Origin of the sequence: Nonomuraea bangladeshensis, from assembly GCF_039529455.1 — a bacterium.
GTDB lineage: Bacteria > Actinomycetota > Actinomycetes > Streptosporangiales > Streptosporangiaceae > Nonomuraea > Nonomuraea bangladeshensis.
This window is the reverse complement of record NZ_BAAAMV010000002.1, coordinates 619,360-843,469: the sequence shown is the minus strand read 5'-3', so window position 1 is coordinate 843,469 and position 224,110 is coordinate 619,360. Positions and strand designations below refer to the sequence as shown.

The following is a 224,110-nucleotide window of genomic DNA, read 5'->3' as shown; positions in this document are numbered from 1 at the left end:
AGGTCGTCGGCTCGTCGTCGTCGCTGGAGCAGTACCTGAAGGCGTCGGGCAAGGACCCCTCGTCGATCAAGTTCGGCGTCTTCGCCTCGTCGGACCCGTACGGCAAGGCCGGCGTCATCTCGGCCAAGGCCATCGCCGCCAACCTCGGCATCGACGTCGTGTACGCGGAAGCGGACCTGCCGAGCGCCACCGAGCCCCCGCTGTCCGACTACACCCCCATCGCCTCGCGCATCATGTCGTCCGGCGCCGACGTCGTGTCGGCCAACGTCACCGCGCCCGCGCTGCTCGGCGTGCTCGGCGCGCTGAAGTCGCTCGGCTGGACCGGCGACATGCTCTACGGCCAGGCGGCGCAGGCGCTGCTCGACAACGCCGGCACCGCGCAGACGGTGGACGGCATGTACGGCACCACGGCCCAGGGCGCCCTGGCGTTCGGCGAGGACAAGTTCGCCCAGGTCAGGGAGGACCTCAAAGCCATCGGGTCGGACGCGCCGCCGGACGGCATCGGCACGGTGACGACCTACTGGGCGGCCGACCTCTTCCTGCAGGCGTTCGCCAAGATCGAGGGCGAGCCCACGGCGGAGAAGCTGGCCACGGTGCTCAACGGCGGCTCGTTCAGCTACGAGGCCATCCCCGGCGTCACCTGCTCGCAGTCCTGGCCGGCCGGCCGGGTGCTCACCCCGGCCTGCGCGGGCGTGGTGAAGTACGACGCCGCCGCCAAGAAACTGACGCCGCTGACGCCGCTGGCGGACGTGGGCGGCTACTTCATCGTCGACGGCCAGTGACGGCCCTGTGATCCCCGCCCCGGCCGGTCCTGCTGGGGCGGGGATCACGCGTCCCGGGCCCGATGGGCGGGGGCCGGCTCCGGTGGATCACGCGTCCCGGGCCCGATGAGCGGAGACCGGCCCCGGTGGATCACACGTCCGAGCGCCGGTGGGCGAGGAGGGGGTCCCCGCCCATCGGGCGGTCAGCGGGTCGCGGGGACGGGGTCCGTGAGGCGGTCGTGGCTCTCCCCCGCGAGGTCGGCGACCCGGATGCCGAGCTCGGGGACGACGGGCTCGGCCTCGGCCGCCCGCAGCGCGCCGGACGGCTCCCACGCCGCCGCCCCGTCCTGGCGGAAGCCGAGGAGCCGGAGCCCGGGCCGCTCGCCGGGGGCGGCGGCGAGCAGCAGGTCCGAGCCGCCGTCCCAGCGGTAGGAGGAGAGCCCAGGCCCCCACGTGGTCTCGGCGCCGCCGAGCAGGTCGCGGAGCACCAGGCGCGCCTTGTCCTCGTCCGAGACCCGTCCGACGACGACCGGCAGCGCGGCCGCCTCGGCCGCGGGCTCCGGCCAGGGTGCCCGCTCCGCGCCCGGCAGGTCCGCGGGCAGCTCCGGTGGCAGCCCTTCCGACTGGGCCACCTGCACGAGGAAGCCGAGCCCGGTGGCCTTGGGGTGCAGGAACGCCTCCTGCCAGATCGGGTTGCCCAGGTTGACGAGGATCGGCTCGAAGCCCAGCGACCCGGCCGCGGAGAGGACGGCCCGGATGTCGCGCACCTTGAAGGTGAGGTGGTGCGGCCGGGCCGCCGCCCGCGCGCCGTCGAGGAAGCGCTGGACGAACGCCCCCGGCTCGCTGCCGGGCTCCAGGAGCTCGACGCCCATGCCGCCGGCGTACCGGAGCTGGGCCGGTCTGAAGGTGGGCTGGGTGTGGCCGCCGGTCCAGCGTCCGCCGAACCGCCCCGCGAGCACCGGCCCGGCCTGGGCCCAGCGCCGTACCGCGAGGGCGACATGGTCAAGGGAGTACGCCGTCATATGACACCTTTCCGTGGAGCGTCAGGACAAGGATCGCAAGGCGGAGCACCGGACCGCCGGTCAGCCCGAGCTGGTGGCGGGCTCCGCCTGGACGCCGCCCGGCAGGGGCGCGGACCCCACGCGCCCGCCTCTCCGGCGGGGCAGCAGGACGCTCAGGAGGACGGCGGCGCTCACCGCGGCGGCTGCCACGGCCAGCGCCTGCTGGAGGCCGGTGCGGGAGGGCAGCACGGCCGCGCCCAGCTGGACGGTCTGCACGGCCAGCACGGCGCTGATCACCGCGCTGGCCAGGGACGTGCCGATGGAGCGCATGAGCGAGTTGATGCCGTTGGCGGCGGCCGTCTCCGACCGCGGGACGGCGTTCATGATCGAGGCGGGCATGGCGGCGTAGCCGAGGCCGGCGCCGGCCGAGACCACGGTCGAGGCGAGCACGACGTGCCACACCTCGTCCATCAGGAACAGCGCGCCGCCGTAGCCGGCGGCGCTGAGCAGGCCGCCGACCACGAGCGTCACCTTGGGCCCGTAAGCGCCCGTGAGGCGGGCCGAGACCGGCGACAGCACGATCATCATCACGCCGCCCACCGCCATCCACAGCCCGGCCTCCAGCATGGACAGCCCCAGGCCGTAGCCCGTGGCGGCCGGCGCCTGGAGGAGCTGGGGGAAGACGAGGCTCGAACCGAACATGCCGAACCCGAACGCGACGGACGCCGCGTTCGTGACGAGCACCTCGCGCCGGACGGTCATGCGCAGGTCGACCAGCGCGTCGCGGGTCCGCAGCTCCACGAGCCCCCAGACCAGGAAGATCACCGCCGCGGCGGCGAACAGGCCCAGCGTCAGCGGGCTCGTCCAGCCCCAGGCGGCGCCCTTGGTGATGGGCAGCAGGAAGCACACCAGCCCGGCCGACAGGCCGGCCGCGCCGGGGAAGTCGAACCTGCCCCCGGTCCGCAGCGGCGAGTCCGGCACGAGGACGCGGGTCAGCACCAGGCCGATCGCGCCCATGGCGGCGGCCACCAGGAAGAGCATGTGCCAGTCGGCGAACTGCGCGACCAGGGCGCCCAGGGGCAGCCCTATCGCGCCTCCGGCGCCCATGGTCGCGCTCATCAGCGCCATGGCCGAGCCGAGCCGTCCGGGCGGCAGCAGGTCGCGCATGAGGCTGATGCCGAGCGGGATGGCGCCGACCGCGCAGCCCTGCAGCGCGCGGCCGGCTACGACGGCGGGCAGCCAGCTCGACGCCGCGCAGATCAGCGACCCGGCGCACATGAGCGCGAGGCTGACGAGCATCATGCGCCGCTTGCCGTACATGTCGCCCAGGCGTCCGCTGACCGGGGTGAACACGGCGGAGGACAGCAGCGTGGCGGTGATGACCCAGGACGCGTCGTCCACGGAGGCGGACACCAGGCGCGGCAGGTTGGGGATGATCGGCACGACCAGGGTGAGCATCATCGCCACGACCATGCCGCTGAAGGCCAGCGCGGCGGTCACGAGATGCGACGCGCGACCGGACACGGGTGCCGCCACCGTACTCCTTCTGCTGGGGACGATGCCCGCACCCTAATGCGGACGCACTTTGTCTGTAAATAGGCGGGGACTCTTGACATCGCCGAGAACGCTGACCTAGCTTCTGTTTTGCAGACATGTTTCGTCCATATTAAAAGCGCAGCTCAAACTCCCTTTTCCAGGGGCGAAGCAGCCCTCTCGGACGCCTGCCGCCCCGCGCCCGCCTTCCCGCCGGCGCACCTTCCCGCACCCTTCCGTTTTCCGCACCCCCCGTTTTCCGCACCCCTCCGCGCCTCCACGCCCCCGCACCTCCACTCGCTCCACGCCGACGTCCCGGGCCGTCGTCGCGGAGCCGATGAACCCTGCCCCGAACCCCCTGGCCGGCCACGTCCTCATCAAGGAGCCCCCCACCATGGTCAGCGAGCGCGTTCCCCCCAGCGAACCAGCGATCTCCGCGACGGCCGCCCCGCCGTCGAAGCCCAGCATGGTCAAAGCCTGGGTGATCACCCTCATGCTGCTCGCCAGCACGCTGATCGCCTACCTGGACAAGGCGATCCTCGGCCTGGTCGCCCAGCCCGTGATGGCCGACCTCGGCCTGACCGCCACCCAGTTCGGCACCATCAGCACCGCCGCCAGCCTGCTCGGTCCCGCCGTGACGCTGCTGTTCGCCACCGTGGCCGACCGGCTGCCGCTCAAGGGCACGCTGTTCACCCTCGTCATGCTCTGGTCGCTGATCCAGCTGCCGATCTTCTTCGCCGCCTCGGCCGGCATGCTCGTCGTGACCCGGCTGCTGCTCGGCGCGGCGGACGCGCCCTCCAACTCGGTGATGCACTCGATGGCCTACTCCTGGTGGCCGAACGAGCGGCGCGGCCTGCCCGCCGCGCTGCTCACCACCGGGGCCTCGTTCGGCAAGCTGATCTTCGCCCCCGTCCTGGTCGTGGTGATCGCCGCGCTCGGCTGGCAGTACGGCTTCCTCAGCGTCGCGATCATGGGCTTCGTCTGGTGCGTCGGCTGGGCGTTCGTCGGCAAGACCGGCCCGTACGCCGAGCCGGTGACGCCTCGCCCGGCGAAGAAGGCGGCTGCCGAGGACTCGCCCGAGGACCCGACGGCGGGCACCAAGGCCCCGCTCCGCTCGATCCTGCTGACCGGCACCTTCCTCGGCTACCTCGCGCTGTTCTCCTCGGTCGGCATGCTCGTGATGATCGTCCTCACCTGGCTGCCGTCGTACTTCGAGGCGGGCCTCGGCTTCTCGGCCGTGACCGCGGGGTCGCTGTTCGGGGTGCCGAGCATCACCTCGGTGATCTTCCTGTTCGCCTACGGCGCGTGGGGCGACCGGGCGCTCAAGCGGGGCGTCCCTGCCCGCCTGGTGCGCACCCTCATCGGCGGCGGGCTGGCGATGGGCGGCGGCCTGTCCCTGATGGCCCTCCCCCTCGTGGACGGCGTGGCGCTGCCCATGGCGCTGCTGATGCTCGGCTACGGCCTGAGCACCAGCATCTACGCGATCGCCAACCCGACGCTCGCCCAGATCACCCCGCCCGCGCAGCGCACCGGCGTCCTGTCGCTCGGCCTGGCGCTGAGCGGATTGATCGGCGTACCCGGCCCGGTGCTCGCGGGCATGGTCCTCGACGCCGCCAAGGCCTCCAGCGACTCCCCTGCCGACGGCTACACCGGGGTGTTCCTGCTGGCCGGCGTCATCGTGCTGATCGGCGGCGCGCTGTTCGCCCTGCTGGCCAACCCCGAGCGCGACGCGCTCAAGGTGGAGGCGGCCCGCGCCGCCCGCGCGGCCCGTACCTCCTGAGCCGGAGGACGACGACCGTGCGCGCCTCCCGCCGGGCCCCGACCGGCGGGAGGCGTCCGCCCGGGCGGCCCCCCATAAAAAGGACGATCATTGTCCGCAACCTTGACGAAGATCGCTGACGCTGATGCCCTCTCCTGGCAAACTGGTCCTCATGACGAGCGCTGCCGCGCCACGGCCGGGACGGCCGCCGGACCCCGACATCGAGCCGCGCGTGCTCGACGCGACGCTGCACATCTACGCCGAGGTGGGCTGGGCCGGTTTCACCATGGACGCCGTGGCGCGCCGGGCCCGCGTGGGCAAGGCCGCGCTCTACCGCCGCTGGCAGAGCAAGGAGAAGCTGATCGTGGCGGCGCTCGCCTCGCTCACCACGCCGGTGATGGCCGAGTCCACCGGCTCGCTGCGCGAGGACCTGCTGGCCATGGCCATCCGGACCCTGCGGGCGCAGCAGAGCCGCGACGGGCTGGTCGGCATCCGGGCGCAGATCGAGGCCAAGTTCTATCCCGAGCTGTTCGGCCAGGCCATGGAGGACCTGGGCAGGCAGTGGCGGACCATCTTCCGCAGCCTCGTCCTGCTCGCCATCGAGCGCGGCGAGATCCCCAAGGGCACCTCACCCGCCCTGGTCCTCGACGCGGTCAACGGCATCCTCGTCAACCACGTCCTGTCCACGCCGCTGGACAAGATGCCCGCCCTGGTGGAGGACGCCCCGCGCTACGCCGAGACCGTCGTGGACTTCGTCCTGTCCTCCATCGGCTACCGCGAGCCCGCCTGACCAGGGGCTACGGCTCGTCGCGCTGCAGGCCCTTGGGGGTGACCCCGGCCCACCAGGAGGCGACGGCCTCACGCGCCCGTACGAGGGCCGGGGCGGCGGCGCGGCTCGCGTCGGACAGCGGCAGCGGCTCCCGCCCGACCCGCCTGGGCGCCGGTCCGGCCTCGCCGCGCCCGTCGTGCCACTGGGCCAGCCGCCCGCCGCGGCCCACGGCGCGCAGCCGGTTCTCGACCTCGGCGCGGGTGGCGGGCGTGGTGACGATGAGCACCTCGTCGCCCTCGCGGAGCGGGGTGTCGGGCTCGGGGACGAGGGTGTCGCCGTCCCGGATGATCAACGTGACGATGGACGGCTTCGGCAGCCGCAGCTCGAAGATCTCCACGCCGTTCATCCGCGAGCCGGACGGGATGGTGAGCGTGAGCAGGTCGGCGGCCAGCACGTTCAGCGGCGCCGCCTCGATCTCCACCTCCCGGGCCTGGTGCGGCTGGGTGATGCGCAGCAGCCGGGCGATCAGCGGCAGGGTCGGCCCCTGGATCAGGGTGAAGATGACGACCAGGACGAAGACGATGTTCAGCAGCTGATGGCTGCCGGGGACCGCGGCGACGATGGGATAGGTGGCCAGCACGATCGGGACCGCGCCGCGCAGCCCCGCCCACGCGATGAAGGCCTGGTGCCGCCACCCCATGCGGAACGGGGTGAGGCAGGCGGCCACCGAGACGGGCCGCGCCACGAGCAGCAGCACCAGGCCGATGATGACCGCGGGCAGCAGCGCGGCGGGCAGCTCGCTCGGCGTGACCAGCAGGCCGAGCATGACGAACAGACCGATCTGCGCCAGCCAGCCGATCCCCTCGGCGAAGGACCGGGTCGCGGCGCGGTGCGGCAGCACGGCGTTGCCCAGCAGGAGCCCGGTCAGGTAGGCGGCCAGGAACCCGGAGGCGTGCACGGCCCCGGCGGCGGCGAAGGCGATGACGCCCAGGCCGACAGTGGCCAGCGGGTACAGGCCGCTGGCGGGCAGCGCCACGAACCGCAGCGCCGCCGTACCCGCCCAGCCGATCGCCAGCCCGATCGCGGCTCCCGCCACCAGCTCGAAGCCGATCTGGCCGGCGATGGACAGCGGGTCAGGCAGGTCGGTGACGCCGGTGGAGAACACGATCACCAGGATGACGGTGGGCGCGTCGTTGAAGCCGGACTCGGCCTCCACCAGCCCCGCGACGCGGCGCGGCAGGGGCAGCGCGCGCAGGACCGAGAAGACGGCCGCGGCGTCGGTCGAGGAGACGATCGCGCCCAGCAGCAGCGAGAGCTGCCAGTCCAGGCCGAGCAGCAGGTGCGCCCCCGACGCGGTGATCGCCACGCTGACCGCGACGCCGAGCACCGACAGCAGCGCCGAGGGCAGCATCAGCCGCCTGATGTCGCTCCAGCGGGTGCTCAGGCCGCCCTCGACCAGGATGATCGCCAGCGCCGTGGTCCCGAGGAGCTGGGCCAGCTGGGCGTCGTCGAAGTCGATGCCGAGCACGTCCTCGCCGAGCAGCACGCCGAGCGCCAGGAACAGCAGCAGGCCGGGCAGGCCGAGCTTGGTGGCCGTGCGGGCGGCGGCGATGCTGGCGAGTAACACCAGGCCGCCGGCCAGCAGGACTGCGTACAACTGGTGCAAACTCATCCTGAATCCTCACATCACATCGACGCTCAACCCGGGCCCGGCATTCGGTTGCTACGGGTCCGATTCCTACCAGTTAGCTCCCTATCGGGGCGATCTCTAACGGTCCGGACCCCCCACATCCGGATCATCCCCGGGCGGGTCCCCCGCGCCGGGGTCGCTCTGGTCGCGCAGCAGGCGCAGGATCAGCCGGCCGCCCGGCCCCTCGCCCACCAGCAGTGTCCCTCCGTGCGCGTGCGCGATGTCGCGGGCGATCGGCAGGCCCAGACCGCTGCCTCCGGTGTCGCGCGAGCGGGTCGCGTCCAGGCGGGTGAACCGCTCGAAGACCTGCTCGCGCTTGTCCGGCGGGATGCCGGGTCCGTCGTCCAGCACCTCGACCTCGGCCAGCTCGCCGGCCGCCCGTACGGTGACGTGCACGCGGGTGTCGCCGTAGCGGTCGGCGTTCGACAGCAGGTTGGTCAGCACCCGGGCCAGCCGCAGCCGGTGCCCCCGGACGATCACGCCTGGCTGGATCGAGGTCGTCACCGGCAGCCGGGTCTCGCCGCGGCGGCTGATCTCCTCACTGACCAGCGCCCCGAGGTCGATGCGCTCGTTGCGCACCGGGGGCGCGGCGTCCAGGCGGGCCAGCATCAGCAGGTCCTGCACGATGGCGGACAGCCGGTACGCGTCCGCCAGCGCCGCCGCCCAGTCCTCGTCCCGCCGCTCGGCCATCCCCGCCTCCAGCCGCAGCGTCATGGCCGTGATCGGGCTGCGCAGCTCGTGCGAGGCGTCGGAGACGAACCTGCGGTGCCGGTCCACCGCGTTCCGCAGCCGCTCCAGCGTGTCGTTGACGGTGACGGCCAGCTCGGCGACCTCGTCGTCGGTGGCGGGCACCTCGATGCGCCGGCTCAGGTCCTCGGCGCTGATCCGCTCCAGGCCGCGGCGGATGCGCTCGACGGGGGCGAGGACGCGGCCGACGCCGTACCAGGTGCCCCAGGCCATCAGGGCCAGCAGCAGCGCCGCGGACCCGTACAGCAGGACGAACAGGAACGGCGAGCGCAGCTCGTACGGCTCCCGGACCGCGGCGTAGGCCATGACCGGGCCGTACGCGCTGACCCCGTCGTACAGCCCCGCGACGACCAGGCAGGTGCCGGGCGGTACGGCGTCCGTGGGCGTGTCCTCGCCGCACACCCGGTCGTTCACGAGCGACTCCCCCGGTCGGGGGCGGGCACGGGTGAGCGGCGGCGCGCCGGCGAGCTCGGCGTCGGACGCCACCACCCGGCCCGCGCTGTCCACGACCTGCAGGAACCTCACGTCGTCCAGCTTCGGGATCGGGCCCGTGAAGCGGGACCGGTCGATGAGCACGGTCAGGCGGCGGGCCGCGGCTGCCGCCCGCTCCTGCAGGTCGTCACGCGCCCGCGCCAGGAAGAGCGACGAGATCACGAAGACGCCCGCGAACAGGATCACCCCGAACAGCGTCACCGTCGCGACCGTCATCCGCGCTCTGATGGACCGGCCCCACATCATGAATCGACTGTTTCACCCGCGATGACAACGATCGGCAAAAGACCTGCCATGACGGCTCGCCGGGCGCGTCAGCCGTTCGCGAAGGTGATGCTCTGGTCGGCCGAGCCGGTGTAGGGGCCGTACAGGATGAACGCCGTCGGCGGGCGTTTGCCGACGAACTCCTTGCCGATGGACAGGGCCTTGCCGGAAGGGACGCTCACCAGGCGGCGCACGCCGTCGCTGAAGGTGGGGCGGTGCCAGCGCTGGGCCGGGACGGAGGCGCAGGGCCGCAGGCGGACGGCGAGCATGCCGCCGCCGTTGAAGGCGGTGGTGTCGTACTGCTCGCCGGCGGCCAGGCAGCGGCCGGTGACCACGTTGACGAGCTGGAACTGCTGGGCGGAGCCCCTGGTGCGCCAGGCCGTGCGGGGGTCGGCGCACGGCAGCGCCGCCACCTCCGCGCCCGCCGCGCCGACGCACCTGCCCGCGTGCACGAGCCGGGCACCCGCCTGCGTGATGGCGGACGGGGCGGGGGTGCCGGTGCTTTTTCGGGCTGCCGGGGTCCGCGTCCGGCCGGTCGTCGGCGAGCCGGTCGCTCCGGGGGTGGCGGTGGCCGTCGGCCCCGCCGTGGACCTGGCCGTGGAGCTGGCCGGCCGCGTCGGCCTCCGCGTCCGCGCCGGTTCCGTGGCCCGGACGGACGGCGGGTCCGCGCTCGGCGACGGGCTCGCCGCGGGCGCGGCGACCGGCGGTGCCGCCAGGTCAGGCGCAGGCCCCAGCGTCACGCCGACCACGGCCGCCACGACGACCACCGCCGCCCCCACCACCGGAACCGCCCACCCCGGCACCCCTGGGAAAAGAGCACCCCCCTTCCCTGCGACGGCGCCTTCTCCGGCGATGGACGCGTTTCCGGTCGTGGCGAAAGGTGTCGCCGTCGTGGCGGTCCACTCGCCCGCCCTCAGCGCGAGAGGGAGCAGCGCGACGGGGACCGCCGCGCGGAGCGTGGCGTTGAGGTCGAGCAGCTCCGCGTGCGCCCTCGCGCAGCTCGCGCAGTCGCTCAGGTGCGTACGCAGCCCGCGCGGCAGCCGGTCGCTGCGCTTGCGTACGACCGCCGCCAGCGGCTCGGCGTACTGCAGGCAGCGCGGCGACGCGCCCGCCACGTGCGCCGCCAGGTACGCCTTGCGCAGCCCCTCCCGAGCCCGGAAGGCGAGCACCCCCACGTTGCCCGGCGTGACGCCGAGGATCTGCGCGACCCGCTCCGGCTCCTCCCCCTCGATGAGCGTGTGCCACAGCACGGTCTGCCAGCGCGGCGGCAGCGACCGGTAGGCCCGCGTCACGAGATCGTCGGGCGGCTCGGGCGGCGCCATGGTCAGCTCGTCCTCGCGGAACTCCTCCGTCAGCACGATCCGCTGCTGGGAGCGGGCCCACTCGATCGCCGTGTTGCGGGCCACCGCGTACAGGTAGGGCCGCCACGCGCCGCTCGGCCCGCCCGAGCCGTGGCGCACGGTGCGCAGGGTCCGCGCGAAGGACTCGCTGGCGAGGTCCTCGGCGGTGTGCGGCTCCTGGCACAGGCGGCGGGCGAAGGCGAGGACGGCGGGATAGTGCCGCTCGTACAGCTCGGAGACGGCACGCTCGTCCCCGGCCCTGACCAGTCGGGTCAGGGCCGAGTCCTCGCCTTTCTGGTCGTCGGTCACTTGAGCAGGAATTTGACCGAGTTCTTGGGGTAAGCGGCCTTGGCGTAGACGGCGGCGGACCTGCCCGCGCCGGCGACGATCCGGGTGGCCCTGGTGGTCGCGCTCTTCAGCGTGACCGAGCCGCGGGTCCGCTCCAGCAGCCAGCGCTGCCCCTTGGCGGCGCCGCTGCACTCGGTCATGACGACCGCGCGCTTGCCGCCGCTGACCCTGCCGAGCGCCAGGCAGCGGTTCTGCCGGCGCAGCTGCACGTGCTTGCCGACGTTGACGACGTCCCACGTGGCGCCGCAGGAGCCGAGGCGCACCCTGGTGCCGGACACGGTCAGGCAGGTGCCGTACGAGCTCCTGAACCGGACCTTGCCCGGCACGGCGACGTCCGGCTCAGAGGTAGGCCCAGCGGTCGGATCGGTGGTCGGCCCAGCGGTCGGAGCTGCGGTCGGCCGGGACGTCGAGCTCGACGTGGGCGTGGGCTTGGGCGTGGCCGTGGGGGCCGGAGTGCCCGGCCGGGCGGGCGCGGGGTCGAGGCCGTCGAGCAGCTCGGCCACGAACTCGCCCTTGCCGTCGGCCACCACCGCGCCGCCGTCCCGATTGTCCTTGACGGAGAGCTTCTTACCGCCCGCCCGGTTGGCGAAGTTGGTCTTGTCCTGGCCGGCCTGCGGCAGCCACTGCTGGGACTTGTCCTTCTTCACGCACGCGGCGGTCACCACCGTGTCGGCCATGGCGAGGCAGCGGCCGGTGGCCGCGTTGCGGATCGTGAGGTAGCCGTCGCCGTCGATGGCGCGCTGCCAGGTCTGCGCGGCGCCGTTCGTACAGGTGCGCTGCACGACCTGGGCCGCGCTCCCGTCGAGGCACCTGCCGCCGTCCACCGCCTTGACGCGGAACTGCCACACCGGGCTCGGCTGGTCCTGGACGAGGTACGGGCTGAACGCCACATTCCTGATCTTCTCCAGGGCCGGCTGCTTGACCGGGGTCGGCTCGAAGTAGCGGAACTCGTCGATCCGGCAGGAGTCGAGGTGGTAGTTGGCCGCGAGGTCGCTCGTGCACTCCTTGCGGGTGCCCATGTCGCGGCAGACCGGGTCGTTGCCGTTCACCCCGCCGCCGTCGCAGTGGGAGAGCCCGAAGCTGTGGATCAGCTCGTGGGTGAGCCCGGCCTCGCTCCAGCACCAGCGCGGCAGGATGACGTTGCCGCCGCTCATCCCGGCGTTCGCGCCGCCGCCCGTGCAGGAGTCGGTGATGTCGTTGTCCCTGACGAAGTACAGCGGCTTGACCCGGTTGGCCTTCCAGAGGGCGCGCACCTGGGCGGGCTGCGCGTCGAGGTTCTCCTCCATCGCCTTGCCCATCTCGGCCCGGTTGCGGCCCTTGGTGAACGGCAGTTTCGCCACCACCGGGCGGCAGCCGGCGTCCTGCACGACCCGCAGCCGCCGGGAGATCCCGAACCGCTCGGCGCTGGAGTCCACCGTCTGGTCGGTCTCCCAGAGGGTGTTGAGCAGCGCGGCGCTGTCGGCCGCCCAGGCGTCCTGCCCCGGCTGGTGGACATAGATCGGCAGCACCCAGCCCTTGTCGGCGGCGTCCGCGCCGTCACAGGCGAACGGCGACTTCGACGCCGGCGCCTCGGCCGTCTCGGCGACGGCGGGCGGGGGAACCACCAGAACCGCCGCCGCCATCGAGGGCAGCAGCAGCGTCATGAAGATCGATCTCATCGTGCTCAAGCAGAGCTCCTTTCCTTTCACCAGGGAGGAGTCCGGCTGCTCGCCTTGATTACGCGACTTCGCGAGATTTTTTCGGAAGTCCGCGCGGGGTCAGAGTTTGTGCGGCTCGACGGCCTGCACCGTGAGGTCGAACGCCTCGGTGGTGCGGCCGAAGGTGCGCTGCGCGATCAGCACGTACACCAGGTCGAGCACCACGAGCTGGGAGTGCTTGGCCGCCAGCGACTCCGGCCTGAACGTCGTCTCGCGGGCCGAGGTGGTCAGCACCAGGTCGGCGGCGTCGGCCAGCGGCGAGCGGGGGAAGCTGGTGAGCGCGACCGCCACCGCGCCGGCCGCCCGCGCCCGGGCCAGCACCTCGACCGTCTGCCGGGTGGTGCCCGAGTGGGAGACGCCGATCGCGACGTCGTCGCCGGTGAGCAGGGCGGCGCTGGTCAGCCCGCTGTGCACCTCGCAGCGGGCCCAGGAGGCGATGCCGATGCGCTCCAGGCGATACTGCATCTCCAGCGCCGACAGCCAGCTGCCGCCCACGCCGAACATGTCGACCCGGCGGGCGCCCGCCACGAGGTCGGCGACCCGCTCGGCGACGCGCAGGTCGATCTGGGCGGCGGTCTCCTGGATGGTGCGCGCGTCGGCGCCGGCGATCACTTCGAGCACCCGCTCGGGCGGGTCCTGCGGGCCGATCTCGCGGCCGAGGTCGATCTCCCAGCGGGCCTGCTCGGCCCGGCCGGTCTCGGCGGCGATCGCGATGCGCAGCGCCCGGTAGTGCTCGTAGCCGATGGTCCGGCAGAACCGGGTGACGGTGGCCGGGGCCACCCGGGCCCGGTCGGCCAGCTCGACCAGGGCGAGCGTGGTCATCTCCGCGGGGTCCGCGAGCACCTGCTCGGCGACCCGTACGAGGGCGTCGGGCAGCGTCGGGAGGAGGGTGTGGATGCGGTTGAGCACCGGGGTCACGTCAGACAGCTGCGCCACGTGCGCCATCCTTCCACGGTGACCGCCTCAGGCGCCGCGCCGGATGCGGCCGGCGTAGCGGGCCTCCAGCGCCTGGTTGTGCGCGTCGCCCTCGGGGATGTTGGCCGACAGGTAGACCGGCGGGGCCTGGCCGGCCGCCAGCAGCCGGGACACCGTCTCGGCCACCATGAGCTGCGCGAGCAGCGCCGAGGTGATCGTCGAGACCGCGCCGAACGAGCCGCCGCCGGGCAGCTCCAGCACCGAGTCGCCGCGCGGCGCGCCGTTGTCGAGCACGACGTCGGCCAGCTCGAACAGCTTGCGTCCCGACGGGTGCCTGGGCGGCACCGCCCGGCTGTGCCGCAGCGAGGTCAGCGCGATCAGGCCGTGGCCGCGCTCCTTGACCAGGCCGGCCAGCTCGACCACGCAGCCGTTCACGCCGGAGCTGGAGATGATCACGAAGACGTCCTGGGGCGCGACCGGGGCCAGCTCGTAGATGCGCCGCGCGATGCGCGGGTCGCGTTCCAGCTCGGGGTCCTGCAGCACGCTCGGCGGCTCACCGCCGAAGATGACCAGGTCGCGCAGGGTCAGGCGGTTCGTCGGGACCAGCCCGCCCGCGCGACCGGCGATCTCCATCGCGATCGCCTCGGAATGCCCGGAGCCGAAGGCGTTGACCACGCCGCCAGCGTTCAGCGCGGCGGCCAGCAGGTCGGCCGCCGCGGCGATCTCCTTCTCCTGCTGGGCGGGCAGTTTCGCGAGCAGCTCCGTGACGACGGCCACGTAGTCGGCGCCTGTCGATGACATGGGCACTTCCCCCGGATCGTAGGTTTTTTTATGATTCGCCAGACAAGGCGAAACTTGTATCACAGCCGTTCCGGCGCCCGCCATCCTGCCCCTCGGAGGAAGTGATCCATGGAACTGTTCCTCGGCATCGACGCCGGCGGCACCTCCACCCGCGCCCTGCTCGCCACGCCCACCGGCGAACGCGCCGGTCAGGGCCTCGCCGGCGGCGGGAACCCGGCCGCGCACGGCGTCGAGGCCGCGCTCGCCGAGATCACCGCCGCCGTACGGCAGGCGCTCGGCGACGTGGACCCGCGCCGGGTCGCGGACGGGGTCATCGGGCTGGCCGGGCTCGGGGCGCTGGAGGACCCGGCCGTCCACGCCGCGTTCGGGCGCGCGTGGGCCGCGTGCGGCTTGCGTTTTCCGGTGCGCGTGGTCGAGGACCCCCTGCTCGCCTTCGTCGCGGGCACCCCGGAGCCGTCCGGGCACGTCCTGCTCTCCGGCACGGGCGCGGGCGCGCTGCGCGTCGAGGACCGGCGGGTGACCCGCGTCGGCGACGCGCTCGGCTGGCTGCTCGGCGACGAGGGCTCCGGGTTCTGGCTCGGCCGGGCGGCGGCGCGGACCGCGGTCCGGCAGCTCACGGCGGGGACCCCGGGCGAGCTGGCCCGGCTGGTCGCCGAGGCGGTCGCCGGGCCGGGCGCGGCCCTGACGCCGCGAACCGCGGAGACCGTCATCATCCGGGCGCAGGCCGCGCCGGTGCCGACGCTCGCCCCGCTCGCCCCGCTCGTCGCGCGGGCCGCCCAGGCGGGCGACCCGGCCGCCGCCGGGATCGTCGAGACCGCCGCCGACCGGCTGCTCGCCACGCTGGCCGGGGTGCGCGGGCCCGGCGAGACGACGCCGATCGTCCTCGCCGGCGGCGTCCTGTCGGCGGACGGCCCGGTCCGGGAGCACGTCCTGCGGCGGTGGGCGGCCCGCTGGGCCGCGCCGATCTCCGTCGCCGGCGACACCGCCGCCGCGGCCGCCTGGCTGCTGGCCGGAGCGGAGGCGCCGCACACCGCCTGGTTCCCACGGCCCTGACCAGGATCGGACTCAGCGTCTCCACCTGGCCGGGTGACGACCGGCTCAGCGCGGCGGGCCGGCCGGCCCCCGGCACCGGCATCCGGCCAGGGTCCGGCCGGAGCGGCCGGCGGGCGGGCGCGCCACCGGCCCGCTGGGACACCAGCCCACCGGCGCGTAGCGGCGGGGAGGGACGCGCCGCAGTGCCGGCCGGGCCGGCGGCGGCTGGGGGGCGTCGCGCCGCCGGGCCTCGCGCTTCCCTCCGGGGCGGGCGTGGCGGCGCACGATGCCGTAGAGGCCGCCGGACAGGCACATGGCCACGACCGCGACGAACCGGAGCACGTCGGGGACGCCGGTCACAATGAGCTCACCGGCGGGCTGGATGAGGAAACCGGTGGCGAGGGTCCAGACGACGAGGCCCATGACGGCGGCGGCTCGCAGGTCGGCCGCGAACGCCGCGTAGCAGCACCCCGCCAGCCCCATGACGGCGAAGCGCACCTCGAGCTGGCCGATGGGCACCAGCAGAGCGGTGATCGCGCAGGCCGCCACCGCCGCGAAGAACCCCACCCCGATGCTGAGCTCGATGGAGGGCACGCGGCGGACCCTGGCGCTGCAAGAGATCACAGCTCCCATTCAACGGCCAGGAACGACGGCCGGGCAACATGATTGACCGCGTGATGGCTTTTCTCGCACCGCCCACCCCACGACTGCAACCTTTCGCCCGCCCGGCCGCGTTGGCAACGGGCGAGAGGAGATCACATTGGATCGTCACGAGGGCTTCCGCGAGTTCGTGCTCGCCCGGCAACAGGCGTTGATGCGGACCGCGTACCTGCTCGTGGGCGACCGTCACCTCGCTGAGGACCTGTTGCAGAGCACGTTGACGAACGTCGCCGGGCACTGGCACAAGCTGGCGGCGGGCGGGAACGCGGAGGCGTACACCCGCAGGGCGCTGGTGAACCAGTACATCTCGTGGCGGCGCAGACCGCGCTTCGAGGTGCCGAGCGCGGAGCCGCCCGAGCAGGGCGTCTCCTACGACGACGCGGCGCTCGACCGCGTCGTGCTGCGCCGGGCGCTGGCCAAGCTGACGCGCAAGCAGCGCGCGGTGATCGTGCTGCGGTTCTGGGAGGACCTGACGGAGGCCCAGACCGCGGAGGCGCTGGGCTGCTCGCTCGGCAACGTCAAGAGCCAGACCCATCACGCGCTGGCGCGGTTACGCGCGCTGGCGCCGGAGCTGAGCGAGGACTTCACGGCCGAGGAGGTGTCCAGATGAGCAGGCTGCGCGCGGCACTCGGCGAGCTGGCCCAGGAGGCGCCGGACGTGGCGCCCACGACGGACCTGGCGGCGCTCGCGGTGGCGAACCACCAACGACACAGGAGAAACATCACCATGGCAACGGCCTTTTTCGCGACAGTGGCGCTGGTGGGGGCGGTGACGGCGGGCGTGACGCTGAACGGGTCCGGCCAGGCCGCCCCCGCCACGTCGTCGGTGCCCGCCGACCTGCCCGCGGGCAAGGTGGGCGCCCTCAGCCACGCTTACCTCACGCAGTGCGAGATCGACGAGTCGCAGGCGCCGCCGTCTTTCGACTGTTCGCAGGTCGAGTGGCGGGTCGTCACCCGCACGGGCAGGACGTACCGGGTGCCGCAGGCGCTCGCCACCAGCGTCACCGATTCGCGGTCGCCGGTCGCGCTCAGCAGGGACGGGCGGATGTTCGCCTACTACAGCAGGAAGGAGGGGACGTACGTGGTCCGCGACCTGGTGGCCGGCACCCAGGTCGTCTCGCGGGCCAAGGTCAAAGAGTCGAAGATCGACCGCGGCGCGATGCTGGTCGTCTCCGAGGACGGGCGCCACCTCGCCTTCGACCCGCGCGAGGGGAGCAAGTATCCGGGGCTGCTGATCGACGTGCGCACCGGCGAAACGACCACGCTGAACGGCAAGTACGAGGCGATCGGCATCAAGGACGGGCTGGTCGAGCTGATCCGCTACCTCAAGACCGACCTGTGGCTGATGCCGGTCACCGGCGGCGGCAAGCCGGTGCGCTTCCCCGGCACGTACATCATGTTCAGCGAGCTCGCCCCGGACGGCCGCACGGTGGCCGCGATCGAGTTCGACGAGATGCGGAAGAGGAAGGTGACGCTGCTCGACACCAAGACCGGCCGGGTGGTGCGGAAGGTGACGGTCAAGGGCGCGCCGGACGTGAAGTCGCCCGGCTCCGTGCGGATCTGGGCGAGCGCGTCCGAGGTGATGGTCGACTACCAGGTGGGCAAGGAACTGCGCAGCTACGCGGTGAACGTCGACACCGGGAAGGCCCGGCTGGTGCAGAAGGTGTCCCTCACCACCGCACAGGAGGTCATACTGCCAGCCGATTGGTGACGGCGATGGCGCGATGAGTGGTCCTTCTGCCGACATAGGATCTTCTCATCTGCCATCAGACCGCATGCCCGAAAGGCCGCCATGATTCACCCCCTCAGCCGGCGGTCCGCCTTGCTGGGCGCCTCGGCCGTGGCCGGTGCCGCCCTGTGGGAAAGGCCGGCTGAGGCGGTGAGCACCGCCGTGAGCACCGCCGCGTTCGACGCCGCTCGGGAGCGCTGGGTGAGCCTGCTGGCCGGCGGCGCCTACGACCCCGGCCACACGGACAAGATCCAGGCCATCGAGGGCTCGGCGAACGCGGTGCTGCGCAAGCTGAAGCCGGACCCGCGCCGCCCGAGCCTGTGGCCCGACCTGCCGCTGGCCAACCCTCGTACGGGCGACTTCAACCGCTCCTACAACCGCATGCGCACGCTCGCCCTCGGCTGGGCCACGCCGGGCACCGCCATGCACGGCAACCCGCAGGTCGCGGAGACCGCGGTCAGGGCGCTCGACTTCCTGTACGAGCACGCCTACCACGAGCACCTCGACCGGCGGGGCAGCAACTGGTACTGGTGGGAGATCGGCGTGCCGCGCGCGCTGACCGACACCTGCGCCCTGCTCTACGACGGCCTGCCGAAGGACCACCTCGGCCGCTGGCTGCGCCCGCTGCGCCGCTGGTGCCCCGACCCGGAGCGGCGGATCAGCCATCCCGGCGTGATCGAGACCGGCGCGAACCGGGCGGGCAAGGCCATGGCCGTGGCGATGCGCGGGCTGCTCACCCACGACGCGCGCCTGGTCAAGCGGGCCAGGGACGCGGTCTCCGACCTGTTACGGCGCACGAAGGGGCCCGGCGACGGCTTCTACCGCGACGGGTCGTTCATCCAGCACGACGTCTACCCCTACACCGGCAGCTACGGCGTCGACTACCTGGAGAGCGTCGCCAAGCTCATCGCCATGCTCGCGCGCTCGCCGTGGGAGATCCCCCGGATCGGCAACGTGTACGAGATCGTGGACCGCTCGTTCGTGCCGTTCGTCTTCGACGGGCTGATGATGGACTGCGTCCGCGGCCGGCAGATCTCGGTGCAGGGCCACCGCGACCACCATTCGGGGCAGAAGACCGTCGAGGCCGTCCTCACCCTGCTGGACAGCGCACCCGAACGGCACGCCCGGCGCTGGCGGCCGCTGGTGAAGGGCTGGCTCACCCGCAACCAGGCGATCCCCTTCGGCACGCACGCGCCGCTGGCGAGCCTCGCGCGGGCCGAGGCGCTGCTGGCCGACGGCTCGGTGCCGGTCGGGCCGCGGACGACGGGGACGTACATCTTCGCCGACATGGACCGGGTCGTGCACCGCCGTCCCGGCTGGGCCTTCGCCATCGCGATGAGCTCGCAGCGCATCGGCGCGGCCGAGGCCATGAACCAGGAGAACCTGCACGGCTGGTACACCGGCGACGGCATGACGTACCTCTACACCGACGACCTCACCCACTGGAACGACGACCTCTGGCCGACGATCGACCCGTACCGGCTGCCGGGCACGACGGTCGACACCCGCAGGCGCGCCGACCTCACGCACGGCACGCGCCGCCTGCCCCCCACCCCGTGGGCGGGCGGGGTGGCGCTGGACGGCGAGTACGGCGTCGCCGCCATGAAGCTGGTCGCGGGCGGCTCGTCGCTGCGCGCCAAGAAGGCGTGGTTCCTCCTCGACGACGCGGTGATCGCGCTCGGCGCCGGCATCACCGCCTCCGACGGCCGCCGGGTCGAGACGATCGTGGAGAACCGCAACACCCACGCCGAGCACCCGCCGCTGACCAGGGGCGAGCGGTGGCTCCACCTGTCCGGCGTGGCCGGGTACGCGCTGCTGGACGGCGCCGAGGTCAAGGTCATCCGCGAGCAGCGCACCGGCCGCTGGCGCGACATCGACAAGGGCGCCACGACCGGCGGCGACACGACCCCCGTCACCAGGCACTACACGACGATCGTGATCGACCACGGCGCCGACCCGCGCAAGGCCCGCTACGCCTACGCGGTGCTGCCCGGAGCCTGCGCCGAGCGGACCGCCGCCTATCGGCGGGGGGTCGAGGTCCTGGCCAACAACTCCACGGCCCAGGCCGTCGCCCGCGGCGACCTGATCGCCGCGGTGTTCTGGCGGGCGGGCAGCGTCGAGACCCCGCACGGGAAGCTCTCCGCCGACGGCCCGTGCACGCTGGTGCTGCGCCGCGACCGCGGTCGGGTGCGGGTCGCCGTCTCCGACCCGTCCAGGACCGCCGACGAAGTGCGGATCAGGCTGCCGTGGGCGGTGCGCTCGGTCGTGAAGCGCGGCCGCAGCGTGCACAGGTCCAAGAAGTCGATCAGGGTGGAGGTCGGCGGCAGCCGCGGCGCCACCCACACCGCCGTCGTACGCGTCTGAGCCGCGCTCGCTCACGCCGGGTAGGCGTGGGTCTCGGTCGCTTTGACCGACGCCCAGATGCGCTGGCCCGGGGTCAGGTCGAGGTCGGCGACGGCGGCCGGGGTGATGTCGGCGAAGGCGGTGACGGGGCCGTCGAGGTGCACCCGTACGTTGTCGCCGTGCCGTTCGATGCCGCCGATCGTGGCCTGCCACAGGTTGCGCGGGCTGCCGTCGGGGCGGCTGCGGTAGAGCGCGACGGCGGCCGGCGGGAAGGCGACGAACGCCGGCCCGTCCAGGTGCTCGGAGGTGTGCAGCGGCAGCTCCCCCACCTTGACCAGGGCCCCTTCGGCCACGCCCCGATAGAGGTTGAGCCCGACCAGGCGGGCCACGTAGTCGGTGCGCGGGCGGCGGGCGACCTCGGCCGGCGGGCCCTGCTGGACGATCGCGCCGTCTTCGATGACGATCAGCCGGTCGGCCAGCACCATCGCGTCGAGAGGGTCGTGGGTGACCAGCACGGTGGCCCCGTCGAAGTCCGCCAGGTGGCGGCGGAGCTGGGAGCGGATCTCCAGCCGGGTGTGGGCGTCCAGCGCGGCGAGCGGCTCGTCCAGCAGCAGCAGCTCCGGGCGTACGGCCAGCGCGCGGGCGAGCGCGACCCGCTGGGCCTGCCCGCCGGACAGCTGCCGGGGCCTGGCGGCGGCCCGGTCGGCCAGCCCGACCCGCTCCAGCAGGGCGGCGGCGGCGCGGCGGGCCTCGGCCTTCGGCACGCCCTGGCAGCGCGGCCCGAAGGCGACGTTGTCCAGGGCCGACAGGTGGGGGAAGAGCAGGTAGTCCTGGAACACCATGCCGATCGGGCGCTGCTCCGCGGGCAGGGTGTGCAGCGGGCGGCCGTCGAGGACGATCTCGCCCTCCGACAGCCCGGTCAGCCCGGCCAGGGCGCGCAGCGCGGTGGTCTTGCCCGCGCCGTTGGGCCCGAGCAGCGCGACCACCTCGCCGGCGGCGACGCGCAGGTCGAGATCGAGGGTGAAGGCGGCCCGGGTGACCACCAGGCGGGCGTCGAGGGTCATGCGGCGCTCACCCACCGGTCGCGCAGGCTGGCCAGGATGATCACCGAGACGGCCAGCAGCACGAGGCTGAGCACGATGGCGGCCTCCGGCTCGGTCTCCAGCGCGAGGTAGACGGCCAGCGGCATGGTGCGGGTGGTGCCGGGGAAGTTGCCGGCGAAGGTGATGGTCGCGCCGAACTCGCCGAGCGCCCGCGCCCAGCACAGCACCGCCCCCGCCACCACGCCCGGCATGACCATCGGCAGCGTCACCCGGCGGAACACGGTCCAGCGGGAGGCACCGAGCGTCGCGGCGGCCTCCTCGAAGCGCTGGTCGGCGCCGCGCAGCGCGCCCTCCACACTGATCACCAGGAACGGCATCGCCACGAACGCCTCGGCCACGATCACCCCGGCGGTGGTGAACGGCAGCGTGACGCCGAAGCTCGACTCCAGCCACTGCCCCACGAGGCCGCGCCGGCCGAGCACCAGCAGCAGCGCGACGCCGCCCACGACCGGCGGCAGTACCAGCGGCACGGTGACCAGCGCCCGCACCAGCCGCCGCCCGGGGAACTCCACCCGGGCCAGCAGCCAGGCGAGCGGCACTCCGAGCAGCAGGCAGAAGGCGGTGGCGACGGTGGCGCACACCAGCGACAGCCGCAGCGCCTCCAGCACGTGCGGCTCGGCCAGCCGCTCCAGCAGCGTCGGCCAGGGGGCCCGGATCAGCAGCCCGGCCAGCGGCAGCACCAGGAAGACCAGACCCGCGACGGCGGGCAGCACCAGCATCCACGGCAGCCGCCCGGCGATCTCACGGCCCGCGGCCCGCCGGCCGCCGGACCTCGGCAGGTCGGCATGCTCCTGTGGGGAGAGGTTCATGGGCGGTCAGGGAGCCTCGAAGCCGGCTTTGGTCAGCACGTCCTTGCCCTGCTGCGACAGCACGAGGTCCATGAACTGCCCGGCCAGGTCACCGGCGGGGGCCTTGGCCAGCGTGGCGATCGGGTAGTCGTTGATCGCCTGGTCCGCCTCGGGGAACTCGATGCCGGTCACCTTGCCCGCCGAGGCGATCACGTCCGTCCTGTAGACCAGCGCCGCGTCCACCTCGCCCAGCTCGACCTTGGTGAGGGTGGCCTTGACGTCCTGTTCCAGGGTGACGGGGGTGACCCTCAGCCCGGCCGCGTCCAGCGCCTTGACCGCCGCCGCGCCGCACGGCACCTGCTCGGCGCAGAGCGCCACCTTCACCTTGGCGTCGGTGAGGTCCTTCAGCTCGTCCACCTTGGCCGGGTTGTCCTTCGGCACGGCGATCTGCAGCTTGTTGCGGACGAACGTGACCGGCGAGGCCGCCAGGGACGCGTCGGTGACGGTCTTCATCGTGGCCGGGCTCGCCGCGGCGAACACGTCGGCGGGCGCCCCCTGGACGATCTGCTGGGCCAGCGTCGCGCTGGAGCCGAAGTTGAACTTCACCGTCGTGCCCGGATGCGCGGCCTCGAAGGTCCTGCCGAGCTCGGTGAACGTCCCGGTCAGCGACGCCGCCGCGAACACCGTCACCTCCTTCGCCCCGCCACCGGAGGCCGGGGCCGAGCTCGAAGCGGAGGTCGCGGCCGGCTCGCCCGAGCCGCAACCGGACAGGCCCGCCAGCGCGAGCGCGACGGGCAGGGCGATCGCCCATCGGGAAAGACGCCTGAACACCAAGGGGAGCTCCTCACACGTGACCGGCCACGCGCTCGTGACCGGGGATCTCCACGACGACGTTGGTGGACTTGATCACGGCGACCGCCACCACCCCCGGCTCCAGACCCAGCTCGTCGGCGGCCTGACGGCTCATCAGCGACACCACGCGGAACGGGCCCGCGGCGATCTCCACCTGCGCCATCACCGCGTCGCGGATCACGTCGGTGACGATCCCGCGAAAACGGTTGCGCGCCGACGAACGGCCGCCGTCCACCTCCTCGACCTGGGCGCGGGCGAAGGCGGCCAGGTCGACGCCGTTCACCTGCCGGTGGCCGTGCTCGTCCCGCTCGGCGGTCAGCCGGCCCGCGTCCACCCACCGGCGTACGGTGTCGGAGCTGACCCCGAGCAGCGCCGCGGCCTCACTGATCCGGAACGTCGTCACAAGCCCTCACCCTACCTTCCGCACATACGAGCCTGAATACCCGCCTGCGACCGCAGCAGCGGCCGGATCATCCCGCCAGCCCTGGCATCCACGAGGCGGGCGAGATCCGCCGCCGCCGCGGCGGCCGCCGATCCATCCTCCACCCGCCGGACGCCGGATCAGGCGAGCAACCGGTCGACCAGCCGGTCGAGGTAGTCGGGGGTGAGCGGGCCCGCGCCGAACAGGACGCGTATGTAGATCGGCGCCAGGAGATGGTCCAGCACCTCCAGCGCGTCGGGCGGGTCCTCGCCGCGGTCGCGGGCGCGGTCGAGCAGGACCTGCATCTGCCTGGCTCGGTCCGCCAGGAGCTCGTCGCGCGCCTGAAGACCCTGCTGCCCCTCCCCCGACAGCGCGACGGCGAGCCGCACCAGCGCCAGCCCGTCGGGCCCGGTGACCTCGCGGACCACTTGGGCGGCGTAGGTGCGCAGGTCGTCGGCCAGGTTGCCGGTGTCGGGCATCGGCGCCTGCGTGTTGAGCCGGGCCAGCAGCACATCGCCGAGCAGGGCTTGGAGGTTGCCCCACCGGCGGTAGAGGCTGGTGTCGGCCACACCCGCGCGGGCCGCGATGTCGCCGATGGTGAAGTTTCCGTAGCCGCGCTCGCTGACCAGCTCGGTCACGGCCTGGTGCACCGCCGCGCGGACCCGCGCGCTGCGCCCGCCGGGCCGTCTGGCCCGCTTCTGCTCGTCCATACCCCACCTTAACGCAGTCGAGAACTGTGTTAAGGTCCCTTCTAAACGCAGTCACTGACTGCTTTTAGAAGGGGATGTGCGTGAAAGCGTTGCTCACGCTGACCTGCGCAGGTCAGTTCATGGTGCTGCTCGACAACACGATCGTCGGCGCCGCCCTGCCCGACATGGAGCAGCGGCTCCACACCGGGCTGACCGGCCTGCAGTGGATCGTCGACGCCTACGTGCTGCTGGTGGCCATGCTGCTGCTGCCGGGCGGCGTCTTCGCCGACCGGTTCGGCCGCAGGCGGGTGTTCCTGGCCGGGCTGGTGGTGTTCACGGCCGCGTCGGTGGTGTGCTCGCTCGCGCCCTCGATCGGCTGGCTCATCGCCGGGCGGGTGCTGCAGGGGGTCGGCGCCGCGGCGCTGAGCCCCGCCTCGCTGGCGCTGCTCGTCGCCGCGTACCCCGCACCGAAGGAGCGCGTCAGGGCGATCGGGTTGTGGGCCGGGTTCAGCGGCATCGGCCTGGCCGCCGGGCCGCTGGCGGGCGGGATCCTGGTGGAGTCCTTCGGCTGGCCCGCCATCTTCCTGGTCAACGTGCCCATCGGGGCGGTCCTGCTGGTGGCCGGGCTGCGCGTGCTGAGCGAGTCCCGCAACCCGGGCGCGCCGCCGATCGACGTCCCCGGCACGGTCCTGTCCGTCGCCGGCGTGGGCGCCGTGACCTACGGCCTGATCGAGGGCGGTTCCCGAGGGTGGACCTCGCCGGTGATCCTGGGCAGCTTCGCCGCCGGGCTGGCGCTCCTGGCCGCGTTCGTCGTGGTCGAGGGCCGGGTGCCGACGCCGATGCTGCCGCTGCGGCTGTTTCGTGAGCGGCTGTTCACGGCGTCCAACACGGCGATGGTCGTGGTCGGGTTCGCGCTGATGGGCTCGTCGTTCTTCTTCTCCCAGTTCTTCGTCCACGTCCAGGGCACGTCGATCCTGGTCGCCGGGCTGCGGACCCTGCCCGCCACGCTGGCCATGGTGATCGTCAGCCCGTTCGCGGGCCGGTTCGCGGCCAGGTACGGCTTCCGCGTCGTCGTCAGCATCGGCCTGGCGCTGGCCGGGCTGGGGCTGCTGGCGCTGGGCCTCGTCCACGCCGACACCGGCTACGGGAACGTGTGGTGGCGGCTGGCGGTCGTCGGCATCGGGTTCGCACTCGCCATGTCGCCGCTGACCGGGGCCGCCGTCCAGGCGGTCAGCCCGCAGGAAGGGGGCCTCGCCTCGGGCGTCAGCAGCACCACCCGGCAGATCGGCGCGGTGCTCGGCGTGGCGGTGCTCGGGGCGATCGTCCACACGCGGGAGTCCGGCGGCGCCTCCTTCGAGTCGGCACTCAACAGCGCCTTCCTCGCGGCGGGCGCCGTGACCCTGGCCTGCGCCGTGTTCACCGGTTTGTGGCTGACCGCGGCACGGACGCCGAGGGGCGGCGTCCGTGCGGTGAGTGAGCCGCCGCTGGCGGCCTCTCCCAGCCGGCTCACCTCCTGAGCCGCACGGCGTTCAGGGGCGGGGCGTGGTGCTCGTGACGCGCTCGGCGAACCAGCGGGTGATCGTCGTGGGGTGGGTGATGGCGGTGCCGACGACGACGGCGTACGCGCCCGCCTCCATCGCCGCCCCGGCCTGCTCCACGGTGTGGATGCGGCCCTCGGCGACCACCGGGACGGGCAGGTCGGCGGCGAGCCTGGCGAGCAGGTCGAGATCGGGGCCGTCGGTCTTGCGGGAGTAGGACGTGTAGCCGGCCAGGGTGGTCCCGACGACGTCCGCGCCGGCCTCGGCGGCGGCGACGCCCTCCTCGTACGTGGACACGTCGGCCATGACGAGCCGACCGGTCCGCTCGTGGACGGCCGTCACGGTGTCGGCGAGACTGCGGCCGTCGGGCCGCTGGCGGCCGGTGCCGTCCACGGCCACGACGTCGGCGCCCGCCTCGGCGACGGCCAGGGCGTGCTCCAGGGTCGGGGTGATGTAGACGTCGCCGTCGCCGTCCTTCCACAGGCCGATGAGCGGCAGGTCCAGGGCGGCCCGGATGCGCCGGAGGTCCTCGACGCCCTGGGCGCGGATCCCGGCGGCGCCGCCCGCCGCGGCGGCCTCGGCGACGCGGCGCATGGTGTCGGGATCGCGCATCGGCTCCCCGGGGTAGGCCTGGCACGAGACCACGAGCCGGCCCCGGATCGCCTCCAGCACGGGATGAGCGGCAGTGGGAGTCATCGGTCCTTCCTGATGGGTCATTCGGCCCCCGACCCGCCGCCGCCCGCAGGCAGGCCCAGACGGGCAACCCCGGGGAGGGGTGCGATGGGGGTCATCGGTCTCTCCTGAGAGGTCATTCTGGCCCTCACCCGCCACCGCCCGTGGTCAGGGCCAGGTGGGCAGCCCCGGGAGGGCGGCGGTAGGGGTCATTCTGGCCCTGGCCCCCCACCGCCCGTGATCAGGGCCAGGCGGGCAGCCCCGGGGAGGGAGGCGGTGGGGGTCATTCTGGCCCTGGCCCGCCACCGCCCGTGATCAGGCTCAGGCGGGCAGCCCGGAGAGGGCGGCGGTAGGGGTCATTCTGGCGCCGGCCCGCGAAAGTCCGTGGTCAGGGCCAGGCGGGCGGCGCCGAGGAGGGCGGCGGTTGCGGAGAGGGCGGCGGGCCGGACCGGGACGTCCCGGAGGGCGGGCAGCGTCTCGGCGGCGACTGCCGCGCGCAACGGCCCCCACCAGGGCTCGCCGCATCCGGCGACGCCCCCGCCGACGATCACGATCTCGGGGTCGAGGACGTTCATCAGCCCGCCGATCGCCTGGCCGAGCGCGGTCGCGCCGGTGGCCAGGACCTCGGCCGCCACCGGATCGCCCGCAGCGGCCAGCCGGGCGACCTCGGCGAGGCCGCCGGGGGTCTCCGTCCCGGCCCGGCGGCGGTACGCGCCGAGCAGCGCAGGCCCGGACGCGACCGCCTCCACGTGCCCCTGGCCGCCGCACGGGCACGGCAGCCCGGCCGCCGCCGCCACGGGGACGTGCCCCGCGTGGCCGGCCACCGCGTGCGCCCCGTGCCGGACCCGCCCGCCGAGGACGAGCGAGGCCCCGACGCCGGTGCCGACGGCGACGAGCAGGACGTCGGCGCGGCCGGCGGCGGCGCCGCGCCACAGCTCGCCGAGGGCGTGCGCGTGCACGTCGTTGTCGACGGCCACCGGCAGGCCGAGCCCGCGCGACAGCTCGCCGCGCAGGTCGGTGCCGGCCCAGCCGGCGAGCGCGCTGGTGGCGGAGACGACCACCCCGCGTACGGGGTCGATGACGCCCGCGCTGCCGACGCCGACGGTGGTCACGCCATCCCGGAGGAGGGAGCGGACGAGGCCGGCGGCCGTGGTGAGGATCGCCTCGCGGCCCTCGGCGCCGGGGGTGGGCCTGGTCGCGGTCTCCAGCAGCTCGCCGGAGGGATCGACCAGGCCGGCGGCGGTCTTCGTCCCGCCGATGTCGAGGCCGACGACGAGACTCACAGCAGCCCGGCCTCCTCCAGCCGGGCGGCCACGGTCCGGGTCTCCTCGGCGGTCAGCTCGCGCATCGGCGCGGCGACGGCGGCCCGGTCGATGACCTTCCGCAGGGCGAGCGCGGTCTTGAACGCGCCGACGCCCCGCGTGCTGCCGCCCGCGCTGTCCGGGAAAGCGGCCTCGACGATGCGGAACAGCCGGGCCAGGCGGTCCTGCTCGGCCCTGGCGTCCGCCCAGCGGGCCTCGGCGCAGGCCCGCAGCAGCCGTACGTAGCCGTGCGGGTCGACGTTGGCGAGGCCGGGCACGGCGCCGTCGGCTCCGGCCAGCATCATCGCGTCGACCACGACCTCGTGCCCGGTCAGCGCCGAGAAGCCCGGCATCCCGGACGTGCCCAGGACGACCTGGCGGAAGCCGACGTCGTCGCCGCTGGAGTCCTTGAGTCCGTCGATGACGCCGTCGGCGGCCAGCGTCAGGGTCTGCTCGACGGTGAGCTTGGTGTGCACCGACACCGGCACGTCGTAGGCGAGGAGCGGCACCTCGACGGCCGCCTTGACGGCGCGGAAGTGCCGGTCGACCTCGACGGGGTGGACGCGGGCGTAGAACGGCGGGGTCACCACGACGGCGTCCGCGCCGAGCTTGGCGGCGATCTCGGCCCGTTCGATCACGCGGGGGGTGGTGGTCTCGATGCAGCCGGCGAGCACGGGCACCCGGCCCGCCGCCGTCCGGATCACGACCTCCAGCGCCCTGTCCCGGCGGGAGTCGGTGAGGAAGGCGCTCTCGCCGGAGCTGCCGAGCGCGAACAGCGCGTCGACACCCGCCTCGATCAGGAACTCGACCAGCCGCTCCAGCGATGCCGCGTCGACCTCGCCCTCCGTCGTCAGTGGCGTGACGATCGGGGGGACGACGCCGCGGAAGCGGGGTGTGCGGGGACTCAAAGGACGCTCCTTACAGGGGTTTCGGGGTGGAGGCAGTGCCAGGAGTGCGCCGGGTCGGCTTCGGCGTGCGTCGCGGAAGGGAACTCGGCGGCGCACGCGTCGCTGGCCTTCCAGCAGCGGGTGCGGAAGGGACATCCGGACGGCGGGTGGGTGGCCGACGGGACCGGGCCGGTGAGGACGATCCGCTCGCCGTCGTCGAGCAGGCTGGGCGTGGCGGAGAACAGGGCCCGGGTGTAGGGGTGGCGGGCGTGCCCGGCCACCTCGGCGGTCGGGCCTTCCTCGACGACCCGGCCGAGGTACATCACCGCGATCCGGTCGGCCAGGTAGCGCACCGTCTGGATGTCGTGGGAGATGAACACCAGCCCCAGCCCGAGCTCGGTCCGCAGGTCGAGCAGCAGGTTGAGCACCTGGGCCCGGACGGAGACGTCGAGCGCGCTGGTGGGCTCGTCGGCGACGATCACGTCGGGTTCGAGGGTCAGGGCGCGCGCGACGGCGACCCGCTGGCGCTGCCCGCCGGACAGCTGGCCGGGGAGCGCCGCGGCGACGTGGCCGGGCAGCCCGACGAGGTCGAGCAGGTCGCGTACCCGCTCCTCGCGCCGGCGGGGCGTCCCCCTGCGGTGCACGTCGAGCGGGTCGCGCAGGATGCGGCGGACGGGCAGGCGAGGGTTCAGCGCGGTGGAGGCGTCCTGGAACACCATGGCGACCGCGGCGCCGGCCTCGCGGCGGCGGCGCCTGGCCGGCAGCGTCCACAGGTCCTCGCCGCGGAAGCGCACCGTTCCGGAGGTGGGGGCCTGGAGGCCGACCACCACCTTGGCCAGGGTGGACTTGCCGCACCCCGACTCGCCGACCACGCCGAGGATCTCGCCGCGGCGTACGGACACGGTGGCGTCGCTGAGCGCGTGCACCTTGTCGCGGTGGATCAGCCCGCCGCTGCGCGCGGTGTGCACGACGTGCACGTGTTCGAGGCTGACGACGGGTTCGGTCACGACTGTCCCCCTCCAGGGTGGAAGCAGGCCCGCGCGTGCTCGCGCGGATCGCCGGCCAGCGGCGGCGTCTCGGCGCGGCAGAGCGCGTCGGCCGCCGGGCACCGGTTGGCGAAGCGGCAGCCGGGCCCGAAGTCCTGCGGGGCGGGCACCATGCCGGCCACCTGGTGCAGCCGCTTCGCCCCCGCTTCCAAGGTGAGCACCGAGCCGAGCAGGCCGCGGGCGTAGTGGTGGCGGGCGTCGGACAGCAGCGAGCCGGTGGCGCCGACCTCGGCGAGCTGGCCCGCGTACATGACGGCGACGCGGTGCACGAGCTGCCCGACCAGGCCGAGGTCGTGGGAGACCAGCACCATGGCGAAGCCGAGCTCCTCGCGCAGCCGGATCAGCAGCTCGACCACCTGGGCCTGCACGGTCACGTCGAGCGCGGTGGTCGGCTCGTCGGCGACCAGCAGGCGCGGGCTGCGGGACAGCGCCATCGCGATGAGCACCCGCTGGCGCTGGCCGCCGGACAGCTCGTGGGGGTAGCTGCTCGGGGTGCGGCGCGGGTCGAGGCCGACGAGTTCGAGCAGCTCCTCCGGCGTACGGGTGCCGCCCCGTCTGGTGAGCTGGCGCAGCTGGGTGCCGACGAGGACGGACGGGTTCAGCGACGACATGGCGTCCTGGTAGACCATGGCGATCTCCGGGCCGGAGATGGCCCGCCGCTCGCGGGGCGGCAGGTCGAGGATGTCGCGGCCCTCGTACAGGATGCGGCCGCTGGTCTCGGCGCCGCGCGGCAGCAACCCCATGATCGCCAGGCTGGTCAGGCTCTTGCCGCAGCCGGACTCCCCCACCAGGCCCAGCGTCTCGCCGACGCGTACGTCGAAGGAGAGCCCCTGGACGACGGGGACGTCGCCGTAGCGCTGCGGGAAGCGGATCGTGAGGTCCTCGACCGACAGCAGGGGCGCGGCCCCGGGCGGCAGCGGCGGGACGCGCGGCGCCCGTTCGCGCACCCGGTCGGCGAGCCGGGCGAGCGCGTCGTCCACCTCGGCGGCCTGCGCGGGGGCGGTCCGCGGTGCGGCCTCCTCCTCGGCGCGGGCGGCCGCCGTGCGGCGGGCCGAGCGTGGCGCGGCCCAGGCGTCGGTCAGCCCCTCGGCCAGCAGGTTGAGCGCGAGGACGGTGACGAGGATCGCCAGGCCGGGGAAGAACGTGGCCCACCAGCCGCCGGACAGCACGATCTGCCGGCCGTAGGCGAGGACGTTGCCCCAGCTCGGGGCCGGGTCCTGGATGCCCGCGCCGATGAAGGACAGGCTGGCCTCGAAGATGATCGCGTCGGCCACGAGGACGGTGGCGAAGACCATGATCGGCGCGGCGCAGTTGACGGCGACGTGCCTGATCAGGATGTGCCTGCGGGGCGCGCCGAGCACCTGCTCCGCGGCGACGTAGTCCTCGCCGTACTGGGCGAGGACGTTGGCGCGTACGACGCGGGTGAGCTGCGGCACGTACAGGAAGGCGATCGTCATGATGAGGACGGGCAGGTGGCGGCCGAACACCGCGACGAGCACCGCGGCGAGCGCGATGCCGGGGAAGGCCATGATCACGTCCAGGACGCGCATGATGCCCTCGTTGACGGCCTTGCGCGAGGTGGCCGCGAGGCTGCCCAGCACCGCGCCGGCCAGCACGGCGAGCGCGGTGGCGCCGAGGCCGATGAGCAGCGAGGAGCGGGCGCCGTGCGCGATCCTGGCGAACACGTCGCGCCCGGCCCGGTCGGTGCCGAGCCAGTGGTCGCCACCCGGCGGGGCGGCGGGCGTGCCGGTCGCGAGCGGGTCGCCGGCGAACAGCGGCGCGAGCACCGCGAACAGCGCGACGGCGACCAGCACGGCCAGGGAGACGGCGGCGACCGGCGAGAGGCGGCGGAAGCCGATCCCGGCCCGGGACAGCCGGGCGGTCAGTCCTGCTCTGAGCATGTCTCACACCACCCTGATCCGCGGGTTGAGGACGAGGTAGAGCAGGTCCACCACCAGGTTGACGACGAGGAACGCCAGCGCGATCGTCAGCACCGCGCCCTGCACCAGCGCCACGTCGCCGTTGGTGACGCCTTCGAGGATGAGCTTGCCCATCCCGGGCAGGTCGAAGATCGTCTCGATGACGACGGCGCCGCTCAGGAGGTAGCCGACCCGCAGGCCGAGCACGGTCAGCGGGGTGATGAGGGCGTTGCGCAGCGCTCCGCGGACGACGACGGCGCGGGGCAGGCCGTTGCCGGTCGCCGTCCGTACGTAGTCCTTGTCGAGTTCCTCCACCATCGAGGTGCGCACCAGGCGCGACAGCGAGGCCGCGACGGGCACGGCGATCGCCACCGCGGGCAGCGTGAGCGACCGCAGCCAGCCCGCCGGGGAGTCGGCCGGGTTGACGTAGCCGCCGGTCGGGAAGACGTCGAGGCCGAGCGCGAACTCCTGGATGAGCAGGATGCCCAGCCAGAACGAGGGCACCGCCACCCCGGCGACGGACAGCACGCGGGTGAGCTGGTCCGGCCACCGGTCCCGGTACAGCGCGCCGACGACGCCGAAGGCCAGGGCGCCGGCGACGGCGAGCACCAGGCCGAGGGCGGTGAGCTGCATGGTGAGGGGGAAGGCCGTGACGACCCGGTCCACCACAGGGGCGGCCGGCGGGGCGGTGTAGCCCAGGTCGCCCTGAACGAGCTGCCCCAGGAAGCGCACGTAGCGCACCGGGAGCGGGTCGTCCAGGCCGTGCTCGGCCCGGTAGGCGGCACGCGCCTCTGGGCTCGCGCCTTCGCCCAGCGCGTTGTAGGCCGGGTCGTTGGGCGAGAACTGGAGGACCACGAAGACCAGCAGGGTGACGCCCAGCAGCATGGGCGGCAGCGTCACCAGCCGTCTCGCGGTCATCCGGAGGAATGCGAACATGGTGCTTTCTTGTCGGAGCGGGGGTCAGACGCGCGCGACGTCGAGGAAGGACAGGCCCGTCGTGGGGATGGGCTTGAAGCCGGACAGTACCTTGTCGTCCCAGGCGGTCGGCAGCTTGCGGTGCAGGATCGGGTAGAGCGGGGCCTCCTCGGCGGCCAGGTCCACCGCCTGGGCCCACAGCTTCTTCTGCTCGGCGGCGTCGTCGGTCTGGACCGCGGCGTCGAGCAGCTCCAGCATCTTCTTCGCCTCGGCGGTGCCGTCCCAGCGGTAGCGCTTGGCAGGCCAGATGCCGTCGTAGAACCAGCGCAGCAGCAGGTCCATGTCGTTGCCGAAGACCGAGGGGTCGCCGGGCGCGACCAGGACCTCGAACTCGCCGGGGTCGATCTTGTTGGTGTACTGGCCGCCGGACTGGCCGATGTCGAGGGTGGTGGAGACGCCGACGGCGTCCCAGGACTCCTTGATGATGGGGACGATGTCCTTCACCCAGCCGGCGTCCGTGGTGACCATGGTGACGTCGAGCTTGTCGACGCCGGCCTCCTTGAGCAGGGCCTTGGCCTTGTCGGGGTCGTAGCCGTAGACGGTGGCGGCGCGGGCGTAGGCGGGGTGCGTCTCCTGGACGTAGCCGGTGGCGGCGGCGCCGTTGCCGAGCATGCCGGTCCGGATGACCTTGTCCTTGTCGATGGCGTAGTGCAGCGCCTGGCGCACCCGCTTGTCGTCGAAGGGCTTGCGGGAGCAGTTGAACATGAGGAAGAGCAGGCCGAAGGACTGGACCGACTCCATCTTGTGCTTCTGGCCCACCTTCTCGGCGTCGAGGTAGGGGACGTCCTCGATGGCGGCGACGCGCCCCGACTCCAGCGCGGTCACCCGCGCCGACGGGTCGGACAGCAGCCGCCAGGTCATGCTCTTGACCTTCGCGGGCCGCGGGCCGTTGTACTTGTCCCACCGCTCGAAGACGATCTTGTCCTCCTTGGTGGCCTCAACCACGCGGTACGGGCCGGAGCCCACCGGCTTGGCGTCGAAGCCGGCCTTGTCCTTCTCCACGAGCGCCTTCGGCACGACCTTGACGACCGCCAGCCGCTCCTTCAGCAGCGGGAAGGCGTGCTTGAGCTTGATCTCCACGGTCTTGTCGTCCACGGCGGTGACCTGCGACACGAACGGGATGAACTGCACCATGAGGGAGGCGTTGGCCGGGTCCAGCACGCGGGCGAAGCTGAAGGCCACGTCGGCGGCCGTGACCGGCGAGCCGTCGTGGAAGGTGGCGCCGTCGCGCAGGCCGATCCTCACGGTGGTGTCGTCCACCTGCTGCGGCTCGCCGGCCGCGAGGGCCGCGTACGACTCGCGGGTGACCGGGTCGAGGTCGAACAGCGCCTCGAAGACGTGCATGTTGGCGGCGACGGGGGTGGCGCCGGAGGAGGTCATCGGGTCGAACCCGGTCGACAGCGCGTACGAGATGCCCGCCTCGATCGTGTCGGCGCCGGCGGCGGGGGCCGCGCTGCCGGTGGAGGCGGGGCCGGAGCAGGCGGCGAGCGAGCCCGTGAAAGCGGTGGCGGCGCTCACGGCCCCCACGAACCGCAGGAAGTCGCGGCGGTTGACGGACGCTTGGGGGTTGGGCATGGCGTCCCCTCTCGGGTGGTGGTGCGGGTTCTGGATGTCACGCCGAGGCGCATGGGCATACGATGTCTGACGTCTAACGTCGGTCTGCGCGAATGTAGACGACTTATGAACGAAAGGGCAAGATGTTGGCCGTGATCGACCCCATCTCGCGACCCGCTCGCAGTGCGCAACTACGCCCGCGCGAGGTGGCGGAGCGCATCAAGCAGTACATCCTGCAGAACCGCCTCGGCCCCGGCGACGCCCTGCCCACCGAGGCGGAGCTGTGCGCGGCGGTCGGCGCGAGCCGGTCCAGCGTGCGCGAGGCGATCCGGATCCTCACCGCGCTCGACATCGTCGAGGTCAGGCACGGTTACGGCACCTACGTCGGCACGCTGTCGCTGGCCGCCCTGGTCGAGAGCCTCACCTTCCGCGGCCTGCTCAGCCGCGACGACGACTTCCGGGTGCTGGCCGAGCTGGTCGAGGTGCGCCAGACGCTGGAGCAGGGGCTGGCCGCCGCCATCACCACCGCGCTCGACCAGGACCTGCACCTGGAGCTGGGGCGGCTCGCCGACCAGATGGACGAGCGGGCGCGGGCCGGCAAGACGTTCATCGAGCAGGACAGGGAGTTCCACCTGCTGCTCATGAAGCCGCTCGGCAACGAGCTGGTCACCCAGCTCACGGCCGCCTTCTGGGACGTGCACGCGATCGTGGCGCCGGCGCTGCACACCACGCCCGCGTCGGTGCGCGAGACGGTGGCGGCGCACCACGCGATCGTCGAGGCGCTGTTCGCCCGCGACCTCGACGGGTTCACCGACGCGGTCGCCGCCCACTACGCGCCCGTCCGGCGGCACCTCAAGGAGAACCGCGGGCTCTGACCCTAGGGCCGGAGGGGGGCGTTGACGGGTCGCCGCCGGCGATCTAGCGTACGGGACGTCTGACGTCTGACGCTCGGTTGCTCTTTCACCCCCTCGACCAAGGAGCGATCATGCTGCGCGGCCTCTTAGCCCTCGTCCTGTTCCTCGCGGCCACGGCCGCCCTCTCCCCCGCGCCCGCCGCCGCGGACGCCTCCGGCATCTCGGCGACCGCCGGGTTCGACTGCACCGACAGCCGCCTCCAGCTCGTCCTGGAGAACCGCACCGGCACGCAGCGGACATTCGCGGTCACCTGGCCGGGCCGCAGCGGCTCGCCGTGGACGCGCACGATCGCCGCGGGCGGCAACGCGCTGCTCTACTGGACGGTGCCCGCGGGGACGCCCTACTCGCTGCGGACCGTGACCGACGGGTTCGACACCACCCGCTCCGGCACCGCCCGCTGCGGCCTGGCCGCCGGCACGCCGCAGCTCAACTCGACCACGCTGCTGCGCACCAGCACCACGATCAGCGGGCTCAACGGCCCGGACGGCACGTACGCCGGCACCGTGAAGTCGGTGCGCATCCCCGGCATGGCGGTCACCGGCGACGGCACGATCCTCGCCGTCGCCGACGCCCGCGTGGACGGCTCGTACGACCTCGGCGGCGGCACCAACAACATCCAGATCGTGCTGATGCGCAGCACCGACGGCGGCCTGACCTGGCAGGCGCCGCGCGTCATCCACCACGCGGCCACCACGTCGGAGGGCGTCGGCGACCCCAGCGTGCTGGTCGACCGGGCGAGCGGGGCCGCCTACGTCTTCTTCACCTACTCGCCGCGGCCCGGCATCAGCTTCTGGTCCGCCGGGTCCGGCTCGAACGCCGCCGGCGACCGCGACAGCCTGCACGTTCAGTACGTCAAGAGCACCGACCACGGCGTGACGTGGAGCGCGCCCGTGGAGCTCAACCCGTCCGTCAAGGACCCGAGCTGGCAGCAGCTCTTCGCCTCCTCCGGGCACGGCGTCCAGACCAGCACCGGCCGGCTGGTGCAGCCCATCGTCTACCGCGACGCCGCGGGCACCAGCCACGCGGCGAACATCTACAGCGACGACCACGGCGTCACCTGGCGGCGCGGCTCCTCCGCGGCCGGCGGCGTGAACGAGAGCAAGGCCGTCGAGCGCTCCACCGGCGCCGTCACCCAGAACATGCGGCACAACTCCGTCCGCTCCCGCTACCTCGCCACCTCCACCGACGGCGGGGTGACGTTCGGCGCGGCCACGGCCAGCGCGGTGCTGAACGACCCGCTGTGCAACGCCGACGAGCTGTCCTACCTCACGCCCGCGCAGCGCGGCTCGAACGGCGCGCCCGTCCGCACCGCGACGACCCTCTACAGCGGCAACGCGCACCCGAGCGCGCGCAGCGACCTGACCGTACGCCTGTCCACCGACGACGGCGCCACCTGGCCGACCAGGGCGCTGATCAGGACCGGCACGGCCGGCTACTCCACCATGGCCGTGCTCGCCAACGGCCAGGTCGGCGTGCTCTACGAGGTCGGCGACACCGGCGGCATCGTCTTCGCCCGCTTCACGCTCGACTGGCTGCGGACCGCCTGACCCGTCTACCGGTGCGGCACCCGGATGGCGAGCAGCGCGATGTCGTCGTCCGGGTGGTCCCCGGCCACCGCGGCCACGGCGTTCAGCAGGTCGGGCAGCGGCCGGTCCCTGCAGGCGCCCAGCACGGCGATGACCTCGGCCGTCGCCTCGTCGATGGTGGTGCCCGGCCGGTCCACGAGCCCGTCGGTGTAGAGCAGCAGGACGGCGCCCGGCTTGAGGAAGCGCTGATGGTCGTGGCGCGGGCCGGGGTCCAGGCCGGGGAACAGCAGGACGCCGTGCTCCTCCAGGCACTCGGCCGGCGCGCCGGGACGCGCCAGCAGCGGCGGCGGATGCCCCGCGTTGGTCCAGGTGAAGCACCAGCTCCCGGACCTGGCGGCCGGGGCCAGGTGACCGAGGAGGAGCGTTCCACTCAGGTGCAGGTCCAGCACCCCGCAGGCCTGCTGGAGCGCAGTGACGGCGGCCGCGGGCCCCAGCCCCGGATGGTCGAGCACGGCCTGGCGCAGCATGGCGCGGGTCTGCCCCATGACGGTGGCGGCCTGCATGTCGTGGCCGGTGATGTCCCCGACCGCGATGGTCAGGGCGGAGGCCGCCGGGGTCTGGCCGGGCAGCGGGAAGGCGTCGTACCAGTCGCCGCCCACGAGGTCGTCGGTCGCCGCGGCCAGGTAGAGCGCGGCGAGGTCCAGGCCGGGGGCGGCCGGCAGGTCGGTCAGCATCGCGCTCTGCAGCTGGCGGGCCACGCTGACCCGCTCGTCCAGCACGCTGGCCCGCTGCACCGCCTGGCTGACGTAGCCGGCGATCGCGGTGAGCACCGCCCGTTCCGAGGGGCCCGCGTGGTGCGGCTCGCCCCAGCCGATCAGCAGCACCCCGTGCACCTCGCCGGCGTGCGCCAGCGGCACGCACACCAGCGCGCGGACGTCCAGCAGGGCGAACGCGCCCGCGACGCCCTCGCCGTACGCGCGGGCCAGCTCGCCGGGGTCGCCGGCGGAGACCAGCCGCCGCTCCCGCGCCGCGTGGGCCAGCGGATGGTTCTCGTCCAGCGCGCAGGAGAGCGCGGGCCCGGCGCCGGGCGGCACCGGCTCCGTCCCCGTGTCCGGCATCGGGCGCAGCCGGCCGTCCTGGAGCAGACTGAGGCTCGTACGCACGGGCTTGAGCGGGTCGCTGACCAGGTTGCGCAGCAGGTGCTGCACGTCGTCCAGGGTGGCCGCGCCCGCCAGCTCCTGCGAGGCGCGCAGCAGCAGCTCGGCGGCGTCCCATCCGGCCTGGGCCCGCACGCCCGCCTGCTCGGCCGCCAGCCTGGCCTGCTCCGCGACGCGGTGGTCCCGCTCGGCGTCCTGCTGCGCCAGCAGCGCGCTCCTGGCGGCGGCCCGCGACCGCAGCTCCGCCGAGCAGGCCGCCGCCAGGTCGGTCAGGTCCGCCAGCTGCGCGTCGGTCCATGCCCGCGCGGCGGGGCCGGCCGCGCACAACACGCCCAGCACCTGGCCGGCGACGGTCAGCGGCATCCCGGCGTAGGCGGCCAGGCCCCATTGCCGCTCGGCGACCGGCGGCTGCCCGGCGAAGCGGGCGTCGGCCCGCACGTCGGTCACGACCAGCGGCTCGCCGGTCGCCGTCACCCGGCCGGACAGCGAACGCGACAGCGGCAGCCGGCGCAGGGCGTCCCGCCGCTCCTTGAGCCCGACCAGGCCGGGCAGCGTCAGCCGGTCCGCCTCCGCCAGCGCCACCATCGCCACGGGCACGCCCATGACGCTGGCCGCGAGGCGGGCGAACCGCTCCATCCCCGCGTCGGGGGCCGGCGCCAGGCCGGCCTGCCGCGCGGCCGGGCGCCGGGCCGGCCCGGCCGGCCTCACCATCCGCGCCCGCCCGGACCCGAGGCCCCAGCACGGGGCCCCCGCCTTTTCATGGCCGGCCGAGTGGCCGAATCGCGCATCTTCCCCCGCTCGGTTCTCATCTCGATCTCCATACCATCGGGACAACGCCGTCCTACCCCGAACCCCGCCGACCCGATCGAAATTCGCCCGAAACCGCAGGTCAGCGGGGTTATGTCGAGGTGCGGCGAAAGGCGGATATTGATCCGCGGCCGTCCCGATCATTAGTCTCGGTGTCTGCGCACGTGCCCGCACTTGGAGGCCCGGTGAGCCCGGACACATCCCCCGACTTCGCGCGCATCGCCGCCGGATACGACCCCGATCCCGCGCTGTCGATGTCCCTGCACGCCGACGCCTACACCGATCCCGCCTGGTTCGCCGTCGACCAGCGGGAGATCTTCGCGCGCACCTGGCAGTGGCTGTGCCACGGGGAGAAGCTGCGCGAGCCGGGCGGTTACGTGACGGCCACGGTGGCCGGCATGCCGATCGTGGCCGTCCGCGACGAGGGCGGCACGCTGCGGGCGTTCTACAACGTGTGCAAGCACCGGGCGCACGAGCTGCTGTCGGGCTCGGGGGTGCGGCGCAGCATCGTGTGCCCGTACCACGCCTGGACCTTCGACCTGACCGGCCGGCTGCGGCGGGCGCGCAACACCGGCGGCATGCCGGGCTTCGACCCCTCAGGGGTGTGCCTTGACCGGGTCCAGGTGGCCGAGTTCGCCGGCATGGTCTACGTCAACCTCGACCCGGCGGCGGCGCCGCTGGCGGAGCAGGCGCCCGGGCTGGAGGCGGACGTCCTGGCCCGCGCCCCCGACGTGGCCGGGCTGACCCTCGCCCGCCGGCTCACCTACGACATCGCCTCCAACTGGAAGAACGTCGTCGACAACTTCCTGGAGTGCTACCACTGCCACGTGGCGCACAAGGACTTCGTGTCCCTGGTGGACATGAGCACCTACAAGGTCACCACGTACGGGATCTACTCCAGCCACATGGCCAGCGCCGGCACGGCCGCGAACTCCGCCTACGACGTGTCGGGCGCGACGGTCACCGAGCACGCGGTCTGGTGGCTGTGGCCCAACACCTGCCTGCTGCGCTACCCCGGGCGCGGGAACTTCATGGTGCTGCAGATCATCCCCGACGGGCCCGAGCGCACCCGCGAGACCTGGGACTTCTACCTGGAGACCGCCGAACCGGACGAGGCGGAGCTGGACAGCATCCGCTACATCGACGAGGTCCTCCAGGTGGAGGACATCGCCCTGGTGGAGAGCGTCCAGCGCGGCATGCGCACCCCCGCCTTCACCCAGGGGAAGATCGTGTACGACCCGGACGGGTCCGGCCTGTCGGAGCACGCCGTGCACCACTTCCACGGCCTGGTGCTCGACGCGTACCGGCGTGCCGGTGCGTGAGCAGGTGGGACGAGTGTGTTAGCCTGGACGGGTTGCAGTTATGGTACCCATAGGACTTATGCGCGCCTGACAGAGTGATCTTCGGGCGCGTTTTTTGTTGGCCGGTTTCCCCGGGGGGTTCATTGCGGCGGCACGAGATTCACGAGGTGTGAATTCTCAGTAAACGGCACTGTCAGAAGGAGATCGACATGGCCACCGGTACCGTCAAGTGGTTCAACTCGGAAAAGGGCTTCGGCTTCATCGCGCAGGACGGCGGCGGCGCCGACGTCTTCGCTCACTACTCCAGCATCGTCTCCAACGGCGGCTACCGTGAGCTGGTCGAGGGCCAGAAGGTTTCCTTCGACGTCGTCCAGGGCCAGAAGGGCCTGCAGGCGGAGAACATCGTCACCGCCTGACCCCGGCGCGTTCCGCCGCCGGCGCCCGCGCCTGACGCGGGCGCCGGCGGCTCGCCACGCCCGGATCGCCAGCCGGATCACCGCCGCGACATGCGGCGCATTTTCCCAGCTGGCTCGCTTTACCCGCAGGATGGGCGCATACTTGTTCAAATGAGACGTACTGCGCCCACAGTCCGGCGGCGGCCGCCCGGCAGCCCCTTCAACACCCCGGAAATCCCGGCTCCGCCGGTCGAGGAATACACGGTCGGCGACCGTGTCAGCCACGACAAGTACGGCCTCGGCCGGGTCCTCGCGGTCGAGCAGGACGTCGCCGTTCTCATTGACTTCGGCACCGCGACCTACCGCGTTCCCGCGCCGAACGCCAAGCTCGTGAAGCTGTGACGATCCTCGGCCGACCGTCCGACCATCCGGAGGACGCACCATCAGCGAGGCACCAGGTCACCCCACACGCCGTCGCATAGTCGAAAGCGCCGTCTTCGGCGCCCGCGACCGGTCCGGCCCCGAGGCCGCCCACTGGACCTGCCCCCACGGGCAGCACGTCGGCCAGGGCTGTGTGACCTGCTACCGCGCCGCGACCGAGGCCGACCCGGCGCTGCCGCTGTGGGACGCCGTGGCGTGGTTCACCTCGCCGAAACCGATCCCGATCAAGGTTCTGCACGACGTGCACCGTCACGGCCGCCACTTCCTGCTCGACCAGCCCTCGACGCCCCTGGTGTTCCTGCTGAGCGGGCAGGCCCGGGCGGCCCAGGCGGTGGAGGCGGTGGCGGGGCTGATCGGGTTCCTCATCGCGAACCGGAGCGTCGTCGACGACTTCACCGTGACGGAAGTGCGCGCCGTGCGGTTCTGACCGTCCCTTGATCAGAGGTGGGCGGCGAGGAAGTCGAGGATCTCCGCCCGCGCCGCCTCAGCCTGGGGCGCGAGGCCCGGCATGCTGAGGAACGCGTGCCCCGCCCCGGCGTACTCGGTGAGCCGCGCGGGCGTCCCGGCCGCCCGCAGCCGTTCGGCGTAGCGGCGGCCGTGGTCGGCCACCGGGTCCTCGGTCGGCACCACCACGAGCGCCGGGGCCAGCCCGCCCAGCTCGTCCGCGTGCAGCGGCGAGAGCGCGCGGGCGTCGGCCCCCGGCGGCACGGCGAGCCGCCGGAAGAGCCGCAACTGGGGCATGGAGAGCGCCGGGCTGCCGGCGTGCCGGGCGGTCGAGGGGTGGTCGAACATCGTCCCCGTCACGTCGGCCGCGGTGTTGACCAGCACCTGCGCCCGCAGGCCGAGGCCGGCCTCCCTGGCCCGGATCGCCGCCAGGGCGCTGATCAGCCCTCCGCAGCTCTCGCCGAAGACGGCGGCCCGCGCCGGGTCCACACCCCACTGCGCGGCGTGCTCCATCACGTGCCGCAGGACGTCCCAGCCGTCGTCCGCCGCCGCCGCCAGCGGGGTCCCCGGGGCGAGGAGGCGGTGCTCGACCGAGACGACGACCGCGGGCAACCGTACGGCGAGGTGGCTGTTCACCCAGTCGCTCTGCACCGCCGTGCCGACGAAGCCGCCGCCGTGCACGTGCAGCACGAGCGGCAGGTCCGCGCCGCCGCCTTCCGGCCGGTGGACGCGTACCGGGAGGTCGCGGCCGGGCAGGGGCACCTGGCACCAGTCGATCGAGGCGCCCGGTTCCGGGTCGCCGGTGATCGCGCGGGCCGCGGGGGACGCCCGTACGCGGTTCTCCGCGTCGCGGTAGGCGATCAGCTCCTCGTCGGTGACGGTGTCCCAGTCCGGCTCCGGCGGACGCTGCGCGGTGACCTCACTCATGACTTTCCTTCCGTCAGTTTCGATACTTGAGGTTTCGATACTCAAGGTAGCGCAAACGGTAACGTATGGAGCATGGCCTCCACCACCCGGCCGCCAGGCCGGCCCCGCGCCGGACTCCACGACGTGGTCTTCGCCGCGACGCTGCGCACGGTCCACGAGCTCGGCTACGCCCGCGCCACCGTCGAGCGCATCGCCGCCGCGGCCGGCGTGGCCAAGACGACGATCTACCGTCGCTGGCCGTCCAAGGGCGAGCTGATCGTGGACTGCCTCCTGGACGCCTTCGGCCCGGTGCCACTGGCGGGCGCCGACCGGGCCGAACTGATGTCCTCGGCCATCGGCTGGATCGCCGCGAAGATCGGCGAACCGGGGGTGGGCGACGCGTTCGCGGGCGTGTTCAGCGACGCCGTCAGCGACCCGGGTCTGCGCGAGGTCCTGGCCACCCGGCTGCAGGACCCCTACCGGCGGGCGCTCCAGGACGCGCTCGGCGAGCCCGAGAGCCGGGTCCTGTTCTTCATCGACGTCGTCGTCGGAGCCCTGCTGCACCGGATGGGCATGACCGGCGAGCCGATGGTGGACGCCGACGTCGCCGCCCTGACCGAGATGGTCCTGGCGCACTTCGCCACCGGCCCGGCCTGACACGGGGTGAAAGTTTCAGGTGTGACGTGCCCGGACGAGGCCGTCCGGGGAGCGGCGCTGGTGCCGGGCCCGCGACCGGACCTATCGTGACGATCCCCGCTCCCCCGGCTCGCGAGAGGGACACCATGGCCTTCCTCCGACGTACCGTCCTGCCCGTGGCCCTCCTGCTGTCGGCCGCCGTGGCCGTCCCGGTGGCCGCGTACGCCGACACCTATCGCACCGCCACGTCCACCGGCTCGGGCGCCACCCGGGCCGCCGGAGCCGCCAACGCCGAGGCCAACGCCCGGGCCGAGCTGAACCGGCAGGCCGCCCAGGCGGGCGAGGTGTGCCCGAGCGTGTCCGTCTCGTCCAGCCTCGTTTACACGGCGCCGGACGGGTCGGCGTACGTCTACCAGGCCACCGCGTCCGGCACCTGCGTCACCCAGCCCCCGCAGCCAAGCTATCCCGTGCCGCGCAGCGCGACCCGCCAGGCGGGCGGATCCACCCCGTCGGCCGCCGTCCAGGCCGGCTCCCAGGCGGCCCGCGCCGCGATCCTCGCGGCGGGCGTGTCCTGCACGGGCTGGGCCACCACGTCGGCCCTGGTGTGGGCGGCGCCCGACAGCAGCTGGTACGTCTACGACGTCACGGTCTCCGCCTCCTGCGCCAACTGACGGGGGCAGGGCTCAGCGGCCGCGGCCGGTGAGCCCCCGCACGCCGAGGAAGACGAGCACCAGGGCCACCACGAGGACGATCGGGCCGATGATCGCCCAGGTCGTGACGCCGCTCATCACGCTGCCGCCGACGATGCCCAGCCCTTGCAGGGTCCACACGAGCCCGGTCAGGGCCAGCAGGACGCCGAGGACGAGAAAGATCCTTGCCTTGACCATGTGAACGCTCCTCACGCGCTTTCGCTCGATCCTGCCGTACGGGCCGCGCCCCGCCCACCCCCGCCCGGATCAGGGCCCTTGTTCGGCTTCCAGTGCGGCCCGCATCGTGCGCAGGCCGTTCGCCAGCTCCTCCAGGGTCCCGGAGGGCAGCAGGCCGGAGGTCCAGCGCGCGATCTCCTCCTCGTACGTCAGCCGCGCCCCGCTCAGGGCCCGCACCCCGGAGGGCGTGAGTTCGAGGAAGGACGAGCGGCCGTCGGCCGGGTTCGCGACGCGGCGGCACAAGCCGGCCGCCACCAGCCGGTCCACCGCCTTGCTCGCCGCGCCGACCGTGATGGCGACCTCGTGCACGAGGTCGAGCACCCGGCAGCCCGGACGGCCGGCGATCACCGTCAGCAGGTCGTACTGGCCCAGCCGGATGCCGTGCTCGTCCCGCAGCCGGGCGTCCACGGCGTTCCAGAGCCGGGTCTCGACGCGGACGAGGTCCACGAACACCTCTCCGGCCATCAAAAACTTCCTCTCCGATCGCGGGAACAAGATTCCGTGGAATCTTGTTGCGAGGTGCATTCCAAGGAATCTATCCGACGTGACCTGGAGGTCGCTCATGAGCCGTCACCAGCGGCAAGCCCTGGACGCCCTGCTCCGCAACGCGCCCAAGAGCCCGGACGCCACGGTCGCGGAGGCGCGGGCCGGGTTCGACCAGCTGTTCCAGGCGCCGGCGCCGGAGGGCGTCGCCGTCCGCGACGTCACCCTCGGGGGGCGTCCCGCGCTGGAGTTCGAGCCCGGGGACGCGGCCGCCGGGACCGTGGTGCTCTACCTGCACGGCGGCGGGTACGTGGTCGGTTCCCCTCGCACGCATCTCGCCCTGGCGGGTGAGCTCGCGCGCCGGGCCCGTACCCGGCTGGTCTCGCCCGACTACCGGCTCGCCCCCGAGCACCCGTTCCCCGCGGCGGTCGAGGACGGGCTGGCGGCCTACCGCGAGCTGCTCGGGCAGGTCGAGAGCCCGGCGCACGTCGCCCTGGCCGGCGACTCCGCGGGCGGCGGGCTCGCGATCGCGACGCTGCTGGCGGCGCGCGAGGAGGGGCTGCCGATGCCCGCGGCGGTCGTGACGTTCTCCCCCTGGACCGATCTGACGCTCAGCGGCGCGAGCATCGAGACCAAGCTCGGGATCGACCCGATCTTCGTCCGGTCGGACCTGGAGGGGTATCGCACGCACTACCTGGGAGAGCAGGACCCGTCCGCGCCGACCGCCAGCCCCGCGCTGGCGGACCTCACCGGCCTGCCGCCCCTGCTCATCCAGGCGGGCTCGAACGAGCTCCTGCTGGATGACGCGGTCCGCCTCGCCGCCCGCGCGGCCGCGGCCGACGTGGACGTGACGCTGCGGGTCTGGGGCGGGCTGCCGCACGTCTTCCAGCACCAGACGGCGCTCGTCGACGAGGCGGGCGAGGCGCTCGACGACGCGGCGCGGTTCCTCTTCCCCGGCGTCTGAGGCGCGTTCAGCTTCGCCCGGCCGGCAGGCCTTTCACTGGGGGATGGTCGGCTCCACCGAGCGCGCCCAGCAGGCGCAGCCCGTCCTCGGTGGGGCTTCCGGGCGCCGCGGACAGCACCAGCAGCTCCAGGCCCGATTCATCGGGCAGTGCGAAGTTCTCCTGGTGCAGTTCGAGAAGTCCGACCAGCGGGTGCAGGTACGCCTTGCGTCCATGGGTGCGGGCGCGTACGTCCGCCCGCGCCCAGAGGCGGCGGAAACGCCCGCTGCCCATGGCCAGCTCGCCGACGAGTGAGGCCAGGCGCGGGTCCCCGGGATACTTCCCGGCCGCCAGGCGCAGGTGCCCGACCACGTCGAGGGTGCATTTCTCCCAGTCGGCGTACAGGCCGCGCTCGGCCTCCTTGAGGAAGATGTGCCGGGCGGTGTTCAGCCCCGGGATCTCCCGGCCGTAGAGGAGCCCGGCGAGGCGGTTCACTGCGACCACGTCCATCCGGTGGTTCATGATCATGGCGGGCGCGTCGGTGACCAGGTCGAGCACCCGCAGCAGTTCCGGCCGCGGGCGCCCGCTGGGCGACTTCGCGTGGTGGCGGCGCTGCCGGGCCAGCCGGTACAGGTGCCCGCGTTCGGTCTCGTCGAGGCCGAGGACGCGGGCGAGCGCGTCGAGGACCTGTTCGGAGGGCTGGGTGGCGCGGCCCTGCTCCAGGCGTACGTAGTAGTCGACGCTGACTCCGGACAGGTGCGCGACCTCTTCGCGGCGCAGCCCTTCGACGCGGCGGCGGCTGTCGATGGGGATGCCGACGGCGGAAGGGTCCACTCGGGAGCGCCGGGTGCGCAGGAAGCCCGCGAGATCGTCCATGCCCCCAGTATGGCTCCGGCGACATACGTGAAGGTGGTCCTGCTGTTACCAGGAAGTCCCGTCCGATGGAAGAGGCGCCCCTGAACGACGAGGTCCCGGCGGCCGAGCATCGATGGCGACACCTCGTTGAAGGAGACAGCCATGAGGACGCTCATCGTCTACGCCCACCCCGAGCCGCGTTCGCTGAACGGCTTTCTGAAGGACCTCGCCGTGTCCACTCTCGAAGCCGCCGGGCACGAGGTGCGGGTGAGCGACCTGTACGCGATGAACTGGAAGGCCGTGGTGGACGCGGCGGACTTCGGCGAGCATGCCACGAGCCCGCTGCGGGTGATACCGAGCTCGGCCGGGGCGTACGACGCCGGCGCGCTCACGCCCGACGTGGCGGCCGAGCAGGAGAAGCTGCTGTGGGCCGACACGGTGATCCTCCAGTTCCCGATGTGGTGGTACACGATGCCGGCGATCCTCAAGGGCTGGGTGGACCGGGTGTTCTCCTTCCACTTCGCCTACGGCGTCGGAGTGCACGACGAGACCCGGTACGGCGAGCGTTTCGGTGAGGGGACGCTGCGGGGGCGGCGAGCGATGCTGTCGGTGACCGTCGGGGGCCCGGAGTCCCACTACACCGATCGCGGGATCAACGGCCCGATCGAGGACCTGCTGTTCCCGATCCACCACGGGATCCTCTACTACCCGGGCATGGAGGTGCTGCCTCCGTTCGTGCTGCACGGCGCCGACAAGATGACCCGCGGTGACTTCGAGGACGCCGCGAAGGCGTGGAAGGAGCGGCTGCTGTCGCTGGAGACGACCGAGCCGATCGCGTTCCGGCGCCAGAACTCCGGTGACTACGAGATCCCGTCACTGCGCTTGAAGGAGGGCCTGGAAGTGCCGGGTCGCCAGGGTTTCGGCCTGCACGTGCGGGACCCGCGGGCGGGCGACGGGACGAGCGGCCACCTTCGCCGGAACGGCCGGTGACGACAACCCCGCCCGCCCCGTGCGAGAGCCGCTCACGCCGCCGGCACCCCCAGCCGGGGCACCGCGGCGACCAGGGCCCGCGTGTACGGGTGGCGCGGCCGGGTGAAGACGTCCTCGACGTCCCCCTCCTCCACCACCCGGCCGTCCTTCATGACGAGCACCCGGTCCGCGACGTGGTGCACCACGCCCAGGTCGTGGGAGATGAACACCATCGCGGTGCCGTACTCGGCCTGGAGGTCGGCGAGCAGGTCGAGGACCTGGGCCTGGACGGAGACGTCCAGCGCGGAGACCGGCTCGTCGCACACCAGCACGTCGGGGCGCGGCCCGAGGGCGCGGGCGATGGCGACGCGCTGGCGCTGGCCGCCGGACAGCTCGCGCGGATGACGGTCGGCCGTCCCCGGCGGCAGGCCGACGCGCTCCAGGAGGTCGAGCACCCGCGCGCGGCGTTCCTTCGCGGGCAGGCGCAGCGGCTCGGCGACGAGCCTGCCGACGGTGTGGCGGGGGTCGAAGGAGTCGAGCGGGTTCTGGGAGATGAGCTGGACGCGGTGCCGGAGGGGGCGGCGGGCGCGTTCCGGCAGGTGGCTCCACTGCCGCTGGTGCAGGGCGACGCGGCCGTGCGCGGGTTCGAGGAGGGCGAGGGCGAGGCGGGCCAGCGTGCTCTTCCCCGAGCCCGACTCGCCGACGACGCCGAGCGTCTCCCCCTCGTGGAGGGTGAAGGAGACCTCGGCCACCGCGGGGCGCCGGTCGTAGGAGTGGCTGAGCGCGGTCGCGGCGAGGACCTGGGCGGACGGGTTCGGGGCCGGGCGGGTGCGCGGCGCGCCGGTGGTGAGCCGGGTGCCGCGGGAGGCGGCGGAGGGCACGGCGGCCAGCAGCGTCCTGGTGTAGTCGTGCGCGGGCGCGGCCAGCACCTGCCGGGCCGGGCCCTCCTCCACGACGAGGCCGTCCTTCATGACGAGGATGCGGTCGGCGACGGCGGCGACCACGGCCAGGTCGTGGCTGATCAGCAGCAGCGCCGTGCCGGCGGCCTTGCGTTCGGCGAGCAGGCGCAGGATCTGGGCCTGCACGGTGACGTCGAGCGCGGTGGTGGGCTCGTCGGCGATGATCAGGGCGGGGTCGGCGGCGATGGCGGAGGCGATGAGCACGCGCTGCCGCAGCCCGCCGGAGAGCTGGTGGGGGCGCTGCCCGGCGCGCAGCGCGGGCTCGGGCACGCCCACGGCGTCGAGCAGCTCCAGCACACGGGCGGCGCGGCGGGCGCGGGGCACGACGTCGTGGACGGCGAGCACCTCGGCGATCTCGGCCGCCGCGGTGCGCAGCGGGTCGAGGGAGGTCAGCGCGTCCTGGAGGACGAGCCCGGCGAACCCGCCGCGCAGCCGCCGCCAGTCGGCCGGGGTGAAGGCGAGCGCGTCGCGCCCGGCGACACGGAACGACGCCGCGCCCACGGCGGAGCCCGGCCCGGCCAGGCCGAGCAGGGCGCGGGCGGTGACGCTCTTGCCGGAGCCGGACTCGCCGACGATCGCCACGCACTCGCCCGGCTCCACGGACAGGGAGACGCCGCGGACGACCTCGGCCGGGCCGAAGCCCACCCGCAGATCCCGTACGTCCACCAGCGGTGACGTCATGGGGTTGTTCTCCCTTCGAAACGGCGCTGCAGGCGGCGCCCTGCGACGGTCAGGCAGACGACGGTGAGCGTGATCGCGAGGCCGGGGAAGACCGCCTCCCACCAGGCGACCCGCAGGTAGTTGCGGGCTTCCGAGAGCATCGCGCCCCACTCGGCGGCGGGCGGCTGCGGCCCCATGCCGAGGAAGCTGAGCCCGGAGCCCGCGATGATCGCCGTGCCGAGCCCGATCGTGGCCAGCACGGGGATGGGGCCGAGCACGTTGGGCAGCACGTGCCCCGCGATGATCGCGACACGGGGGCGGCCGAAGGTGACGGCCTGCTCGACGTAGCCGGAGCGGCGGACGACGAAGGTCTGGGCGCGGATCACGCGGGCGTAGGTGGGGATCTGGGCGACGGCGATGGCCAGGATGACGTTGCCCGTGCCGGGGCCGGTGATCGCCACGACGAGCAGCGCGAGCAGCAGCTCCGGCAGCGTGGACAGCACGTCGAACGCGCGGGTCAGCGTCTCCTCCAGCCATCGCGGCGACAGCCCGGCCGCCAGGCCGAGCAGCACGCCGCCGGTGACGGCGAGCCCGGTGGCGGCCACGCCGATGCTGATGGAGTGGCGGGCGCCGTGGACGACCCTGGCCAGCACGTCACGGCCGAGGTGGTCGGTGCCGAGCCAGTGGGCGCCGCCGGGCGGGGCGAGCGCGGCCAGCGGGTCGGCGGCCAGCGGGTCGGCCGCGGTGAGCAGGCCGGGCGCGGCCACGGCCACGGCGAGCAGGGCCAGGAACGCCACCGGCAGGAGCACCGCGGCGGGCGGGATCCGCAGGGGCGGCGCGGTCCGGGTGAGCGCGCTCATGGCCGGACCTCCAGGTGCGCGGCCCGGGCGAGGGCGCTCATGTCCGGACCTCCCAAGGGCGCGCTCATGCCCGGATCCTCGGGTCGATGGCCCGGTAGGCCAGGTCGAGCAGGGTGCTGATGGTCACGTACACGACGGCCGACAGCAGCACCACGGCCATCACGACGGGCATGTCGCGGCCGGTCACCGCCTGCATGGCCACCTGGCCGAGCCCCGGCCGCCCGAACAGGATCTCGGTGATCACCGCGCCGCCCAGCAGCGTGCCGGTGAACCAGCCGGCCAGCGTCACGGCCGGGATGAGTGCGTGCCGCAGGGCGTGCCGGGCGACCAGGGCGCGCTCGGTGAGGCCGCGTGCCCTGGCCGTGACCGCGAAGGGCTGCTCCAGCGCCTGCTCCAGCCCGCCGCGCAGCACCTGGCCGAGCACGCCGGCGATGGGCAGGCCGAGCGCGAGCGCCGGCAGCACGAGCGCCCGCGGCCCCTGCGCCCCCGAGACCGGGAACCAGCCGAGCGTGAAGGAGAACACCGCCAGCAGCACGATCCCGATGAGGAACGGCGGCACCGACACCGCGACCAGCTCGGCGGCCGAGGCCGCGCCGCGCGCCCACCTGCCCCGGCCCGCCGTGGCGAGCGCGATGACTCCGGCCAGCAGCACCCCGGTGCCCGCCGCGGCGAGGGTGAGCTGCGCGGTGGGCCCCACCTGGCCGGCCAGGATCTCGCCGACGCCGCGCTGCGCCTGGTAGGAGCGGCCGAGGTCGCCGTGGAGCAGCCGCCACAGGTAGGACAGGTACTGGACGATCTCGGGCCGGTCGAGCCCCCACTCGGCGACGATCCTGGCCCTGATCTCGGGCGTGTCGGGGCCGTCGCCGACCAGGATGTCCACGGTGTCGCCCGGCGCGAGCAGCAGGGCGACGTACGAGGCGGTGGCGGCGGCCCAGAGCACCGCGAGCCCCGCGCCGAGCCGTCTGATCATGTGCCGATCCGGACGTCGTACGCGCTCGCGGGCGTGCCGGAGGCGGGCTCGAAGCCGAGCCCCTGCACGTTGCGGCTGGCCGCGATCTGGTCGGCCGGGACGTAGATCGGGAACACCACGGCGTGCTCCTTCACGGCGGCCCGCTGCACCTGGGCGTACAGCTTCTTCCGCTCGGCCGGCTCGGACGTGGCCGAGGCGGCGGCCAGCCACTTGTCCACCCGGGGGTCGGAGAAGTGGGTGCGGTTGATGGCGGCCTTCGCCGGCAGGATGAGGTTGAGCGCGGCCCCGGCGTCGGCGTCGCCGCGGGAGTTGCCGAACAGCTCGTACGCGTCCTCCTCCAGGGCCTTCTGCGCGCTGCCCTGGTCGACGATCCGCACCTGGAAGTCGATGCCCGCGTTCTGCTTGACCTGGGCCTGGATCGCCTGGGCGAGGACGTCCCTGCGGTCGCGTACGTACGGGGCCGAGGCGATCTCGCGCACGGTGAGCCGCTTGCCGTCCTTGACGCGGTAGCCCTCGGCGTCGCGGGCGGTCCAGCCGGCGGCGTCGAGCAGGGCGTTGGCCTTGGCGACGTCACCGCCGAAGGAGTTCTCCAGCGAGGCGTCGTAGAAGGGGCTGCGCCGGCCGACGACGCTCCACGCCCTGGTGGCGGTGCCCCGGTAGACCGAGCGCAGCACGGCGTCCACGTCCACGGCCTCGCGGAACGCCTCGCGCACCCTTTTGTCGTCGAAGGGCGGGTGTGAGGTGTTGAAGTAGTAGGAGTAGGCGGTGCCGGAGTTGAGCGACGTGTGCAGCGCCAGGGAGGGGTCCTTCTCGATCAGGGCGACCTCGGTGGCGGGCACCCCCTCGATGACCTGGACCTGGCCGGAGGTGAGCGCGCCGACCCGCACGGCGGCCTCGGGCAGGAACCGGTAGGTGATCTCGGCCAGGTGGGCGGGGCCCTGGTGGGCGGCTCCGGCGGGCGGCCAGCGGTAGGCGGGGTTGCGGCGGTAGTGGATCTCCTGGCCCTGGACGTACCTGTCGAGGATGAACGGCCCGGTCCCGACCAGGTCGGGGCCGCCGAACTTGAGGTCCTTGGCGCTCTTGAGCGACTTCGGCGAGATCTGCCCCGCGTACGGCGAGGCGAGGAAGTCCAGGAACAGCGCGTCCGGCTCCTTGAGGGTGATCCTCAGCCGGTGCGGCGCGACGACCTCGGCCTCCTTGAAGGACCTGAGCTGGATGGCGGCCACGGCCGCGTTGTAGCCGGGCACGAGGAACTGGTCGAGGTTGGCCTTGACGGAGGCGGCGTCGAACGCCGCGCCGTCGTGGAAGGTGACGTCCTCGCGCAGGTCGAGCGTGTACGTCAGCCCGTCGTCCGACACCGTCCACGACGTGGCCAGCCAGGGGTGGTAGGAGCCGTCCTCGGCCTTGGCGAGCAGCGCGTCGAACTGGTTGAACACCAGCAGCCTCGCCTTGTTCTGCGACCACTGCTGGGGGTTGAGCGTGATGGGCTGCGTCTCGACGGCCCAGGTGAGCGTGGCGGGAGCGGCCTGCTCGGCGGCCGGCGCGCCGCAGCCGGCCAGGACCGCCAGCAGGACGGCGGACGCGGCGGCGGGGGCGAGGCGTCTCACGGGCGGTCCCAGGCGTCGGCGAGCAGCTCGTACGAGCGCACGCGGTCCTCGTGGTCGTGGGTGATGGTGGTGACGAGCAGCTCGTCGGCCCCGGTCACCCGGCGCAGCACGCGCAGCCCGTCGGCCACCTGGGCGGGCGTGCCGACGAACCGGGTGTCGAGCCGGTCCTGGACGAGCGCGCGGTCCTCGTCGGTCCAGACGTGGGCGTCGGCCTCGGCCGCGCTCGGGTACGGGATCGCGCCCGCGCCGGTCCTGATGCTGCGTACCCACAGGTCGTAGCCCTTGGCCAGCTCGCGCGCCCTGGCCTCGTCCTCGGCGACGACCGCGTCCGCGGAGACCATGACGTACGGCTCGGCCAGCGTGGCCGAGGGCTTGAACGCCTCCCGGTAGGCCGTGACGGCCTCCAGGACGCTGGACGGGCTGACGTGGTAGTTGGCCGCGAACGGCAGCCCCCGCTCCCCCGCGACCTGGGCGCTCTGCCCGCCGCTGCTGCCGAGGATCCACACCTCCAGGTCGGCGCCCTCGCCCGGCACGGCCCGCACCTCGTGGGTGCCGGCCAGGAAGGCGAGCACGTCGTCGATCTGGTCGGCGAAGTCCGGCGTCCGCGCGCCCGGCTGCTGCAGCAGGGTGGCGGCGTGGGCGAGGTGGGGGTGCTGCGCCAGGCGGGAGTAGTCGAACGGCGGCGGGATGAGCAGCCCGTCCACGACCTCACCGGCGCGCGACTCCGTCGGCGGACCGGCGGCGAGTTCGGCGCGGCGCTGGCCGGAGCGGCCGATGCCGAGGTCGATCCGGCCGGGGTGCAGCGCGTCGATGAGGCCGAACTGCTCGACCACCGACAGCGGCGTCTGGTGCCCGAGCTGCACGGCCCCAGAACCGACGCGGATCGTGCTGGTGGCCGCGGCCACGAGGGCGATGAGCACGGCCGGGGCGGAGCTGGCCACGCCGGGCGCGAAGTGGTGCTCGGCCAGCCAGTAGCGGCGGTAGCCGAAGCCTTCGGCGCGCCTGGCCAGGTCGATGGTGTCGCGCAGCGCCCGCGCGACGGTGCCGCCCGACACGACGGGGGCGAGGTCGAGAATGGACAGCGTCATGCGGCACCCCCGGAGGAGACGGCGACCGGAGCCGCGGGAACAGCGGCGGGAGCGGCGGCAGGGACGGCGGCCGGGGAGGCCGGACGGGGCGGCGGCCGGAGCGGTGGAGAACGGCCGGCTGGGGATCTCCGCGCGCAGCACGGGCGCGATCTCGGCCTGGAACAGCTCCAGCGCCCGCCGGTGCTGCGCCTGGGTGAGCCCGTCGGCGTCGGCGTGCAGGTGCATCACCTCGTGGCCGAAGCGCTTGTGGTAGCGCAGCACCTTGTCGACGATCTGCTGCGGGCTGCCGACCAGGATGGAGCTGCGTTCGATGGCGTCCTCCAGGGTGGGGAAGACCACCGGCAGGCCCAGCTTCCGCTGGAACTCGACGCGGGCGTCGAAGACCGGCCGGTAGGTGGCGATGGCCTCCTGCGAGGTGGGGGCCGCGTAGTAGCCGGCGCTGCCGGCCCCCACCAACGCGTCGGCGGGGTCGTGGCCGTAGAAGGCCCAGCGTTCGCGGTAGTGGTCGATCAGCTCGGCGTACGGGTCGATGGGGTGGGTGACGTTGGCCGAGAACAGCGGGTCGCCGTACCTGGCGGCCAGGTCGACCGACTCCTTGCTGGTGGCGCTGCCGTGCCAGACCCTGATCGGCCGCTGCAGGGGGCGGGGCCAGGTCTCGGCCTCGGTGAGCGAGGGGCGGAAGCGGCCCTGCCAGGTGACCTTGTCCTCCCGCCACAGACGGCGGAACAGCTCGTAGCCCTCCCGGTTGCGCTCCCACTGGTCCTCGGCGGTGACGTGGAACAGCTCGGCCTGGGCGGCGCCGTTGCCCTTGCCGATGATCAGCTCCAGCCGGCCGCCGGACAGGTGGTCGAGCGTGGCGTAGTCCTCGTAGGCGCGTACCGGGTCGAGCAGGCTCAGCGTGGTGACCGCGGTGAACAGCCGGATCCTGGACGTCAGCGCCGCGATGTGGCTGAGCACGACGGGCGGCGAGGAGGAGATGAACGGCCGCTCGTGCCGCTCCCCCACCCCGAACCCGTCGAAGCCCAGCTCCTCGGCGAGGACCGCGTTGCCGACGACCTCGCGGAAGCGTTCGGTGGGTGAGCGGTCGTCGTTGTGCACGATCAGCGTGATGAGCAGAAATTTCATGACACCTCCGCGTAGCGGTTGGCGGGGCGCGGCAGGCCGAGCAGCCCGCGCAGCGTCGCGGCCTCGTAGGCGTGCCGGAAGGCCCCGCGCCCGCGCAGCTCGGCCGTGAGCCCCCGGGCGATCTGCTCCAGGTCGTACGGCAGCGCCCCCGGCCGCAGCCGGAACCCCTCGACGCCCGCGCGCCGCCACTCCAGCAGCACGTCCGCCAGCTCGGCCGGGGTGCCGGTGAAGATCGCGGCGTCGGAGACGAGCTCGGCCCCGTTCAGCTCGTCGAGGCGCGCCTTGCGCCGGGCCGCGTCCGCCCCCAGGAAGACGACCAGGTCGGCGAAGATCCTGAGGTCCGCCGACAGCCCCCTGACCTCCTCGACGACCTCGCGGGCGTGCTCGGCCGAGTGCGGCGTCACGTAGACCACGTCCGCCGAGGCGGCGGCGAACTCGTAGGGCAGCCGGGAGTGCGCGAGCGCGGTCACCACGGGCTGTCCCTGCGGCGGGCGCGGCGTGATCGACGGGCCCTTGACCGAGAAGAACGGCCCGGTGAAGTCGGCGTAGTGGAGCTTGTCGCGGTCGAGGAAGCGGCCGGTGGCGACGTCGCGGATCTCGGCGTCGTCCTCCCAGCTGTCCCAGAGCCGCCGCGCCACCTCCACGGCGTCGGCGGCCTCGGCGAACAGCTCGCGTACGTGCGGGTGGGCGGACAGGTCCGCGCCGCCCGGCCGGTTCAGCACCTCCTCCAGGGGCGGGAAGGCGCGGCGGCCGAAGTGCCGCGCCTCGAAGGACCGGGCGGAGATCTGCGGCCGCCAGCCGGCCCGTCCCCCGCTGACGTGGTCGAGCGTGGCGATGCCGATGGCGACGTGGAACGGCTCGGTGTGGGTGGTGGTGGCGGTCGGCACCAGCCCGACGCGGCTGGTGAGCGGGGCCAGCCGGGCGGCCAGCAGCACCGCGTCGAACCGGCCGCGCACCTGGTCGGTACGCTCGTCGGCGCCGTCCGTCAGGGTGGACTGGAGGCCGAGGGCGTCCTCGATGGTGACGAAGTCGAGCAGGCCGCGCTCGGCCTCGGCGACCAGGCCCGCCCAGTAGCGGGCGGAGAAGACGTCGGCCGCGGACTCGCGCCAGGCGGCGGGGTGCCAGCCGGCGCCGTCCAGGGCCACGGCGAGGTGCAGTGCGGCGAGGTGCGTGGTCACGTGAGCTCCAGGTGTTCGCGCAGGGTGGAGCCGGTGTAGTGGGTGCGGAACGCGCCGCGTTCGCGCAGGATCGGCACCACCCGGTCCACGAAGTCGTCCAGGCCGCCGGGCGTCAGGTGCGGCACGAGAATGAACCCGTCGGCCGCCTCGGCCTGCACGTGCTCGTCGATCTGCCGGGCCACCGACTCCGGCGTGCCGACGAACGTCTGCCGCCCGGTGACCTCGATGACCAGCTCGCGGATCGACAGGTGCTTCTCCTCGGCGAGCGCCCGCCACTTGGCGGCCACGGCGGCGCGGTCCTTGATCGCCACCCGGCCCTGGGAGACGCCCCCGGACAGGTCGGGCTCGATGTCCGGCAGCGGGCCCTCCGGGTCGTACGCCGACATGTCCCGCCCCCACACCTGCTCCAGGAACGCGATCGCGGTCTGCGGCCCGACCTGGGCGCGGCGGATGGCGGCGGCGTTCGCGGCGGCCTCCTCCTCGGTGTCGCCCAGGGCGAACGTCGCGCCCGGCATGATCTTGAGCTGGTCGGGCCGGCGGCCGTAGCGGGAGAGGCGGCGTTTGACGTCGGCGTAGAAGCGGCGGCCGTCCTCCAGCGAGCCGTGCGGGGTGAAGATCACGTCGGCGTGGCCGGCCGCGAACTCCCTGCCCTCGTCCGAGTCGCCCGCCTGGATGATCACCGGCCGGCCCTGCGGGGAGCGCGGCACGGTGGAGCGGCCCTCGACGTCGAAGTGCTCGCCGTGGAAGCGCACCTCGCCCACGGCGTCCGCGTCGCGCAGGAACCGGCCCGCCGCGCGGTCCGCCGTGACCGCGTCCGGCGCCCAGGAGTCCCACAGCTCGCCCGCGAGCCGGACGAACTCGGCGGCCCGCCGGTAGCGGTCGGCGCGGTCGAGGTAGCCGCCGCGGCGGAAGTTCTCGCCGGTGAAGGCGTCGGAGGTGGTGACCACGTTCCAGGCGGCCCGGCCGTCGCTGAGGTGGTCGAGCGTGGCCAGGCGGCGGGCCAGCTCGTACGGCTCGTTGAAGGTGGTGTTGACGGTGCCGGCGAGGCCGAGCCGCTCGGTCACCGCGGCCAGCGCGCTGAGCACGGTGAGCGACTCCGGCCGCCCGGCCACGTCGAGGTCGTGGATGCGGCCCTTCAGTTCGCGCAGTCGCAGCCCTTCGGCGAGGAAGAAGAAGTCGAACGTGCCGCGCTCGGCGGTCTTCGCCAGGTGGACGAAGGAGGCGAAGTCGATCTGGCTGCCGGAGCGGGGGTCGGCCCAGACGGTGGTGTTGTTGACGCCGGGGAAGTGCGCGGCCAGGTGCACGCGCCTGCGGCTCATCGCCGCCACCCCGGCGGCGTGTCCCAGGACGCGGGCAGGCCCTCGGTCGTCTCGCGGAAGGCGGGCAGCCGGTAGAGGTCGCGGGCGTACGGCCACAGGTGCTCGAAGTCGGGCAGTTCGCGCTCGCTGATCAGGTGGCCGCGGTTGTGCTCGGCGTCGAACCTGGCCAGCGTCACCCACAGCCGCACGTCGGCCTCGGTGATCGTGTCGCCGGTGAGGTAGCGGTGCTCGGCCAGGCGCTCGTCGAGGCGTTCGAGCGCGGCCACGACGCGGTGGCGCTCCCGCTCGCGCTCGTCCTCGGTGGCGGCGCGGGCCACGCGGGTGACGCCGGCGTTGACGTCGTGGTAGATCCAGGCGTTCAGCGTGTTGATCTCGGGGCGGAGGGTCTCCGGGTAGAGGTCGATCTCGGCCGTGGCCCACTGCCCGAACTGGGTGGCCAGGTCGAGGGTGATGTCGGGGAAGTGGTTGCTGACGATGCGGCCGCTCTCCCTGTCCCACAGGACGGGGACGGAGATGTGGCCGCCGTACCCCTTCTCGGTGGCGTCGTACGCCTGCTCCAGCAGGGTGAAGCCGTTGACCGGGTCGGGGCCGCGGCGCGCGCGGAAGGCCCAGCCGCGGCCGTCGCGCTCGTCGTCCACGTACGACAGGGAGACGACGTCCTCCAGGCCCTTGAGCTTGCGGACGATCGCGGCGCGGTGGGCGTACGGGCAGACCCAGGCGGCGTAGAGGTGGTAGCGGCCGGGCTCGGCGCGGAAGCCGCTGGAGCCGTCGGCGGTGACGCGGCCCTGGAAGGGGTAGAGGGGGCGGTTCCAGTCCGGGGACAGGTGCAGGCGGCCGGAGCCGTAGTGGCCGTAGGCGACGTGGTCGACGGGGCTCGCGTACACCGGCTGCCTGGTGCTGATGGTGGTCACGGAGAGGCTCCAGGTCAGGATTCGGGGTGGGCCAGGAACCGGCCGAAGCGGCCCTGGTGGTAGAGCAGCGGGCGGCCGGGGCCCCGCAGGTCGGCCTCGACGACCAGCCCGACGACGAGGATGTGGTCGCCGACCTCGGCGGTCTCGTACGGCAGGCACACCAGGTGCGCCGAGACGTCCTGGAGCAGCGGCGCGCCCAGGGGGCCCGGCCGCCAGCGGGTGGGCTCGGCGAAGCGGTCCACGCCCCTGCTGGCGAAGCGGGAGGCCAGCTCGGCCTGGTCGTGGGCCAGCACGTTGACGGCGAAGTGGTCGGCGGCGCGCAGCGACGGCCACGTGGTGGAGGAACGGTCCACGTAGAAGGAGACGAGGGGCGGTTCGAGGCTGACGGAGGAGAAGGAGGTGGCGGTCAGCCCGGAGGGCCGGCCTTCGTGCTGGGCGGTGATGACGACGACGCCGCTGGCGTGCACGGCGAGCGCGCGGCGGAACAGGTCCGGGGTGACGGCGAGCTCGGACGGGGCCGCGGTCATGCCGCCACCCCCGTCCGTACGCGGGGCTTGGGGAAGCTGACTGGAGAGTTGATCACGAGAGATCCTCACGACGAACGGCATGCTCGCGCCTCTCCCGGGCTCGTCCGGGAGGCGCGGCGTTGACCTGGATCGGCGGCGTGGGCTGCGGCGGCCACGCCGGGAACATGAAGACGGGGCGGGCTCGTACCGGCCCGCCGACGACCGTGATCAGCGACACTGGGCGCTGGCGACGTGGCAGAAGTCCACGTGGGAGCGCCTGGTCAGGAGAAGACCCTGCCTCATACGTCAGACGCTAGGCCGACGTCCCCGATAAGTCAATATTCCCTACTGGTTTTGCCGGGAAATCTGAAAGGCGCAGGGTGCGGCGTGTCGGCGGGCGGTCGGCGGCCGTCGCGCGCTTAGCGTGAGCGCATGCGTGACCGGACGGGCCGGCGGTGGGCGGACTTCAGGGAATCACCGTTCCTCCCCGCGACCGTGCTCGTGCTGATCGTCGCCGCCGCGGCGGGGCTGTTCGCCGGGTCCTACACCTACGCCATGGCCGCCCCGGCCCCGCACCGCGTGCCGGTCGCGGTGGTGGGGATCAGCCACCAGACCGTACGCGGCAAGGCCTTCGCCGCCGGCCTTGAGCAGCGGCTGAACGCCTCGCTCGCGCTGTCCTTCGAGCCCGACTTCGAGCGGGCCCTGCGGGCGGTCGAGGAGCAGCAGGTCTTCGGCGTCGTCGTGGTGCGCGGGGACGACGCCACCTTCTACGTGTCGAGCGCCTCCGGCGCGTCGGTGGCGCAACTGCTCACCGAGGCCGCACCCAAGGTCGCTCGGGAGGTCGGCCTGCGGCTGACCGTGCGGGACCTGAAACCGCTGCAGCGGGGCGACCCGCGCGGGCTGGCGCTGTTCTACATCACGCTCGCGGCCGTGGTCATCGGGTTCGTCGGGGCCGTCCAGCTCAACGCGAACGCGGGCGAGCTCGCCCCGTGGGAGCGCATCGCGTTCACGGGGGCGTACGCGGCGCTGGGGGCCCTCGCCATCGTGGCCGCCGTCGACTGGGTGCTCGGCGCGCTCCGGCTGCCGCTGCCGGAGTCCTGGTTCATCCTGGCGCTGACCATGTTCGCGTCGGGGATGGTGTTCTCGATGTTCCGCACGCTCGTGGGGCGCTGGGCGATGGTGCCCACGTGGGGGCTGATGGTGCTGCTCGGCAACCCCTCGTCGGGCGGGGCGGTGTCCTGGCCGCTGCTGCCGTCGCCGCTGGGCGTGATCGGACGCTGGCTGCCGCCCGGCGCCTCGGTCAACGCCCAGCACACCGCCGTCTACTTCGGCGGGCATCAGCGGCCGGCGCCGTTCCTCGTGCTGGGCGCCTGGGCGCTGGTGTCGTCCGCGGTCTTCCTGATCCGGGAGAACAAGAAGGGACGACAAGGAGGGTCTTGAAGTCGGATTCAATTCCGGATTCGGCGGAAACAGGACGGGATTGCCGCCCGCGCGCCTCGACGCCCGAAACAGCCGGCCTTCCTGGATCCGTACGGGCGGGCGGCCCGCGACATGCCCGTATTCCCTGATACCCCGGACAGGTGTTGCCCGGGCGCCGGGCCCGTGCGGGCGGAGACGCCCGGCCGATCCCGCCTTTCGCCTGGTCACGACCGTTCTCCTGGACCCGGGCGGACCGCGGCTCCGGCCGTACGTGAACGCCGGGGAAAGGCGGATCAACACGGCGGACGGACCGCGACTCGCGCGACACGGAAGATCACGGGACAAGCACGGCCCGCGCTTTGACGCGGTCCCGCGGGGCCGCGCGAGCCCGGCCTGCTATTCGCGACATGGCATTTGTGAGGATGCGTGTGTCTCTGAAGGGGACTACAGTATCCGCAAGCAACATCGGGGTTTGGAGCACCTTATGGCGAAGCGCATCGTGGAATCTTTTCTCGACGACCTCGACGGCAGTGAAGCGGAGGGCACCACGCGGTTCGCTCTCGACGGCACCGCCTACGAGATCGACCTGTCCGGCGAGAACAGGGAGAAATTGGAGAAGGCTCTGGCGCCCTTCATCACCAAGGCGCGCGCCGTCCGCGCGGGCAAGGAACGCGGCCGTCGCGGAGGCGCCGGTTCGGCCCGTGAGATGGGCAGGGAGAAGGCCACGGAGATCCGCAAGTGGGCCAAGGCGCAGGGCCTGCCCGTGAGCGAGCGGGGCCGGATTGCCGCGACGCTCATCAAGCAGTACGAGGCCGCGCATTAAGAAGTGACCGCATTTGCCGGCCACTCCTGTATCAGCTTCCGCGCCCTCGCCGTGACACCCCGGTCCCGGCGAGGGGCATCATCGAGAACCACCGCGCATTTGTTGTGAACAGCCCGGGATTTCGCGCCGAAACGACAGGAGACCGGCATGACGGTGGCCGAAGTGACGGTGGCCGAGGTGATGGCCGAGCTGGCCGCGCTGGAGGACCCGAAGATCCGCGCGGTCAACGCGCGGCACGGCGACGATCACGGCGTCAACCTCGGCGCGTTGCGCGCCCTCGCCAAGCGGCTGAAGACGCAGCAGGAGCTCGCGCGCCGGCTCTGGGAGACCGGCGACACCGCGGCCCGGCTGCTGGCGCTGCTGATCTGCCGCCCCAAGGCGTTCGAGCGCGACGAGCTGGACGCCATGGTGCGCGAGGCGGGCGCGCCCAAGGTGCACGACTGGCTCGTCAACTACGTGGTGAAGAAGAGCCCGCACGCCGAGGAGCTGCGGCAAGCCTGGCTCGCCGACCCGGACCCGGTGGTCGCGAGCGCCGGATGGGCGCTGACCACCGAGCGCGTGGCGAAGAAGCCCGCCGGTCTCGACCTCGCGGGGCTGCTCGACGTCATCGAGGCCGAGATGAAGGCCGCACCCGACCGCCTGCAGTGGGCGATGAACCACTGCCTGGCGCAGATCGGCATCGAGCACCCCGAGCACCGCGCCCGCGCCGTCGGCATCGGCGAGCGCCTGGAGGTGCTGAAGGACTACCCGGTCTCGCCGGGGTGCACGTCCCCGTACGCGCCGGTCTGGATCGAGGAGCTGGTGCGCCGGCGGGGCGGCGCGTAGGCCCGGGGCAGAGGCGCCTGGCCTCGTCACCGATCCCGGTCCACCCGGCCGCGTCCGTGCCGTCCCAGGCGATCCACCGCTCATGACCCCCGCCGCCATCCCCCGAAAGGCACGGGGGATGGCGTTGAGGGCGGTCAGCGGCCGATCGGGTGCCAGACGGTCTTGATCTCCAGGAAGGGGCGGACGCGGGCGAGCCCGGGGTCGGCGTCCGTCCAGTCGTCCTCGGGCCCGGGCCGCAGGACGCGCTTGAGCGTGGTCGCCGCCAGCTCCTCCAGCTCGCCCGCGAGGCCGCCCGCGCCCGCGAGGTCCAGCGCGTTCACGTCGGCGTGCCCGGCGAGCGGCGGGGCCAGCTCGGCGAGGCGGCCGGTCAGGATGTTGGCCACGCCGCCCGGCAGGTCGGAGGTGGCGAGGGCCTCGGCGAGCGTGACCGCGGGCAGCGGGGCGCGCTCGTCGGCGACCAGCACCGCCGTGTTCCCCGACGTGATCACCGGGGCGAGCACGGAGACCAGCCCGAGCAGCGAGGAGCCGGCGGGCGCGAGCACGCCCACGACGCCGGTCGGCTCCGGCTCGGAGAGGTTGAAGAACGGGCCCGCCACCGGGTTCGCGCCGCCCACCACCTGGCTGATCTTGTCGGCCCAGCCGGCGTAGTAGACCCACCGGTCCACGGCGGCCGACACCAGCTCCTGGGCCCGCGCCGCGCTCACGCCGTCGGCCGCGGCGACCTCGGCGGCGAACTGCTCGCGCCGCCCCTCCATCATCTCGGCGACGCGGTAGAGGATCTGGCCCCGGTTGTAGGCGGTGCGGCCCGACCAGCCGGGGAACGCCTTGCGCGCCGCCACCACGGCGTCGCGCACGTCCTTGCGCGAGGCCAGCGCGGCGTTGGCGAGGTGGGATCCGTCCGCCGACGTCACGGGGTAGGACCTCCCTGATTCCGAGCGCGGGAACGCGCCGCCGACATAGAGCTTGTACGTCCTGCGCACCGCGAGGCGCGGCGGGGTCTCAGCCAAGGTAGGCCTCCAATCCGAGCAGCCCGCCCTCGCGGCCGTACCCGGACTCCTTGTAGCCGCCGAAGGGACTGGCGGGATCGAACACGTTGAAGGTGTTGGACCAGACGACGCCGGCGCGCAGCCGGCTCGCGGTCCAGAGCATGAGGGAGCCCTTCTCCGTCCAGACGCCGGCCGACAGCCCGTACGGCGTGTTGTTCGCCTTGGCGACGGCCTCCTCCGGCGTGCGGAAGGTGAGCACCGACAGGACCGGCCCGAAGATCTCCTCGCGGGCGATCCGGTGCGCCTGCGTGACCCCGGTGAACACGGTGGGACGGAACCAGTAGCCGCGCTCGGGCAGCGGGCAGGTCGGCGACCAGCCCGTGGCGCCCTCGGCCTCGCCGGCGGTGGCCAGCTCGCGGATCCTGGCGAGCTGCGCGGCCGAGTTGATCGCCCCGATGTCGGTGTTCTTGTCCAGGGGGTCGCCCAGGCGCAGCAGCTCGATGCGGGCGCGCAGCCGCGGCAGCAGCTCCTCGGCGATCGACTCCTGCACCAGCAGCCGCGAGCCGGCGCAGCAGACGTGGCCCTGGTTGAAGAAGATGCCGGACACGATGCCCTCGACGGCCTGGTCGATGGCCGCGTCGTCGTAGACGATGTTGGCGCCCTTGCCGCCGAGCTCCAGCGTGAGCCGCTTGCGGGTGCCCGCGACGGCGCGGGCGATCTGCCGGCCCACCTCGGTCGAGCCGGTGAAGGCCACCTTGTCGGCCTCGGGGTGGGAGACGACGGCCCGGCCGGTGTCGCCGGCGCCGGTCACGATGTTCACGACGCCGGGCGGCAGGCCGGCCTCCTGGCAGATCTCGGCGAACGCGAGCGCCGTCAGCGGCGTGGTCTCGGCCGGCTTGAGCACGACCGTGTTGCCGGCGGCCAGGGCGGGCGCGACCTTCCACGCGAGCATGAGCAGGGGGAAGTTCCACGGGATGACCTGCGCGGCCACGCCGAGCGGCCTGGTGCCGAGGCCGGTGTGCGCGAGCTTGTCGGCCCAGCCGGCGTAGTAGAAGAAGTGCTGCGCGACGAGCGGCAGGTCGACGTCGCGGGTCTCCTTGATCGGTTTGCCGTTGTCGAGCGACTCCAGCACGGCCAGCTCGCGGGCGCGCTCCTGGATGATGCGCGCGATGCGGAACAGGTACTTGCCGCGCTCGGCGCCCGGCAGCCCCGACCACACCCGGTCGAAGGCGCGGCGGGCGGCGGCGAAGGCGCGGTCCACGTCGGCGTCGCCGGCGGCGGCCACCTCCGACAGCGGCTCCTCGTCGGCCGGGTTGACGGTGACGATGCGCGCGTCGCTCTCGGCCGCGACGAACTCGCCGTCGATGAACAGGTCGTACGACGGCCGGATGGACACGATGGCTCGTGACTCCGGCGCGGGCGCGTACTCGAAGATCTCCACGCCTCTCCCTAGTCGATGGTGTAGTAGTCGGGCCCGGAGTACTGGCCGGTGCCGAGCTTGGTCCGCTGCATGAGCAGGTCGTTCAGCAGCGTCGAGGCGCCCAGCCGGAACCACGCGGGGTCCAGCCAGTCGTCCCCGGCGATCTCCTTGACCAGCACGAGGTAGCGGATGGCGTCCTTGGTGGTGCGGATGCCGCCGGCCGGCTTCACGCCGGCCTGCCGGCCGGTGGCGGCCCGGTAGTCGCGCACGGTTTCCAGCATCACCAGCGTGACCGGCAGGGTGGCGGCGGGGGCGACCTTGCCGGTCGAGGTCTTGATGAAGTCGGCCCCGGCGTGCAGCGCCAGCCACGACGCGCGGCGCACGTTGTCGTAGGTGACCAGCTCGCCGGTCTCCAGGATGACCTTCAGGTGCGCCTCGCCGCACTGCTCCTTGACGGCGACGATCTCGTCGAAGACCTTGGCGTAGTCGCCCGCCAGGAACGCTCCACGGTCGATGACCATGTCGATCTCGCTCGCCCCCGCCGCGACCGCGGAGGCCGTGTCGCTCAGCTTGACCTCCAGCGACGTGCGCCCGGCGGGGAAGCCGGTGGCGACCGAGGCGAGCTCGACGTTGGTGCCGGCCAGCGCCCGCGCCGCCGTCGGGATCATGTCGGGGTAGACGCAGAGCGCGGCGACCGACGGCACGCTCGGGTCGGCCGGGTCGGGGCGCACGGCCTTGGCTGCCAGCGCGCGTACCTTGCCGGGGGTGTCGGACCCTTCGAGCGTGGTGAGGTCGACCATGCGGATGGCGAGGTCGATGGCCTGCCGCTTGGCCGTGGTCTTGATCGACCGGGTGGCCAGGCCGGCGGCCCGCCGCTGGACGCCGACCTCGTCGACGCCCGGCAGTCCGTGCAGATAGGCCCGCAACGAGCCGGGGATGGTGTCAGGCACGAGCGCCACGCCTCTCGATGAGCAGGTTGAGTACGAGGGCGACCAGCAGGATGAGGCCGGTCACCACCATCTGGAAGAAGGAGCCGAGGCCGAGCAGGTTGCACAGGTTGCGCAGCACCGACAGCAGCAGCACCGCGACGAACGTGCCGAACACCCCGCCCCGGCCGCCGAACAGGTTCGTGCCGCCGAGCACGACGGCCGCGATCGCGTCCAGCTCCAGCCCGTTGAACGCGGTGGGCTGGCCCACGGTCAGCCGGGAGGTGAGCAGCACCCCGGCCAGCGCGGCCAGGCCGCCCGACACGGCGAACACGGTCGTGATCACGCCGCGTACGGGCAGGCCGGACAGCCGGGCGGCCTCCTTGTTGCTGCCGACGGCGTAGACGTACTCGCCGAAGGTGGTGCCGCGCAGCACCACGGCGGCGAGCACGGTGATCACCACGAAGATGACGCCGACGATCGGCACGTAGCCGATGAACCCGCCGCCGAGGAGCTGGAACCCCTCCGAGCCGCCCGCCTCGGCGGGCTTGCCGTCGGTCAGCAGGTACGTGAGCCCGCGCACCGCCGTCAGCCCCGCCAGCGTGGTCATGAACGACGGCAGCGTCAGGTACGCCGACAGCCCGCCCATGAACGCGCCGAACGCCGCGCCGGCCGCCACGCTGATGAGGATGGCCGGCAGCACGGGCACGCCCGACCCCATGAGCAGCGCGATCGTCATGCCGCCGAAGGCGGCCACGCTGCCCACGGACAGGTCGATGCCGGCCGTGAGCACGACCATGGTCATGCCGATGGCCACGATCCCGGTGAGCGAGGACTGCTGGAGCAGGTTGGCGATGTTGCGGCCGGTCAGGAACTGCGGCGCGAGCAGCGAGGCGACCACGCACAGGCCGAGGAAGACCAGCAGCAGGTTGGACTTGACGATCAGGTCGGCGCCGCGGCGGGCGCGGGGGCGGCCTTCCTGGGTGGCGGTGTCGGCCACGGTGGAAGCTGTCATGGTGCGGCTCCTGTGATGACGGTGTGCGCGATGACGTTCTCGGGGCTGACCCGGGGGTCGAAGTGCGCGACGTTGCGGCCCTCGTACAGGACCTCGATCCGGTCGGCGTTGGCGGTCAGCTCGTTCAGCTCGCTGCTGGCGAGCAGGACGGCCACGCCCTGGTCGGCCAGGTGGCGCACCTGGCGGTAGAGGTCGGCCTTGGCGCCGACGTCGAGGCCGCGGGTGGGCTCGTCCAGCAGCAGGACCCTGATCCCGCCGCGGGTGATCCACTTGGCCAGCACGACCTTCTGCTGGTTGCCGCCGGAGAGCTGGCCGACGAGCTGGCCGGGGCCGGACGCCTTGACACCGAGGTCGGCGAGCGACGGCGCGGTCAGCCGGCGGCCGGTCCGGCCGGGCAGCAGCCACGGCGGCCTGCCGAGCGCGCCGATGGCGGCGTTGCGGCTCACGGACAGGCCCAGCATGAGGCCCTGTTCCTTGCGGCTCTCCGGCACCAGGGCGAGGCCGGCGCGGACGGCGGCGGCCGGGCTGGTGGCCTTGAGCGGGCGGCCGTCCAGCCGGGCGTCCACCTGGGCCTTGAGGTCGCCGAACAGGGCGCGCAGCAGGGTGGTGCGGCCCGCGCCGCCGAGCCCGGCCAGCCCGACGACCTCGCCGGGCCGTACGTCGAGGTCGCGCACGTCGAGCAGCCCCGGCACGTGCGCCCGTGCGACGCGGAGCAGCGGCTCGCCCTGCGGGGCGGGCCGGTCGGTGGCGCCCACGAGCTCACCGGCCTCGCCGATCATGGCGGCGACGAGCTCGTCCGGGCCGGTCGAGGCCAGGTCGTAGACGCCGACCGCGCGGCCGTCCCGCAGCACCGTGGCCCGGTCGCCGATCTCCATGACCTCGTCCATGCGGTGCGAGATGAAGATCACCGACCGGCCCTCGGCGGTGAGCGACCTGATGACCTCGAACACGGCCAGCAGCTCGCTCTCGCCGAGCGTCGCCGACGGCTCGTCCATGACGATCACGCGGGCGTCGGCCGTCAGCGCCTTGGCGATGGCGGTGAGCTGCTGCGAGGCGATCGGCAGGTCGCCGACGCGGGCGGTCACCGGGAAGGTCGCGCCCACCCGGTCGAGCGCCGCGCGGGCCAGCTTGGCGCGCTGCCCCCGCCGGACGAACGGGCCGAGCGCGGGCGCCCGGCCCAGCAGCAGGTTCTGCGCCACGGTGAGGTCGGGCAGCAGGTCGAGCTCCTGGTAGATCACGGCGATGCCGGCCGCCAGCCCGGCGTGCGGGGTGGCGGGCGCGTACGGCTGCCCGTCCAGCAGGATCGTGCCCTCGTCAGGACGGTACGACCCCGCGAGGATCTTCATGAGCGTGCTCTTGCCCGCGCCGTTCTCGCCGAGCAGGCAGTGCACCTCGCCGGGCCGCACGCTCAGCTCGACGCCGTCGAGGGCGACGGTGCCGGGGAACCGTTTGACGATCCCCGTCATGCGCAGGCGTTCCGTGGTGGCCGTCATGCCGCCTCCAGCAGGTGTCGGGCGTTCTGGTCGTCGGTGATGAGCACGTCGCACAGCCCGCTCGACACCACCGCCCGGCACACCGCCCGCTTGGCCGTGCCGCTGACCAGCGCCACCGAGGTGGTGGCCGAGCGCAGCACGTCCAGGGACAGGCCGAGGGTGCGGCCGTCGAGGTCGGGGTCGACGATCTGCCCGCGCGCGTCGATGAAGCGGCCGAGCACGTCGCCCACCGCGCCGGCCCGCGCGAGCCGGGCCAGGTCGCCCGCGTCGATCTGGCCGGAGTCCACCAGCACCGAGTCGCTGCCCATGCCGCCGGGGCTGTAGAGGAACAGGTCGGCCCGGGTGGCGAGGGCCAGCACGTCGGCGACGGCCCGGTCGCTCTCCAGCACCGCGCGGGTGCTCTGCTGCTGGAGGATCGCCGGCGCGGCCAGCAGCGTGGCGGTGCCGCCGCCGCGGTGGGCGATCGTGCTGGCCATGCTGTGCGCGCTGGTCGGCTGCCGCGAACGGCTGAGCGCGCCGTTGATCTGCACCACGTGGACGCCGTTGGCCCAGCCACGGGTCAGCGCCTCGGCCAGCCGGTCCAGGGTGCGGCCCCACGACACGCCGATCAGGCGGGGCGCGGGCCGCATCTCCATGAGGTGGTCGGCGCCGGCCGCGCCCACCCGGTCGCGGATCTGCTCGGGGTCGCCGTCGACCGAGACCACGACGGCGTCGCGGAGCCCGTACCGCTCCTTGATCGCCTGCTCCAGCGAGCGCACCCGGGAGCGCGGGTGCAGCACCTCGATGCGCACGATGCCGGCCTCGCGCGCCTCGGCCAGCATTCGGCCCACCTTCCAGCGGGTCAGGTGCAGGGCGTGCGCGATCTGCTCCTGGGTCTCGCCGTCCTCGTAGTAGCGCACGGCCACCTGGTAGAGCTGCTCGTCATCGCTCATGGCGGGCTCCGCTCAGCTTGTGGGAGATGCCCGTCGTCGCGGCCGTGGCCTCCAGGTAGTCGGCGTAGCCGGCCCGGTACGCCTGCGCGTGCGCGGCGTCCGGTTCGACGGTGCGGCACTTGGGCGCGTACGCGGCCGCCGCCTCCGCCAGAGAGGCGTGCCGCCCGGTGCCCGCGGCGGCCAGCACCGAGCAGGCCCGCAGCGTCAGGTTGTCCCCGGTGACCAGGTGGACCGGGCGGCCGAGCACGTCGGCGGTGGTCCGCAGCCACAGCTCGTTGTGCTGGATGCCGCCCGAGACGAAGATCTCCTCCACGGGGACGCCGCCGGCGGTGAAGGAGTCGATGACCTGGCGGGTGCCGTACGCGACGCCCTCCACGGCCGCCCGGTAGACCTGCTCGGGGGTGCTGGCCAGGGTGAGGCCCAGCACCGCGCCCCTCAGCCGCGGGTCACGCAGCGGGGTCCTGTTGCCCATGAAGTAGTCGAGCACGATCAGGCCGTGCTCGACCGGCGGCACTTCCGCCGCCGCCTTGATGAGCCCGCCGATCTCGGCGCGGGGGCGGCCGATGAGTTTCTCGCCGGTCCAGGCGAGGACCGAGCCGGCGCTCACCTGCCCGCCCTCGACCAGCCAGCGCCCGGTGCGCAGCGCGTCCGGGTACGGCCCCCACACCGTGGGCGGGAAGACCGGCTCGGTGATCTCGGTGACGAAGGCGTTGGAGGTGCCGCAGACGATCGACACCTGGCCCTCGTGGCCGCCGCCGATCGCCAGCAGCGACAGGTGGGCGTCGATCCCGCCGGACACCACCGTGGCCGGGCCGGTGACGCCCAGCTCCTCGCGGGCGGCCGCGGCGAGCGGCCCGACGGGGTCGCCGACGGGCACGATCTCGTCGGGGAGCTTGGCGGCCAGGTCGGCGACGCCGAGCCGCTCGTACAGGTCGTGCGGGAAGCCGGCGCCGCGCGGGTCGTAGTTGCTCTTGCAGACCGCGTTCATGCGCGAGCCGGCCCAGCGGCCGGTGAGCCGCCACACCATGTAGTCGACGGCCTCGACGATCCGCGCGGCCGCCCGGTAGGTCTCCGGCTCGTGCCTGGCCAGCCACATCGCCTTGGGCACCAGCCACTCGACGGCGTCGCTGCCGCCCGCGTAGCGGAGGACCGGGTGGCCGGTCCGCGCGGTCAGCTCCGACTCCTCGCCGGCCCGGCCGTCCATCCACAGCAGCGCCGGGCGCAGCGGGCGGCCCCGCTCGTCGAGCACGGCCACCGTCGAGGCGGTGGTCGCCACGGCGACGCCCTCGACCTGCGGGCCGCCGGCCTCGGCGAGCGCCTGCCTGGCGGCGGACACGCTCGCCCGCCACCAGTCGTCCGGGTCCTGTTCGGCCCAGCCCGGCCTGGGGAAGCGGGTCGGGTACCGCTCGGCGCCCGACCCCAGCAGCGCCCCGTCTGCGCCGTAGACCGCCGCGCGGGCGCCTTCGGTCCCCAGATCGAGGGCGAGGAAGCCAGCCATGCTCACTCCTCGTTCGGCAGGAAGAGAACCTTGGAGCTGAAAATGGAACGTTCCCCGAGAGCCGCCATGGTCTCCGGCAGGGCGTCCAGCCCCAGCTCGTGCGTGATCATGAACTTCCACGCCAGCTCGCCCGAGGCCAGCGCGCGGGCCGCGACCCGCCACTCCTCGCCGGGGAACGGCGCGGAGAAGGAGTTCCAGGCGCCGTGCAGGGTCACCTCGCGGCGCAGGAACGAGCTGAACGTGGCCTTCGGCAGCACCACGGGATCGTGCGGGATGCCGATGAACACCGCCTCGCCGTGCCGGGCCGTCAGCGCCACCGCCTGGTCCACCGTGGCGGGCACGCCGGCCGACTCGATCACGATGTCGTAGCCGTCGCCGGCCACCTCGTCGGCGGCCTCGGCGGCGGTCGCGGTGCGGGTCGCGCCCGCCTCCACCGCCATGGCGGCCTTCTGCTCGTTCAGCTCGACGACCAGCACGTCGGAGGCGCCGGCGAGCCTCGCCCACTGGACGGCGAACAGCCCGATCGGGCCCGCGCCCACCACCGCCACCCGGCGGCCGCCGCGCATCTTCGTCCGCCAGAGGGCGTGCAGGGCGATCGCCGCCGGGTCCAGCATGGCCGCGGCCCGGGGGTCGAGGTCGGCCGGCAGGACCATGAGGTTCTCGTCGGGGACGGTGACGTACTGGGCGTACGCGCCGTCGCGGCGGCTGCCGAAGTAGCCGTAGTTCTTGCACAGGCTGAAGTGGCCCTGGCTGCACGGCTCACAGACCTTGCAGGGGATCAGCGGGGGGACCGTGACGAGGTCGCCCTCGCGTACCCGGCCCTTGGCGGCCAGACGGTCGCCGAGCCGGACGACGTGCCCCGAGAACTCGTGGCCGCAGATGATCGGGAAGTGGTAGGCCACTCCCGGGTGCAGCATGCGTGCGATGTCCGATCCGCACACCCCGCAGGCCGCCACCCGCACGAGCGCCTCGTCCGGGCCGGGCTCGGGGACGGGCACCTGCTCGACCCTGATGTCGCCCGGGGCGTGGAGCACCGCCGCCTGCATGGTTTCCGCCGTCTGGAACAACCGTCTCGCCTTCCTACTGTCGATTGCCTGGGTCCTGGGCGCCCGGGTCGCGGGCGCCTCGGGCCCCTACTTCGTGGATGCCTGGGCGAACTCGCCCTCGCCGACGAACCCGGCCGCGTTGGCCTTGTCGATCAGCTCGGTGCCCGCGTCGATGGAGGCCTCGACCTGCTCGCCCTTCTGGACCTTGAGCACGGTCTCGATGGCCTTCGAGCCCAGGGAGATGGGGTCGTTGAGCGCGGTGGCGACGTACTGGCCGTCCGGGATCTGCTTGACCGCCTCCATGAGGCCGTCGACGCCGGAGACCAGGACGTCGTCCTTGCCGTTCTCCTTGAGGACCTGCAGCGCGCCGAGCGCCATGTCGTCGTTGTGCGCGTACACGGCGGCGACGTCGGGGTGCACCTGGAGCAGGTCCTGCATCGCGGTGACCGCCTTGGAGCGGACGTAGTCCGAGTACGGCCCCTCGACGATCTTGATCTTGTCGTTGCCCGCGACGGCCTCGTGGAAGCCGGCGCTGCGGTCGCGCGCGACCGCGCCGCCCGCGTCGCCGCGGATCTCGATGACCTTGCCGCCCTTGTCGCCGAGCGCCTCGCTCAGCCGCTTGCCGACGAGCGCGCCCATCGCCTTGTTGTCACGCCCGACGTGGGCGACCGCGCCTTCGGGGACCGGCCGGTCCACGGTCACGACCTGCACGCCGGCCGCCTTGGCCGCGGCGATGCCCGGCTGCACGCCCTGGGGGTCGACCGGGTTGACCAGCAGCACGTCGACCTGGCGGGTGATCAGGTCCTGGATGTCGTTGTTCTGCTTGGTCACGTCGCCGCCCGCGTCGGCGAAGTAGAGCGTGGCGCCCGCCTCCTTGGCGGCGGCCTCCGCGCCCTCGCGCAGTTGCACGTAGAAGGGGGACTGCTGGGTCGCCTGGCTGAAGCCGATGGCGACGGGGCCGGCGGACTTCTGGTCGCCCGCTTCGGCGGACCCGCCGGGGTTCGAGGACACCGAGCAGGCGCTCAGCGCGGTGACCAGGAGGAGAGCGGGGATTGTGAGCAGCCGAAACTTACTCATAGGGGCCTCCGTATGTGACGTAGGTAACGCACCGTAAGTCGTGAATTAACCTCAGTGCAACACTTGAGCCGAAGATTGCTCATATGAGCAGAGTTGGGGTTCTTGCCCTGTTCATCCGTTGACGGTCACAGGCGTTTCCGCAGGTCACAGCCGCATCACCGATCGTACGTGAGGAGCGTGATGAAAGTTTCAGGGCGCATTGACACCTAGGAAAGCGCTTTCCTACGGTGTGGGGGCGATGCGCACGCGCTGGGGGGACCCGGACGCAGGCCCGACGGGCCTGCCGGACCAGCAAGGAGTTCGGCTGTGATGAGCAAGTTCGACAGGAGGGCCGTGGCCGCCCGTGGACCGAGGACGAGACGGGCGGTCGCGGCACGGCTCGCGGCCGCGCTGGCCGCGGTGACCGCCGCGGCCGCCGTCGGCGCGGCCCCGCCGGGCCTCCAGGCGTCGGCGGCGACCGGCACCGTCACCGGCTACGCCGCCGTCAACGGCGGCACCACCGGCGGCGCGGGCGGGCAGACGGTGCGCGCCACCACGGGCACCGCGATCCACCAGGCCCTGTGCAACCGGGCCAGCAGCAGCACCCCGATCACCATCCAGGTCGAGGGGACCATCAACCACGGCAACACCGCCAAGGTGTCGGGCGGAAGCTGCAACACCGCCGCCGGCGTGATCGAGCTCAAGCAGATCAGCAACGTCACGATCGTCGGGGTCGGCGGCGGGGCCGTCTTCGACCAGCTGGGCATCCACATCCGCGAGGCCAGCAACATCATCATCCAGAACGTGACCGTCAGGAACGTCAAGAAGTCCGGCTCCCCCACCTCCAACGGCGGCGACGCCATCGGCATGGAGAGCGACGTCCGCAACGTGTGGGTCGACCACGTCACGCTGGAGGCGTCGGGCGGCGAGTCGGAGGGCTTCGACGGCCTGTTCGACATGAAGGACAACGTCCAGTACGTGACGCTGTCGTACAGCACCCTGCGCAACTCCGGCCGCGGCGGGCTCATCGGCTCCAGCGAGAGCGACCGCTCCAACGGCTACGTCACCTTCCACCACAACCTGTACGAGAACATCGACTCCCGCACCCCGCTGCTGCGCGGCGGCATCGCCCACATCTACAACAACCACTACGTGAGCCTGCACGAGTCCGGCATCAACTCCCGCGCCGGCGGCCGCGCCAAGGTGGAGAACAACTACTTCGAGGACTCCAAGGACGTCCTCGGCACCTTCTACACCAGCGAGGCCGGCTACTGGCAGGTCGCGGGCAACATCTTCGACAACGTGACCTGGTCGAGCCCCGGCAGCGAGAACAACCCGGCCGGGCCGAACGTGCAGTCCAACACCTCCGTCAGCGTCCCCTACTCCTACGGCCTGGACCCGGCGAGCTGCGTGCCGGACGTCGTGCGGCGGACGGCGGGGGCCAACAAGGGCCTGCAGGTGTCGAACGGCAGCTGCACGCCCCAGTCCCCCACGGCCTCACCCACGTCCTCGCCCACGTCGTCCCCGACGTCCAACCCCACGACGACCCCGACCACGTCGCCCGGCGGGACCAACCTCAGCATCGGGGCCGGCTCCGACGGCTCCAGCAAGGCGAGCGGCACGAGCTACGGCAACGTGCGCGACGGCGACCTGAGCACGTACTGGTCGCCGTCCGGCTCGACCGGCGACATCTCGATCAAGTGGGGCTCGGCCACCACGGTCTCCAGGGTCGTCATCCGTGAGGCGGCCGGCTCCTCGGGCGCCATCGGCTCCTGGCAGCTCCTCAACGCCGGCACCGGCGCGGTTCTGAAGTCGGGCAGCGGCGCGGGCACCATCACCTTCACCGCGACCCCGCTCACCAAGATCACCTTCAGGATCACCGGCGCGTCCGGCACCCCGAAGGTCGCCGAGTTCGAGACCTACGCCTCGTGAGGCGACCGGCCGGGGCGCGACACCGTCCCGCCCCGGCCGGCGCTCCTCCGTGAGAGGCTACGGCGCATGAGGCGAAGATCATCCGCCGTCCTGGCCGTCGCCCTGCTCGCGGCGAACGCCGTCGCCGCGACCGGCTGCGCCGCGTGCACCGTCGTCAAGGGCCCGCCCGTGAGCCCGCCGGCGGCCGGCGCGCCCGCCGACGCCGTGGTCCGGGCCTACCTGGCGGGCATCAGGGCACGCGACGCCGAGGTGGTCCGGGCCGTGACCGCGCCGTCCTTCCACCAGCGCTACCACGACTACTGGAGTGACCCGATCAGGAGCTGGATCGACGTGCGGGTGTCCGAGGTCGGCGCGCCGGCTCCCGACACGTACGGGCCCGGCGGCTATCGGCAGGTGCGGCGGGTCTTCGTGACCGTCGACGTCCGCCGCTGCGACGAGGAGCCGCCGAACGACGACCCGCACTACCCGTACACCTTCCTCCTCGGCAGGCAGTCGGACGCCGCCCCGTGGAAGATCATCGACATGGGCGGGCTGGGCTAGCGCGTCACCTCCGCGCGGGCCTCGCTCGGGGTGAGGCCGAAACGGGAGCGGAAGAGCCGGGCGAAGTGCGCCTGGCTGGAGAACCCCCACCGGTGCGCGACGTCGGCGATCGTCGTCTCCCGCGCCCCGGGCCCGGTGAGCTCCTGGTGCGCCCTGGCCAGGCGCCGCTCCGTGATGTGCCGGGCCGGGGTGCGCCCGGTCGGCTCGAAGATGCGCGCCAGGTGCCGTACGGAGATGCCCATGACCCCCGCCACCTGCGCGGCCCCGAGGCAGGGGTCGTGCAAGTGGCGCTCGATGTAGTCCTCGGCGACGATGAGCTGCGAGCGGTAGGAGTCGGGCCGGGGCCGCCCGCCGGTGCGCTCCTCGGCGAGCTGCCTGAGCAGGTCGAGCACGGTCCGCTCGGCGCCCGCGGGGTCGTGGTCGCCGCGCAGCGCGGTCAGCCCGCCGAGCAGGGAGCCGAGCGCGGCCACGAGCGCGCCCTCCCGCGCCGTGCCGCGCCCGAACAGCATCGGCCCCGGCAGCCCGCCGCCCACGCACGTCCGCGCGAACAGCTCGCGCGGCACGTCCACGAGGATCTGCCGCATCGAGGAGGAGAACCCGAACAGGTAGGGCCGGCGCGTGTCGTAGACGACGAGCTCGCCCGCCGTGGCCGAGAGGCAGCCGTTCTCGTGCAGGAACACGGCCTCGCCCTTGAGCAGCAGGGTCGCGAACACCGAGTCCTTGGGCGCCGACCTGACCGTCTGCGGGCTGCGCTCGATCGCGTGGGCGTTGCCGGTGATGTCGGCGAGCCGCAGCCCGCCCAGCTCGATGTTGGTCTGCCTGGCCAGCAGGCCCTGCTCCGAGTACGAGGTGCAGGACAGGCCGACCAGCGCCTTGCGGTTGTAGTCCTCCCAGTAACCGATGCGCTCGGCGGGTTCGAGGTGCTCGGTGGTGGCCTGGGAGATCACGGAGAGGGCGGACATGCGACCTCCTGATGTTCGTGCATGTCAGGGGGGCTTCAGCTTAGGCGAACGTCATCCGGCCAGGTAGCCTCCGTCGACGGGGACGACCGCGCCGGTGACGTACGACGCCGCCGCCGAGCACAGGAACGCGACCACCGTGGCGACCTCGCGCGGCCGGCCGAGCCGCCCGGCCGGGATGCGGGCCAGCACCTGGGCCTTGGCCTCGGGGTCGTCGAGCACGCCCCGCGCGAGCGGCGTGACCACGAAACCGGGCGCGACGGCGTTGACCCTGATGCCGTCGGCGGCGTACTCGGCCGCCAGCGACTTCGTGAGCTGCGAGACGCCGCCCTTGCTGGCGCTGTAGGCGGGCCGGTCCCTGCTGCCGGAGAAGGCGAACATGGACGAGACGTTGACGACGGCGCCGCCGTTCTCGGCCAGGGCCGGGCGGGCGGCCTGGCAGGCGACCATGGTCGCGGTCAGGTTGATCTCGATGACCCGCTGCCAGCGCGCGAGGTCGTACTCCTCGCGGTCGTGGCTGACGCCCGCGCAGTTGACCAGGGCGGCCAGCGGCTCCCCCGCCGACAGCAGATCGGCCAGCCCCGCCCGGTCCAGGACGTCGTGCTCGACGACACGGACGCGGGGGTGGTCCGGCAGGTCGGCGGGGTCGGCGGGCGGCAGGCCGAGCGCGGTCACCTCGGCGCCCAGCTCGGCGAGGAGCACGGCCGTGGCCGCGCCGATGCCGGACGTGCCGCCGGTCACGAACGCCCGCCTGCCCGCGAACTCCCCGCTCATGGCCGCTCCCCCGGTCGTACCAACACCTTGACCTCCTGCTCCGGTCCGCGCAGCAGCGCCTCGAATCCGTCCCTGACCACGTGTTCCAGGGGGATGACGGAGGTGACGACGGCGCTCAGGTCCTCGCCCTCCTCGGCGACCATCCGGATCAGCTCCGGATAGACGTCGCGGTATCCCACGCTGGTCATGATCGTCTGCTCGTCGTTCACCAGGGCGAAGGCGTCCAGCGTGACGGCGCCGGTCAGCCCGAGGAACATCACCCGCCCGCCGCGCCGGGTGGCCGCCAGGGAGGCCCGCAGGGTGTCCGGCGAGCCGACCGCCTCGAACGTCACGTCCGCGCCCTCGTCGCCCTCGTCGCCCACGAGGCCGGCGAGGTCGGGGCCGGTCGCGGAGGCGCCCAGGCGGAGGGCCAGCTCGCGGCGGGCCGCGGACCGGTCGGCGGCGACCACGCGGCCCCCGTGACGGGCCGCGTTCCGGGCCGCGAACCTGGTGACGAGCAGCCCGATCGGGCCGAGCCCGAGCACGGCGACGCTCTCGCCGGGCCGGATCGCGGCCCGGCGCACCGCGTGCAGGGCGACGGCGGCCGGCTCGAACACCGCCGCCTGCTCCAGGGAGACCTCCTCGGGCAGCCGGTGCAGCATGTACGCCGGCACGGTGGCCCGCTCGGCCAGCCCGCCGTGCCCCATGAGCCCGGCGAACCCGAAGTGCCGGCAGATGTTGTACTCCCCCGCCAGGCAGCGCGGGCAGCGTCCGCACCGGTAGTGCGGCTCGACCGCCACCCGGTCGCCGGGGGCGAGGCCGGTGACGCCGTCGCCGGTCTCGCTGACGGTCCCGCAGAACTCGTGGCCGAGGACGAGCGGCGCGGCCACGCCGGACTCCGGGTGCGGGTCGCCGACGGGCACGGCGTGCGGGCCGTCGGCGTACTCGTGCAGGTCGCTGCCGCAGATCCCGCAGTAGGCCACCTCGATCGTCACCTCGCCGGGGCCGGGCGGCCGGACCGGGACGTCCTCGACGCGGACGTCCCCGGCCCCGTGCCAGACGGCCGCCCTCATGCCGCGCTCCCGTCCGGCACGGCGGCGGCGCGGCGGCGCAGCACGGCGGGAGCGGTCTCCTTCAGCGCGAAGCAGAGCGCCACCACGGCCACGGCGCCGCCCGCCGCGATGAACATGGCGGCCTGCAGCCCCCACTGGTCGGAGGCCCAGCCCGCGACCATCGGCCCGAGGAACCCGCCGGCCAGCTCGCCCACGCCCATGATCACGCCCAGCGCCGTGGCCAGCGCCGCGCGGGGCACCGTCTCGGCCGGGATCGTGGCCATGAACAGCGTGAAGCAGCCGAGCCCGGTGTAGGTGACCACCATGATCGCGCCGAGCAGCACAGGGCTCTCGACGTGGACGACGGCGAGCGGGCAGCACACCGCGAGCACCGTGAACCCGATGAGCGCCGGCTTGCGCCCGATCCGGTCGGAGATGGCCGGGGTCGCGAACCCCCACAGCACCCACGCCACTCCCAGGCAGGTCATGACGCCGCTCATGGTGCCGGGGTCGAAGCCCTTGACCTCGGTCAGGTACGTCGGGGTGAAGGTGATGATGGTGACGAACCAGGTGAGGTAGCAGCAGGCGATGAGCATGCAGACGACGATGTTGCGCAGCCTGAGCACCTCGCGCAGCGGCACCTTGACCGCCGCCGCCCGCTGCTCCTGAGGAGCCTCGGCGAGCGTACGCGGCGACTTCTCGCGGACGAACCGCCAGATGAGCGCGGCGACGACCAGCCCGGGGATGATCGTGACGTAGAACGCGACCCGCCAGTTCCAGGTCTCCGCGATCCACACCACGACCAGCGGCGCCACGATGCCGCCGAGCAGCCCCGCCGACGAGCCCTGGAGCAGGCCCATGTTGAAGCCCCGGCGGCTCTCCCTCGACGCCTCGACCATGAGCGACTGCGCCATCGGCAGCACCGCGCCCTCGGCCGTGCCCATGAGCGCCCGCGCCGCGAGCAGCCCGGCGAAGCCGCCCATCAGCCCGGACGAGGCGGAGAACAGCGAGAACAGCACCACGGCCGCGACCAGGATCGGCTTGCGCCGGCCGAGCGCGTCCGACAGGCGGCCGGCGAACATGCCGGCCAGCGCCCAGGTGAGCGCGAGCACGCCGGACAGCGTGCCGAGCTGGGCGTTGGTCAGGCCGAACTCCGCGTCCATGTACGGCGCCAGGAACGACAGCGCCTGACGGTCGAAGAAGACGAACCCGAACGACAGGAAGAGGATGACGAGGAGGCGGTTCTCGTACCGGTCGGCCGCTCGGGAGCCGGCCGCGACGGTGGTGTCGGTCATGACGATCTCACTTAGGGGGTGTGCGCCGGGGGCTCAGCGGAACAGGGAGTTGACGTAGTCGGCGCCGATCCCGACCTTCTCGTAGTGCTCGCGGCACATCTTGATGTAGTCGTGGACGTCGAAGAACCCGTCGGGCTCGCCGTTCTCGTCCAGCCAGATGAGCGGGCCCTTGACGATGAAGAACGTCTTCATCGGCTCGCCGCTGTCGTAGGCGACCAGCGTGTGGCCCTCGCCCGGGGCCTCGTAGACGAAGTCGCCCGCGGTGGCCGTCCAGGGCCGCTCCAGGTAGCCCCACTTGCCGGAGATCGTGTACGCGAACACCTCGTGCGGGTGGTAGTGCCGGTTGACCAGCCCCGCCTCCTTGGCCCGCAGGATGTCGGCCCAGCTGTTGTCCTTGACGTTGATCCACAGCGGCCGGGAGCCGACGGTGTCGGTGAACGGCACGTAGTAGCGGTCGTCGTCGGTGGCGACGTCGGACAGGTAGACCTCGGGGAGGGCGTCGGGCCGGAAGGAGTTCTCGATCGGCCTGAGGTCCTTCCAGAACTCACCGGTGGGCATGTCGGGCATGTGAACGGCCCCTTTCGTGTCGTGTTTCCCGGAAGTGAATCCCGGAGGGGCCGACGCCGTCTTTCCCGAAGCAGACCTCACCACTTGCAGATTTCGGACATTCCTCCCTGCGTGATCACGGGTGGGCCGGGCTGGAGGGCCGGCCGAGGGAGTCGCCGTCGTCGGCGCTCACCGGCGTGACGTGCCACTCGCCGTCACCGAGCAGCCGGAGCTCCTGGGCGTGGTGCCGGTCGACGGTCGAGCGGTGGCTGACGCTGACCACGATCGTGCCGGGCAGCCGGGTCCGCACCAGCCGGTAGAGAAGGAGCTCCAGGCCCTCGTCCAGCGCCGAGGTCGCCTCGTCGAGGAAGACCACCTTCGGCCCGGTCAGCAGGATCCGGGCGAACGCGACCCGCTGCTGCTCCCCCGGTGAGAGGATCTTGGCCCAGTCCTGCACCTCGTCGAGCCGGTCGGCGAGGTGCGGCAGCGCGACGTCGCGCAGGGCGGCGCGCAGGGCCTCGTCGTCGGTGCTGCCCTCCTTGCCCGGATAGGTGACGACGGCGCGCAGGTCGCCGAGCGGCACGTACGGCAGCTGCGACAGGAACATGGTCTCGTTGGCCCCGCCGGGGCGGGTCAGCGTGCCGCTGGTGAACGGCCACAGCTCGGCGAGGCTGCGCAGCAGCGTGGTCTTGCCGGTGCCGGACGCCCCCGTGACGACCAGCGTGTCGCCCTCCTCCAGCCGCAGGTCGAGCGGGTCGATGAGCTGCCGCCCGTCCGGCGTGCGGACCTCGACGGCCGTCAGCTCGACCTCGGCGCCGGCGCTCGGCCGGGTCGTCACCTCCGGCAGCGCCCTGGCCTCCTCGTTGGCGACGACCAGGCCGTGCAGCCGGATGATCGCCGCCCGGTAGCCGGCGAAGGCGTCGTAGGCGTTGCGGAAGAACGACAGGCCGCTCTGGATCTCGTTGAACGCCGACGCCGACTGCGTGAGGTCGCCGAGGCGGATCTCGGCGGCGAACAGCCGCGGCGCCTGGAGCACGTAGGGCAGGGGCACGATGCTCTGGCTGATCGCGAGGTTCCAGCCGTTGAAGCCGATGGTGCGGTTCAGGTAGCGCTTGTAGTTGGCGACGACGGGGGCGAACAGCCGCCGCAGCCCCGTGCGCTCGGCGACCTCGCCGCGGTAGAAGGCGACCGCCTCGGCGGCGTCGCGCAGGCGGACCAGGGCGTAGCGGAAGGCGGCGTTGTACTTCTCGTTCCTGAAGGCCAGCCAGATGATCGGCCGGCCGATCCAGAACGCGACGACGGAGGCGAACAGGACGTAGACCAGCCCGATCCAGAACATCGCCCGCGGGATCTCCAGCCCGAACAGGACGAGCCTGCCCGACAGGTGCCACAGGATCGCGGTGAACGACACGATCGAGATGACCGCCGAGATCGCGCCGAACAGCAGCGTCCCGGCCGTCCCTCCGTTGCTGGGCAGGTTGGGCAGCGGCCCGTAGCCGGCGGTGAGCACGTCGATGTCGGACTGGATGCGCTGGTCGGGGTTGTCGATCGTGTCGTCGATGAACCGCGACCGGTAGTAGGCCTTCCCGTCGAGCCAGTCGCCGGTGAGCCGGTCGGTGAGCCAGGCCCGCCAGGCCAGCACGAACCGCTGGAGCAGGAACAGGTCCAGCAGCAGCCGGGCGATGTGGATGGCCGCGAGGACGCAGAAGACCCAGAGCGACGTCCAGAAGCCCTGCTCGCCGGAGCCGCGCACCGGGGCCTTGCCGGTGGCGATGCCCTGGACCGCGACCTGGAGGCTGGAGAGCATGTCGTTGCCCTGATAGCTGAACAGCACGTCCAGCCGGACGCCGGTGACCACCGACAGCAGCAGGGCGCCGAGCCCGAGCCAGACCTTGACGCTGTCGCGGCCGGTGAAGTACGCGCCGGTGATGCGCCAGAACTGCCGTCCCCACGTGGTGGTGAGGCCGATGAGGACGAGGACGCCGAGCGTGCACACCGCGGCGATCGCCCAGGCCTTGGCGATCCATAGCAGCGAGATCCAGAGCTCGGAGCTCCAGTCGAGCGTCGGGGTGAACAACTCCATTCCGGAAACGTATACGCACGGAGAGTGACGGGCGCGCGGAAAAGCCCAACTCGCGGCAGGAGTCGCCCAGCCGGTCCTCCGCCGTCACATGTTCTCCGCGCCCTTCCTGATGGCCTGGCGGATGCGGACGTAGGTGCCGCAGCGGCAGATGTTGCGGATGCCGTCGAGGTCGGCGTCGGTGATCGTACGGCCCTCCGCGGCCACCCGGTTGACCAGCGCCACGGCGGCCATGATCTGGCCGGGCTGGCAGTAGCCGCACTGCGCGACGTCGTGCTCCAGCCAGGCCCGCTGCATGGGGTGCAGCTCCTGGCCGACCGTGGCGGGCAGGCCTTCGATGGTGGTGACCTCGTCGGTCGGCCGCAGGTCCTTGACGGGGATGGCGCAGGGGTTGACCGCCTTGCCGTTGAGGTGGCTGGTGCAGGCCTTGCAGACGTTGATGCCGCAGCCGTACTTCGGGCCGGTGATGCCGAGGACGTCGCGCAGCACCCACAGCAGGCGTACGTCGTCGGCGACGTCCACGGTGACCTGCTCGCCGTTGACGCGGAAGGTGTGTTCGGGCACTCCTGGGGCTCCTCGGGTTCAGCGGGCGTGGTCGAGGCCGTCGGTCGGGGACGGCGGGACCGGCGGGACGGTGGGCTTGGGGGTGAAGGAGAGCGTGCCGTGGTTGATCGGGAACGTGGTGGGCATCGTGCCGGTCGCGCGGCCGTAGGCGCAGGCGACGGCGGCCATCGACGCGGCCACCCCCAGCTCCCCCGCGCCGCCCGGCTGCTCGGACGTGCTGGGCATGACGATGACCTGGAGGTCGAGCGGGGTGTTCCACTGCCGGGTGTAGAAGTAGTTGTCCCAGCTCGCCTCCAGGAAGTAGCCGTCGCGCAGGTGCAGGCTGGAGGTGAGGGCCAGCGCGATGCCGTCGGAGACGCCGCCCATCATCTGCGCCTCCAGCCCGCGCGGGTTGACGGCGAGCCCGACGTCCACGGCGAAGACGACCTTGGTGACGCGGGGTCCTGTCACGGCGTCGCGGACGGTCCTGTTGACGGTCTCGGGCCGGCAGTCGATCTCCACAAGGCAGGCGCTGACCGATTTGTACTCGGCGTGGAAGGCGATGCCCTGCGCGGTGCCCGGCGCCATCGCGCGGCCCCAGCCGCCCGCCTCGGCCGCCCGCGTCAGCACCGCCCGCGCGCGGTCGTCGCGCAGGAAGGAGTGCCGGAACCGGTACGGGTCCTTGCCCATCCGCGCCGCGAGCTGGTCCACGACGAGCTCGCGGGCGCAGGTGACGTCGGGCGAGTAGACGTTGCGCATGCTGCCGGTGTTGAAGTCCTTGTCGGTCTCGGCGAGCAGGTGGCTGGCGGCGCCGAAGTCGTACGACATGGCCTGGCTGAGGTGGAAGAACGTCTGGGAGAAGCCGACGTCGCCGACGGGGAGCCGGGCGGCCAGGGCGGTGAAGATCTCGCCGAGCCCGTGGCCGAGGTCGGTGGAGACGCTGGTGTGCCGCTGCTTGTAGCTGAGCACCGTCTGGCCGAGGTAGGCGGCCCGGACCCGTGAGGTGGCCATCGGGTGCACGCGGCCCTGGCGGGCGTCGTCGGCGCGGTGCCACATGAGCTTGACCGGCTTGCCGATCTTCTGCGACACCTCGGCGGCCTCCAGCGCGGCGTCGAAGAAGAGCTTGCGGCCGAAGGAGCCGCCGCCCTCGGTGACGTGCACGGTGACCTTGCCGACGGGCAGGCCGAGCTTGGCGGCGATGGCCTGCTGGGCGACGATCGGCGACTTCAGCGCCGACCAGATCTCGGCGCGGCCGGGCCGTACGTCGGCGATCGCGCAGTTGGGCTCCAGCGCGCTGTTGCCGCGGAAGTGGAAGGTGAACGTGGCCTCGACGGTCGGCGTGGGCGGCCTGAGCCCGAGCGGCAGCTCCGCGGCGGCCAGCTCGCGCAGCACGCTCTCGTCGGACTTGCCGGCCGCGGTGCCGGGCTTCCAGGTGACCCGCAGGGCGCGTACGGCGTCGATGCACTGTCCGAACGTCTCGGCGCGCACCGCCACGCCGGTGGCGATGACGACGGCGTCGGTGACGCCCGGCATGGCGCGGACCTCGGCGAGGTTGCTCACGGATGCGACCTTGCCGTTGATGGTCGGCGCGCGGCAGACCATGGTCGGCTTGGCGTCCGGCACGTCGAGATCCATGGTGAACTTCTTGCGCCCGGTCACCGCGGCCAGCGCGTCGACCCGGTTGTGGGGCCGGCCGATGACGGTGAAGCCGGCGCGCGGCGCGAGCTCCACGCTGACCTGCCGGGTGCGGCTGCTCGCGGCCTTGGCGGCGAGCGCGCCGATGTCGAGCCGGTGGCCGGACGGGCCGACGACCGCTCCGCCCTCCAGTCTCAGCTCACCGGCGGGCGTCCCGAGCTCGGCCGCCGCGGCCTCCAGCAGCCGCAGCCTGGCGACGGAGGCGGCGACCCGGATCGGCGTGTACGTCGAGACGGTCGTGTTCGAGCCGCCGGTGAGCTGGTTGAACAGCAGCTCCGGCCGGGCGTCGGCGAGCGTGACGCGGACCCGCTCCAGGGGCACGGCCAGCTCCTCGGCGATCAGCATGGCCGTGGAGGTGGTGATGCCCTGCCCGACCTCGGCGCGCGGCAGCGCGAAGGAGACCATGCCGTCCGCGCCGACCTCGACCGAGATCAGGTTGGAGGTCGGCAGGGCGGCCGCGGTCATGACGTCGTTGAGGTCGATGAGCTCGGTGAGGTCGGGCGAGGGCAGCCCGGCCGCCGCCGCGGTCTCCGGGGAGACAGCCGCGGCGGAGGCTGAGGGGACGATCTCGGCGGCGGCCACCAGGGTCGGCGCCGCCACCACGTAGCCGAGGAACCTGCGGCGCCCGATGGCCTCGGCGGCCGGTCCGGTCATGTTCCGGGGCGGTTGGTCGTCGGGATCTCGATCTTGGTCTCCTTGCCCTTGGTGAGGAAGAACAGGATGTACTGCCGTACGGCCTCGTCGATGACCCAGGCGATCGAGGGCACCAGCGGCAGCGGGATGAGCCCTTCGCGGAACCTGACCAGCTTCGGCCAGGCGGAGCTGATCAGCGGGTCCCACACCGGCTCGCGCCGGATGCCGTCCCAGTCGGCCACCTGGTCGCCGACGAGGTAGCGGGCGAGCGCGTTGCACAGCGGCCGGCTGACGCTGCCGGGGCTCGTCTGCTCGGCGAGCTGGCCCAGCAGGATGTCGGTCAGCTCCACGCCCTCGGGCGTCGGGCCCATGTTGCGGGGCAGGATCTGGTCGGACTGGGCGTTGGCGGCGTCCCAGGTCATCGGGATGTACTCGTCCCTGATGCCGAGCATGTGCGCGGTCACCTGCCACACGTGCAAGTACGCCGCCGACTCTGCGGGCTTGATCGGCACCTGCCATTCGAGCATCTTGCGCATGGCGTAGGTCGGCAGGGTGTGCCAGGTGACGAGCATGTCCTCCTGGCTGATGGGGATGTCGCCGCCCCAGTGCGGCGACTGCTGGAGCAGGTGCCGCACCGCCGCGTGCACCAGCCGGGTCTTGACGGACTGGACGATGCACGTGCCGTCGGGCCGGTAGGCGTTGAGCGCCCCGACGGCGAAGCCCAGGAGGCTCGTCTTGGCGACGCGGTCCTCCATGTCGGCCCCGCCCTTGGAGTAGTAGACGGCGCGGGCCTCCTTGGGGATCGCGGTGCTCAGCATGCCGCCGCCGACGCCGTTGAGCAGGTTGAGGTAGAGGCCGCGCGACTTGTTGAAAGTGGCCGCGGTCTCCAGTTTGGCGCGGTCCGCCCACGGCGGCAGTTGCCTGGCCTTCTCGATGAAGGCGACGAGGTCGGCGGGCAGACCGTCGGGCAGGGGCTGGTCGTTGCGGTTCCAGTCCCAGAGCAGCCGGTTGACCTCGGGGACGGCGCCGCGGTCGAGCAGCGAGGCGACGAGCGGGTCGGCCTCCTCGTCCCAGACCCAGCGCGGGTCGAGGCCCGCTCCGGCGCCCGCGACCGAGCCCGCAGGCGACCAGGTCCACGCGTGCGCCGGGCTCGCGATGCTCAGGGCGCCCATCGCCCCGAGGGCGCCACCCGTGATCAGCATCTTGCGCCTGCTCAGATCCGCCATGGGCGGGAGCTCCTTTCCTCGGTCCTCACCTCAGGAGGGGCGGTTGCTGTCCGGGATCTCGATGCTGATCGGCCGCGCCTCGGACAGGAAGAGCAGGGCCGCCTTGCGGAGGAACTCGTCGAAGAGCCAGTACGCCTCGGGCGCCAGCGGGAACGGCAGCAGGCCCTCGCGGACGGCGATGAAGGGCCCCCAGGCGACCTTGAGCAACGGGTCCCAGATGGGCTCGCGGCCGATCTTCAGCCAGCCCGCGATCTGGTCGCCCAGCATGAAGCGGGTGAACGCGCCGAGAATGGGCTTGCTGAGGATGCCCGCGTCGACGGACGAGCCGAGGTTGAGCAGGATGTCGGCGAGCTTGATGCCCTCGGGCGTCGGCGCCAGGATCGGGGTGAGCACCTGCGCGGCCTGGCTGTTGGCCTCGGCCCAGGAGGCGGGGATGTACTCGTCCTTGATGCCGAGCATGTGCGCGCCCACCTGCCAGGAGTGCAGGAACGCCGCGGACTCGTTGGACGGGATGGGCACCGTCCAGGCGACCAGCTTCTGCATGACGGTCGTGGGCAGGCTGTGCCAGGTGACCATCATGTCGCGCTGGCTGATGGGGATCTCCTCGTCGGCGACCTGCGACCAGTAGGGCGACTGCGGCAGCAGGTGCCGCACCGCCGCGTGCACCAGCCGGGTCTTGACGGCCGTGACGATCATCTCGCCGTCGGGGCGGTAGGCGTTGTTGGAGCCGATGTCGTAGCCGAGCTTGGCGGTCTTGGAGATGCGGTCCTTCATGTCGGCGCCGCCCTGCGAGTAGTAGACCGCGCGCGCCTCCTTGGGGATGACCGTGCTCATCATGCCGCTGGCCAGGCCGTACAGGACGCCCAGGTAGAGCCCGCGTTTCTTGTTGAACTCGACGGCGAGGTCGAGTTTGCCCTGGTCCGCCCACGAGGGCAGCTGCCGGGCGCGCTCCATGAAGTCGCGCAGGTCCGCGGGAAGGCCGGCCGGGAGCGGCTGGCCGTTCTTGGTCCAGGTGCGCAGCAGCGTGTTGACCCGGGTGACGTCGCCGCGGTCGAGCAGCGAGGCGACGAGCGGGTCGGCCTCCTCGTCCCAGACCCAGCGCGGGTCGAGGCCCGCTCCGGTGCCGGCCACCGATCCGGTGGGCGACCAGGTCCACGCGTGTGCCGGGCTCGCGATGCTGAGCGCGCCCACCGCGCCGAGCGCGCCACCCGCTTTCAGAATGTTGCGCCGGCTGAGTCCGTCCATTGCCGCTGTTCCTCCTTCTCCCGAGGCCGGGGGGAGTGCCTTCTGATACGGTGAAACAACGTACGATTCTGCGTATCATCAGAGCACACCGTGACGGACATCACAAGACCGCGACCGCGGCTGTTGGCGCGTGAGGCAGAATCAGGACAGGAGGTGATCGTGGAATCTGTGCTGTCCGGCCTCTCGACGCCGTCCGAGTCGGAGTCGTTGCTGGAGCGCGCCTACCTTGATGCGGTCGAGCAGGTCGGCGACACCGACGAGCTGCGCGGGCGCATCCTCGACGCGGCCTACGAGCAGTTCAGCCGCATGGGCATCCGCCGCTCCACGATGGAGGACGTCGCCCGGCGGGCGAAGGTCTCGCGGATCACCGTCTACCGGCGTTTCGCCACCAAGGACGCGCTGGTCGAGGACGTGGTGCGGCGCGAGTTCCGCCGCTACTTCGACCAGTTCCTCATCGACATCGAGCGCGCCGGCACCCCCGCCGAGCGGGTGGTCCTGGGCTTCGTGAGCTCCATGCGCGCGATCCGCGGCAACCCGCTGATCGGCGGGCTGATCGACGTGGAGCCCGACCTGCTGGTCCCCTCCATGGTCAGCGACGGGGGACGGACGCTCGCCGTCGTCCGGCAGTTCGTCGCCGGCCAGCTCCGCCGCGAGCAGCGCGCCGGGAACGTGCGCGCCGACCTCGACATCGATCTCGTGGCCGAGCTCATGGTCCGGGTGTCGGCCTCCTTCCTGGCGATCCCCAGCGAGATCGTCGACCTCGACGACGACGCGCAGCTCGCCTCCGTGGCCCGACGCTTCCTCGTCCCGATGCTGCAACCGCCACCCGACGGGGAGTGACGCGAGCGGCCCCGCCATGAAAGTTGGGTGCACCTCTTCCTTGGACTCGGCTACTCAGCCGGGATTTGACCCCTGAAGATCGATAACTGAAGAAGGTGCCCCAGGTCAGATCTGAAAATCGCACGGAACGGACGAGGCCATCCGCGCCGCCCGCGCCACCGCCCGCGACCGCACCTGGCACCGGCTTTCACCCGATGACCGCCATCGCCGACCAACCGGCTCGCCCTGGCCCAGTTCCCCGAGCACCCGCGCCAGGATGTGCTCATCGGCACCGACTCCGGTGGCGGCACCCGCGAGTTCCTGAACTGGCTCACCCGCCCCGGATGCTGGCTGAAATGCTCCATCGGCTTCACCATCACCGACGACATCGCCGCTGCACGCCGACCGCCGGCGACGCACCGCCGCCGCGCCCGAGCCGAGGACCGCTTCCGCTCCGCCGAGGACACCGGCAAGACGGTGATCGGTCGGCGCTTTCACAGGGCCTGCATGATCCAGGGCGTGCGGAAACTGCTGGCGCGTAACGGCTGGTCCTGGCAGGTCCCGGGCCGACGGGCCGTGGAGCGGGACGACGGGGTGGTGGCCGGGTGGGCCAAGGAGGTGTGGCCCTGCGCGGAAGACTCGCGGCGGCCCGTGGAGCCTGGCTCGTCTTCGAGGACGGAGCCGGATTCTCCATAACGTCGCCGCACGCGAAGACCTGGTCACAGCGCGGCCGGACCCCGGTGGTGCGGGTCCGCGGCCGCTCCCGCAGACGGATCTCCATCGCCGCGCTGACCTGCTACAAACCCCCCTGGCAATCAGACCCACCTGAGCAACCCGGCCACATCACGAGTTCAACGTCAGTAATGCAGGGCGGCCGCGAGTGCCTCGGCCAGGGTCACGGGCGGGCGGCCGATCAGGCGGCGCAAGTCGCCAGAGTCGGTGTACATCTCGCCGCGGCCCATACCGCGGTCAGCGTCAGCGAGGACCTCCGCCAGCTCGGCGGGTAGGCCCGCGGCGTCCAGCACCTGGGCGAAGTCGGCCACCGGGAGGTCAGCGTAGGTAACCTGCTTTCCGGCCGCAGCGGAGATCGCGGCGGCGAGCTCAGTCAGGGTGAAGGATTCGTCGCCGCCGAGCTCGTACACGGCGCCGGTGTGGCCTTCAGCGGTGAGGACGACCGCTGCAGCCTCGGCGTAGTCGGCGCGGGACGCGGCGCTGATCCGCCCCTCGCCTGCGGCGCCGACGACCGCGCCGTTCCGCAGGATCTGCGGCAGTTGGCTGGTGTAGTTCTCCAAGTACCAGCCGTTGCGCAGCAGCACGCTGGGGATTCCGCGGTCCCGCAGATACGCCTCGGTCTCGCTGTGCGTGGCACCGATGACGGTGGTGGCCGTGTCCGCGTGCGTCGTGCTCGTGTACGCCACCAGCGACACGCCTGCGGATGCCGCGGCGTCGATCACCCGGCGGTGGTTGGCGACCCGCTCGCCCACGGGGACCGAGGCCGAGATCAGCAGCAGCCTGTCCGCCCCCGCGAATGCCTCGGCCAGGCCGTCCGTGTCCGCGAAGTCGGCGCGGCGTACCGTGATGCCTCGGTCGGCCAAATCCTTGATCCCGGCGATGTCCCGGCCGGTCGCGATGATGTCCGCGGCCGGGATCCCGCGCCGCAGCAGTGCCTCGACGGTGAGCCTGCCCAGCTGGCCGGTGGCTCCAGTGACGACGATCGGCATGATGGTCATTCCTTCCTTCCGCGCGTGCCTCGCACGCCTGCCGCGGTCCGCCCGCCGCGGGATAGAAAACAGAATGACCTGAACACTCTCTGTTGGGGAGTAGCCACTTCTTGGTAGGGTACTTACCGCAGCGAAAGCATTGAGGTGAGCCATATGGCTGCTGTCAAGAATGTGACCGGGCCCATGCCGTCATTCGATCCGTACGAGCGCGGCTGCCCGTCGCGGGACCTGCTCGACCACATCGGCAGCAAGTGGGCGGTCCTCGTGCTGGGCGAACTCGGCCGGAACGGGACCTCCCGGTTCGGTCATCTCCGGCAGGCGCTGGCGGGCGTGAGCGAGAAGATGCTCACCCAGACGCTGCGCACCCTCGAACGCGACGGGCTGGTCAGCCGGACCGTCTACCCAGAGGTGCCGCCGCACGTGGAGTATGAGCTGACCGCGCTCGGCCAGACGCTACGGGAACCGCTGAAGGCGCTCACGGAGTGGTCCGTGCTGCACATCGAAGAAGTCATCACCGCCCGCGAAGAGTACGACGACCGCACTGAGCGCACCAGGTAATCAGCGGCGGCCAGCGGTCTGGTCATAGACGGCCGCCTCACCGAGACCGGCCCGACGATCAGACCCACCTAAGCCACCCGGCGACATCACGCGTTCAACCTCAGTAACGGCGGATCTGATGATCAAGGAAGAGACGCTCGATGTCCGAGACCGCCGTGGAATCTGGTGGTCATCTCGCGAGCCACCGGTTCGGCTATTTCCTCCCGCAATGAGCCCACCATCACTACCGCGCCACTGAGGGAGAGCCGCATTCATGAAACTTTCGGCCCGCGCGCGGCGGGCCGTACCCGGCGTGACCTGAGGCGAGGGGCCGTCCGGGCGGGGCGGCCGGGTCCGCTGGATTGACCGCGCCCGGCGAGGCTCCTAGCGTCGGCCCTGCCCCCGGACCTCACACAGATGGGTGGAGTCATGAAAACCGCTCAGTCAATCCGGCGCGGAATGTTAGCGCTAACATCGGTGGTGGCGTTGCTGCTCGGGCTCGCCCCGGCCGGGTACGCCGCCGCCTACCCCGGCCCCGGCGTGGTGACCGGCGACATCGGGGTGCACGATCCCTCGGTGGCCCGCCGGCCCGGCGGCGGCTACCTGCTCGCGCACACCGGCGACAACATCGCGCTGAAGACCTCGACCGACCGCACCGCCTGGCGCAACGCCGGGGTCGTGTTCCCGAACGGAGCGCCCTGGACGACCTCCTACACCGGCGGCAGCCGGAACCTGTGGGCGCCGGACATCTCCTACCGCAACGGTAAGTACTACCTGTACTACTCGGCGTCCACCTTCGGCTCGAACAACTCGGCGATCTTCCTGGCCACCAGCACCACCGGTGCGTCCGGCTCGTGGACGAACAACGGGCTGGTCATCTCCACCAGCTCCTCCAGCACCTACAACGCGATCGACCCCAACCTGCTCGTGGACGACCAGGGGCGCTGGTGGCTGAGCTTCGGCTCGTTCTGGACCGGCATCAAGCTGATCCAGCTCGACCCGGCCACCGGCAAACGGCTCGACAACACCGTACGCGGCATCGCCCAGCGGCCCGGCAGCACCGCGATCGAGGCGCCGTACATCTACAAGCACGGCGGCTACTACTACCTGTGGGTGTCCTTCGACGCCTGCTGCCGCGGCGCGGCCAGCACGTACCGGGTCATGGTGGGCCGCTCGGCCAGCGTCACCGGACCCTATCTCGACCGCAACGGCGTGGCGATGACCTCGGGCGGTGGCACCCAGGTGCTGGCCGGGCACGACTCGGTGCACGGGCCTGGCCACCAGGCGGTCTTCGGTGACGTCGACGGCGACATCCTCGTCTACCACTACTACGCCGACAACGGGACGGCGCTGCTCGGCATCAACAAGATCGGCTACGACGCGGCCGGCTGGCCGTACGTCTACTGATTCTGAGGGCAGGCGGGGCGGTTTGTCCCCGTTAGTATTCATTCGTACGCCGATGCCCACGCCTGCCCCCCGGAGAGCCCTCGTTGATGGACCTTGCCATGCGCCGGCGCAGGCACGCCCTGTTCCTGCTGTTCTTCCTGCCGGGCATCGCGATGGCCTCGTGGGTGACCCGTACCCCCGACATCCGCGACCGGCTGGAGGCGTCCACCGCGCAGATGGGCTGGATCCTGTTCGGCCTGTCGCTGGGCTCCATGATCGGCATCCTGCTCTCCGGGCGCTTCACCTCCCGGTACGGCACGAGGCCCGTCATCGTCACCGGCTCCCTGGCGATCATCGCGAGCCTGGCCGTCATCAGCGCCGGCGTCCTCCTGGCGTCCGTGCCGCTGGTCACGGCCGGCCTGGCCGCGTTCGGCGCGGGCATCGGGGCCGGTGACGTCGCCGCGAACGTGGACGCCACCGACGTCGAACGCGCCACCGGCGTCACGACGATGCCCGCCCTGCACGGCTGCTTCAGCCTCGGCACCGTCGTCGGCGCCTGCGCGGGCATCGCGGCCACCGCCTCCCGCCTCCCCGTCCACTGGCATCTGGCCGCCGTCACCCTGATCTCGCTCGCGATCTTCCTGTACGCCGCCCGCTCCGTCCCCGCGGGCACCGGAGTCGGGACGCCCGGCGAGGCCGGGGAGTCCGGCCCGCGGCCGGCGGTGTGGAAGGACGGCAGGCTGCTGCTGATCGGCGCCATCGTGCTGGCCATGGCGCTCGCCGAGGGCGCGGCCAACGACTGGCTGCCGCTGCTCATGGTGGACGGGCACGGACTCGGCACCGCGGCCGGGTCCCTCGTCTACGCCGGGTTCGCGGCCGCCATGACCGCCGGCCGGTTCGGCGGCGCGTACTTCCTCGGCCGGTTCGGCCGCACGACGGTCATCCGCGCCAGCGCCGTCTCGGGGGCGCTCGGCCTGCTCCTGGTGATCTTCTCCGACAGCGCCCTGCTGGCCGGGGCGGCCGTGCTGCTCTGGGGGCTCGGCGCGGCGCTGGGCTTCCCCGTCGCGCTGTCGGCCGCCGGGGAGAGCGGGCCCGACGAGACCGCCCGCGTCAGCCTGGTGGCCGTCATCGGCTACATCGCCTTCCTCGTCGGCCCGCCCGGCCTCGGCTTCCTCGGCGAGCACTGGGGGCTGCGCACGGCCATGCTCGTGGTGCTCGCCTTCGTCGTCTCCGCCGTCGTCCTCGCTCCCGCCGTGGACACCAGCAGCCGCCGTCCGTCGCCGGGTGACCTGCCTGTTCGGTAACGATCGCCCCGACCCCTGATGCCGGGCGGGACCGCGACCACTACGATGACAGCCATGATCGCGCAGGACGGTGAGAGCGACCGGCCGAGGAGCCTCACCCTGACCTCCAGGGTCGTCGACGACATCACCGTGATCACCGTCGACGGGCTGCTCGACGCCACCACGCGCGAGGAGTTCGCGGAGTTCCTCTCCCAGGCCGGCCCTTCGCTGATCCTCGACCTGGCCGGGGTGACGTTCATGGACTCGCGCGCCCTGGGGCTGATCGTGCACCGCTGGCAGACGGCGCTCTCCTCCGGCGGCGGGTTCGCGCTCATCGGCGTCGACTACGCCCGCGCCCGGGTGATCTGGATCACCGGCCTCGCCGACCGCCTGCCGCTCCACGGCAGCCTGGAGGAGGCCCTGGCCGCCCTCGCCTGATTCACAGCCAGCCGCTCCTGCGCAGCAGCCGGAACACCACGAGCACCGCCACCGCCATCGTGCCCAGGCACAGCGGGTAGCCGTACGCCCAGTGCAGCTCGGGCATGTGGTCGAAGTTCATGCCGTACACACCGGCGATCAGCGTGGGGACGGCGATGAGGGCGGCCCAGGAGGAGATCTTGCGCATGTCGGCGTTCTGCTGCATGGCGACCTTGTTCTGCTCGCTGCCGACCAGCGCCAGGTGGGCGCTGAGCGCGCTGGACAGCAGCTCGTTGTGCTCGTCCACCTTGCCGTCCACCCGCAGCAGGTGGTCGAGGACGTCGCGGAACAGCTCCCGGTTGCTCGCGCACAGCTCCACCCGGCCCTTGACGATCTCCTCCAGGACCGGGATGAGGGGGTCCTGCGCGGTACGGAACTCCAGCACCTCGCGCTTGAGCGAGTAGATGTCCTCGGTCACGTCGGACTGCTCGCCGCTGAACACGCGCCGCTCCAGCGCGATGAGGTCGTGCTCGACCTCGTACGAGACCAGGGAGTAGGTGTCGACGACCGCGTCGCAGATCGCGTACATGACGCCCGCCGGGCCCGCGGCCAGCAGGTCGGGGTCCGACTCCACGCGCCGGCGCACCCCCTTCAGCGGGTTGGCGCCGCCGTGGCGGACGGAGATGACGAAGTCGTGGCCGAGGAACAGGTTGATCTCGCCGACCTCGATGTCGGAGGTCTCCTCGACGTACAGCAGCGTCTTGAGCACCACGAAGAGGGTGTCGTCGTAGCGTTCGAGCTTGGGCCGCTGATGGGCCTTGATGGCGTCCTCCACCGCCAGCGGGTGCAGCCTCACCTCGCTGCTGATCAGGTCGAACTCCTCCTGCGTGGGCTCGTGCAGGCCGATCCACAGGAAGCTGCCGCCCCGGGCGCGGGCGGCGCTCCAGGCGTCGCTGATGTCGCCGGTGATGGTCTCGCGCGTGCCGTCGCGGTAGATCGCCTTGTCCACAATCACAGCGAGCATTCTCGCGCGAACCGCCCCGGGTCAGGGGCAGAGGTCCCGCCGGTAGGGGCGGCCGGGGACGCGGGCCGACCATTCGGCGGGGGTGAGGGCGCGGGCCGCCTGCGCGCAGGCCGTGGAGACGGGGTCGGCGGCGAGGGCGGCGGTGTCCCACCGCCACAGGGCGTAGGAGTCGCCGGTCACGTCGGCGCGGTCGGCGGCGGCGGCCAGCAGGGCGCGCCCGTCCGGGGTGAAGGCCAGCGCGGCCACCGCGCCCCGGTGCCCGGCGAGCGGCGGGCCCAGCGGGCGGCCGGTGGGCGCGTCCCAGAGCCGGACCGTACGGTCAGCGCCGCCGGTGGCGAGGACGGTCCCGTCCGGTGTGAAGGCCACGGCGTCCACCGGTCCCGCGTGACCGGCGAGAAGCAGGCCGCGCCCGGTTCCCACGTCCCAGAGCCGCGCCGTGCGGTCCGCGCCCCCGGAGACCAGCGTGGGCGGGGTGGAGGGCGCGAAGGCCAGGGCGGTGACGACGCCCGTGTGGCCGGTGAGCTCGGCTCTGCGGCGGCCAGTGGCCACGTCCCACACCAGGACGGGGCCGGCCGGCGTGCCCACCGCGAGCAGCGCGCCGTCGGCGCTGAACGCCGCCGCGACCGGCTCGCCCTCCCCCGCCAGCGTCCGCCCCGGCGCGCTTCCGTCCAGGGTCCAGACGCGTGCCTCGCTGCCGGAGACCGCGGTGGCGAGGAGCCGGCCGTCGGGGCTGAAGGCGAGCGGCCGTCCCCTGACGGGCGGCGCGCCGGCGGGCCCGCCGCGGATCGTGACGTCCCTGCCGTGAGCGGGGTCGTCGAGGCCGGAGGCGGCCAGCGTCCGGCCGTCGCGGCTCAGGGCGAGGGCGTCGACGGGGGTGTCCTTACGGATCGCCAACAGCCCGCCGGGCAGGGGCCCGCCCGGCGCGTCCCAGGACCGTACGGACCCGGTGTTCCAGGACCAGAGCCGGCCGGGGCCCGGGCGGGTGGCGTCGTACGGCTGGACCACCAGCCGCGTCCCGTCGGCGCTCAGCACCGCGCGGGCGCCGGGCCCGGACACGGGCCGGTCGGCGGGGACGGGGCCGGGCAGGGTGAGGAGGCGGGCGCGGGCGCGCGGGAGGCGCCACAGCCGTACGGTGGCGTCCGCGCTCGCGCTGGCCAGCGTGGCGCCGTCCGGGCTGAACGCGACGGCCGTCACCGCGCCGGTGTGGCCGGTCAGCGGGTCGCCGAGCGGCGCGCCGGTGGCGGCGTCCCAGAGGCGGACCGTGCGGTCCCCGGAGGCGGTGGCCAGGATCGCGCCGTCCGGGCTGAACGCGACCGCGGTGACGGGCCCCGCGTGCCCGGTCAGGGGCCGGGCGGCGGGGCGGCGGGTGGCGACGTCCCAGAGCTGGGCCTGCTCGCCGCCGGTGCTCGCGGCGAGCAGCCGGCCGTCGGGGCTGAACGCGAGCGCGGCGGCCTCATCCACTGCGTCATCCGTGGCCGGCAGCGGGTCGCCGGTCAGCAGGCCGGACGCGGCGTCGAAGAGGCGGACGGGGCCGCCGAAGTAGGCGACGGCCAGCAGCGTCCCGTCCGGGCTGAACGCGACCGGCCCCGGTGTGCCCTCCAGCGTGCGCAGGGCGGCGACGGGCGCGGCGGCGGCCGGGTCCCAGAGCCTGGACTCCTCGAAGCGCGTCCGGGTGGTGGCGAGGAGCGTGCCGTCCGGACGGTACGCGGCCCAGGAACGCGACGACTTCCTGGTCTCGCCGCCGATGCGGCGGGCGCGGGTGGCGGTGTCGAAGAAGTGCACCCGCCCCCAGGTGTCGGCCACGGCCAGCTCGCGGCCGTCGGGGCGGTAGGCGAGCGCCGTTCCGCTCGCGCCGTCGTCGCCGGGGATCGGCCAGGTCACGGGGGCGAGGCTCCTGGCGTCCCAGACGCGCAGCAGGTCGTCGCGGCCGGAGGCGGCGACGTACGCGCCGTCCGGGCTGAACGTCACGGCGTCCACGTCGGACGGGAAGCCGCGCAGCACCGCCAGCTCGGGCCGGGCCGCGGCGGCGCGGACGGCGGCGCGCGTCCACGGCGACGGCGGCACGATCCTGGCGGCGGCGACGGCGAGCAGCCGGGCGGTCCGAGGGTCGGTCACGGCCAGGCTCGCGCTCTCGGCCATGAGCGCCCGGCTGAGCGCGGCGTCCCGTGCGGCTTCGGCCCGCTCACGCTCGCCCGTGGCGGTCGTGGCCCGTACGAGCAGACCGGCCGTCAGCACCACCAGGACGGCGACCGCCACGCCCAGCACGACGACCTGACGACGGCGGCGGTCCTGTTCCGTGAGCGGGACGCGGGCCATCGCGGACCTCCACCACGCGCCGACGGGAGCCACCCGCCACGGTAGACCAGCCCATCGGAACGCTCCACCCCTCTTTAGCCGGACATGGCACCACATGCACTGTTAGCCGGAATCAAGGCGTTCGCAGGCGATTGCTACGGATCGGCAAGCGGCTTGAAATCGGTCCCGCGCATGCTGTGGTCACCGCCTCCCCAGGAAGGACGCTCCCCATGACCGCCACCCGCGCCCTCGCCGCCCTCGCCGTCACCGCCACCTCCGCCGCCCTCCTGATGACCCCGGCCGCCGCCCAGGCCGCCGCCACACAGCCCACCGCCGCCCAGTCGGCTCCCATCGCCTGGGGCCCGTACTACGCGCCCGGCAAGGCGGCCAAGGCCGCCGGCAAGCTGACCGCCACCGGCGAGGACCACGCCGACCTGCCCACCGCCGACGTCGTCACGATCTCGGGCACGATCCAGGACTCCACGAAGTCCGCCTCCTGCGGCTGGGCCGTCTTCCGCGTCACCTACCGCTCCGGCAGCAACCTGCCGAACAGGAACCACTGGGTGCGCGACTGCTCCTACCGCACGCCGAAGCACTTCTCCGTCAAGCACCACGACGTCTACCAGGTCGAGCTCAAGGTCTGCACCGAGGCCAAGGCCGCCAAGCCGTCGCTGAACTGCCTGTACGCCGGCACCTGGAAGACCCTCTACCTGTCCAAGTGAGGCGTGGGACGGCCACCTCCGGGTAGCCGCAGGAACGTGAATCACGACGGAGAGACACGGCGCTTCGCCTTCGCCTTCGAGGACCGCTACCGGCCGCTGCTGCGCCTGCTGGGCATCAGACCGGACACCTGCGAGCTGACGCTGAGCGCGGACGTGCTGCGGGTCCGGTTCGGGCCGTGGGTGGTGCTGTCGCCGCGCGCGAACGTGGCCGGCGCGGAGCTGTCGGGGCCGTACTCGGCGATCAAGGCGATCGGGCCGCACCTGTCGCTCGCGGACGGCGGCCTCACCTTCGGCAGCAACACCCGGCTGGGGGTGTGCATCCGCTTCCGCCGGTCGGTGTCGGGCAGCGAACCGCTCGGCGTGCTGCGCCACCCCGCGCTGACGGTCACCGTCGAGGAGCCCGCCAAGCTCCTCGACGAACTGCGGGCCACCCAACGGGCCGCCCAATAGACCGCCCGATAGACCGCCGCGTGAGCGCCGGGCTTGACCTGGAGCGCGCTCCAGCGGACAGGGTGGTCCCATGCACAACGCCATGAGGACCCGTACCCTCGGAAACCGGCAGGTCGGAGCCATCGGGCTCGGCGCCATGCCGATGTCGGTGGCCGGTCACATGCCGGACGAGGACCAGTCGATCCGTACCATCCACGCGGCCCTGGACGCCGGTGTCACGCTCATCGACACGGCGGACGCCTATACGCCCTCCCACACCGACGTGGGCCACAACGAGCGGCTGGTCGCCCGCGCCCTGTCCCTGTGGCCGGGCGACGCCGCCGCCGTGCTCGTCGCGACCAAGGGCGGCCACACCCGGACGCCTGGCGGGTGGGACGTGGACGGCAGCCCCTCCTATCTCAAGCGGGCCTGCGACCGCTCGCTGAAGGCCCTCGGCGTGGACGCCATCGGCCTCTACCAGCACCACCGGCCCGACCCGAAGGTGCCGTACGAGGAGACGATCGGCGCCCTGAAGGACCTGCACGACGCCGGCAAGATCCAGTTCGCCGGGATCTCGAACGCCGACCCCGCGCAGATCAGGCTCGCCCACGCCATCCTCGGCGACCTGCTGGTGAGCGTGCAGAACGAGTTCTCGCCGCGCTTCCGCTCCAGCGAGCCCGAGATCGACGTGTGCGCCGAGCTCGGCATCGCCTTCCTGCCCTGGTCGCCGCTGGGCGGGATCGGACGCACCGGGGAGCTGAGCGGCCACCCCGCCTTCCACGCGATCGCCGGCGAGCGCGGCGTCTCGCCGCAGCAGGTCTGCCTCGCCTGGGAGCTGGCCCGCAGTCCGGTCGTCATCCCGATCCCGGGGGCGAGCCGCCCGGAGACCATTCTCGACTCGGTCGCGGCGGTGGAGCTGGAGCTCACGGAGGAGGAGCTGGCCCGGCTCAGCGCTTGATCGACTTCGCGCCGGACCGCCGATAGGGTGAGCGCCCGACCTCCGCTCACCCCCCTCGGAAGTGTCCCGTGCCGTCTCGCCGCTCCGCCCTGCCCGCCCTGATCGTGACGGGCGTCTACGTCGCCGCGGTGGCGGTGGCCGCCGTCGTCGCGACGGCCACCGGCGACCTGGCGCCGCTGTGGCGGCTGACGATCATGCGGGATCCCGACGCCGGCGAGACGGGCTCGGACGTGCCGATCGCCGCCCTGACCGCCGTCCCCTGGGCCTGGGCGCTGTGGCAGGTCCTGCGCGGTCCCCTGGAGACGGCGCCCCGCGACGAGGAGGAGCCGAGGGTCCGGCGGGCGCGGTTCTCCCTGTACGCCGCCGCGGCCACCACGCTGCTGCTCCACCCGATCCCGACGCCGTGGCCGGGGTGGGCGGAGGTGATCAGCGCGCTGTCGATGTGGGCGGTCGTCGTGCTGATCCACCCGGTGCTGGTCCGCCCGGTGCTGCGGCCCCGGCTCAAGGGGGCGGAGCTGATCAGGAGCGCGGGCGCGCTGGGGTTCGGGGGCACGACGGTCGTCGCGCTGCTGGACCTGACCGGCCTGCCCGACATCGGCCTGCTCTACCTGGTGATCGCGGTGGCGACCCTGGTCTGGACGGTGCTGGTGCTGCGGGCGCAGCGTGACGACGACGGCCGCTGGCGTCCCGGCACGGTCGCGTACGGCGTCGCCGCCCTGGTGACGCCGTGGCTCGGGCTGCTGGTGCCGGCCGTCCTCGCGATGTCGGGCACGCCGGTCGAGTCGGGCTGGACCCTCATCGGCGGCGTCGGGGCGCTCGCCGGGGCGCTGCAGGTGGTCTGGCTGGCCCGCTCCGGCCACGACCTGGCGGCGCCCGTCTCCCGGCCGGTCCCCGTCACAGGATGACCCGGCCGACGAGTTCGCCGCCGTCGGCCCGGACCGCCAGGCAGTACGCGGTCCGGTAGCGGGGCCAGTCCGCCTCCTCCGGCACCAGTGCGGCCACGGTGAGCGCCGCCCTGCGCTCGGGCACGTACCGCATCCTGGGCGCGCATCCCTCGCGGGCGAGGAGGTCCACCGCCTCCTCGCCCGGCCACGGCTGGTCGGGCACCACGTACGTGGTGGCGTACTCCGCCGCGTGCGGCTCCGAGCAGGACACGAGCGTCACGACGAAGCTCTCGGGCATCGGCGCGAGGCAGTCGCCGGGCCGCAGTTCGGAGGCGTGCAGCTGCTCCACGCCCGGCTGCGCCGCCCCCGCGGGCGCGGGGACGGCCGAGGGCGGGGGCGCGGGCGCGGCGGCGCAGCCCGCGAGCACACCCGCCAGGAAGGCGGCCACGGTCAGGTGACGGGGGGTCATGACGCCGGATCGTGGCAGGCGCACATCACGAGTTGATCGCCGTCGCGGCTCGGTCGGGCGGCCGTCGGCGCACCGCAGCCCCCGGCGGCTGTGCGCCGGGGTTTCAGAGGGCGGGCGCGCGCTCGGCGAGGATGCCGGCGCGGGCGAGCTGCACCCCGCGGGCCGTACGGGCGGCGTAACCGAGCAGGGGGCCGAAGGCGGCCCGCAGCCGCAGCTCGTCGGTCACCTCGGTGCCGCCGTCGCGGGCGGTCAGGCCGAACCGGTACGTCATCCGGATCCCGCCGGGGCTGTCCACCTCGCCCTCGACGGCGTCCTCGGTGGGCCGCAGCGTGACCTTGATGAGGTTGTCGTAGCGCAGGAAGCCGAGGAAGCGGAAGCGCTCGACGCTGACGTAGTGGATCAGACCGGCCTCGCGCCGCACGTCGCGCACCTCGACCACCAGCGGCGACAGGCCGATGTAGCTGGCCGGTTCGCTCAGGTGCGCCCGTACCGCGTCGGGCGGGGCGGGAACGTGGAACGTGTTGCGCAGCAGGGTTTCGGGCACCGCTCACCTCGGCTCGGGGGAAGAGGTTCCCAGCTTGGCGGGGTCGCCGCTCCCTGTCCAGACGGCCGCGCCGGACCGGTGGACGAATTTCGGCAACCTGCCCATGCGCGGAAAGAACGGCCGTTACCCTGCTGTCGCGGTGCGCAATCCCCCCGTCACCGAAGGTGAGGAGCAGCCTGTGCGACGGTCCGTCAGAGACAGCAGGAGCCTCGCGCGGCCGTACCGCGACCTGGTGTGGCTCGCCTACCTGGTCCTGCCGCCGTCCGCCGGTGAGGAGCGCAGGCTGGTGCTCGCGCACCGGCTCGCCGCCGCCGCACTGGCCCGCCATCGCGGGCGCGACCAGGCGCGGCTGCGCCGGACGGTGCTGCGGCGGGCGCTGCGGGCCCGGATCCTGCCCTGGTCCGGGCGGCTCGCGCGGCTGGAGGTGGTGCCCGCGACCACCCGGGGCGCCGACGCGGCCTTCACCGAGGAGCTGATGGCGCTGCGGCCGGGGGCGCGGGCGGCGTACGCGCTGCTGCGGCTGGAGGGGCGGCCCGCCGGCGAGGTGGCGACGATCCTGGCCGGGGCGCGGGTGGCCGATCCCGGCGGCGCGCTGGCGGAGGTCGCGGCGCTGGAGGGGCGGTTCGGCGACGGCGCGGCGGCGATGTTCCGTCCCTCGTCCGACCCGACGCTCGCCCGCTGCTACGGCCGGCTGCCCGGCGGCCGGCCGCGGGCCCGGCTGGTCGCCGGCGCGGTCACGGCGGCGCTGGCGGCGGCGGTCACGGTGGCGGTGGTGTTCGGCACGCCCGAGGTCGTCGCCGTCGGCGCGGCCGGCGAGCCGCCCGTCCCCGCGGCCGTGTCGGCCGCGCCGGGCGCCTGGCGGCGCGGCACCGAGCTGGACCTGTCCACGTGGGAGCCGCGCGGCGCGCTCACCCGCGACGCCGCGCTCGTCGGCCGCGCCCTGCGCGCCTGGGGGCGGCGCACCGGGCAGCTCCTGTACGCCGGGCGCGTGGACGGCGCGGCCGTGGTGCTGGCGCGCGACGGCGAGCAGGTCGCCCGCTACACCGAGGCGGGCGGGCCGGGCAGGCTGGAGGTGTTCCCCGCGCCGCGCGCCAGGCCCGGCGGCGCTCCCCCGCTCACGCTGCGCGTCACGGCGGCGGGCAGCCGTTACCTGGTGCCGCCGTGGGTGCGCGAGCTGTCGGCCGCGCCGCTGGCCGGCCGGTCCCCGGCGTGGCGTCCGGTCGGGATCGAGGGCGGGGTGACCGCGCCGGTGACTGTGCCCGTGCCGGCGGCGGGCGGGCGGTGCCTGCGGGGGCCGGTGCTGCGGCTGCGGGCGCCGGAGATCGCGCCCGGACTGCCGTACACGATGCTCGATCTCGGCGGGATCTCCCCCGCCGAGGCCCGCTACCGGCCGCCGGAGGGCGGCCCGCTGGACGGGTTCGGCGTCTGGAAGGGGCTCGGCTGCGCGGCCGAGTGGCCGGCCGGCGGCGCCGAGGTGGCGGCGGCGTGGGAGTTCTGGCGCGGCGCGCTGCCCGAGGGGGCGCGCGGGCGCTGGATCTGCCTGCGGCTGGCCGACGCCAGGGGCGGGAGCATGGTGCGGGGCGTGCTGTTCAGCACCGCTCGCGGGCGTACGTCCGCTCTGCGCACCGGGGGCCGGAGCGGCACCTGGGACTGCAGCCGGCTCCGGCGCGACGTGGTGGCCGGCGCGTGGTGGCGGGCGCCCTCCGGCCGGCACTACTACGTCGCGGCAGGGAGCCGCGGGGTCGCGCGGATCACGCTGGACGGGCGGACGACGCCGGGCCCGTACGCGGTGACGCGCACCCGCGTCGCCGCCCTGTCGGCGGCGAGCGAGCCGGGCGAGGAGGTCGCCGTCCTCCGCTGACGGCAACGGCTGTGCTCAGTGCTGACGCGCGGCCGGTGCGCGGCGGGGCGCCGGTGCGTGGAGTGCGGACAGCACGGCCTGGGCCGCGCGCCGCCCCGAGACGAGGGCGCCCTGCTGGGAGCCGGTGTCGCGGTGGTCGCCGCAGACGTACACGCCGTTGGGCAGCCGGACGGGGCTGCGCAGCGGGTGCGGCGGCGGCATCGCGGGCAGCGCCTCCGGCACCTGGTACGTGGCCAGGTGCTCCCAGGACGAGGTGTCGCCGTAGATCTCGGTCAGCCGTTCGCGCACCGGCCGTTCGTCGCCGGTGACGCCGAGGACGGACGTGGAGATCAGCGCCCGCCCGTCGGCCGCGTACGTGGGCGCGGCGTCGGTGAGCACGATCGTGTCGGTGATCGCGCCGGTGGCGTCGATGACCTGGACGGGCTCTTTCAGCGGCGAGCGCGGCGCGACGTGGTAGAAGGTGGTGACCGGGCGCATCCGCGGGGTCTCGATCCCCGGCAGCAGCCGGCTCGCCGCGCCGGGGTCGGCGGCCACCACCACCGCCGCGCCGTCGTACGTGCCGCCGCTCTCGATCACGACCCCGTCGGAGGCGACGCGGGTGACGCGGGCGCCGAGGGTGACGGTCCCCGGCGGCAGCCGGTCGGCGAGCTGGCGCGGGATCTCGCCCATCCCGAACGCGGGCACGCCGGTCCTGCCGCGCGCGAAGGAGCGCCAGAGCAGGTGGAAGACCCGGCTGGAGGTCTCCAGGCCGCGTTCGAGCAGCACGCCGGCGAGGAACGGGCGCAGCAGGCCGTCGATCATCGCGTCGGACATGCCCCAGGCGTACAGCTCCTCCAGGGTGGTCCGGTCGTGGCCGCGGCGCAGCCGGGAGGCGGGGAAGGCCATGTCGCGGGCGGTGATCGCGGCCAGCACGGCCTTGTCGCGCGGGGTGCCGATCCCGGACAGCAGCCCGCTGAACGCGTGCCGGGGATGGCGCCACGGCAGCATCACCCGGGAGCGGACGCCCGCGCCGCAGACGAGCAGTCCCGAGGCGAACGCCCGTATGTCCAGGGCCGAGAGGTCGAGGACGCGGCGCGCCTCGGGGTAGCCGGTGAGCAGCACCTGGAAGCCGCGGTCGAGCCGGAACCCGTCCACGACGTCGGTCCGCACCCGGCCGCCGACGCCGTCGGACGCTTCCAGGACCCGTACCGGGACGCCGGCCTCGTGCAGGTGGACGGCGCAGGCCAGGCCCGCGAGGCCGGCGCCGACGACGATGACGGGCGCTTGTCGTTCGCTCATGGGCTCCGCCTACCCGTGAGCCTCCGGATCAGGCCGCGACGACGGTGGGGCGCCAGCGGAACGCGTCGCCGTGCCGCTCGATCCGGCCGAGGCCGGGGAAGGGCAGGTGGTAGGCGTGCACGAGCAGGTTCTCGGCGGCGGCCAGGGCGAGGAGGCGGCGGCGGCTGCGTACGGATCGGGCGGCGTTCCAGTCCCAGGGGGTGCGCCAGGACGGGTGGCTCAGCTGGAGCGGGTCGTAGAAGGTGTCGCCGAGGCAGAGCAGCCGCTCGCCGCGCGAACGCACCAGGTAGGCGGTGTGCCCGGGCGTGTGCCCGGCGGCCTCGACGGTGTGGAGGCCGGGCAGGATCTCGGCGTCGTACGTGAACGTCCGCAGCCGCTCGCCGAGGACGCGGATGGCCTCGCGCGCCGGCCCCCGCTGCTCGGGGAGCGCGCTCTCGGCGGCCGAGGACCAGAAGGCGAGCTCGGCGGCGTGCACGTGCCCGACGGTGCCGGGGTAGGCGGGCTCGCCGGGCCAGACGGCCCCGCGGACGTGGTCCTCGTGCAGGTGGGTGAGGACGACGGCGGCCGGTTCCGGCAGCCGTGCTGCGCGCAGCCCGTCGGGGAGCCTGCCGACGAGGGGCCGGAAGTAGGGGCCGTAGCCGAAGAAGTCCTTGCCGAGGCCGGTGTCGATCACCGCGAGGCCGTCCGGGGTCTCGACGCAGAGGCAGTTGTAGCCGCAGGTGAGCGTACGCCTGCCGAGGCCCTCCGCGGCGACGGCGGCGGCCAGTTCGGGCTCGGGCACGCCGCTGCCGGGGGTGAAGAACGACGACAGCTCGGGCTCCAGGGGCGGTCCCGGCTGGCCGTCGCTGATCACCGTGCAGGCGAGGTCGCCGACGTGGAAGCGGTGGATGAGCAGGCCGTCGTCGCGCACGTCCGCATTCTGCCCTGTTTCCGTTTCGCAAAAATATATAGACCGGTCTATTATGTCGCCATGACCGAGCAGACCAAGGGCGGCCGGACGAGCGCCCGGCTGGTGGAGTCGATGCTGGAGCTCATCCAGGCACGCGGCTACAGCGGCACCGGCCTCGCCACCGTGACCGAGCACGCCCGCGCCCCCAAGGGGTCGCTGTACTTCCACTTCCCCGAGGGCAAGGAGGCGCTGGGCGAGAAGGCGATCGAGCTGGCCGCCGAGCGGTTCCGTGCCCTGCTGGCCGACGCGCCCGGCGGGCCGCCCGGCGAGGTCGTCGGACAGGTGGTCGAGGTGCTGGCCGGGATGCTCGCCGACAGCGACTTCCAACTCGGCTGCCCGGTGTCGGTGGTCGCCCTGGAGATGGGCGGGCAGAGCGAACGGCTGCGTGAGGCGTGCGCGCGGGCCTTCGACTCCTGGATCGAGCCGGTCGCCGCCCACCTCGCGGCACACGGCCGCTCCCCCGCCGAGGCGAGGACGCTGGCCACCGCCGTGGTGAGCACGGTCGAGGGCGCGATGATCGTCTCCCGGGCCCAGCGGTCGGTGGAGCCGATGCGCTGCGCCGCGCACGCCCTCACCGTGCTGCTGGCGGCCTGAGCATGGGCGAGCGGCATGCCCTGGTGTTCGGGGCGGCGGGGTACGTCGGGCGCTCCCTGGTCCTGGAGCTGGGCCGGGCCGGCGCGCGGGTGAGCGTGGCCACCCGGAGTCGGGAGTCGTACGAGCGGCTGGCCCGGTGGCTGGCCGGGCGCGGGCACGACCCGGCGCCGGCCCGCGTACGCGCGGACTTCGCGGCCCCGTCGCTGCTGGCGGACGGGAGCTGGGACGACGTCACGGAGATCTACAACTGCGCCGGGGCCTACCGGTTCGGGATGACGGCCGAGCAGGCCCGCCAGGCCAACGTGGACAGCGTGCGGGCGATCGTCGCCTTCGCGGCGCGGCTGCCCCGGCTGCGGCGGCTGGTCCACGTGTCCGGCTACCGGGTGGGCGGGCAGGACCCGGGGGCGTGGAGCGAGGAGCGGCGGCGGGCGGCGTACGCGGCGCTCGGCGCGTACGAGGCGTCGAAGGCCGAGGCGGACGCCGTCCTGCAATCAGAGGCGGACGAGCTGGGCGTGCCCTGGTCGATCGTCAATCCGTCCAGCGTGATCGGCGAGGCCGGCCAGTATCTCGGGCTCGCGGCGAGCGTCGCCGACATCTGGCGGGGCCGGCTGGCCGCGCTGCCCGGGAGCGGGCGGACGTTCGTGCCCGTGGTCGAGGCCGGTCACCTCGCGCGGTTCATGGCCCTGCTGCCGGAGGACCCGGGGGCGGCGCGGCGGGCGTACTGGGTGCTGGACGAGCGCACGCCCGCCCTTCCCGACCTGCTCACGCTCGTCGCCCGCCACTACGAGGTGCCCGCGCCCCGGCTGCGGGTGCCGGTGGCGCTGATCAGGCGGCTGCCTTCGCGCCTCACCAGGACCGACCCCGAGACGCTGACGTTCCTGTCGGAGGAGCGCTATCCCACGGCGCCGGCGGACGAGTTCGCCGCCCGGCACGGGCTCGACCGGCCGGACACCGCCGGCGCGATCCGCCGGTGGGCCGACGAGCTGGCGGCGCACCGGTTCGGGGAGGCGCCGGAGGACGGGCGGCGGCGGTTCACGACGGTGGGCGGGGCGCGGACGTTCGAGCTCGGCCCGGCGGGCGCGCCGGCCGTGGTGCTGCCCGGCCTGCCGGTCAACGCCGACACGTGGGCGGGAGTGGCGGCCGCGCTGGGGGACGTACGGGTCGCCGACCTGCCGGGGCTCGGGCTGAGCGGCGGCGGGCCCGGCGACTGGGGGTCGTGGGTGGCGGCGCTGGTGTCCGGGGGCGTGGACCACGTGGTAGCCCACTCGATCGGCGCGGCGGCGGCGCTGGAGGCAGGGGTCTCACCTGGCCGGCTCACGCTGGTCGCGCCGTTCTTCCTCCAGCGGCGTACGGCGTCGTGGGCGCCCGCCACCCGCCTGTACCTGAGACAGGCCGGCCCCGGGACACTGGCCCGGCGCCTCACGGGGGACCCCGCGCACGCGGACGCCCTCCGGACCAGCGCCGCCGACCTACGCCGGCCCGGCGTCGCGTCCCGCGTCGCCCACGCCCTGGCGGCGGCCGGCAACCGCCGATGGCGCGCCGACCTGCGGGAGCGGCTACGCGAGTACGAGGGGCGGCTGCACGTCGTCATCGGCGATCGCGACCCGCTCACCCCGGAGGGACGGCAACTCCTGGACGCCCTCCCCCGAGCCACCGTCACCGTCATCCGAGGCGCGGGCCACCACCCGCAGCTCACCCATCCGAAGGAGCTCGCCCACGCCATCGGCGGGTGACAGCCGGACCGGAGGCGGGCATCCGCCGCGCCAGGCGAACGCGCGTCAGTGGTGAGCGTCCCTCGCTCTGGGCGAACCCGGGTCAGGGGTGGGCGTCCGCCTGTTCCAGGCGGACGAATGTGGCGCCCGCTGAGACGGCGCGTGCGCCGAGGACGTGGCCGTCGCACATCCGCGTCTCCGCGCCGGCGCCGTCGATGACCTTCCAGGTCACCGGCTCCTCGCACGGGTGGCCGAAGCGGTCGTGGGGCCACTCGCGGCGGCAGACCCGGCAGGTGGAGATGCCCGCGCGGGTGGAGAGCGTGTTGCCGTGCTCCGGGCAGACGCCCCACGGCATGCCGCACGGCCGGGCCTGGAGCGCGGCGAGGTCGCCGGCCGCGCGCCCCAGGTCGTCGGCGCCGGCCGACAGCCGCTCGACGGCCTGCCAGGCCGCCCCGAGGTGGTCGCGCTCGGGCGTCCCTGCGGGAGCGCTCAGGCAGAGCTCGCGCACCTCGGCGGCGAGCGCGTCGGCGCGGCTCGCGAGGGCGCGCAGCTGCGCGGGGGTCACGGTCATGCGGGCTCCCCTCCCGACGACGGAACGGCTCTGCGGACGCGGTCCCGACGTCGGGACGGCTCTCCGGACGCAGATCCTACGTCCGCGGGGCCGTCCCCGTGCGCCGTTCACGATCATGCCCTTCCACGCCCCCGCCGGGCGTCCTGACCTGGAAAACGCCTAGGCGCCCCGTTACGGGGAACTTCGTTGGTCTTCCAACGCATGACCGGAGGATTGTATGAGCGAGACGGAGACCCTGGCGCGACGGGCGACCGACAGCCCGGCCGTGGACAGGCTTGCGCGCGTCGGCCTGGTTTGCCGTGCGGTGCTGTACGCGCTGATCGGCGTGCTGGCGATCCAGATCGCCTTCGGCGGCAACGGTGGCCGCGAGGCCGACAAGAACGGCGCGATCAGCGAGGTGGCGTCGCTGCCGTTCGGCTCGGTCATTCTGTGGATCATGGTGGTGGGGTTCGCCGCCCTGATCGTCTGGCAGGTCGGTGAGGCCATCAAGGCCCGCAAAGTGAAGGACCGGGTCGAGGCGATCAGCCGGGTCGCGGTGTACGCGTTCATCTGCGTCGCGCTCCTGACCATGCTCCTGACCGGCGAGACGAACTCCGACGACGAGAAGTCCAGGGACATCACGGGCAAGCTGCTCGACCTTCCCGGCGGCCCGCTCCTGGTCGGCGCGGTCGGGCTCGGCATCATCGCGCTGGGCGTCTACTGGATGCACTACGGCTTCAAGAAGAAGTTCCGCGAGAACCTCAAGCCGATGCCGGCGAAGGCGAGCGCCATGATGGACCGGCTCGGCCTGGCCGGTTACCTGGCCCGCGGGCTGATCGCGGCCGGCGCCGGCGTGTTCGTCATCCAGGCGGCCGTCACCCACGACGCCGACAAGGCGGGCGGCATCGACGCCACGCTCAGGGCGTTCGCCGACACCCCGGTCGGCCCGTGGCTGCTCGTGGTGGTGGCGCTGGGCCTGCTGCTGTTCGGCGTGTACTGCCTGGGCGAGGCCCGCTGGCGCCGTACCTGACCGGAACGCCAGGATCGGGTGTCCCGCGGGCGGAGCTCCCCCGCGGGACACCGTGCTGTACGGGACCGGCCGCGCCGCTAAGTTGATCGTTTTCGCACGTGCGCTTGATCCACTGTTGAGGCCGCAGGCCGTAGGTTCCGAACATGCGTGCAGACATCACCTGGACGGACACGGCCGCCCCCTGGGGCGCCGCCGGGATCTCGGCGGCGGGCATCCCGGTGGCGGCCGTCGTGGCGCTGGCCGTGTGCACGGCGGCGACGTTCGCGATCGGCTGGCGGACCAGAGTGCACGCGGTGCGCCAGGAGCACGCCCGCCGGGCGATCCAGGACCTCATCGCCGCCGTCGGCGACCTGCGCGCCGACCTGCAGACGGCCGGCACGAGCGCCGAACGCGGCCTCGCCGTCGCGCGCTGGCGCTCGCGGTGGATGCTCGGCGCGGCCCTGCTCGACCTCGTGGACCCCGGCTACGCCGAGATGGTGCGGGTCAAGGGCCGCCGCCTGTACGCCGACCTCATGGCCGCGGGGAAGGACGCCCCGCCGCGCGGGCTGCCGCGTACGAACATCGTCAGGGAGCTGGCCGCCCACCGCGCCCGCCGCATCCGCCCGACGGCCCGCCCGCTGGTCCCCCGGTAATCCGGCGCCCCGGAACGCAACCGTTCCCGCCCCCGCGCCCGAAGAAGAGAGCAGCAGGACAGGGTCAGCGGGAGCGGGGCGCCGAGCGCAGCACGGCGAGCTCCTCGTTCATGGCGTCGAGGAAGGCGGCCACGGTGCGGAGCTCGTCGGGACCGAAGCGGGCCAGCGCGTTGCCGGTGCTGCGGCCCAGCGGCCGGAAGAACGCGGCGGCGAACTCCTGCGCGGTGGCGAGGTAGTGCAGGTGGACCACGCGGCGGTCCTGCGCGTCGCGCACCCGGCGGATGTGCCCGGCCCGCTCCAGCCGGTCGAGGCAGGCCGTGACGGCGCCGGAGGTGAGGTTGAGCTCGTCGCGCAGCCGGCTCGGGGTGATCGGCGTCGGCGCGTCGTAGATCATGATGAGCGCCTGGACGTCGGTCGTGTGCAGCCCGTGCTCGTTGGCGAACTCGTGGGCGATGCGGTTGAACTCGGCCGTCATGCGGCGCAGCCGCGCCGCGAACGCCTGGAGCCCGAGATCCCCGCCCCCTGCGGTGTCGCCGTTCATGCGCCCATGCTACATTAACTCAATAATTGAGAGACTCAGTGATTGAGTTATCGGTCGTGACGGAGAGGTGATCACGATGGCGCGGCGGCATGTCCGCTGGCTCGTCCCGGCGCTGCTGGTGCTGGTATGGCTGGCGGTGGGCGGCGGCCTCGGGCCGTTCGCCGGCAAGCTCGGCGAGGTGTCCACGAACGACCAGGCCGCCTTCCTCCCCCAGAGCGCGGAGTCGACGCGGGTGCTGGAGGAGCAGGAGAAGTTCCGGCAGGGCGAGGCGCAGCCGGTCATCGTGGTGTGGACGGCCGACGGGGGCGAGGCCGCCCTCACCGAGGCGCAGCAGGCCGCCGCCACCCGGGCGATCGCCGCGCTGAAGGGCGCGCGGGACGTCGCCGGCACGCCCTCCCCCGCCTTCCCCTCCGACGACGAGCGCGCCCTGCAGGGCGTCGTCCCGCTCAACCCCGAGCTCTCCGGCTCCGAACTCCGTGACGCCCTCGACCGGATCGGCGACGCGGTGGCCGTGGACGGGCTGCGGGCGCAGCTCGCCGGCCCCGCCGCCTCCCGCGCCGACCTGGCCGGCGCCTTCGCCGGCATCGACGGGCTGCTGCTCCTGGTGGCGCTGGTGACCGTGCTGGTCATCCTGCTCGCGGTGTACCGGAGCGTGCTGCTGCCGCTGGTCATCATCGTCGGCGCGGTCTTCGCGCTCGGCCTGGCCTGCGCCGTCGTGTACGTCCTGGCCGACCGCGACATCGTCCGCGTCGACGGCCAGGTCCAGGGCATCCTGTCCATCCTCGTGATCGGCGCGGCCACCGACTACGCGCTGCTGCTGACCGCCCGCTTCCGCGAGGAGCTGGCCGCCGGCCGCGACCGCTACGCCGCCGGCCGGGTGGCGCTGCGCCGCTCGGTCGAGCCGATCCTCGCCAGCGCCGCCACCGTGGCCCTGGGCCTGCTGGCGCTGCTGCTCAGCAACCTGACCAACAACAAGGCACTCGGCCCGGTCGGGGCGATCGGCATCGCCTGCGCCGCGCTGAGCGCCCTGACGTTCCTGCCCGCCGCCCTCGTCCTGCTGGGCCGGGCCGCCCTGTGGCCGGCCAGGCCGCGCTCGGCGGAGGCCGGGGCGAGCGGGATCTGGAGCCGCGTCGCCGGCTGGGTGGACCGCCGCCCGCGCCGGCTCTGGGTCGCCACCGTCCTGCCGCTGGCCGCGCTCGCCCTGCTCGCGCCGCAGCTGGAGGCGCGGGGCGTGCCCCTCGACGAGACCTTCATCGGCGAGACCCCCTCGGTGGCCGCCCAGGCGACGCTCGGTGAGCACTTCCCCGGCGGCTCGGGCCAGCCGGCCGTCATCGTCGCCCCGGCCGAGCGGGTGGAGGACGTGGTGGCCGCGGCCGAGGCCGTCAGAGGCGTCTCGGAGGCGGCGGCGGTCAGCGCGGGCGGCCGGCCGGGCGGCGCCCCCACGGTCGTGGACGGCAAGGTGCTCGTCGAGGCCACGCTGCGCGACGCGCCGGACAGCGACGCCGCCCTCGACACGGTCGCCCGCCTGCGCGCCGCCCTCGACCGCGAGCAGGGCACCATCGTCGGCGGCTACACCGCGCAGCGCCTGGACACGACGGACACGGCGCGGGAGGACACGCTCATCATCGTCCCGGTGGTGCTGGTGATCATCCTGCTCATCCTGGTCCTCCTGCTGCGCTCGCTGGTGATGCCGCTGCTCCTGGTGGCCACGGTGGCGCTGAACTTCCTGGCCACGCTCGGCGTCTCGGCGCTGGTCTTCACGCACCTGTTCGGCTTCACCGGCAGCGACGCCTCCGTCCCGCTGTACGGGTTCGTCTTCCTGGTCGCGCTGGGCGTCGACTACAACATCTTCCTCATGTCCCGCGTACGCGAGGAGACCGGGCGGCACGGGCCGCGGGAGGGCGTGCTGCGCGGCCTGGTCACCACCGGCGGGGTGATCACCTCGGCGGGCGTGGTGCTGGCCGCCACCTTCGCCGCGCTGGTGGTGATCCCGCTGTCGTTCCTGGTGCAGATCGCGTTCATCGTGGCGTTCGGCGTGCTGCTCGACACCCTGGTGGTGCGGTCGCTGCTGGTCCCGGCGCTGGTGCGGGAGCTCGGCGGCCGGGCCTGGTGGCCGAGCCGCCTCGGCCGCCGGGCCGACGCCGGAGCCGGCGACCCGGCGAAGGTGCCCGCCCTGGCGCGCTCGGACGACGAGCGCCGTTCCTGAGACGCCGCCCTTCTCCAGGGGCGGGAGCGTCCCTATGCTCCCGTTCCATGAGCGACTTGTCGCCGTACCTGGCCGCCACGCCGATCCTCGACCACGGCCATCCGCGGGTGCTCGCGCTCGCCGCCGAGGCCCGCGCGGCCGGGGCGGCGGGACGTGACCTGCTGATCGCCGCGCACCGGCTCATCGCCGCACGGGTGCGGCCCGTGTACGCCCTGGACGACGAGCAGCCGGCGTCCCGCACCCTGCTCCGCGCCCGAGGGTCGTGCAGCCAGCGCCTGGCGGTGCTGGAGGCCGTCTCCCGGGCCTGCGGCATCCCCACCCGGGTCAGGGGCCTGCTGGTGGACGGCCGTTTCTGGCACGTACGCACCGACCTCGGCCGGTTCGTCGCGCGGGACGTGCTGTTCCGGGAGCACGGGCAGACGGTGTGCCGGCCGGTCCGGGCCGCCGTGGACCCGGTCATGAGCCGTTACGCCGCTTCCGCCGGGAAAGCGAACTAGATTCGTCTCATGGACGTGCGCCGGGTCGCCGTCGTCGGCTACGACGGCGCCGAGCTGATCGACATCGCCTGCGTCACCACGAGCCTCGGCATGGTCAGCGAGTACGGCCGCGCCCGCGTCCCCTACCGCACCCAGCTGCTGACGCCGGGCGGCCACCCCATCAGCCTGCCCACCGGGCTGAGCCTGCAGGGCGGCCACCCGCTGGAGCGCGCCACCGGCCCGTTCGACACCGTGCTCGTCTCGGGCGGTCTCGGGCACGAGAAGGCCGCGGGCAACCCGCTGATCGTCGCCCACGTACGCCGGCTGGCGCGCGAGAGCCGCCGCATCGCCTCCATCTGCACCGGCGCGGGCATCCTGGCCGCCGCCGGCCTGCTGCACGGGCGGCGCGTCACCACCCACTGGCGCTACGCCGGCGAGCTGGCCGCCCGCCACCCCGAGGTGACCGTGGACGCCGACCCCATCTACATCCGGGACGGCAACCTCATCACCTCGGCCGGCGTTACCAGCGCGCTGGACCTGTCGATCGCGCTGATCGAGGAGGACCACGGCGCCGAGATGGCCCGGCTGATCGCCCGCCACCTGGTGATCTACCTGCAGCGCCCCGGCAACCAGGCGCAGATGAGCATCTTCACGGCCGCGCCGCCGCCCGGCAACGACGTGGTGCGCGGCGTGGTCGAGCACGTCCTCGCCTGCCTGGACGACGACCTGTCCGCCGCCGCGCTGGCCGCCCGCGCGGGGATCAGCGTCCGGCACCTGACCCGGCTGTTCCTCACCCATCTCGGCCGCACGCCCGCGCAGTACGTCAGGCACGCCCGCCTGGAGGCCGCCGCCCACCTGCTGGCCGGCACGTCCCTGCCGATGCCGGCCGTCGCGGCCCGCTGCGGCTTCGGCTCCGCCGAGACCCTCCGCCAGGCGTTCACCACCAGGTACGGCATCGCGCCCTCCCGCTACCGCCAGGTCCACGGCGGCCACTGAGAAGGGCCCGTAGTGGATCACAAGTCAGTCTCAAGTGCTCATCCCTAACGTTCGGGACGACCGGCGCTCATCGTGGGCGCCGGGAACCCGGAGGGCCGCGGTGACGCGGCCAGGAGAGTGAGTCATGTCGAAGATCACGATCGACGATCTGCCGTTCGAGGGGGCCGAGCTCTCGCAGGCCGAGCTGGGCGAGGTGGCCGGCGGCCGGCGCAAGGAGTGGACCGCCAGCGCCTGGACCCTCGACGACGTGCCCTACGAGTGGTGGCTGATCTGAGATCCGGCGAGAGCCGATAGCTGAACCGCGCGGTGGGACGGCGACGTCCCACCGCGCTCTTTCGTGAGGACGTTCTGGACGGGACCGGCAGTGATAATGATCATGAGCGCGCGCGGGGACGGCGCCGCCGAGAAGGTGCTGGGCGCGCTGCTGCGGCGCGGCGCCCGGCTGCTCGGCGACGACGGGCCCGGCGTACCCGTGCTCTGGTGGGACAACGGCGACTTCCCCGGCGCGAGCCGGATCACCGCGGAGCTCGCCGGCGACCGGCGGCGGCTGCTCCTCGACACCGGCGAGCACACCGTGGACCTGTCGGAGGTCACCGCGGTGTGGCGCAGCCGGCCGAGCGGGCCGCGCGCGGCCGCGGAGGTGAGCGAGGACAGCCACCGGGAGCACGCCCGGCTGCAGGCCGAGGTCATGCTCGACGGCGTGTGGAGCCTGCTCGGCGCCCGCTGGCTGCCCGGCACCCGCGCCGACGAGCTGCGCGCGCACAACAAGGTCTTCCACCTGGCGCGCGCCGCCGCGCTCGGCTTCACCGTGCCCGACACGATCTACACCAACGACCCGGCGCGGCTCGCGCCCGCGTACGAGGCCGCGGGCGGACGCCTGGTGGCCAAGCAGATCGCGGCCGAGCGGTTCAGGATCGACGGCGAGCCGCACCGGGCGTACACGACCGTGGTCGGGCGGCGGCACCTGACCTCGCGGCACCGGCTGCGGCACGAGCCCGTCATCCTGCAGCCGTACGTGGACAAGGCCGTCGAGCTGCGCGTCATCGTGGTCGGTGAGCGGGCGCTCGCGGCCGAGATCGACGTCTCCGCCTCCGCCACGGCCCGGGACGACTGGCGGCACTACGACAACGACCGCGTCCGGTACGGGCCGCACGAGCTGCCCGAGGACGTGGCGCGGCGCTGTGCCCGGCTGGTCGCCGACGTCGGCCTCACCTACGCCGCCCTGGACCTCATCGTCACGCCCGGCGGCGAGTACGTGTTCCTGGAGCTGAACTCCAACGGCGCGTGGGGGTTCGTCGAACTGTGGGCCGGGCTGCCGGTCAGCGACACGATCGCGGCCTGGTTGATGGATGGGCTGATGGATGGAGGGAAACCGTGACGGGAAGCGCGTTCGCGCAGGCCCTGGAGTCGGGGGTGGAGCTGCTGCGCTCGCTGCCGCGCCGCCGCTCCGCCGTGCCCGCCGCGCGGGCGGCGGCCCGCGACTGGGCGGCGCGGCATCCGGCGGTCGCGGCGCAGCTCGTCGTGGACGAGCGGCCGGGGACGCCGGTGGTGGACTACGACCTGCTCCTCGACCACCCCGGCGGCGGGACCGTGGCGGTGACCGCGCCCGCCGAGGACGGGGTGCCGTGGCTGGTCGACCACTCGACGCACTGGGCGGCCGGGCAGCTCGTCAGCGTGGACGGGGTGCACGTGTCGGTGTCGCAGGCGCTGACCATGCTGCGGACGCTGTCGAGGGGCGACGCCTCGCCGTACCAGGAGATCGTGGACCAGTGCCTGCTGGCGGCGGCCCTGGACGAGGCCGGCGGCGACGACGTGCCCGTGAGCGCGGCGGACCTGCAGGCGACGGCGGACGCGTTCCGCCGGGGGCGCGGGCTGCACGACCGGGCGGCCACGCTGGCCTGGATGGCGGCGGCGGGCATGTCGGGCGAGCAGTTCGAGTCCTACCTCGCCGTGATCGCCCGGCGGCGGCGCTTCCGCGCGGACAAGGAGGCCGAGCTGGCCCCGCGGCACCTGGCCGCGCACCGGGCGGACTTCGCGCGGGTGCGGGCCGTCTGGGTGACCGGGCCGGCGCAGGTCGTCGCGGCCGACGCCGGCGAACTGGCCGGCGCGGCGGCCTCGCACGAGGAGGCGGTGGTGACGGTGGGCGCCCGCTGGGAGCACGAGCTTCCCGAGGCGCTGCGCGGCGCGGCCCCCGGCGACGTGGTGGGACCGGTGCCCCTGGCTTCCAGGGGGTTCCTGACCGGGGCCGTGCTGTCCAGGACCGCCGCGGGCGACGACCCGGAGACGCTGGCGGCGGCCGGGCGGGCGGCGTTCGGGCGGTGGCTGGCGGAGCGGCGCGCGGCCGCCAAGGTCGAATGGCACTGGTCATGAGCGACCCGTACGACGCCACCCGTCCCCTCCACCACCCCCGCCACGCCGCCCCGCCGCCCCCGGCCCCGCCTCCCCCGGCCCGGCCGCCCTCGGCCTCGCCGCCTTCAGCCCGGCCGCCCTCGGCCCCTGCTCCGGCCTCCGCTCCCCCGCCACTCCCGGCCTCGCCGCCCTCTCCCCCTGCTCCGGCCCCCGCTCCTCAAGGCGCGCGGCCCGGGACGGGCGGGCGGGGCATCTACCGGGAGGAGGCGTTGCGGAGGAGGGCCGCCGGCCGGGGCCCCGCCGAGACGGGGCCCACGGTGGGCGGCCCGTCGTTCCTGGTGCTGTGGCTGATCGTGATGGCGATCCTCGCGGCCGCCGTCGTCCTCACCGTGCTGACCCTGCGCGCCGCGGGAGCCGCCGCGTGATCCGCCGCCTGCCCGTCATCCTGCAGAACACCACCACCGAGTGCGGCGCCGCGTGCCTGGCGATGGTGCTGTGCCACCACGGCCGCCGCGTCACCCTCCACGAGGTCGCCGAACGCCTCCAGGTCGGCAGGGACGGCCTGAGCGCCAAGGCCGTCGTGGACGGCGCCCGCGAGCACGGGCTCAAGGCCCGCGCCTTCTCCCTGGCCCCCGAGGACCTGGCCCGCGTGCCCCTCCCGGCGGTCGCGCACTGGGAGTTCAGCCACTTCGTGGTGGTGGAGCGCTGGGCGCCGGACCGCGTGGACGTCGTGGACCCGGCGACGGGCCGCCGCAGGATGACCGCCGAGGAGTTCGGCGCGGGGTTCACCGGCGTGCTGCTGGTGTTCGAGCCCGGCGAGGGGTTCGAGCGCGGCACGACGTCGATGGCGAGCGCCTGGCGCAGGGAGTTCGTCCGGACGCTGTTCCGGCGGCGCAAGGGCCTGCTGGCGCAGATCGTGGCCGCCTCGCTGCTGCTGCAGGTGCTCGGGCTGGCGCTGCCGCTGTTCTCCCAGCTCCTGCTTGACCTGATCGTCCCGTCGCGGGGCGTGGAGGTGCTGACGCTGCTGGGCGGCGCGGTGCTGCTGGCGGGCGCGGCCCAGCTCGCGATCGGCTACCTGCGCAGCGCGCTGCTCGTGGCCGTGCGGGCGCGGGCCGACCAGGAGCTGACCGAGGGGGTGGTCAAGCATCTGGTGGCGCTGCCGTACCGGTACTTCACCCAGCGCGGCAAGGGCGACCTGGTGACCCGGGCGGCCAGCGTGGCGCAGCTCGGCGACATCCTCACCAGTCAGGTGGTGGCGGCGCTGCTGGACGGGCCGCTCGCGGTCGGCTACCTGGTGGTGGTCTACCTGTGGGACCCGGTCTTCGGCCTGGCGCTGACCGGGGTGGCCGTGGTGCAGACGGTCCTCATGCTGGTCACCGCGGGCCGGGTCGCCACGCTGACCCGGCAGGAGCTGAACGCGCTGTCGGCCTCGCAGGGCAGCCTCATCCAGACGATCAACGGGATCGAGACGCTGAAGGCGTCGGGGGCCGAACGCCGGGCGGTGGAGCAGTGGTCGGCGTACTTCGCAAGGCAGGTCGACGCGGACGTGCGCACCGGGCTGACCCGGGGCCTGCTGGAGTCGTCGCTGGCGGCGATCCGGGTGATGGCGCCGCTCGGGCTGCTGTGGCTGGGCGCCTGGCGGGTGCTCGACGGGCAGCTCACGGTGGGCGCGCTCATCGCGCTCAACGCGATCGCCCTGGCCGCGCTGACCCCGCTCGGCTCCCTCATGACGGGGCTGCAGAGCCTGCAGCAGGCGGGCGCGCACTTCGACCGGCTGTCGGACATCCTGGCCTCGGAGCCGGAGCCGAGCGAGGGCATCGAGGTGCTGCGGCTGCGCGGCGCGATCGAGTTGCGCGGGGTGAGCTTCCGTCACGACCCGCGCAGCCCGTGGACGGTGCGGGACGTCTCGGTCGCCATCCGGCCCGGCCAGAAGGTGGCGCTGGTGGGGGCGTCCGGCTCGGGCAAGACCACGCTCGCCCGGCTGCTGCTGGCGCTGCACCTGCCGGTGGAGGGCGAGATCCGCTACGACGGCGTCCCGGCCGGTGAGCTGAACCTGCGGACGCTGCGCCGCCAGTTCGGCGTGGTCACCCAGGACCCGTCCCTGTTCAACGGCTCGATCAGGGAGAACATCGCGCTGAACGACCCGGCCGCGCCCCTCCAGCGGGTGGTGGCCGCGGCCCGTCTGGCCGAGCTGCACGAGGAGGTGATGGCCATGCCCATGGGGTACGAGACGATGCTCACCGACGGCGGCGGGCTGTCGGGCGGCCAGCGCCAGCGTCTCGCCCTGGCCCGCGCGGTGCTGCCGCGCCCCAAGGTGCTGCTGCTGGACGAGGCCACCAGCAACCTCGACAGCGCCACCGAGGCCGCCATCGAGGCGAATCTGGGCGGCCTCGCGCAGACGAGGATCGTCATCGCCCACCGCCTGAGCACGGTCCGCGACGCGGATCTCATCCTGGTGGTGGACCGGGGGCGGGTCGTGGAGCGCGGCACGCACGAGGAGCTGCTGGCGCTGCGCGGCGGCTACGCCCGCCTGGTCGCGGCCCAGAGCGCGAGCCGATGAGAGCGGTCAGCGGCGGCCGTACTTCTTGTGCACGGCCTGCTTGCTGACCCCGATCGCGTCGGCGATCTGCGACCAGGCGAGCCCGGCGACGCGGGCCCGGCGGACCTGGCCGGCCTCCAGGCGTTCGAGCTCGCGGCGCAGCGCGGTGGTGGCCCGCAGGGCCAGCAGGGGGTCGTCGTCCTGCGTCTGCCGCATCAGGGTCGCCAGGTCGTCGCTCATGCCCCTAAAGGTAGTCCAGGCCGGTCGTCACCGGGACTCGGCGACCAGCCGGACGCCGAGCCCGATGAGCACGACGCCGGAGATCTGCTCCAGGCGGCGGCGCACCGCGGGCCGGCCGAGCCAGTCGGCGGCCCTGGCGACGGCCCAGATGAGCAGGCTGTACCAGAGCAGGTCGATGAGCACCCACACGACGGCGAGGGTGACGAGGGTGGCGGGCCCTTCCTGCCCCTGCGGGACGAACTGCGGCAGGAACGACAGCGCGAACACCGCCGCCTTGGGGTTGGCCAGGCAGGTGCCGAGCCCGGCGAGGTAGGCGGCCCGCCGCCCGGGTGCGGTGGCGACCTCGGGGGCCGGGGCGCCCTTGCGCGCCTGGCGGAGCGCCTGCACGCCCATCACGACCAGGACGGCCGCGCCGGCGACGCGCATGACGTCGTAGGCGAGCTGGGAGGCGACGAGCAGCGCCGACAGCCCGAACGCGGCGGCCAGGCCCCACAGCAGGATGCCGGTCTCGTTGCCGAGGGTGGCCGCGAGGCCGCCGCCGCGGCCGGAGCGGATGGTCTGGCGCAGGATGATGGCGGTGCTGACCCCGGGGACCATGGCGATCAGGACGCACGCGCCGGCGAACGCGAGTAGGTGCATGGCGGGCATCGTGACAGAGCCGGACGGTCCCGCGCCGCCCCTTTTCCGGCCGCGGTCCGGTCAGCCGTAGAGCTTGTGCAGCTCGGCGACGGCCTCGCGCATGAGGGCGCGCAGCTCGGGCGGCTCCAGCACCTCGACGTCGGCGCCCATGCGCAGCAGCAGCCAGCGCGCGTGCGTGATCGACTCGACGGGCAGGGTGAGCGTGAGCCAGCCCTCCGGGTCGGGCTCGCCGGCGGCGGCCAGCGCGGTCTCGACGACGTCGCGGCCCAGCGTGTACGCCAGCAGCTCCCCCCGCCCCGGCGCGAGCTTGACGACGCACTCGGCGGTGTACATCCGCTCGCGGAACTCCTTGGCGTACCCGGCCCAGAACGCGGCCAGCTCGAAGCCCTCGGGCCGCTGGAAACGGCCGGGCAGCGTCTCCAGGGTCAGCACCCGCGCCACCCGGTAGGTGCGCGGCGGGCCGCCGGGCGGCGCGGCCACGAGATACCAGGAGCCGCCCTTGAGCACCAGCCCGTAGGGGTGGACCACCCGGTCGACCTCTTTCTGACCCCACCGCCGGTAGGTGATGTGGATGGGCCGCTGGTCCCACACCGCCTCGGCGACCTCGCCGAGGTGCGGCACGTCGTCGCCGGAGCGGTACCAGCTCGGCACGTCCAGCAGGAACCGCTCGCGCATGCGCGAGGCGTGCGAGCGGGGCTCGGGCGGCAGCGCGGCGAGGAGCTTCAGCTCGGCGGTGGCGGCGACGTCGGCCAGCCCGAGCTCGGCGGCCGGTCCCGGCAGCCCGGCCAGGAACAGCGAGGACGCCTCTTCGGCGGTGAGCCCGTTGAGCCGGGTGCGGTAGCCGTCGAGGAGCTGGTAGCCGCCGGCGGGGCCGCGGTCGGCGTAGACCGGCACGCCGGCCGCCGACAGCGCCTCGACGTCGCGGTAGACGGTGCGGACCGAGACCTCCAGCTCGGCGGCCAGCTCGGGCGCGGTCATCCGGCCCCGCGTCTGCAGGAGCAGGAGCAGCGAGAGCAACCGGCTGGCACGCACCATTCCATTGTATTGCCGCCCCCTTGCCGTGTTCAGGAGGAAAAGGGTCAGCCGGCGAACTGCTGCCAGCCGAGCCTGGCCACCATGGCGACGACCACGCACAGCAGCACGACCCGGACGAAGGCCGCGCCGCGCCTGATCGCCATCCGCGCGCCCAGCTGGGCGCCGGCGACGTTGCACACCGCCATGCCGAGCCCGAGCGCCCACTGCACGTGCCCCTGCAGGCCGAAGACGAGCAGCGCGCCGATGTTCGTCCCCACGTTGATGATCTTCGCGGAGGCCGACGCGGAGACGAAGTCCAGCCCGAGGATGGTGGTGAAGGCGATGATGAGGAACGTTCCCGTGCCCGGCCCCATGATCCCGTCGTAGAAGGCGATGCCCACGCCGGCCACCGCTACGGCGGCCACGACCCGGCGGTCGGTCCGCAGCTGCGGCTGCGGCAGGGCGCCGAGCGAGGGCCGCAGCGTCACGAACGCGGCCACGCCGAGCAGCACCACCATCACGGCCGGGCGCAGCACCTCGGTGGAGATCGCGGCGGCGGCCCAGGCGCCGAGTCCCGCGCTCAGCACCGCCAGCCCGGCTCCGGGCAGCGCCACCTGCCGGTCGACCTTGGTCGAGCGGGCGTAGGCCACGGCCGCCGAGGCGGTGCCGAACACCGACGACAGCTTGTTGGTCGCCATCGCCTCCACGGGCGGCAGCCCCGTGATCATGATGGCGGGCAGCTGCACGAGCCCGCCCCCGCCCACGACGGCGTCGACCCAGCCGGCGGCGGCCGCCGCGGCCAGCAGCACCAGGATCTGCTCCAGCGGCACGCGCCACTCCCCCGATTTCCCCCGAGAAACCCCAAGAGTGTACAAGTGCCCCTTCGGCTGGTGACGGAGGGGCCCGGCCGGGCCCCTCCGGGATCAGCCGGCGGCCAGGGCGTGGAGCAGGCCCGCGGTCAGCGCGGACCGTTCCAGCATTCCGCCGACGCTCACGTGCTCGTGCCGGGCGTGCGCCCCGTCGCCCACCGCGCCGAGGCCGTCCAGCACGGGCACGCCGAGCGCGGCGGCGAAGTTGCCGTCGCTGGCCCCGCCCACCGCGCACTCCAGCAGCTCGATCCCCATCCCGCCGGCCACCTCGCGGGCCAGGCCGAACAGCCGCGCGGTGCCGGGGCCGCGCTCCATCACCGGCCGGTTCCAGCCGCCCCGCAGCTCGAACGAGGCCCGCTCGTCGTGGGGCCGCAGCGCGGCGAGCGCCGCCCCGATCCGGGCGGCCTCGGCCTGGCTGGCCACCCGTACGTCCACCTCCGCGTGGGCCGCCCCGGCGACCACGTTGGAGCCGGTGCCGCCCGAGACGACGCCCACGTTGAGCGTGGTGCCGGCGTCGGGGTCGGCGAGGTCGTGCAGGTGGCGCACGACCCTGGCCAGCTCGTCGATGGCGCTCGCGCCCTTGGCCGGTTCGAGCCCGGCGTGCGCCTCGACGCCCGTGATGGACAGGTGGAAGATGCCGACGCCCTTGCGCGCGGTCTTCAGCGCGCCGTCCGCGCTCGCCTCGAAGACGAGCACCGCGGCGGCGCCCTTGGCGGACTCCTCGATGAGCGGGCGCGACAGCGGGCTGCCGATCTCCTCGTCGCCGTTGAGCAGCAGCCGCACCGGCGGGCGCGGCAGCCCGGCGGCGTCCAGCGCGCGCAGCGCCCACACGAGCTGGACCAGGCCGGCCTTCATGTCGAACGCGCCGGGGCCGGTGGCGAGGTCGCCGTCCACGGTGAACGGCCAGCCCGCCAGCGTCCCCGCGGGCCAGACCGTGTCGTAGTGGGCCAGCAGCAGCACCGGCGCGTCCCCGTGGCCGGGGTAGTCGTTGACGCGGGCGTCGCCGTACACGGCGGGCTCGCCGCGCCCCCCGGCCCCGCCGCTCGCGCCGCCGTCCACCCTGTGGGTGGCCGACGGCGGCCCGAGCCGCTCCTCCAGCCAGCCGTCGAGCCAGCGCAGGCCCGCGTCCAGCAGCGCCTTGTCGTTGCTGGGCGTCTCCAGCGACACGTACGCCGCCAGGTCGGCGAGCAGGTCCTCGCGATGCCCGCCGATCCAGTCGCGCAGCTTCACCGCGACGCCCTCCTTGTCGCTCTCCTCGTTCGCCGCCTCGTTCTGCGTGGTCATCAGGCGCCCTCCAGCGCGGCGAGGTGCTCCTCGCCCATCGGCGCGCGTCCGGCCTCGACGTCGGCCAGGCGGGCGAGCACGCCGCGCAGCAGCGGCGTGTCCACCTGCCCGGCCTCTGCCTCGGCCAGGACGGCACGGTAGTGGTCGTGAACCTCGACGGGACGGTGGCGGACGGCGATGTCGCGCCAGATGCCGCTGCGGTCCTTCGGCTGCGTGCGCAGCCATGCCGTCAGACGGTCCGTCGCCTCTTCACGTACCCGCTCGGGGGCCTCGGGAAGATAGGCGGCGGGCTCGAACGCGTCGAACGGCTCCAGCCGCAGCCTCAGCCGCCCGGCCACGGCGAACACCTCGGCCACCAGCGCGTGCATCAGCGGCCGGTGCCGGTCGATGAGGTCGGCCATGGGGGCGTCGGCGAGGGCGGTCGCGGTCAGCATGGCGCCGAAGCCGAGCTTGGACCACAGGTGGCCGAGGACGTTGCCGGTCGCCTTGGCGCCGAGCGGCGCGAGGTCGGCCACCAGGTGGTCGACGCGGGGGCTCGCCGAGCCGTCCAGCTCGCCGATGACGAACGCCCCCGGCCCGCCGTCGCGGATCACGCCCGGCTCGACCACGTCGGCGAACAGGTTGACGAACGCGCCGATCACCCGCTCCCGCCCGACGTGCCCGGCGATGAGCGGCTCGTTGAGGCCGTTCTGGACCGAGACGACGTAGCCGCCGGGGGCCAGGCGGGGCGCGATCCAGGCGGCGGCGGTCGCCGTGGCCTGGGCCTTGACGCACAGCAGCACCTTCGTCAGCGGCCCTGACGTCTCATCGGGGGTGGCGGCGTCGACCTCGGCCCGCTCGTCGCCGCCGGCCCTGCGCAGCACCAGGCCGCGCTCGCGGACGGCGGCCACGTGCGCGGCGTCGGCGTCCACGAGCCGCACCCGGTGGCCGCCCCTCGCCAGGTGGAAGGCGATGGTGCCGCCGATGGCGCCGCCGCCCACAACGGTGTAGGTCATGGCTGTTGTACCTCGCTCGTTCCCGTCCAGTGCAGGGGCAGGGCGGTCGTGCCCGCCGAGGCCCCTCCGTCGACGCGCAGCACCGCGCCGGTCACCCATTCCGCCTCCGGCCCGGCCAGCCAGCGCACCGCCCGCGCCACGTCGGGCGGCAGGCCGCGCCGGCCGAGGGGGTTGGCCGAGACGGCGGCGGCGTACTCCTCGGTGACCGGGTTGGCGGCGCTGTCCACCGTGACGAAGCCGGGGCTGACGGCGTTGACGCGCACGCCGAGCGGGCCGAGCTCAACGGCGGCTGCCTTGGTCAGCATCTCCAGCGCCGCCTTGGAGGTGCAGTAGTGCGCCGCGCCGGGGCGGGCGCGCAACGCGGCCCCGGAGGCGATGTTGACCACCGACCCGCCGCGGCCGCTCGCCGCGCAGGCCCGGCCGAACGCCGCCGTGATCAGCATGGGGGCGCGCACGTTGACGTGCTGCACGCGGTCCCACTGCGCGGCGGTCATCTCCAGGAACGGCGTCGCCGGGTAGATGCCGGCCGCGTTGACCACGACGTCGACCGGCCCGTACGCCTCCCAGGCCCGCGCGACCAGCGCCTCGGCGGCCTCGGCGTCGGCCAGGTCGGCGGTGAGCACCGCGGCCCCGGTGCGCCGGGCCAGCTCGGCCAGCGGCTCGGGGCGCAGGTCGGCGGCGGTCACGCGGGCCTGCCCGGCGTACAGCTCGCAGATCGCGGCCCCGATGCCGCCGCCCGCCCCGGTCACCAGGATGTGCTCGCTCACGTCAGCTCCTTGCCCTTGGTCTCCGGCATCGTGGCGTAGACGGCGACGCCGACCAGCGCGGCGGCGGCCACGTACAGCCAGACCTGGTCGCGGTGGCCGTTGGAGGCCAGCCAGGTCGTGACGTAGGGGGCGGTGCCGCCGAAGATCGCCACGGACAGCGCGTACGGCAGCCCGATCCCGGTCGTGCGCACCTCGGCCGGGAACTGCTCGGCCATGATCACCGCGCAGTTCGCGGAGTAGCCGACGATGAGCACCATGCCGACGATCTCGATGGCGAGCAGCGAGCCGAACCCGCCGTCGAGGAACTGGAACGCCGGCCAGGCCAGCGCCAGGAACCCGACCGCGAAGGCGAGCATCGTGGGCTTGCGCCCGATCCGGTCCGACAGCAGCCCGCCGAACGGCAGCAGCACCAGGAAGATCACCACCGCGATGGTGTTGGCGAGCAGCGCCCGGCTGAGCGGGATGCCGGTGGCGACGTGGGCGTAGGTCGGCATGTAGCTGACCCAGACGTAGTAGATCAGCGTCCCGGCGATGGTCACCCCGGCCACGCGCAGCGCGGCGCGCGGGTGCTCGCGCAGCATCGTCACCAGCGGGTTGGCGCGGGTACGGCCGGAGGAGGCGGCCTTGGCGAACGCCTCCGTCTCCGGGACCGAGACCCGCAGCCAGAGCCCGACCAGGCCGAGCAGCCCGCCGAGGCCGAAGGCGACCCGCCAGCCCCAGCTGTGCAGCGCCGCCTCGTCGAGGGTGGAGGTGAGCACGAAGCCGAGCGCGGAGGCGATGAGCACGCCGCCGCCGACGGACACCTGCTGCCAGGACCCGGCGAAGGCGCGCCGGCCGCGCGCGGCCGACTCGATCAGGAACGCCGAGGAGGTGCCGAACTCGCCGCCGGCCGAGAAGCCCTGCACCAGCCGGGCCAGGACCAGCACGATCGGGGCGAGGACGCCGATGGTGTCGTAGCCGGGGCAGATCGCGATGACGAACGAGGCGCCCGCCATGAGCGAGATCGTCAGCGTCAGGCCCTTCTTGCGGCCGTGACGGTCGCCGTACGCGCCGAGGATGGCCCCGCCGATCGGCCGCATGAGGAAGCCGACGGCGAAGACGGCCAGCGTGGACAGCAGCGCGGCGGTCGCGTCACCGGTGGGGAAGAACTTCGCGGAGAACACCGACGCGAACGTGGTGTAGATCGCCCAGTCCACCCATTCGACGGTGTTGCCGATGGCGCCGGCCACGATGGCCTTGCGCTGCGCGGGGCTGAGCCGGGTGGCCGGGGCGGCGGTGGCGGTGGTGCTCATCGGGCGTGCTTCCAGACGTGCTCGGCGACCTGGGCGTGGGTGGCGTACCAGACGCCCTGGTGGGCGGCGATGTGGTCGAGCAGCTCGGCCAGCGCCGCCATGCGCGAGCGGTGGCCGATGATGTGGGGGTGCAGGGTGAGCTGGAACAGCCCGCCCTCGGCGTAGGCCGCGTCGAACTCATCGCGCCAGATCCCGGCCACCTGGCGCGGCGGCGTGTACGGCCGCAGCGCCGCGTAGCGGTCCATCATCAGGTAGGGGGCGTCGTCCCTGATCCACTCCACGGGAATCTCGACGACGCCGGTGGGCTCGCCGTCGGCCAGCAGCTCGTACGGCTCGTCGTCGGCCATCAGCGAGGAGTCGTAGCTCAGGCCGAGCTCGCGGGTGATGGCCAGGGTGTGGTCGGAGAAGTCCCAGGACGGGGTGCGGATGCCGGCCGGGCGGGTGCCCGACAGCTTCTCCAGGGTGTCGGCGGCGCGGAACGCCAGCTCGCGCTCGTCGGCGGGGCTGAGCAGCATGTTGCGCTCGTGGATCCAGCCGTGCATGGCGACCTCGTGGCCGGCGGCGACGTAGTCGCGCACCTCGCCGGGGTGCAGCAGCGCCGAGACGGCCGGCATGAAGAACGAGGCCGGGATGCCGTGCCGCTCCAGCAGGCGCAGCACGCGCGGGGCGCCGACGCGGGCGCCGTACTCGCCCTGGGAGAGCTTGCCCGGCCGGGTCTCGCCGTCGCGCAACGGGATGGTCTCGTGGTCGGAGTCGAAGGACAGGGCCACGGCGGCGCGGGCGCCGCCCGGCCACGAGCCGGGGCGCAGGCTGCGTCCGGCGCGCACCCGCGCGACGTGGCCGCGCCAGGTCTGCTCGTCCCACTGCCAGGGCTGCGAGACGTTAGGGGTCGGGGCGTCGGGAGTCGGGGCGTCGGGGGTTGCGGTCATGCGGGGTTCTCCGTTGATCGTGCGGCCGGCGTGGGGGTCCAGGCGCGTTTGAGCGTGGTGAGCTGGAGGGTGACGTCGGCGGCGCGCAGGCCGGGCAGGGAGCCGACGTCGTCGGTGAGGTAGCGGAACAGCGCGCCGTAGTGGCGCAGCGCGACCTGCGCCGCCAGGTTGAAGCGACCGGTGGTGGCCGACAGGTAGCGGGTGCCGGGGTGGGCGGCGAGCTGCCGGCCGGCGCGTTCCAGCAGGCCGGGCTCGACCTCCAGCCAGAGCATGAACTCCAGCGCGTAGCCGAGCACCTCGGGCTCGGTGAGGGTGCGGAAGCGCAGGCAGCCGCGGCGCACCAGGGACTCCACGCGCCGCTTGACGGTGGACTCGCTGCTGCCGGCGATCTTGGCCAGCGTCTTGTACGGCAGGCGGCCGTCCTCGCCGAGCGCCTGGACGATGGCCTGCTCCAGCTCGTCCAGGCGGTCCGGCGGGCCCTCGCCGACGAAGTCCTCGAACGGCGGCTCGGCCGCGTCGCGCAGCTCGGCGGTGGCCGCCTCGTCCAGGACGCCCGGGTTCCAGTCGTGGTTGGAGACGAACGTGCGCATGACGGCGTGCGTCTCGCTCTCGCTGACCCGGTCGCCGCCCCCGGGCACGTCGGCGATCATCACCCTGCCGATGGCGGCGTGCGTGGGCACCACGAACTCGGCCACGCAGTCGGCACTGCCCGACACGACGGCCACGAACCTGGCCTCGGGGCGGGCCGCGATCGCCGCCGCCACGTCGTACGTGGTGCCGGGGCGGCAGCGGAAGCGGCTGAGCACCGGCACGCCGAGGCCGCAGCGCAGCACGTCGACGACGCCGATGACGCGCAGGAGGCCGCGCTCGCCGAGGGCGGCGGCGCGGCGCACGACGGTGGACTCGCTCGCGCCCACGAGCCGCGCGACCAGGCTCCAGGGGGCCCGGCCGTTGAGCTGGAGCGCGGCGGCTATGGCACGGTCCAGCTCATCGACTTCGACGTCATCTTGCATGGGAACCATGCTGACTGACGGAATCCCCCGAACGCAAGTAAAGAAATGACGCTATCCCCCTTGCGGAGGGCTCCGGAAACGACGAAGGCGGCGCGCCATGGGGGCGCGCCGCCTTGGGGGTGACCGGAGATCAGCGGGTGGGGGCGAGGACCCGCTTCCTGGAGGCGTGGATGTCGTCCACCAGCCCGTAGGTCCGCGCCTGCTCGGCCGTGAAGATCCGGTCGCGCTCGATGTCCTTGCGGATCTCCAGCGGCGACCGCCCCGTGTGCCGGGCCAGGATTTCCTCCTGCTGGTCGCGCATCCGCAGGATCTCCCTGGCGTGGATCTCCAGGTCGCTGCCCTGACCGCGCCCGCCCTCGGTGTGCGGCTCGTGCAGCAGCACCCGCGCGTGTGGCAGCGCGGCCCGCCTGCCCGGCGAGCCGGCCGCGAGCAGCACGGCCGCCGCCGAGGCCGCCTCGCCGATGCAGACGGTGTGGATCTCCGGCCGGACGTACTGCATCGTGTCGTAGATCGCGGACATCGCCGTGAACGACCCGCCGGGCGAGTTGATGTAGAGGCTGATGTCCTGGTCGGGGTCGATCGACTCCAGCGTCAGCAGCTGCGCCATCACGTCGTTGGCCACGGTGTCGTCGATCGGCGCCCCGAGGAAGATCACCCGGTCCTCGAACAGCTTGTTGTACGGGTCGAGCTCCTTGACGCCGTAGGAGGTGCGCTCGGTGAACGACGGCAACACGTAACGCCCGCTCATCTTCAGTTCATCCCTTCGGCGACGCGGTCCACGAAACCGTGCTCCAGGGTTTCCTGCGCGGTGAACCACCGGTCGCGGTCGGAATCGGCCTGGATGTCGACCTCCTGGCCGAGAACGACGATGCGCTCCTTGAGAAGCCGCCGGCCGAGCTGGTCCGGCCAGGCCGCATGCTTGGTCTCCGTCACGGGAGTCGCCTTCCTGGTGCGATTGATCGCTGCGGAAAACGCTAGTCCCGGCCTTTCCGAACAACGGCGAGTTTTCGCTTGCGGCGCATTTCTCTAAAAGCGCATTCCCCCCTCGGCGAATTCAGCTCGACATTCTTTCGCCCATGTGCGAAGGGCCCCGGGAAACGCCCGTCAGCGCACGCCGCCGCGCCGCATCAGCTCGGCGGCCGGGAGCAGGGTCGCCTCCGTGGCCGTCAGCCCCGTGGCCTCCAGCGCGCGGTCCACCAGCCGCAGCCCCACCGCGTAGCCGGCCATGTCGGGAACGCCGCGCGGCTCCCCGCCGAAATCGCGCATCGCGCCGTCGCCCAGCACGTACGCCGGCGTGTGCCGCATCCCCTGCAGGTCGAAGTCCTTCATGATCAGCTCGTACGCCCGGTCGAACTCCTCCCCCGTCACCTTCTTCGACCAGGGCCCCATCGCCTCCGGCCCGGACAGCTCCCGTACGAACGCCTCGGCCAGCCCCTCCGCGACCACGTGCTCCCCCACGGTCACCGTCACCGGGTTCCACTCCACGTTCATGAAGCGCACGTTGTGGTGGAACTCGTGCACCGCGCAGTGCGCGATCCGCCCGATCACGTCCTCATCCGGCCAGGCCAGCAGGAACAGCCAGCCGGGCGAGCCGCCCATGCCGTAGTAGCCGCCGGAGCGCCCCATCAGGTTCTCGTTCTCCGGGTCGCCGAGCACGAGCATGACCTGCAGCGACTCGGCCTGCACGGCGCCGCTCAGCCGCTCGGAGGCGCGCTCCAGCTCCCGCCGCACCTGGCCGAGCACGTCGGCCTCGATCATCCGCTCGACGGCGGGCAGGTAGCGCGGGTCGTCGGCGTCGACGCGGAAGCCGCCCGCCTGGTGGTGGATGTCCACGATGTCGCCCGGCATCGGGATCGCCGCGCGCATCGGCGTGAGCATGTCGGCCACCGCGGCCGGCCGCTCGTCCAGGGGCCGCCGCAGCAGGGCGGCCATCGTCGTCAGGGTGTCGTGCACGATGAACTCCATGACGAGGACGCTAGAACCTCACGTCACGTGAGGGTCAACGTCTTTAGACGCCTCAGAGCGGGGACCCATCGCCGTTGTCGTCGCCCGGCGACCTGCCCGGCGTGAGCGGCCCGCTCTGCGACGGCGACGGCGACAGCGACGGCGAGGGCCGCGGCTCGGTGGTCTCCGGCACGGGCGGCGGCGTCGGCACGAACACCGTCGGCGGCAGCTGCCGCGGCTGCGGCTCGCTGTCGCTGCGCCCGAGCACCAGGAGCAGCAGCATCGCCGTCACCAGGGCCAGCAGCAGCGCCAGCGCCAGCGCCGCCATCAGCACCCGCCGCCGCGTCTCGGTCAGCGGGCGGCGCCGCGTCACCGGCCCCGGCAGCGCGGGCGCGCGGTCGGTCAGCCAGTGCGGCACGAAGTCCGGCCCGTGCGCCTGCCCGATGAGCGTCCCGCCCACCATCACCGGCTGCAGGAACCACTCCGCGCCCGGCCGCCCCGGCACGTACGGCACCGCCACCCACGGCGCGCTGCTCAGCTCGCTGTCCAGCACCTCGGGCGCCCCGTCCAGCACGGCCGTCCGCTGCCGCCCCGCCCAGCCGAACCAGGGACGCCGGCCCGCCCGCTCGGCCCCGGCGCCCCTGATCGCGGTGATGAACCGCTCGCGCGCGGCGGCGTCGAACGCGGCGCCTCGTGTCAGCACGGCCAGCGACACCGCGCGCCCGTCGGACGCCTGGCCGAGGTAGACGAAACCGGCCGGCGCCTGGTGCAGGCGCGCCTGCACCACGAACGGCCCCAGCCGGGGCGGATCGCCGTACTGCAGCGGACTTGCCACGTTTGCCATGAAAGCACAGACGTGGCGTCGTGCACGTTTGCGGCGCGTTTGGTGGAATGGCGTCATGAGCGTCGCCGAAGAGTTGCCAGGCGGATCCGACGCGGCCCTGCTGCGTCAGAGCCTCGACGAGGTCCGGCGGGTCATCGTCGGACAGGAGCACATGGTCGAGAGACTCATCGTGGCCCTGCTCGCGCGCGGTCACTGCCTCCTGGAAGGGGTGCCGGGCGTCGCCAAGACCCTCGCCGCCTCCACCCTCGCCACCGTCGTGGGCGGCACGTTCGCCCGGATCCAGTTCACCCCCGACCTCGTGCCGAGCGACATCATCGGCACCCGCGTCTTCCACCCGTCGAACGAGAAGTTCGACGTCGAGCTCGGCCCCGTGTTCGTCAACTTCCTGCTCGCCGACGAGATCAACCGCGCCCCCGCCAAGGTCCAGTCCGCCCTGCTGGAGGTCATGGCCGAGCGGCAGGTCACGCTGGCCGGCGTCACCCACCCGCTGCCCAGGCCGTTCATCGTGCTCGCCACCCAGAACCCGATCGAGTCCGAGGGCGTCTACCCGCTGCCCGAGGTGCAGCGCGACCGGTTCCTCTTCCGGGTCCGCGTCCCCCACCCCACCGCGCACGAGGAGCTGGAGATCCTGCAGCGGATGAGCGTCACCCCGCCCGTCCCCGAGCGGGTGCTCGAACCCGACCGGCTCCTCGCCCTCCAGCAGGCCGCCGAGGAGGTCTCGGTCCACCAGCTCGTCGCCGACTACGTGGTGCGCCTGGTCATGTCCACCCGCTCCCCCGCCGAGTACGGCCTGGCCGACCTCGCCGACACCATCGAGATCGGCGTCAGCCCCCGCGCCACCCTCGGCCTGGTGGCCGCCGGCCGCGCCATGGCCCTGCTGCGCGGGCGCGACTACCTGCTGCCCGACGACGTGCGCGACGTCGCCGTGGACGTCATGGCCCACCGTCTCATGCTCACCTTCGACGCCCTGGCCGACGGCGTGGACCCCGAACAGGTCGTCAAGCAGATCCTGCACGCCGTCCCCCCGCCCCTCGTCGTCTGGAACCAGAACCGTTGAGCGCCTCGACCGCCGAGCAGGCGCTGCGCAGGCTGGAGCTCACCGTCACCCGGCGGCTCGACGGGCTGCTCCACGGCGCCCACCAGGGCCTGCTGCCCGGCGCCGGCAGCGAGGCGGGCGACAGCCGCGTCTACGTCCCCGGCGAGGACGACGTGCGCCGCATGGACTGGAACGTCACCGCCCGCACCACCGTCCCCCACGTGCGCGACCTCATCGCCGACCGCGAGCTGGAGACCTGGGCGCTCGCCGACCTGTCCCCCAGCATGGACTTCGGCACCGCCGGCACCGACAAGCGCGACCTGATGATCTCCGCCGTCGGCGCGATCGGGTTCCTGTCCAGCCGCCTCGGCGACCGGTTCGGCGCGCTCGTCATGCACGACGAGTTCATCCACCGCATGCCCGCCCGCACCGGCCGCCCCGCGCTCTACGGCCTCCTGCACTCCCTCATGGACGCCCCGCGCGGCGCGGCCGTGCCCGACCCGCCCGACCTCGCCGAGGGCATCGAGGTGCTGGCCGCGACGCGCCGCCGGCGCGGCATGCGGCTGATCGTCTCCGACTTCCTCGACGCCCGCCCCGAGCTCGACCCCGACGCCGAACGCCCCTGGGAGCGCCCCGTCAGACGGCTCGCCGCCCGCCACCAGGTCCTCGCCGTCGAGGTCATCGACCCCCGCGAGCTCGAACTGCCCGACGTCGGCCGGGTCGCGTTCACCGACCCCGAGACCGGGAAAGTACGCGAAGTGCACCTGACGCCCAAAGTCCGCCAAGCCTACGCGGAAGCCGCGGAGTTGCAGCGCGAGGGCACCCGCCGGGCACTGCGCCGGGCCGGCATCGCCCACCTCGTGCTGCGCACCGACCGCGACTGGGTCTTCGACGTCGCGCAGTTCGTCCTGCGCCAGCGGCGCATGAGCCACGTGGCTCGCCGGGCCCACGGGAAGGTGACATGACGTTCCTCGCCCCCGCCTGGCTGTGGCTGTTCGTCCTCGTGGCGCTGCTGGTGGCCGGCTACGTCGCGGCCATGTTCGCCCGCCGCCGCTACACCGTGCGCTTCACCAACCTCGCCCTGCTCGACCTCGTCGCCCCCGCCGGCCCCGGCTGGCGCCGCCACGTCGCCCCCGCGCTCTTCCTCGTCATGATGTCCCTGCTGGTCATCGGCGCCGCCAAACCCGCCGACCAGGTCCGCGTCCCCCGCGACCGCGCCACCATCATGATCGCCCTCGACGTGTCGCTGTCCATGGACGCCGACGACGTCCAGCCCACCCGCATCGCCGCCGCCAAGGCCGCCGCCCAGAACTTCGCCCGCGAGCTGCCCGACCGCTTCAACGTCGGCGTCGTCTCCTTCGCCCGCTCGGCCAACGTCGTCATCTCTCCCACCACCGACCACCAGGCCGTCGTCACCGGCATCGGCACCCTCACCACCCGGCCGGGCACCGCCATCGGCGAGGCCGTCTTCAACGCCCTCGACTCGCTGCGCTCCTTCGACCAGCAGGCCGCCACCGACCCGCCGCCCGCCGCCATCGTCCTGCTCTCCGACGGCGACAACACCTCGGGCCGCTCGGTCAACGAGGCCATCGAGGCCGCCCAGCAGGCCCACGTGCCGGTCTCCACCATCGCGTACGGCACCCAGGAGGGCACCGTCGACATCGACGGCCGCCCGGTGAACGTCCCCGTCAACAAGCAGACCCTCCAGTCGCTGTCCGACGGCACCTCCGGCCGCGCCTACACCGCCGAGTCCGGCGCCGAACTGCGCGACGTCTACGAGCAGATCGGCACCTCGCTCGGCTACAAGCTGGTCAACCAGGAGATCACCCAATGGTTCATCGTGGCCGCGATCCTGGCCGGGCTGCTGGTGGCGGGCGCGGCGGTCATGTTCGGTACCCGCATCCCGTAACGTTTCACCACGTGGCCCACTACTTCTCCGAGCGGCCGACCGCCGCCGGCCGGCCGGGCACGGTCGACCTCGTCCTGCCCGACCTGCACCTGCGGCTGGAGACCGACAGCGGCGTCTTCTCCCCGGAGCGGGTCGACGTGGGCACGCGGGTGCTGCTGGAGAGCGTCCCGCCGCCGCCCCAGGAGGGCGACCTGCTCGACCTGGGCTGCGGCTACGGGCCGATCGCGCTGACCCTGGCCTCCCGCGCGCCCCGGGCCACCGTGTGGGCCGTGGACGTCAACCGCCGCAGCGTCGAGCTGACCGGCCGTAACGCCCGGGCCGCGCGCCTTGACAAAGTAAGGTCGGTGCATGTGGACGAGGTGCCGGACGACGTCCGCTTCCGGGCGATCTGGTCCAACCCCGCCATCCGCATCGGCAAGCAGGCCCTGCACGACATGCTCACCAGGTGGCTCACCCGGCTGACGCCCGACGGCGTGGCCTACCTGGTCGTCCAGAAACACCTCGGCTCGGACTCCCTGCAGCGCTGGCTCGGCGAGCAGGGCTGGCACGCCTCCCGCGAGGCCAGCCGGGCCGCCTACCGCATACTGAAGGTGACCCGATGAGAAGGCAGCTGCGCCCCACCGACGTCAAGCGGCTCAACCGCACCTGGCGCAGGAACACCGGCAACCGGCTGGGGCTGATCCTGGAGTCGGTCACCGGCCCGTTCAACGTCGGCTCCATCTTCCGCAGCGCGGCCGCGTTCGGCGTCGACGAGCTCTGGCTGGCCGGCAACGCCACCCCGCCCACCAACCCCAAGGCGGGCAAGACCGCGCTCGGCACCGAGCGCCTGGTCACCTGGCACGAGCCGGTGCCCGCCACCGAGGCCGTCAAGGCCGCCAGGGAGGCCGGCTACACCGTGCTGGCCATCGAGCTGACCGCCGAGGCGGCGCCGCTGCACCGGGCGAACCTCGACCGGGACGTGTGCCTGGTGGTCGGCAGCGAGGACCACGGCTGCTCCCCCGCCCTGCTCGACGCCGTCGACGGCGCCTGCTACATCCCCCAGGTGGGACGGGTGGGCTCGTTCAACGTGGCGGTGGCCGCCGCGATCGCGCTGTCGGAGGCCCGCCGCCAGGAGTGGCAGAATCTCGCCGATTCGTAACCTCAGCGTTCATCCCGAAAGGGCATACTTCTGGACGTGCTGAGCCGTCGATACGCCTTCCTCGACCATCCCGGCCCGCTCGCCTTCGCCCACCGGGGCGGCGCGGCGGAGGGCGCCGAGAACTCCGTGGCCGCCTTCGAGCGGGCGGTCGGGCTCGGTTACACCTACCTCGAGACCGACGCGCACGCGACGGCCGACGGCGTGCTGCTGGCCTTCCACGACCACACGCTGGACCGCGTCACCGACCAGCGGGGGCGCATCTCCGAGCTGCCCTACCGGGCGGTCAGGCGGGCCCGCATCGCGGGCGTCCACGAGATCCCCCTGCTGGAGGACCTGCTCGGTACCTGGCCGGAGGCGCGCTTCAACATCGACGTCAAGGAGGCGGCCGCGATCGCCCCGCTGGCCGAGGCGGTGCGGCGCACCAACGCCTACGACCGCGTCTGCCTGACCTCCTTCTCCGACGAGCGCCTGGTGCTGGCCAAGGCGGCGCTGGGCCGCGACGTGTGCTCCGCGCTCGGGCCGCGCGGCGTGGCCGCCCTGCGCGCCGCCGCCGCGACCTCGGGCTACGGCCGGCTGCTGACCCGCCTGTCGCGCGCGGGCGTCCCCTGCGCCCAGGTGCCCATAGGCTTCCGCGGGCTGCGCGTCACCACGAGCCGCCTGATCCGCACCGCGCACGCCATCGGCATGCAGGTGCACGTGTGGACCGTCAACGACCCCGCCCGCATGGAGCAGCTGCTCGACCTCGGCGTGGACGGCATCATGACCGACAACGTCACCGGACTGCGCGAGGTGCTCACGCGGCGCGGCCAGTGGCATCCGGGCAGCCTCGCGGCCTAGCCGCGCCCGGCAACCCTCCCGACCCCCGGCCAGTGGTCCGGCCCTCTAGGAGCGACACGACATCATGCCCGTACCCGCACCCCCCGCGGAACTGGACGAATCCCCCGCAGCGCGCCGGCGCGAGCAGCGCGGCTGGTACTTCTACGACTGGGCGAACTCCGCCTTCTACACCACGGTCATCTCGGTCTTCCTCGGCCCCTACCTGATCCCGGTGGCGCGGAGCGCGGCCTGCGCCCAGGACTTCCCCGGCGTGCCGGCCGAGCGGTGCTCGGCCGACTTCGACACCCTGATCGCGGCCAACCCCGGCCTCGGCTACGTGGACGTCCTCGGCGCCGACATCCGGCCGGCCGCCTTCTTCGGCCTGATCACGACGGTCGCGGTGTTCCTGCAGATCGTGCTGCTGCCGATCGCGGGCGCCCTCGCCGACCACACCGGCCGCAAGCGGGAGCTGCTCGGCGGGTTCGCCTACGTCGGCGCGCTGGCCGCGATGGGCCTGTTCTTCGTCGACGGCGACCGCTACATGCTGGGCGGCGTGCTGTTCGTGCTGGCCAACCTGGCCTACGGCTGCTCGATCGTGGTCTACGACTCGTTCCTGCCGCAGATCTCCACCCCGGAGGAGCGCGACGGGGTGTCCTCGCGCGGGTGGGCCATCGGCTATCTGGGCGGCGGGCTGCTGCTGGCGCTCAACCTGGTGCTGTACCTGCAGCACGAGAGCCTGGGGCTGACCGAGGGCGAGTCGGTGCGGATCTGCATGGCCTCGGCGGGGCTGTGGTGGGCGACGTTCACCATCGTGCCGCTGCTGCGGCTGCGCAACCGGCCGGTGCCCGCGCACGAGACGACGGCGCTGCGCTCGGTCGGCGGCAGCTTCCGCCAGCTCGGCCGGACCCTGTCCGAGCTGCGCCGCTACCCGCTGACGCTGCTGTTCCTGGTGGCGTACCTGGTCTACAACGACGGCGTGCAGACCGTGATCGGCAACAGCGCGGCCTTCGCCTCCGAGGCGCTGAAGCTGGACAAGACCGTGCAGATCACCGCGATCCTGATGGTGCAGTTCGTGGCGTTCTTCGGGGCGCTGGCGCTGGGAGCGCTGGCACGGCGCATCGGCACCAAGCGGACGGTGCTGGCGAGCCTGGTGCTGTGGACGGCGATCGTGGCGACGGCGGTGTTCGTCCGCGAGGGCGAGGCGCTGCAGTTCTACCTGATGGCGTTCGCGATCGCGATCGTGCTGGGCGGCACGCAGGCGCTGTCGCGCTCGCTGTTCTCGCAGGTCATCCCGAAGGGACGGGAGGCCGAGTACTTCAGCCTGCTGCAGATCAGCGACAAGGGATCGGCGTTCATCGGCTCGCTGACGGTCACCGTCGCGCTTCAGCTCACCAACAGCTACCGCATCGCCATCGTGTCGATGGTGATCTTCTTCGTGGTCGGCTTCGTGCTGCTGGCGCTGACGAACCTGCCCAAGGCGATCCGCGCGGCGGGGAACGAGGTGCCGGCCCGGATCTGACCGGCGAGCGTTTCTGTACGGCGCCCACAATCGAGAGCAGTGCTCTTGACGTATACCGTCGCTCTGAGAGAGCATTGCTCTCGCCAGAGAGCGTTGCATCGATCAAGGAGCGCCGCATGCCCGTCCGTCTCACCTCCGCCGCCTTCGCAGGGACCGGCGTGCTGTTCCTGCTCTACCCGCTGCTGCGCCCCGCCACGGACGACGCCGCCGCGATGGCCTCCGCCGGCTGGGTCGCCGGGCACGCGGCGGCCATGGCCGGCTTCGTCCTGCTCGCGCTCGCGCTGCTCGGCCTGCACCAGGTGCTCGGCGACCGGCTGTCGCTGCGCGCGGCGGTGGTGACGTGGGTCGGCGCGGGCCTGACGCTGCCGTACTACGGGGCCGAGGACTTCGGGCTCAACGTGATCGCCCGGCGCTCCCTGCGCGACGGGACGCCCGCGCTGATGGAGCTGGCCGAGGAGTTCCGCTACGGGCCGGTCGCGGTGACCATGTTCGCCGCGGGGCTCGTGCTGCTCGGCGTGGGCACGGCGCTGGCGGCGGTCGCGGTGTGGCGCTCGGCCGCGCTGCCCCGGTGGAGCGCGGTGCCGCTGGCGCTCGGGTTCGCGCTGTTCATCCCGCAGTTCTTCGGGCCGTACTCGCTGCGGATCGCGCACGGCGTGCTCATCCTGGCCGGCGCCCTGTGGCCGGCGCTCGCGCTGGCCGTCATGAGGCGGCGCGCGGCCGTCCCCGCGGCCGTCTGAAGAACCCGAGCCCTTCAGCGCGATTGGATCTCCCCGAGGGTGGGAATCCCATCACGGTACCAAGCGTTAGACACCGTGGGAGACAGTCCCCCCACGCATGGGGGCCCTGTAGGAGGCATTGAGACATGGGCGAGCGCGCGCTTCGTGGCACCCGGCTCGGGGCAACCAGCTACGAGAACGACCGTAACACGGATCTGGCACCGCGCCAGGAGGTGTCCTACACCTGTCCGAAGGGCCATCGCTTCGATGTTCCGCTTGCCGCCGAGGCCGAGATCCCCTCGACGTGGGAGTGCCGCATGTGCGGCGTGACCGCGGTGCGGGTGGACGGCGAGCAGCCGGAGTCGAAGAAGACCAAGCCCCCGAGGACACACTGGGACATGCTCCTGGAACGGCGGTCCATCGAGGATCTTGAGGAGGTGCTCAACGAGCGGCTGGCGGTCCTGCGGGCCCAGCGCCGCAAGAGCGCCTGACATCCTCTCACGGTGAAACCCCCGGGCCCTTCCGGCCCGGGGGTTTCTTCGTGCGCTCAGGCCCTCGGCGGGCGTCCCAGCGCGCCTCGCGGCTCTCCCTGGTCGCTGTGGCCCTGATCGCCGGCGTCCTCTTTGATCACCTCGCCGGTGACCACCCGGCCGCCGTGCGGCGCCGGCCCGCCCGGCCCCGGCGGGAACATGCCGGCGTACGGGGAGGCCTCGGCCAGGCGCTTGATCCGCCGCTCGAAGAACCACACCCCGAGGCGGCGCATCACCGGCCGCGTCACCGGCAGCACGAAGGCGAGACCGGCGAGGTCGGTGAGGAAGCCCGGCATCAGCAGCAGCGCGCCGCCCGTCAGCACGAGGCCGCTGTCGGCCAGCTCACGCTCCGGCATCCGGCCCGACCGCAGCGACTCCTGCAGCGCCCGCCAGGCCCGCCGCCCCTCGCGGCGGATGATCCAGGAGCCGAGCAGGGCGCCGGCGACGAGCAGGGCCACGGTCGCGGGCCCGCCGATCGCGGACCCGACCTGGAAGAGCAGCCAGATCTCCAGCACGGGGACGATCAGGAAGCTCAGGAGGAGCAGCAGCCGCATCGTTCGTATCTCCGATTCCGCACGCGCACGCCAGGACCGCGTACGTGAGGAACAACGTCCGGCGGGCCCGGGACGTTCCTGGCCGGGGGACGCGTTACTGGCCGCGCCGCCGCAGGCGTCCCGGCAGGCCGGTCACGCCCCACAGGCCGATCCGCCACAGCGCCTCGGACATGATCTTTCCGCTCATCTTGCTCTGCCCCGCCGTGCGCTCCACGAACGTGATCGGCACCTCCACCACCCGCAGCCCGTGGCGGGCGGTGCGCAGGGTGAGGTCGACCTGGAAGCAGTAGCCCTGCGACTCCACGCCCGACAGCCCGACCTTCTCCAGGGTGGCGGCGCGGTAGGCGCGGAAGCCGGCGGTCGCGTCGCGCACCGGCAGGCCCAGCATGACGCGGGTGTAGACGTTGGCGCCCTTGGACAGCAGCTCGCGCCGCTGCGGCCAGTTGACGACCCGGCCGCCGGGGACGTAACGCGACCCGATCGCCAGGTCCGCCCCCTCCCCCAGCGCGGCCAGCAGCCTCGGCAGCTCCTCCGGCTGGTGCGAGCCGTCGGCGTCCATCTCCACCAGCACGTCGTAGCCGCGCTCCAGGCCCCAGCGGAAACCGGCGATGTAGGCCGCGCCGAGCCCCTGCTTGCCCGGCCGGTGCAGGACGTGCACCTGCTCGTCGGCGGCGGCCAGCCCGTCGGCGACCTCGCCGGTGCCGTCGGGGCTGTCGTCGTCGGCCACGAGCACGTGCGCCTCGGGCACGGCCGCCCGGACGCGCTCGACGATGGAGGGCAGGTTGTCGCGCTCGTTGTAGGTCGGGACGACGACGAGCACCCTGCCGAGCGTCTCCATGTCCGGTCGCCCCTCACCCATCGGCTCGCCGCCTGCCCCGCCATGCGGCGACCCCGGCCGCCGCGACTCCCATCGCCATCAACGCCCACTCCGGCCAGGCGCCCACCTTGGTGGCGATCGTCTCGCCGGTGCGTACGGGCACCTTCACCACGTTCATGTCCGCGACCAGCTCGCGGGTCTGCCAGGAGACCTTACCGTCAGGCGTGACGAACGCGGAGATCCCGGTGGTCGCGGCGGTCACGACGGCCCGGTTGTGCTCGACCGCGCGCAGCTGCGACATGGCGAGCTGCTGCGGCGGCAGGTTGGACAGGGCGTAGCTGGCGTTGTTGGTCTGCACGACGATCGGCGTGCCGCCGGCCCGGACCGTGTCGCGCACGGTGGCGTCGTAGGCCACCTCGTAGCAGTTGACCGCGCCGATCGTCACCGGGCCGAGCTTCAGGTCGCCCGGCCGGTCGCCGGGGACCGACTGGCGGCCCACCAGGCTCGCCCGCTCCCACAGGGCCAGCACGAGGTCCTTGAACGGGGTGTACTCGCCGAACGGCACCAGATTCTGCTTGTCGTAGTAGGCGCCGGGGCCGGTGGCCGGGTCCCAGGTGATGCTGCGGGTGGCGCGGCGGTCGTCGCCGATGGCCACCACGGCCCCGACGAGCGTGGGCACGCCGACGTCGCGCACCGAGTCCTGGATGATCTGGCGGGCGGTCTCGTCCCGGTAGGGGTCGATGTCGGTGGAGTTCTCCGGCAGGACGACGATGTCGGGCTTGGGCAGCTTGCCCTCGCGGACGGCCTGGGCCAGGCGCTTGGTCTCGTCGGCGTGGTTGCGCAGCACGACGGCGGGCTCGTCGCCCAGGACGTACATGCCGCGGCCGGGGACGTTGCCCTGCACGATGCCGACGTTGATGGAGCGGCCCTCGTCGCCGGGGCGCGGCACGGCCATCGTCAGCAGGGGCACCGCCAGCGCCAGGAACGCCGGAGCCGCCCGCAGCCACGGGCGGGCCGCCGGAGGCCGGACCAGGACGGCATGGGCCAGCAGGGCCCCGCACAGGGCCACGGCGAACGACACCAGGGGCGCGCCGCCGAGGGCGGCGTACTCGGTGAACAGCGACTCGCCCTGGCTGAAGGCCGCCCGCGCCCACGGGAAACCGCCGATCGGCACCAGGCTGCGCGCCCACTCCATCGCCACCCACAGGCCGGCGAACCACAAGGGCCAGGCGCGCAGCCGGAACACCAGGGCGGCCAGGGCGGACATGACGGCGTAGAAGACGGTCTCGGTGGCGACCAGCATGACCCAGACGTCGTCGCCGATGGTCCGCACCCAGGCGAGGGTCGGGAACAGGAACACCGCGGCGGCGAGCGCGCCCACCCAGGCCGCGCGCCTCGGGCGGGCGCCGTACAGGGAGGCGACGACGAGCGCGAGACCGAGGGACGCGAGCGGCCACCAGCCGAGCGGCGGGAACGCGGCGAACAACCCCAGCCCACCGGCCACGGCCGCGCCCACCCGGGCCGCCAGACGCCCCCGCGGCTCCCGGCTCCGCAGCTTCCGGCCCGGCCCGGCCCGGCGGCCGGAGTCCCCCGGTTCGACGGCGAGCGGACCGGAGCCGCCCTTCCCGGGGTGCCCGGCGAGCGGACCGGAGCCGCCGCTCCCCTCGCCGGCCGGGGTCTCGGACACGGGTTGCTCCTCCTCGCCCTGGGCCGAGGAGCCCTCCGGCTCGGCGGCCGGCGACCAAGGGGAGTCAGGGTCAGGGCCCGGCGACGTGGGGGCGGCGGGGTCGGGGCCCGTCGGGGGCCGCGGGCTCGTGCGTTCCTGAACCACTCCGGGTCTCCTCAGCCACCGTCGAACACCTGCTTGCTCGCGAAAACGCTACCGCCCCGCGGCCGCGCTCATGCCAGCGCGCGCCCACGCGAGGGGATTTGGAGGATGTGCGACGGATGGCGGCAGGGTGATCCCGCGGCCGACGGGACCACCCGGCGCACTCGCAGGTCCGGCGCACGGGAGCGGGAAGAGGGCCCGGAAACCCTTCGGACCGGACCCGTCTCGTCGGCGGCGAGCGCGGAATTCCGTTGTCTACTGGGCTCCCGGACCCGTCCCGGGTCCAACCCCCCGCCCGGTTGGGGTGCCCCGACTCGACGGACCGACGGCCCTGCACCTGGCTGTGTGGACGAAGTCACGCTCCGTCACGGACGCAGGATCCGACGATGTCAGAGACGGCCAACCGGCCAAGTCCCGTGCTGGACTGCGCAGCAAACTACCGACTCCACCTCAGATGTCAACCGTGTCCCGATCAGCGGGAACATCAAGTTTCCGCAGGTGGGACATGCGGGACGGCCGCCGTAAAGCCGATCAAAGCCCATCGGAGGGTGCTCCCAGCCTGGCCGGGAGCCCGCGCAGGGCCGCGGGGAGCGGCCGCTCGTGGACGACGCCGAGCCGCTGCGTCGCCCGTGTGAGAGCAACATACAGGTCGCTGAGTCCCCGTGGCGACTGGGCCGCGATGAGCTCGGGCTCGGCCACCACGACGGAGTCGAACTCCAGGCCCTTGGCGTCCGCCACCCCCATGACCGCGACGGGGGCGTCCAGCGCCTCCGCCCCCCTGGCCCGGCCGGCGCCCGGCGTGACGACGACCGCGCCGGGCACGGCCTCGGCGACCTGCTTCCCGAGCCGGTCGAGCAGCGCGTCCGGCGCCACGACCGCGACCTTGCCGCCCTCCCCGACCTCGGCCTTGACCAGCTCGGGCAGCGCCGCCAGCGGGGCGGCCCACGGCTCGGCGCCGCTCTCGCGCACCGACGTGGGCGCCTCCAGCGACGGGTCGATCGCGGTGAGCACGCCGGCGGCGACGGCCATCAGCTCGACCGGCGTGCGGTAGTTGACGGTGAGCCGCTCCTGCCGCCAGCGCCCGGCCACGTACGGGTCGAGCACCTCGCCCCACGACCGCGCCCCGGCGGCCGAGCCGGTCTGCGCGATGTCGCCGACGATCGTCATCGACCGGCTGGGGCAGCGGCGCATGAGAGCCCGCCAGGCCATCGGCGACAGCTCCTGCGCCTCGTCCACGATCACGTGCCCGTAGGCCCAGGTGCGGTCGGCGGCGGCGCGCTCGGCGGTCGTGAGGTAGGGGCCGTCGCCGCGCTGGCGCTCGGCCAGGCGCTCGGCCTCCATGACGTCGGACAGGCCGGTCAGCTCCAGCACCTCGCGGGCGTAGGCGAGCTCCGCCTCGCGCTCGTGCTCCTCGGCCCGGCGGGCCGCGGCCAGCTCCTCCTCGGCCTGCATCGCGGTGGCGCGCAGCACCTGCTCGTCGATGTCGCCGAGCAGCTCGGCGGCCTCGTCGAGGAGCGGCACGTCCGACTCGGTCCACTCGCCGGCCCCCGGGCCCTCGCGGCGCAGCAGCGCCCGCTCGGCGGGCGTGAGGTGCGCGGCGGCGTAGCCGAGACGCTCGGGCGAGCCGTAGAGGCCGAGCAGCAGCCGCTGCGGCGTCAGGTACGGCCACAGCCGGTTGAGCGCCGACTTGACCGCGGGCTCGGTCCGCAGCTCCTCGCGCAGGTCGGCCAGCTCGTCCTCGTCGATGAGCCCCTTGCCGATCTTGCGGGCCTGCTGGCGGGCGAGCGCGTTCAGCAGCGAGCGGACGAACACCGCCCGCGCCTGGTTGTGCGGCCGGCGCGAGCGGGCGGCCTTGTTCCTGGCGGCGTCCAGCATGGACCGGTCGACGGTGAGCGTGATCCGGCCGAGGGCGATCTCGACCGGCTTGCGCGGCACCTTCTGCCGGTCGCGCACGGCCCTCGCTATGACCTCGACCATGCGCGGGTCGCCCTTGAGCGCGGCCACCTCGGGCCGCTCCCTGGCGGTGGCGGTCACGCCGGGGTAGAGCTCGCCGACGGTGGACAGCAGCACGTCGGTCTCGCCGAGCGAGGGCAGCACCTGCTCGATGTAGCGCAGGAACGTCAGGTTGGGGCCGAGGATGAGCACGCCGCGGCGCTCCAGCCGCTGACGGTGGGTGTAGAGCAGGTAGGCGGCCCGGTGCAGCGCCACGACGGTCTTGCCGGTGCCGGGGCCGCCCTGGACGACGAGGACGCCGTTCAGGTCGCCGCGGATGACCCGGTCCTGCTCGGCCTGGATGGTCGCGACGATGTCGCGCATGCGGCCGGTGCGCCGCTCGTCGAGCGCGGCCAGCAGCGCGGCCTCGCCGTTGAGCGTCGCGCGGTCGTCGTCGCTGAGCGCGCCGAGGTCGAGCAGGTCGTCGTCGACGCCGATCACCGCGCGGCCCCTGGTCTGCAGGTGGCGGCGCCGGGTGACGCCCATGGGGGCGGCCGGGGTGGCGCGGTAGAAGGGCTGCGCGACGGGGGCGCGCCAGTCGATGAGCAGGCGCCGCTGGTCGTCGTCGGTGAGGCCGAGCTTGCCGATGTAGAGCCGGCCCTCCTCCTGGTGGTCCAGCCGGCCGAAGACCAGGCCGCGCTCGACCGCCCACAGCCGGGCCAGCCTGGTGGCGTACATCTCGGCGAAGGTGTCGCGCTCCGACCTGTTCTGCATCGTGCCGACGGCACCCGTGGCCAGCACTTCCTTCAGCTGCCGCTGGGTGCGCTCGCGCAGGGCGTCGAGCCGGTCGTAGAGCGCGGTGACGTACTCCTGCTCCTTGGCGAGCTCCGTTTGACGCGTTGCCGCCTGACCATTAATGTGGTTAATGGGACACTCCGGGCCATTCTGCATGTTGTTACGACAAACGACGACATTAGCATGCCGGTCGCGGCACTCTGCTCGGTTTTCCTTCCCTCTCCTCTCTCCGTTACGGCTTCGTATCGCCTCTTGACCGTTCCCGCCCGGCCTCCTTATGTTCCTCGTGAGTTAGGAAAGTTTCCTAACTCACGAGGAAGGAGACGCCGTGGACGGTCCGGTTCCGGGGACCCCCAGTCTGCTACGCGCCATCAACGACCGCGCGGCCCTGCGGGCACTCCTCGACCGGGGACCGCTCACCCGTCCCGAGATCGGCGCGCTGACCGGCCTGTCCAAGCCCACGGCCTCGCAGCTCCTCGCCCGGCTCCAGGAGGCCGGGCTGGTGGTGCTGGACGGCGTGCGGGAGGGCCTGCCGGGGCGGACGGCCGAGGTCTACCGGATCAACCCGGCGGCGGCGTACGCGGGAGCGCTCGACGTCACCCCCGACCGCATCGAGGCGCGGATCGCCGACATCACCGGGACCGTCGTCGGCGAGCACACGCTGCCCACGACCCGCCGCCGCCCGGCCGGAGAGCTGGTGGAGCGGCTGGGCGCGGCGCTGGCGGGCGCGAACCCGCCGGACAAGCTGCGCCGCGTCGTCATCGGCGTGCAGGCCGCGATCGACCCGGCGACGGGCCGGCTGGGGTACGCCGCGGCCAAGGACGTGCCAGGCTGGCAGATCCCCGACCTGGTGCCCACCCTGTCGGCCGGCCTCGGCGTGCCGGTGGACGTCGAGAACAACGTCAACCTCGTCGCGCTCGCCGAGCAGGCGCACGGCGCGGCCCGCGACAGCCGGGACTTCGTGCTGCTGTGGGCCGACGAGGGCATCGGCTCGGCGATCGTGCTCGGCGGCCGCATGCACCGGGGCGCGACCGGCGGCGCGGGCGAGGTGGGCTACATGCCGACGCCGGGCGCGCCGACCGCGCGCGAGGCCGGCCGCTACGCCAACCACGGCTACCAGGCGCTCACCGGCGGGCCCGCGGTGCTGAAGCTGCTGCGCTCGTACGGCGTGCGCGGCGCCGACTTCCGCCAGGCCGTCGCGAACGCCGTACGTCTCGCGGACGGCGCCGGGCAGCGGGCCGACGACGCGCGGGCCGGGCTGCGCGACATCGCCGCCCGGCTGGCGGTCGGCCTGGCCGCCGTCACCTCGGTCGTCGATCCCGGGCTCATCGTGCTGACCGGCGGCGTCGTGCTGTCGGGCGGCGAGACGCTGCGTGAGCTCGTCGAGCACGAGCTGCACGCCCTGACCATCCCCCGGCCCCGCGTGCGGCTGTCGAGCGTCGAGGGCAACCCGGTGCTCGCCGGCGCGCTCGACCTGGCCCTCGACACCGTGCGTGAGGAGGTGTTCGGCTCCACCGTCCCCTCGTGACCCCCCGTCACCCCCACCGCAGGAGGCACCCCCCGTGCGCTTCGTCCCTCTGGCGGCCGCCGCGGCACTGCTGTGCTCGGCCGCGCTGACCGCCTGCACCGCAGGCAAGGAGGCCGGGCCCTCGCTCGGCGCTCCCCGGCCCTCGGGATCGGCCTCGCAGGCCCTGCCCGCGGCCACCGTCGAGCTCTGGCACGGCTTCTCCACCGACGCCGAGGTGAAGGCGTTCGAGGAGGCCATCGCGAGGTTCAACCAGAAGTATCCGCAGATCACCGTCAAGGCCACCAAGGGCGTCCAGGACGACCAGATCACCCAGGCGATCCGCGGCGGCAACGCCCCCGACGTGGCCGCCTCGTTCACGACGGACAACGTCGCCCAGTGGTGCAGGTCGGGAGCGTTCCAGGACCTGACGCCGGTGATCGCGCAGGACGGGATCGACCTGTCGGTGCTGCCGGCCGTGGCCCGCTCCTACACCGCGTTCGAGGGCCGCCAGTGCACGCTGCCGCTGCTGGCCGACGCCTACGGCCTCTACTACAACAAGGCGCTGATGAAGGGCCACGAGCCGCCGCGGACGCTGAGCGAGCTGGCGGACCTGGCCAAGAAGCTGACCGTCCGCGACGCCGACGGCACGATCAAGGTCGCCGGGTTCATCCCGAGCGTCCAGTACTACGAGAACAGCCCGAGCCACCTCGGCCCGATGGTGGGCGCGAAGTGGTACAACGCCGACGGCACCTCGGCGATCGGCTCCGACCCGGCCTGGCGCGAGCTGCTGACCTGGCAGAAGGAGCTGGTCGACTGGTACGGCCACGACAAGCTGGAGAAGTTCAGGAAGGGCCTGGGCGACGAGTGGAGCGCCGAGCACCCGTTCCACAAGGGCAAGGTCGCGATGGTCCTGGACGGCGAGTGGCGCAACGCGATGATCGCCCTCGACGCGAAGGACCTGGACTACGGCACCGCTCCCCTGCCGGTCGCCGACGACCGGCCCGAGCTCTACGGCAGCGGCTTCACCGCCGGGACCGTGATCGGCGTGCCGAAGGGCGCGAAACATCCGCAGCAGGCGTGGGAGCTGGTGAAGTACCTGACGACCGACACCGGCTCGCTGGTGACGCTGTCGAACGCGCTGCGCAACGTCCCCACGACCAAGGCCGCGATGGACTCGCCCGACCTGGTCAAGGACGCCAACTTCCAGACGTTCCTCGACGTCTTCGCGCATCCCAGGACCTCGACGCTGCCGGCCAGCGTGAACAGCGTCTTCAACCAGGAGGCGTTCGCCGCGTTCGTCGCCAAGTGGGAGCGGGGCTCGGTGAAGGACCTGGAGGCCGGGCTGAAGGACGTGGACCGGCAGATCAACGACAAGCTGAAGCTGTCCGGAGGCTGATCGTGACCTCCATCCCCGCCGCGCCGCCGCGTCCCCGGTGGTGGCCCCGTTGGTGGCGCGGCGAGGGCGCGCGTGCCCTCCTGTGGCTGTCGCCGTGGATCGCCGGGGTGTCGGTCTTCTTCGTCTACCCGCTGCTGTCCACGGTGTACTTCTCCTTCCACCGCTACGACATGTACACCCTCGAGTTCGCCGGGCTCGACAACTACCGTTATCTGCTGCGCGATCCCCGGGTGGGCGTCTCGGCGCGCAACACGCTGTGGCTGGTGGCCGTGATGGTCCCGGCGACGGTGCTGTTCTCGCTGGCGCTCGCCCAGCTCGTGGTCCGGCTCAAGGCCGGGGCGGGGCTGCTGCGCACGGTGTTCTACCTGCCGTCGCTGGTGCCGATGACGGCGGGCACGATCACGTTCGTCTTCCTGCTGAACCCCGGCACCGGCCCGGTCGACCACCTGCTGTCGCTGGTGGGGGTGCGGGGTCCTGACTGGTTCGGCGACCCCGACTGGTCCAAGCCGAGCCTGACGCTGCTGTCGCTGTGGGGCTGCGGCCAGCTCATGGTGATCTTCCTGGCGGCGCTGCTGGACGTGCCCAGGCATCTGTACGAGGCCGCGGCCATCGACGGCGCCGGAGCCTGGCGGCAGTTCCGCAGCGTGACGCTGCCGACGATCGCGCCGGTGCTGATGTTCGCCCTGGTCACGAACGTCATCTACGCCCTGCAGTACTTCTCTCAGGCGATGATCGCCTCCCGGGTCGCCTCGGGCTCGACCGACTCGCCCGGCAGCTCGTTCTCGCCCGGCTATCCGGAGGAGTCGCTGCTCACGCTGCCGCAGTGGCTGTTCCAGGTGGGCTTCCGCGACTATGCGATGGGGTACGCCTGCGTGCTGGCGCTGCTGCTGTTCGCCGTCTCGATGATCTTCACGCTGGTGCTGCTGCGGCAGTTCCGCCGGGCGGAGGAGGCGTCGTGAGCGCCCGGAGGCGGCGGGTGCTGCTGTGGGTCGCCACGCACGCCTTCGCGGTCGCGCTGGCGCTGATGTTCCTCGCGCCGGTGGCGTTCATGGCGCTGACCGCGCTGATGACCGACGAGCAGGCGCTGACCAGCGACCTGTGGCCGCGGAGCTGGAACTGGGCGAACTTCGCCGAGGTCTTCGAGCGGTCGCTGCTGCTGCGGTGGGCGGGCAACACGCTGCTGTACGCGGCGCTCGGCACGCTGTTCACCGTGGTGTCGTCGGTGCCGGTGGCCTACGCGCTGGCCCGGTTCCGCTTCCGGGGGCGGCGGGCGGCGTTCCTCGTGGTGGTCGCGGCGATGATGCTGCCGCCGCAGGTCGTCGCGGTGCCGATCTACCTGGTGTGGGCGCGGCTGGGGCTGACCGACAGCCTGTGGCCGCTGATCCTGCCGATGCTGCTCGGCGACGCGTTCTCCATCTTCCTGCTGCGCCAGTTCCTGGTCACGATCCCGCGCGACTACACCGACGCGGCGAAGGTGGACGGCTGCTCGGACCTGCGCACGCTGGTGCGGGTGGTGCTGCCGATGGCGCGGCCCGCGGTGGCGGCGGTCGCGCTGTTCCAGTTCTTCTACTGCTGGAACGACTACTACGGTCCGCTGCTGTACGCCGGCGTGCAGCAGGATCATCTGACGCTGTCGCTGGGTCTTGCGACCTTCAAGGCGTTCCACAGCGTGCAGTGGAACCTCACCATGGCGGCCACGCTGCTGGTGACCGCGCCGGTGATCGTGCTGTTCTTCCTGGCCCAGCGGGTGTTCATCGAGGGCGTGACCTTGACGGGGGTGAAAGGGTGAAGGTCGCCGTGGTCGGGGGCGGCTCGACGTACACACCGGAGCTGGTGGACGGGTTCGCCCAGCTGCGCGAGGAGCTGCCGGTGTCGGAGCTCGCGCTGATCGATCCGGACCCGCGCCGGCTGGAGCTGGTGGCGGGGATGGCGCGGCGGATGCTCGCGCACGCCGGGCATCCGGCGCGGGTGCTGGCCACGTCCTCGGCCGCCGAGGGCGTGGCGGGGGCCGCGGTGGTGCTGTTCCAGCTCAGGGTGGGCGGGCAGGCGGCCCGCGAGCTGGACGAGACGGTGCCGGGGCGGTGCGGCTGCGTCGGGCAGGAGACGACGGGCGCGGGCGGGCTGGCCAAGGCGCTGCGCACGGTCCCGGTGGTGCTGTCGATCGCCGAGACCGTACGCAAGCACGCCCCGGACGCCTGGATCGTGGACTTCACGAACCCGGTCGGCATCGTCACCCGGGCGCTGCTGGACGCGGGGCACCGGGCGATCGGGCTGTGCAACGTGGCGATCGGGTTCCAGCGCCGTTTCGCCGCGTGGCTGGGTGCCGATCCCGCGCGGGTGTCGCTCGGGCACGTGGGGCTCAACCACCTGTCGTGGGAGCGCGCGGTGTTCCTGGACGGGGAGGACGTGCTGCCCGCGCTGCTGGAGCGGCACGGCGCGGAGCTCGCCGCCATGGTGGGGCTGCGGCCTGGGCTGCTGGCCAGGCTCGGCGCGGTGCCGTCGTACTACCTGCGTTACTTCTACGCCCACGACGAGGTGGTGCGCGAGCAGCGGGCCGGGCCGTCGCGGGCCTCGGAGGTGGCGGCGCTGGAGGAGCGGCTGCTGGAGCTGTACGCCGACCCGGCCGTGGTGACCAAGCCGGAGCTGCTGGCCGGGCGGGGCGGGGCGTTCTACTCGGAGGCGGCGGTGGCGCTCATCGCGTCCCTGCTCGGCGACCGGCGGGACGTGCAGGTGGTGAACGTGCGCAACGGCGGCACGCTGCCGTTCCTGCCGGATGAGGCGGTCGTCGAGGTGCCCGCGCTCGTCGGGGCGTCGGGCGCGCGGCCGCTGCCGGTGCCGCCCGTCGAGCCCCTGTATGCGGGGCTGATCGGGCACGTGTCGGCGTACGAGACGCTGGCCCTGGAGGCGGCCGTGCACGGCGGCGCGGACCGGGTGCGGGACGCGCTGCTCGCCCACCCGCTGGTCGGGCAGGACGAGCTCGCGGAGGAGCTGACGGCGCTGCTGCTGGAGGCGGGCCGCGCGCACCTGCCGTGGGCACGCGGGCCGGTGGGCGCGTGAAGCGGCTCGTCCTGGCCGTGGACGGCGGCAACAGCAAGACGGACGTCGCCGTGGTGTCGGAGGACGGCCGGGTGCTGGCCGAGGCGCGGGCGGGGGCGTTCGCGCCGCAGCGGGACGGCGTCGCCGCCGCCGTGGACGTCGTCACGTCGGCCGTCGCCGCCCTTCCCGGTGGCGGGCGGTTCGACCAGGTGTCGGCGTGCCTGGCCGGGGCGGACCTGCCCGAGGAGGAGGAGGCGCTGGCGCGGGAGTTCGCCGCGCGGGGCCTCGGCGGGGACGTGGTGGTGCGCAACGACACGTTCGCGCTGCTGCGGGCGGGGGCGTCCGCGCCGTGGGGCGTGGCGGTGGTGTGCGGGGCGGGCATCAACGCCGTCGGCGTCTCCCCCGGGGGCGCGGTGGCCAGGTTCCCCGCGCTCGGCCGGATCAGCGGGGACTGGGGCGGCGGGCTCGATCTCGGCGAGGAGGTCCTGTGGCACGCCGTGCGCGCCGAGGACGGCCGCGGCGTCCCGACCCTCCTCGCCGGGCTGGTCACCGCGCACTTCGGGACGGGGACGGTGACGGAGGTGGTCCTCGCGCTGCACACCGGCCGGCTGGACGACGGGCGGCTGCACGAGCTGGCGCCCGGCGTGTTCGCCGCGGCGGCGGCCGGGGACGGGGTGGCCACGGCGCTGGTGCGGCGGCAGGCCGAGGAGGTGGCGCTGATGGCGGAGGTGTGCCTGCGCCGGCTCGGCCTGCTGGGCACGCCGGCCGAGGTGGTGCTGGGCGGCGGCCTGCTGACGGCGCGGGACCCGCTGCTGACGTCCCTGCTGGAGGGCGAGTTCGCGCTGCGGATGCCGCTCGCGGTCCCGGTGGTGGCGAAGGAGCCTCCGGTGCTGGGCGCGGCGCTGCTCGGCCTGGACCGGCTGGGCGCCCCTGAGGCGGCCGGTGCTCGCCTCAGGGGCCACTACCGGCACTCGCCCCTCCCTGATCCCCCCGGCGCCGCCCAGGCGGTGTCCTGAGGACCCGCGGGACTCACGGGGGGTCGCGGAGGAGGCGGGCGCGGCTGTTGGCCAGGTGGACGCGGACGGCCGCCCGCGCGGCCTCGGCGTCCCCCCGCTCGATGGCGGCGTGGATGTCGTCGTGCTCGGCGACGATCCTGGCGAAGGCGGCCGGGCCGGGGTCGAGCCGGTCACGGGGCACGACGATCATGGCGGGCCCGAGCGAGCCGAGCAGGTCGGCGTAGTACCGGTTGCCGGTGGCGAGGGCGATCCGCAGGTGGAACAGGTGGTCGGCGTGGACCGCCGCCCCGGGGTTGCCCGCCGCCGCCGCGAAGGCGTCCAGGGCCTCGCGCAGCCCCGTCAGCGCCGCCCCCGTACGCCGGGCGGCGGCGAGCGCGGCCGACTCCGTCTCGATCCCCATCCGGAAGTCCAGCAGGTCGAGCACCTCCTGCCGGGTCCGTGCCGGGGCCGGGTCGAAGCCGGTCGCGCTCGGCAGGGCCAGCACGAAGCTGCCGCGCCCGTGCTGGGTCTCGACCAGCCCGGCGGCCTTGAGCCTGGCGACGGCCTCGCGGACGACGGTCCTGCTCACCCCGTGGGCACTGATCAGCTCGTTCTCGGTCGGCAGCCGCTCCCCCGGCCGGATCACGCCCTCCCTGATGCGCGCCGTCAGGGTGTCGACGAGCTGCTGGGTACGGCTGGTCACGGCGTCTCGAAGCGTTCGGCGGTCCACGCGGCGGCCCGCTCGCTCAGCGTGACGCCGATGCCGGGCCGCTCGGGGACGAGCATGCGCCCGTCGCGGATCTCCAGCCGCTCCTCGAACAGCGGCTCCAGCCACTCGAAGTGCTCCACCCACGGCTCCAGCGGGTACGCGGCCGCCAGGTGGAGGTGGATCTCCATGGCGAAGTGGGGGGCGAGCTGGAGGCGTTCGTGCCCGGCCAGGGCGGCCAGGCGCAGGAACGGGGTGATGCCGCCGATGCGGGGCGCGTCCGGCTGCAGGATGTCCGCGCCGCGGGCCCGGATCAGCTCGGCGTGCTCGGCGACGCTGGTGAGCATCTCGCCGGTGGCGATCGGGGTGTCGAGCGCGGCGGCCAGGGCGGCGTGCCCGTCGTGGTCGTAGGCGTCCAGGGGCTCCTCGATCCAGACCAGGCCGTACTCTTCCAGCGCCCGGCCCATGCGGGCGGCGGCAGGGCGGTCCCACTGCTGGTTGGCGTCCACCATGAGCGGGACGTGGTCGCCGAGGTGCTCGCGCACCGCCCGTACGCGGGCGAGGTCGGCGCGGGTGTCGGGCTGCCCGACCTTGATCTTGACGCCGCCGATGCCGCGCTCCAGGGCCGCGGTGGCGTTCTCCAGCACCTGCTCAAGAGGGGTGTGCAGGAAGCCGCCCGAGGTGTTGTAGCAGCGCACGGAGTCGCGGTGCGCGCCGAGCAGCTTGGCCAGCGGCAGGGCGGCGCGCCTGGCCTTCATGTCCCACAGGGCGATGTCGAGGGCGGCGATGGCCTGCACCGCCAGGCCGCTTCGGCCCACGGACGCGCCCGCCCAGCACAGCTTGTCCCAGAGGCGGGCGATGTCGTTGGGGTCCTCGCCGACGAGGTCGTTCGCGATCTCCTTGGCGTGGGCGTACTGGCCGGGGCCGCCGGCGCGCTTGGAGTAGGCGAAGCCGATGCCCTCGTACCCCTGCTCGCTGGTGATCTCGGCGAACAGGAACGCGATCTCGGTCATCGGGCGCTGGCGGCCGGTGAGGACCTTGGCGTCGCTCACGGGGGTGTCGAGGGGCAGGTAGACGGACGAGAGCCGGACGCGGGCGACGCGGTCCGCTGAAGTCATCATGACGACATGCTAAGTCGTCATGATGACTTCGGAGACGCCGGGGGCCCTCACGCCTGGCGCCGGGGGTCAGGGGGTGTCGGGCGACGCTTCGGGGGCGACCTCGGGGGTGCGGTGCTCGTACGGGGTGCTCAGCACCACCGTCGTACGCGTCGAGACGTGGGCGGCGGCCCGGATCTGCTGCAGCAGGTCCTCCAGCGCCACCGGCGAGGCCACCCGCACCTTGAGGATGTAGCTCTCGTCGCCCGCGACGCTGTGGCAGGCCTCGATGGCCGTCAGGTGAGCCAGGCGTTCGGGGGCGTCGTCGGGAGCGGCGGGGTCGATCGGCTTGATCGACACGAACGCGGTCAGCGGCAGCCCGATCGCGTCGTGGTCGACGATCGCGGCGTAGCCGCGCACCACGCCGCGCTTCTCCAGGCGGCGCACCCGCTGGTGCACCGCCGAGACCGAGAGCCCGGTCTCCCTGGCCAGGTCGGTGAAGCTCATGCGGCCGTCGCGGGCCAGCAGCGTGACGATCCGGCGGTCGATCTCCTCCATCGGATCAAAGGTAGCCGGTCATGGTCACGACATGGTCCCGACAGGGGACGCTCCCCGGCGCATCGCGTGCTCGACGAGCGTGATGAGGACCTCCCTGCTGGAGTCGCGGCGGCGGGCGTCGAAGCGCACGATGGGCACGTCGGGCTCCAGGCCGATGGCGTCGCGCACCTCGCCGACGGTGAAGTGCTGCGTGCCCTCGAAGCAGTTGAGCGCCACGATGAACGGCTGGTCGCGCTTTTCGAAGTAGTCGACGGACGGGAAGCAGTCGTCGAGCCGCCGGGTGTCGGCGAGCACGACGGCGCCGAGCGCGCCCATGGCGAGCTCGTCCCAGACGAAGAAGAAGCGCTCCTGCCCGGGGGTGCCGAACAGGTAGAGCATGTAGTCGTTGGCGATCGTGATGCGGCCGAAGTCCATGGCGACGGTGGTGGTGAGCTTGCGCTCGACGCCGGACAGGTCGTCGACGTGCGTGCCGACCTGTGTGAGCGTCTCCTCCGTCCGCAGTGGCCGGGTCTCGGACACGGCGCCCACCATGGTGGTCTTGCCCGCGCCGAATCCTCCGGCGATCAAGATCTTGATCGCCGTCGGCAGTCGCCAATGGTCAGAGCGACCGAATTCCATCCAGCACCGCCCGTACATCTCCCGCGCATGCGCGGCCCCGACCTTGAGGTGCCGTGGTCAGTGGTACCTGTCAAGGTGTGTTGAGAAGGCCGATCCACATGCCTGGCATCGAGACACCCTAGCAACGCCACATTTTCCACTCAAGCCGCAAGTTTTTACAAGAAACCAAATGTCACGGTTTGTAGCGCTGAGCCCTCTTATACGCCGCCTTACCACTCGCCCAGTCAAGGAACGTTGTCAGGTGATCCGACAGACCCTTTACGCCGGCCCTCACAGTCCGAAAAGCCGCCGAGCCCGGACCTGCGGAGGAGGGCCGCCATCGCAGGTGGACGTGGGTGCGGCCGCTCTCGCGCGGCCGCCGGCGCGAGGCGTCCGCTGCCGCCGGGGACGAGACCACCGTGCGGTACGCGCTCGACCGGCCTCCGGCGGTCCTTCGCCGCGACAAGGACGTAGGGTCCTGATTGCTCGCAACAGCTTCCTGCTCCGGGAGCCGCACACCGCGGATTCGGTCAGGTCGGCCGCCGCGACCAGGAGGGCGAAATCCGGCCCGATGAGCATCAACCCGTCGCAAGGTGGACGTATTCCGGCAGGACCAGCGCCCGCAGACGGTCATGGACCCCTGCCGCCTACCGCGCGTCCGTGAGTCCGCCCTCCCCCCGACCGGCCTCGATGACCTTGGCGGCGAGGGCCGCAGGGGACCCGATGCCGAGCTTGGTGCAGATCTTGCCGAGGTGGTACTCGAACCCACCGAGCCTGACCCGCTCCGCCCGCCCCCGCACCCCGAGCCCCTCCCCTGCGGCCGTCCGCTCCCGGCGATCGCCCGTACCGGCCTCGCAGAAATGCGGTCATGCCCCCGGGAGCCGGGCCCACACGGCGGTGGCGTCGTCGTGGAGCTTGCCGCGCATCGGCCCGCGGGCGGTCTCCAGTGCCCGCACCGCCTCGACGGCCGCCCGCGGGCCCCGGGTCTCCAGCTCCGCGGCCAGGTCGTCCCAGCTCCAGCCGTACCAGTCGACGAGCCGGGTGACGCCGTCGGTGCACAATCCGGCCGCACGCACCGCGCGCAGGTCGACGCTGCCGTGTACGGCCTCGGCGGCGGCCTCGGGCCGGGCGGCGGCCACCCAGAACCCGCCGGGCGCGTTGCGCAGCCGCCGTACCAGCTCCAGCGAGTACGGCCGCCCGCCCGGCAGCCGCTCCAGCCGGTCGTCGGCCACCACCCGCACCCCGCCGCCCGCCAGGCCGAGCAGCACCGGGGAGTCCCCCAGCACGAGGTAGTCCAGGCGGCCGGCCGCGGCCCGGACCAGGGCGACGGTCGCCGACGGCGAGTCGGGGTCGCCCAGGTCGCAGCCGCTCCCGTGTGCCCCGGCGGTGTCGGCGATGGCGGCCGCCAGCAGTTCGGGCAGCGGCGTCGGCACCGGGGCGGGCGCGTCGGCGGACAGCCGGGCCGCGAGCGCCCCGCCGAGCCGCGCCACCAGCCACGCGACGTCGTGCGCGCACCCGCTGTCGACCCCGGCCGGCGCCGTCGCCCCGTCGATGACGACGACCCACGACGGCCCGGCGACGGCCAGGTCCTCGTTCGGCCGCCCGGCGTCACCGGGAGCGCTGGCGCAGGCTATCTCGGTGAACATCTACGCCGGGAGCGCCGTCTTGAGCCGGTCGGGTCCGCCGGGGCCGTCGAGCCGGGCGGGCGGACGGGCCCGACGGGCCGGGCGGGCCCGCCTGCCGCCGAAGGCCGGCGCGACCGGACCCCGGCCGAGGACCACGGGCCATGCGGGCTCAGGGGGTTGGCCGAGCCGAAACCCCGATCATCCGGATGACCACCGTCGGAGGCGGCGGTCCGGCGACGACGGACGCCGGCGACGGCACCGCCGCCGCTCAGACGATCACCAGCTCGCGCGACGTGTTGTTGAGCCGCTCCCCACCGCTCTCCGTGCACACCACGATGTCCTCGATGCGCGCGCCGTGCCGCCCCGCCAGGTAGATGCCGGGCTCGACGGAGAAGGCGTGCCCGGGCTCCAGCGGTTCGCCGTTGCCCGCCACGATGTACGGCTCCTCGTGCGTCTCGATGCCGATGCCGTGCCCGGTGCGGTGGACGAAGTGCTCGCCGTAGCCGGCGGCGGCGATGAGGTCGCGCGCGGCCGCGTCGACCGACTCGCACGACACGCCGGGCCGTACGGCGTCGCACGCGGCCTCCTGCGCCTGGCGCAGCACCTCGTAGTAGGCGGCGAAGTCGGCCGGCGGCTCGCCGACGCTGTAGGTGCGGGTGGAGTCGGAGCAGTAGCCGTTGTGGAGCTGGCCGCCGATGTCGACCACGACCGGCTCGCCCGGCCGGATGACCCGGTCGGACACGTCGTGGTGGGGGCTCGCGCCGTTGGGCCCGGAGGCGACGATCACGAAGTCGACGGTGGCGTGCCCGGAGGCCAGGATGGCCTCGGCGATGTCGCGGGCCACCTCGCGCTCGGTGCGCCCGGCGCGCAGCAGCTCGGGCACCTGGCGGTGGACGGCGTCGATCGCCTCCCCCGCCTCGCGCAACGCCGCCACCTCGGCCGGGGACTTGCGCATCCGCAGCTCCCGCAGCACGCTGCCGGCCAGCACCTGCTCGGCGCCGGGCAGCACGTCGCGGAAGCGCAACGACGACATGGCCCACATGCGGTCGGCCAGCCCCACCTTCGCCACGTCGCCGAGGCGGGCCGCGGCGAGCGCGTAGGGGTCGTCGGTCTCGTCCCAGGCCACGAACTCCAGCCCGAGCCGCGAGGCGGGCGAGGCCTCGGCGGCGGGCAGCTCCAGGCGGGGCACCATCATGAAGGGCTCGCCGGCCGCCGGCACCACCAGGCACGTCAGCCGCTCGAGCGGCTTGGCGTCGTAGCCGCTGACGTAGCGCAGGTCGGGGCCGGGCGTGAGCAGCAGGGCGTCGAGCCCGCCCTTGGCGGTGGCCTCCTGCACGGCGGCCAGACGGGACACGGGATACAAGTCTGAGGACGTCACCAGGCCAATCTACTCTCGGCCGCCCCTCCTAAAATCCGCGGAAAGCTCTCCCCGGCGCTTCGGATCGCTACAGACCGTTCCTAATCGATCACGTAGTGTGGGAACAATTGTCCAGATCCACTGCGCTTTGGAAGCGAGATTATGGTCGACGTCATGAGCGCGGCCGGGCTGCTAGGGCCGGACACCGACGCGGAGATGCTGGCCGCCAGGCTGGCTCACGCGCAGCGGCTCGGCAACCTGGGCTGGGCCGAGTGGCACTTCCACACCGGCGAGACGACCTGGTCCGACCAGGTGTACACGATCTTCGGCCGCGACCCGGACAAGGGCCCGATCGCGCTGCCCCGGCTGGCCGAGCACGTCGTGCCGTCCGACGTGGCCGCGCTCGACCGGCTGCTGTGGGCCGCGCTGCGCTGCGTGGAGCCGGTCCAGGCCGAGCTGCGCATCCGCCGGGGCGGCAACTGGAGCGACCTGCGCGACATCCGCGTGGTGCTGGAGCCCCTGATGGGCGACGGCGGGGCGGTCGGCCTGCACGGCGTCATCCAGGACATCACCGGCCGCCGGCGGGCCGAGCGCATGATGTCGGAGTCGCGCCGCCAGCTCCTGGAGGCGCGCGAGCGGGCCGCGGAGGAGCGCCACGTGATGCTGGCGCTGCGCGAGGCGATCCTGCCGGATCTGGCCTGTTCGCCGGGCCTGCCGGACATACGGGTGGCGGTTCGGTACGTCCCCGCCGAGAAGACCGCGAGCCTCGGCGGCGACTGGTTCGAGGCGTCCCCGGCCCCCGACGGGCGGCTGCTGCTGGCCGTCGGCGACGTCTCCGGGCACGGCCTGCCCGCCATCGCGCACATGGCCCAGCTCCGGCACGCCCTGGTCGGCCTGGCCATGACCGGCCGGCCCGCGCACCGGCTGCTCGACTGGCTGAACGAGCTGGTGCTGCACCAGATCAGGGACACCACCGCCACGGCGGTCATCGGGCATCTCGACCCGGAGACGCGGGTGTTCGCCTGGAGCCAGGCCGGGCACCTGGCGCCCGTCCTGGTGCGCGACGGGACCGCGACGCCGCTGGACCCGCCGCGGGGGGTGCTGCTGGGGGCGGCGGAGGGACGGCCGTACGAGCTGGCCACGACCCGGCTGAAGCCGGGCGACGTGCTGCTGATGTTCACCGACGGGCTGGTGGAGCGGCGCACCCGCGACCTCGACGTCGGCCTCGACCTCGTCATGGCCGCCGCCCGCGAGGTGCCGGGCCGCCTGGAGCACGACCTGGAGACCGGGCTCGACAAGCTGCTCGCCGACATCGGCGGCCCCAATCCCGAGGACGACGCGTGCCTGCTGGGGGTGGGCATACTGGGGTAGTGCTGATGCTCCTGGACACCCCGTCCCTCTACTTCCGCGCCTTCTTCGGCGTGCCGGAGACGATCAAGGCTCCCGACGGCACGCCGGTCAACGCGGTCCGCGGCCTGATCGACATGATCGCCACGCTCGTACGCGACCACTCCCCCGCCGAGCTCGTGGCGACGATGGACGCGGACTGGCGGCCGGCGTTCCGGGTGGCGGCGATCCCGACGTACAAGGCGCACCGGGTCGCCGAGGGCGACGCCGAGGAGGTGCCGGAGACGCTGGTGCCGCAGATCGCCGTCATCAACGAGGTGCTGGACGCGGTCGGCATCGCCCGCCTGGAGTCGCCCGGCTACGAGGCCGACGACGTCATCGGCACGCTCACCCACCGGGCCGGGCGGGGCGCGGTGGACATCGTGACCGGCGACCGCGACCTGTTCCAGCTCGTGGACGACGCCCGTCCGGTGCGGGTGCTCTACACCGCGCGCGGCATCCGCAACCTGCAGATCGTGGACGAGGCGTTCGTGACCGGGAAGTACGGCGTGCCCGGCCGCTCCTACGCCGACTTCGCCACCCTGCGCGGCGACCCCAGTGACGGCCTGCCCGGCGTTCCGGGTGTCGGCGACAAGACGGCCGCCGCCCTCATCACCCGTTTCGGCTCGCTGCCCGCGCTGCTGGAGGCCCTCGACGCGGGCGGCTCCGAGGGGTTCCCCGCGGGCAGCCGCGCCAAGCTGGCCGCCGCCCGCGACTACCTGCGGGCCGCGCCCGCGGTCGTCAAGGTCGCGCACGACGCGCCGCTCCCCGACGCCGACCTCGCCGTGCCGGCCAAGCCACGCGACCCGGAGGCGCTGGTGGCGCTGGCCGACCGCTGGGGCCTGGACAGCCCGCTCAACCGGCTGCTCACCGTGCTGGACCGCTGAGACCCCCCCACGTACGGCGGGTCAGGCGGCCAGGGCGGCGCGGATCGCCGCCTGCGTGGCCTCGCGCAGGCGGGCGTGCACGCGCACGTTCTCCTCGCGGTCGGTGCGCACCTCGACGATCCGCGGCCCCTCGCCGCGCATGGCCTTGGGCAGGTCGGACAGGTCAGGCACCAGCGTGTACGGCGTCCCGGTGGCCGCCGCGACATAGCCGAGGTCCACGCCGTGCGGCGTGCCGAAGACCCGTTCGAACGGGTCGCGCACCGCGGCCTGCGGCAGCAGCGAGAAGATCCCGCCCCCGTCGTTGTTGACCACCACGAAGCACACGTCGGGCCGCGGCTCGCGGGGCCCGAGGATCAGCCCGTTCTGGTCGTGCAGGAACGTCAGGTCGCCGAGCAGCGCGTACGACGGCCCGTTGTGCGCCAGCGCCGCCCCCATCGCCGTGGAGACCAGCCCGTCGATGCCGGACGCGCCCCGGTTGGCCATGAGCCGGATGCCGCGCCGCGGCCGCATCGCCTGGTCGAGGTCGCGGATCGGCATCGAGGAGCCGCAGAACAGCAGCGCCCCGTTGGGCAGCGCGTCCACGAGGTCCCTGGCCAGGCGCGGCTCGCTGAGGCCCGAGGCGTCGAGCACGTCGTCGACGGCCGTCCTGGCGGCCCGGTCGGCGTGCCGCCAGGCGTGCAGCCAGCTGTCGTCGCCGGCCGCGACCGGGATCTCCACGGCCTGGGCGACCTGGGTGGCCGAGCGGGTCGGGTCGGGCCAGCGGCCGAGATCGGGGGCGACCACGATGTGCTCGCCGGCCCGCCGCAGCCACGACAGCAGCGGCCGGGACAGCCCGGGGCGGCCGAGCGTGACGACCACGTCGGGCCGGTGGTTGTCGGCGAACTCGGGCGTGCTCAGCAGGTGGTGGTAGGTGGAGACGGCGTGGTCGCCGTAGCGGGCGCCGCCGTTGGGCTCCGACAGCACGGGCCAGCCCGCCATGCCGGCCGCGGCGACGTAGCGGCGCACGTTGGCGGCGCCGTCGCCGACGACGAGCACGCCGCGCCGGGTGGGCGGGATGTGCAGGGCGATCGGCGGGGGCGCGACGCGGGCGCGTACCCAGGGGCCGTTCGCGCCGCCGTCCAGCGGCTCGCACCAGGTGGTGTCGCCGTCGGGGATCAGCGGCTCGCGGAAGGCCAGGTTGAGGTGGACGGGGCCGGGGTCGGACGGGCCGGTGGCGCGCTGGTAGGCGCGGCAGGCGAGCGAGCGCCAGTAGGCGACCTGGCCGGGGCGGTCCTCGGGGACGCCGACCTCGGCGAACCAGCGCGTCGCGGAGCCGTACATCTTGAGCTGGTCGATGGTCTGGTTGGCGCCGGTGCCGCGCAGTTCGGGCGGCCGGTCGGCGGTGAGCACGAGCAGCGGCACGCCGGACTCGGCCGCCTCGATCACGGCCGGGTGGAAGTTGGCGGTGGCGGTGCCGGAGGAGCAGATCAGCGCCACCGGCCGCTCGCTCCGCTTGGCCAGCCCCAGCGCCAGGTACGACGCCGAGCGCTCGTCGATGCGCACGTGCAGCCGCACCCGCGACTCGGCGTGCAGCGCCAGCGCCAGCGGGGCCGAGCGCGAGCCGGGGGCGAGCACCACGTCGGTCAGGCCGCAGCGCACCAGCTCGTCGACGAGCACCGTGGCCAGTGCGGTAGCGGGGTTCAACGTGACGCCTCCTGCATCCGGCGAAGCCACTGGGGAGAATCAATCTCAAAAGCCGACAAAAGCTGAAAATTCACCTCGGGACGGCGGACGGTCAGCTCGCCGTCCACGGGCACCAGCGAGTCGTCCACCACGTCGCCGTCGAGCAGCGCCATCGTGCCGAGCCCGCACGCGTACGGCAGCGACGGCAGCGCGGCCGCCAGCGCCAGCCCCGCCGCGAGCCCCACGGACGTCTCCACCGCGCTGGAGACCACGGCGGGCAGCCCGCACGCCTCCACCACGCGCAGCGCCTCGCGCACGCCGCCGAGCGGCTGCACCTTGACCACCGCCACGTCGGCCGCCTCGGCCGCGCGCACCCGCAGCGGGTCCTCGGCGCGGCGGATCGACTCGTCGGCGGCGATCGGCACGTCGCAGGCCCGCCGGACGGCGGCCAGCTCCTCCAGCGTGGCGCACGGCTGCTCGGCGTACTCCAGGTCGTACTTGTCCAGGCGCCTCAGCCGGGAGACGGCCTCGTCGACGCTCCACGCGCCGTTGACGTCCACCCGCAGCCGGCCCGACGGCCCGAGCGCGTCGCGCACGGCCTCCACCCTGGCCACGTCGTCGTCGAAGCTCTGGCCGCGCTCGGCGACCTTGACCTTGGCCGTGCCGCACCCGGAGCGCCGCACGATCGCGTGCGCCTCCTCGGGATCGACGGCCGGGACCGTGGCGTTGACGGGGACGCGCTCGCGCACCGGCGCCGGCCAGCCCTCGAAGGCGGCCTCGCGGGCGCAGGCGAGCCAGCGGGCGCACTCGCGCGGGCCGTACTCGGGGAACGGGGAGAACTCGCCCCACCCGGCCGGGCCGCGCAGCAGCACGCCTTCCCTGACGGTCTGCCCCCGGAACCGCGTCCGCATCGGGATCCTGAAGACCACCGGGGCCTCGGGAGAACGCGCCACGACCCTCCCCCGCTTGCGCCTTTGTCCGACCTGTCGCCATTAACCTTACGAGCATGTGGAGGAACCCGTCGCATCCGGACCGCCCGCTGCATGCCATTGTGCAGCCTCCCGGGCCTGCCCTCTTCTCGGCGATCCGCGCGGCGCTCGACGGCGGCGGCCCCGCCGTCCTGCCGCTGCCGCCCGATGACTCCTCCGCCGCCGCGATCGCCTCGCTGCGCCCCACGCACGCGGACGGCGTACGGCTCGACGGCGGCGAGGGCGTCCCCGAGGACGTCGCCGTCGTGATCGCCACCAGCGGCAGCACCGGCGCGCCCAAGGGCGTCATGCTGTCGGCCACCGCGCTGCGCGCCTCGGCGGCCGCCTCGCTGCGCCGCCTGGAGGCGTCCAAGGGCGAGCGCTGGCTGTGCTGCCTGCCGGTCTCGCACGTCTCCGGGCTGCAGGTGCTGGTCCGCGCGCTGCTGTCGGGCACCGAGCCGATCATCCAGCCGCGCTTCGACCCGCGCGCGGTGCTGGAGTCGGGGGCCCAGCACGTCTCGCTGGTGCCGACGCAGCTGCACCGGCTGGTCGAGCTGGGGGCCGATCTGTCGGTGTTCCGCACGATCCTGCTGGGCGGCGCCGCGCCCCGCCCCGGCCTGCTGGAGCAGGCCCGGGACCTCGGCGCCCGGGTCGTGACCTCGTACGGCAGCAGCGAGACCAGCGGCGGCTGCGTGTACGACGGCCTGCCCCTTTACAACGTAGATCTCAAAATCGGCGCGGACGGGCTGATCAGGATCGCCGGCCCCGTGCTGTTCTCCGGCTACCGCTTCGGCGGCCCCGAGCCCTTCGACGGCGACTGGTTCGTCACCTCCGACCTCGGCGAGCTGTCCGGCGGGCGGCTGCGGGTGCTGGGCCGGGCCGACGACGTGATCAACACCGGCGGCGAGAAGGTGGTGGCCGGCGCGGTGGCGGCCGTCCTGGGCGAGCATCCGGGGATCGCCGACGTGGCCGTGATCGGCGTCCCCGATCCCGAATGGGGCGAACGGGTCACCGCCGTCGTCGTGCCCGCCGATCCCGACACACCCCTCATGCTTGAGCAATTGCGGGCGTACTCCCACGATAGGCTGCCCTCCTACGCCGCCCCCCGCGAGCTGCGCCTCGTCGCCGCCCTGCCCCTGCTGCCGAACGGCAAGACCGACCTGGTCAGCCTGAAGGCAGGAACCTGACGAAGTGCCGCTGCGTCATAGTGGGGAGAAGGAGGGAGCCTTCATGGACCAGACCCGCAAGATGTGGGCATCCGCGGCCGTCGTCGGCGTCATCGTCGCCGGGGGGATCTCCATCGCGGCGGCCGCCTCGGCGGGCAGGCTCGACCAGGCGGCAGAGGAGACGAGAGCGGTGGTGGAGGGGCCGGCCCCCGAGTCCTCCGGCGGCGCCGACGACGGCGTGGTCGTCTCCGAGGAGGTCAACCCCGACCCCGACGAGGTCTTCGAGTACTGGAGCGACGACCGCATGGAGGGCGCCGAGCCCATGCCCATGCCGGTGGTCACCGAGGGTGGCGTCTTCCACATCACGGAGTGACGGTACGGCGTTCCCGGTGTAATCTGCCGCTTTTTCGGTAGTTCGTCCCCTCGGGAACAAATGGCGGAAATTGGCGTTATTGATACTGGTGCGCCGTGCGGACAGCGAAGCCGCCCCGCCACAACCTGCCTGATCGCTTCTTACTCCGTACGGAGGAGGTGTCCTCATGCCCAGAACCGCCGTGGCGACCCCGCACGCGACTCTCGACCAACTGATCGAACGAGGACGTTACCAGGGTCACCTTTCTCTGGCGGAGCTGCGTGACGCGTTCGCCGAAGCCGGCGTCAGCCCTTCCGAGGGCCGCACGATCCTGCGCGAGCTCTCCGAGGCCGGCGTCAGCCTGGCCGCCGAGAACGAGCCGTCGCTCAGCAAGACCGCCCCCAGAAAGACCCGCAAGACCACGACCGTCGAGTCCGCATCCGCCGAGGAAGACGCTCCGAAGAAGTCCTCGCCCTCGCGCACAAAGGCTACCGGCCGCAAGGCGGCCAAGGCAAAAACCACCGCGCAGAACGGCGCCGGCAAGAACGTGACCCCCGTCGACGGCAAGCCGGAGCACGAGGAGGACGTCCCCGACGACCTCGTGCTGGACGAGGCCGAGCTGGAGCACGAGCAGGCCGACCTGGACGACGCCCAGTCGGTCATGGGCGACTCGGTGCACACCTATCTGAAGTCCATCGGCCGCCGCACGCTGCTGACCGCCGCCCAGGAGGTCGAGCTGGCCAGGCGGATCGAGGCCGGCCTGTACGCCGAGTACAAGCTGGAGACCCACCCCGACCTGCCGCCGGACGTCCGTGACGACCTGCACCTGGTGGTCGAGGACGGCCGCCGCGCCAAGGACCACATGCTGGAGGCCAACCTCCGGCTGGTCGTGTCGGTGGCCAAGAAGTACACCGACCGCGGCATGTCGCTGCTGGACGTGGTGCAGGAGGGCAACCTCGGCCTCATCCGGGCCGTGGAGAAGTTCGACTACACCAAGGGCTTCAAGTTCTCGACGTACGCGATGTGGTGGATCCGGCAGGCCATCCAGCGCGGCTTCGCCGACTCGGCCCGTACGATCCGGCTGCCCGTCCACGTGCTGGAGATGCTCTCCAAGCTGTCGCGGGTGGAGCGGGACATGCACCAGCGCCTCGGCCGCGAGCCCACGCCGGAGGAGCTGGCCGTCGAGCTGGACAAGACCCCCGACCAGATCGAGGAGCTGCTGCGCACCAGCCGCCAGCCGATCTCGCTCAACGCGACGATCGGCGAGGACGGCGAGACCACGATCGGCGACCTCATCGAGGACGTCGACTCGCCGGAGGCGTCGGAGATCGTCGACCGCCAGCTGCTGGGCGACCAGCTGCGCGGCGTGCTCGACAACCTCTCGCCGCGCGAGTCGAAGATCATGGCGCTGCGCTTCGGCCTGGTGGACGGCAAGCCCCACACCCTGGACGAGATCGGCAAGCACCTGGGCCTGACCCGGGAGCGGATCCGCCAGCTGGAGAAGGAGTCGCTGTCCAAGCTGCGGCACCCGAGCAACACCCGCCCGCTGCTCGACTGGGCGAGCTGATCCCCGCCTGAGAACGCCGAAAGCCCCGGCGCGCCTCACCAGGAGGCGCGCCGGGGCTTTTCGCGTGTCACGGCGCGAAACTGCCAGGCGCGCGGCGCGGAACCGCTACACGCGGGGCGCGGAACCGCTACACGCGGGGCGCGGAACCGCTACACGGTCGCGCGGCGCGGAGCCGCTAGGCGGTCGCGGGGACCGGGCGCGGGACGCGCGGGATGCCCCACAGGCGGTTCTCCTCGCGCAGGGTGCGCAGCCGGTCGACCTCGGCCGTCCACTCGCGCCCGCGCGGCGTCGCCTTGGCCTTGCGGCGCGCGATGCGGTCGTCGTAGGACTTGACCCCGAAGGTGGCCCGCTGGCCCGCCTCGGCGGCCCGCAACGCCTCGGTCAGCGCCTGGTCGAACGCCCGGCCCGCGGCCAGCAGCTCGACCTCGTCGGCCGCCGCGGCCCGCAGCTCCCGCAGCGTGCTCTCGGCCTGCCTGGCCCGCTCCAGCAGCTCGGGATAGCTCCTGGAGATCTCGCGGTCCGCGTGGTAGCGAACCTCGGCCTCCCGGCTCACCCGCGGACGGAAAAACGCCATGGACCCTGCCCCTTCACCAGCCGGTAAGTCATGCCAGCCCCAAGAGTACGCCTCCCCGCGACACGTGCGGAAATCACCCCGCCGCCGGGCCCTTTACATAGTAAGATGATCTTCATGCCCGCCAAGAGACCACCGATCCCCCTCTCCCGCGAGCGGATCATCGAGGCCGCGCTGCACATCGCCGACAGCCAGGGCCTGCGCCGGCTCACCATGCGCCGCCTCGGCGACGCCCTCCAGGTCGAGGCCATGGCCATCTACCACCACCTGCCCCGGGGCAAGGAGGCGCTGATGGACGCCCTCGCCGAGCACGTGACCACCGTCCACGTCGAGCAGCGCGCCACCTGGCAGGAGACGGCCAAGGCGTGGTGCCGGGCCGAGCGGGAGCTGCTGCGCGAGCACCCCGGCGTGCTGGCGCTGGCGCTCACCAAGCCGCCCAAGGGCACCACGCTCATCGCCCTGCGCGAGCAGACCGAGCAACTGGCCGACGGCGGCCTCGGCGACGCCCCCGACGCGGTGCGGGCGCTGCGCGCGTTCGTGTACGGCAGCGTGGCCGTCGAGGTCCAGCGGTCCGGCTGGGCCGACCCGGAGGTCGACGAATGGATACGGCGGGACGAACGGGCCGATGCGGACTTCGAGCGCGGACTCGACGCTCTTCTCAAGGGTTTGCAAACGTGATGCGCGTGTCGTGCTTGGCCCGTTATCCTGCATAAGGCACCCTGTGTCGAAGGTCACACGTCACGGTGACGGCATCGCACCCTTGCCAAGAGAACAACCCGAGCCGCTCCCGCCCCTCACAACGGGAGCATTCCACGAGATATCGGAGGCACGCCGATGTGCCCGCACGTCCCGGCCTGTCCGGATGCAGAGGCGCCCGACCGCGAGGCGGCACGCACCCTCGCCTGCCATCCCGAGCAGGGGTGGAGCCTGCTCTGCAACGGCGTGGTCCTGTTCGAGGACACCGGGGAGCTCCTGCCGAGCGGCGCCACGATCGAGCCGCACCGCCCGGTGGGGGTCTGAGCCCTCCGGCTACGAGGGCTCCCGCGTCAGCGCGTAGTGGCCCAGCCACTCCGCCACGATCCCGCCGACCCGGGCGGGATCCCGTTTGAGGTCGTGCCCCTCGCCGGGCAGCACCACCAGCCGCGCCGCGTCCGCGGCGTCGGGGACGCCGAACGGATCGCGGTCGCCGTTGACGACCAGCACGTCCACCCCCGCCCCGCGCAGCTCCCCGGCCCTGGACGTGCCGGGCCGGCCCGGCGGGTGCAGGGGGAAGGCCAGCGCCACGACCGCCGCCGCGCCCACCGCCGCCGCCGTACGGCAGGCCACCCGCGCCCCGTTGCTCCGCCCGCCCTGCACGAGGGGCAGGCCGGGCCGGTGCGCCCGCAGCTCCGTCAGCACGGCCTCCCACGCCTCGTCCTGACGGGCCGGCGAGCCGGGCGCCCGCGCCCCCGCCAGCCGGAACGCCTGCGTGACCCTGGCCACCCCGAACCCCGCCGCGAGCGCGGCGTCGCGCACGGCCAGCAGGTCGGGGGCGTCCACTCCCCCGGCCGAGCCGTGGGTGAGGACGAGCAGCAGCCGCGGGTCGGCCGGCTCCTCCAGGTCCACCCGCGCGGGCCCGCGCGGGGTCGTGATCTCCATGGCAGAACCGTACCTTCGGACGAGCCGGCGATGGCTCTCAGGGCTGATGACGGCGTGCCGCCCGTGGACCATGATGTCCTCATGTACCACGAACGTTCCCTCCGTGAGGACCTCCAGGCCACGCTCGACGCCCGCCGCGACCTCGGCCCCGACTACGAGAAGGCGCTCGTGGAGTCCTTCGCGGACCGCCTCGACGCGACGATCGCCGGCCGGGTGCGGGCCGAGCTGGCCGCGCAGGGAGCCGACCCGGCCGCGTACGGCCCCCGCCCCAAGAAGAGCCCGGGCTCGGCGATGACCCCGATCGTGCTGGGCTCGCTCGGCATCGGCGTCCCGCTGACCGCGATCGCGGCCGGCCAGGCGGGCCTGCTGGGGCTCGCCATCGCCTGGATCGCCATCGTCGTCATCAACGTGGCCGCCGCCTCGGCCATCATGCGCCGCAGCTGACCCCCGGTCAGGACCCGCGCTCATAGCGCAGGCGCACCTCGGTGGCCAGCGCCTCGTCGGCGTGCCCCAGCCCGTACGACCACACCTGGTCGGCGTCCTCGGTCCGCCCGCGCAGCGGCAGCGTACGGGCCAGCAGCTCGATGGCCAGGGCGCTGGTCGGGACGTCGGCCCCGCTCTCCACGGCCTCGGCGAACTCGGCGCAGGCCAGCTCCAGGTGCGCGATGCCGAGCCGCACCCGCAGCCCCGGCACCTCGGACTCGGGGGCGATGCCCAGGGCCTCGATGAGCACGTCGGCGGCCGCCCCCGGCTCGCCGTGCTCCAGCAGCAGGTCGGCGAGCTCCCGCGCGGCCAGCGCCGCCACCTGCTCGTCGCCGGCCGCCGCGCCCGACGACGTGGCCTCGCGCAGCTCCTTCTCGGCCTCGCCCAGGGTCTCGGCCAGGCGGGCCAGCGCCAGGTGGGCGTGCGGCAGGTAGGCGGGGGCGCCGACGCCCAGCACGGCCTGCCAGGCGGCTCTGGCCTGCTCGGTGCGCCCCTCGCGTTCGAAGCCCTGCGCCAGGTGGCAGGCGGCCTGGGCGGCGTACTCGGGGTGGTTGGTGGCCAGCGCGGTGCGGGCGGCCGCGCGGGCCGCCTCGACGTCGCCGCGCTCCTCCAGCACCACGGCGAGCCCGACGGCGGCCTGCGCGCGGTCGGGCTCGTCGGGGTCGGCGACGAGCCGGCGCAGGATCGCCGCCGCGCCGTCGAGGTCGCCGCCCTCGGCGAGCCTGCGGGCGGTGTCGAGGGGCGGGGTCTCCAGCTCCGATGACGTCAAGAGAGCTCCTTACGGCGCCGCTTGGCCTGGGTCGCACCGAAGCCTAACCACTTCCGGCGATCATGTCTGCTCACTTGACGATGCCGGACTGGTTCCCCGCCCCGCGATCGGCTCAGTCCTCGTACGCCTCCAGCGGAGGGCACGAGCAGACCAGGTTGCGGTCGCCGTAGGCCTGGTCGATGCGGCGCACCGGCACCCAGTACTTGTTCTCGCGCAGCGACGCCACCGGGTAGGCGGCCTCGCTGCGGCTGTAGGGGTGCGGCCACTCGTCGGCGGTGACCGACTCGGCCGTGTGCGGGGCGTTGCGCAGCGGGTTGTCGGCCGGGTCGTACGCCCCCGACGCCACCTTGGCGATCTCCTCGCGGATGGCGATCATGGCGTCGGCGAACCGGTCGAGCTCGCCGAGGTCCTCGCTCTCGGTGGGCTCGATCATGAGCGTCCCGGCCACCGGGAACGACATGGTCGGCGCGTGGAAGCCGTAGTCGATGAGGCGCTTGGCCACGTCGTCCACGGTGACGCCGGTCTCCTTGGTGATCTGCCGCAGGTCGACGATGCACTCGTGCGCGACCAGCCCGCCGCGCCCGGTGTAGAGCACCGGGTAGTGCGGCGCCAGCCGCCTGGCCAGGTAGTTGGCCGACAGGATGGCCTGCTCGGTGGCGGCGGTGAGGCCGTCGGCGCCCATCATCCTGATGTAGGCCCACGAGATCGGCAGGATGCCCGCCGAGCCGTGCGGGGCGGCCGAGACCGGCCCGACCAGGGAGCCGTCCTTCAGCGGGTGGCCGGGCAGGTAGGCGGCCAGGTGGCCGCGGACCGCGACGGGGCCGACGCCGGGGCCGCCGCCGCCGTGCGGGATGCAGAAGGTCTTGTGCAGGTTGAGGTGGGACACGTCGGCCCCGAACTCGCCCGGCTTGGCCAGCCCGACCAGGGCGTTGAGGTTGGCGCCGTCCACGTAGACCTGGCCGCCGGCCTCGTGCACCTTGGCGCAGACCTCGGTGATGCTCTCCTCGTACACCCCGTGGGTGGACGGGTAGGTGACCATGATCGCGGCGAGCGCGTCGCGGTGCTTGGCGATCTTGGCGTCGAGGTCGGCGAGGTCCACGTTGCCGTCGGCGTCGCAGGCGACGACCACGACCCGCATGCCGGCCATGACGGCGCTGGCGGCGTTGGTGCCGTGCGCCGAGGACGGGATGAGGCAGACGTCGCGGCCTTCCTGGCCCTTGTCCCGGTGGTAGGCGCGGATGGCCAGCAGCCCGGCGAACTCGCCCTGCGAGCCGGCGTTGGGCTGCAGGGACACCGCGTCGTAGCCGGTGACCTCGGCGAGCCAGCGCTCCAGCGTTCCGATCAGCTCCAGGTAGCCCTCGGCCTGCTCGACCGGCGCGTACGGGTGCACGCCCGCGAACTCCGGCCAGGTGATGGGCTCCATCTCGGTGCTGGCGTTGAGCTTCATCGTGCAGGAGCCGAGCGGGATCATCGACCGGTCGAGCGCGATGTCCTTGTCCTGGAGCCGGCGCAGGTAGCGCAGCATCGCGGTCTCGGAGCGGTGGCTGTGGAAGACCGGGTGGGTGAGGTAGCCGGACTCGCGCAGCAGCTCGGCGGGCAGCGCGTCGGCGGTGGCCTCGACGCCGGCGTCCCGCTCGGGCACGCCGAACGCGGCCTGCACGGCGCGCAGCTCGGCCGTGCCGGTCTTCTCGTCGCAGGCGACCGAGACGTGGTCGTCGTCGGCCCGCCACAGGTTGACGCCGCGCTCGGCGGCCGCGGCGACCACCTCGGAGGCCCGGCCGGGCACCCGGACGAGCACGGTGTCGAAGAACGCCTCGTGCACGACCTCCAGCCCGCCCGCGCGCAGGCTCTCGGCGAGCGCGGCGGCGTGCCGGTGGGCGCGCAGCGCGATGCGGCGCAGGCCCTCGGGGCCGTGGTAGACGGCGTACATGCCGGCGATGACGGCCAGCAGCACCTGCGCGGTGCAGATGTTGCTGGTGGCCTTCTCGCGGCGGATGTGCTGCTCGCGGGTCTGCAGGGCGAGCCGGTAGGCGGGGTCGCCGTCGGCGTCCACGGACACGCCGACCAGGCGGCCGGGGAGCTGGCGCTGCAGGCCCTCGCGGACGGACATGTAGGCGGCGTGCGGCCCGCCGAAGCCGAGCGGCACGCCGAAACGCTGGGAGGAGCCGATCGCGATGTCGGCGCCGAGCTCGCCCGGCGCGGCCACGAGGGTGAGCGCGAGCAGGTCGGCGGCGGCCACGACGAGCGCCCCGGCCTCGTGCGCGGCGTCGGCCACGGCGCGGAAGTCGCGCAGCCGCCCGGAGGCGCCCGGGTACTGGACGAGCACGCCGAAGCACTCGGGCAGCTCACCGCCGTCGAGCGGGTGCTCGACGAGCTCGATGCCGAGCGGCTCGGCGCGGGTGGCGAGCACCCGCTTGGTCTGCGGCAGGGCGTCGGCGTCGACCACGAACACGTGGCTCTTGGAGCGGCCGGCGCGCCGGGCGAGGGTCATGGCCTCGGCGGCGGCGGTGGCCTCGTCCAGCAGGGACGCGCCGGCGACGGGCAGGCCGGTCAGGTCGGAGACGACCGTCTGGAAGTTGAGCAGCGCCTCCAGCCGCCCCTGCGAGATCTCCGGCTGGTACGGCGTGTACGCGGTGTACCAGCCCGGGTTCTCCAGCAGGTTGCGGCGGATGACCGCGGGCGTGATCGTGTCGTGGTAACCGAGGCCGATCATGGAGGTGAGCACCCGGTTGCGGCCGGCCAGGGCGCGCAGCTCGGCGATCGCCTCGCTCTCACTGACGGCGGCGGGCAGCGTGAGCCGGTCCTTGGCCCGGATGGCCTCGGGGACCGCCACGGCCACCAGGTCGGCGACGGACTCGAAGCCGACGGCCTCCAGCATGCGCTGCTGGTCGGCCTCGGACGGGCCGATGTGGCGGCCGGCGAACGGCGGCTCGGACAGGGACGTCGGCGCGGACGGCGGCGGGGACGCCGGCAGGGACTCTGACAGGGCGGTCATGGACGGTGCCTCCCGAGGCTTATGGAGACCGGCGCCGGGGCGCGGGCGGATGCCGGATCTCCCCCTCTGTCAGCGCGGGCGTCACCGCGACCTGAGAGCTTCGCCTCGCGAGGAGGCTTGCACCGTCGGTGAGGCGCGCCTGGCGGGCGTGCCTGCTTTCCAGAGTTGCCTCACCCGAGCGGTACCGGTTGCCTGAGAGATTCCGGGGAGGGTTGCTCCTTCGGCGCCCCGGGACCAGGCGGTGCCGGGGACTCTCCCGCACGGGGTCGTCAGCCTTACCCGTCCTAGGGTACTACTCCGGACGTTACGGGCGAATTACTACCCTAGCCGTCGGGCACGGCGGCGCTGGGCGAGCTCGTCAGCGGGGTGGTCGGCCGGGACGTTGTCCTCGACCGCCGCGCGTTCCCCCGGCAGCTCCGCGAGGCTTCCCTCGACCTCACGCCAGACCCGGCCGAGCGCGATGCCGAACACGCCCTGGCCGCCCTGGAGGAGGTCTATCACCTCGTCGGCCGAGGTGCACTCGTAGACGCTGACGCCGTCGCTCATGAGCGTGATCTGCGCGAGGTCGGCGACCCCGCGGTTGCGCAGGTGCTGCACGGCCGTGCGGATCTGCTGCAGCGACACCCCGGTGTCGAGGAGCCGCTTGACGACCTTGAGCACCAGGATGTCGCGGAAGCTGTAGAGCCGCTGGGAGCCCGAGCCGTGCGCGGCGCGGATGGTCGGCTCCACCAGGCCCGTGCGCGCCCAGTAGTCGAGCTGCCTGTAGGTGATGCCGGCCGCCGCGCAGGCGGTGGGCCCGCGGTAACCGATGTCGTCCGGCAGTGCCGCCGGACGCTCGTCGAAGAGCAGCCCCTGCTCCCCGGCACGCTGCCGCGCGTCCTCGCGCCGCACCGGATCTTCCTGGCCGGCCGTCTTTCCCTCGCCGCTGCTGACCGCCACGCGGACCTCCGGCTTTCTCTCATCCCGCGGCCCGATCTGGGGGTTCATATAGGGCGACCGCGGGTTTCACTTGCACCGTAGGACCGTCACCATGCTCAGTCAACGATCCGGCTCGGCGCGTCGTGAAGCGTAAATGCACCGAAATACCTACCCCGCCCTGCCGAAGTCCTCGGGAGTGATCGTGTCAAGGAACTCCCTGAACTTCTCCACCTCGTCCTCCTGGTCGTCCGGGATGACCACGCCGGCCTCCTGGACCACCTCCTCACTGGCGAAGATGCGCGCTCCGGTGCGCAGGGCGAGCGCGATGGAGTCGGACGGGCGCGCGCTCACCTCGACGCCGTTGGAGAACACCAGGTCGGCGAAGAAGATGCCGTCGCGCAGCGCGACGATGTTGACCGCGCGCAGGCCGACGCCCAGCGCGCTCAGCACGTCGCGGAACAGGTCGTGGGTGAGCGGCCGCGGCGGAGGCTCCTCCGCCTGGGCGAGGGCGATGGCCGTCGCCTCGGTCATCCCGATCCAGATAGGAAGGAACCGCTCCCCGTGTGCCTCCTTGAGCAAGACGATCGGTTGATTTGTGGGCATTTCGACTCTTACGCCCACGACCTCCATCTGCAACACGGGCTGCTCCGTATTCCTGACCGGTGACCCGGCACAGCTCTTGGTTCGTCGCTTCTGCTGACTGGCTACTTCATTTCAACGTAACACCCGGAAGGCCCCGATTGCTCCCCGGCCACCATCCGGGGTCTCCTCACCGCCCCAGGACCGAACGTACCCCTGTGCGGACCAACGACGCGTGCAGGTCGAGCAGGAGGTTGGACAGCTCCCGCGCGGTCTCCTCGGCCTCGCCGATGGCGCCCGGGGCGCGGCGTTTCAGCACCGGCGCGACGCTCTGCTCGACCAGGCCGCACTCGCGCTCGGCGGCGGCCTTGACCGCGCGCAGGTGCCGGGCGCCGAGACCGAAGCGGGCCAGCGCGCCGACGGTGCGGGCGATCTTGAGCGCCTCCTCGTCGTAGCGGCGGGCGACCGGGGTCAGCAGGCCGTAGTCCTCGCACTCGGCGAGGGTCTCCTCGTCGATGCCGGCGGCCTCCAGCAGCTCGGCGCGGCCGAGCCTGACCTCCTGCTTGTCGGGCAGGGCCCGGGGGCGGCCGAAGCTCTCGGCCATGCGGTCCTTGATGACCCGCAGCGGCAGGTAGTGGTCGCGCTGCTCGGTGAGGATGAAGCGGAGCTGCTCGACGTGCAGGTGCGTGAACTTGCGAAAGCCGGAGGGGCTGCGCTCGGGCTCGATGAGCCCTTCGCCCTCCAAGAACCTGATCTTGGAGATCGTCACATCGGGGAACTCGCCCTGCAGCAGGGCGAGCACCTCCCCGATGCTCATGTGCGAGCGGGCCGCCTGGGAAGTCATGCGCTGTGGTTGCCCCGCATGAGGAAGACCAGCCGGAATTTGCCGATCTGCACCTCGTCGCCGGAGTGCAGTGGAACCTCCTCGATCCGCTCGCGGTTGACGTAGGTGCCGTTGAGGCTGCCCACGTCGCGGACGGAGAACTGGCCGCCGCGGTGACGGTAGAACTCCACGTGGCGGCGCGAGACGGTGATGTCGTCGAGGAAGATGTCGCTCTCCGGGTGGCGCCCGGTCGTGGTGAGCTCCTTGTCCAACCGGAAGCGGCTGCCCTGGTTGGGGCCCCTGGTCACCGTGAGCAACGCCGTGCCGGGCGGGAGCTGCTCCACCAGCGCCCGCTCCTGCAGGAGCATGTCGCCTGTCTCAGCCTCGTACGCCTCGATTCCCGCCACGGAGATCGTCGAAGTGGTGTCCCCTGCGACCTCGTGTCTGGTCAGCGGTGACCCGCAGCGGGAACAGAAACGGGCATCCTCGGGGTTGGCGTGCCCGCACTGCGTGCAGTAGACGCTCGGCATCGATCGGCTCGGCCTCCTACCGCGAAGACGCGGCGACGGTGCTCAGGACGCGCCTCGCTTCGCTTTCTTCAAGTTTGCGAATGCCGCAACATACGCTGATCAGCGGCAAAGGTCAACTCGGGGCGCTGGACGGTGGTTTGGACGCAGACAAAGTTACCGCCGCTTCCGCCCCGTGGTCCATGCCGCCGCGCGTTTCTACATTACGATCTTGCGGCGGCCGGCGCGCACCCGGCAACCGTGGTTTCCGCCACTTTCGTACCGTTCACGCACCGCTCACTCTCCGTGACACTCATGGCCGCCGGGTCAGCCGGCGGCCTGTTCCACCACCCGCGCCCACCGCTCCAGGAGCGCCTGGGCGCCGTCCATGTCCGCCGCCTCGGCCCACAGGTCGGTGACGGGCTCGGTGGCGGCGGGCAGCACCAGCACCCAGCTCCCGTCGTCGCGGGCCACCCGCACCCCGTCGGTGGTGTCCACGCGGTAGCCCGCGGGCTCGGCCTCGGCGGCCTCGATGACCGAGCGCATGACCGCGCCCTTGGCCGCCCACGGCGTCGGCACCGTCCTGCGCAGCAGCCTGACCTCGGGGATCCTCGCGTCGATCTGGCTGAGCGAGAGCCGGGTACGGGCGACCAGCCCGAGCAGGCGCATGAACGCGGCCAGCCCGTCGATGGCCGGGCTGAACTCCGGCACCACGAACCCGCCCCGCCCGTCCGCCGCGAAGATCATGTCGGGGCCGGCGACGGCCGCGGTGAGGGCGTCCAGCGAGGTGGAGGTCCACTGCACCTGCACGCCGTGGAAGCGGCACACCTGCTCGGCGACCCGGGTGGTGGTGACCGGCAGCGCCACCCGGCCGCCCCTGCGCTCGGCGGCGACCAGGTCGAGCACGACGAGCAGGGCGCGTTCCTCGTCGATGAGCTGGCCCATCTCGTCCACCAGGGCGATGCGCTCGCCGACCGGGTCGAAGCGCACGCCGAAGGCCGCCCGCGAGGAGCTGACCAGCTCCGACAGCCGTTGCAGGTCGCGGCGGCGCTCGGCCAGCGTCTCGGTGGGCGAGACGTCGTCGAGGCGGGCGTTGACGGTGAGCACGTCCACGCCGACCCGGCCGAGCAGGGTGGGCAGCACCAGCGAGGAGGTGCCGCCCGCGCAGTCCACGACGACCTTCATGTCGCGTACGTCGCCGACGCCGACGTGGCGCAGCAGCTCGTGGGTGTAGTCCTCGATCGCCCGGGAAGGATGCGTCAGCTCGGCGATCTCGCCGGGGAAGGCGCGGCGGAACTCCTGGCGGGAGAAGACCCGCTCCAGCTTGCGCTGCGCGCCGGGGGCGAGGTCGGCGCCGCGGGCGTCCATGAGGACGATGTCCACGCTCTGCGGGTCGCCGGGCGTGGTGCGCAGCGCGATGCCGCCGGCGGCGCCCTCCCTGCCGGTGTGGAAGCGGGCCACCGGCAGCGGGGCCGCCTCCAGGTCGAGGACGTTGATCGCCCCTGCGGTGAGCGCGCCGTTGACCGCCCGCTTGAGCGCGCGGGCGGCGAGCGAGCAGTCGCGGGCGGTGACGACGTACTCGCCCTTCTTCAGGGTGGTGGCGTAGGCGCTGGCCAGGCGGACGCACAGCTCGGCGGTGATCTCGACGTTGACCAGGCCGCTCACGCCCCGGGGGCCGAACAGGCTGCGCTGGCCGCGCGACTCCCAGATGACGCTGGTGTTGACGACCGCGCCGGCCTCGATGGTCTTGAACGGGTAGACCCTGACGCCGCTGGAGACGTACGCCTCGGACTCGATGACGCACTCGTCGCCGATGACCGCGTTCTCCTCGATGCGGGCGCCGGTCATGACGTCGGTGCTCTTGCCGACCACGCAGCCGCGTAAGTGGGCGCCGGGGCCCAGGTAGACGTTGTCGTGGACGATCGCGCGGTGCAGGAAGGCGCCCTCGCGGACCACGACGTTGCTGCCGAGCACGGTGTACTCGCGCAGCTCGGCGCCCGCCTCGACCTTGGCGTAGTCGCCGATGAGCAGCGGGCCCTTGAGCACGGCGTCGGGGTCGACCGAGGCCGACTCGGCGACCCAGACGCCGGGCGAGAGCTCGAAGCCGCCGAGGTCCAGCTCGACCCGGCCGGACAGGGCGTCGGCGTGGGCCTTGAGATAGCTGTCGTGGGTGCCGACGTCCTCCCAGTAGCCGTCGGCGACGTAGCCGTAGATGGCGGCGCCCTGCTCCAGCAGGGCGGGGAAGACGTCGCTCGACCAGTCGACGGGCTCGCCGGTGGCGACGGCGTCGAGGATCTCGGGCTCCATGACGTAGATGCCGGTGTTGACGGTGTCGGAGAAGACCTGGCCCCAGGTGGGCTTCTCCAGGAAGCGCTGCACGCGCCCGCCCTCGTCGACGATGATGATCCCGAATTCGAGGGGGTTGGGGACGCGCTTGAGCCCGATGGTGACAAGTGCCGAATTTTCCCGATGAAAACGGATCATTTCGGATAAATCGATGTCCGTGAGGGCGTCGCCGCTGATCACCAGGAACCGGTCGTCGCGCAGGCGGTCGGCGGCGTTCTTGACGCTGCCGGCGGTGCCGAGAGGGACGTCCTCGGTGGCGTACTCCAGGTGCATGCCCAGCTCGTCGCCGTCGCCGAAGTAGTTGCGCACCAGCGCCGCCAGGAACTGCACGGTCACCACGGTCTCGGTGATGCCGTGCCGTTTGAGCAGGCGCAGGACGTGCTCCATGATCGGGCGGTTGACCACCGGCAGGAGGGGTTTGGGCTGGTTGGCGGTCATCGGCCGCAGCCGCGTGCCCTCCCCGCCCGCCATGACGACCGCCTTCACCCGCTCACTCCTTCTTGGCCGAGGTCACGAGCCGGCGCACCTGCACCACGTACAGCAGTCCGGCCCACCAGTACAGGCCCGTTCCCCAGAGGGCGAAGGCCCAGCCGACGATCCGGGCTATATCGGCATACCACCCGGAGTGGGAGGCAAGGAAGAGGAGGGGGAAGGCGTACATGAGGTTGAACATCGCGGCCTTGCCCAGGAAATGCACCTGAAGTGCCCGGTAGCCGTGCCTGCGGAGGACGGGGAAGGAACACGCGACGAAGACTTCGCGCGCCAGGATGACCAGCACCAGCCACCACGGGATCACCTCGCGCAGCAGCAGCGCCAGGATCGTGGCGAAGACGTAGAGCTTGTCGGCGGCCGGGTCGATGAGCCGGCCGAGCTTGCTGGTCTGGTTGAACGCCCGGGCGATCTTTCCGTCGAGCCAGTCGGTGAAGCCCGCGACGGCGAGGATCCCGATGGCCCACCCGTCCGCCTGCGGCACGAGGACCAGCCACAGGAACACGGGCACGCCGAGGAGGCGCAGGAAGCTCAGCAGGTTGGGAACCGTCCAGATCCGGTCCTCGGCGGAAGTTTCGCTCACGCAGCAGACCCTACTGATTGCGCCGAACTCCCGCGCAGCCGGTCGGGCCCGGCCCCGTGGTCCGCCGTCAGGCGCGCTGGAAGGAGTGCGTACGGCCGACCTCGGCGAAGCCGAGCCGGGCGTAGAAGTCCTTCGGCCAGTCGGCCGCGTCGGCGACCAGGAAGATCAGCTCGGCGCCGGCCGCCTCGGCGAGCAGCGCGCTCAGCAGCGCGCGGGCGTGACCCCTGCCGCGATGCTCCTCGGCCGTCCAGACGTCCTCGATCTGGGCGACGCCGCCGTGCAGGTAGAGGTCGGCGCGGGCGGCGAGCTCGCCGCCGGGGGCGCGCACGCCGCGGAAGAGCACCCGGTCGGCGCCCGCCACGCGGTTCTCCACGCGCCTGGCCAGCGCCTCGACCACCTCCTCGCCCGCCTCGGGCAGGCTGCGGCGCCAGTCGCGGCGCAGCACCTCCATCAGCTCGGCCGTCTCCAGGGGCTCGGCCGGGGGCGGGTCCTCGGGGACGGCGCCGCGGAAGGCCATGACGAGGTGGACCTCGTGGGCGTAGCCGGCGCGGGCGAAGGCGGGCGCGAACGTCTCGCCGAGGCGGTCGTCGGCGACCGTCACCAGCCGGTGGGCGTGGCCGGTCAGGACCTCGTCGGCGGCCCGCAGCACCTCGTCCGGCTCGGCGGGCTCCCACACGAGGAGGCGGTTGTCGTCGTAGGAGCCGGGGTAACGCTCGTCGAGCACGGCCACCCCGCCGGGCACGGGCACCTCGCGCGGCGCCCGGCGGCGGGCGAAGCCGCGCAGGAACGCGAGCGCGCGGGCCAGGTCGGCCGCGTCGCTCTCGCGCCGTAAGGCGGCCAGGTGGGCGACGTCGTCCATCACACCCGCCACGCCAGGAACGCGGGCCATGCCCGCCATGTCAGGAAGGCGGGCCATGCCCGCCGTGCCGGGACCGCGGGCCGTGCCCGCCGTGCCGGGAGCGCGGGCCGTGCCCGCCACGTCGGGCGTGAGCGGTCAGCCGGCACTGCGCACGGCCTTGAGGAACGCCTCGATGAGGGCCGGGTCCTTCACCCCGGGCGCGGTCTCGACGCCGCTCGACACGTCGACCCCCCACGGGTCGGCGGCGGCGATCGCCTCGGCCACGTTGTCCGGGGACAGGCCACCGGCCAGCAGCCAGCGCCCCGACGGCCGGCCTCGCACGGCCGCCCAGTCCCACGGCTGCCCGGAGCCGGCGTGCGGGGCGTCGACCAGGAGAAGGTCCTCGTCGTAGGCGCCGCAGCGCAGGTCGGCCTCCGAGTCGACGGCGCGGACCAGGGTGGGGCCGAGGTCGCGCAGCGCGAGGAAGTCGGCGTGCGGGTGACGGCCGTGGAGCTGGATCGCCCGCACGCCGGAGGTCAGCGCCGCCGCCCGGACCGTCTCCGGGTCCTCGCCGCGGAAGACGCCGACGGTCAGGACGTGCCCGGGCACCGCCGCGGCCAGCTCGGCGGCGCGCTCGGGCGTGACCCGGCGCGGGCTGCGGGTCATGACGAACCCGATGGCGTCGGCCCCCGCCTCGACGGCGGCGGCCACGTGGGCGGGCTCGCTCAGGCCGCAGATCTTGACGTACACACCCACGACATTAGCGGCGCCGGGCGGCTGCCGGCGACCACGACCAGAACAGCAGCGCGAGGATCAGCCCGAACAGCATCACCCCGTTGGGCAGGTGCGCCCCCAGGACCGCCCAGGTGAAGTGCTGGGCCATGCCGAGGACGAACAGCGCGAGGCTGGCCAGGGCGGGCCAGCCCGCGCCGCGGCCCGGCCGCCAGACCAGCACGGCCAGCACGATCTGCACCAGGGCGATGAGGTGGACCACCATCCCGGCCATCACGTGCGTCTCGGCCAGGGACTCGGTCTCGACCGCCTGCCCGGCGAACGAGGCCGCGACCAGCAGCGCGGCGGCCTGGGCGATGATCGCCACGCGGAGCGCGTACAGCAGGCCGGCGGAGACCTGGCCGGCGGCCGGCCGGTTCATGACCGTGGTGCTCTCCATGTCAGAGGTCCTTTCGAAGCAAGGTTCGGTGCGGGACCTCATGGTGGCGACGCGCGGCTCGGGGCGTCGTCAGCCTGCGGGATGAGAGCCGGTCCGCCCCGCGGCGGAGCGGGCGGGAGCGCAGGTCAGGAACCCCGGCGGACGGGGCGGAAGGCGGCGTCCACCAGGCCCGCGCGGTGGGCGACCACGGCGGCCTGGATGCGGTTGCGCAGCCCCAGCTTGTCCATCGCGGCGGCGATGTGAGTCTTGACCGTGGTCACGCCGACGTGCAGCTCCTCGGCGATCTCGGCGTTGGACAGGCCGGTGCCGACCAGGGCGAGCACCTCCAGCTCGCGCTCGGTCAGCCCGGCGGGCACCGGGGCGGCGGCCTGCTCCTCGGCGGCGAGGAAGCGTTCGACGACGCGGCGCAGCACGGACGGCGCGAGCAGCTGCTCCCCCGTGGCGGCCCGGCGCACGGCGTCCACCATCCGCTCCGGCTCGTCGTCCTTGACCAGGAACCCGACCGCTCCGGCGCGGAGGGCGGCGTGCACGTTGGCGTCCTCGGCGAACGTGGTCAGCACGACGATCCTGATGCCCGGCCGCGCGGCCAGCACCCGCTTGATCGCCTCCAGCCCGTCCACGCGGGGCATGCGCAGGTCCATGAGGATGACGTCGGGCAGGTGCCGTTCGGCCAGGCGGACCGCCTCGGCGCCGTCCTCGGCCTCCCCGACGACCTCCATGTCGCCCGCGGCCTGCAGCAGCATGCGCACGCCCGCGCGGACCAGCGCCTGGTCGTCGGCCACCAGGACGCGGATCACGTGGCGCTCCTCGCGGGCAGGCTCGCGGCCAGCAGCCAGCCGCCCTCGCCGTCGGGGCCGGCGCTGAGGGTGCCGCCGAGCGCGCGCACCCGTTCGCGCATGCCGGCCAGGCCGCGGCCGGAGGACGGCAGGCGTTCGATGACGGTGGGCGGGGGGCCGTTGCGGATCTCCACCGACAGCCCCTCCCCTTCTGGGGCGACGCTGACGCTGACCCGGGTGCCGGGGCCGGCGTGTTTGAGCACGTTCGTGAGTCCTTCCTGGACGATGCGCGCCGCCGAGGCGCGGGCGGTGAGCGGGGCCTGGTCGGTGGCGGGGTCGAGGTGGAGGTCCACGACGAGGCCGGCGGCGGCCATGCGCTCGGCCGACTCGCGTACGACGTCGGTGGGGTCGGCCAGCAGGTGCGGCTGACGCTCGGGCTCGCGCAGCAGGTCGAGCAGGTCACGCAGGTCCTGCAGCACCTGGTGTCCGGTCTCGCGGATGTCGCTGAGCGCGTCGGCGACCGGGCCGTCGGGGGCGGTGTAGCGGGCGGCGCTGGCCCGCAGCACCATGGCGCCGACGTGGTGGGCGACGATGTCGTGGACGTCGCGGGCGATGCGTTCGCGCTCGGCGAGCTGGTCGGCCCGCACCTGGGCGACGGCCGCGCGGGCCGCCTCCTCGGCGCGCAGCCGCTCGGCGGCCGCGGCGGCCTGCCGCATGCCGAGGTAGCGGCCGATGGCGATGGGCGTGGCGACCAGCATCATGAGCACGCCGACGCGGAACGGCGTGACCTCGGTGCCCTCGCCGACGACGGCGATGGCGGTCAGCATGCAGCCGGCCGCGTAGGCCGCCACCAGCCACGCCGCCGACGCCACCCGCATGGCGAACACGCCGACGGAGATGAGCGTGAGGATCACGCAGGTGTTGACGGCCTCGTTGAGATAGGTGTCGGCGCACACCAGCAGCACGCCCTGGCCGAGCAGGACCAGGCCGGGCAGCCTCCTCGCCACCCCCAGCGACAGGCCGCCCACCACGGCCAGCAGCCCGACCACCCAGACGGGCTGGCTGCCGGAATGCCAGGTCGTCCAGGTGCTCAGCACGGTGATGGCCACGCCCCCGGCGGCCAGCAGCGCGTCCGGGGTGACGTCGCGCTCCTCCAGCGGCCCGGCCGAGCCGCGCAGGTACGCGCCCAGCACGGCGGGCACGACCGGCAGCAGCACCGAGTACATCCAGCTGTTGACCGTGAGCGCGATGCCGGGATCGGCGATGTTGACCGCGGTCGCGGCGACGGCGGCGGCCGCCGCGACCACCGTGCCGCGCCGCCCGGAGCGGAACCCGGCCACGCCGACCGCGACGCAGAGGAGGATCTGCGCGGTGTTGGAGGTGTACGAGCCGAGCTGGTCGGTGATGACGAGCAGCGCGGCGAGGTAGAGGGTGACCGGCACCGGCCGGCTGCGGACGAACCCCATGGGCAGGCCGGCCAGCAGCCCCATCGGCAGGTTCGCCTCGGCCGGCAGGTAGGTCGTGTCGCCCGCGTGAGCGGTGGTGAACAGGTCCAGTGCCACTCCCGAAACCGCCAGGAGGACATCCAGCGGCACACCGCGCCAACGCATGCACTCACGCTATCCGCACACCGTGAACCGCTGATCCTCCGGTCGAAGGATGCCGCCTCCTCCTACTGGCCGCAGGTACGCCCGGTGGGTGGAGCGGTGTAGAGGGATCTTGGCCGTACTTTCGTCGCATGTCCAACGACACCGCACTTTTCCTCGGCCAGTTCCTGCGCTCCCCCGCCGTGATCGGCGCGGTCGCCCCCAGCTCGCGGCGGCTGGCCGCGGCCGTCTGCGCGCCGGTGCCCGAGCGCGGCGAGCCCACGGTCGTCGAGCTCGGGCCGGGCACGGGGCCCTTCACGGAGGAGATCCAGCAGCGGCTGGGCGGGCGCGGTCACCATCTGGCGGTGGAGCTGAACGCGCCGATGGCGAAGCTGCTCGCCGCGCGGTTCCCCCTGGTGGACGTGGCGCACGCGGACGCGGCCCGGCTGGGCGAGCTGCTGCGGGAGCGGGGGCTGAGGCAGGCGGACGTGGTGGTCAGCGGGCTGCCGTGGGCGGCCTTCCCCGAACAGGCCCAGCGGGACCTGCTGGGGGCGGTGACGGCGGCGATAGGGCAGGGCGCCGCGTTCACGACCTTCTCCTACATCCACGCGATCCCGCTCAGCTCGGCGCGGCGGTTCCGCGCGCTGCTGGCGGAGCGGTTCGAGGAGGTCGTGCCGGGCCGGACGGTGTGGCGCAACGCCCCGCCGGCGTTCGTCTTCCACGCCCGGCGGCCCCGGGCGTGACCCGCCCGGGGCGCACCGGGTGGGGGGCGGGCGCACCCGAGGCGGAGGAAGCTCTGGCTCAACCACCTCACGCCACAGGTGCTCACCCGCGCGGTGCGCCCGGGTGCCGATCGACCCCGCCTGCCCTCGCCTCGCCGATCACGCACGGGCCCTGACGTGATCGCCGCGGGCGGGCCCGCCGGCAGGATCCTCGGCGCCGTCCCGCGGGGCGCCATCGCCTCGGCGGCGCCGGCCCCGGGTCGCCCCGGTCTCCGTGTGCGCGCAACCCCCTTCTTCGTCGTCCCGCACGCGGCCGGCGGCCCGCCGCCTTCCCGGCCCGTCCGCCGGGGCGGCGTTCTCGACCTCGCCGGACGGTCCGTCATTGATCTGCGCCTACCCGGAGCGGGCGGAAGCACACGCCCCTCCGTCAGCTCCCCGTGTCAGCCGAACGCCGGCGGGCGCTTCTCGCGCAGCGCGCGGACGCCTTCGGCGACGTCGGGGCCGGTGAAACCGAGGAACTCCATGGCCAGCGAGGCGTCGAAGGACGGTCCGGCCAGGCGCAGCCAGTTGTTGAGCGCGTACTTGGTCAGCCTGATCGCCTCCTGCGCGCCGGAGGCGAGCCGGACGGCGAGCTCCATGGCCCGCTCGTGCACCTGGTCGTCGTCGACGCAGACGCTCACCAGCCCCATGCGCTCGGCCTCCTCGCCGGTGACCGGCTCGCACAGCAGCAGGTGGTATTTCGCCTTGGCCAGGCCGCACAGCAGCGGCCAGACGATGGCGGCGTGGTCGCCGGCGGCGACGCCGAGGCGGGTGTGGCCGTCGATGATGCGGGCGGTGCGCCCGGCGACGGAGATGTCGGCGAGCAGCGCCACCGCCAGCCCCGCGCCGACGGCGGGGCCCTGGATGGCGGAGACGACGGGCTTGCCGCAGTTGAGCACGTTGTAGACGATGTCGCGGGCCTCGCCGAACACGCGCAGCCTGGTCGCGTGGTCGGCCATCATCTCCTCGATCATCGACAGGTCGCCGCCGGAGGAGAACGCCCGGCCCTCTCCCCTGATGAGGACGGCCCGTACGCTGTCGTCGCGGTCGGCGTCGCGCCAGATCTCGGCCAGCTCGCGGTGGGCGGCGGCGTCGACGGCGTTGAGCCGGGCGGGCTCGCTGATCGTGATGCGCAGCACGCCGTCGGCCGGGGTGTCGAGGCGCAGCTTCTCGTAGCGGGCGTAGGCGTCGTCCTTCACCGGTCCTCCTGGGTCAAAGGGCCTGCCTGAGCCGGGCGGCCAGGTAGTCGCGGGCCTCGGCGCCCTGGTCGAACAGGCCGGGCAGGGCGGTGAAGCCGTGCAGGGCGCCGTCCCAGCGGCGGCACTCGGCCGGCACGCCGGCCTCGGCCAGGCGGCGGGCGTACGCCTCGCCCTCGTCGCGCAGCACGTCGTACTCGGCGGTCACGACGGTCGCGGGCGGCAGGCCGGCGACGTCGGGCAGCCGCAGCGGCGACAGCCTCGGGTCGGCGGGGTCGGTGTCGCCGGCGTAGCAGCGCAGGGACCAGGCCAGCTCGGCGGCGGACAGGAGGTAGCCCTTGGCGTGGTCGCGGTGGCTGGGCAGCTCCATGGCGGCGTCGAGGAGCGGGCAGGCCAGCGCCTGGTGGGCCAGGCGCAGGCCGGCGTCGCGGGCCTGCCAGGCGGCCACGGCCGCGAGGTTGCCGCCCGCGCCCTCGCCGGCGACGGCCACGACGCCGTTGCTCTGGTAGAAGGCGGGCCGGGCGAAGATGTCGCGCACGACGGTCCAGGCGTCGTCGGGCGCGGCGGGGAACGGGTGCTCGGGGGCCTGCCGGTAGTCGGCCGACACCACCACCGCGCCGGTGCGGACGGCGAGGAAGCGGCCCATCGCGTCGGAGCGCCTGACGTCGCCGATGACGAAGCCGCTGCCGTGGACGAAGCCGCCGCCGTGGAAGTAGACGACGACCGGCAGCGGGTGGTCGCCGGGGTCGGCGCGGTAGACGCGGATCGGCACGTTCTCGGCCAGCTCGTCGCGGACGAAGGGCAGCGTGGTCAGCGGGCCGCGGTGCAGCGCGTACGGGTCGGGGGCCGCGCGGGCCCGCCGGATGTCCTCCGGCGTGCGCGCGTCGTGGTCGGTGCCCTCGTCAGACCCGGCGGTGGCGAGGAAGCTCCGCGCCTGGGGGTGCAGCGGCATGATCGCAGCCTAGCGGGCCGCCTCCATGAACGCATCGAAGATCCGGGTGTCCCCGTCCCGCTCGGGATGCCACTGCACGCCCACGCCGAAGCGGTGTCCCTGCAGCTCCACGCCCTCGACGATCTGGTCCTCGGCCCAGGCGACGGCCAGCAGGCCGGTGCCGAGGCGGCGTACGGACTGGTGGTGCGGCGCGACCACCTCGACGCGGTCGCCGACGGCCTTGCCGAGCGTGCTGGTCACGCTCACCTGGATCGTGTGGGCGCCCGGCCCGGCGTGCCGGTCGCTGTCGAGGGAGTCGGGCAGCCACGGGATCAGGCTGCCGCCCTGGGCGACGTTGAGCACGTGCATGCCGCGGGCGATGGCCAGGATGGGCACGTCGGCGCGTACGGCGGCGCGGGCCAGCGCGAGCTCGAAGCGGTCGCGGTTGGGCTGCGGCTCGGGGACGCGGGCGTCCTGCTCGCCGTTGTAGGCGTCCGCGCCCACCTCGACGCCGCCGGCGAGGACGAGGCCGCTCAGGCCGCGTACGTAGTCCTCCACCGCGTACGAGCTGACCGGCGGCAGGACCACCGGCGCTCCGCCCGCCCGCAGCACCGCCTTGGCGTAGGAGGGAGGCGACAGGACCGCCTCCCTGACCCAGTCGCCCCAGCGGGCGGCCTCGAAGTAGGCGGTGATGCCGATCAGCGGTCGGGACATGCGCTCTCCCGGGGGGCAGGATGGAGTTTGGTGCCGCCGGCCCGTCAGCGCCGACGGCTTGAGGCCCATCATGGCGTACGCGCTTTCCGGTATGTCACTTCTCCCAAAGATCCCCCCACATCGGACTTCAGGCTGTTCGTCCGCTTCACTGCCGCCTGTCAGGCGACCGCCTCCCGTGCCAGGCTCTCGCACAGCGCCCAGACCGCGTCCTGGTTGCGCCGGTCGAGGGCGCTCGCGGGCCAGTCCACCCGGCGGCTCTTCATGCTGAAGTAGGCCCCGCTGACCCCCTCGACCTCGGGGCTCGACGCCAGGTGGATGCTGGAGCGGGCGGGCTTGGTGAGGTCGCCGAACACGTGCGGCGCGGCCAGCCGCAGCAGCGGGACGACCGGGCGGTAGGCGTAGGGGAACGATCCCATGGTCATCGACCGGTTCATCGGCGTGTGTCCGTGGCCCGGATAGGCGACGTTGACCGTGACGCCGCTGCCGGCCACCTCCTCGGCGAAGCGCAGGCTCATCGCCATGAGCATCGTCTTCGTGTGGTTGTACTGGCTGAACGTCCATCCCATGAAACGGCGCTCCGCCTGCAGGTTGCCCAGGTCGATCGGCCCGCCGGGGATGCCGCCGGTGATGTTGACGACCCGGCCGCGGAGCACGGGCAGCAGCAGGCGGGTGAGCGTGTACGGCGTCAGCACGTGGGCGGCGAAGTTGAGCTCCACGCCGTCCTCCGTGAGGGTGCGCCGCGGCGGGTTGACGCCGACGTTGTTGACCAGCACGTCCAGCCGGTCGCAGCGCCCGGCCACCTCGGCGGCGAGCCTGGCGACCTCGCGCTGCCGCGTCAGGTCCGCGGCGACGGCCTCCACTCGGGCGCCACCGGCACCGAGCTCCTCGGCCGCCTGCCGGGCGCGTACGGGGTCGCGTCCGACCAGGATCACCCGGGCGCCCAGGGCGGCCAGCCCGCGCGCGGTCTCCTTGCCGATCCCACCGGTGCTGCCGGTCACCAGCACGGTCTTTCCTCGCATGAGAACCTCCGGTCCCACAGTTCGTAGAGCAATGCCCTAAATATGACACTCAGTGCCACACCTGGCAACTGGTGTAGGCTCTGGGGTCATGGAGGGTCTGCGGGATCGCACCCGGCGCGCCGTCCGCGCCGAGCTGGCCGGGCGGGCGCTGGAGCTGTTCACGACGCACGGGTTCGACGAGACGACCGTCGACGACATCGCGCGCGCCGCCGGGATGTCCAGGCGCAGCTTCTTCCGCTACTTCCCGAGCAAGGAGGACGTGCTCTTCGGGCAGCTGGAGGCGATGGGCGAGCAGGTCGCCGAGGAGATCGCCGCCCGGCCGCCACAGGAGGGGCCCTGGGAGTGCCTGCACGCGGTGCTGCGCGGCTGGGAGGCGCGGATCAACACGCAGGCCGAGGTGATGCGGCTGGTCGAGCGCACCCCGGCGCTGCGCGCGAGGCTCCTGCAGAAGCGCGACGAGGCCCGCGTCCGGATCGTCGAGGCGCTGATCGGGCGGGGGGTGGGGGCGCTGGAGGCCGATCTCGCGGCGGCCGCCGCCGGGGCCGCGCTCGACACGGTGGCCCGCGAGTGGCTGCGCACCCACGAGGGCGCCGACGAGGGCGCCGGCGAGGGCGCGGGCGAGGGCGCGGGCGGGAACGCCGACCGGGTGGAGCTGACGGACCGCGTCTTCGCCATGCTCCGGCCCGCGTTCCTGAGCTGACCCGCCCCTCCGGACCCTCGCGCCACAAAAGGCGAACACGACTTTTGTTCGGATTAATTGCCCCCGGAATAACGAAAAAAGCGATCGCGGAGAAATTCGCCCCCTATTGCGGCGAAACGGTTGTGACGCGTCAGGCGGGGTGTAAGACTCCTTTGCGAGCGCGTGGTAGCCGGGGCCGGACCGCGCCGCTCGCCACCCGGAGCCGTCAGGGAGGTGGAACGACGAGGACCGGAGCGTTTCTCCGGTCAGCAAAGTGGGGTTGCGTACAAATGTCGTTGAATCCGCGCCTGGTGAAAGAGAGTTTCTCCGTCGTCGAGCCGCACGCAGAACGGGCCACCGCCTATTTCTACGGCCGCTTGTTCGCCGAGAACCCGCAGCTGCGCGCCATGTTCCCGCCCGCCATGGACGTTCAGCGCGACCGCCTGTTCGGCGCGCTGACCCGGATCGTCTGGAGCCTCGACAGCCCCGACGGCCTCGACTCCTACCTCGGCCAGCTTGGCAGGGACCACCGCAAGTACGGTGTCCTCGCCGAGCACTACACCGCCATCGGCAACGCGCTGCTGGCCACGATCCGCCGCTTCGCCGCCGACATCTGGGACCACGAGATCGAGGCGGCGTGGGTGTCGGCGTACACCGCCGCGGCCAACTCCATGATCCGCGCGGCCGACGCCGACGCCGGCGTCTCCCCGCCCTGGTGGCTGGCCGACGTCGTCGGCCACGAGCTGCGCCACCGCGACATCGCGGTCATCACGCTGCGGCCGGCGCAGCGGCTGCCGTACCTGCCGGGCCAGTACGTCAACGTGCAGACCTCCCGCTGGCCGCGCGTGTGGCGGACGTTCTCCATCGCCAACGCGCCGCGTCCGGACAACACCATCCGGCTGCACGTGCGCTCGGTCCCCGGCGGCTGGGTGTCCACGGCGCTGACCCGGCACACCGCGGTGGGCGACACGGTCCTGCTGGGCCCGGCCATGGGCACGATGACGCCCGACGACGAGAGCGGGCGCGACATCCTGTGCGTGGCGGGCGGCACCGGCCTGGCGCCGCTGAAGTCGATCGTCGAGCACGTCATCGCCTCCGGCCGGCGGCCCAACATCCACCTGCTGTACGGCGCCCGCACCGCCGCCGAGCTCTACGACCTGCCCGACCTGCTGAGGATGGCCGCCGCGTTCCCGTGGCTGCGGGTGGTGCCGGTGGTCTCCGGCGACCCGTCCTGGGTGGGGATGAGCGGCGGCCTGCCCGAGGTGACCCAGCGCTTCCACTCCTGGACCGAGCACGAGGTGTACGTGTGCGGCCCGCCCGGCATGGTCAGCGAGACCGTGCGCCGCCTGCAGTCCGACGGCGTCCCCCTGTCCCGCATCCACCGGGACCTCGCCCACGCCCAGAGCTGACCGCCGGGCGGGGGCGCGGGGCCTGGTCGGGCGCGGGGCCTGGTCGGGCGCGGGGCCTGGTCGGGCGCGGGGCCTGGTCGGGCGCGGGGCCTGGTCGGGCGCGGGGCCTGGTCGGGCGCGGGGCCTGGTCGGGCGCGGGGCCGGTCAGGTGCGGGGCCGGTCAGGTGCGGCGAAAGGCGGCGGCGGTCTCCTCGTCGCCCGGCCAGAACGTCTCGATCGCCAGCTCCGACACCGTCACGTCCAGCGGGGTGCCGAACGTCGCGATCGTCGTGAACATCGACAGCACCCGGTCGCCGGCCGCGATGCGCAGCGGCACCAGGATGTCGGCCGGGCCGGGCACGTGGGCCACGTTGAGGTCCACGCCGGGGTAGGTGTAGGAGGCCAGTTCCTCGTACAGCTCCGCCAGCCGCGGGTCGCCCGAGGTCTCGGCCTGCCGCCGGATCGGGGGCAGCAGGTGGGCGCGCACCTCCGCCAGGTTGAGCAGCCGCCCGCCCATGCCCTGCGGGTGCAGCGACAGCCGCATCACGTTGACGGGCTCCTTCAGCAGCTCGGCCGGCACGCCGTCCATGAACATCCCGGCCGCCGCGTTGGCCGCCACCAGGTTCCACGCCGCGTCCACCACGACCGCCGGGTACGGCTCGTGCCCGGCGAGGATCCGGTCCAGCGCCTGGCGCACCACCCCCAGCTCCGGCGCGCGCACCTCCCGCTCGGGGTACATCGGCGCGAACCCGGCCGCGGTCAGCAGCGCGTTGCGCTGCCGCAGCGGCACCTCCAGCTCCTCGGCCAGCCGCCGCACCATCTCACGGCTCGGCCGGGCCCTGCCGGTCTCCAGGAAGCTGATGTGGCGGGCCGACACCTCGGCCTCGATGGCCAGGTCGAGCTGGCTCACCCGCCGCCGCTGCCGCCACGACCGCAACAACTCACCAAAAGTCTCATTTCGTACGGCTACCGCTCCCATGCCGGAAAACCTACCGTTCCGAGGGAAGCGCCACGATTACCCGTCAGGTAATGGGCGGCCCGGCGAGCCGAGGCCGGGGACGTCACGGGGCGAATCCACCAGTGCCCGGAAGTTGTCGGCGGCGCGTGGCACGATGGGCGCCAAGCCCCACCCGACAGCGACACGCTCACCAGAGACACGCCGTTTCACCTCCGCGCCCGCATCCTCCGCTCCCGCTCCGAGACCAGCTTCCACGCTGAAGGAGATCCGATGACTGACGCACTGCTCGCGATCGGCACCCGCAAGGGCCTGTTCCTCGCCCGCTCCCGCGACGGCGGCCCGTTCGAGATCGAGCCGATCCAGTTCTCCACGGTGGCGGTCCCCTCGGTGGCCGTCGACACCCGCGCCCCCGCCCCCCGGCTGCTGGCCGGCATCGAGTACGGCCACTTCGGCCCGTCCGTCATGTACAGCGACGACCTGGGCCGCACCTGGAGCGAGGCCGAGCGGCCGCCGATCGCCTTCCCCGAGAAGACCGAGACCACCCTGACCCGGGTGTGGCAGCTCGTGCCCTCCCCCAGCGAGCCCGGCGTCGTGTGGGCCGGGGTCGAGCCGGGCGCGCTGTTCCGCTCCGAGGACCGCGGCGTGACCTACCAGCTGGTCGAGGGGCTGTGGGAGCACCCGCACCGCCCGCGCTGGGTGCCGGGCGGTGGCGGGCTGTGCCTGCACACGATCGTCTGCCATCCCGCCGATCCACGGGTGATGGGCGTGGCGATCTCCACGGGCGGCTTCTACCGCACCTCCGACGGCGGGCTGTCCTGGGAGGCGGCCAACCAGGGCATCAGGGCGCCGTTCCTGCCGGAGGGGCAGCAATACCCCGAGTTCGGGCACTGCGTGCACAAGGTCGCGCCCGACCCGGTCGACCCCGAACGGCTCTACCTCCAGCACCACTTCGGCGTCTACCGCAGCGACGACTTCGGCGGCGCCTGGCACGACATCGGCTCCTCGCTGCCGTCCGACTTCGGCTTCCCCGTCGTCGCCCATCCCACCCGGCCGGACACCCTCTACGTGCTGCCGCTGCACGCCGACATGGACCGCACGCCGGTCGGCCACCGCTACCGCGTCCACCGCAGCGACGACGCCGGCGGCACCTGGCGGGCGCTGGAGCGCGGCCTGCCGGAGGGGCCGGTGCACGCCGCCGTGCTGCGCGACGCGATGACCATGTCGGAGGCGGGCCTGTTCTTCGGCACCCGCGACGGCGAGGTCCACTGCTCGCGCGACGACGGCGAGAGCTGGACCCTGGTGGCCCGGCACCTGCCCGACGTCCTCACCGTGCGTGCGGCGGTGCTCTGACCCATGGCCGGATCGGTGACGATGGTGGTCTTCGTGCTGCCCAGCACGTTGCGGCGGTGGGTGAGCGGCCGGGCCGAGGTCAAGGTCTTCGCCGTGGGCGCCGACCGCGACTCCCCGCCCACCCTGGGCTCGGCGCTGGAGTCGCTGCGCCGCGCCCATCCGCTGCTGGAGGAGCGGCTGCGCGACGAGTACGGGCGCATCCGCCGCCACATCAGCATGTTCGTCTGCGGCGAGAACGCCCGGGGGCTCGGCGGCCTCGACTGTGCCCTCCCGCCGGGCGCGGAGGTCTACGTGCTGCCCGCCCTGACCTGACCTGAGCTGACCTGGCCGGCCCCGCCGGGGCGGGGGCGGGGTCAGACCTTGCGCCAGCCGGGGATCCAGGCGCCGTCCTCGACGACGTAGTCGCCGAAGAGGGCGGGGGCCTCCTCGCGCATCAGCTCGCCGATGCGCTGGAACAGCAGGCGGATCTCCTCCTCCGCCCCGACGGCGGTGCGGGCCTCGATGGTGTGCCGCAGCGTGCGGACGTTGGCCGTCCACACCAGCCCGGTGGCCAGGCCCTCGGGGGCGAACCTGCGCATGAACGAGGTGCGGTGCTTCTTCTCCGAGAACGGCACGCCCTCCTCGTCGAGCCCGAAGTGGCCGGCCATCCAGAGCTGGAACTGCTCAAGCTGCTCCAGCACCGCCGTGGCCCGCTTCATCAGCTCGGCGTCGGCCTGCGCCCACTCGGGGAACCAGAACGGCAGCTCGTCGAGGCGGACGAAACGCAGCGACTCCTGCGAGATGGCCACCCCGGGACGGTGCCGGACCAGCTCGTGGGTGAGCACCCGGCTCACGTTGTGCAGCACGAAGCTGAAGCTGACGTGCTCCAGGACCGAGCCGTGCGCGCTGGCCAGGATGTTGCGCAGGTATTCGTCCTGGTTTTCGCGGATGCGTACGACGTTGGGGTTGAGGCCCGGCTCGAAGGAGCGGTAGCAGAGCCGGCCGGCGAACTCGGCGAGGTTCTGCGCGTCGAGGTCGCCGCGGTCGAGCCGCTCCAGCCAGCTCTCGCCGCCGACCTCGGAGAGGTAGCGGGCCAGCTCGTCGTAGTCGAGCGCCGGACGGGCGACGACGAAGACCTCGGGTTCGACACTGCGCATGTTTTCTTGAGCCCCCCGCTCGTTCGGATATTCGGTGACCGCAGTCATGCATCCAACCAGGTGAGAGGCCGTTTGGGAAACGGGCCGGTCAGAGGCGGTAGACGCGGCGGGCGTTGCCCGAGCCGATCATGTGGGCGATGCGGGCGGCGTCGGCGGCGCTCCACTCGCCGTCGCGGACGCGCCCGGCCAGGGCCGTGCCGAGGGCGCGCCGGTAGTAGAGCGCGCCGAGCAGGCAGCTCTCGGCCAGGCCACGGGAGCCGGAGCTGAACAGCAGCTTGTGGAACGGGGCCAGCTCCAGCAGGTCCTCCATGACCCGGGCCGCGGCGCCCGCGGTGTGCGGCAGGGCGAGGCCGACGTCCACGTAGACGTGCGGGTGGAGGCCGGCGAGGTAGGCGGCCTGGCGGTGGAACGGGTAGCAGCCCAGCAGGATCACCGGGACGCTCAGGGGCTGCAGGGCGGCGATGAAGGCGCTCAGCCGGACCGGGTCGGCGCGGTGCGGGCCGGGCGGCTCAGGGGCCGCGACGAGGCCGCTGAGCAGCAGCTCGGACGCGCTCAGCCCGCGCCCGCCATGACCGGTACGGCCGGGGTCGGCGGGGTCGGGCTGGGGCGGGACGGGGGCGGCGGAGGTGGGGAAGCCGGTGTGGAGCTGGAGGGGCAGGCCGCGTTCCCTGGCCACGTCCACGGCGCTCCACAGCAGGTGCCGCAGCAGCACCGGGTCGGTCAGCGGCTCCCTGGGCGCGGCGAGCCGCCGGTTGGCGGCGGCGATCACCGAGCCGCGGCTCGGCCGGGCCGGGTCGAAGTCGAGCCCGCACCGGGTGGCGACGACGGTCTTGAGCCCGACGGCGCGGGCGGCGCGGGCGGACAGCTCCTCGCCCAGGGTGTCGAGGTAGTCGACGGCGAGCGCGGCGCTCTCGGCGACGTCCTGCTCGATCTGCTCGACGCGGACCAGCTCGTCGGCGGCGGCGCCGCCGTGACGGCCCATCTCGGCGGCCGACAGCAGGTCGAGGTCCTCGGTCCCGGTGTCGACCAGGAACGCGACCACCCCGGCCGCGGCCAGCAGCCGCCGGTTGACCTCGACGGCCCCGAGGTCGGCCCGGCGGGAGAGGTAGACGGCGGGCGGGGCGTGCGGCTCCAGGTCGAGCACGGGCGCGCACCAGCGCCGCACCGCCATCCCGTACGGCGTGTCGAAGTGCGTGGTGCCGGGCGGCGCCGGGGCCCCGCCCTCACTGATCAGCAGCTCGAACCTGGCCCGGTTCAGGTCGTCGCGGTGCACCCCGTGGCAGTGGTGGTCCACCAGCGGGGCCAGCAGCGCGTCACGCACCGTGACGGGCAGTTCTACGGGGAGCATGCGGAGACTCTAAGGGAGCTCCGCACGCCCCCGCGCCGATTTCCACACAGCCGTTTTCACACAGCCGTTTTCACACAGCCGGCGTCACCGGCGGGACAGGCGCAGCACGTTCGCGATGACCTTGGCGCCCGCGCCGCCCTCCTGGGTGAGGATCGACTCGGGGTGGAACTGCACGGCGAAGCGGCGCCGCTCGGGGTCCTCGATGGCCATGACGTTGCCGTCGGGCGTGAGCGCGGTGGCCTCGAACCCGACTACTCCGGGCTGCTTGGCGTGCAGCGAGTGGTAGCGGGCGGCGGTGAACCGCTCGGGCAGGCCGTCGAGCAGGGCGCTGTCGCCGAGCCGGCCGACCTCGCCGCGCTTGCCGTGCTCGGGGTAGCCGAGCAGCTCCAGCGTGCCGCCGGCGTGCTCGACCATGGCCTGCAGGCCGAGGCAGACGCCGAAGACCGGCAGGTCGCGGGCGTAGACCTGGTCGAGCAGGGCGGACATCCCGAAGTCGGACGGCCAGCCGGGGCCGGGCGAGAGCACGACAAGGTCCGGCGCGATGTCGTCGATCATGTGGGGCGGGAAGCCGTGGCGCAGGGTCACGACGTCGGCGCCCTCCTGGCGGAAGTAGTCGGCCAGGGTGTTGACGAAGGAGTCCTCGTGGTCCACGAGCAGCACCTTCATGCCGAGCCCCGGCTGCGGGCGGGCCTCGGCGACCGGGACGGCGCCGGGCTCGTTGACCGCGGCGAGGGCGCCGAGCAGGGCGCTGGCCTTGAGCTCGGTCTCGCGCTCCTCGGCCTCGGGGTCGGAGTCGAACAGCAGCGTGGCCCCGGCGCGGACGGTGGCCACGCCGTTCTTGATCTGGGCGGTGCGCAGGGTGAGGCCGGTGTTCATGGAGCCGTCGAAGCCGATGAAGCCGATGGCGCCGCCGTACCAGCGGCGGGTGGTGGCCTCGTGGTCCTCGATGAACTGCATGGCCCAGGTCTTGGGCGCCCCGGTGACGGTGACGGCCCACATGTGGGTGAGGAAGGCGTCGAGGGCGTCGAACTCGGGGCGCAGGCGGCCCTCGATGTGGTCGACGGTGTGGATGAGGCGCGAGTAGAGCTCGATCTGGCGGCGGCCGATGACCTTGACGGTGCCGGGGACGCAGATGCGCGACTTGTCGTTGCGGTCCACGTCGGTGCACATGGTCAGCTCCGACTCCTCCTTGACGCTGGACAGGAGGGTGCGGATGGCCTCGGCGTCCTCAACCGGGTTGCTGCCGCGGGCGATCGTGCCGGAGATCGGGCAGGTCTCGACGCGGTCGCCGCTGACCCTGACGTACATCTCGGGCGAGGCTCCGACCAGGTGCTCGCCCTCGCCGAGGCTGATGAGGAACTCGTACGGGGCGGGGTTGCTGCGGCGCAGGCCGCGGTAGAAGGCGGCCGGGTCGGTGCAGGCGGCGTGGAAGACCTGGCCGGGCACCACCTCGAACAGGTCGCCACGCTTGAACTTCTCCTTGGCGGCGGCGACGACCTTGGCGTAGTCGCCCCTGACCGGGTTGGGGGGCAGCTCGCCGGGCTCGCGGAGCGGCGTGGCGGAGCCGGCGCGCTCCAGCCCGCGGGTGGTGGCGCCGTCGACGGTGAACTCGTAGCGGTATTCGACGCAGGTCTCGCGCTGGCGGTCGACCACGACGAGCCGGTCCGGCAGGTGGAGCACCAGGTCGCGCTGGTCGTCGGGGCGGACGAGCTCCTGCCGGATGGGCTCGAACTGGAAGGCCAGGTCGTAGCCGAAGGCGCCGTACAGGCCGAGGTGCGGGTCGTCGCCGCGGAAGGCGGCGATGACCTCGCGGATGGCGGTGAAGACGGTGGGCCGGCGGCTGCGCTGCTCCTCGGGGAGCAGGTCCTCCGACTCGGGGACGTGCACCTCGACCCGGTCGGCGGTCGGCTCGCTGACCGGCTTGCCCGCGGCCAGCAGGCAGGAGGCGACGGCGGGCAGGACGACGCGGCCGCGCTCGTTGAGCGCGGTGGCCGCGATAGTGCGGCCGCGGGCGACCAGTTCGAGGCACGGGTCGACGTAGCCGAAGGCCCATCGGCTGTAGCGGCCCGGGTAGTCCATGCCCGAGGAGAAGGCGCCGCCGCGGCGCTCCCCGAGGGCGGTCACGATCTCTTCGAGCGCCGCCTCGTCGACCTCGCGAGCCTCGCGCTCGACGCCGATCCCCCCGGCGGTGGTATATCCGCTCGTCTCCACTTGCTGCCCCTTACCACGTGAAATGATCGAGCCCCGGGGGCGGACACGAGAAAGGCCGCCTTCCGGGGCGGCCGTCCATGAGGAATGCGAAACTCGCGCCGCCTAGGAGCGGCGCCACCACTGGAGCTGAGCGCTGTTTCGCATGCCGACAGGTTAACCCGCGGACCAAGATCGCGCAACGCGGCCACGCCGCGGCCGTGACAAAAGGCGCGCGGAGGATCTAGCTTGGGCGTTCATGGAGCGGCCCTTGGCGTGGCGGTCGATCTCGGTGGTCGCGGTCCTGCTGTTCGGGGCGCTGCTGGCGCTGAGCCCCTCCTACGGCTACCACCGCGACGAGCTGTACTTCCGGGTGCTGTCCGAGCACCCCGGCTGGGGGTACGTCGACCAGCCGCCGCTGACGCCGCTGCTGGCCGGGGCGGGCATCCGGCTCTTCGGCGACACGATCACCGGCATCCGGGTGTTCCCCGCGCTGGCCATGGCGGTCCTGGTGTGGCTGGTGGCGCTGATCGCGCGGGAGCTGGACGGCTCACGGGCGGCCCAGACGCTGGCGGCGGCGGGCACGGCGACGGGGGCGTACACCCTCATCGCGGGGCACTCGCTGCTGACGCTCAGCTTCGATCTGCCGCTGTGGGCGGCGGCCATCCTGTTCCTGCTCAAGGCGCTGCTGCGGGAGCGGGAGCCGCGCTGGTGGCTCGCCGCGGGGGCGGTGATCGGGCTCGCCACCTACAACAAGCACCTCATCGCGCTGCTGGTGCTGGGCCTGGCGGCCGGGCTGCTCGCCGCGGGGCCGCGCCGGGTGCTCGCGAACCCCTGGCTGTGGGCGGGCGGCCTGCTGGCGCTCGCGCTGGCCGTGCCGAACCTGCTCTACCAGGTGGCCAACGACTGGCCGCAGCTCAAGATGGCGGCGGCGCTCAGCGCGGACAAGGGCGCGGAGCTGCGGATGATGTACGTGCCGATGCAGCTCACGCTGTTCGGGCCGGCGGTGTCGGTGATCGCCGCGTTCGGGTTCGTCCGGCTGTGGCGGGACCGGCGGGTGCGGGCGCTGGCGGTGGCCTACCCGGTGGCCGCGGCGCTGACGCTGATCGCCGGCGGGCGCTTCGACTACACCGCCGGGCTGATCCTGCTGCTGTTCGCGGCCGGCTGCGTGTCGGCCGCCGCGGCGGCCCGCCGGGTCCGGCTGGCGGCGGGTGCGGGCCTCGCGCTCAGCGGGCTGGGCTCGGCGCTCCTGGCGCTGCCGCTGGTGCCGGTGGCGGAGCTGGCGGGGACGCCGGTGCCGGCGATCAACGAGGTGGCGCGCGAGTCGGTCGGCTGGCCCGAGTTCGTGGCGGCCGTCCAGAGCGTGCGCGCCGCGATCCCGCCGGCCGAGCAGGCGACGGCGATGGTGTTCACCGGCAGCTACGGCGAGCACGGCGCGCTGGCGCGGGCCGGGGTGCCGCGCGTGTACTCGGGGCACAACCACCTCTGGCTGTTCGGCCCGCCGCCGGACACCGCCACCACGGCGGTGCTGGTCAACGTGGGGCCGCGGATCCGCGAGCAGTTCGGGACGTGCGAGCGGCGGGCCACGGTGGACAACGGGGCCGGTCTGGACAACGAGGAGCAGGGCCTCGCGGTGTGGCTCTGCCGGGACCTGCGCACCCCCTGGTCGGTCACCTGGCCGCGCTGGCGGCATTTCAGCTGACCCGCGCCGGCGCGGGCCCGCTTTTGTGCATGACCGAATCTCCTATCTCTCTGTCATGTCACGGTTTACGACAAGTCTTGCTTTCCCGACATGCGCGCTTCACTCTTTCCGACAGAGGCGGAAAGATCACTCGAAGGAGAGCGTGTGCTCATCACCCCCCGAAGGCGGGCGGCCCTGGCCGGGCTCGTCGCCGCCGCCCTGTTATCCCCGCAGGCGTTGTTCCCGCAGGCCGCGGCCGCGGCCGAGCCCGGCAAGATCGACGCCGTCGTCCAGGCGGAGCTGGAGCAGGACGGCAAGGCCACCTTCTGGGTCCGGATGAAGGGGGCCGCCGACCTGAGCGGCGCCCGCCGGGCCGCCACCAAGCAGGCCAAGACCGAGCTGGTGGTCGAGTCCAAGACCGAGCGCGCCGAGTCGGCCCAGCGGAGCCTGCGCAAGCTGCTGGACGCCCGCTCGGCCGACTACACCTCGTTCTGGATCGTCAACGCCGTGCGGGTCACCGCCGACGAGAAGCTGGCCGCGGAGATCGCCAAGCTGCCCGAGGTCGAGACCATCGCCCCGGTCCGCACGCTCAGCCTGCCCAAGCCGGACAAGGCCACGGCCGAGGCTCGGGTGAACGCGGTCGAGTGGAACATCGACAGGATCGGCGCCCCGCGCGTGTGGAGCGAGACGGGCAACCGGGGCGAGGGCATCGTGGTCGCCACGATCGACTCCGGCGCCCAGTTCGACCACCCCGAGCTGGCCGCGAGCTACCGGGGCAAGAACCCCGACGGCACGGTGACGCACGACTACAACTGGTTCGACCCGGCCCGGGTCTGCCCGACGTCGGCGCCGTGCGACAACAACGGCCACGGCACGCACGTCATGGGCACCATGGTCGGCGCGAACGGCATCGGCGTCGCCCCCGGCGCCCGCTGGATCGCCGCCAAGGGCTGCGAGCTCAACACCTGCACCGACGCCTCCCTGCTGGCCGCCGGGCAGTGGATCCTCGCGCCCACGGACGCCTCGGGCCGGAACCCGCGCCCGGACCTCGCGCCGGACATCGTCAACAACTCCTGGGGCGGCGACGGCTACGACCCCTGGTACAAGGAGACGGTCGAGGCGTGGGTGGCGGCCGGCATCTTCCCGGCCTTCGCCAACGGCAACGAGGGCCCGGCCTGCGACACCTCAGGCTCCCCCGGCCAGTACGTCATCAGCTACAGCGCGGGCGGCTTCGACGTCAACAACGCCGTGTACGCCCGCTCCAGCAAGGGCGAGGGCGAGGGCGGCGAGATCAAGCCGAACATCTCCGCCCCTGCCGTCAACGTGCGCTCCTCCACCCCCGGCGGCACCTACGACAGCTACACCGGCACCTCGATGGCCTCGCCGCACGTGGCGGCCACGGTGGCGCTGATCTGGTCGGCCTCGCCCGCGCTGCAGGGCGACGTGGCCAACACCCGGCCGCTGCTGGACTCGACCGCCGTGGACGTCAACGACACGAGCTGCGGCGGCACCGCGGCCGACAACAACGTCTGGGGCGAGGGCCGGCTCGACGCGTACGCGGCCGTCAACGCAGCGCCGAGGGGCGAGACCGGCGACCTGAGCGGCACGGTCACCTCCGGCGGCGCGCCGCTCGCCGGGGCGGCGGTCACCGTGGCCGGGGCGGTGACCCGTACGGTCACCACCGGCGCGGACGGCCGGTACACGATCCCGCGCCTGCTGGAGGGCGACTACGAGCTGACCGCGGCCAAGTTCGGCTACGACACGGCGACCGCCCGGGTGACGATCGCCGCCGGGCAGAGCGCCACGGCGGACGTGCCGATGACGCAGAAGCCGGGCGGCACGGTGTCCGGCACGGTCAGCACGGCGGGCACGCCCGAGGCGGGCGCGACCGTGGCCGCGCGCGGCACTCCGGTGAGCGCCGTCACCGATGCGGCCGGCCGCTACAGCCTCACGCTGCCCGAGGGCTCCTACGAGCTGGACGTCACACCGGCCTCCCGCTGCTCGACCGCGGCGAGCGCCGAGGTCACCGTTGCCGGGAACGTCACCAAGGACATCGAGCTGCCGCTGCGTGGCGACGGGTTCGGCTACACCTGCCGCGGCGGGGCGCAGCCGTACGTGGCGGGGACCGAGAAGCTGGCGCTGACCGGCGACGACGAGGCCACGCAGGTGACGCTGCCGTTCCCGGTGCCGTTCTACGGGGCGGGCCAGAGCCGGGCGTGGATCGCCACGAACGGGTTCCTCACCTTCGCCGACAGCCGGGCGACCACCGCGAGCAACGGCAACCTGCCCACCACCTCGACGCCGAACAACGCGGTCTACCCGTACTGGGACGATCTGATCGTGGACGCTCAGGCCGGGGTGTACACGGCGGTGACCGGCACGGCACCGCACCGGGCGTTCGTGGTGGAGTGGCGCGACGTCGCCTTCTACAACGTCAGCGGGCAGCGGATCTCGTTCGCGGCGCTGCTGGGCGAGGACGGCTCGATCTCCTTCCGCTACAAGGACCTCGCCAGCGAGCGCGCCCGGGGCACCAGCGCCACGGTCGGCATCGAGAACGCGACCGGCACGGACGCGATGCGCTACTCCTACGAGGAGGCCGCGCTGTCCTCCGGGCAGGGCGTGACGTTCACCGCGAGCCGGCACGGCCTGGTGACCGGCGCGGTCACCGACGCCAACGACGGTGAGCCGATCGCCGGGGCGACGGTCAAGGTGGGCGACGTGGCGACGTTCACGACCGGCGCGGACGGCTCGTTCTCCGGCCAGGTGCTGGCCGGCGACTACGACGTCACGGTGTCCAGGGAGCACTACGGCACCTTCACCAAGCAGGTCTCGATCGCGCCCGGCTCGGTGACCAGGATCGACACGAAGCTGGTGACCGGGCGGGTGAGCGCGTCGGCGGCCGAGCTGACCGTGGTCATGCCGGCCGGATCCACCCGTACGCGGACGCTGACGCTCACCAACCTCGGCGCGGCGACGCCGTACACGGTGACGGGCGAGACGTGGGCGGCGGTGACGCCCGCGGCCGGTGAGCTGGCCACCGGGCAGCAGGTGACGCTCAAGGTGACGGTCTCCAGCGACGGGGTCGCGGCGGGCGCGGTGCGCGCCGGGAAGATCCTGGTGAAGTCGGCGAGCGGGCGGCAGCCCACGATCGAGATCGCGGTCAAGGTCGTGGTGCCGAGGCTCCAGGTGGCGGTCGACGTCGGCGGATCGAAGGCGGCGACCGACGCCGCCGGGGACGCCTGGACGCCGGACCGCAAGTACGCCCAGGGCTCGCACGGCTACGTCGCCACCTCCAGCAGGACGCTGAGCACGACCAGGACCGTCGCGGGGACGACGGACCAGGCGCTGTTCCGGTCCGCCCGCGAGGGCATGCTGGAGTACCGCTTCGACGGGGTGCCGGCCGGGACGTACACGGTGGAGCTGGACTTCGCCGAGATCAAGAGCACGCAGATCGGCAAGCGCGTGTTCGACGTGCTGGTCGAGGGGCAGCTCGCGATCCCGGCGCTGGACCTGGCGCTGGAGGCGGGCGCCTACACGGCCGTGGCCAGGCAGTACACGGTCCGCGTGACCGACGGGCAGCTCAACGTGCGCTTCGCCACGCGCGTGGGGTCGCCGGTGGTGAACGCGATCCGGATCTCCGAGCGGCCCGACCGCACGGCCCCCTGACGGGGCTCCCGGGCCGGTCCCTCTCCGGGGGCCGGCCCGGGCTACCGTGCCAGGACCGGCGTATGTTACTGAGTAGTACATGAGACGCGTCCGGCTCCAGCGCGACCTCCCGGTCCCGATGCCCGACGGCGTGCGGCTGCTGGCCGACCACTACGCCCCGGCCGGGGCCGGGCGGGCGCCCGTCGTCCTCGTCCGCTCGCCGTACGGGCGGCGCGGCCTGTTCGGGTTCATGTACGGCCGCGGGTTCGCCCGCCAGGGCTTCCATGTCGTCATCCAGAGCTGCCGGGGCGGCTTCGGCTCGGGCGGCACCCTGGACCCCCTCGGGGACGAGCACGAGGACGGCCTGGCCACCATCGCCTGGCTGCGCGAGCAGCCCTGGTACGGCGGCTCGTTCGCGATGTTCGGCCCCTCCTACCTCGGCTACACGCAGTGGGCCGTCGCCCCCTACGCCGGGCCGGAGCTGAAGGCGCTGGCGACGCAGATCACCGCCTCCCAGTTCCGCGACGCCGCCTACGTGGGCGGGGCGTTCGCGCTGGAGTCGGCGCTGAGCTGGACCACGCTCACCGACGGCATGTCGCGCCGCCTCGGCGGGGCCGCGGTGCTGACCGCGCCGCGCTCGACCCGCCGCGCGGTGCTGTCGGGGCGGCCGGTGGCCGAGCTGGACCTGCTGTCGGCGGGCCATCCGCTGCCGTTCTTCCAGGACCTGCTGACCCATCATGCCGACCCGGCCGTCCCCTACTGGGACAAGCGCGACTTCTCCCCCAAGGTAGGCGAGGTGGACGCGGCCGTCACCATGTTGGGCGGCTGGTACGACGTCTTCCTGCCCTGGCAGCTCCAGGACTACGCGGCGCTGCGCCGGGCGGGCCGCCGGCCCTACCTGACGATCGGCCCCTGGTGGCACATCGACGCCCGGCACGCCCGCCCCACCCTGACCGAGGCGTCGGCGTGGTTCCGCGCGCACCTGCTGGGCGATCCCTCGCTGCTGCGGCCCCAGCCGGTGCGCCTCTACGTGACGGGCGCGGAGGAGTGGCGCGACTACCCCGACTGGCCGGTGCCGGGCGTGCGCGAGCGGCGCTGGCACCTGCAGCACGGCTTCGGCCTCGGCGAGGACGGCCCGCAGGAGTCCTGCCCCGACCGTTTCCGCTACGACCCGGCCCGTCCGACGCCGGTCATCGGCGGTCCCGTGCTGCTCGGCGACTCCCGTCCGCGCGACCAGCGCAGGCTGGAGCAGCGCCGCGACGTGCTGGTCTACAGCTCGCCCGCGCTGCGCGCGGACATGGAGACGATCGGCCCGGTACGCGCGGAGTTGTTCGTCCGCTCCAGCACCCCGTACGTTGACGTCGTGGTACGGGTGTGCGACGTGGCGCCGGACGGGCGCTCGCTGAACGTGTGCGAGGGTGTGCGCCGGCTCGGGCCGGGGCCGGACGGCGTCCGCCGGGCCGAGGTCGACCTGTGGCCGATCGCGCACCGGTTCCGGCGCGGGCACCGGGTCCGCGTGCACGTGGCGGCCGGGGCCTACCCGACGATCGCCCGCAACCCTGGCACCGGCCACCCGCTGGCCGCGGGCGGGCCGATGGTGCCCGCCGACGTCGAGGTCTTCCACTCCCCCGAGCTGCCCTCCGCCGTGGTGCTGCCGCTGTGCGCGCCGCGCGGCTGATGTCGCTGGTCCTGCTGCTGCAGGGCCGGGGCGGGATGACGGCGGCGGAGCTGGCGAAGGAGCTGGAGGTCTCGGAGCGGACCGTGCACCGCGACGTGCTCGCGCTCGCCGGGGCGGGCGTGCCGGTCTACGCCGACCGGGGACGGGGCGGCGGCTACCGGCTGCTGGACGGCTACCGCACCCGGCTGACCGGGCTCGACCGGGCCGAGGCCGAGGCGCTGTTCCTGTCGGGGGTGCCGGCCGCGCTGCGCGAGATGGGGCTGCAGGACGTCGCGGCCACCGCCCGGCTGAAGGCCGCCGCGGCGCTCTCCCCCGGGCTGCGCGACGCCCCCGCGACCGCCGCGCAGCGCTTCCACCTGGACGCGCCCGGCTGGTTCGCCGGGGACGAGCCGCCGCCGCCCGCCCTCGCCACGCTGGCGCGGGCGGTGTGGAACGACCGGCGGGTGCGGGCCCGCTACAAGGACCGCGTCCGCGTGCTGGAGCCGTACGGGCTCGTGCTGAAGGCCGGGACCTGGTATCTCGCGGCGCGGCTCGGCAGCCGCTTCCTCATCTTCCGCGTGCACCGGTTCGGCGAGGTGGCCGTACTGCCCGAGTCCTTCGACCGCGAGCCCGGCTTCGACCTGGCCGCGTTCTGGGCGGAGCAGTCCGCCGAGTTCAGCCGCTCGCTACTGCGCGAGGAGATCACGCTGCGGCTCAGCGAGCGGGGCCGGCGGATGCTCCGGCACGTCGCCGATCCGGCCGCGCTGGCCGGCGCGCTCGCCTCGCTCGCTCCCGACGGCACCGTGCGGCTGGCGGTGGAGTCGATCGAGGTGGCCTTCTCGCAGGTGCTGCGGTTCGGGCCGGAGGCGGAGGTGCTGGAGCCGCCGGAGCTGCGGGCGATGGTCGCCGACGCCGCCGCCCGCACCGCCGCGCTCTATCAGCGGTAGCCCGCCGGGTCCGCCTCCTTCCCCTGCTCCAGGACCTCGGTGATGTAGCGCCACACCTGCGGGCGGCTGCCGTCCACGTCGGTGAAGCCGTACGCCTCGGCCAGCTCGCCGCTGGTCACCGAGCGGCCCGACCAGCGGCCCCGGTCCGGGTCGGCGGCGAGCGCGGCGACGGCACGGCCCGCGTAGGCGGGCGTCTCCGACACCATCCAGGCCGGGTCGGCCTTGGCCTCCCGCCAGTTCTCCTCCGTGACGCCGAAATTGTCGAGCATGGCCTCCGAGCGCAGGAAGCCCGGCGTGATCGCCACGCCAGCGCCGCCGTGCGGGCGCAGCTCGTGCGACCAGGCGTACGCCAGCCGGTTCACCGCCACCTTGGCCAGGTCGTAGTAGACGTTGCCCCGGTAGCGGGTCTGGTTGAACTCCCAGGTGCCGTCGGTGACCTCGACGACCAGCCCGCCCTCGTGCCTGACGAGCAGCGGCAGCAGGAACCTGGCGGTGACGAGGTGGGTCTCGACGGCCAGCCGCAGCAGCCGCAGCCCGTCGTCCAGGTCGTGCTCCCACACGGGGGTGTCCCACTTCCACAGGCGGTCGCCGCCCCAGATGTCGTTGACCAGCACGTCGAGCCGCCCCTGCTCGCGCCCGACGCGCTCGGCCAGCGCGGCCACCCGCCCGGGGTCCAGGTGGTCGGCGGGCACCGCGATGCCGGTGCCGCCGGCCGCCGTGACCAGCTCGGCGGTCTCCTCGACGGTCTCCGGCCGGTCCATCTCCGAGCGTGCCGCGCGGGTGCTGCGACCCGTGCAGTAGACGGTCGCGCCGATCTCCCCGAGCGCGACCGCGATTCCTCGTCCCGTTCCGCGGGTGGCTCCCGCTACCACAGCGATCATGACGCCGATCGTGCCGCCGAAAGAGGACATCTCATGTCATGTTTTACGGCAGGACCCTGTGATAAGCACGGAATTACTATGAACACCGAATTCGAGCTTCGCGGGGTCAACCACATCGCGCTGGTCTGCTCGGACATGAAGCAGACCGTCGACTTCTACTCCGGCGTGCTGGGCATGCCGCTGATCAAGACCATCGAGCTGCCGATGGGCTGGGGCCAGCACTTCTTCTTCGACTGCGGCGGCGGCAACGCCCTCGCCTTCTTCTGGTTCCCCGACGCTCCCGACGGCGTGCCGGGGGTCTCGGCGCCGCGCAACCTGCCCGACCGGGGCGAGCTGGTCTCGGCCGTGGGCTCCATGAACCACATCGCCTTCGACGTGCCGCCGGAGAAGATCGAGGAGTACCGCGACCGGCTCGTCGCCAAGGGCATCGACGTGGGCGTGCTGCTCAACCACGACGACAGCGAGTTCGGCGTGGCCCCGGAGATGCACGACGGCGTGTTCGTACGCTCGATCTACTTCAAGGACCCCGACGGCGTCCTCGTCGAGTTCGCCGCCTGGACGCGGCGGGTCGGACAGCCGGGCGACGTGCGTCACGAGCCGAGGACGGCCGCCGACAGGACGGGCGCTGACAGGACGGGCGCCGACAGGACCGTGCCCGGCGGGGCCGGCTGATGCCGCGCCTGCGCCGCGTGCCGCGCGCGGAGATGACCGACCCGCTCGTGACGTACTTCCACGACCGGCTGTTCTCCCCCGACAGGGAGGGCACGGCGACGGGCTCGCCGGGCGACTGGTGGGAGGTCTTCGCGCTGGACCCGAAGATCTTCCGGCACTGCGTGAAGGGCTTCCAGGTCTACCGCGAGGCCACGCTGGACCCGGTGCTGCGCGAGCTGGGCCAGACCCGGGCCGGCTGGGCGCGGCAGAGCCAGTTCGTCTACTCCCAGCACTGCAAGCAGCTCCGGGCGCTCGGCGTGCCCGAGGAGAAGGTGCGCGCGATCCCCGCCTGGCAGGTGAGCGGCTGCTTCGGGGAGCTGGAGCGGGCCGTGCTGGCCTACGCCGACGCGCTGGTGCTGGACGGCGGCCGGGTGCCGGACGAGGTGTTCGCCGTGCTCCAGCGGCACCTGCCGGACGAGCAGATCCTGGAGCTGACGTACATCACCTGCATGTACGAGATGCACGCCACGATGGCGCGGGCGCTGCGGCTGGAGTTCGACGACCGGCCGGACCCGGTGACGGAGGTGCCGGCGCCCGAAGGCTACGGCTCGCGCGACATCGCCGACAACCTGACCGGCGACTTGACCGTTCGGCGCGAGTAACCGACCGCTCACCGACCACCAGGCGGCGAACTACCCACGAGTAACCAGGATGCGAAGCCGGGACCTGCGACGACGTGCGCGGGTGTCCCGCATGGTGAGACGATGGCTCGCCATTTAGGCCGAACCGTAATATTAACGGCACTGGGTTTAATACCACCGCAAAGTTAGTGTCCCTCCGTTGACGCCACGTGTCAGGACCGGTCACCCCCCGGTCCCTGGCCTTCGCCATCGGAGGGTCGATGACTACCGGTGAACCCGGACAGCAACGCACCGACCGCAGCCCCTGGAACTGGCTGCTGGTCCTGCCGATCGTGCTGCCGCTGCTCACGTTCCTGTTCAACGCCGACGAGCCCCGCCTGCTCGGCTTCCCGCTGTTCTACTGGCTGCAGATCGCCTTCATCGCCGTCGGCGTCACCTGCACGACGATCGTCTACAGGATGACCAAGTGAGCGGGCACACGACCGAGCTGGTCGTCTTCGTCGTCCTGTTCCTGCTCGTGACCGTCATGGGCTTCGTCGCGGCCCGCTGGCGGCGGCCGGAGAGCATCGACAGCCTGCACGAGTGGGGCCTCGGCGGGCGCAGCTTCGGCTCCTGGATCACCTGGTTCCTGGTCGGCGGCGACCTCTACACGGCCTATACCTTCGTGGCGGTGCCCGCGCTGGTGTTCGGGGCGGGCGCGCTGGGCTTCTACGCGCTGCCGTACACCGTGGTGGTCTACCCGCTGGTGTTCCTGGTGCTGACCCGGATGTGGTCGGTCTCGCACGTGCACGGCTTCGTCACGCCGGCCGACTTCGTCCGGGCCAGGTTCGGCTCGCCGACGCTGGCCCTCGCGGTCGCGATCACCGGGCTGGTCGCGACGATGCCGTACATCGCGCTGCAGCTCGTCGGCATCGAGGCCGTGCTGAAGTCGATGGGCATCACCGGCCACCTGCCGATCGTCATCGCCTTCGCGATCCTCGCGGCCTACACCTACCAGTCGGGGCTGCGCGCGCCCGCGCTGATCGCGTTCGTCAAGGACGCGCTCATCTACATCGTGATCCTGGTCGCGGTCCTCTACATCCCGACGCAGCTGGGCGGCTGGGGCTCGATCTTCGACGCGGCCGCGCAGAAGTTCGCCGCCACCCCCGCGCCCGGCGACGGCATCACGCTGAACGCCACCAACCAGCTCCAGTACGTGACGCTGGCCTTCGGCTCGGCGCTGGCGCTGTTCCTCTACCCGCACAGCCTGACCGGCGTGCTGGCGTCGAAGAACCGCAACGTCATCAAGCGGAACATGTCCGCCCTTCCCGCCTACAGCCTCGTGCTCGGCCTGATCGCGCTGCTCGGCTACATGGCCATCGCGGCCGGCACCAAGCCGGTCGTGGGCGCGAACGGCCGGCCGGACGCCAACACGATCGTGCCGCGGCTGTTCGACCAGGTCTTCCCCGACTGGTTCACCGGCGTGGCGTACGCGGCCATCGGCATCGGCGCGCTCGTGCCCGCCGCCATCATGTCGATCGCGGCGGCCAACCTGTTCACCCGCAACATCTACCGGGAGTACCTCAACAAGGACGCCACCGACGCGCAGGAGGCCAAGGTCTCCAAGATCGTCTCGCTGGTGGTCAAGGTGGGCGCGGTGCTGTGCATCCTGCTGCTCGACCCGCAGTTCTCGATCGACCTGCAGCTCATCGGCGGCGTCATCATCCTGCAGACGCTGCCGTCGGTGGCGCTCGGCCTCTACACCCGCTGGTTCCACCGGGGCGGCCTGCTCGCGGGCTGGGCGCTCGGCCTGGCGGCCGGCATGTGGATGCTCTACCTCATCCCCAACCCGGCCAACGGCAAGGCGCACTTCGGCGGGTCGGCGTTCGGGCTGGCCAACCTGGGCTTCGACACCACGATGACGGTGTACGCCGGGTTCCTGGCGCTGATCGTCAACCTGGCGGTGGCGGTGCTCGGCACGCTGGCCTTCCGGGCGTTCAAGGTGGCCGACGGGCCGGACGCCACCCGGCGCGAGCACTACTTCGTGGACGAGGGCGACCCGCGGGTCAAGGACCTCGACCTCAGCGGCTCGCACTGACGTCAACCATGGAGGTGGGCGGGGTTGGCGACCTCCAGCTTCGCCCGCACCGCCTGCTCCAGCGCGGTCACCAGCGCGTGGTCGTCGGGCAGGCGGCCGTCGCGGACGGCGGCGGCCAGCTCGGCGTCGTCGGCCACGCCGAGCGCGGCCAGGCGGGCGGCGTGCTCCTCCGCCTGGGCCGGGCCCAGCTCGATCTCCCGCTCCACCATGCCGAGCACGTTGATCGCGACCCGGGTGTGGAAGCGGGTGCGTCCCTCCACGGCCGGCAGCACGTCGCTTTCCAGGAAGTCGCGCACCGCGGCCACGAGCTGCGCCGCCGTGGGGACGTCGTGGGGACCCGTGGACGATCCGGTTCGCGTCATGGCTTCCTTCTAGCACACGCCTGCTCCCTTTATCCGGGTCCGATGAGGGATACGGCTAATCTGCGCTCATGAGCACTCAGTCGCCGCCCGCGGCCCTCCCGGCACTCGCGCCCCGGCTCATCGGGGCCGAGATCTTCGTCGTGATGTCGGTCTCGCTCGGCGCGAGCGGGCTGATCGCGCTCATCCGGCTGATCGGGGCGCTCACCGCGCCGAAGGAGCTGAAGAGCCAGCAGGCCGTGCTCGTCGGCTCGATGGCCCCCGGGCGGCCGTGGCTGGACCTGTCGCTGCAGCTCGCCCAGATCGCCATCGCGGTGGCGCCGGTCGGGCTGGTGGCGTACCTGCTGGTGCGCTCCGGCGAGTCGCTGCGCACGATCGGCGCGGACCTGCGCGAGCCGCGCCGCGACCTGCTGCGCGGCGCGCTGCTCGCGGCCCTGATCGGCGGCAGCGGGCTGGCGTTCTACCTGGTGGTGCAGGCCGTCGGGGTCAACCTCACCGTCGTGCCCGGCGCGCTGCCCGAGGTGTGGTGGCAGGTGCCGGTGCTGCTGCTGGCCGCCGCGCAGAACGGCGTTCTGGAGGAGGTGCTGGTCGCCGGCTACCTGCTGCACCGGCTGGGGCAGGCCGGCTGGTCGCCGTGGCGGGCGGTCGTGGTGTCGTCGCTGCTGCGGGGGTCGTACCACCTGTATCAGGGGTTCGGCGGGTTCGTCGGGAACGTGGTGATGGGCATCGTGTTCGGCCGGGCCTACCAGCGGTGGGGGCGGACGATGCCGCTGATCGTGGCGCACACGCTCATCGACGCGGTGGCCTTCGTCGGGTACGCCTTCCTGCGCGGCAAGGTGAGCTGGCTGCCCTAGACCGTTGCCCGTACCGTTGACTGGGCAACGATATTCGGCTGAGATCCAGGCATGAGCTTCGCCGTGCCCGCGAGCGTCCGGCCCGTCCGCGACGCCGTCCATGCGTTCATGACCGAGCGGGTCGAGCCCGCAGAGCCGGTGCTGCACGAGGGCGGGCCCGCCGCCGAGGAGGCCCTGGCCGGCCTGCGGGCCGAGGCCAAGAAGGAGGGCCTGTGGGCCCTCGGCCACCCGCGTGAGCTGGGCGGCGGCGGGCTGCCGTTCCTCGACTACGTCTACGTCAACGAGGTCCAGGGGCGCAGCGAGTTCGGGCAGCTCGCGCTCGGCACGTACACCCTCCAGGACTCGCTCATGCTGCACGAGCACGCCTCGCCCGAGCAGCGCGAGCGCTACCTGGAGCCGCTGGTGCGCGGCGACATCTCGCCCAGCTTCGCCATGACCGAGCCGGGCGTCTCCAGCTCCGACCCCACCCAGATCCGCACGAGCGCCGTGCTCGACGGGGACGAGTGGGTGATCAACGGGCACAAGTGGTTCACCACGGGGGCCTCGCGGGCGGCGTACACGACCGTGATGTGCCGCACCGAGCCCGACGCGCCGGCGCACCTGGCCTTCTCCATGATCCTGGTGCCGACCGACACGCCCGGGTACACGATCGTGCGCGACACGCCCGTGCTCGGGCTGGACGGCGCGCACTGCGAGGTGCGCTACGACAACGTCCGGGTGCCCGCCTCCAACCTGCTGGGCGAGCGGGGCCGCGGATTCGTCATCGCGCAGAAGCGCCTCGGTCCCGGGCGCATCTTCCACTGCATGCGCTGGCTCGGGCAGGCGCAGCGGGCCTTCGACCTGATGTGCCGGCGGCTGCACGAGCGCACCGCGTTCGGCGAGCCGCTGGCCAAGAAGCAGCTCATGCGCCAGCACGTGTTCGACTCCTACGCCGAGATCCAGTCGGCCCGGCTGCTCACGCTCCACGCCGCCGAGGCGATCGACGCCGGCTCCGACGCCCGCGTGGAAATCGGCGCGATCAAGGTCGTCGGCGCGCGGATGCTGCACAACGTCATCGACCGGGCCATCCAGGTGCACGGGGCGGCGGGGCTGACGGGCGACACGCCGCTCGACCGGATGTACCGGCACGCGCGGGCCGGGCGCATCTACGACGGGCCCGACGAGGTGCACATCGACTCGGTCGGGCGGCGCATCCTCGGCTCGTACGCGGCCAGCGGCAACTGGGAGTTCGGTCTCCGATGAGCGGCGACACCGTCGCCGCCGTGGTGGCGGAGGTGTTCGGCCCCCAGGCCGCGCTCCCCCACCGGGTACGGCTCCCCGGCGGCGCGTCACGGGAGACGTGGGCCCTGGACGTCGTCGCGCCCGGCGGCGAGCGGCACGAGCTGGTGCTGCGGCTCGACTCGCCCGGCGGGGCCGGGGAGGCGGGGACCACGCTGGAGGCGGAGGCGCGGCTCATGCGGGCGGCGGCCGCCTCCGGCGTGCCGGTGCCGCGGATCGTCGCCGCAGGGTCGGCGGGCGGGGCGCCGTACGTGCTGATGGAACGGGTGGACGGGGAGACGATCCCGCGCCGGATCCTGCGCGACGACGCCTACGCCGCCGCCCGGCCGCTGCTGGCCGCCCAGTGCGGGCGGGCGCTGGCCGCCGTGCACCGGATGCCGCTGTCCAGCCTGCCGCCCGACCCCGATCCTGCTGCCGATCCGCTGGCCCGCTGGCGGGACGTGCTGGACCTGCTGGGTGAGCCGCACCCGGTGTTCGAGCTGGCGTTGCGGCGGCTGGCCGCGTCCCGGCCGCCCGCCGGGCCGCCCGCGGTGGTGCACGGCGACTTCCGCAACGGCAACCTCATCGTCGGGCCGGAGGGCGTGCGGGCCGTGCTGGACTGGGAGCTGGCCCACGCCGGCGACCCCCTGGAGGACCTGGGGTGGCTGTGCGTGAAGGCGTGGCGGTTCGGCTCGCCGCTGCCGGTCGGCGGGTTCGGCGGCTACGACGAGCTGATCGCCGCGTACGAGGAGGCGGGCGGCGCGAAGGTGGACCGCGACGCGCTGCGTTGGTGGGAGACGTTCGGCGTGCTCAAGTGGGGCGTCATCTGCGTCATGCAGACCATGCGGCACCTGCGCGGGGGCGCCAGGTCGGTGGAGCTGGCGGCGATCGGGCGGCGGGTGTGCGAGACCGAGTGGGACCTGTTGCGGATGCTGCGGGACCACGGCTGAGGCAGCGCAGGGGGCGCGGCTGGGGGCTCGGCGAGCGCTGTCCGGGGCCCGGCGAGCCTGGCCCGGAAAATGCGTTGCCGCGGTGTGGTCGGGGGCCGCACCCTTGAGCGGTGGCCATCCTGCGGGCGTCCCATCTGGTCAAGCGGTTCGGGCCGGTCACGGCCGTCCGCGACGTGAGCCTCACCGTCGGCGAGGGCGAGATCGTGGGGCTGCTCGGCCCCAACGGCGCCGGCAAGTCGACGACCCTCCACATGCTGCTGGGCCTCATCACCCCCGACGCGGGCAGCGTCGAGCTGTTCGGCATGGAGCTGGCCCGCCACCGCACCGAGGCGCTCAGCCGGCTCAACTTCGCCGCCAGCTACGTGGACCTGCCCGGGGCGCTGCGGGTGGGCGAGGTGCTGGACGCCTTCGCCCGCCTCTACGCCCTGCGCCGCCCGCGCGAGCGGGTCGCCGAGCTGGTCGAGATGTTCGAGCTGGGCCCGTTCGTCAAGCGGAAGGTCATGGCGCTGTCGTCCGGGCAGCGCACCCGCGTACAGCTCGCCAAGGCGCTGCTGAACGCGCCCCGGCTGCTGGTGCTGGACGAGCCGACGGCCAACCTCGACCCCGACGCCGGTGACCGCGTACGCGGCCTGCTGACCCGGGTGGCCGCCGAGAACGGCAGCGCCATGCTCATCACCTCGCACAACATGCGCGAGGTGGAGCGCATGTGCGACCGGGTGCACTTCCTGTCCGGCGGGGTGATCGTGGCCGCGGGCAGCGCGGCCGAGCTGGCCGGCCACTACGGGGCCGAGGACCTGGAAGAGGTGTTCCTGAAGGTGGCCAGAGGATGAGCATGTCACAGGCTTCCACGCTCACGCTGCCGCCGCTCGGCCTCACCGCCCGGCGCACCAGGGTCATGGGCGTGGTCCGGCGCGACTTCGCGGCGCTGCGGCGCAGCCCGGTCCGGGTCTTCGAGATCTTCTTCTGGCCCAGCGTGGAGCTGGTGCTGTGGGGGTTCATGACGCTGTTCCTGCGGGCGCAGCGGGTGCCGTTCGCGGTGTCGTTCCTGCTGGGGGCGGTGCTGCTGTGGCAGGTGCTGCAGAAGGCGAGCAACGAGATCTCGATCGCCTTCCTGGAGGACATCTGGTCGCGCAATCTGCTGAACGTGCAGGTCAGTCCGCTGTCCAGCGCCGAGTACCTGACCGGGCTCGTGCTGTTCTCGCTGGGCAAGGTGATCTTCGCGCTGGCCGTGATGGCGGCGCTCGCCCTCGGCCTCTACGGCTTCGGCGTGACCGCCATCGGCGTGGGGCTGGTGCCGTTCATGGGGGTGCTGCTCGTGCTCGGCTGGTCGCTCGGGCTGGTCGGCATCGCGGCGGTGCTCCGCTTCGGCGAGAACGCGCAGGTCATCGCCTGGTCCATCGTGTTCATGGTGCAGCCGCTCGCCGGGATCTTCTACCCGGTGTCCGTGCTGCCCGCGCCGCTCCAGGCGGTGTCGGAGTTCCTGCCCGCCTCGCACGTGTTCGAGGGCATGCGCACGGTCATGGCCGGCGGCCCGGTGCCGTGGGACCGGCTGGCCTGGGCGGCCGGGCTCGACGTGGTCTATCTGGCGGCGACGGTGGGGTTGTTCGCGTGGGCGCTCACGTACGCCCGGCGGCACGGGAAGCTGTCACGCTTCGGCGAATGAGCGCGGGTCGGTGACGGCGGCCGTGATGACGTCCACCAGGCTCTCCACCACCTGGTCGCGGTCGAGGCCGGGCTGGTCCAGCCACCAGTCGCCGGTGGTCTGCACCATGCCGACGAAGGCGTGGCCGAGCACCTGCGCCCGCACCGGGTCGGGCACCACCCCCTCGGCGGCGAGCACGCCGCCCAGCTCCTCGCCGAGGCTGCGGACGAGGGAGGTGACGCGGGAGCGGGTGCGGACGTCCTCGGCCCCGGCGCGCTGGAACAGGAAGCGGTAGAGGTTGAGGTTGGCGGAGACGAGGTCGAGGTAGGCGGTGATGGTGGCCCTGGCGCGGGCCCGCAGGTCGGCGCCGGCCTCGGCGAAGCGCGGCCGGAGCTGCGCGATCACGGTGCGCACGTGCCGGTCGGCGAGCGCCTCGTACAGGCCGCTGCGGTCGCCGAAGTGGCGGTAGAGGATGGGCTTGGTGACGCCCGCGGCGGCGGCGATGGCGGCCATCGACACGTCGGGGCCCTCGGCGGCGATGGCGCGGTCGGCGGCGTCGAGCAGCGCCCTGCGCCGGTCGGGGTCGCGTCCGCTCACGGGCCCAGGATAGATCGCCGGCCGCGCGGGAGCAGCGCCGAGAGGACGAGGACGACGCCGATGAGCGCGTAGAGGCCGGTGATGCCGGCGAGGGTGCCGGGCGGCTCGGCCGCCTCCGCCCAGGGGGCGGCGCCGGGGCGGGCCCAGGGCAGGCCGCCGGCGTACGGCAGGGTGGCCGCGGCGGCGATGGCGCCGGTGGCGTCGAGCGCGAACAGCGTGCCGGCCGCCGCCAGCGGCAGTCCGCAGGCGAGGGCCGCCGGCGGCCAGGCGGCGAGCATCGCGACGATCGCCGCCACCGCGAGGAGGCAGCCGAGGCCGGCGGGCGACGGCCCGGCCGCCACCGTGCTCGCGCGCAGCTCCCGCGCGCCCGCCTCGGTGAGGTAGTAGACGGGGGCGAGGGCCGCCAGCCCGGCGACGGCGCCCAGCAGATGACGCAACCCACGACTCACAGGGTCCAGTGTCCCCTGCTGACCCGTCCTTTACTCGGCGTTGATCGAAAGACGGGAGCCGGTCCCCTTTACGAAGTAGATTTCGGAAACGCCGCCAATTTACTGGAAAATGCTGGGACTGTTGGTACGCTCGCGCTCATGAGTGACCGGCTGGACGAGCTCGAACGGCGGATCGACGAGCTGCGGGCCGGCGTGCGCAGGGCCATGCGCGCACGGGACGGCGGCGCCGCCCGCGGCCTGCGGGCCGAGCTGCGCGCCGCCGAGCGGGCCTGGGACGCCCTGGTGGGCGGCGAGCAGCCCGAGGAGCCCGCGGCGCGGGCGGTCCCGCTGGTCACCGTGCGCGAGCAGGTCCACCAGGGGCTGCGGCTGCTGGGCGCGACCGCGCAGCCGCGGCTGGTGGTGGCGGTCAGCGAGGCGTTCCTCGGCGGCACGATCCGCAGCGCCCAGCTCACCAGCCTGCGCAGGGACGAGGAGCGGTCGTTCCGGTCGGCGCCGTTCGGGCGGCCGTACTATCTGTGCGCCGCGCTGACCGACCGCCTCTCCCCCGCCCGCGGCCTGCTCACGCTGAGCACCTGGCCGCTGGAGCGGCGCGTGGTCGGGCCGCTCAGCCCCCGCGTCGACTTCCTGACCTGCGCGATCGCCGTGGCGGGGCGCGAGCAGGCCGATCCGCGGGCGGCCCGGTTACTCCTGCGCATGGCCAGGAACATCCCTGGCGCCACCGACGGCTCGCTCGGCCCGCCCGACCCGGACCGGGTGATCGCGGCGGCCCGCGCCGAGCTGGCCGTGCACGCCCCGCGCGACACGCGCGACCGCGCGGAGCTGGCGCGACGCGCCGCGCGGCAGCTTGATGACGTCGCCCGACTGTTCGGCGCCGCTACGCTGAGCACGATCAAGAAGGAGTACGCCACGTGAGCGGCTTGAAGCGCGAGGGCGACCCCGCGCACCGGCTCGACGCGCTGCGCGGCACCACGCCGCCACGCCCCCATGACGCCCGCGCCATCGCGGCGCTCGCCGCCAACCCCGGCTGCGCCCGCCGCGCCCTCATGGACGGCGCCGGGCTCGACAAGGACGCCGCCGCCCGCCATCTCGGCTTCCCCGCGCCGTTCGGGCAGTCGCCGTTCGCGATCACCCGCGGCAACGCCTTCGAGGCGCTGGTCAAGGCCGACGGCTGCGCGGAGCTGCTGCGGATGCTGCGCGAGCTGCTGCGCCTGCCGGTCGCCGAGGTCGCCTACCACGACGTCGAGAACGTCGGCGAGAAAGCCGACGCCAGGACCGGCGCCCACCTGCGCCACGCCCACACCCGATCCTTGATCGACCGGGCGGCGCGCGGCGAGGACGACGCCGGCACGCTCTACGACCATCCGCTGCTCGCCCTCACCATCGCCGGGCACACCGCCTACCTGGAGCCCGACGTGGTGGCCTTCCAGCTCGGCGGCCGCTTCCACATCGTGGAGATCAAGTCGTTCGCGGTGATCGACGGGCAGGCCGAGCCGTCGGCGGCGGCCGCGGCGGCCCGGCAGGCCGCGGTGTACGTCCTGGCGCTGCGCACCCTGCTGGAGGAGCTGGGCCACGACCCGCTGCGGGTCTCCCACGACGTGGTGCTGGTCTGCCCCGAGAACTTCGCCAACCGCCCGGTCGCCACCCTGGTGGACGTACGCCGCCAGCTCGCCGTGCTGCGCCGCCAGCTCGCCCGCATGACGACCCTCGACCGGCTGATGGCCGGCCTGCCCGAGGACCTCACCTTCGACCTGCGCCCCGGCGAGGACGGCCGCCCCACCCGGCCGGTCGCCGAGCTGGCCGACGCGGTGCGCAGGACCACCGCCCGCTACGCGCCGGAGTGCCTGTCCACCTGCGACCTGTGCTTCTTCTGCCGGGACGAGGCCCGCCAGGAGGGCGCCTCCGACCTGCTCGGCCGTCAGGTGCGCGACGAGCTCGGCGGGGTGGCGTCCGTGGCCGAGGCACTGGGCCTGGCCGACGGCACCCGCGACCCGGCCGAGGGCCAGGAGGAGATCGCCCGGCTGCTGCGCAACGCCGAACGCCTGCGCAGGGAGTGCCTCGGGAGTGTGTGACAAGTGAGCCTGCTGACCTCGCTGGCCCGGCTGCGGGCCCTGGACGAGGGCATCGCCCAGCCGGTCGCGACCGTGCGGCACTGCCATCTGTCGGCGCGGCCGATGGTGTTCGTGCCGCTGCGGCTGTCCGGCGAGGCCGCCGCGCCGCTCGCCGCGATGCTCGGCGACGACCGCGACCGGCCGCGCCTGCTCGTGGTGCCCCAGCCGCGCAACCGCGACCTGCGCTTCGCGTGGGCGGCCGAGCTGGCCGGGGTGCTGCTGCCGTACGTGGAGAGCTTCACGGCCGACACCGAGACGGTCGAGCGGCGGGGCGGCGACCCGTACGAGCGGGCGCTGGACGCGCCGCAGCTCGTCGTGCCCAACACCGGCGGCGTGGCCTTCACCCGGCTGCTCGGCCGCTCCACCCGTTTCCGCCGCGCCGACGGCCCCTACCCGGTGCCGGAGTCGGTGCCGCTGCTCGGGCGGTGGCTGACGTACTTCGCCGAACGGGCCGCGTACCCGGGGTCGTCGCTCATGCTGGCCGCGACGGAGGAGCTGGGCCGGCACTGGGCGAGCGGGCAGAGCGGGCTGGAGGACGGCAACCTCGCCTCCCTGGTCGCCTGGATCACCGAGGGGCCGCGCGAGGAGGCCGAGGACCCGCTGGTGTGGCCGCCCGCCGGTCCGGCGACGGACCCGGGGTTCGACGCGGAGGTGCTGGCCCCCGCCATCGAGAGCGGGTCGGCCGAGCGGGTCACGGAGGCGCTGCGCACCCAGCTCGCGCCGACCTGGCGGCTGATGTGGCGGGCGCTCGACCTGCTGGCCGGGCTGGAGCCAGGGGCGAGCGTGGCGCAGCGGTGGGAGCAGGACCGGGCCTCGTTCAGCGCCATGGCCGAGAGCGTCGCGGAGGGCGGCCCGCCGCAGCCGCGCAGGGACGGCGCGGTGGCCGCCGCGGCCCGGCTCGCGCGCATGGAGCGCGCCCAGGCCGCCTACGAGGTGCAGCGCGCCTACGACGACCCGCTGGTGATGGCCGAGTACCGGCTGACCGGCGAGGCGTTCGCCGGCGAGGTGGTGGAGACCGTCCCCGACAACGCCGAGGGCGAGGGCCGCTCGCGCAAGCTGCGCCCGCTGGTCGTGGTCAAGACCGACGACCCGGTGCTGCTGCCGGTCGGCACGGCGCTCGGCACCCCGGAGCGCCGCGCCCAGGGCGCGGAGCTGGTCGAGGCGCACGAGGGCCTGGTCACCATCAAGATCACCAAGGGCATGGGGCGGGGGAAGACGGCCGCTCCGGGTTCGGTGCCCGACGTCGGCGAGCGGGTCTGCTACACCTCGCTGACCGGCGACTTCCAGGGCTCGCCCGGCCTGCCCGACGCCGAGGCCACGCCGTGGACGCACGGCGGGCCGCCCCAGCAGTACGTGCCCGACGACGAGGACGCCCAGGAGGAGTGGTCGTGACCGCCAGCCCGCCGGAGCGCAGCCCGGAGCAGGTCATCGCGGACGTGCTGGCCGACCTGCCCCGGCATCGGGGCGTGGTCGTGGACTCCCCGCCAGGCGCGGGCAAGTCCACGCTGGTGGTGCGCGCGGCGGCGCACCTCGCGGCCACCGGCGAGCCGCTGATGATCGTCGCCCAGACCAACGAGCAGGTCGACGACCTGGTGGTGCGCATCTGCGACAAGCACCCGCACCTGACGGTCGGGCGGCTGTCGGCCGGCGCGTACGCGCCCCCGCAGCGCCTGCTGGAGCTGGCCGGGGTCCGGGTCGGCACGCGGGTGCAGGATCTCGGCGATCCGGACATCGTCATCGCCACGGCCGACAAGTGGGCGTGGATCGGCGACAGGAAGTGGCCGTGGGCGATCGTGGACGAGGCCTACCAGATGCGCTCGGACAAGTTGCTGCGCATCGCGGGGCTGTTCGAGCGGGCATTGTTCGTGGGCGATCCCGGGCAGCTCGACCCGTTCTCGATCGTCGACGGTGACCGCTGGTCGGGGCTGTCATGGGACCCGCTGCAGAGCGCGGTGTCGGTGCTGCTGCGGCACAACCCGGACCTGCCGGTGCACCGGCTGCCGGTGTCGTGGCGGCTGCCGGCGACGGCCGCGCCGGTGGTGTCGCGGGCGTTCTACCCGTTCACCGGGTTCCGGTCCGGCACCGGGCCGGGCGAGCGGCGCATGGAGCTGGTCACCGGCGGCCTCGGCACCCCGCACGACCGGGCGCTGGAGGAGGCGGCCCGCTCCGGATGGGCGCTGCTTGAGCTGCCGGAACGGCACACCGTGCGCACCGACGGCGAGGCGGTGCGGGCGGTGGCGCTGCTGGCGGCGCGGCTGCTGCAGCGCGGCGCGGTGGCGGGCTCGGAGCAGGGCGAGCGGCCGGTCACCGCCGACCGGATCGCGGTCGGGGCCGCGCACCGCGACCAGGTGGCGGCGATCCGCGCGGCCGGCCTGCCGCCGGAGATCACCGTGGACACCGCCAACCGGCTCCAGGGCCGCGAGTACGACGTGACGATCGTGCTGCACCCGCTGTCGGGGCGGCGCGACGCGACGGCCTTCCACCTGGAGTCGGGGCGGCTGTGCGTGCTCGCCTCCCGGCACCGGCACGCCTGCGTGGTGGTCGCCAGGGCGGGGATCGCCGAGCTGCTGGACGCCCACCCGTCGGCCGAGCCGGTGCAGCTCGGCGTGCCGGTGAAGTTCCCCGACGGGTGGGAGGCCAACCAGGCGGTGCTGGAGCATCTGTCCCGGCACCGGGTCCGGGCGGGCCGGGGCCAGATGGACAGCTAGAGCCTGCGGCGCCAGACGTCGATGCCCATCACCGGGCGCATGCCGGCCGACTCGTACAGGCCGAGCGCCGGGGTGGTGTTGTTGCTGTCCACGTGCAGGATCGTGCCCTTCCTTCCGCGGGCGGCGTCCGCGGCGAAGGCGTGCCGGAGCATGAAGCGGCCGAGACCCTGACCGCGGAACTCGGGCAGCACGGCGAGTGTGGCGACGTAGCCGCAGCCCTGGTCGGGCAGGAACTGGTCGGTGCCGATCACCACCGCGGCCGGGCGGCCGTCGATCCTGGCCAGGGCGAGCTGGCTCCAGTCGGTGGAGCTGTGGGCCTGGCGGCGTTCGTACCACTGCTCGTAGGTGACGGGGACGAACCCGAAGTGATCGGCGAAGCCCTCCTGGTGGACGCGGTGCGCCTCGCGCCGCACCTCCTCGCTCTCCCCGGAGTGCAGCGTCAGCCCGGCGGGCGGGGCGGGCGGCTCGACGGGGCCGTCGAAGTCGATCCGCATCCGGTGGAAGCCGGTGCCCGGCTCGAAGCCGTGCTCCTTGGCGATGACCTGCTTGCCCTGGTCGGCGCGGTAGATGCCGAGGTGGAGGGTGGCGCCGTCGTGGCCGCGCGCGGCGGTCAGCTCGCGGGCGCGGCCGAGGACCTTCTCCCAGAGCGGCTCGGTCAGCTCCTCGGCTCCGGGACGGACGATGACGTCCAGGTCGACCAGGTCGCTGTCGCCGTTGGCGCAGGCCCAGGCGTAGGCGAGCAGCCGGCCGCCCGGCTCCTCGGCGACCCAGCCGTCGCGGTCGAGGTCGAATTCGGGCTCGGCGAGCTCGTCCTCGACGTCCTGGAGGGTCATGTCGGGGCCGCCGAGCACGGCGGTCTCGTACGCCGCGACGAGGTCGTACAGGGCGGCCGCGTCGTCCGGGCGCGGTCGTCGGAAAGTGTGCATGGGGACAATTGTCGTCAAAACCCCCAGCTGGCACCTCTCCTTTTTTCGCCGAATAAACTGGACATCTCCTTACCGGCCGTCAAGTCAGAAAATGGTGCACAGTGCGGGCAGACACACGGACCCGTATTCAGGAGGTCGCGCTGCGGCTCTTCACCGAGCAGGGGTACGAGGCGACCTCGCTGCGGGAGATCGCCGAGGAGCTGGGCGTCACCAAGGCCGCGCTCTACTACCACTTCAAGACCAAGGACGACATCGTGGCGAGCCTGGTCGACCTGCGCGTGGCCGAGATCGAGGAGCTGGTGGAGTGGGCGCGGGCGCGCCCGAAGACGTCCGCGACGCGCCGCGAGCTGCTGGAGCGCTACGCCGCGAACCTGACCCGGCCCAGCCACCTGGAGGTCACCCGGTTCCTGGAGCGCAACCAGACGGCGCTGCGCGAGCATCCGAAGCTCATCAAGATGCGCGAGGCGATGCTGGCGCTCACGGCCGAGCTGAGCGAGCCGGGCGCGACGCCGGTGGAGCGGATCAGCCGGTCGCTGGCGCTGTTCGCGCTACACGCCGGCAAGTGGATGACGGCGCAGGACGGCCTGACCGAGGACGAGATCGCCGAGGCGTCCATGGAGGTGGCGCGGCGGCTCGCGGACATGTGATCCCGGGGAGGCCCGGTTCCGCCGCCGACGATTGGGCTCCGCGATCTCGGGCAGAAGGTCGCCACGCGTTCCGCAAGGAAGGAGAAGTCGTGGAGGCCTCGATAGCGCTCCGGCTGCCCAGGGATGCCGCGAGCGTCCCGCTGATCAGGCAGATGCTGGACGGCACTCTGCGCTCGCTCGGCGTGGAGAGCGGGATCCGCGACGACATCGAGCTCATGCTCACCGAGGCCTGCTCCAACGTGATCCGGCACGCCGAGCCGAGCGACGAGTACACCGTCAGCGCCACCGTCCACGACGACCGGTGCTTCATCCGGGTCGTCGACACCGGGCACGGCTTCGACCCCGACAAGCTGCAGGAGCCGAAGCCGGGGGCCGAGCACGGACGCGGGCTGATGATCATGCGGGCGCTCGCCGACGACATCCGCTTCACCAACAAGCGGGAGAACGGCGCGATGGTGTGCCTGGAGAAGCGCCTCCGGTACCAACCCGGGGCCGCCGGGCCCCACCTGATGTCCGCGGACCACCGCTCCTCCCCCGCCTCGCGCTGACGCCCTTCCCTGGCTTCAGCGCCTTCGGCGTGCCCGTTCATTCTCATTATCGATAGTGATAACGTGTGGGGTGTGAGGACATCCCCAGAGCGCTGGGCGCAGCTGGCGCTGCACCCCGTGCGCATCCGCATCCTGCGCGCCGCGGCCGGCGCCCGCCGCACGTCGTCCGACCTGGCGGGCCTGCTGCCCGACGTGCCACAGGCGACGCTGTACCGGCACATCGCCACGCTGGCGCAGGCCGGCCTGCTGCAGGTGGTGGAGGAGCGCAAGGTCGGCGGCGCGACGGAGCGGGTGTACGCGGTGCCGGAAGGCGGCGTCACCCCCTCCCCCGAGGCGCTGGCCTCGGCCTCCCCCGAGGAGCACGCGCGGTACTTCACCGCGTTCGTGGCCAGCCTGCTGTCGGAGTTCTCGCGCTACCTCGCCAGGGAGCACATCGACCTCGTGGCCGACGGCGTCGGCTACCAGCAGCTGGTGCTGCACCTGGACGACGAGGAGTTCGTACGTTTCGCGCAGGGTTTCGCCGGCCTCGTCCAGCCCCTGCTCGCCAACCAGCCGGCGCCCGGGCGCACACCCCGGCTGCTGGCCACGATGTTGCTCCCCCTGACGGAAGAAGGTTGACATGGCGACGGTCATCGACGGCGGCTCGATCATCGTGGAGTTCGGCCCCTGGGAGCGGTTCTTCGCCGGCCGCCCCCGGCACGTCATCCCCCTGGCGGCCGTGCGGGAGGCGGTCGCCACCGGGCAGCCGCTGCGCGTCCCGCGTGGCGCGCGCAGCGGGCTGGCCGTGTCGGGCCACACCAAGATCGGCGTCTGGGGCCTGTACGGCGGCCCCCGCCAGCTGGTGGCGGTCAACCGTCACCTGCCCGGGCTGCGGCTGCTGCTGGACCGCGCGGGTTCGGGCGGCGAGTTCGACGAGGTCGTGGTCTCGGTCCCCGGCGCCGACCGGCTCGCCGAGACCATCCGGGCGACGGCCGCATGAGCGGCGTCGAGGTCCGGAGCCTGACCAAGAGGTACGGCACGCTCACCGCCGTCGACGACCTCAGCTTCACCGTCAGGCCGGGAGCGGTCACCGCCTTCCTCGGCCCCAACGGCGCCGGCAAGACCACGACCATGCGCATGATGGTCGGCCACGTCGCGCCCACCTCCGGCGGCGTGACGATCGGCGGGCGGCGCTACCGCGACCTGCCGCGCCCGACGAGCGTCGTGGGGGCGGCCTTCGACGCCGCCGCCTTCCATCCGCGCCACTCGGCCAGGGACCATCTCAGGATCTACGCGGCGATGGGCGGGCACCCGTCCCGCCGGGTGGATGACCTGCTCGGCCTGCTCGGCCTGGCGGCGGCGGGCGAGCGCGCGACGGGCACCTACTCGACCGGCATGCGGCAGCGGCTCAGCCTGGCCACCGCCCTGCTGGGCGACCCCGGCGTCCTGCTGCTGGACGAGCCGGGCAACGGCCTGGACCCCGAGGGCACGGCCTGGCTGCGCGCGTTCCTGCGCGAGCTGGCCGGGGAGGGCCGTGCCGTCCTGGTCTCCAGCCACGCGCTGGGCGAGGTCCAACAGGTCGCCGACGACGTCGTGGTCATCCGGCGGGGCCGGCTGCTGGCCGCCGGGGCGCTGAGCGAGCTCGCCGGCGCGGGGCACGTCGTACGGGTGAGCAGCCCGGACGCGGACCGGCTCGCCCGCGTCCTCGCGCCCGCCGCCCGAGGGATCGACCGCGACGGGCCCTGCGACCTGCGGGTGCACGGGCTGGAGCCCGCCGAGATCGCCGGCCTGGCCGCGGCGCACGAGCTGCCCGTCCACGGCCTGGCCGCCTGCCCGCCCAGCCTGGAAGAGCTCTTCCTGGACCTGACCGGCGAACGGACGGACGCATGAGACCCCTGATCCACGCGGAGCTCCGCAGGCTGCTCGCGACCCGGCTGTGGCTGGGCACCCTGCTCGTGGCCGCCCTGCTCGGCGGCGGCCTGGTCGGGCTGCTCGCCCTCGTCGGGCCGGAGAACTTCGACCCGCCGATGCCGGGGCTGCACACCGAGGCGGGGGTGCGGGCCGTGCTCGGCTTTCTCGGCTTCACCGCCTTCGTCCCTGCCGCCGTCGGCACCCTGGCCCTGACCTCCGAGTACCGGCACCGCACGATCACCGTCACGTTCCTGTACGCCCCGGACCGCTGGCGGGTGCTGGCCGCCAAGCTCGTGGCGTACGGGCTGGCCGGCGTGGTCTACGGGCTCGTCCTGTCGGGCACCGCCGCCGTGGCGCTGTTCGGCGCCGCCGCGGCGCGCGGCGTCACCCTGGGCCTGGACGCGGGGACCGTCGCCGAGCTCCTGGCCCGCCTGGCGGTCGCGATGGCCGCCTACACGGTGCTCGGCGTCGGCATGGGCGCGCTGATCCGCCACCAGGTCGCGGCGCTCTGCGTGGTGGTCGGCTACCTGTACGGGGCGGAGCTGATCCTCGTCACGATCCCGGGCGTCCGCCACCTCTATCCCCTGCTGCCCGGCGGCGCGACGGCGGCGCTCACCGACTTCACCGCCGTGGCCGACGCCCTGGCCCAGCAGCTGTCCAGCGAGCCCGTCCGCCTGCTGTCCCCGCCGGCCGGAGCGCTGGTGCTGCTCGGATACACGGCGCTGGCGAGCATGGCCGCGCTGCTCAGACCCCTGCGCCGCGACGTCGCCTGACCTCCAGGGAGAAGTGGCGGCGCAGGCGCGGGGTGCGGCCGCTCAGCTCGCCGCGCCGCCGCTCGGGGACGCTCTCGCCGCTCAGCTTCACCGTCAGCCGCCGCTCCCGCCCCGTCAGCCGCCGCCACAGCCGCGGCAGGGGGAGCATGGAGCCGGCCATGACCACGAACGCCACCAGGGCGATCACGGCGATGGCGGCGATCGCGACGGCGATGAGGAGCAGCACGACCAGCAGGGACCCGATGGCGCCGAGCACGTCCAACATCTGGCGAAGAGTTCCCGATCATCAGCCGGTTATGCCAACTCATGCGGATATAACGCACTTACTCCACGCCAGAAGAGTGCGTGCTCAGCCCGCGACCAGTCCCGACTGGTCGAGCCGGCCCGGCAGCAGGTCGAGCCGGCGCAGGATGACGCCCTCGCGCAGCGCCCACGGGCACACCTCCAGGCTGTCCACCTCGAACAGGTCCATGGCCGCGTCCGCGACCAGCGCGCCCGCCGCGAGCTGCGCCGCCCGCCCCTCGGACACGCCGGACAGCCGCGCCCGCTCGGCCGTGCTCATGGCGGCGAGCTTGGTCACCCAGTCGGCGGTGTCCTGCCGGGTGAGCCGGCGGGGCACGTACAGGCCCTCGCTGGTGGGCGCGGCCCCGGCGATCCTGGCGAGCTGCTTGAAGGTCTTGGAGGTGGCGACGGCGCGGTCGGGCCGGCCGTAACGGGCGACGGAGCCGACCGTGCGGGCGACCTCGGTGCGTACGTGCCGCCGCAGCCTGCGCACCTCCTCGGCGGACGGCGGGTCGGCGGTGAACCAGTCGCGGGTCAGCCGCCCGGCCCCCAGCGGCAGCGAGACGGCCACGTCGGGCTCCTCGTCCACGCCGGCCGCGATCTCCAGCGAGCCGCCGCCGATGTCGAAGGCCAGCAGCCGCCCCGACGACCAGCCGAACCACCGGCGCACGGCGAGGAAGGTCAGCCGGGCCTCGTCGCGCCCGGACAGCACCTCGATGTGCACGCCGCAACCGTCCTCGACGCGGGCCAGCACCTCCTCGCCGTTGGCCGCCTCACGCACGGCGGAGGTGGCGAAGGCGAGCAGGTCCTCCACGCCCTTGTCCTCGGCCAGCTCGACGGCCTCCTTGACGAACGCGCACAGCCGCTCGACGCCCCGCTCGGCGAGCCGGTTGTCCTCGCCGAGGTATTCCGTGAGGCGCAGCTCCTCCTTGTGCGAGTACGCGGGGATGGGCCGGGCGCCGCGGTGGGCGTCCACGACGAGGAGATGCACCGTGTTCGAGCCGATGTCCAGCACGCCGAGTCGCATGGGAAGACGCTACCGTTCTGCCGGATTCATGGCATAACGCGAGGGGTGACCAGCGGCGGCCGCGTGATCGGGGGCATGTTTCAAGGGCTACCCTTCCTTACTGGTATGACACGTTTGGGGGGACTTTGAGCGCTTGCTGTGGCCCGAGCAGGGAGGGCGCCGCCACGCCGCAGCCGCGGCCGGCCGTCCTGACCGCGCGGCGGTCGGCGCCGCCGCGCGGCATGGTACGCGTCCCTGGCGGGACGTTCCTCATGGGCGGCGACGACTGGGACGCCCGCCCGGAGGACGGCGAGGGACCGGTCCGCGAGGTGCGGCTGGACCCGTTCATGATCGATCCGACGTGTGTGACGAACGCCCAGTTCGCCACGTTCGTCAAGGAGACGGGCTACGTCACCGAGGCCGAGCGGATCGGCTGGTCGTTCGTGTTCCGCCAGTTCGCCCGCGCGGGCGTCATCGACGCGACCGTGCCCGGCGCGCCCTGGTGGGCGGGCGTCGAGGGGGCCGCCTGGCGCACCCCGGAGGGGCCGGGCTCGTCGATCGGCGCCCGGCAGAACCACCCCGTCGTGCACGTCTCCTGGAACGACGCCACCGCCTACGCCGAGTGGGCGGGCAAGCGGCTGCCCACCGAGGCCGAATGGGAGATGGCCGCCCGCGGCGGGCTGGAGCGCAAGCGTTTCCCGTGGGGCGACGAGCTGGCGCCGAACGGGCGGCAGCGGTGCAACATCTGGCAGGGCCACTTCCCCACCGCGCCGAGCAAGGGGACGATGCCGGTCAAGTCGTTCCAGCCGAACGGCTACGGGCTCTACAACGTCGCGGGCAATGTCTGGGAGTGGACCGCCGACTGGTGGGGCACGGCGTGGGAGCCGTACGCGGAGAACCCGGCAGGGCCGGCCGAGGGCACGGCGAAGGTGATCCGCGGCGGGTCGTACATGTGCCACGACTCCTACTGCAACCGCTACCGGGTGGCCGCGCGCACCTCCAACACCCCGGACTCGGCGACCGGGCACACCGGTTTCCGCTGCGCGGCCATACTCTGATCGCATGTCACGAACCCTGCGACTGTTGATCACCGGCGGCGGCACCGGCGGTCACACCTACCCGGCCCTGACGACGCTGTCCGCCTTCCAGCGCCGCCAGGTGCCGCACGACGTGCTCTGGGTCGGCACCGCGAACGGCCTGGAGGCCAGGATCACGGCCGAGCACGGCATCCCGTTCAAGGCGATCACGACCGGCAAGCTGCGCCGC

219 protein-coding genes and 1 riboswitch (2 of these 220 running past the window's edge) are annotated in these 224,110 nt (G+C 73.3%); of the genes, 99 read left to right on the top strand and 120 right to left on the bottom strand.

Annotation, left to right across the window (positions count from 1 at the left end; genetic code table 11):
- Window positions 1-782, top strand: the 3' portion of a protein-coding gene (locus ABD292_RS08055; RefSeq protein WP_344206410.1) for an ABC transporter substrate-binding protein. It extends 616 nt beyond the left edge of the window; 782 of the gene's 1,398 nt are visible here — the last part of the coding sequence; its start codon lies off the left edge, out of view; its stop codon occupies window positions 780-782.
- Between the two features lie 182 nt (window positions 783-964).
- Here ABD292_RS08055 and ABD292_RS08050 read toward each other — a convergent pair whose 3' ends face one another.
- Both ABD292_RS08050 and ABD292_RS08045 read right to left on the bottom strand, forming a co-directional pair.
- The gene (locus ABD292_RS08050) at window positions 965-1,783 is read right to left on the bottom strand and encodes a VOC family protein (RefSeq protein ID WP_344206409.1); all 819 of its coding nucleotides are present in this window, start codon (window positions 1,781-1,783) and stop codon (window positions 965-967) included.
- A 60-nt stretch (window positions 1,784-1,843) separates the two neighbouring features.
- A complete protein-coding gene (locus ABD292_RS08045) occupies window positions 1,844-3,298 on the bottom strand; it encodes an MFS transporter (RefSeq protein WP_344206408.1) in 1,455 nt (484 codons plus the stop codon).
- A gap of 334 nt (window positions 3,299-3,632) precedes the next feature.
- On the opposite strand from ABD292_RS08045, the gene ABD292_RS08040 reads away from it, so the two are divergent.
- Together ABD292_RS08040 and ABD292_RS08035 are read left to right on the top strand one after the other, a co-directional pair.
- Window positions 3,633-5,075, top strand: coding sequence for an MFS transporter (locus tag ABD292_RS08040; RefSeq protein ID WP_344206407.1), 1,443 nt, complete (start codon window positions 3,633-3,635; stop codon window positions 5,073-5,075).
- Between the two features lie 151 nt (window positions 5,076-5,226).
- Window positions 5,227-5,844: a TetR/AcrR family transcriptional regulator gene (locus ABD292_RS08035; protein ID WP_344206406.1), complete on the top strand. Its 618-nt coding sequence runs from the start codon at window positions 5,227-5,229 to the stop codon at window positions 5,842-5,844.
- Between the two features lie 7 nt (window positions 5,845-5,851).
- Here the strand turns inward: ABD292_RS08035 and ABD292_RS08030 are convergent, their stop codons facing one another.
- The 6 genes from ABD292_RS08030 to ABD292_RS08005 all read right to left on the bottom strand — a co-directional run bounded on the left by ABD292_RS08030 (window position 5,852) and on the right by ABD292_RS08005 (window position 14,117).
- A complete protein-coding gene (locus ABD292_RS08030) occupies window positions 5,852-7,495 on the bottom strand; it encodes a potassium/proton antiporter (RefSeq protein WP_344206405.1) in 1,644 nt (547 codons plus the stop codon).
- Between the two features lie 96 nt (window positions 7,496-7,591).
- Window positions 7,592-8,968, bottom strand: a complete 1,377-nt coding sequence (locus tag ABD292_RS08025; RefSeq protein ID WP_344206404.1) for a sensor histidine kinase — start codon at window positions 8,966-8,968, stop codon at window positions 7,592-7,594.
- Between the two features lie 98 nt (window positions 8,969-9,066).
- A complete protein-coding gene (locus ABD292_RS08020) occupies window positions 9,067-10,665 on the bottom strand; it encodes a sigma-70 family RNA polymerase sigma factor (protein WP_344206403.1) in 1,599 nt (532 codons plus the stop codon).
- On the bottom strand, window positions 10,662-12,362 hold the full coding sequence (locus ABD292_RS08015; protein WP_344206449.1) for a ricin-type beta-trefoil lectin domain protein: 1,701 nt from the start codon (window positions 12,360-12,362) through the stop codon (window positions 10,662-10,664). The genes ABD292_RS08020 and ABD292_RS08015 overlap by 4 nt, the downstream gene beginning before the upstream one ends.
- Window positions 12,363-12,461: 99 nt before the next feature.
- A complete protein-coding gene (locus ABD292_RS08010; protein ID WP_344206402.1) occupies window positions 12,462-13,337 on the bottom strand; it encodes a MurR/RpiR family transcriptional regulator in 876 nt (291 codons plus the stop codon).
- Between the two features lie 27 nt (window positions 13,338-13,364).
- On the bottom strand, window positions 13,365-14,117 hold the full coding sequence (locus ABD292_RS08005; RefSeq protein WP_344206401.1) for a sugar isomerase domain-containing protein: 753 nt from the start codon (window positions 14,115-14,117) through the stop codon (window positions 13,365-13,367).
- Window positions 14,118-14,225: 108 nt separating this feature from the next.
- On the opposite strand from ABD292_RS08005, the gene ABD292_RS08000 reads away from it, so the two are divergent.
- Entirely contained in the window at window positions 14,226-15,170 is a 945-nt protein-coding gene (locus ABD292_RS08000; RefSeq protein WP_344206400.1) for an N-acetylglucosamine kinase, read from the top strand.
- Between the two features lie 45 nt (window positions 15,171-15,215).
- Here ABD292_RS08000 and ABD292_RS07995 read toward each other — a convergent pair whose 3' ends face one another.
- Window positions 15,216-15,743 (bottom strand): hypothetical protein, encoded by a 528-nt coding sequence (locus tag ABD292_RS07995; protein ID WP_344206399.1) that lies wholly within the window; start codon window positions 15,741-15,743, stop codon window positions 15,216-15,218.
- A gap of 166 nt (window positions 15,744-15,909) precedes the next feature.
- Here ABD292_RS07995 and ABD292_RS07990 point away from each other — a divergent pair, with 166 nt between their 5' ends.
- From ABD292_RS07990 to ABD292_RS07980, 3 genes are all read left to right on the top strand, one after another.
- Entirely contained in the window at window positions 15,910-16,419 is a 510-nt protein-coding gene (locus ABD292_RS07990) for a SigE family RNA polymerase sigma factor (RefSeq protein ID WP_344206397.1), read from the top strand.
- A complete protein-coding gene (locus ABD292_RS07985; RefSeq protein ID WP_344206396.1) occupies window positions 16,416-17,519 on the top strand; it encodes a WD40 repeat domain-containing protein in 1,104 nt (367 codons plus the stop codon). Before ABD292_RS07990 ends, ABD292_RS07985 begins: the two co-directional genes overlap by 4 nt.
- A 168-nt stretch (window positions 17,520-17,687) precedes the next feature.
- Window positions 17,688-19,901, top strand: a complete 2,214-nt coding sequence (locus tag ABD292_RS07980; RefSeq protein WP_344206395.1) for a polysaccharide lyase 8 family protein — start codon at window positions 17,688-17,690, stop codon at window positions 19,899-19,901.
- Between the two features lie 11 nt (window positions 19,902-19,912).
- Here ABD292_RS07980 and ABD292_RS07975 read toward each other — a convergent pair whose 3' ends face one another.
- The 5 genes from ABD292_RS07975 to ABD292_RS07955 form a co-directional block, all read right to left on the bottom strand.
- Entirely contained in the window at window positions 19,913-20,944 is a 1,032-nt protein-coding gene (locus ABD292_RS07975) for an ABC transporter ATP-binding protein (RefSeq protein ID WP_344206394.1), read from the bottom strand.
- A complete protein-coding gene (locus tag ABD292_RS07970) occupies window positions 20,941-21,702 on the bottom strand; it encodes an ABC transporter permease (RefSeq protein ID WP_344206448.1) in 762 nt (253 codons plus the stop codon). The genes ABD292_RS07975 and ABD292_RS07970 overlap by 4 nt, the downstream gene beginning before the upstream one ends.
- A 96-nt stretch (window positions 21,703-21,798) precedes the next feature.
- Window positions 21,799-22,602, bottom strand: coding sequence for a molybdate ABC transporter substrate-binding protein (gene modA, locus ABD292_RS07965; RefSeq protein ID WP_344206393.1), 804 nt, complete (start codon window positions 22,600-22,602; stop codon window positions 21,799-21,801).
- Between the two features lie 13 nt (window positions 22,603-22,615).
- Window positions 22,616-23,026: a TOBE domain-containing protein gene (locus ABD292_RS07960; protein WP_344206392.1), complete on the bottom strand. Its 411-nt coding sequence runs from the start codon at window positions 23,024-23,026 to the stop codon at window positions 22,616-22,618.
- Between the two features lie 158 nt (window positions 23,027-23,184).
- Complete coding sequence (locus tag ABD292_RS07955) at window positions 23,185-23,754, bottom strand: TetR/AcrR family transcriptional regulator (RefSeq protein WP_344206391.1); 570 nt, start codon at window positions 23,752-23,754, stop codon at window positions 23,185-23,187.
- Between the two features lie 80 nt (window positions 23,755-23,834).
- On the opposite strand from ABD292_RS07955, the gene ABD292_RS07950 reads away from it, so the two are divergent.
- A complete protein-coding gene (locus tag ABD292_RS07950) occupies window positions 23,835-25,250 on the top strand; it encodes an MFS transporter (protein WP_344206390.1) in 1,416 nt (471 codons plus the stop codon).
- 12 nt (window positions 25,251-25,262) lie between these two features.
- Here ABD292_RS07950 and ABD292_RS07945 read toward each other — a convergent pair whose 3' ends face one another.
- The 7 genes from ABD292_RS07945 to ABD292_RS07915 form a co-directional block, all read right to left on the bottom strand.
- Window positions 25,263-25,967, bottom strand: a complete 705-nt coding sequence (locus ABD292_RS07945; protein ID WP_344206389.1) for an N-acetylmannosamine-6-phosphate 2-epimerase — start codon at window positions 25,965-25,967, stop codon at window positions 25,263-25,265.
- 332 nt (window positions 25,968-26,299) lie between these two features.
- Window positions 26,300-27,226 (bottom strand): ROK family protein, encoded by a 927-nt coding sequence (locus ABD292_RS07940; RefSeq protein ID WP_344206388.1) that lies wholly within the window; start codon window positions 27,224-27,226, stop codon window positions 26,300-26,302.
- Window positions 27,223-28,152 (bottom strand): dihydrodipicolinate synthase family protein, encoded by a 930-nt coding sequence (locus ABD292_RS07935; protein ID WP_344206387.1) that lies wholly within the window; start codon window positions 28,150-28,152, stop codon window positions 27,223-27,225. Before ABD292_RS07935 ends, ABD292_RS07940 begins: the two co-directional genes overlap by 4 nt.
- Entirely contained in the window at window positions 28,149-29,138 is a 990-nt protein-coding gene (locus ABD292_RS07930) for an oligopeptide/dipeptide ABC transporter ATP-binding protein (RefSeq protein ID WP_344206386.1), read from the bottom strand. Before ABD292_RS07930 ends, ABD292_RS07935 begins: the two co-directional genes overlap by 4 nt.
- A complete protein-coding gene (locus tag ABD292_RS07925; protein ID WP_344206385.1) occupies window positions 29,135-31,078 on the bottom strand; it encodes a dipeptide/oligopeptide/nickel ABC transporter permease/ATP-binding protein in 1,944 nt (647 codons plus the stop codon). The genes ABD292_RS07930 and ABD292_RS07925 overlap by 4 nt, the downstream gene beginning before the upstream one ends.
- A 3-nt stretch (window positions 31,079-31,081) precedes the next feature.
- Window positions 31,082-32,032, bottom strand: coding sequence for an ABC transporter permease (locus tag ABD292_RS07920; RefSeq protein WP_344206384.1), 951 nt, complete (start codon window positions 32,030-32,032; stop codon window positions 31,082-31,084).
- Window positions 32,033-32,056: 24 nt separating this feature from the next.
- Window positions 32,057-33,646: an ABC transporter substrate-binding protein gene (locus tag ABD292_RS07915; RefSeq protein WP_344206383.1), complete on the bottom strand. Its 1,590-nt coding sequence runs from the start codon at window positions 33,644-33,646 to the stop codon at window positions 32,057-32,059.
- A 131-nt stretch (window positions 33,647-33,777) separates the two neighbouring features.
- Here ABD292_RS07915 and ABD292_RS07910 point away from each other — a divergent pair, with 131 nt between their 5' ends.
- The gene (locus ABD292_RS07910) at window positions 33,778-34,500 is read left to right on the top strand and encodes a FadR/GntR family transcriptional regulator (RefSeq protein ID WP_344206382.1); all 723 of its coding nucleotides are present in this window, start codon (window positions 33,778-33,780) and stop codon (window positions 34,498-34,500) included.
- 110 nt (window positions 34,501-34,610) lie between these two features.
- Window positions 34,611-36,086 carry a sialidase family protein gene (locus tag ABD292_RS07905; protein ID WP_344206381.1) on the top strand — a complete coding sequence of 492 codons (1,476 nt, stop codon included), beginning with the start codon at window positions 34,611-34,613 and terminating at the stop codon, window positions 36,084-36,086.
- Window positions 36,087-36,091: 5 nt separating this feature from the next.
- Here ABD292_RS07905 and ABD292_RS07900 read toward each other — a convergent pair whose 3' ends face one another.
- On the bottom strand, window positions 36,092-37,933 hold the full coding sequence (locus ABD292_RS07900) for a SpoIIE family protein phosphatase (RefSeq protein ID WP_344206380.1): 1,842 nt from the start codon (window positions 37,931-37,933) through the stop codon (window positions 36,092-36,094).
- A 281-nt stretch (window positions 37,934-38,214) separates the two neighbouring features.
- Here ABD292_RS07900 and ABD292_RS07895 point away from each other — a divergent pair, with 281 nt between their 5' ends.
- The 4 genes from ABD292_RS07895 (at window position 38,215) to ABD292_RS07880 (ending at window position 40,593) form a co-directional block, all read left to right on the top strand.
- Window positions 38,215-39,351 (top strand): aromatic ring-hydroxylating oxygenase subunit alpha, encoded by a 1,137-nt coding sequence (locus ABD292_RS07895; RefSeq protein WP_344206379.1) that lies wholly within the window; start codon window positions 38,215-38,217, stop codon window positions 39,349-39,351.
- Between the two features lie 188 nt (window positions 39,352-39,539).
- On the top strand, window positions 39,540-39,746 hold the full coding sequence (locus ABD292_RS07890) for a cold-shock protein (protein WP_091085183.1): 207 nt from the start codon (window positions 39,540-39,542) through the stop codon (window positions 39,744-39,746).
- Between the two features lie 150 nt (window positions 39,747-39,896).
- Complete coding sequence (locus ABD292_RS07885; protein ID WP_344206378.1) at window positions 39,897-40,127, top strand: hypothetical protein; 231 nt, start codon at window positions 39,897-39,899, stop codon at window positions 40,125-40,127.
- 172 nt (window positions 40,128-40,299) lie between these two features.
- The gene (locus tag ABD292_RS07880) at window positions 40,300-40,593 is read left to right on the top strand and encodes a hypothetical protein (protein WP_344206377.1); all 294 of its coding nucleotides are present in this window, start codon (window positions 40,300-40,302) and stop codon (window positions 40,591-40,593) included.
- A gap of 11 nt (window positions 40,594-40,604) precedes the next feature.
- Here the strand turns inward: ABD292_RS07880 and ABD292_RS07875 are convergent, their stop codons facing one another.
- Entirely contained in the window at window positions 40,605-41,537 is a 933-nt protein-coding gene (locus tag ABD292_RS07875) for an alpha/beta hydrolase (RefSeq protein WP_344206376.1), read from the bottom strand.
- A 72-nt stretch (window positions 41,538-41,609) separates the two neighbouring features.
- Between ABD292_RS07875 and ABD292_RS07870 the strand changes: the two genes are divergently transcribed.
- Together ABD292_RS07870 and ABD292_RS07865 are read left to right on the top strand one after the other, a co-directional pair.
- Window positions 41,610-42,173 carry a TetR/AcrR family transcriptional regulator gene (locus ABD292_RS07870; protein WP_344206375.1) on the top strand — a complete coding sequence of 188 codons (564 nt, stop codon included), beginning with the start codon at window positions 41,610-41,612 and terminating at the stop codon, window positions 42,171-42,173.
- Window positions 42,174-42,298: 125 nt separating this feature from the next.
- Window positions 42,299-42,823, top strand: a complete 525-nt coding sequence (locus tag ABD292_RS07865) for a hypothetical protein (RefSeq protein ID WP_344206374.1) — start codon at window positions 42,299-42,301, stop codon at window positions 42,821-42,823.
- Between the two features lie 12 nt (window positions 42,824-42,835).
- Here the strand turns inward: ABD292_RS07865 and ABD292_RS07860 are convergent, their stop codons facing one another.
- Together ABD292_RS07860 and ABD292_RS07855 are read right to left on the bottom strand one after the other, a co-directional pair.
- Window positions 42,836-43,039, bottom strand: a complete 204-nt coding sequence (locus tag ABD292_RS07860; protein ID WP_344206373.1) for a hypothetical protein — start codon at window positions 43,037-43,039, stop codon at window positions 42,836-42,838.
- Between the two features lie 69 nt (window positions 43,040-43,108).
- On the bottom strand, window positions 43,109-43,543 hold the full coding sequence (locus ABD292_RS07855) for a MarR family winged helix-turn-helix transcriptional regulator (protein WP_344206372.1): 435 nt from the start codon (window positions 43,541-43,543) through the stop codon (window positions 43,109-43,111).
- A gap of 97 nt (window positions 43,544-43,640) precedes the next feature.
- Here ABD292_RS07855 and ABD292_RS07850 point away from each other — a divergent pair, with 97 nt between their 5' ends.
- Window positions 43,641-44,525: an alpha/beta hydrolase gene (locus tag ABD292_RS07850; RefSeq protein ID WP_344206371.1), complete on the top strand. Its 885-nt coding sequence runs from the start codon at window positions 43,641-43,643 to the stop codon at window positions 44,523-44,525.
- Window positions 44,526-44,532: 7 nt separating this feature from the next.
- Here ABD292_RS07850 and ABD292_RS07845 read toward each other — a convergent pair whose 3' ends face one another.
- A complete protein-coding gene (locus ABD292_RS07845) occupies window positions 44,533-45,378 on the bottom strand; it encodes a helix-turn-helix transcriptional regulator (RefSeq protein WP_344206370.1) in 846 nt (281 codons plus the stop codon).
- 141 nt (window positions 45,379-45,519) lie between these two features.
- Here ABD292_RS07845 and ABD292_RS07840 point away from each other — a divergent pair, with 141 nt between their 5' ends.
- Window positions 45,520-46,347: an NAD(P)H-dependent oxidoreductase gene (locus ABD292_RS07840; protein WP_344206369.1), complete on the top strand. Its 828-nt coding sequence runs from the start codon at window positions 45,520-45,522 to the stop codon at window positions 46,345-46,347.
- Window positions 46,348-46,379: 32 nt separating this feature from the next.
- Here ABD292_RS07840 and ABD292_RS07835 read toward each other — a convergent pair whose 3' ends face one another.
- The 9 genes from ABD292_RS07835 to ABD292_RS07795 all read right to left on the bottom strand — a co-directional run bounded on the left by ABD292_RS07835 (window position 46,380) and on the right by ABD292_RS07795 (window position 57,530).
- Complete coding sequence (locus ABD292_RS07835) at window positions 46,380-47,966, bottom strand: dipeptide ABC transporter ATP-binding protein (protein WP_344206368.1); 1,587 nt, start codon at window positions 47,964-47,966, stop codon at window positions 46,380-46,382.
- Window positions 47,963-48,805: an ABC transporter permease gene (locus ABD292_RS07830; RefSeq protein WP_344206366.1), complete on the bottom strand. Its 843-nt coding sequence runs from the start codon at window positions 48,803-48,805 to the stop codon at window positions 47,963-47,965. Before ABD292_RS07830 ends, ABD292_RS07835 begins: the two co-directional genes overlap by 4 nt.
- A gap of 64 nt (window positions 48,806-48,869) precedes the next feature.
- Window positions 48,870-49,775 carry an ABC transporter permease gene (locus ABD292_RS07825; protein WP_344206364.1) on the bottom strand — a complete coding sequence of 302 codons (906 nt, stop codon included), beginning with the start codon at window positions 49,773-49,775 and terminating at the stop codon, window positions 48,870-48,872.
- The gene (locus ABD292_RS07820; RefSeq protein WP_344206362.1) at window positions 49,772-51,382 is read right to left on the bottom strand and encodes an ABC transporter substrate-binding protein; all 1,611 of its coding nucleotides are present in this window, start codon (window positions 51,380-51,382) and stop codon (window positions 49,772-49,774) included. The genes ABD292_RS07825 and ABD292_RS07820 overlap by 4 nt, the downstream gene beginning before the upstream one ends.
- Window positions 51,379-53,595: an MsnO8 family LLM class oxidoreductase gene (locus tag ABD292_RS07815; protein ID WP_344206361.1), complete on the bottom strand. Its 2,217-nt coding sequence runs from the start codon at window positions 53,593-53,595 to the stop codon at window positions 51,379-51,381. Before ABD292_RS07815 ends, ABD292_RS07820 begins: the two co-directional genes overlap by 4 nt.
- Window positions 53,592-54,773, bottom strand: coding sequence for an LLM class flavin-dependent oxidoreductase (locus ABD292_RS07810; protein WP_344206360.1), 1,182 nt, complete (start codon window positions 54,771-54,773; stop codon window positions 53,592-53,594). The genes ABD292_RS07815 and ABD292_RS07810 overlap by 4 nt, the downstream gene beginning before the upstream one ends.
- Complete coding sequence (locus ABD292_RS07805; protein ID WP_344206359.1) at window positions 54,770-56,092, bottom strand: NtaA/DmoA family FMN-dependent monooxygenase; 1,323 nt, start codon at window positions 56,090-56,092, stop codon at window positions 54,770-54,772. Before ABD292_RS07805 ends, ABD292_RS07810 begins: the two co-directional genes overlap by 4 nt.
- Entirely contained in the window at window positions 56,089-57,003 is a 915-nt protein-coding gene (locus ABD292_RS07800) for a glutathione S-transferase C-terminal domain-containing protein (protein ID WP_344206358.1), read from the bottom strand. Before ABD292_RS07800 ends, ABD292_RS07805 begins: the two co-directional genes overlap by 4 nt.
- Window positions 57,004-57,017: 14 nt before the next feature.
- Complete coding sequence (locus ABD292_RS07795; protein ID WP_344206356.1) at window positions 57,018-57,530, bottom strand: flavin reductase family protein; 513 nt, start codon at window positions 57,528-57,530, stop codon at window positions 57,018-57,020.
- A 411-nt stretch (window positions 57,531-57,941) separates the two neighbouring features.
- Between ABD292_RS07795 and ABD292_RS07790 the strand changes: the two genes are divergently transcribed.
- The 3 genes from ABD292_RS07790 to ABD292_RS07780 all read left to right on the top strand — a co-directional run bounded on the left by ABD292_RS07790 (window position 57,942) and on the right by ABD292_RS07780 (window position 60,576).
- Complete coding sequence (locus tag ABD292_RS07790; RefSeq protein WP_344206355.1) at window positions 57,942-58,949, top strand: ABC transporter permease; 1,008 nt, start codon at window positions 57,942-57,944, stop codon at window positions 58,947-58,949.
- A 463-nt stretch (window positions 58,950-59,412) separates the two neighbouring features.
- On the top strand, window positions 59,413-59,751 hold the full coding sequence (locus ABD292_RS07785) for a histone-like nucleoid-structuring protein Lsr2 (RefSeq protein WP_344206354.1): 339 nt from the start codon (window positions 59,413-59,415) through the stop codon (window positions 59,749-59,751).
- Between the two features lie 147 nt (window positions 59,752-59,898).
- Window positions 59,899-60,576, top strand: coding sequence for a DNA alkylation repair protein (locus ABD292_RS07780; protein ID WP_344206353.1), 678 nt, complete (start codon window positions 59,899-59,901; stop codon window positions 60,574-60,576).
- Window positions 60,577-60,710: 134 nt separating this feature from the next.
- On the opposite strand, the gene ABD292_RS07775 is transcribed toward ABD292_RS07780, so the two are convergent.
- The 9 genes from ABD292_RS07775 to ABD292_RS07735 form a co-directional block, all read right to left on the bottom strand.
- The gene (locus ABD292_RS07775) at window positions 60,711-61,583 is read right to left on the bottom strand and encodes an aldehyde dehydrogenase family protein (protein ID WP_344206351.1); all 873 of its coding nucleotides are present in this window, start codon (window positions 61,581-61,583) and stop codon (window positions 60,711-60,713) included.
- Window positions 61,576-62,997: an aldehyde dehydrogenase family protein gene (locus ABD292_RS07770; protein ID WP_344206447.1), complete on the bottom strand. Its 1,422-nt coding sequence runs from the start codon at window positions 62,995-62,997 to the stop codon at window positions 61,576-61,578. Before ABD292_RS07770 ends, ABD292_RS07775 begins: the two co-directional genes overlap by 8 nt.
- Before the next feature lie 14 nt (window positions 62,998-63,011).
- The gene (deoC, locus tag ABD292_RS07765; RefSeq protein WP_344206350.1) at window positions 63,012-63,932 is read right to left on the bottom strand and encodes a deoxyribose-phosphate aldolase; all 921 of its coding nucleotides are present in this window, start codon (window positions 63,930-63,932) and stop codon (window positions 63,012-63,014) included.
- Complete coding sequence (locus tag ABD292_RS07760; RefSeq protein ID WP_344206349.1) at window positions 63,925-64,923, bottom strand: ABC transporter permease; 999 nt, start codon at window positions 64,921-64,923, stop codon at window positions 63,925-63,927. Before ABD292_RS07760 ends, deoC begins: the two co-directional genes overlap by 8 nt.
- Window positions 64,920-66,416 (bottom strand): sugar ABC transporter ATP-binding protein, encoded by a 1,497-nt coding sequence (locus tag ABD292_RS07755; protein WP_344206348.1) that lies wholly within the window; start codon window positions 66,414-66,416, stop codon window positions 64,920-64,922. The genes ABD292_RS07760 and ABD292_RS07755 overlap by 4 nt, the downstream gene beginning before the upstream one ends.
- A complete protein-coding gene (locus ABD292_RS07750) occupies window positions 66,413-67,348 on the bottom strand; it encodes a sugar-binding transcriptional regulator (RefSeq protein ID WP_344206347.1) in 936 nt (311 codons plus the stop codon). Before ABD292_RS07750 ends, ABD292_RS07755 begins: the two co-directional genes overlap by 4 nt.
- Window positions 67,338-68,846 (bottom strand): FGGY-family carbohydrate kinase, encoded by a 1,509-nt coding sequence (locus ABD292_RS07745; RefSeq protein ID WP_344206346.1) that lies wholly within the window; start codon window positions 68,844-68,846, stop codon window positions 67,338-67,340. The genes ABD292_RS07750 and ABD292_RS07745 overlap by 11 nt, the downstream gene beginning before the upstream one ends.
- A 2-nt stretch (window positions 68,847-68,848) precedes the next feature.
- Window positions 68,849-69,913 (bottom strand): galactitol-1-phosphate 5-dehydrogenase, encoded by a 1,065-nt coding sequence (locus ABD292_RS07740; RefSeq protein WP_344206345.1) that lies wholly within the window; start codon window positions 69,911-69,913, stop codon window positions 68,849-68,851.
- Window positions 69,914-69,979: 66 nt separating this feature from the next.
- Window positions 69,980-70,969 (bottom strand): substrate-binding domain-containing protein, encoded by a 990-nt coding sequence (locus tag ABD292_RS07735; RefSeq protein ID WP_344206344.1) that lies wholly within the window; start codon window positions 70,967-70,969, stop codon window positions 69,980-69,982.
- 309 nt (window positions 70,970-71,278) lie between these two features.
- On the opposite strand from ABD292_RS07735, the gene ABD292_RS07730 reads away from it, so the two are divergent.
- Both ABD292_RS07730 and ABD292_RS07725 read left to right on the top strand, forming a co-directional pair.
- Window positions 71,279-72,880, top strand: coding sequence for a pectate lyase family protein (locus ABD292_RS07730; protein ID WP_344206343.1), 1,602 nt, complete (start codon window positions 71,279-71,281; stop codon window positions 72,878-72,880).
- 66 nt (window positions 72,881-72,946) lie between these two features.
- On the top strand, window positions 72,947-73,420 hold the full coding sequence (locus ABD292_RS07725) for a hypothetical protein (RefSeq protein ID WP_344206342.1): 474 nt from the start codon (window positions 72,947-72,949) through the stop codon (window positions 73,418-73,420).
- Here ABD292_RS07725 and ABD292_RS07720 read toward each other — a convergent pair.
- From ABD292_RS07720 to ABD292_RS07675, 10 genes are all read right to left on the bottom strand, one after another.
- Entirely contained in the window at window positions 73,417-74,382 is a 966-nt protein-coding gene (locus ABD292_RS07720; protein WP_344206340.1) for a helix-turn-helix domain-containing protein, read from the bottom strand. The two genes, ABD292_RS07725 and ABD292_RS07720, sit on opposite strands and share 4 nt — an antisense overlap.
- 51 nt (window positions 74,383-74,433) lie before the next feature.
- Window positions 74,434-75,153 (bottom strand): SDR family NAD(P)-dependent oxidoreductase, encoded by a 720-nt coding sequence (locus ABD292_RS07715; RefSeq protein WP_344206339.1) that lies wholly within the window; start codon window positions 75,151-75,153, stop codon window positions 74,434-74,436.
- A complete protein-coding gene (locus ABD292_RS07710) occupies window positions 75,150-76,205 on the bottom strand; it encodes a 2,3-butanediol dehydrogenase (protein WP_344206338.1) in 1,056 nt (351 codons plus the stop codon). The genes ABD292_RS07715 and ABD292_RS07710 overlap by 4 nt, the downstream gene beginning before the upstream one ends.
- Window positions 76,202-77,479, bottom strand: a complete 1,278-nt coding sequence (locus ABD292_RS07705; protein ID WP_344206337.1) for an MFS transporter — start codon at window positions 77,477-77,479, stop codon at window positions 76,202-76,204. The genes ABD292_RS07710 and ABD292_RS07705 overlap by 4 nt, the downstream gene beginning before the upstream one ends.
- Window positions 77,480-77,512: 33 nt before the next feature.
- Window positions 77,513-78,046, bottom strand: coding sequence for a 2,4'-dihydroxyacetophenone dioxygenase family protein (locus ABD292_RS07700; protein ID WP_344206335.1), 534 nt, complete (start codon window positions 78,044-78,046; stop codon window positions 77,513-77,515).
- A 115-nt stretch (window positions 78,047-78,161) separates the two neighbouring features.
- Entirely contained in the window at window positions 78,162-80,108 is a 1,947-nt protein-coding gene (locus tag ABD292_RS07695) for an ABC transporter ATP-binding protein/permease (protein ID WP_344206333.1), read from the bottom strand.
- 84 nt (window positions 80,109-80,192) lie between these two features.
- Window positions 80,193-80,669 carry a (2Fe-2S)-binding protein gene (locus ABD292_RS07690; RefSeq protein ID WP_344206332.1) on the bottom strand — a complete coding sequence of 159 codons (477 nt, stop codon included), beginning with the start codon at window positions 80,667-80,669 and terminating at the stop codon, window positions 80,193-80,195.
- Between the two features lie 18 nt (window positions 80,670-80,687).
- Complete coding sequence (locus ABD292_RS07685; protein ID WP_344206330.1) at window positions 80,688-82,997, bottom strand: molybdopterin cofactor-binding domain-containing protein; 2,310 nt, start codon at window positions 82,995-82,997, stop codon at window positions 80,688-80,690.
- Entirely contained in the window at window positions 82,994-84,202 is a 1,209-nt protein-coding gene (locus tag ABD292_RS07680) for an oxygenase MpaB family protein (protein WP_344206327.1), read from the bottom strand. The genes ABD292_RS07685 and ABD292_RS07680 overlap by 4 nt, the downstream gene beginning before the upstream one ends.
- Window positions 84,203-84,232: 30 nt before the next feature.
- Window positions 84,233-85,447, bottom strand: coding sequence for an oxygenase MpaB family protein (locus tag ABD292_RS07675; protein WP_344206326.1), 1,215 nt, complete (start codon window positions 85,445-85,447; stop codon window positions 84,233-84,235).
- A 159-nt stretch (window positions 85,448-85,606) separates the two neighbouring features.
- Here ABD292_RS07675 and ABD292_RS07670 point away from each other — a divergent pair, with 159 nt between their 5' ends.
- Entirely contained in the window at window positions 85,607-86,287 is a 681-nt protein-coding gene (locus ABD292_RS07670) for a TetR/AcrR family transcriptional regulator (protein ID WP_344206324.1), read from the top strand.
- Window positions 86,288-86,545: 258 nt separating this feature from the next.
- Window positions 86,546-86,962: a helix-turn-helix domain-containing protein gene (locus ABD292_RS07665; RefSeq protein ID WP_344206322.1), complete on the top strand. Its 417-nt coding sequence runs from the start codon at window positions 86,546-86,548 to the stop codon at window positions 86,960-86,962.
- 161 nt (window positions 86,963-87,123) lie between these two features.
- On the opposite strand, the gene ABD292_RS07660 is transcribed toward ABD292_RS07665, so the two are convergent.
- Window positions 87,124-87,987 carry an SDR family oxidoreductase gene (locus tag ABD292_RS07660; protein ID WP_344206321.1) on the bottom strand — a complete coding sequence of 288 codons (864 nt, stop codon included), beginning with the start codon at window positions 87,985-87,987 and terminating at the stop codon, window positions 87,124-87,126.
- 183 nt (window positions 87,988-88,170) lie between these two features.
- On the opposite strand from ABD292_RS07660, the gene ABD292_RS07655 reads away from it, so the two are divergent.
- The 4 genes from ABD292_RS07655 to ABD292_RS07640 all read left to right on the top strand — a co-directional run bounded on the left by ABD292_RS07655 (window position 88,171) and on the right by ABD292_RS07640 (window position 91,631).
- Window positions 88,171-88,545: a winged helix-turn-helix transcriptional regulator gene (locus ABD292_RS07655; protein ID WP_344206320.1), complete on the top strand. Its 375-nt coding sequence runs from the start codon at window positions 88,171-88,173 to the stop codon at window positions 88,543-88,545.
- Between the two features lie 438 nt (window positions 88,546-88,983).
- A complete protein-coding gene (locus ABD292_RS07650; protein ID WP_344206319.1) occupies window positions 88,984-89,931 on the top strand; it encodes an arabinan endo-1,5-alpha-L-arabinosidase in 948 nt (315 codons plus the stop codon).
- A gap of 98 nt (window positions 89,932-90,029) precedes the next feature.
- Window positions 90,030-91,214, top strand: a complete 1,185-nt coding sequence (locus ABD292_RS07645) for an MFS transporter (RefSeq protein ID WP_344206317.1) — start codon at window positions 90,030-90,032, stop codon at window positions 91,212-91,214.
- Between the two features lie 54 nt (window positions 91,215-91,268).
- On the top strand, window positions 91,269-91,631 hold the full coding sequence (locus tag ABD292_RS07640; protein ID WP_344206315.1) for an anti-sigma factor antagonist: 363 nt from the start codon (window positions 91,269-91,271) through the stop codon (window positions 91,629-91,631).
- A gap of 1 nt (window position 91,632) precedes the next feature.
- On the opposite strand, the gene corA is transcribed toward ABD292_RS07640, so the two are convergent.
- Window positions 91,633-92,634 (bottom strand): magnesium/cobalt transporter CorA, encoded by a 1,002-nt coding sequence (gene corA / locus ABD292_RS07635; RefSeq protein WP_344206313.1) that lies wholly within the window; start codon window positions 92,632-92,634, stop codon window positions 91,633-91,635.
- Between the two features lie 21 nt (window positions 92,635-92,655).
- Window positions 92,656-94,950, bottom strand: a complete 2,295-nt coding sequence (locus tag ABD292_RS07630; RefSeq protein ID WP_344206311.1) for a WD40 repeat domain-containing protein — start codon at window positions 94,948-94,950, stop codon at window positions 92,656-92,658.
- A gap of 209 nt (window positions 94,951-95,159) precedes the next feature.
- Here ABD292_RS07630 and ABD292_RS07625 point away from each other — a divergent pair, with 209 nt between their 5' ends.
- From ABD292_RS07625 to ABD292_RS07610, 4 genes are all read left to right on the top strand, one after another.
- Window positions 95,160-95,651, top strand: coding sequence for a hypothetical protein (locus ABD292_RS07625; protein WP_344206309.1), 492 nt, complete (start codon window positions 95,160-95,162; stop codon window positions 95,649-95,651).
- Window positions 95,652-95,687: 36 nt separating this feature from the next.
- Window positions 95,688-96,101, top strand: coding sequence for a hypothetical protein (locus ABD292_RS07620; RefSeq protein ID WP_344206308.1), 414 nt, complete (start codon window positions 95,688-95,690; stop codon window positions 96,099-96,101).
- Between the two features lie 82 nt (window positions 96,102-96,183).
- Complete coding sequence (locus ABD292_RS07615) at window positions 96,184-97,038, top strand: aldo/keto reductase (protein ID WP_344206306.1); 855 nt, start codon at window positions 96,184-96,186, stop codon at window positions 97,036-97,038.
- A 68-nt stretch (window positions 97,039-97,106) separates the two neighbouring features.
- Window positions 97,107-97,943 (top strand): hypothetical protein, encoded by an 837-nt coding sequence (locus ABD292_RS07610; RefSeq protein ID WP_344206305.1) that lies wholly within the window; start codon window positions 97,107-97,109, stop codon window positions 97,941-97,943.
- Here the strand turns inward: ABD292_RS07610 and ABD292_RS07605 are convergent.
- Together ABD292_RS07605 and ABD292_RS07600 are read right to left on the bottom strand one after the other, a co-directional pair.
- Window positions 97,933-98,391: a hypothetical protein gene (locus tag ABD292_RS07605; protein WP_344206304.1), complete on the bottom strand. Its 459-nt coding sequence runs from the start codon at window positions 98,389-98,391 to the stop codon at window positions 97,933-97,935. The two genes, ABD292_RS07610 and ABD292_RS07605, sit on opposite strands and share 11 nt — an antisense overlap.
- Before the next feature lie 103 nt (window positions 98,392-98,494).
- Window positions 98,495-98,935 carry an SRPBCC family protein gene (locus ABD292_RS07600; RefSeq protein WP_344206303.1) on the bottom strand — a complete coding sequence of 147 codons (441 nt, stop codon included), beginning with the start codon at window positions 98,933-98,935 and terminating at the stop codon, window positions 98,495-98,497.
- A 178-nt stretch (window positions 98,936-99,113) separates the two neighbouring features.
- On the opposite strand from ABD292_RS07600, the gene ABD292_RS07595 reads away from it, so the two are divergent.
- Window positions 99,114-100,796, top strand: a complete 1,683-nt coding sequence (locus ABD292_RS07595) for a hypothetical protein (protein ID WP_344206301.1) — start codon at window positions 99,114-99,116, stop codon at window positions 100,794-100,796.
- A gap of 15 nt (window positions 100,797-100,811) precedes the next feature.
- Here the strand turns inward: ABD292_RS07595 and ABD292_RS07590 are convergent, their stop codons facing one another.
- The gene (locus ABD292_RS07590; protein ID WP_344206300.1) at window positions 100,812-102,074 is read right to left on the bottom strand and encodes an NAD(P)/FAD-dependent oxidoreductase; all 1,263 of its coding nucleotides are present in this window, start codon (window positions 102,072-102,074) and stop codon (window positions 100,812-100,814) included.
- 28 nt (window positions 102,075-102,102) lie between these two features.
- Complete coding sequence (locus tag ABD292_RS07585; RefSeq protein ID WP_344206298.1) at window positions 102,103-102,984, bottom strand: MBL fold metallo-hydrolase; 882 nt, start codon at window positions 102,982-102,984, stop codon at window positions 102,103-102,105.
- 60 nt (window positions 102,985-103,044) lie between these two features.
- On the opposite strand from ABD292_RS07585, the gene ABD292_RS07580 reads away from it, so the two are divergent.
- Window positions 103,045-103,617, top strand: a complete 573-nt coding sequence (locus tag ABD292_RS07580) for a TetR/AcrR family transcriptional regulator (protein ID WP_344206297.1) — start codon at window positions 103,045-103,047, stop codon at window positions 103,615-103,617.
- A 2-nt stretch (window positions 103,618-103,619) separates the two neighbouring features.
- Window positions 103,620-105,350, top strand: coding sequence for an SDR family oxidoreductase (locus tag ABD292_RS07575; RefSeq protein ID WP_344206295.1), 1,731 nt, complete (start codon window positions 103,620-103,622; stop codon window positions 105,348-105,350).
- Window positions 105,351-105,432: 82 nt separating this feature from the next.
- On the opposite strand, the gene ABD292_RS07570 is transcribed toward ABD292_RS07575, so the two are convergent.
- Window positions 105,433-105,900: a hypothetical protein gene (locus tag ABD292_RS07570; protein ID WP_344206293.1), complete on the bottom strand. Its 468-nt coding sequence runs from the start codon at window positions 105,898-105,900 to the stop codon at window positions 105,433-105,435.
- A gap of 217 nt (window positions 105,901-106,117) precedes the next feature.
- Between ABD292_RS07570 and ABD292_RS07565 the strand changes: the two genes are divergently transcribed.
- Together ABD292_RS07565 and ABD292_RS07560 are read left to right on the top strand one after the other, a co-directional pair.
- Window positions 106,118-106,909, top strand: coding sequence for a DUF1206 domain-containing protein (locus ABD292_RS07565; RefSeq protein WP_344206292.1), 792 nt, complete (start codon window positions 106,118-106,120; stop codon window positions 106,907-106,909).
- Window positions 106,910-107,052: 143 nt separating this feature from the next.
- Window positions 107,053-107,541, top strand: a complete 489-nt coding sequence (locus tag ABD292_RS07560; protein ID WP_344206291.1) for a hypothetical protein — start codon at window positions 107,053-107,055, stop codon at window positions 107,539-107,541.
- A 64-nt stretch (window positions 107,542-107,605) separates the two neighbouring features.
- Here ABD292_RS07560 and ABD292_RS07555 read toward each other — a convergent pair whose 3' ends face one another.
- A complete protein-coding gene (locus tag ABD292_RS07555; protein WP_344206289.1) occupies window positions 107,606-108,082 on the bottom strand; it encodes a MarR family winged helix-turn-helix transcriptional regulator in 477 nt (158 codons plus the stop codon).
- Between the two features lie 76 nt (window positions 108,083-108,158).
- Here ABD292_RS07555 and ABD292_RS07550 point away from each other — a divergent pair, with 76 nt between their 5' ends.
- From ABD292_RS07550 to ABD292_RS07515, 8 genes are all read left to right on the top strand, one after another.
- A complete protein-coding gene (locus ABD292_RS07550) occupies window positions 108,159-110,288 on the top strand; it encodes an MMPL family transporter (protein WP_344206287.1) in 2,130 nt (709 codons plus the stop codon).
- Between the two features lie 47 nt (window positions 110,289-110,335).
- Entirely contained in the window at window positions 110,336-110,785 is a 450-nt protein-coding gene (locus tag ABD292_RS07545) for a hypothetical protein (RefSeq protein ID WP_344206286.1), read from the top strand.
- Between the two features lie 9 nt (window positions 110,786-110,794).
- Window positions 110,795-111,760, top strand: a complete 966-nt coding sequence (locus ABD292_RS07540) for a GlxA family transcriptional regulator (protein ID WP_344206284.1) — start codon at window positions 110,795-110,797, stop codon at window positions 111,758-111,760.
- A gap of 124 nt (window positions 111,761-111,884) precedes the next feature.
- Window positions 111,885-112,034, top strand: a complete 150-nt coding sequence (locus ABD292_RS07535) for a putative ATP-grasp target RiPP (RefSeq protein WP_344206282.1) — start codon at window positions 111,885-111,887, stop codon at window positions 112,032-112,034.
- Between the two features lie 102 nt (window positions 112,035-112,136).
- Window positions 112,137-113,138: an MvdC/MvdD family ATP grasp protein gene (locus tag ABD292_RS07530; protein WP_344206280.1), complete on the top strand. Its 1,002-nt coding sequence runs from the start codon at window positions 112,137-112,139 to the stop codon at window positions 113,136-113,138.
- On the top strand, window positions 113,135-114,130 hold the full coding sequence (locus tag ABD292_RS07525) for a TIGR04500 family putative peptide maturation system protein (protein WP_344206278.1): 996 nt from the start codon (window positions 113,135-113,137) through the stop codon (window positions 114,128-114,130). Before ABD292_RS07530 ends, ABD292_RS07525 begins: the two co-directional genes overlap by 4 nt.
- Entirely contained in the window at window positions 114,115-114,534 is a 420-nt protein-coding gene (locus ABD292_RS07520; RefSeq protein ID WP_344206276.1) for a hypothetical protein, read from the top strand. The genes ABD292_RS07525 and ABD292_RS07520 overlap by 16 nt, the downstream gene beginning before the upstream one ends.
- Window positions 114,531-116,669, top strand: a complete 2,139-nt coding sequence (locus tag ABD292_RS07515) for a peptidase domain-containing ABC transporter (protein WP_344206275.1) — start codon at window positions 114,531-114,533, stop codon at window positions 116,667-116,669. The genes ABD292_RS07520 and ABD292_RS07515 overlap by 4 nt, the downstream gene beginning before the upstream one ends.
- A 6-nt stretch (window positions 116,670-116,675) precedes the next feature.
- On the opposite strand, the gene ABD292_RS07510 is transcribed toward ABD292_RS07515, so the two are convergent.
- The 14 genes from ABD292_RS07510 to ABD292_RS07445 all read right to left on the bottom strand — a co-directional run bounded on the left by ABD292_RS07510 (window position 116,676) and on the right by ABD292_RS07445 (window position 128,478).
- The gene (locus tag ABD292_RS07510) at window positions 116,676-116,888 is read right to left on the bottom strand and encodes a hypothetical protein (RefSeq protein WP_329578318.1); all 213 of its coding nucleotides are present in this window, start codon (window positions 116,886-116,888) and stop codon (window positions 116,676-116,678) included.
- A 27-nt stretch (window positions 116,889-116,915) separates the two neighbouring features.
- Window positions 116,916-117,527, bottom strand: a complete 612-nt coding sequence (locus tag ABD292_RS07505) for a LysE family translocator (RefSeq protein WP_344206274.1) — start codon at window positions 117,525-117,527, stop codon at window positions 116,916-116,918.
- Window positions 117,528-117,587: 60 nt separating this feature from the next.
- On the bottom strand, window positions 117,588-118,562 hold the full coding sequence (locus ABD292_RS07500; RefSeq protein ID WP_344206273.1) for a helix-turn-helix transcriptional regulator: 975 nt from the start codon (window positions 118,560-118,562) through the stop codon (window positions 117,588-117,590).
- A 44-nt stretch (window positions 118,563-118,606) separates the two neighbouring features.
- A complete protein-coding gene (locus ABD292_RS07495) occupies window positions 118,607-119,371 on the bottom strand; it encodes a sulfite exporter TauE/SafE family protein (protein ID WP_344206272.1) in 765 nt (254 codons plus the stop codon).
- A gap of 93 nt (window positions 119,372-119,464) precedes the next feature.
- Entirely contained in the window at window positions 119,465-120,694 is a 1,230-nt protein-coding gene (locus ABD292_RS07490) for a M20 family metallopeptidase (RefSeq protein WP_344206270.1), read from the bottom strand.
- Complete coding sequence (locus ABD292_RS07485) at window positions 120,694-121,689, bottom strand: ketopantoate reductase family protein (protein ID WP_344206269.1); 996 nt, start codon at window positions 121,687-121,689, stop codon at window positions 120,694-120,696. The genes ABD292_RS07490 and ABD292_RS07485 overlap by 1 nt, the downstream gene beginning before the upstream one ends.
- On the bottom strand, window positions 121,686-122,456 hold the full coding sequence (locus ABD292_RS07480) for an SDR family NAD(P)-dependent oxidoreductase (RefSeq protein ID WP_344206267.1): 771 nt from the start codon (window positions 122,454-122,456) through the stop codon (window positions 121,686-121,688). The genes ABD292_RS07485 and ABD292_RS07480 overlap by 4 nt, the downstream gene beginning before the upstream one ends.
- A complete protein-coding gene (locus tag ABD292_RS07475) occupies window positions 122,453-123,748 on the bottom strand; it encodes an MFS transporter (protein WP_344206265.1) in 1,296 nt (431 codons plus the stop codon). Before ABD292_RS07475 ends, ABD292_RS07480 begins: the two co-directional genes overlap by 4 nt.
- Complete coding sequence (locus ABD292_RS07470) at window positions 123,745-124,677, bottom strand: polysaccharide deacetylase family protein (RefSeq protein WP_344206264.1); 933 nt, start codon at window positions 124,675-124,677, stop codon at window positions 123,745-123,747. The genes ABD292_RS07475 and ABD292_RS07470 overlap by 4 nt, the downstream gene beginning before the upstream one ends.
- The gene (locus tag ABD292_RS07465) at window positions 124,674-125,690 is read right to left on the bottom strand and encodes an Lrp/AsnC family transcriptional regulator (RefSeq protein ID WP_344206262.1); all 1,017 of its coding nucleotides are present in this window, start codon (window positions 125,688-125,690) and stop codon (window positions 124,674-124,676) included. Before ABD292_RS07465 ends, ABD292_RS07470 begins: the two co-directional genes overlap by 4 nt.
- A 130-nt stretch (window positions 125,691-125,820) precedes the next feature.
- A complete protein-coding gene (locus ABD292_RS07460) occupies window positions 125,821-126,438 on the bottom strand; it encodes an ATP-dependent Clp protease proteolytic subunit (RefSeq protein ID WP_344206260.1) in 618 nt (205 codons plus the stop codon).
- Window positions 126,439-126,440: 2 nt separating this feature from the next.
- Complete coding sequence (locus ABD292_RS07455; RefSeq protein ID WP_344206258.1) at window positions 126,441-126,623, bottom strand: ATP-dependent Clp protease proteolytic subunit; 183 nt, start codon at window positions 126,621-126,623, stop codon at window positions 126,441-126,443.
- Between the two features lie 171 nt (window positions 126,624-126,794).
- Window positions 126,795-127,655, bottom strand: a complete 861-nt coding sequence (locus ABD292_RS07450) for a DUF2268 domain-containing putative Zn-dependent protease (RefSeq protein WP_344206256.1) — start codon at window positions 127,653-127,655, stop codon at window positions 126,795-126,797.
- A gap of 52 nt (window positions 127,656-127,707) precedes the next feature.
- Complete coding sequence (locus tag ABD292_RS07445) at window positions 127,708-128,478, bottom strand: hypothetical protein (RefSeq protein WP_344206255.1); 771 nt, start codon at window positions 128,476-128,478, stop codon at window positions 127,708-127,710.
- Window positions 128,479-128,533: 55 nt separating this feature from the next.
- Here ABD292_RS07445 and ABD292_RS07440 point away from each other — a divergent pair, with 55 nt between their 5' ends.
- The 9 genes from ABD292_RS07440 to ABD292_RS07400 all read left to right on the top strand — a co-directional run bounded on the left by ABD292_RS07440 (window position 128,534) and on the right by ABD292_RS07400 (window position 136,103).
- On the top strand, window positions 128,534-129,535 hold the full coding sequence (locus tag ABD292_RS07440; RefSeq protein ID WP_344206254.1) for an AAA family ATPase: 1,002 nt from the start codon (window positions 128,534-128,536) through the stop codon (window positions 129,533-129,535).
- A complete protein-coding gene (locus ABD292_RS07435) occupies window positions 129,532-130,479 on the top strand; it encodes a DUF58 domain-containing protein (protein WP_344206252.1) in 948 nt (315 codons plus the stop codon). Before ABD292_RS07440 ends, ABD292_RS07435 begins: the two co-directional genes overlap by 4 nt.
- Window positions 130,476-131,423 (top strand): VWA domain-containing protein, encoded by a 948-nt coding sequence (locus ABD292_RS07430; RefSeq protein ID WP_344206251.1) that lies wholly within the window; start codon window positions 130,476-130,478, stop codon window positions 131,421-131,423. The genes ABD292_RS07435 and ABD292_RS07430 overlap by 4 nt, the downstream gene beginning before the upstream one ends.
- Window positions 131,424-131,434: 11 nt before the next feature.
- Window positions 131,435-132,025 (top strand): class I SAM-dependent methyltransferase, encoded by a 591-nt coding sequence (locus tag ABD292_RS07425; RefSeq protein ID WP_344206249.1) that lies wholly within the window; start codon window positions 131,435-131,437, stop codon window positions 132,023-132,025.
- Window positions 132,022-132,561, top strand: a complete 540-nt coding sequence (locus ABD292_RS07420; protein WP_344206248.1) for a TrmH family RNA methyltransferase — start codon at window positions 132,022-132,024, stop codon at window positions 132,559-132,561. The genes ABD292_RS07425 and ABD292_RS07420 overlap by 4 nt, the downstream gene beginning before the upstream one ends.
- A gap of 39 nt (window positions 132,562-132,600) precedes the next feature.
- The gene (locus ABD292_RS07415; RefSeq protein WP_344206446.1) at window positions 132,601-133,398 is read left to right on the top strand and encodes a glycerophosphodiester phosphodiesterase family protein; all 798 of its coding nucleotides are present in this window, start codon (window positions 132,601-132,603) and stop codon (window positions 133,396-133,398) included.
- 64 nt (window positions 133,399-133,462) lie between these two features.
- Window positions 133,463-134,896 (top strand): MFS transporter, encoded by a 1,434-nt coding sequence (locus ABD292_RS07410; RefSeq protein ID WP_344206247.1) that lies wholly within the window; start codon window positions 133,463-133,465, stop codon window positions 134,894-134,896.
- A 116-nt stretch (window positions 134,897-135,012) separates the two neighbouring features.
- On the top strand, window positions 135,013-135,633 hold the full coding sequence (locus ABD292_RS07405; RefSeq protein WP_344206246.1) for a hypothetical protein: 621 nt from the start codon (window positions 135,013-135,015) through the stop codon (window positions 135,631-135,633).
- 125 nt (window positions 135,634-135,758) lie between these two features.
- On the top strand, window positions 135,759-136,103 hold the full coding sequence (locus tag ABD292_RS07400; RefSeq protein ID WP_091084968.1) for an RNA polymerase-binding protein RbpA: 345 nt from the start codon (window positions 135,759-135,761) through the stop codon (window positions 136,101-136,103).
- A gap of 56 nt (window positions 136,104-136,159) precedes the next feature.
- Here the strand turns inward: ABD292_RS07400 and ABD292_RS07395 are convergent, their stop codons facing one another.
- From ABD292_RS07395 to ABD292_RS07380, 4 genes are all read right to left on the bottom strand, one after another.
- The gene (locus tag ABD292_RS07395) at window positions 136,160-136,696 is read right to left on the bottom strand and encodes an FxsA family protein (RefSeq protein WP_344206245.1); all 537 of its coding nucleotides are present in this window, start codon (window positions 136,694-136,696) and stop codon (window positions 136,160-136,162) included.
- Between the two features lie 94 nt (window positions 136,697-136,790).
- Window positions 136,791-137,555, bottom strand: a complete 765-nt coding sequence (locus ABD292_RS07390) for a polyprenol monophosphomannose synthase (protein ID WP_371251888.1) — start codon at window positions 137,553-137,555, stop codon at window positions 136,791-136,793.
- On the bottom strand, window positions 137,548-139,200 hold the full coding sequence (gene lnt / locus ABD292_RS07385) for an apolipoprotein N-acyltransferase (RefSeq protein ID WP_344206244.1): 1,653 nt from the start codon (window positions 139,198-139,200) through the stop codon (window positions 137,548-137,550). Before lnt ends, ABD292_RS07390 begins: the two co-directional genes overlap by 8 nt.
- Window positions 139,201-139,872: 672 nt before the next feature.
- On the bottom strand, window positions 139,873-142,224 hold the full coding sequence (locus tag ABD292_RS07380; RefSeq protein WP_344206242.1) for a HelD family protein: 2,352 nt from the start codon (window positions 142,222-142,224) through the stop codon (window positions 139,873-139,875).
- A 172-nt stretch (window positions 142,225-142,396) separates the two neighbouring features.
- On the opposite strand from ABD292_RS07380, the gene ABD292_RS07375 reads away from it, so the two are divergent.
- From ABD292_RS07375 to ABD292_RS07350, 6 genes are read left to right on the top strand one after another with little or no spacing between them, the layout of a single operon-like run.
- Window positions 142,397-143,596: an ROK family transcriptional regulator gene (locus ABD292_RS07375; protein ID WP_344206241.1), complete on the top strand. Its 1,200-nt coding sequence runs from the start codon at window positions 142,397-142,399 to the stop codon at window positions 143,594-143,596.
- 34 nt (window positions 143,597-143,630) lie between these two features.
- A complete protein-coding gene (locus ABD292_RS07370; protein WP_344206239.1) occupies window positions 143,631-144,971 on the top strand; it encodes an ABC transporter substrate-binding protein in 1,341 nt (446 codons plus the stop codon).
- A 2-nt stretch (window positions 144,972-144,973) separates the two neighbouring features.
- Window positions 144,974-145,930 (top strand): carbohydrate ABC transporter permease, encoded by a 957-nt coding sequence (locus tag ABD292_RS07365; protein ID WP_344206237.1) that lies wholly within the window; start codon window positions 144,974-144,976, stop codon window positions 145,928-145,930.
- The gene (locus tag ABD292_RS07360; RefSeq protein WP_344206236.1) at window positions 145,927-146,760 is read left to right on the top strand and encodes a carbohydrate ABC transporter permease; all 834 of its coding nucleotides are present in this window, start codon (window positions 145,927-145,929) and stop codon (window positions 146,758-146,760) included. Before ABD292_RS07365 ends, ABD292_RS07360 begins: the two co-directional genes overlap by 4 nt.
- Entirely contained in the window at window positions 146,757-148,028 is a 1,272-nt protein-coding gene (locus ABD292_RS07355; protein ID WP_344206234.1) for a family 4 glycosyl hydrolase, read from the top strand. Before ABD292_RS07360 ends, ABD292_RS07355 begins: the two co-directional genes overlap by 4 nt.
- A complete protein-coding gene (locus ABD292_RS07350) occupies window positions 148,025-149,023 on the top strand; it encodes an N-acetylglucosamine kinase (protein WP_344206233.1) in 999 nt (332 codons plus the stop codon). Before ABD292_RS07355 ends, ABD292_RS07350 begins: the two co-directional genes overlap by 4 nt.
- 13 nt (window positions 149,024-149,036) lie before the next feature.
- On the opposite strand, the gene ABD292_RS07345 is transcribed toward ABD292_RS07350, so the two are convergent.
- From ABD292_RS07345 to ABD292_RS07315, 7 genes are all read right to left on the bottom strand, one after another.
- Complete coding sequence (locus tag ABD292_RS07345; protein WP_344206232.1) at window positions 149,037-149,705, bottom strand: FadR/GntR family transcriptional regulator; 669 nt, start codon at window positions 149,703-149,705, stop codon at window positions 149,037-149,039.
- Window positions 149,702-150,829 (bottom strand): L-talarate/galactarate dehydratase, encoded by a 1,128-nt coding sequence (locus ABD292_RS07340; RefSeq protein ID WP_344206231.1) that lies wholly within the window; start codon window positions 150,827-150,829, stop codon window positions 149,702-149,704. The genes ABD292_RS07345 and ABD292_RS07340 overlap by 4 nt, the downstream gene beginning before the upstream one ends.
- Window positions 150,830-150,895: 66 nt before the next feature.
- The gene (locus ABD292_RS07335) at window positions 150,896-151,363 is read right to left on the bottom strand and encodes an Lrp/AsnC family transcriptional regulator (protein WP_344206230.1); all 468 of its coding nucleotides are present in this window, start codon (window positions 151,361-151,363) and stop codon (window positions 150,896-150,898) included.
- Window positions 151,364-151,387: 24 nt separating this feature from the next.
- Entirely contained in the window at window positions 151,388-151,981 is a 594-nt protein-coding gene (locus tag ABD292_RS07330) for a GTP-binding protein (RefSeq protein ID WP_344206229.1), read from the bottom strand.
- A gap of 626 nt (window positions 151,982-152,607) precedes the next feature.
- Window positions 152,608-152,760, bottom strand: coding sequence for a hypothetical protein (locus ABD292_RS07325; protein WP_344206228.1), 153 nt, complete (start codon window positions 152,758-152,760; stop codon window positions 152,608-152,610).
- A gap of 66 nt (window positions 152,761-152,826) precedes the next feature.
- The gene (locus tag ABD292_RS07320) at window positions 152,827-153,606 is read right to left on the bottom strand and encodes a protein phosphatase 2C domain-containing protein (RefSeq protein WP_344206227.1); all 780 of its coding nucleotides are present in this window, start codon (window positions 153,604-153,606) and stop codon (window positions 152,827-152,829) included.
- A gap of 247 nt (window positions 153,607-153,853) precedes the next feature.
- Window positions 153,854-154,948, bottom strand: a complete 1,095-nt coding sequence (locus ABD292_RS07315; protein ID WP_344206444.1) for a M24 family metallopeptidase — start codon at window positions 154,946-154,948, stop codon at window positions 153,854-153,856.
- Window positions 154,949-155,116: 168 nt separating this feature from the next.
- Between ABD292_RS07315 and ABD292_RS07310 the strand changes: the two genes are divergently transcribed.
- Both ABD292_RS07310 and ABD292_RS07305 read left to right on the top strand, forming a co-directional pair.
- Window positions 155,117-156,313 (top strand): PP2C family protein-serine/threonine phosphatase, encoded by a 1,197-nt coding sequence (locus tag ABD292_RS07310; RefSeq protein ID WP_344206226.1) that lies wholly within the window; start codon window positions 155,117-155,119, stop codon window positions 156,311-156,313.
- A gap of 5 nt (window positions 156,314-156,318) precedes the next feature.
- Window positions 156,319-157,215, top strand: a complete 897-nt coding sequence (locus tag ABD292_RS07305) for a 5'-3' exonuclease (RefSeq protein WP_344206443.1) — start codon at window positions 156,319-156,321, stop codon at window positions 157,213-157,215.
- A gap of 21 nt (window positions 157,216-157,236) precedes the next feature.
- On the opposite strand, the gene menD is transcribed toward ABD292_RS07305, so the two are convergent.
- A complete protein-coding gene (menD, locus tag ABD292_RS07300; protein ID WP_344206224.1) occupies window positions 157,237-158,898 on the bottom strand; it encodes a 2-succinyl-5-enolpyruvyl-6-hydroxy-3-cyclohexene-1-carboxylic-acid synthase in 1,662 nt (553 codons plus the stop codon).
- The gene (locus ABD292_RS07295; protein WP_423447333.1) at window positions 158,895-159,788 is read right to left on the bottom strand and encodes an o-succinylbenzoate synthase; all 894 of its coding nucleotides are present in this window, start codon (window positions 159,786-159,788) and stop codon (window positions 158,895-158,897) included. The genes menD and ABD292_RS07295 overlap by 4 nt, the downstream gene beginning before the upstream one ends.
- A gap of 95 nt (window positions 159,789-159,883) precedes the next feature.
- Here ABD292_RS07295 and ABD292_RS07290 point away from each other — a divergent pair, with 95 nt between their 5' ends.
- From ABD292_RS07290 to ABD292_RS07280, 3 genes are all read left to right on the top strand, one after another.
- Entirely contained in the window at window positions 159,884-161,032 is a 1,149-nt protein-coding gene (locus tag ABD292_RS07290; RefSeq protein WP_344206220.1) for an AMP-binding protein, read from the top strand.
- 43 nt (window positions 161,033-161,075) lie between these two features.
- The gene (locus ABD292_RS07285) at window positions 161,076-161,384 is read left to right on the top strand and encodes a hypothetical protein (RefSeq protein WP_344206219.1); all 309 of its coding nucleotides are present in this window, start codon (window positions 161,076-161,078) and stop codon (window positions 161,382-161,384) included.
- A gap of 166 nt (window positions 161,385-161,550) precedes the next feature.
- Window positions 161,551-162,930, top strand: a complete 1,380-nt coding sequence (locus ABD292_RS07280; protein WP_344206218.1) for an RNA polymerase sigma factor — start codon at window positions 161,551-161,553, stop codon at window positions 162,928-162,930.
- 175 nt (window positions 162,931-163,105) lie between these two features.
- Here the strand turns inward: ABD292_RS07280 and ABD292_RS07275 are convergent, their stop codons facing one another.
- Window positions 163,106-163,504 carry a hypothetical protein gene (locus ABD292_RS07275; protein WP_329578423.1) on the bottom strand — a complete coding sequence of 133 codons (399 nt, stop codon included), beginning with the start codon at window positions 163,502-163,504 and terminating at the stop codon, window positions 163,106-163,108.
- 114 nt (window positions 163,505-163,618) lie between these two features.
- Here ABD292_RS07275 and ABD292_RS07270 point away from each other — a divergent pair, with 114 nt between their 5' ends.
- A complete protein-coding gene (locus ABD292_RS07270; protein ID WP_344206217.1) occupies window positions 163,619-164,179 on the top strand; it encodes a TetR/AcrR family transcriptional regulator C-terminal domain-containing protein in 561 nt (186 codons plus the stop codon).
- A gap of 156 nt (window positions 164,180-164,335) precedes the next feature.
- Complete coding sequence (locus tag ABD292_RS07265; protein WP_020539824.1) at window positions 164,336-164,521, top strand: DUF5999 family protein; 186 nt, start codon at window positions 164,336-164,338, stop codon at window positions 164,519-164,521.
- 9 nt (window positions 164,522-164,530) lie between these two features.
- Here ABD292_RS07265 and ABD292_RS07260 read toward each other — a convergent pair whose 3' ends face one another.
- A complete protein-coding gene (locus ABD292_RS07260; RefSeq protein WP_329578436.1) occupies window positions 164,531-165,139 on the bottom strand; it encodes an alpha/beta hydrolase family protein in 609 nt (202 codons plus the stop codon).
- A gap of 81 nt (window positions 165,140-165,220) precedes the next feature.
- On the opposite strand from ABD292_RS07260, the gene ABD292_RS07255 reads away from it, so the two are divergent.
- On the top strand, window positions 165,221-165,583 hold the full coding sequence (locus ABD292_RS07255; RefSeq protein WP_344206215.1) for a hypothetical protein: 363 nt from the start codon (window positions 165,221-165,223) through the stop codon (window positions 165,581-165,583).
- Window positions 165,584-165,590: 7 nt separating this feature from the next.
- On the opposite strand, the gene ABD292_RS07250 is transcribed toward ABD292_RS07255, so the two are convergent.
- The 13 genes from ABD292_RS07250 to ABD292_RS07190 form a co-directional block, all read right to left on the bottom strand.
- On the bottom strand, window positions 165,591-166,391 hold the full coding sequence (locus ABD292_RS07250) for a tetratricopeptide repeat protein (RefSeq protein WP_344206213.1): 801 nt from the start codon (window positions 166,389-166,391) through the stop codon (window positions 165,591-165,593).
- Window positions 166,392-166,503: 112 nt separating this feature from the next.
- Complete coding sequence (gcvP, locus tag ABD292_RS07245; protein ID WP_344206211.1) at window positions 166,504-169,386, bottom strand: aminomethyl-transferring glycine dehydrogenase; 2,883 nt, start codon at window positions 169,384-169,386, stop codon at window positions 166,504-166,506.
- 169 nt (window positions 169,387-169,555) lie between these two features.
- Window positions 169,556-169,655: riboswitch (glycine riboswitch) on the bottom strand.
- A 49-nt stretch (window positions 169,656-169,704) separates the two neighbouring features.
- Window positions 169,705-170,325 carry a MerR family transcriptional regulator gene (locus ABD292_RS07240; protein WP_091084899.1) on the bottom strand — a complete coding sequence of 207 codons (621 nt, stop codon included), beginning with the start codon at window positions 170,323-170,325 and terminating at the stop codon, window positions 169,705-169,707.
- A gap of 147 nt (window positions 170,326-170,472) precedes the next feature.
- Window positions 170,473-170,943: a bifunctional nuclease family protein gene (locus ABD292_RS07235; RefSeq protein ID WP_020539830.1), complete on the bottom strand. Its 471-nt coding sequence runs from the start codon at window positions 170,941-170,943 to the stop codon at window positions 170,473-170,475.
- Between the two features lie 130 nt (window positions 170,944-171,073).
- Entirely contained in the window at window positions 171,074-171,727 is a 654-nt protein-coding gene (gene ftsR / locus ABD292_RS07230; RefSeq protein WP_344206209.1) for a transcriptional regulator FtsR, read from the bottom strand.
- Entirely contained in the window at window positions 171,724-172,236 is a 513-nt protein-coding gene (locus tag ABD292_RS07225) for a double zinc ribbon and FHA domain-containing protein (RefSeq protein WP_344206208.1), read from the bottom strand. The genes ftsR and ABD292_RS07225 overlap by 4 nt, the downstream gene beginning before the upstream one ends.
- A gap of 303 nt (window positions 172,237-172,539) precedes the next feature.
- Window positions 172,540-175,044, bottom strand: a complete 2,505-nt coding sequence (locus ABD292_RS07220) for a sugar phosphate nucleotidyltransferase (protein ID WP_344206206.1) — start codon at window positions 175,042-175,044, stop codon at window positions 172,540-172,542.
- 4 nt (window positions 175,045-175,048) lie between these two features.
- On the bottom strand, window positions 175,049-175,630 hold the full coding sequence (clsA, locus tag ABD292_RS07215) for a cardiolipin synthase ClsA (protein WP_344206204.1): 582 nt from the start codon (window positions 175,628-175,630) through the stop codon (window positions 175,049-175,051).
- Window positions 175,631-175,697: 67 nt separating this feature from the next.
- On the bottom strand, window positions 175,698-176,609 hold the full coding sequence (locus ABD292_RS07210) for a GNAT family N-acetyltransferase (protein ID WP_344206202.1): 912 nt from the start codon (window positions 176,607-176,609) through the stop codon (window positions 175,698-175,700).
- A gap of 15 nt (window positions 176,610-176,624) precedes the next feature.
- Complete coding sequence (locus tag ABD292_RS07205; protein WP_344206200.1) at window positions 176,625-177,218, bottom strand: phosphoribosylanthranilate isomerase; 594 nt, start codon at window positions 177,216-177,218, stop codon at window positions 176,625-176,627.
- A gap of 10 nt (window positions 177,219-177,228) precedes the next feature.
- Window positions 177,229-177,639: a hypothetical protein gene (locus ABD292_RS07200; protein WP_344206199.1), complete on the bottom strand. Its 411-nt coding sequence runs from the start codon at window positions 177,637-177,639 to the stop codon at window positions 177,229-177,231.
- Window positions 177,640-177,764: 125 nt separating this feature from the next.
- Window positions 177,765-178,436 (bottom strand): response regulator, encoded by a 672-nt coding sequence (locus tag ABD292_RS07195; RefSeq protein ID WP_344206198.1) that lies wholly within the window; start codon window positions 178,434-178,436, stop codon window positions 177,765-177,767.
- Window positions 178,433-180,025 carry a sensor histidine kinase gene (locus ABD292_RS07190; RefSeq protein WP_344206197.1) on the bottom strand — a complete coding sequence of 531 codons (1,593 nt, stop codon included), beginning with the start codon at window positions 180,023-180,025 and terminating at the stop codon, window positions 178,433-178,435. Before ABD292_RS07190 ends, ABD292_RS07195 begins: the two co-directional genes overlap by 4 nt.
- Before the next feature lie 128 nt (window positions 180,026-180,153).
- Here ABD292_RS07190 and ABD292_RS07185 point away from each other — a divergent pair, with 128 nt between their 5' ends.
- Window positions 180,154-180,744, top strand: coding sequence for a class I SAM-dependent methyltransferase (locus ABD292_RS07185; RefSeq protein ID WP_344206196.1), 591 nt, complete (start codon window positions 180,154-180,156; stop codon window positions 180,742-180,744).
- A 419-nt stretch (window positions 180,745-181,163) separates the two neighbouring features.
- Here ABD292_RS07185 and ABD292_RS07180 read toward each other — a convergent pair whose 3' ends face one another.
- From ABD292_RS07180 to ABD292_RS07165, 4 genes are all read right to left on the bottom strand, one after another.
- On the bottom strand, window positions 181,164-181,961 hold the full coding sequence (locus tag ABD292_RS07180; RefSeq protein ID WP_344206195.1) for an enoyl-CoA hydratase/isomerase family protein: 798 nt from the start codon (window positions 181,959-181,961) through the stop codon (window positions 181,164-181,166).
- Between the two features lie 13 nt (window positions 181,962-181,974).
- Complete coding sequence (locus tag ABD292_RS07175; RefSeq protein WP_344206193.1) at window positions 181,975-182,910, bottom strand: alpha/beta hydrolase; 936 nt, start codon at window positions 182,908-182,910, stop codon at window positions 181,975-181,977.
- Window positions 182,911-182,919: 9 nt separating this feature from the next.
- Window positions 182,920-183,603, bottom strand: a complete 684-nt coding sequence (locus ABD292_RS07170) for a gamma-glutamyl-gamma-aminobutyrate hydrolase family protein (protein WP_344206192.1) — start codon at window positions 183,601-183,603, stop codon at window positions 182,920-182,922.
- A 158-nt stretch (window positions 183,604-183,761) separates the two neighbouring features.
- Window positions 183,762-184,622, bottom strand: a complete 861-nt coding sequence (locus ABD292_RS07165; protein WP_344206191.1) for an SDR family NAD(P)-dependent oxidoreductase — start codon at window positions 184,620-184,622, stop codon at window positions 183,762-183,764.
- Between the two features lie 88 nt (window positions 184,623-184,710).
- On the opposite strand from ABD292_RS07165, the gene ABD292_RS07160 reads away from it, so the two are divergent.
- Together ABD292_RS07160 and ABD292_RS07155 are read left to right on the top strand one after the other, a co-directional pair.
- A complete protein-coding gene (locus tag ABD292_RS07160; RefSeq protein ID WP_344206190.1) occupies window positions 184,711-185,322 on the top strand; it encodes a TetR family transcriptional regulator in 612 nt (203 codons plus the stop codon).
- Between the two features lie 290 nt (window positions 185,323-185,612).
- Window positions 185,613-186,710 (top strand): globin domain-containing protein, encoded by a 1,098-nt coding sequence (locus tag ABD292_RS07155; protein WP_344206188.1) that lies wholly within the window; start codon window positions 185,613-185,615, stop codon window positions 186,708-186,710.
- A gap of 160 nt (window positions 186,711-186,870) precedes the next feature.
- On the opposite strand, the gene ABD292_RS07150 is transcribed toward ABD292_RS07155, so the two are convergent.
- Window positions 186,871-187,668, bottom strand: a complete 798-nt coding sequence (locus ABD292_RS07150; protein ID WP_344206186.1) for a helix-turn-helix domain-containing protein — start codon at window positions 187,666-187,668, stop codon at window positions 186,871-186,873.
- Between the two features lie 249 nt (window positions 187,669-187,917).
- Here ABD292_RS07150 and ABD292_RS07145 point away from each other — a divergent pair, with 249 nt between their 5' ends.
- Complete coding sequence (locus ABD292_RS07145; RefSeq protein ID WP_344206184.1) at window positions 187,918-188,997, top strand: WD40/YVTN/BNR-like repeat-containing protein; 1,080 nt, start codon at window positions 187,918-187,920, stop codon at window positions 188,995-188,997.
- A gap of 3 nt (window positions 188,998-189,000) precedes the next feature.
- A complete protein-coding gene (locus ABD292_RS07140; RefSeq protein ID WP_329578499.1) occupies window positions 189,001-189,309 on the top strand; it encodes a ubiquitin family protein in 309 nt (102 codons plus the stop codon).
- 41 nt (window positions 189,310-189,350) lie between these two features.
- On the opposite strand, the gene thyX is transcribed toward ABD292_RS07140, so the two are convergent.
- The 3 genes from thyX to ABD292_RS07125 all read right to left on the bottom strand — a co-directional run bounded on the left by thyX (window position 189,351) and on the right by ABD292_RS07125 (window position 193,692).
- Window positions 189,351-190,133 (bottom strand): FAD-dependent thymidylate synthase, encoded by a 783-nt coding sequence (gene thyX / locus ABD292_RS07135; RefSeq protein WP_344206182.1) that lies wholly within the window; start codon window positions 190,131-190,133, stop codon window positions 189,351-189,353.
- 88 nt (window positions 190,134-190,221) lie between these two features.
- Window positions 190,222-191,481, bottom strand: a complete 1,260-nt coding sequence (locus ABD292_RS07130; RefSeq protein WP_344206180.1) for an amidohydrolase family protein — start codon at window positions 191,479-191,481, stop codon at window positions 190,222-190,224.
- Window positions 191,482-191,565: 84 nt separating this feature from the next.
- Entirely contained in the window at window positions 191,566-193,692 is a 2,127-nt protein-coding gene (locus tag ABD292_RS07125) for an anthranilate synthase component I (protein WP_344206178.1), read from the bottom strand.
- 235 nt (window positions 193,693-193,927) lie between these two features.
- Here ABD292_RS07125 and ABD292_RS07120 point away from each other — a divergent pair, with 235 nt between their 5' ends.
- The 4 genes from ABD292_RS07120 (at window position 193,928) to ABD292_RS07105 (ending at window position 201,598) form a co-directional block, all read left to right on the top strand.
- Window positions 193,928-195,370 carry a glycosyltransferase family 39 protein gene (locus tag ABD292_RS07120; RefSeq protein ID WP_344206176.1) on the top strand — a complete coding sequence of 481 codons (1,443 nt, stop codon included), beginning with the start codon at window positions 193,928-193,930 and terminating at the stop codon, window positions 195,368-195,370.
- 144 nt (window positions 195,371-195,514) lie between these two features.
- Complete coding sequence (locus ABD292_RS07115; RefSeq protein ID WP_344206174.1) at window positions 195,515-199,015, top strand: S8 family serine peptidase; 3,501 nt, start codon at window positions 195,515-195,517, stop codon at window positions 199,013-199,015.
- Between the two features lie 79 nt (window positions 199,016-199,094).
- On the top strand, window positions 199,095-200,672 hold the full coding sequence (locus ABD292_RS07110) for a CocE/NonD family hydrolase (RefSeq protein ID WP_344206173.1): 1,578 nt from the start codon (window positions 199,095-199,097) through the stop codon (window positions 200,670-200,672).
- Entirely contained in the window at window positions 200,654-201,598 is a 945-nt protein-coding gene (locus ABD292_RS07105; RefSeq protein ID WP_344206172.1) for a helix-turn-helix transcriptional regulator, read from the top strand. The genes ABD292_RS07110 and ABD292_RS07105 overlap by 19 nt, the downstream gene beginning before the upstream one ends.
- On the opposite strand, the gene ABD292_RS07100 is transcribed toward ABD292_RS07105, so the two are convergent.
- Window positions 201,589-202,479, bottom strand: coding sequence for an SDR family oxidoreductase (locus tag ABD292_RS07100; protein ID WP_344206170.1), 891 nt, complete (start codon window positions 202,477-202,479; stop codon window positions 201,589-201,591). The genes ABD292_RS07105 and ABD292_RS07100 overlap by 10 nt on opposite strands.
- A 78-nt stretch (window positions 202,480-202,557) precedes the next feature.
- Here ABD292_RS07100 and ABD292_RS07095 point away from each other — a divergent pair, with 78 nt between their 5' ends.
- The 4 genes from ABD292_RS07095 (at window position 202,558) to mctP (ending at window position 205,848) form a co-directional block, all read left to right on the top strand.
- Window positions 202,558-203,151, top strand: a complete 594-nt coding sequence (locus ABD292_RS07095) for a VOC family protein (RefSeq protein WP_344206168.1) — start codon at window positions 202,558-202,560, stop codon at window positions 203,149-203,151.
- On the top strand, window positions 203,151-203,792 hold the full coding sequence (locus ABD292_RS07090) for a carboxymuconolactone decarboxylase family protein (protein WP_344206166.1): 642 nt from the start codon (window positions 203,151-203,153) through the stop codon (window positions 203,790-203,792). The genes ABD292_RS07095 and ABD292_RS07090 overlap by 1 nt, the downstream gene beginning before the upstream one ends.
- A gap of 239 nt (window positions 203,793-204,031) precedes the next feature.
- Complete coding sequence (locus tag ABD292_RS07085; RefSeq protein ID WP_344206163.1) at window positions 204,032-204,241, top strand: DUF3311 domain-containing protein; 210 nt, start codon at window positions 204,032-204,034, stop codon at window positions 204,239-204,241.
- On the top strand, window positions 204,238-205,848 hold the full coding sequence (gene mctP / locus ABD292_RS07080; protein WP_344206161.1) for a monocarboxylate uptake permease MctP: 1,611 nt from the start codon (window positions 204,238-204,240) through the stop codon (window positions 205,846-205,848). Before ABD292_RS07085 ends, mctP begins: the two co-directional genes overlap by 4 nt.
- Window positions 205,849-205,850: 2 nt before the next feature.
- Here mctP and ABD292_RS07075 read toward each other — a convergent pair whose 3' ends face one another.
- Entirely contained in the window at window positions 205,851-206,210 is a 360-nt protein-coding gene (locus ABD292_RS07075; protein ID WP_344206159.1) for a DUF6285 domain-containing protein, read from the bottom strand.
- Between the two features lie 68 nt (window positions 206,211-206,278).
- Between ABD292_RS07075 and ABD292_RS07070 the strand changes: the two genes are divergently transcribed.
- The 5 genes from ABD292_RS07070 (at window position 206,279) to ABD292_RS07050 (ending at window position 210,931) form a co-directional block, all read left to right on the top strand.
- Window positions 206,279-207,061, top strand: a complete 783-nt coding sequence (locus ABD292_RS07070; RefSeq protein ID WP_344206158.1) for a CPBP family intramembrane glutamic endopeptidase — start codon at window positions 206,279-206,281, stop codon at window positions 207,059-207,061.
- A gap of 51 nt (window positions 207,062-207,112) precedes the next feature.
- The gene (locus tag ABD292_RS07065) at window positions 207,113-208,303 is read left to right on the top strand and encodes an acyl-CoA dehydrogenase family protein (protein ID WP_344206157.1); all 1,191 of its coding nucleotides are present in this window, start codon (window positions 207,113-207,115) and stop codon (window positions 208,301-208,303) included.
- Complete coding sequence (locus ABD292_RS07060; protein WP_344206156.1) at window positions 208,300-209,268, top strand: phosphotransferase family protein; 969 nt, start codon at window positions 208,300-208,302, stop codon at window positions 209,266-209,268. The genes ABD292_RS07065 and ABD292_RS07060 overlap by 4 nt, the downstream gene beginning before the upstream one ends.
- A 110-nt stretch (window positions 209,269-209,378) precedes the next feature.
- Complete coding sequence (locus ABD292_RS07055; protein WP_344206154.1) at window positions 209,379-210,098, top strand: ABC transporter ATP-binding protein; 720 nt, start codon at window positions 209,379-209,381, stop codon at window positions 210,096-210,098.
- Window positions 210,095-210,931 (top strand): ABC transporter permease, encoded by an 837-nt coding sequence (locus ABD292_RS07050; RefSeq protein WP_344206153.1) that lies wholly within the window; start codon window positions 210,095-210,097, stop codon window positions 210,929-210,931. Before ABD292_RS07055 ends, ABD292_RS07050 begins: the two co-directional genes overlap by 4 nt.
- Here ABD292_RS07050 and ABD292_RS07045 read toward each other — a convergent pair.
- Window positions 210,914-211,507 (bottom strand): TetR/AcrR family transcriptional regulator, encoded by a 594-nt coding sequence (locus ABD292_RS07045; protein ID WP_344206151.1) that lies wholly within the window; start codon window positions 211,505-211,507, stop codon window positions 210,914-210,916. The genes ABD292_RS07050 and ABD292_RS07045 overlap by 18 nt on opposite strands.
- A complete protein-coding gene (locus ABD292_RS07040; RefSeq protein WP_344206149.1) occupies window positions 211,504-211,956 on the bottom strand; it encodes a hypothetical protein in 453 nt (150 codons plus the stop codon). The genes ABD292_RS07045 and ABD292_RS07040 overlap by 4 nt, the downstream gene beginning before the upstream one ends.
- A gap of 138 nt (window positions 211,957-212,094) precedes the next feature.
- Here ABD292_RS07040 and ABD292_RS07035 point away from each other — a divergent pair, with 138 nt between their 5' ends.
- From ABD292_RS07035 to ABD292_RS07020, 4 genes are read left to right on the top strand one after another with little or no spacing between them, the layout of a single operon-like run.
- Window positions 212,095-212,868: a hypothetical protein gene (locus ABD292_RS07035; protein ID WP_344206148.1), complete on the top strand. Its 774-nt coding sequence runs from the start codon at window positions 212,095-212,097 to the stop codon at window positions 212,866-212,868.
- Window positions 212,865-214,025, top strand: a complete 1,161-nt coding sequence (locus ABD292_RS07030) for a hypothetical protein (RefSeq protein WP_344206147.1) — start codon at window positions 212,865-212,867, stop codon at window positions 214,023-214,025. The genes ABD292_RS07035 and ABD292_RS07030 overlap by 4 nt, the downstream gene beginning before the upstream one ends.
- A 3-nt stretch (window positions 214,026-214,028) precedes the next feature.
- Complete coding sequence (locus ABD292_RS07025; RefSeq protein WP_344206146.1) at window positions 214,029-215,456, top strand: hypothetical protein; 1,428 nt, start codon at window positions 214,029-214,031, stop codon at window positions 215,454-215,456.
- Window positions 215,453-216,772 (top strand): AAA family ATPase, encoded by a 1,320-nt coding sequence (locus ABD292_RS07020; protein WP_344206145.1) that lies wholly within the window; start codon window positions 215,453-215,455, stop codon window positions 216,770-216,772. The genes ABD292_RS07025 and ABD292_RS07020 overlap by 4 nt, the downstream gene beginning before the upstream one ends.
- Here the strand turns inward: ABD292_RS07020 and ABD292_RS07015 are convergent.
- On the bottom strand, window positions 216,769-217,698 hold the full coding sequence (locus ABD292_RS07015; protein WP_344206143.1) for a GNAT family N-acetyltransferase: 930 nt from the start codon (window positions 217,696-217,698) through the stop codon (window positions 216,769-216,771). The two genes, ABD292_RS07020 and ABD292_RS07015, sit on opposite strands and share 4 nt — an antisense overlap.
- Before the next feature lie 101 nt (window positions 217,699-217,799).
- Here ABD292_RS07015 and ABD292_RS07010 point away from each other — a divergent pair, with 101 nt between their 5' ends.
- From ABD292_RS07010 to ABD292_RS06985, 6 genes are all read left to right on the top strand, one after another.
- The gene (locus ABD292_RS07010; protein WP_344206141.1) at window positions 217,800-218,345 is read left to right on the top strand and encodes a TetR/AcrR family transcriptional regulator; all 546 of its coding nucleotides are present in this window, start codon (window positions 217,800-217,802) and stop codon (window positions 218,343-218,345) included.
- Window positions 218,346-218,434: 89 nt separating this feature from the next.
- Window positions 218,435-218,893, top strand: a complete 459-nt coding sequence (locus ABD292_RS07005) for an ATP-binding protein (RefSeq protein ID WP_344206139.1) — start codon at window positions 218,435-218,437, stop codon at window positions 218,891-218,893.
- Window positions 218,894-218,965: 72 nt separating this feature from the next.
- On the top strand, window positions 218,966-219,511 hold the full coding sequence (locus tag ABD292_RS07000; protein ID WP_344206137.1) for a helix-turn-helix domain-containing protein: 546 nt from the start codon (window positions 218,966-218,968) through the stop codon (window positions 219,509-219,511).
- Window position 219,512: 1 nt separating this feature from the next.
- Window positions 219,513-219,872 carry a hypothetical protein gene (locus ABD292_RS06995; protein WP_344206136.1) on the top strand — a complete coding sequence of 120 codons (360 nt, stop codon included), beginning with the start codon at window positions 219,513-219,515 and terminating at the stop codon, window positions 219,870-219,872.
- Entirely contained in the window at window positions 219,869-220,762 is an 894-nt protein-coding gene (locus ABD292_RS06990) for an ATP-binding cassette domain-containing protein (protein WP_344206134.1), read from the top strand. The genes ABD292_RS06995 and ABD292_RS06990 overlap by 4 nt, the downstream gene beginning before the upstream one ends.
- The gene (locus tag ABD292_RS06985) at window positions 220,759-221,556 is read left to right on the top strand and encodes an ABC transporter permease (RefSeq protein ID WP_344206133.1); all 798 of its coding nucleotides are present in this window, start codon (window positions 220,759-220,761) and stop codon (window positions 221,554-221,556) included. The genes ABD292_RS06990 and ABD292_RS06985 overlap by 4 nt, the downstream gene beginning before the upstream one ends.
- On the opposite strand, the gene ABD292_RS06980 is transcribed toward ABD292_RS06985, so the two are convergent.
- A complete protein-coding gene (locus ABD292_RS06980) occupies window positions 221,528-221,821 on the bottom strand; it encodes a hypothetical protein (protein WP_344206132.1) in 294 nt (97 codons plus the stop codon). The two genes, ABD292_RS06985 and ABD292_RS06980, sit on opposite strands and share 29 nt — an antisense overlap.
- An 84-nt stretch (window positions 221,822-221,905) precedes the next feature.
- On the bottom strand, window positions 221,906-222,865 hold the full coding sequence (locus ABD292_RS06975) for a Ppx/GppA phosphatase family protein (protein ID WP_344206130.1): 960 nt from the start codon (window positions 222,863-222,865) through the stop codon (window positions 221,906-221,908).
- 221 nt (window positions 222,866-223,086) lie between these two features.
- On the opposite strand from ABD292_RS06975, the gene ABD292_RS06970 reads away from it, so the two are divergent.
- Window positions 223,087-223,902 (top strand): formylglycine-generating enzyme family protein, encoded by an 816-nt coding sequence (locus tag ABD292_RS06970; RefSeq protein WP_425565034.1) that lies wholly within the window; start codon window positions 223,087-223,089, stop codon window positions 223,900-223,902.
- Between the two features lie 4 nt (window positions 223,903-223,906).
- On the top strand, window positions 223,907-224,110 hold the start of the coding sequence (locus tag ABD292_RS06965; protein ID WP_344206127.1) for a UDP-N-acetylglucosamine--N-acetylmuramyl-(pentapeptide) pyrophosphoryl-undecaprenol N-acetylglucosamine transferase. Its footprint extends 993 nt past the window's final position; only the first 204 of its 1,197 coding nucleotides appear in the window; its start codon is at window positions 223,907-223,909; its stop codon lies beyond the right edge, outside the window.

Excerpts from the sequence above, each read along its gene's own strand:
- ABD292_RS07185 (WP_344206196.1), top strand. The coding sequence starts at position 180,154 with ATGTCCAACGACACCGCACTTTTCCTCGGCCAGTTCCTGCGCTCCCCC.
- ABD292_RS07735 (WP_344206344.1), bottom strand. The coding sequence starts at position 70,969 with ATGAGTAAGTTTCGGCTGCTCACAATCCCCGCTCTCCTCCTGGTCACC.
- ABD292_RS07150 (WP_344206186.1), bottom strand. The coding sequence starts at position 187,668 with ATGGGAGCGGTAGCCGTACGAAATGAGACTTTTGGTGAGTTGTTGCGG.
- ABD292_RS07400 (WP_091084968.1), top strand. The coding sequence starts at position 135,759 with ATGGGCGAGCGCGCGCTTCGTGGCACCCGGCTCGGGGCAACCAGCTAC.
- ABD292_RS07390 (WP_371251888.1), bottom strand. The coding sequence starts at position 137,555 with ATGGGTGAGGGGCGACCGGACATGGAGACGCTCGGCAGGGTGCTCGTC.
- ABD292_RS07730 (WP_344206343.1), top strand. The coding sequence starts at position 71,279 with ATGAGCAAGTTCGACAGGAGGGCCGTGGCCGCCCGTGGACCGAGGACG.
- ABD292_RS07015 (WP_344206143.1), bottom strand. The coding sequence starts at position 217,698 with ATGCACACTTTCCGACGACCGCGCCCGGACGACGCGGCCGCCCTGTAC.
- ABD292_RS07545 (WP_344206286.1), top strand. The coding sequence starts at position 110,336 with ATGAGCGACTTGTCGCCGTACCTGGCCGCCACGCCGATCCTCGACCAC.
- ABD292_RS07625 (WP_344206309.1), top strand. The coding sequence starts at position 95,160 with ATGACCGCCACCCGCGCCCTCGCCGCCCTCGCCGTCACCGCCACCTCC.
- ABD292_RS07200 (WP_344206199.1), bottom strand. The coding sequence starts at position 177,639 with ATGGAGAGCACCACGGTCATGAACCGGCCGGCCGCCGGCCAGGTCTCC.
- ABD292_RS07850 (WP_344206371.1), top strand. The coding sequence starts at position 43,641 with ATGAGCCGTCACCAGCGGCAAGCCCTGGACGCCCTGCTCCGCAACGCG.
- ABD292_RS07780 (WP_344206353.1), top strand. The coding sequence starts at position 59,899 with ATGACGGTGGCCGAAGTGACGGTGGCCGAGGTGATGGCCGAGCTGGCC.
- ABD292_RS07290 (WP_344206220.1), top strand. The coding sequence starts at position 159,884 with ATGTGGAGGAACCCGTCGCATCCGGACCGCCCGCTGCATGCCATTGTG.
- ABD292_RS07190 (WP_344206197.1), bottom strand. The coding sequence starts at position 180,025 with ATGCGTTGGCGCGGTGTGCCGCTGGATGTCCTCCTGGCGGTTTCGGGA.
- ABD292_RS07275 (WP_329578423.1), bottom strand. The coding sequence starts at position 163,504 with ATGGCGTTTTTCCGTCCGCGGGTGAGCCGGGAGGCCGAGGTTCGCTAC.
- ABD292_RS07700 (WP_344206335.1), bottom strand. The coding sequence starts at position 78,046 with ATGCCCGACATGCCCACCGGTGAGTTCTGGAAGGACCTCAGGCCGATC.
- ABD292_RS07630 (WP_344206311.1), bottom strand. The coding sequence starts at position 94,950 with ATGGCCCGCGTCCCGCTCACGGAACAGGACCGCCGCCGTCGTCAGGTC.
- ABD292_RS07865 (WP_344206374.1), top strand. The coding sequence starts at position 42,299 with ATGGCCTTCCTCCGACGTACCGTCCTGCCCGTGGCCCTCCTGCTGTCG.
- ABD292_RS07280 (WP_344206218.1), top strand. The coding sequence starts at position 161,551 with ATGCCCAGAACCGCCGTGGCGACCCCGCACGCGACTCTCGACCAACTG.
- ABD292_RS07035 (WP_344206148.1), top strand. The coding sequence starts at position 212,095 with ATGAGTGACCGGCTGGACGAGCTCGAACGGCGGATCGACGAGCTGCGG.
- ABD292_RS07925 (WP_344206385.1), bottom strand. The coding sequence starts at position 31,078 with ATGCTCAGAGCAGGACTGACCGCCCGGCTGTCCCGGGCCGGGATCGGC.
- ABD292_RS07420 (WP_344206248.1), top strand. The coding sequence starts at position 132,022 with ATGAGAAGGCAGCTGCGCCCCACCGACGTCAAGCGGCTCAACCGCACC.
- ABD292_RS07745 (WP_344206346.1), bottom strand. The coding sequence starts at position 68,846 with ATGGCTGGCTTCCTCGCCCTCGATCTGGGGACCGAAGGCGCCCGCGCG.
- ABD292_RS07270 (WP_344206217.1), top strand. The coding sequence starts at position 163,619 with ATGCCCGCCAAGAGACCACCGATCCCCCTCTCCCGCGAGCGGATCATC.
- ABD292_RS07845 (WP_344206370.1), bottom strand. The coding sequence starts at position 45,378 with ATGGACGATCTCGCGGGCTTCCTGCGCACCCGGCGCTCCCGAGTGGAC.
- ABD292_RS07500 (WP_344206273.1), bottom strand. The coding sequence starts at position 118,562 with ATGGTGCGTGCCAGCCGGTTGCTCTCGCTGCTCCTGCTCCTGCAGACG.
- ABD292_RS07260 (WP_329578436.1), bottom strand. The coding sequence starts at position 165,139 with ATGGAGATCACGACCCCGCGCGGGCCCGCGCGGGTGGACCTGGAGGAG.
- ABD292_RS07430 (WP_344206251.1), top strand. The coding sequence starts at position 130,476 with ATGACGTTCCTCGCCCCCGCCTGGCTGTGGCTGTTCGTCCTCGTGGCG.
- ABD292_RS07560 (WP_344206291.1), top strand. The coding sequence starts at position 107,053 with ATGCGTGCAGACATCACCTGGACGGACACGGCCGCCCCCTGGGGCGCC.
- ABD292_RS07330 (WP_344206229.1), bottom strand. The coding sequence starts at position 151,981 with ATGGAATTCGGTCGCTCTGACCATTGGCGACTGCCGACGGCGATCAAG.
- ABD292_RS07470 (WP_344206264.1), bottom strand. The coding sequence starts at position 124,677 with ATGACCGCAACCCCCGACGCCCCGACTCCCGACGCCCCGACCCCTAAC.
- ABD292_RS08000 (WP_344206400.1), top strand. The coding sequence starts at position 14,226 with ATGGAACTGTTCCTCGGCATCGACGCCGGCGGCACCTCCACCCGCGCC.
- ABD292_RS06985 (WP_344206133.1), top strand. The coding sequence starts at position 220,759 with ATGAGACCCCTGATCCACGCGGAGCTCCGCAGGCTGCTCGCGACCCGG.
- ABD292_RS07705 (WP_344206337.1), bottom strand. The coding sequence starts at position 77,479 with ATGACCGACACCACCGTCGCGGCCGGCTCCCGAGCGGCCGACCGGTAC.
- ABD292_RS07110 (WP_344206173.1), top strand. The coding sequence starts at position 199,095 with ATGAGACGCGTCCGGCTCCAGCGCGACCTCCCGGTCCCGATGCCCGAC.
- ABD292_RS07120 (WP_344206176.1), top strand. The coding sequence starts at position 193,928 with ATGGAGCGGCCCTTGGCGTGGCGGTCGATCTCGGTGGTCGCGGTCCTG.
- ABD292_RS06995 (WP_344206136.1), top strand. The coding sequence starts at position 219,513 with ATGGCGACGGTCATCGACGGCGGCTCGATCATCGTGGAGTTCGGCCCC.
- ABD292_RS07805 (WP_344206359.1), bottom strand. The coding sequence starts at position 56,092 with ATGAGCCGCAGGCGCGTGCACCTGGCCGCGCACTTCCCCGGCGTCAAC.
- ABD292_RS07160 (WP_344206190.1), top strand. The coding sequence starts at position 184,711 with ATGGAGGGTCTGCGGGATCGCACCCGGCGCGCCGTCCGCGCCGAGCTG.
- ABD292_RS07830 (WP_344206366.1), bottom strand. The coding sequence starts at position 48,805 with ATGAGCGCGCTCACCCGGACCGCGCCGCCCCTGCGGATCCCGCCCGCC.
- ABD292_RS07060 (WP_344206156.1), top strand. The coding sequence starts at position 208,300 with ATGAGCGGCGACACCGTCGCCGCCGTGGTGGCGGAGGTGTTCGGCCCC.
- ABD292_RS07855 (WP_344206372.1), bottom strand. The coding sequence starts at position 43,543 with ATGGCCGGAGAGGTGTTCGTGGACCTCGTCCGCGTCGAGACCCGGCTC.
- ABD292_RS07825 (WP_344206364.1), bottom strand. The coding sequence starts at position 49,775 with ATGATCAGACGGCTCGGCGCGGGGCTCGCGGTGCTCTGGGCCGCCGCC.
- ABD292_RS07485 (WP_344206269.1), bottom strand. The coding sequence starts at position 121,689 with ATGACCTACACCGTTGTGGGCGGCGGCGCCATCGGCGGCACCATCGCC.
- ABD292_RS07510 (WP_329578318.1), bottom strand. The coding sequence starts at position 116,888 with ATGAGCGACGACCTGGCGACCCTGATGCGGCAGACGCAGGACGACGAC.
- ABD292_RS07340 (WP_344206231.1), bottom strand. The coding sequence starts at position 150,829 with ATGATGACTTCAGCGGACCGCGTCGCCCGCGTCCGGCTCTCGTCCGTC.
- ABD292_RS06990 (WP_344206134.1), top strand. The coding sequence starts at position 219,869 with ATGAGCGGCGTCGAGGTCCGGAGCCTGACCAAGAGGTACGGCACGCTC.
- ftsR (WP_344206209.1), bottom strand. The coding sequence starts at position 171,727 with ATGACTTCCCAGGCGGCCCGCTCGCACATGAGCATCGGGGAGGTGCTC.
- ABD292_RS07255 (WP_344206215.1), top strand. The coding sequence starts at position 165,221 with ATGTACCACGAACGTTCCCTCCGTGAGGACCTCCAGGCCACGCTCGAC.
- ABD292_RS07725 (WP_344206342.1), top strand. The coding sequence starts at position 72,947 with ATGAGGCGAAGATCATCCGCCGTCCTGGCCGTCGCCCTGCTCGCGGCG.
- ABD292_RS08050 (WP_344206409.1), bottom strand. The coding sequence starts at position 1,783 with ATGACGGCGTACTCCCTTGACCATGTCGCCCTCGCGGTACGGCGCTGG.
- ABD292_RS07815 (WP_344206361.1), bottom strand. The coding sequence starts at position 53,595 with ATGAAATTTCTGCTCATCACGCTGATCGTGCACAACGACGACCGCTCA.
- ABD292_RS07870 (WP_344206375.1), top strand. The coding sequence starts at position 41,610 with ATGGCCTCCACCACCCGGCCGCCAGGCCGGCCCCGCGCCGGACTCCAC.
- ABD292_RS07915 (WP_344206383.1), bottom strand. The coding sequence starts at position 33,646 with ATGCCCAACCCCCAAGCGTCCGTCAACCGCCGCGACTTCCTGCGGTTC.
- ABD292_RS07075 (WP_344206159.1), bottom strand. The coding sequence starts at position 206,210 with ATGACGCGAACCGGATCGTCCACGGGTCCCCACGACGTCCCCACGGCG.
- ABD292_RS07715 (WP_344206339.1), bottom strand. The coding sequence starts at position 75,153 with ATGAGCGGGGAGTTCGCGGGCAGGCGGGCGTTCGTGACCGGCGGCACG.
- ABD292_RS07440 (WP_344206254.1), top strand. The coding sequence starts at position 128,534 with ATGAGCGTCGCCGAAGAGTTGCCAGGCGGATCCGACGCGGCCCTGCTG.
- ABD292_RS06970 (WP_425565034.1), top strand. The coding sequence starts at position 223,087 with ATGGTACGCGTCCCTGGCGGGACGTTCCTCATGGGCGGCGACGACTGG.
- ABD292_RS07395 (WP_344206245.1), bottom strand. The coding sequence starts at position 136,696 with ATGCGGCTGCTGCTCCTCCTGAGCTTCCTGATCGTCCCCGTGCTGGAG.
- ABD292_RS07170 (WP_344206192.1), bottom strand. The coding sequence starts at position 183,603 with ATGTCCCGACCGCTGATCGGCATCACCGCCTACTTCGAGGCCGCCCGC.
- ABD292_RS08015 (WP_344206449.1), bottom strand. The coding sequence starts at position 12,362 with ATGAGATCGATCTTCATGACGCTGCTGCTGCCCTCGATGGCGGCGGCG.
- ABD292_RS07615 (WP_344206306.1), top strand. The coding sequence starts at position 96,184 with ATGAGGACCCGTACCCTCGGAAACCGGCAGGTCGGAGCCATCGGGCTC.
- ABD292_RS07265 (WP_020539824.1), top strand. The coding sequence starts at position 164,336 with ATGTGCCCGCACGTCCCGGCCTGTCCGGATGCAGAGGCGCCCGACCGC.
- ABD292_RS07095 (WP_344206168.1), top strand. The coding sequence starts at position 202,558 with ATGAACACCGAATTCGAGCTTCGCGGGGTCAACCACATCGCGCTGGTC.
- ABD292_RS06975 (WP_344206130.1), bottom strand. The coding sequence starts at position 222,865 with ATGCGACTCGGCGTGCTGGACATCGGCTCGAACACGGTGCATCTCCTC.
- ABD292_RS07085 (WP_344206163.1), top strand. The coding sequence starts at position 204,032 with ATGACTACCGGTGAACCCGGACAGCAACGCACCGACCGCAGCCCCTGG.
- ABD292_RS08025 (WP_344206404.1), bottom strand. The coding sequence starts at position 8,968 with ATGACGGTCGCGACGGTGACGCTGTTCGGGGTGATCCTGTTCGCGGGC.
- ABD292_RS07145 (WP_344206184.1), top strand. The coding sequence starts at position 187,918 with ATGACTGACGCACTGCTCGCGATCGGCACCCGCAAGGGCCTGTTCCTC.
- ABD292_RS07050 (WP_344206153.1), top strand. The coding sequence starts at position 210,095 with ATGAGCATGTCACAGGCTTCCACGCTCACGCTGCCGCCGCTCGGCCTC.
- ABD292_RS07970 (WP_344206448.1), bottom strand. The coding sequence starts at position 21,702 with ATGCTGGTGCTGCCCGCCGTCGCGGGTCTGGTCTTCCTGGTGCTGCCG.
- ABD292_RS07640 (WP_344206315.1), top strand. The coding sequence starts at position 91,269 with ATGATCGCGCAGGACGGTGAGAGCGACCGGCCGAGGAGCCTCACCCTG.
- ABD292_RS07945 (WP_344206389.1), bottom strand. The coding sequence starts at position 25,967 with ATGACTCCCACTGCCGCTCATCCCGTGCTGGAGGCGATCCGGGGCCGG.
- ABD292_RS07575 (WP_344206295.1), top strand. The coding sequence starts at position 103,620 with ATGGGCGAGCGGCATGCCCTGGTGTTCGGGGCGGCGGGGTACGTCGGG.
- ABD292_RS08035 (WP_344206406.1), top strand. The coding sequence starts at position 5,227 with ATGACGAGCGCTGCCGCGCCACGGCCGGGACGGCCGCCGGACCCCGAC.
- ABD292_RS07405 (WP_344206246.1), top strand. The coding sequence starts at position 135,013 with ATGCCCGTCCGTCTCACCTCCGCCGCCTTCGCAGGGACCGGCGTGCTG.
- ABD292_RS07175 (WP_344206193.1), bottom strand. The coding sequence starts at position 182,910 with ATGCCGCTGCACCCCCAGGCGCGGAGCTTCCTCGCCACCGCCGGGTCT.
- ABD292_RS07555 (WP_344206289.1), bottom strand. The coding sequence starts at position 108,082 with ATGAACGGCGACACCGCAGGGGGCGGGGATCTCGGGCTCCAGGCGTTC.
- ABD292_RS07905 (WP_344206381.1), top strand. The coding sequence starts at position 34,611 with ATGCTGCGCGGCCTCTTAGCCCTCGTCCTGTTCCTCGCGGCCACGGCC.
- ABD292_RS07090 (WP_344206166.1), top strand. The coding sequence starts at position 203,151 with ATGCCGCGCCTGCGCCGCGTGCCGCGCGCGGAGATGACCGACCCGCTC.
- ABD292_RS07890 (WP_091085183.1), top strand. The coding sequence starts at position 39,540 with ATGGCCACCGGTACCGTCAAGTGGTTCAACTCGGAAAAGGGCTTCGGC.
- ABD292_RS07530 (WP_344206280.1), top strand. The coding sequence starts at position 112,137 with ATGAGCGCGCGCGGGGACGGCGCCGCCGAGAAGGTGCTGGGCGCGCTG.
- ABD292_RS07660 (WP_344206321.1), bottom strand. The coding sequence starts at position 87,987 with ATGCCGATCGTCGTCACTGGAGCCACCGGCCAGCTGGGCAGGCTCACC.
- ABD292_RS07720 (WP_344206340.1), bottom strand. The coding sequence starts at position 74,382 with ATGTCCGCCCTCTCCGTGATCTCCCAGGCCACCACCGAGCACCTCGAA.
- ABD292_RS07655 (WP_344206320.1), top strand. The coding sequence starts at position 88,171 with ATGCCGTCATTCGATCCGTACGAGCGCGGCTGCCCGTCGCGGGACCTG.
- ABD292_RS07445 (WP_344206255.1), bottom strand. The coding sequence starts at position 128,478 with ATGGCAAACGTGGCAAGTCCGCTGCAGTACGGCGATCCGCCCCGGCTG.
- ABD292_RS07305 (WP_344206443.1), top strand. The coding sequence starts at position 156,319 with ATGCTCCTGGACACCCCGTCCCTCTACTTCCGCGCCTTCTTCGGCGTG.
- ABD292_RS07570 (WP_344206293.1), bottom strand. The coding sequence starts at position 105,900 with ATGACCGTGACCCCCGCGCAGCTGCGCGCCCTCGCGAGCCGCGCCGAC.
- ABD292_RS07760 (WP_344206349.1), bottom strand. The coding sequence starts at position 64,923 with ATGACAGCTTCCACCGTGGCCGACACCGCCACCCAGGAAGGCCGCCCC.
- ABD292_RS07460 (WP_344206260.1), bottom strand. The coding sequence starts at position 126,438 with ATGAGCGGGCGTTACGTGTTGCCGTCGTTCACCGAGCGCACCTCCTAC.
- ABD292_RS07710 (WP_344206338.1), bottom strand. The coding sequence starts at position 76,205 with ATGAGGGCGGCCGTCTGGCACGGGGCCGGGGACGTCCGCGTCGAGGAC.
- ABD292_RS07130 (WP_344206180.1), bottom strand. The coding sequence starts at position 191,481 with ATGCTCCCCGTAGAACTGCCCGTCACGGTGCGTGACGCGCTGCTGGCC.
- ABD292_RS07860 (WP_344206373.1), bottom strand. The coding sequence starts at position 43,039 with ATGGTCAAGGCAAGGATCTTTCTCGTCCTCGGCGTCCTGCTGGCCCTG.
- ABD292_RS07520 (WP_344206276.1), top strand. The coding sequence starts at position 114,115 with ATGGCACTGGTCATGAGCGACCCGTACGACGCCACCCGTCCCCTCCAC.
- ABD292_RS07065 (WP_344206157.1), top strand. The coding sequence starts at position 207,113 with ATGAGCTTCGCCGTGCCCGCGAGCGTCCGGCCCGTCCGCGACGCCGTC.
- ABD292_RS07490 (WP_344206270.1), bottom strand. The coding sequence starts at position 120,694 with ATGACCACGCAGAACGAGGCGGCGAACGAGGAGAGCGACAAGGAGGGC.
- ABD292_RS07165 (WP_344206191.1), bottom strand. The coding sequence starts at position 184,622 with ATGCGAGGAAAGACCGTGCTGGTGACCGGCAGCACCGGTGGGATCGGC.
- gcvP (WP_344206211.1), bottom strand. The coding sequence starts at position 169,386 with ATGACCGCCCTGTCAGAGTCCCTGCCGGCGTCCCCGCCGCCGTCCGCG.
- ABD292_RS07685 (WP_344206330.1), bottom strand. The coding sequence starts at position 82,997 with ATGACCGGACCGGCCGCCGAGGCCATCGGGCGCCGCAGGTTCCTCGGC.
- ABD292_RS07645 (WP_344206317.1), top strand. The coding sequence starts at position 90,030 with ATGCGCCGGCGCAGGCACGCCCTGTTCCTGCTGTTCTTCCTGCCGGGC.
- ABD292_RS07475 (WP_344206265.1), bottom strand. The coding sequence starts at position 123,748 with ATGAGCACCACCGCCACCGCCGCCCCGGCCACCCGGCTCAGCCCCGCG.
- ABD292_RS07535 (WP_344206282.1), top strand. The coding sequence starts at position 111,885 with ATGTCGAAGATCACGATCGACGATCTGCCGTTCGAGGGGGCCGAGCTC.
- ABD292_RS07695 (WP_344206333.1), bottom strand. The coding sequence starts at position 80,108 with ATGGAGTTGTTCACCCCGACGCTCGACTGGAGCTCCGAGCTCTGGATC.
- ABD292_RS07285 (WP_344206219.1), top strand. The coding sequence starts at position 161,076 with ATGGACCAGACCCGCAAGATGTGGGCATCCGCGGCCGTCGTCGGCGTC.
- ABD292_RS07580 (WP_344206297.1), top strand. The coding sequence starts at position 103,045 with ATGACCGAGCAGACCAAGGGCGGCCGGACGAGCGCCCGGCTGGTGGAG.
- ABD292_RS07565 (WP_344206292.1), top strand. The coding sequence starts at position 106,118 with ATGAGCGAGACGGAGACCCTGGCGCGACGGGCGACCGACAGCCCGGCC.
- ABD292_RS07335 (WP_344206230.1), bottom strand. The coding sequence starts at position 151,363 with ATGGAGGAGATCGACCGCCGGATCGTCACGCTGCTGGCCCGCGACGGC.
- thyX (WP_344206182.1), bottom strand. The coding sequence starts at position 190,133 with ATGCGCAGTGTCGAACCCGAGGTCTTCGTCGTCGCCCGTCCGGCGCTC.
- ABD292_RS07450 (WP_344206256.1), bottom strand. The coding sequence starts at position 127,655 with ATGGAGTTCATCGTGCACGACACCCTGACGACGATGGCCGCCCTGCTG.
- ABD292_RS07785 (WP_344206354.1), top strand. The coding sequence starts at position 59,413 with ATGGCGAAGCGCATCGTGGAATCTTTTCTCGACGACCTCGACGGCAGT.
- ABD292_RS08040 (WP_344206407.1), top strand. The coding sequence starts at position 3,633 with ATGAACCCTGCCCCGAACCCCCTGGCCGGCCACGTCCTCATCAAGGAG.
- ABD292_RS07875 (WP_344206376.1), bottom strand. The coding sequence starts at position 41,537 with ATGAGTGAGGTCACCGCGCAGCGTCCGCCGGAGCCGGACTGGGACACC.
- ABD292_RS07295 (WP_423447333.1), bottom strand. The coding sequence starts at position 159,788 with ATGCGGACGCGGTTCCGGGGGCAGACCGTCAGGGAAGGCGTGCTGCTG.
- corA (WP_344206313.1), bottom strand. The coding sequence starts at position 92,634 with ATGCTCGCTGTGATTGTGGACAAGGCGATCTACCGCGACGGCACGCGC.
- ABD292_RS07840 (WP_344206369.1), top strand. The coding sequence starts at position 45,520 with ATGAGGACGCTCATCGTCTACGCCCACCCCGAGCCGCGTTCGCTGAAC.
- ABD292_RS07540 (WP_344206284.1), top strand. The coding sequence starts at position 110,795 with ATGGACGTGCGCCGGGTCGCCGTCGTCGGCTACGACGGCGCCGAGCTG.
- ABD292_RS06980 (WP_344206132.1), bottom strand. The coding sequence starts at position 221,821 with ATGTTGGACGTGCTCGGCGCCATCGGGTCCCTGCTGGTCGTGCTGCTC.
- ABD292_RS08005 (WP_344206401.1), bottom strand. The coding sequence starts at position 14,117 with ATGTCATCGACAGGCGCCGACTACGTGGCCGTCGTCACGGAGCTGCTC.
- ABD292_RS07975 (WP_344206394.1), bottom strand. The coding sequence starts at position 20,944 with ATGACCCTCGACGCCCGCCTGGTGGTCACCCGGGCCGCCTTCACCCTC.
- ABD292_RS07885 (WP_344206378.1), top strand. The coding sequence starts at position 39,897 with ATGAGACGTACTGCGCCCACAGTCCGGCGGCGGCCGCCCGGCAGCCCC.
- ABD292_RS07680 (WP_344206327.1), bottom strand. The coding sequence starts at position 84,202 with ATGGCGGATCTGAGCAGGCGCAAGATGCTGATCACGGGTGGCGCCCTC.
- ABD292_RS07835 (WP_344206368.1), bottom strand. The coding sequence starts at position 47,966 with ATGACGTCACCGCTGGTGGACGTACGGGATCTGCGGGTGGGCTTCGGC.
- ABD292_RS07505 (WP_344206274.1), bottom strand. The coding sequence starts at position 117,527 with ATGCACCTACTCGCGTTCGCCGGCGCGTGCGTCCTGATCGCCATGGTC.
- ABD292_RS07140 (WP_329578499.1), top strand. The coding sequence starts at position 189,001 with ATGGCCGGATCGGTGACGATGGTGGTCTTCGTGCTGCCCAGCACGTTG.
- ABD292_RS07380 (WP_344206242.1), bottom strand. The coding sequence starts at position 142,224 with ATGCAGAATGGCCCGGAGTGTCCCATTAACCACATTAATGGTCAGGCG.
- ABD292_RS07750 (WP_344206347.1), bottom strand. The coding sequence starts at position 67,348 with ATGAGCGATGACGAGCAGCTCTACCAGGTGGCCGTGCGCTACTACGAG.
- ABD292_RS07795 (WP_344206356.1), bottom strand. The coding sequence starts at position 57,530 with ATGACCGCGGCCCCGTCCGAGCTCGCCGTCACCCCGGACCTGTTCCGC.
- ABD292_RS07100 (WP_344206170.1), bottom strand. The coding sequence starts at position 202,479 with ATGATCGCTGTGGTAGCGGGAGCCACCCGCGGAACGGGACGAGGAATC.
- ABD292_RS07955 (WP_344206391.1), bottom strand. The coding sequence starts at position 23,754 with ATGGACGAGCAGAAGCGGGCCAGACGGCCCGGCGGGCGCAGCGCGCGG.
- ABD292_RS07675 (WP_344206326.1), bottom strand. The coding sequence starts at position 85,447 with ATGGACGGACTCAGCCGGCGCAACATTCTGAAAGCGGGTGGCGCGCTC.
- ABD292_RS07310 (WP_344206226.1), top strand. The coding sequence starts at position 155,117 with ATGAGCGCGGCCGGGCTGCTAGGGCCGGACACCGACGCGGAGATGCTG.
- ABD292_RS07920 (WP_344206384.1), bottom strand. The coding sequence starts at position 32,032 with ATGTTCGCATTCCTCCGGATGACCGCGAGACGGCTGGTGACGCTGCCG.
- ABD292_RS07900 (WP_344206380.1), bottom strand. The coding sequence starts at position 37,933 with ATGGTGAGGCCGGCCGGGCCGGCCCGGCGCCCGGCCGCGCGGCAGGCC.
- ABD292_RS07410 (WP_344206247.1), top strand. The coding sequence starts at position 133,463 with ATGCCCGTACCCGCACCCCCCGCGGAACTGGACGAATCCCCCGCAGCG.
- ABD292_RS07320 (WP_344206227.1), bottom strand. The coding sequence starts at position 153,606 with ATGTTCACCGAGATAGCCTGCGCCAGCGCTCCCGGTGACGCCGGGCGG.
- ABD292_RS07985 (WP_344206396.1), top strand. The coding sequence starts at position 16,416 with ATGAGCAGGCTGCGCGCGGCACTCGGCGAGCTGGCCCAGGAGGCGCCG.
- ABD292_RS07590 (WP_344206300.1), bottom strand. The coding sequence starts at position 102,074 with ATGAGCGAACGACAAGCGCCCGTCATCGTCGTCGGCGCCGGCCTCGCG.
- ABD292_RS07650 (WP_344206319.1), top strand. The coding sequence starts at position 88,984 with ATGTTAGCGCTAACATCGGTGGTGGCGTTGCTGCTCGGGCTCGCCCCG.
- ABD292_RS07790 (WP_344206355.1), top strand. The coding sequence starts at position 57,942 with ATGCGTGACCGGACGGGCCGGCGGTGGGCGGACTTCAGGGAATCACCG.
- ABD292_RS08030 (WP_344206405.1), bottom strand. The coding sequence starts at position 7,495 with ATGAGTTTGCACCAGTTGTACGCAGTCCTGCTGGCCGGCGGCCTGGTG.
- ABD292_RS07605 (WP_344206304.1), bottom strand. The coding sequence starts at position 98,391 with ATGACCCCCCGTCACCTGACCGTGGCCGCCTTCCTGGCGGGTGTGCTC.
- ABD292_RS07225 (WP_344206208.1), bottom strand. The coding sequence starts at position 172,236 with ATGCCGAGCGTCTACTGCACGCAGTGCGGGCACGCCAACCCCGAGGAT.
- ABD292_RS07550 (WP_344206287.1), top strand. The coding sequence starts at position 108,159 with ATGGCGCGGCGGCATGTCCGCTGGCTCGTCCCGGCGCTGCTGGTGCTG.
- ABD292_RS07755 (WP_344206348.1), bottom strand. The coding sequence starts at position 66,416 with ATGACGGCCACCACGGAACGCCTGCGCATGACGGGGATCGTCAAACGG.
- ABD292_RS07070 (WP_344206158.1), top strand. The coding sequence starts at position 206,279 with ATGAGCACTCAGTCGCCGCCCGCGGCCCTCCCGGCACTCGCGCCCCGG.
- ABD292_RS07465 (WP_344206262.1), bottom strand. The coding sequence starts at position 125,690 with ATGCAAGATGACGTCGAAGTCGATGAGCTGGACCGTGCCATAGCCGCC.